Origin of the sequence: Flavihumibacter sp. UBA7668 (assembly GCF_002483205.1) — a bacterium.
Classification (GTDB): Bacteria; Bacteroidota; Bacteroidia; order Chitinophagales; family Chitinophagaceae; genus Flavihumibacter.
The window spans coordinates 502,817-691,722 of the sequence record NZ_DLHM01000005.1; the positions used below are offsets into that span (position 1 = coordinate 502,817).

A 188,906-nucleotide genomic window follows, 5' to 3' on the forward strand; every position below is an offset into this window, starting at 1 on the left:
TTCTAACTTCTAACTTCCCACTTCTCACTTCTACTGGTTCATCATCTTCTGTAATTTTTTTGTCATCGCAAACAGGATGATAGATGCAATACCCGCCATCGCAACAAAGAGCAGAAAGAAATCATAATTATTGGCGATTTCATATCCGAGGAAATACGTGCTTTTTCCATCGGGATACAACGCACTTAAAACACCTGCAAATTTGTTGGCAACAGCATTCGCCAAAAACCATACTGCCATCAGAAGCGAGGCGTATTTGATTGGGGCCAGTTTGTTTACCAGACTAAGTCCGATGGGAGAAAGACAGAGTTCACCCCATGTATGAAGGGCATACATCCCGAAAAGCCACATCATACTTACTTTGATTCCGGGTTGTACACCGTTTACACCGAATGCAATCCACAGGTAACCGATGGCAAGTAATAACAGACCAATGGCCATTTTGGTGGGGGAAGAGGGTTCTTTTTTTCCGAGTTTAATCCAGAGCCAGGCAAAAACCGGTGCAAAGGTTACTACATAAATAGAATTCAGGGAGGCAAATGCACTTGCCGGAATTTCGGCAACCTGAATGGAGGATCCCCCGTTAGTTGCGAGTTTGAATAATAGATAAATCAAAACAGCCATGGCTGCAGCTAACAGAAGCTGAACTGTTAAACGAAGGTTTCTATCGAATTCGCCCGCCAAACCAGCACTGGCTTTTTTCAATAAGATACCCATATAAAATATAATTGCAGTACCTCCAACATACAAAATCCACTTGGGTATTGTCCAGTTAAGTACACGATTGGTTTGCTCATCTGCAAAGAAGGTTAAGGAAGCACCGGCTTGTTCAAATGCACTCCAGAAAAAGATCACAAAAAAGGAGACGATCAGTATCACGATCACTCTTTCTTTTTCGATTTTGGAAAGGGTTTTATCCGATAAAATATAAACAATGATGAATAATGCGGATGCGAGCAGCAGGTAGGTAAGGAAGGAGTATTTTGTGGCGTCTATATATAATAATGCAATCATAAGGCTGGATAGGATAGCCAGTCCGGTTCCAACCAATAGTGGATTAGAAAATGCTTTTGGCGAATCAGTTGGTACGGTGCCGAGTGGTTTCCCCTGAGGATCAATCACATATTTCTGCTGGAAAACCATTTGAACGATCACGCTCAATATCATGGCTATTCCGCCTGCCAGGAATGCCCATTTAAAATCTGCGGGATTACCGGTATCACCCAGGAAAGCACAAACGATGGGTCCAAGTGCACCACCAACATTGATCCCCATATAAAAGATGGTGTAAGCAGCATCCTTTCTGCGATCTCCATCAGGATATAATTGTCCCACAAGGGAGGAGATATTCGGTTTGAAGAAACCGTTGCCGGAAATCATAAATCCAAGTCCGGAAAAGAAAAATATACTCGACAAACCAGGATTGCTTTCGTACAGCGAGCCACAGAAAAAAAGTATGAATTCGCCGATTGCCATCAGAAGTCCGCCGGCTATAATAGACCGCTGATTTCCCCAATAACGGTCAGCAATAAAGCCCCCGATTAGTGGCGTAAGGTAAATAAGACCGGTATAGGATCCGTACAGATTGGAGGCAAAAGCCTTATCGAATAGCAGTGCTTTTGTCATGAAAAGCACCAGAATAGCGCGCATGCCATAATAGTTGAAACGCTCCCACATTTCTGTGGCAAACAAAATGTAAAGGCCTTTCGGGTGACTGGCTTTGGATGCAACCTGGGATTGACTCATGAGCTTTGTCGGTTTATTTGTTAGCTGTTAAAAAAAGGGAAAATAAGGATAAAAAGGAGAAAATGAAGGAAAGGGGCAAAAGAGCACCCGTCGGGTACCCGACGGGTAAAACTGCGATCTTCCCGCGTTTCATTATTTTCGCAGCCTGAAAGTCTGGGTGGTCTGCGTTTAACAAAGACGCCTGATAAATTATATTAGAATTAATCAACATGAATATTTTATTACTTGGATCTGGAGGAAGAGAACATGCCATAGCATGGAAATTAAAACAAAGCAGCAGTTGTGATGAACTCTACATTGCACCCGGAAATGCTGGAACAGCCGAATCCGGTACCAATATCCAACTTGCAATCACCGATTTCGCTGGTATCAGGCAGGCCTGTTTGGATAAGGATATTCACCTTGTTATTGTGGGACCCGAAGAACCACTGGTTAAAGGTGTGGTTGATTATTTTAAAGCAAACCCTGTTGCACTTTCAGCGGATATCGCTGCTGAGATGGGATTAAAGGAAGTGCCGGTAATCGGTCCGGATGCTTATGGTGCGCAACTGGAAGGGTCCAAAGCATTTGCGAAGGCATTTATGAAAAGGCACGCCATCCCCACAGCTGCTTATAGGGAATTTGATGCGGATAATTTTAGTGAAGGGCTGGATTATATAAAGCAGCATAGTCTTCCTATTGTATTGAAAGCAGACGGACTGGCTGCAGGAAAAGGTGTGTTGATATTAAATGACCGGGAAGAAGCTGCTCAGGAATTCACCTCCATGATTCAGGAAAGTAAATTCGGTGATGCCAGTAAAAAAGTGGTGATTGAACAGTTTTTGTCAGGAATTGAGCTCTCTGTTTTTGTGTTGACTGACGGGAAGAATTTTCTGGTTCTTCCAGAAGCAAAAGATTACAAACGGATTGGCGAAGGAGATACCGGCCTGAATACCGGTGGAATGGGAGCAGTGAGCCCGGTGCCTTTTGCGGGTCCGGATTTTATGCAAAAGGTAATGGAACGTGTGGTTAAACCTACCGTATCGGGCCTGCAAAAGGAAGCGATCGATTACAAAGGATTTGTATTTATAGGATTAATTATGGTGGGAGAGGATCCCTATGTAATTGAATATAATTGCAGAATGGGTGATCCTGAAACGGAAGTGGTAATGCCAAGATTGAAAAACGATCTGGTGGAATTAATGCTGGCTACGGCCCGGCAGGAACTCGATCAGCTTACGATTGAATATGACCCGCGCATAGCCTGTACCGTTATGGCTGTTAGTGGGGGTTATCCCGGTGATTATGAAAAGGGAAAAATTATTAAAGGATTGGATAAAGTTGGTTCGGAAGAAAGCCTGGTTTTTCATGCGGGAACAGCAGAAAAAGGAGGAAAAATAGTAACCAATGGCGGACGCGTACTTTGTGTTACTTCCTTCGGCTCTACTGTTACGGAGGCGGTTGACAGATCAAAGAAAATCCTGGAAAGAATTGAATTTGAAGGAATGAATTATCGCAAGGATATTGGATTTGAGTTCAACTAAACTGTACAACATGAAACCGGTACATTATGCTGATTACCTGCAGCTGGATAAAATCTTAGGTGCACAGCAACTGGAAAGCGAATTGCATCAACAACCTGCGCATGATGAAATGTTATTTATCATCATTCACCAGGCCTATGAATTATGGTTCAAGCAGATTATGTATGAAGTGGAGTCGGTAAATGCGATTATGCAACAGCCATCGCTGAATGATAATTCGCCGGAATTGCAAACAGTGGTTCATCGGCTGCAACGATCTGTTTCTATACTTAAATTGTTGGTGCAGCAGATCGATGTAATGGAGACTATGACTCCAATGGATTTTCTTGATTTCAGAGATATGCTACGGCCTGCTTCCGGTTTTCAAAGCTGGCAATTTAAAGCACTCGAAGCCCGGCTGGGATTACAGTTTGATCAAAGGCATGGACAGGAGTATTATATTTCTCAATTACGACCGGAACAGATAGCCCTCATCAAACAGGTGGAGTCTGAACAGCCGCTGATCAGTTTGCTGAACCAATGGCTGGAACGAATGCCGTTTCTCGATGAGGCAGCCAACTGGTTTGATCAATATTCGAATGTCTATCGTTCAAGTTTAACCGAAAAGGAGTCAGCAAACTGGGACGGATTTATCGCCATGTTTGGAGTCGGGGAGACGGCCGTTGAGAACCCGGCACGTCAATTATCGGCTCGGGCTTCCCGAGCTGCATTGTTTATCATGCTATATCGCGGGTACCCGATATTGCAGTTGCCTTTTCAGTTGTTAAATGTGTTGCTTGAAATAGATGAGCAATTGAGCACCTGGAGATATCGTCATATGAATATGGTACACCGGATAATTGGTACACGGGTTGGTACCGGCGGCAGCACTGGAAAGGAATACCTGAAAGGAGCTGTTGATAAACATTATATTTTTAGAGAAATCGCTCAGTTGACCAGTTTTCTGGTGGAACGTCGCCGGCTGCCGGTGTTGGACCCTCAAACAGAACGTCGGCTTGGTTTTGGCGCATAACGATAAACAAGCTTCCTTTTCCTTGGTCGTTTGAGCAATCCTTTTTGTTCCAGTGTTTCCAGAAAAGAGATATCCCCTGCCAGATTTGTAAGATTATTTTCCTCACTTAGTTCCTTTAATACCAGATGTAAAGCACCTATTGGAACGGTTGGATCTCCTTTTTCAAGCCTGCTTATTATTGACTGATGTAAATTGGTTGTTAAGGAAATGGTTTCCATGGTGATTTTTCTGAAATGTCTTTTCATCAGAATGGCTTTACCCATTAATTGAAGTGGGCCTCCTTCTGTTGTACTAATTGTTTTCATAACCGTTTTTTTGCAATAAATAATCAGTTACTAAGTTTCGAAAAACATTGCTTTTATACAAGGGTGAAAAGACCCGAAATGGGAGAGGGAAGAAGGGAGGGGATAAAATAAAGGGCTGAATAAGGAAAATAGAAGCAGGAGTAATTTCATCCAACTCGTACTTTAGTCGTTGAATTTAAAACATATGGTAAATCGAAATTGGTCAGCTTCCCGGGTGGCAGTAAAGTATTGTTTAATCTGCCTGCTTATTGTGCTTTACTGTATACCAGTTTCCAATGCGCAAACCGGAGTAACCGGTCTTACTTCGCAACAACTGCAACCAGGCGGAGATACTGCAAAAATGAACTGGTTCGGTAATGCCAAGCTGGGCATATTCATTCATTATGGCATGTATGCGGTAAACGGTGTGGATGAAAGCTGGAGTTTTCATAATAAGAAAATCACGCATGCGGAATACCTGAAGCAGATGAAAGGCTTTACCGCAAAGAATTACAACCCCGAAGAATGGGCTGCACTTATTAAGGAAAGTGGTGCCCGGTATGCAGTTATCACTACCAAACACCATGATGGTCTCGCACTTTGGAACACCAAAGAGAAGCATTTCAGCACGGTAAAAAATACGCCTGCCAAAAGGGATTTGATCACGCCATTTTTTAACGCGCTGGACAAATACGGCATTAAACGAGGTGCTTATTTTTCACTGATCGATTGGTCGTACCCTGATTACCCTGGATTTCTGAAGGACAGCAGTCGATACAAACTCTCCAATGATACTGCCAGATGGAACCGGTTCAGTCGTTTCAATAAAGCCCAGATCCGCGAAATCAGCCGGCAATTCCATCCCGATTTATGGTGGTTTGATGGCGATTGGGAGCACTCCGCAACGGAATGGGATGCAGCAGGCATCCGCAGAATGATTCTTGAAGATAAGCCAACGGCCATAATTAATTCCCGCCTTCAGGGATACGGTGATTATGCCACCCCCGAGCAAAATACACCCATTCATCGACCAAAAGGAAACTGGTGGGAACTCTGCATGACCATCAATAATAACTGGGGATACCAGCACAGTGATACCAATTGGAAAACGCCGACCGAAATCATTTCCATTTTTGCTGATGCTGTTGGAAGTGGTGGCAACCTTCTGCTGGACATTGGCCCGAAAGAAGACGGAACGATTCCTCAGGAACAGGTAAGCGTTCTGAAGGAATTGGGTAAATGGAACAAAAAGCACGCTGAGGCCATTTTCGATTCCAAAGGCGGAATGCCCCATGGTCATTTTTACGGTCCGTCTACCATCTCTAAAGATTCTACCACCCTTTACCTGTTTTTGGCGGGTAAACCTTCCGGCACTGTTTGGGTAAAGGGATTAGTAAACAAAATAAAATCGATCCGGGTAGTTGGAACCGGCCAGCAGCTACCCCATAAAGTGGTTGGTAAGATTTCCTGGAGTCAGGTACCCGGACTCATCTACATCGATATCCCTCCAACTGTCAAAGATGATTATATGTCAGTGATCGCCCTCCAGCTCGATGGTCCGCTTCGTTTATACGCCGGTCACGGCGGATTGTAATTGGGAGGTTTACCCGACCGGTGCCACCGGTCGGGTAAAATCGGTACATTTGTCAGAATGGTGTTGTCACCATGCATGATTTGTGGAAAAAATAGTGATAATCAAAGGGTCATACTTTGATTAATCGGATTATTTGCATCAATTTTGCTGACATTATATCCTGACTAAAATATTGACCTCAACAACATGGGATTATTCAACTTTCTGACCCAGGAAATTGCCATGGATCTGGGTACTGCCAATACCCTAATCATACATAACGACGAAATTGTGGTGAATGAACCTTCGATTGTTGCCCTGGACCGGAACAACCCGAAGAATGTGCTGGCTGTTGGCAAACGTGCCCTGATGATGCACGAAAAGACGCATGAAAGCATCCGCACCGTGCGGCCGCTGAAAGACGGTGTAATTGCCGACTTTAATGCAGCCGAACTCATGATACGGGAAATGATCAAAATGATCTATCCCAAAAAACCGCTGTTTCCACCCAGCTGGAGAATGATGATCTGCATCCCATCTTCCATTACGGAAGTGGAAAAAAGGGCCGTTCGCGACAGTGCAGAGCAGGCCGGAGCTAAAGAAGTGTATCTCATCCATGAACCTATGGCCGCTGCGTTGGGTATCGGAATTGATGTGGAAGAACCAGTTGGTAACATGATCATCGATATTGGTGGAGGTACAACAGGTATTACAGTTATCGCACTGGCTGGTATTGTTTGTGACCAGAGTATCCGGATTGCCGGTGATGAATTCACGGCAGATATTATGGAAGCGCTTCGTCGTTACCACAGTTTGCTGATTGGGGAGCGAACCGCCGAGCAGATTAAAATCCAGATTGGAGCAGCTATGAAGGATCTTGACAATCCACCGGATGATATTCCGGTTAATGGCCGTGATCTGGTTACCGGTATCCCCAAACAGATTATGGTGAGCTTCCAGGAAATTGCGGAGGCATTGGATAAAAGTATTTTCAAAATTGAAGAAGCCATCCTGAAAGCATTGGAAACCACTCCACCCGAACTGGCAGCAGATATCTATCGCCGGGGATTGTATATTACAGGCGGTGGTGCCCTGCTGCGCGGATTGGATAAACGATTGAGCCAGAAAATCAAATTACCGGTACATGTGGCGGATGATCCGCTGAAAAGTGTGGTTAGAGGTACCGGTATTGCGCTGAAGAATTATGACCGCTATCCATTTGTGATGCGTTAATCGGTATGCGAAATATTTTCCTGTTCATCCGGCGTTACTTTAATTTCCTGTCATTCCTGTCATTACAGGCACTGGCATTGTCCTTTTTATTTCGGTATAATAAGTTTCATGAAGCGGCTTTCGCCGGTGTGGCCAATGAGGTTACAGGCCGGATCAACGGACAGTACAATACCGTCGAATACTATTTCAAACTGAAAAAGGCGAATGAAAGTCTGGTGAAGGAAAATGTAGCCCTTCGGGATATGCTTCGCTCCAATTACCAGCAGGCCGATACATCACAACGTCTGGTCGTAGATTCTTTACGGATTGATTCCCTCAAGCCATTTCAGAAATACCTGTACAGGGAAGCGAAAGTAGTGGGCAGTTTTGTTACGACACAAACCAATTTTATAACCATCCACCGCGGTGCAAATCAGGATGTACGGGCGGATATGGCGGTTATTGGTCCGGGTGGGGTAGTAGGCCGCGTCGTTAATACCAGCGCCAATTATGCTACTGTCATGACTATGATCAGCCGGGTGTTTAAAGTGGATGGCAAACTGAAAAATTCAAATGAACGTGGATCCATCAGCTGGGACGGACAAAATCCCCGGTTTGTTCAGATGAGGAATATACCCAAAAGCGTTCAGGTACAAAAAGGCGATTCTGTTCTTACCAGTGAATTGTCTTCTATTTTTCCTCCTAATATTATGATTGGAACTGTTGATTCTGTCCTGAATGATCCCAGTACCAATTTTTATAATCTCCGACTAAAAACAGCTACCAATTTCTCGACCGTACAATTTGTGTACGTGGTACAGAATAAGCAGCTGGAAGAACAAATCAATCTGGAAAAAGCAACCCGCAATACGAATGAGTGATTTTGTGAAACATAGTGTGCGAGCTCTGCTCTTTCTGCTGGTGCAGGTTTTTGTATTGCACAAAATCCCGCCTTTGCACCAGTTTGTAGTTCCTTATATCTATTTTCTGTTTATTATCTGGCTGCCTTTCAATACAGGGCGGATCTGGTTGATGATCATTGCCTTTATTTATGGATTGGCACTTGATTATTTTTTAATGTGGCCCGGATTGCACGCTGCAGCCTGCGTACTGATTGCCTATCTGCGACCTTTTCTGGTTAATATTTTAATCCGGCAGGAAGGGGCGGAGCAGAGTTATGGCGCGCCTTCTATAAATAGTATGGGATGGGCACCTTACAGTGTACTTGTATTTGTACTTACCCTGGTTCATCACGGTTACCTCGTGTTTCTGGAATGGCTGAGCTTTGAAAATTTCTGGTATTTTCTTGGTAAAGTTGGAGCTTCAACTGCTGTAAGTCTCCTATTGGTGCTGGTAACGGAAATGCTGTTTTACAGGAAGGAGAAGTTTAGGACGAATATGTGAGAAAGTAAAAAGTAAAAAGTAAAAAGTAAAAAGTGGGGTCCCAAATTCATAACAGCCAGCCTAAGACTCAGGCATCGGAACAAAAAATCTAAAATCTTAGATCTGCATCCAGAAGACAAAGACCCGCACCCCGCTGCCAAGACTCAAAAACAACAAGAGCAAAACAAATAGCTGGAGTAATATCCGAAACAACGAGTATCTGCATCCGCTTACTTACAAATTCCATCATCTGAGTAATTCAGGTGCTAACTACCGAAAAGATAGTTGCAGATGCATCTGTCTACTGGCCGGTCCCTGCTTTTCATGGGCTCGGGAAGTTGATAGCAGCTCATTCAAAAATCCTGATGCCATTTGCCGGCAAAATCATACAGCCTTCCCAATTTAGTTGGCTCTATTCTATACCCGGCCCAATCCTTACCGCCCAATCCTACCAGTCCAATTCCGGTTGCACAATTCCGATATCGGTAAATTACAAGCTCATTTTGGCCCTTTCAATTTTACAATCCTGCAATAAAATATCCAGCAAGCAATTTTTGTTATTCGGTAACGTGAAAACTTGCCACCCCTCTCCCTTTTTCTCCTTTGTCTCCTTTTCCTCCCTTCTCCCGTTTCCCTTCCTCCTTTTCCCTACCTTTGTTTTATAATCCTGCATTTTCCCACTCCATATGTCTGTGTTTAACCAATCGCGTTCAACTGTTATCCGCCTGATAGTGGCGGGTGTATTCCTGATTATTGTGGCGCAGCTGATTAACCTGCAGCTGTTTTCAAGCAAGTATGAAGCACTTGCTTTTAACAATGCTGTTTACCCGAAAGTGCGATATCCTGATCGAGGCATTATTTATGATCGCAACGGAAAAGCCATTCTCAACAATACCATCATGTATGATCTGGAAGTTACTCCATCCCAGATCAAAGGGGTGGATACCAATTTTCTATGTAAACTGGTTGAAATTGATACGGCTGAGTTTAAAAAAAGAGTGGTCACTGCCATCCTGAAAAATGGCCGCTACCGGCCTAGTATATTCGAGGATTTGCTTACTCCCGAAATGCATGCCCGGCTGGAAGAAAATATCTACAAATTCCCGGGTTTTGCACTGGTGGAACGCCCGGTTAGGGTGTACCCCTTTAATGCTGCAGCCCATATTATGGGATATATCGGCGAAGCTGATTCCGGAAATATCAAACGTTCCAGTGGCTTTTATCGCCTGGGGGATTATGTAGGCAAAACCGGATTGGAATCATTCTATGAACGGGTGCTGATGGGTAAGCGGGGAGTGGAATACATGATCAAGGACAACAAAAACCGACTGGTTGGCAAATATGAAAACGGACTCTATGATACGGCTGCACAAGCTGGAAGAAACCTGCGTACCTATATAGATATCGAACTGCAACAATTGGCAGAAAAATTAATGCAGGGAAAAGTTGGGGCCGTGGTTGCCATTGAGCCCCAAACCGGCGGCATACTTTCCATGGTTTCTGGTCCCAATTTCGATCCAAATATGTTAACCGGTCCCAATAAACAGCAAAATTTCAATAAGTTGTTTCTGGATGTAAGCAGCCCGCTGCTAAACAGGGCCATCAAGGGTCAATATCCTCCCGGCTCTACCTTCAAACCACTTGGCGCATTGGTTGCTCTGGATGAGGGAATAATTACTCCATCATTCGGAGTGGGATGTGGTGGTGCCTATTACGGTTGTTCCCGACCAGTAAAATGTACGCATAACAATCCCGGACATGCTGCTAACCTTCGCCTAGCCATTGCAAATTCCTGTAACTCCTATTTTACCCATATCTACCGGTTATCAGTAGATGCAGGTAAATATAAGGGAGTAAAAAATGGATATCAAAAATGGAAGGGATATATGAATGCGTTTGATCTGGGTGTTCGAGTTGGGGTGGATCTGCCCAGTGAAGACCGTGGTAATATTCCGGATAGTTCAGTTTATAATAAAGTCTATCGCAACAGTTGGAACAGCTGTACCAATCTGACACTGGGAATCGGACAGGATATGATGCTTGCGACACCGCTGCAACTCGCCAATTCCATGTGTATCGTCGCCAATAAAGGATTTTATTATACACCGCATTTTGTTCAGAAAATTGATGGTGAAACGGAAGCTGACACCATCATGAAAGCCTTCCGTATCAAACATGAACCCCTTACCAGTATTTCGGATGATGCCTATGAGGCCGTAATCTCCGGTATGCAGGATGTGGTGGAAATCGGTACAGCCAAAATGGCCAAATTACCGGGTATCAATGTTTGTGCGAAAACCGGTACCGCAGAGAACTATAGGATTATAGAAGGAAAACGAACCAAGCTAAAAGACAACTCTGTATTCGTTTGCTTTGCGCCGAGAGAGAATCCTAAAATAGCAATCGCCGTTATTGTGGAAAATGCCGGATATGGAGGTACCTGGGCCGGACCAATTGCCGCCCTGATGATGGAAAAATACCTGAATGACACCCTTCGCCCAGAACGGATTAAAGAAGTGGAGCGAATTGCTGCGGCAAATCTCTTACCAGGATACCTGGTTCGGGAACAATATAAAGCAGATTCCACCCGCGCCTATAACTGGTTTAAAATGACCAAAGATTCCAGTGCTATTCAACGTTTCTTGAGAAGAGAACGCAGAAGGGATAGCATAAGGGAAAGCGAATCGGATCCCGCTCCAAAACCGGATAGCCGCACTACCTATCTACGGCTGGAAGCCATTCTGCCCGAACATTTTTCTTTCACGCCAACCCAAAATTCCTGATCATGAGCGCTCGTACGAACGAAATTTCAAAAGGAATCGACTGGCTGTTGGTTGGTTTGTATATGGCACTCTGCGCAATTGGTGTGTTGAGTATTTTTGGCGCTACCTACAAAGAAGGGGAAGATATTCTTCAATCCTTTACTTCCTTCCAAACGGACTATAGTAAACAACTGTTTTTCTGGATTCTGGCAATGTTTGTTGCAATCGCTATTCTGGTAACAGATTCGAAATTTTTTACTGCTACCGCCAATCTCTGGTATGCCTTTGGAATTCTTTTACTCCTGCTTGTTTTTCCCTTTCATACCGAAATTAAAGGAACCCGTTCCATCATCCGCTTCGGCGGATTTCAATTGCAACCGGCTGATCTCTGTAAAGTATTTGTGGCCCTCGCTCTGGCAAAATACCTGAGTCGGGTAGAAACTGATTTCTCCAAAACAAGATCACAGTTGATTGCAACCGCCATTGCCCTGGCACCAGCCATTATGTCGATACTTCAGCAGGAAACCGGATTGGCGCTGGTGTATTTTTCTTTCTTTCTGGTAATGTTTCGGGAGGGACTTCCGGCAGGTATTCTGATCATTGGTTTTTCCTTTGCCGTGCTGGTGGTGGCTACTTTATTATTGAATCCGAACACCCTGGCGCTGATACTTACCGGCATCGCCTTAGTGGCTGTCTATATTCTTCGCAAACAGATAAAAAGAAAAAAACAAATTCTTATAACCATTGTTGGCATCTGGATGGTATGTGTGGGTATACAACGATTTTTGGTACCCTATGTTTTCGAATCAGTACTGCAACCCTACCAGGTAAAACGCATTTACGATACCATTGGTAAAGATTATATTCCAAGTGGCGGAACAGTTATCCTGGATGAAGCACCGGTCAGAAAAAAAGACGATGGTGGCGATTATAATGTGAAGCAAAGTAAAATCGCCATTGGAAGTGGAGGGTTTGCAGGCAAAGGCTTGCTGAAAGGAACGCAAACACGCTACGATTTTGTTCCTGAACAAAGGACTGATTTTATTTTCTGTACCATCGGAGAAGGTTTTGGATTTGTCGGCAGTTTCATTCTGATGGGAATTTATTTCGTGTTGCTGATGCGGATTATAACAATTGCAGAGCGACAACGAAGTGTGTTCAGTCGGGCCTATGCATATGGTGTAGCTTCCGTCCTGTTCTTTCATATTGCCATTAATATTTGTATGACAATCGGGCTGGCTCCGGTAATTGGAATTCCACTTCCTTTTATCAGTTATGGAGGCACTTCACTGCTTACCTTTACTGCTGCCTTATTTATATTGATTCGATTAGATGCAGACCGTCAGATGGTTTTGCGTTAAATTATTTTACATGCGAATTATTCCACTTTCAGAAGGAAGTTTTACAATAGATGGCACCAAGCAATTTGTTCCTTTTAACAAGACCTCGGATGAATTGAATGATCGTCCGTCTGGAAGTTTGCTCGTCGAAATTCAACCCTTTGTTGTTATTACCAGCGAAGATGTATTGTTGCTCGATACCGGTTTGGGTTTTGAACAGGAGGGCAGGCCGCAACTCTTTAAAAACCTGATGGATGCGGGCATTAATCCAGGTGAAATAACCAAAGTATTGATGAGCCATCTGCATAAGGATCATGCAGGCGGTGTAAGTCATAAAAATCCGGTTACAGGAAAGTTTGAACTGTCTTTTCCACAAGCACAATATTATGTACAGCAAAAAGAGCTGGACTATGCATTTGAAAAGGGATTACCCTCCTATATTCCGGAGGAGCTGGAATGTTTACGTACTGCCCCTCAGGTTCAACTCCTCGATGGCGATGGCGTAATTGGTGGTTATATCCAATATCAACTGGTAGGCGGACATTGTCCCTTTCATCAGGTATTTCGCATTGTTGATGGCGGAACCACGGTTTTCTTCGGCGGCGATAATGCCCCCCAACTCCAGCAAATGAAAAGTAAGTTTGCTGCCAAATATGATTACGACGGAAAACTGGCGATGGAACTCCGCCAGCAATGGTGGAAAACCGGTCAGGAAAATCACTGGAAATTCCTCTTCTACCACGATGTCAAAACACCCGTCGGGTAAACCCGACGGGTGGTCTTCACCCGACCGGTGCCACCCGTCGGGTGAAGACGTTTAGTTGTCGCGGAAGCGCGCACGGTTATCCTGGCGCTGCTGGCGACGTTCCTGCAATTCCTTTTGAACGTAACTGTAGAATTCTTTTTCGGCTTTGAAGAATTGATTGGCTCTTTCACCGGATAGCGCTTTGCTGAAGGAGCCCTGGTATTTTTTACGAACATCGAGCAGTTTCTCTTCGCGTTTCAGTTCATCACCCCCACGCGAATCCTGGCGTACTTTTTTCAATTCAGCTATATATTCATTGTAAACAGGCCAGAATTTCTGGGCTTCATCCGAGGTAAGGTTCAGTTTTTTAGTTAAGTAAGCAACTTTCAATGCTTCCAGTCGCTCTCCATCCCGCTGTTGTGCCTGCGTGCTGAGTTGAAAAGAGCCTAAAAAAAGAAGAAGAGTAAAAATATATTTCATGCCTTTTCAATTAGTTCATGTTTGAGGTTGATTTACCGTTGAATTCCTGCAGGTATTTTTGCAGTGCTTCGTCACTGACATCGCCTAAAAGGTCGTGTACATCATCCACAGATAATTCATCAGTCTGATTGGCTGCAGTTCCATAATAAATTGAACTGGTTGGATTGGTAAATTCCAGGATCGCTTCATCACTGATTTGTTGCATTTCTGTTTCCAGCTGTTTGGCAAATGCAGGTGTCATGCCTGGATTTTCTGAAGCTGGTTGAAAATAAAACCATCCCGCAATGGCAAGTACTCCGGCAACAACCGCTGCGGCTGCATACCTTAACCAGGACTTGCCCATGAAAATTACTTTAGCACCACTGCCAGTCTCCACCTGCCCGATTTTTTGAACCATTTTTCCCGGGAACTGCTCAAAATATCCGATCGGAACCTCATAAGGCCCCTTCCGGTTAACGAGCAGAAGAATTGAGCCAGTTTCAATCTCAGCATCTTCAGTAGCAATATGTTCTGTTTTAACTGTTGCTGGCTCGATTTGATCAAAATATCCGTTGGGTACGGTAAAGGGCATTTTTTTCGATAAGCCGGCCAATAGGGGTGATAGGGTGGTGATTTCCTCCAGGAAAGTGAACTCCTCCCCAACCTTAATTCCGTCCTCAGTTTGAATGGCTGCCTTTCCTGATACGGATTTAACCAATTCCAGCATTCTTTCCGGAAAGGAATCAAAATACCCGATTGGTACCTGGTAGGGCACAGTTTGCTGCTGCCCTGCCAGTACCTTCAGTTCACTTACTATATTTTTATCGGGTGTCATCGGTTCTTAGACCCTTTATTAGGTCCCAGGTTTAATGATTTAGTAAATAGTCTTCTATTTTTTTTACCGCATGGTGATAAGAGGCCTTTAAAGCTCCTTCTGAAGTATCCAGAACCCTGCTCATTTCTTCATATGGCATTTCATCATAATATCGTAAACTAAAAACAATTCGTTGCTTTTCCGGCAGTTTTTGGATCGCAACCTGCAGTTTCCATTCAATTTTATTCGCATCAAAGTCTTTATCCGCCTTAATCTGGTTCGCCAGTCCGTCTTCATCATCGCTTAAAGAAAGGGTGGATTTTTTCTTCTGCTGCTCCAGAAAGCTGAGGCATTCATTGGTGGCTACCCTGTAGAGCCAGGTATATAATTTAGCATCTTCCCGAAAACTCTCCAATCCGTTCCAAACCCGGATAAACACATTCTGCAGCACATCATTTGCGTCCTCATGATTCACCACCATCCGGCGGATATGCCAGTAGAGGCGCTCCTGGTACTTTCGTACAATAGCAGTGTAGGCTTTTTCCTTTGTTTCAGGCTGCCTGAATTGAATAAGTAGTTCGAAATCTTCCGGGGGCATTTAAAAAAGTAAAAAGTAAAAAGTAAAAAGTAAAAAGTGGGCACTCCGTTATTCGACCCACCAACAGGAAATCAAATACCCGACCGGTGCCACCGGTCGGGTAAAATTATTTCTTTCGGCTGAGGGCTTTTTTCGCGGCGGTAACGATATCAGGTGCGCTCAATCCATATTTTTCCAGAAGTTGTGCAGGGGTGCCGCTTTCACCAAAGGTATCCTGGGTGCCCACCATCTCAACCGGAATCGGATGATGTTTTCCTGCTACCCGGGCAATGCTTTCTCCCAAGCCACCCAATATATTGTGCTCTTCCGCAGTTACAGCACAACCGGTTTTGCGAATAGATTCCAGTACAGCAGCCTCGTCCAGGGGTTTAATCGTATGAATATTCACTATTTCCACACTTATACCTGCTGCTTCCAACTCCTTTCCAGCTTCAATTGCATTCCAGACCATATGTCCGCATGCAAAAATGCTGATATCTGAACCCTTGCTGAAAAACTGCGCTTTCCCAATTTCAAAAGGCATGCCTTCCGTAAAAATGGGCCATACAGGGCGACCAAAACGCAGGTATACCGGTCCCTCGTAATCCGCAATTGCCAGCGTAGCCAACCGGGTCTGTTCATAATCACAGGGAACAATTACCGTCATACCCGGCAACATTTTCATCATTCCAATATCTTCCAGGATCTGGTGGGTTGCTCCGTCTTCCCCTAAAGTAAGTCCGGCATGAGACGCGCAAATCTTCACATTCTTGCCGGAATAAGCAACCGACTGACGAATCTGATCATACACCCGTCCGGTGGAGAAATTGGCGAATGTAGTAGTAAACGGAATTTTTCCACCGATGGTTAATCCGGCTGCAATCCCGATCATATTGGCCTCAGCAATACCGCATTGAATATACCGATCCGGATTTTCCTTGATAAAAGGGCCAAGTTTAAGTGACCCAGCCAGGTCGGCTGTTAAAGCTACCACGTTTGGGTTGGTTCTTCCCAATTCAGTTATGCCATCGCCAAAACCGCTTCTTGTATCTTTTTTGCCGGTAACCTGGATCTCATTCAACATAGGTGCTGTTTTAAATTTTGCTAAAGTTAATTAATTCAGATTGGCCTGTTGTACCTGGAAAAGGTTCTCATCTTCCTTCAATTTCAATTCCCATTTCCAGGCGGTATCCATCATATCCTCCAGATTGTATTTCAATTCCCATTCCAACTCATTCACGGCATGTTCATTATTGGCATATATGGCAATAACATCACCGGGTCGGCGAGGTCCTATTGAATAATTAAGTTTCTGTCCGCTTACCTTCTCAAACGCGAGAATTGCTTCCAAAACAGTAACCCCGTTTCCGGTACCGAGATTAAACACCTCACAGGATTTTTTACCCTTTCCTTTCATGAGGTATTGTAAGGAAAGCGTATGTGCATGTGCGATATCCGAAACATGAATAAAATCACGCAGGCAGGATCCGTCACGGGTATCATAATCGTTGCCAAATACAGTAAGAGAAGGAATTTTACCAATAGCAGTTTGAGTAATTGCCGGAACCAGGTTAGCCGGACGACCAATTGGCATTTCGCCAATCTGAATACTCGGATGCGCACCAACCGGATTAAAATAACGAAGCAAAATGCATTGTGCAGGATTCACTTTCGCAAATTCACTGATAATCTGCTCACCCATCTGCTTGGTATATCCATAGGGTGATTCTGCAGGTTTAGGCGGCGTACTTTCCGTAACAGGAATCACATCCGGATTGCCATAAACGGTACAGGAAGAAGAGAATACAAAATGTGGCACCTTAAATTCCTGTACACATTTTAAGAGATTCAGCAGACTCACCAGGTTGTTTTCAAAATAGAGCAGGGGTTGCTCCACTGATTCTCCCACTGCCTTATAGGCCGCAAAATGAATGATGCCGGTAATGTCGAGGTTCTCAGCAAAAATGGCGTACGTATCGTCAAAATTGCAGAGGTCAACCTTATAGTTTTTGATCTTTTTGCCAGTGATTTTCTCCACTCCTTCCAGAATGCGTGCAGAAGAGCGTGAATTATTATCAACTGATAGTACGTCAAATCCATTTTCAACCAAATCAACCAGCGTATGTGAACCAATATATCCACATCCTCCGGTTACCAAAATCTTGCTCATGGGATCGTTTTAGGTTAATGTTACATGTTATTTGTTCAGCCTTCTTTTAAAACTGTCATCAGGTATTGACCATATCCGCTTTTTAAGAGAGGCTGTGCTATCTTTTCGAGTTGTTCGTTTGTAATAAATCCTTTTCTCCAGGCAATTTCCTCTATACAGGCCACTTTGATTCCCTGTCTTTGTTCAATGACTTGTACAAATTGCGATGCCTGCATAAGGGAATCGAAGGTGCCGGTATCCAACCAGGCCGTGCCGCGGTCCATGATGGATACTTTTAGTTTTCCTCTCTTCAGGTATTCCCGGTTTACATCCGTGATTTCATATTCACCTCTCGGACTCGGTTCCAGATTTTTGGCTATTTCAATCACTTCATTGTCATAGAAATAAAGTCCGGGAACCGCGAAATTGCTTTTGGGTTTTGCCGGTTTTTCTTCGATGGAAATTACCTGGTTTTTTTTATCAAATTCCACTACGCCATACCGTTCGGGATCACTTACTCTGTAAGCATACACAATTCCACCATCCGGGTTGGTATTGTGTGCGAGCTGGGTTCCAAGGCCTGCACCATAGAATATATTATCTCCCAATACCAGGGCAACTTTATCTGTTCCAATAAAAGGTGCCCCTATTACAAAAGCCTGCGCCAGTCCGTTTGGCGTTGGCTGTTCGGCATAGGAGATGTCCAGACCAAGTTCTTTCCCATCCCCCAGCAGTTTTTTGAAAAGCGGTAGATCGTGCGGAGTGGAAATAATAAGGATTTCCTTAATGCCTGCCAGTAATAGGGTGGATAAGGGATAATAAATCATGGGTTTATCATACACCGGCATGATTTGTTTGCTGATCGCATAGGTAATTGGATGCAGACGGGTTCCAGATCCGCCGGCCAGAATAATTCCTTTCATAGTACTTTCAAATAGCCGGCAATATAAACCAATTTCTCTATGTGTGAACGAAAAAGGGGTGCCGAATGACACCCCTTTTTCAATAGCTATGAATTAATTACATGATCAACTTTAGCAGGTAATAAACAACTGCTGCAATAAGAGCAGAAACCGGAATGGTCAGGATCCATGCCCAAAGCAAATTGATGGTAACACCCCAGCGAACAGCAGACAAACGTTTGGTGGCACCTACGCCTATAATGGCTCCGGTTATGGTATGTGTGGTACTTACCGGAATTCCTAGTGCTTCCGAAATATAAAGGGTAGCTGCGCCGGCTGTTTCTGCACTCACCCCTTCCAATGGTGTAACCTTGGTGATTCGCGTTCCCATTGTTTTTACAATTTTCCAGCCGCCACTTAAAGTGCCAAGTGCAATGGCGGTAAAACTTGCAACCGGTACCCACCAGTAGTCTGTTACGAAATGGGAGAAACGGTGGGCTGAGTCAAGGGTAGTATATGTGGTGTTTCCGTTTTGTACCTCAAAAAAGATAACCGCGGCACCAATTATACCCATTACTTTTTGTGCATCATTTCCACCGTGACCCAAACTAAATAATGCGGAAGAAACCAGTTGTAATCGACGAAACCATTTCTCTGCTTTATAGGGGACGGCTTTTCGGCAAATATTCAGAATGATTACGGTAATTATATAGGCGATGATCATCCCGATAATGGGTGCGAGAAAGATGAATAAAAAGGTGGGTAAAACTTTCGCATAGTTGATAACATCCTGCCCGTTTTCTGCCATGCCACCTGCGTGTGCTACGGCTGCTCCCATAAATCCACCCAGTAAGGTATGGGAGGAACTGGAGGGGATTCCGAACCACCAGGTAAGCAGGTTCCAGGTAATGGCTGCTATCAGTCCGGCAAAAATCACTTCCAGTGTAATGAAATTTTCATGAACGGATTTAGCGATGGTATTACCAATTTTAAACTCTCCAATCAGGTATTTGGAAATAAAGAAAGCGGCAAAATTGAAAACCGCTGCCCACAATACTGCCTGAAAAGGAGTCAGTACTTTGGTGGAAACGATTGTGGCTATGGAGTTGGCTGCATCATGAAACCCATTGATATAATCGAATATCAGGGCCAGCACGATGATGATTACCAGAAAAGTCATGGGGAGAGTTTGAAGTTAGAAGTTAGAAGTGGGAAGTTGGAAGTGGTAGCCCACTTTTTACTTTTTACTTTTAATTTTTTACTTTATCAGGCGTACTTTATTATAATACTTTCAATCACATTCGCTGCATCCTCACATTTATCCGTAACGATTTCCATTACCTGGTAAATTTCTCTTTTCTTGATTACTTCTTTGGCATCGGGTTCGGTTTCAAACAGGCGATCGATGCTTAAATCGAAAATATCATCCGCCTGGTTTTCGATACTGTTTACTTTTACCAGAGCATCGGTAATCTGTCGCATATTTTTCATATTCCGCAATTCAATAACGGCGTTTTTGATATGCTCGGCACCCTGCTCAATCAGGTCGGCCATTTTTTGGATGCCGGGATCGTTCGGGTTAACTTTGTAAAAGTTGATTTTTTTAGCGGATGCGAAAATATAGTCGCATATATCATCAAGGGCAGTTGCCAGGTAGTGAATGTCTTCGCGATCAAATGGGGTGATGAAATTCCGGCCAAGCTCTGTAAAAATTTTATGGGTCAGGTCATCATTAACATGTTCCAGATCCTCCATTTTAGAAATCAATCCGGCTCTTTTATCAAAATCACTTTCACTCACAACATCTTTCATCAGAGAGCCCATTTTTGCCACGGTATTGGCCACTTCTTCAAACAGGGAATAGAATACTTTATCCTTCGGAGTAAACAGTTTCAGGATGGAGGAAAGTGACATAGATAAATTTTGCGCAAAAATAGACTGCTTTCAGGCTGTTGAAGGGTATTGTAGGGTTTGGTAATAATTTCTTAACATTGCCTGCCCGACCAGCCTGCATTTGGCTTTTACCTTTGCCGCCGTTAACAATTTGGTAATATTAACTTAACAATGGAAAATGGGCATAAGATACCGTGAAATTGGGTTGATTTTGATTGGATTTTGTTGTTTTTTGGTAACAAATGCACAGGATTCAGTAAAAACTGTTATAGTTAACAAAAAGAAGTGGTTCGAGACCTTTACCATTCGCGGATATGTTCAAACCAGGTACAATCGCCTGCTTGAAACCAATCCCAACCTGGAATGCGACCAGTGCGACCGCAGTTGGGGCGGCAATGGAGGTTTTTTTTTACGCCGGGTTCGGGTTATTATTCAGGGTAATATATCAGACCGTGTATCTATTTATATACAGCCTGATTTTGCTTCCTCCACCTCCAATGGGTTGAATTATGGCCAGATCCGGGATGCCTATTTTGATCTGGCATTTGATGAAAAGAAAACCTGGCGGATAAGAGTGGGACAATCTAAGGTTCCCTATGGGTTTGAAGCCATGCAGAGCAGTTCCAACCGATTACCGCTGGACCGGAGTGATGGTATCAATTCTTCCATCGTGAATGAACGTGATCTGGGAGCTTTTCTATATTGGGCTCCCGCTGAAAAAAGAGAATTATTAAATCGGCTTACAGAGGATGGACTCAAGGGCTCAGGCGATTATGGGGTGGCTGGTTTCGGGGTTTTTAACGGACAGGTGGCCAATCGCCCGGATCAAAATCGTTCCGTACATGTTGCTGGGCGCTTTACCTGGCCGGTTCAGTTGAGCAATGGGCAGATTATTGAAGGATCACTGCAGGCCTATACCGGAAACTATACGATGTCTGATACCACAAAAGGCGTAAAGCTGATTAATCCCCAGGCTAAATACAAAGATGAGCGGATCGCGGCATCCTTTGTATTGTATCCCCAGCCTTTTGGGATTCAGGCAGAATACAATGTCGGAACCGGTCCACAATATGATCCTGCAACGAATTCCATTCAACAGAGAAAACTGCAGGGAGGATATATTATCGCCAATTACATGATGAAGCCCGGAAAGATGGTATTGATTCCATTTGCACGGTATCATTATTATGAGGGCGGTAAAAAATTTGAACTGGATGCCCGCAGTTATAAAGTTAATGAACTGGAACTGGGAGCCGAATGGCAGATCAACCGAAATGTTGAGCTGGTTGCCATGTATGTAATTTCCAGTCGCCGTTTCGAAGATGCCGTTCTGAGAAACAATGCACAAGAGGGCCGGTTACTCCGTTTGCAGGCTCAGTTAAATTTCTAATCCTTTACTGGTAAGGCTTTTACGCTGCACATAACATTGCGGTAATATTCGGGTTACAATTCGTTAACGCTGTCGTAACAGGGCGATAATATTGCCCGTCTACTTTTGCCCGCAAATAAACCCCTTAGTTGTGAGCAAAAAGTTTTACTATCTGTTGTTACTGGTGCTGTTTTCCGGATTAACTGCCGCAGCACAAACAACAGTTAAACTCAGCGGTAAAGTTATCAATACTCAAAATGAACCGGTACCGGGCGCAACCGTCGCTGTTGAAGGTGCACAACAAAGAGTGGCTGCTGATGTGGAGGGACGATTCAGTTTAAACCTGGTGCTGGGAAAAAAATACGTTATCCGTGTTTCAAGTGCCGGATACAATACCAAACTGGTGGAAGAAATTGATTTGAAAGAAGGGGTAGAGAATACGGTAACCATTGTATTGGAGAATAAATCAGAATTGGGAGAAGTGATTGTTCGTACTTCGGTTCGTAAGGAAACCACTTCAGCACTGATTAACCTGCAACGGAATAATACGGCAGTATCCAGTGGTATCGCTGCTGATTTGATCAAGCGTACGCCGGACCGCACTACCGGTGAAGTGTTGAAAAGGGTAAGTGGTGCTTCTATTCAGGATAATAAATTTGTAATTATCCGTGGTTTGAGTGATCGGTATAATGCGGCATTCATTAACAACGCACAGTTGCCTTCGTCTGAACCTGACCGCAAAGCCTTTTCTTTTGATGTGATTCCGGCCAATATGATTGATAACATCATTATCAATAAAACCGCAACCCCTGAATTAACCGGTGAGTTTGCAGGTGGTTTGATTCAGGTGCAGACAAAAGATATTCCTACCAAAGATTTTCTTTCTGTTGGATTTCAGTTTGGTTTCAATACCAACTCGGTGTTCAAGGATTTTGTTTCCAATGAAAGGACCTCTACTGACTGGCTTGGTTTTGATGATGGTACCCGCAAATTTCCGGCAGGTTTTCCGGGATCACCACAGGAATACCGCGGACAGAATGTAAATGATCAGATAACCGATTCTAAATTGTTCCGGGATGATGTCTATGGTCAGCGTACAGTTACTGCCTTACCGATAATGACCTATAATCTTTCTTATGGTACTGCGCGTACCCTGAAGAATGATGCAAAATTAGGTTTGATTGCTTCTGTGGTGTATCGGAATTCTATGATCAAATACAATGTGGATCGTCAGTTCAGCCAGAATGATGGATCTGCCATATTTCAATTTGAAGATCAGCAAAATCGTTACCAGACCAATATTGGTGCATTGATCAACCTGACCTACTCTCAAAAGAAAAATAAGATATCGTTTAAGAACATATATAACCGTTTTTACGATGATAATTATTTCATTCGTGGCGGGGTTAATAATAACAGAAATCAGAACGTTGATTTTTACTCTTCTTTCCTGAACCAGCGGAATTTCTTCAGCAGTCAGTTGGAAGGAGATCATCAATTATCTGTTGCTAAGGCAAAATTCCGGTGGAATGCCGGTTATTCTCTGGTAACCCGCGATCAACCGGATCTGCGCACGCAGCAATATACCCAGGCATTTGGAAGCAATATCAAACAAATCGACCCGGATGATTCCCGTCGTTTCTGGTCTGATCTTTCTGATCATACCGTTACTGCTTCGGGTGCTTTTACCCTGCCCTTTAATTTGTTTGATGAGAAGCAGAATTTCAAATTCGGTGCCTCTACCATTATACGTTTCCGTGATTTCTCTTCCCGAATTTTCCGCTATCGGGAAGCTAGTCTGCCGAACTTCAATGATGAGCTGGTTAGTCTGCCTTATGATCAGATTTTTAAGAAGGAAAATTTTGGTTTGAACGGCTACGTGATGGATGATTTTACCGGGAACTCGGATAAATATTTCGGGATCTCTGCCATCAATTCAGGTTTCCTTATGCTGGATAATAAATTGAGCGATAAAATCCGCCTGGTGTGGGGAGCCCGTTTAGAGTTTTTTGAACAATACCTTACTTCCAAAGATGTAACGGCAAAGAGAATCAATGTAAATACAGAGACTTACGATTTCCTTCCATCTGTAAACCTGACCTATTCTATAAATACAACACAGAATATTCGTTTTGCTGCTTTCCAGACAGTTGCCCGTCCGGAGTTTCGTGAAATTGCACCCTTCCAGTTCTTCGACTATGAATCAAACTATGGCGTATCTGGTAATCCTGATTTGAAACGTACAAAAATCCTGAACCTGGATTTACGGTATGAAATTTATCCAAAAGCTGGGGAGGCATTTACGGTAGGTGCGTTCTACAAAAGGTTTACTGATCCGATTGAATTCCGTTTGGATCCGGGATCGAATGCGGATCGCCGCTTGTATTTTTTCCAGAATGCAGCAGAGGCAAATACCTATGGTGCTGAACTGGAGATTCGTAAGAATATGGACTTTCTGGGGGATAGTAAGTTCCTGAACAATATGACGGCTTTTGGAAACTTTACCTACCTGTTTTCTGATGTAAGTTTTCCTGATGCAACATCATCCGGTCAAACCCTTAATTCAAACCGTCCGATTCAGGGTCAGTCACCTTACCTGATCAATGCCGGATTGCAGTATTCATCCGAATCAGCTTTCAATGCAACTGTATTGTATAACCGAATCGGACCTCGCCTCGCACTGGTTGGTAATGGTGAGTTCCCGGATATCTATGAGCGTCCCCGTCACCTGCTTGATTTTCAACTATCGAAGAAAATCATGAATAAGAAAGGGGAACTGAAGCTGAATTTCTCAGATATCCTGAACAATGAAATTTATCTCTATGAAAATGTTGGTGGCAGCAAGGAATTCAACAAGGGGAGTGGTGATCGCCTGTTCAGCTCCTATCGCCCCGGCACTACGATATCTATAGGCTTTACCTATGACTTTGACTTAAGAAAAAAATAGAAACAAGAAAACTCAACTTTTTAAACTGTATAAAATGAAATTGGTAAAACAATTTGCCCTCATCGCGATCAGTGCGGTAACCATTACTTCCTGTATTAAGGTAGAAGTTGGCGATACCATTAATAATCCGGGTGGTGGAACAGATACCACAGCCCGCGTATTAAATGGAACAATTGATCAAAGCACTACGCTTACCCGTGGAACCTGGACCTTGAAAGGATATGTATATGTTAACAATGGAGCGGTATTGACCATTGAGCCAGGTACAATTATCAAAAGTGATGTGAGTGATAAAGGCGCCCTCATTATTGAACGCGGTTCCCGTCTGGTGGCCGATGGCCGTCCTGATGCGCCGATTGTATTCACCTCCGGTCGTCCGGCTGGCGAGCGTGCTCCTGGAGATTGGGGTGGAATCATCCTGCTGGGAAATGCGCCAACCAACCGTCCAACTTCTCCGGCACCCATTATTGAAGGTGGTGTAAACCGTCCTTATGGTGGAAATAAAGCGGATGATAATAGTGGTACACTGCGGTATGTGCGGATTGAGTTTTCCGGTATTGCTGCAGAGCCTGGATCTGAGATCAATGGCCTGACCTTAGGTGGCGTTGGTTCCGGAACAATTATTGAAAATGTACAGGTTTCTTTCGGTGCGGATGATGCGTATGAGTTCTTTGGCGGTACTGTTAATTGTAAGAATCTGATTGCATTGGGAACCATGGATGATGACTTCGATTTTGATTTCGGTTATCAGGGTAAAATTCAGTTTGCCGTTTCACTGCGCGATAAACCTGCAGATACAGACCAGGCCAATGGAATTGAGTGTGATAATGATGGATCTGGTTCAACTGCAGAACCCTTTACCCGTCCTTATCTTTCGAATCTTACATTAATCGGGCCATATGATACAACTGGTTCCAATTCAAATCACGGTTTTTCTAATCGTTGGAGAAGAGCGACACGTTTTGTTCTGAATAATTCTTTGTTGATTGGTCATAGAAAAGCAGGTTTTTCTATGGAATCAGCAGCAACTGCACAGGCCTATAAAGATGGGCAGTCTGAGTTTAAAAATAATATTGTTGCCGTTTATACTAAACCATATAATGTGCAGGATGATGGTGCAAAAACGGTTTATGCAACCAATGATCTTCTCAAGACTAAAGCGGAGGCAGATGGCAACCGTACTTTGGCAAGCAGAGATGATGTTCAACTGACTGATCCATTCAACCTGACTGCTCCTAACTTCCTGCCAAAAGCCGGGTCACCTGCATTAACTGGTGCCAGCTTTACCGGAATGGATAGTTATTTCACAACTACCACCTACCTCGGCGCATTTGGTACTACCAACTGGGCACAGGGTTGGGCTAGTTTCAATCCCAGATCCAACGCGTATTAATATTGATTATTAATTTAAGTGCCGTTTTGCAGCAATGCAAAGCGGCCTTTTTATTTTGTAATATGAAAGAGATTTTAGCAGTGTTATTGCTTGTATTATTGTTATCCTGTACCGGTAAAAAAGAACCGGTGGGCGATGGCTTATTCCCGGATATGGTGCGGGTTGATAGTATTCAGGCCTTATTTTATGATAAGGAAGATGAAGACCGTTTTTATCAATACCGGATTCTGGCTGACACGGTAAAGATTTCGACGATGATGGAGGATGTCCGCTATGATACCATTCCTGCAACGGGTTGTAGCCGCCAGGGTAAAATTTATTGCTTTGTGGATGGTTCCATCTACAATACCCTTTACTTTAACCTGGACTGTCCCGTTCCCCATTTCCGCTACATCAAAAATGCATGCCTCTACAGTTTTCCGATGTCAACTTTCTCGCGGGAGCTCCTGCTAAACGTCAGACAGGAGTTAGAACGCTGATGGAGAGACGTCAGATACATGTTAGAACATAGTTAGAGAAATGTCAGACAGGTGTTAGTACACTTTGCTGACACCTGTCTGACACCTTTCTTATCTTTTAAACTTAACATCCGGTTTACGTTCAGGTAACACAAGCTGGCGAGATTTGAAGCTCAGTTGTTGTGTTTTCAATAGCAGCAAGATTTTCTCATGCAGTTAATACCCGGTTCATGTCTATGAACCGGGTTTTTTCAGGCAATTTGGGATACTCTAAGCTTCCTCCTCTAGCTGCTTACCATGTTTTAACTCATAGCTTTAATAGTATCTCTAACCGTTCATTAACCGTTATTAAACCGTCTATCTACCGTTCATGCATCGTTTTATAACGGTTCATGAACGGTAGAAGAACGGTAGATGAACGGTTCATGAACGGTTGATACTACAATGAGAAAACCAGGATTGCTATCCCAAAGAGGGGGGTAAAACAGGATGAATTGTTAGAACACTGTTAGAAGACTGTCCTAACACCTGTCTGACACCTTTCCTGTATATTTAAACCATGTTCACGAGAAAAGACTGGTTAGGAGCCGCTTATGCGGCACTGGTGGCATTTTGCCTGTACTCAAGTTTGTTCGCCTTCCGGAAAGCGTTTAACGTAGCCGCCTTTGAGGGTTACCAGCTGGCCGGACTCGATTACAAAATCATCCTCGTCATCACCCAGGTGGCCGGTTATATGGCCAGCAAATTCTATGGAATCAAATTCATCGCCTCCCTGAAACGCATCGGAAGAGGAAAACTGATCCTCACCCTCGCCGGTGCAGCCTGGCTCTCCTGGCTGGCCTTCGGCGCCATTCCGCCCCCCTACAACTGGCCCTGCCTGTTTTTCAGCGGATTCCCCCTCGGTATGCTCTGGGGAGTAGTATTCTCCTATATCGAAGGCCGCCGCATGACAGATTTCATCAGCGCCGCCCTCGCCGTCAGCTTTATCTTCGGATCCGGATTGGCAAAATCCGTCGCTTCCTTCGTAATGCAACAACTGCAGGTTACCGAATACTGGATGCCCTTCGTTACGGGAGCGCTATTCGCCTTTCCGCTTGCCCTCTTCGTTTACCTCATGGAAAAAATACCAGCCCCCACCCAACAGGATATTCTACAACGTACCGTCCGTTTACCCATGACCGGCAGCCAGCGCACCGGTATCCTGAAAACCTATGGAACGGGTTTATTCCTGCTGGTTCTCGTTTACTCCCTTGTTACCATCCTCAGAGAAGTTCGTGATAGTTTCATGGCAGATATGTGGCGCGATTCCGGCGAAGTTTACAACCTCACCGTCTTCGCAAAAACAGAAACCATTATCTCCATCATCCTGTTGCTACTAATTGCCTCCATGGTGTTGCTTAAGAATAATTACAAAGCTCTGCAACTCACGCATTGGATTATGGCGATTGGCTTCCTGCTCAGCCTGGTCATCACCATCGCCTACCAGCATTCCTATATTACCACCTTTAGTTGGATGCTTGGAGTGGGACTCGGTCTTTACCTCGTTTATATCCCCTTCAACAGCATCCTCTTTGAACGGCTTATTGCCAGTTTTCGCATAGCCGGCAACGTTGGATTCCTGATTTATCTCGCAGACTCTTTCGGCTACCTAGGAAGTGTTACCGTTCTGCTCAGCAAATCTGTTTTTTCCATCCAATTGTCCTGGTTGAATTTTTATCAGGAACTGGTACTCATAACCGGAATAATCGGATTAATCGCAACGATTGCCTCTTCCATTTATTTCGCAAGAAAATTCAGACTCCAAAAATCGCACAACTGATTCAGGTAAAAAGAACAGGAGTAAATGTAGAATCTACACCAAATTGATTTTTCGTAATAGCAGCATAACAATGGTCTAACAATCGCATAATAATCGGGATTGAGATTTGCAAAAATTTAACCATCATGCAAACCAAGCCCTTACTGCTTTTTCTTCTGGCAGTAGTACTGTCACTTTCAGGTATGGCTCAATATGACCTGAAAGGCGAGGTAAAGAATGAACAGGCAACAGCCATGGAAGGCGTGTCCGTTCAGCTTAAAAACAAGCAGGGATCCCTGCAATTGAATACGCAAACCAATGCAGCCGGACAATTTATTTTCACCAATGTACCGGCCGGCGAAAACTACACACTCACGCTAAGCTATGTAGGTTACCAGCCTCAAACAATGGGCGCTATCACAGTGGCTGCAGACAGAACTCTTTTTTTTCCAATAAACATGATACCCGCAACTGCTATAGGCGATGAAGTAGTTGTTGTAGCATACTCCACACAGAAAAAAGCCAACCTTACCGGAGCTGTTGATCAGGTATCCGGAAAGATTTTTGAAAACCGGGCCCTTCCCAACGTAACACAGGGATTACAGGGTTTTATTCCCAACCTCAACCTCGTGATGGGCGATGGAAAACCAACACAATCACCTGCGTATAATATCCGCGGAAATACATCCATTGGTCAGGGTGGAAATGCACTTGTACTAATCGATGGTGTGGAAGGTGATCCAAGTTTATTAAACCCAAATGATATCGCCAATGTAACTGTGTTGAAAGATGCTTCCAGTGCCGCCATCTATGGAGCAAGAGGAGCTTTTGGCGTTGTTTTAATCACCACCAAAAATCCATCCAAAGGCAAAACAAGCATCACCTACAACAGTAATTATTCTTCCAAAGCTCCTGTTGTTGTTCCGGATTATGTTACCAACGGATACACCTTCGCCAAATTGTTCAACGAAGCCTGGAGCGCCTGGAACGATTATTCTCAATTCCCGCAAAACGTAAATAAAACCGTACGATTTTCACAGGAATACCTGGAAGAATACGAACGCCGTAACAACGACCCGTCTCTGCCTAAAGTGGATGTAAATGCAAACGGTGAATATGTTTATTACGGCAATACCGACTGGTATAAATTATTATATAAGGATCGTACCGGCTCCATGGATCAGAACATCTCCATAAGTGGAAGCAGTGATAAAGCAAGCTTTCTTGTGAGCGCCCGTTACTTCGGACAAAACGGTTTATTCCGCTATAACAGCGATGATTACCGCCTCTATAATATCCGCGGTAAAGGTTCCGTGCAGGCCCTGCCCTGGTTGCGTATTGAAAACAATGTGGATTATTCCAATATGCTGTACCATAACCCGCTCAACGTTGGTGAAGGTGGCGGTATCTGGCGAAACATCGCGGATGAAGGACATGAAATGTCGCCTTTATTTAACCCCGATGGAAATCTTTCTTATTCGGCAGCCTATACTGTTGGCGATTTTGTTTATGGCAAAAACGGCATCGATTTTGATAAACGGATCTTCCGAAACCGTACTTCACTCGTAACGGAATTCTTCAATAAAAAGCTTCGCGTAAAAGGAGATTTCACCATTCAGGAACTGGATGATAATACCACCACTACCCGCGTTGCCGTGCCTTACAGCAGAAGGCCTGGTGTAATTGAATATGTGGGAACCAATACCAACGATATCGCAGCTGCTTATCGTGAGACCCAATACATCGCCAGTAATATTTATGCAGAATATGAAAACACCTTTAAAGACCTGCATCATATAAAATTGCTGGGTGGTTATAACTACGAACAATCCCAATACAAAGGCTTGCAGGCACAACGAAATGGAATTATATATGAAGGTGCGGAAAGCATCAACCTGGCACTGGGAACTGCCATCACAACAGGCGGACCCTTTGAAGAATGGAATGTACGTGGTGGATTTTTCAGAGTAAACTATGGTTTTGATGATCGCTACCTGCTTGAAATTAATGGTCGGTATGATGGTTCTTCCAAATTCCCGGCCAGCAAACGATACGCGTTCTTTCCCTCTGTATCTGCCGGCTGGCGGGTTTCGAAGGAAAAATTCTGGAATCTCGATCCCAAAGGAATCTCTGATCTGAAACTGCGCGGCTCCTATGGATCACTCGGTAACGGAAGCATCGCTGCTTATTCTTTCATCGAACAATTCAGCATCTCACAAATTGGCCGCATATTGGGTGGTGTTCGGCCGCAGAGCACTTCACAACCAAGTGTGCTGCCCGATAACCTCACCTGGGAAACTGCCACCACTACCGATTTTGGAATTGATGTCGCATTCCTCAATAACCGTCTTCAGATTAATGCTGATTGGTACAGAAGAAATACCTTTGATATGTTTACGAATGGTCCAACACTTCCTGCCGTTTTCGGTACCGGTGTTCCAAAAGGTAACTATGCTGATCTGCAAACCACCGGCTGGGAAATTGTTGCCAGCTGGCGCGATGGCGGAACTATTGGCGGAAAACCCTACGGATATGGTATCCGTCTCTCACTTGCAGACTACCAATCAGAGATTACCAAATACAATAACCCCGATAAACGGCTGAATGATTATTATGTTGGTCAGAAGCTGGGTGAAATCTGGGGTTATGTAACCGATGGTTTTTTCACTGCAGAAAATATCGATCAGGCTGCTGCCCAATCCCTTATTAAAAGTTCCAACTCAGGAACCACTTTAATTGGTGATATTAAATTCCTAGACCTGAATAAGGATGGTGTAATCAATACCGGTGCCAATACACTGGCCGATCCGGGTGATCGCAAAATCATTGGTAACTCCACACCCCGATACACATTCGGAGCGCTCTTTGATTTCAAATGGAACAATTTCTTCGCCAGTGTTTTCTTCCAGGGTGTAGCCCAACAGGACTGGTGGCCTGGTGCTGAAGCGGATGCTTTCTGGGGACCCTATAATCGTCCTTATAACAGAATTCCTTCTGAAATGGTGGATGAAATCTGGTCAGAAGAAAACCCCAATACCTATTTCCCGCGCCTTCGTGGTTATATAGCGCAGGGCACCGGCCGGTCTCTGAATGTAAGTCAGACAAAATACCTGCAAAACGCCGCTTATATCCGTTTGAAAAATCTGCAGTTCGGTTACAATATTCCAAAAGCAATCATCAGCAGATTAAAAATGGAACAGGCCCGTGTGTTTATCTCGGGTGATAATATCTGGACCTATTCACCCATGTATAAAGTTACCCGTAACCTCGATGTGGAAAATATCCAGGGATCCGACCGTGTACTTACAACAGGTGGAAGTGGTAATGGTAATAACTACCCGATTTTAAAAGGCTGGACAATCGGTTTGACCATCGGATTCTAATTCAAAAAATCAAACTCAAATGAAACAACTGATACTATCCGCAGCAGTAATGTCAACACTGGCAATCAGCTGCAAAAAAATGGATCTTTCCCCCGTTGCTACGGCAGATAAAAATGCTGTTTTCGGAAGTGAAAAGGGATTGCAATTGTATGCAACTTCCTTTTACAATGATTTGCCGGCTGCAGGTGATGTGGTAAGAGCAGATAATATGAGCGATTATGGGGCAAGAACAGATGTGCCAACCTTTCTTACAGCAAACGGATTCACACCTTTACAAGGCTCTGGCTGGAGCTGGACAGCTCTGAGGAATATCAACTATTTTATTGAAAATAATAATAATCCCGCCGTACCGGAAGCGATCCGTACCAATTACCAGGCTACGGCAAGATTCTTTCGCGCGCTCTTTTATTTCAATAAAGTAGTCCGTTTTGGGGATGTGCCCTGGTATGGAAAAACCATCGCTGTGAATGATTCAGTTCAATTGAAAAAACCGCGCGACCCACGTAGTCTGGTTATGGACTCTGTATTAAGCGATCTCAATTACGCCTGCGAAAATATCACCACTACTGATGCTACCCGCAGTATGATCACCAAATACATAGCACTGGCATATAAATCACGGATTTGTCTCTTCGAAGGCACCTTCCGGAAATACCATGCTGCAGGTCTGGCAAACGGACTTGAATCCACTGCCAATACCTGGCTGCAACAGGCAGCAGATGCTGCAGAAGAAGTAATGACTGAAGGCGGCTTTAGTCTGAACACCGCAGGTGGATCCGAACAATCCTATCGTCAGTTATTTATCAGCAAACAACCCATCCGGAATGAAATCATTCTCTCCAATATTGCTGATGCAACGCTGAATGTGTTGAATGATGCCAACTGGTACTGGACTTCCGCAACTTATGGTTCCCGTTTGAGTTTTACCCGTGATTTTGTAAATACCTATCTCAACCTGGATGGCACACCATTTACCAATACGCCTGGTTATCAAACCATGCTTTTTCAGGAAGAAGTAAAAGGACGTGATAAAAGATTACAACAAACCATTCGCATGGGTGATTACAAACGCGTGAATGCCGGTGTTACTGAAGCAGCACCTCCTGTGTTTTCGTATACCTATACCGGTTATCAGCCAATCAAATGGTGCCTCGATGATATGTTCTATGATGGTGGTACAAGAAATGATAATTCCATTTCATTGATCCGTTATGCTGAAGTGTTGTTGAACTATGCAGAAGCAAAAGCAGAATTGGGTACTATTACCAATGAAGATTGGTCAAAAACCATTGGCGCATTAAGGGGTCGGGCTGGTATCACTGGCGGCTTAACCAGTCTGCCAGTAACTATAGATTCCTATCTCCAGCAAAATTATTTTCCCGCCATTTCAGATCCTGTACTGCTGGAGATTCGCAGAGAAAGAGGCATTGAGCTTTCATGGGAAGGATTACGGTACAACGATCTCATCCGTTGGAAAAGAGGAGAGTTGCTTGCTAAATCATGGAACGGATTTTATGTTCCGGCGCTCAATACACCCCTTGATTTAAACGAAGATGGTAAAATGGATGTGCTTTTTTACAGTGGTACAGCACCTGCCGCCATTCCGGGTGTTAGTTTTGTGAATGTGTCGCCCAAACTTGCTAACGGCAATGCCAACCCGCAGCAACTGGCTGCTGAAACAAGTGGTGAAATTCGCTGGTTAAATAATATTGAACGGAAATGGGAAGATAAAAAATACCTTTATCCTATTCCTACAAATGATCTTTTGATTAACCCGGCACTCGGACAAAACCCCGGCTGGGAATAAATTAAAAAAACATGAACTATCAAAAAACAACGATTCTTCTGCTGGTTATTGTCGCCAGCTTTTCCCTCCATGCCCAGCAACTTATTACCGGAACCTTCAATATCCGTTATGCCAACCAGAGCGATTCCGGAAATCTCTGGCAGGATCGTGCCCCTGTATGTGCCGCTCTTATCCGCTTTCATCAGTTTGATATTGTTGGCACACAAGAGGGGTTAAGGCACCAGTTAGATGATCTACAGGCAGCACTTCCCGGTTATGCATTTTACGGACTGGGTCGGGATGATGCCAAATCAAAAGGCGAACATTCAGCTATATTTTATAAAAAGGATCGGTTTCTGGTGAAAGACAGCGGCGATTTCTGGTTGTCTGAAAAACCGGAGGCGCCGGGATTTGGATGGGACGCCAAACACAATCGCATATGCACCTGGCTGAAACTGGAAGATAAAAAAGCAAAAAAAACGATCTATGTTTTCAATGTACATTATGATCACCAGGGTGTTGTTGCAAGAACAGAAAGCAGTAAACTGATTCTGAAAAAAATCGAAGCCATTGCCGGTAAATCTCCTGTTATTCTGATGGGCGATTTCAATGGCAATCATCAGTCTGCCTGGTACACACAGATTCAGCAGAGTGCCGGTTTAAAAGATACCTATACGCTGGCAAAAGACCCCTATACACCTAATGGAAGTTTCAACAGCTTCCGCCCATTTCCAAAATCAAAAGATATCATCGACCATATTTTTATCAGCAAACCATTTAAAGTTACCCGCTATGGTATATTAACCGATACCTATCACGGTAAATTTCCTTCTGATCATTACCCTGTTTTAGCTGCGTTGGACTATTAATCCAACCCCTTCAACTCCTAACTGCCTTACGCATTTGCGTAGGGCTTTTTTTATCTATATGTACCAAGTGGGAAATCACAATTTATTTCCACGTCATCAATGACAGCACCTTTCCGGCGATAAAACTCAATCGCTTTTTTATTCCATCTCGATACCTGCCAGCGCATTTTTTTACAAGCTTCCTCCCTGCCGATACCAATCACCCTATCCATCAGTTGTGTTCCAATACCAGCACCCCGGTGCTCAGGTAAAACATACAAATCATCCAGGTAAATTGATTTTCCTGTCCAGGAATAATAAGCAAAGAAATAAGTGGCAAAGCCGATAATCCGGTTTTCCGAAACGGCAATCAGACAATTGAAAATGGATGCATCCTTTTTCATATCCTCCAATGTAATGGTCAGCTTCTCCGGCGTTTTTATAAAGACGGCAAACTCTTTTAACAGCTCATACACGTCATTAAAATCCGATGGAATTGCTTTACATATTTCAACATTCTTTGTTGATACCATATAGTTATTCTTCTTTTGCTGAAATATATCACTTTATGAGGATAAGAGATCCTTTTTTGTGAGACGGTAACTCATTTTCAAACTCATAGGAGCATTGCCAAACATAATTGGAAGCGGTTGGTGCCAACCCATTTATTACACCATTCCAGGCATTATTGGGTTCAATCGTATGGAATACGATTGAACCATACCTGTCAAATACTGTCAAACTAAATTTTCGTAGTTTCCCATATACAATTGCCCTGAAGAAGTCATTTTTGCCGTCTCCATTTGGAGAAAATGCGGTAGGAATATAGACTCCTTTTAAACAATCTTTTTCAATAATCTTAATGCTTTCGATTCCCTTGCAGCCATTGTTATCTTCAACTTCTAAGAAGTATGTTCCGGCTGAATTTATGGTAATATTGTTGGTTACTGTTCCTGTGGACCAATAATATTTAATAAATGGTTTCGATGGTGCTAACAGTTTAGTGTTGCCTTTGCAAATGGTATCAGATGAAGGTAGAAAATTTATCGGATTTTGTCTGATGCTTACGATATTCAGGCTGTCTGAAGCCGAACAATTATTTATATCTGTAACATTTACCCAATATAATCCGGGCTTGGTTATAATTTGTTCCTTGGAATTGTCTCCATTTTGCCATTCGTAAGTTACAAATATTCCTGGATTAATAATTATACTCACTCCTTCACAAAGATCCCGGTCTGGCCCTAAGGTTGGTACCGGCTTTGATCTTACAATAAGCTCTGTAGTTAGAATTGAGTCGCATCCGTTCAAGCTTTCAAGCGAGTCAACATAACTTCCGGAAGTAGTTTGGAATTTACCGGCGGCATAAAATTGATCACCTTCACAAATTTCAATTCGTTGCGTTATTTTATTTTTTATTATTGTGAGATCGAGGTTAATTATTGAATCACATCCTTTTAAATTTGGGATGGAAACTGTATAGGAGCCGCTACTGTCAAAAGTATGGTTTCCCAATTTAAATTGGTTACATGTGTTTACTGAGAGCGTAGAATATGTATTGCCAGGACAAGGGGCTAATTTTATAACATACGGCATGGATGAACCTCCCCCATGAATTTTATATTCATTTGGACCGGGATCTGCATCGACTGCCCCATTTACAGAACCTGTAAAGTATAAAGCCCGGTTCGAGCCTACAACCATTTTGCGCAAAAAAAGCCCCCCGCTTTCTGAGATTTTCTCAAATCTGGTTAGAAACCCAAAATCACCATCTTCAGAATACCTGATTACAAGACCTTCATTATTTAGATTTTGCAATGTATAATCAGTTATGCCAGGGTCAAAGTTGATGGTTCCTGAAAATATGCCACAAGAATAAACATTGTTTTCAGGATCAACTCCTATATCATGCGCTGCGTTTAAAAGCTGGTTTCCCAGTTGTTTTACCCAAAGAAACTCGCCTGATTTTGATAGTTTAAGTATATATGCAGCCGAAGGCGAATTTGAAACCAGCAGCTTTGAATTGGGGCCTGGGTCGAAATCCTGTGTGCCACCAAATGCTCCAGCTATATAGATATTGTTTTTTTTATCAAAACTAACTCCATGACTGTATAGTCTTTGATAATTTGAATTGTTTCCAAAGGATCTAACCCAGATACAATTACCATTTGGATCTAGCAGCAAAACAAATATTTCTCCCCAGCCTCCTGTTCTCATTATGGAGGAATCTTTGCCAGTGTCAAAATCACATTCACCACTATAAACACCTGCTAATAGAATGTTCCCATTTTCATCAGCATCAATGTCATTGGCTTCTATATAACTGTTTTTGGCTGGATTGTCTTCTGCAATTTTTCTGGCCCAAATAAATTCTCCATTTGAATTTAATTTCACTATAAACCCTATCATGGTTCTCTCGGCACGAAGGTTAAATTCTTCCAGTCCAGGGTCAAAATCTATAGTTTTTGAAAATTTTCCGATTATAATTAAATTTCCTTCGCTATCTATGGTAAGTGAGTTTGGATCGCAGACGGTATCGTATTCTTTTCCTCCAAATTGTTTAATCCAAACTAAATCACCAGTTGGATTCAACTTTACAACAAATACATCTCTTGTTCCAATGGGTGTTGCAAGATATTCTCCAATACCAGGATCCATATCAGCAACCTCATTTAAATAAGAGCTAATATAGGTGTTACCCATTTTGTCAACAACAATATTGACTTGTGAAAATTCAATTGATAGTGGAAATTGTCCAGCCCAGATTATTTCTCCTGTGGAGCTTTGTTTGGTTACATAAATCCCCCTCTGACTCATTATACTGTTGCCTGCAGTTATCACCAATTCGCCTGGTCCGGGATCAAAATCAACCGGGCCTTTAAATAACCCTGTTGAATAAACATTTCCAATTTGGTCAACTGCAATTGCTCGGCCATTATCACCTCCATGATAAGCGTGGCTTCGATATTCAAATGTTCCTGCCCAATCAAGTATGGGTTGTTGACAGTAAGATGAAATACAGGAACAAATCAATACGCATAAGGGTACTAAATACTTCATAGGATGCAACAAAATAGAAAAGAAATAATTTCTTTCAAAATTTATTGATTAAATTCTAGAGAATTATCCCTCACCTCTTGTAGAAGACAGCGTAAACCCGATTGTTGTACCCACATCCGGCTTGCTGCGCACATGCATGGATTCGCCGTGCGCTTCAATAATATGTTTGCAGATGGCGAGGCCCAGACCAGTACCGCCTTTATCGCGGCTACGGGCTTTATCAGTTCTGTAAAACCGTTCAAAAATGCGGGAAAGATGCGCTTCCTCAATACCAATTCCGTCATCACTTACTTCCAGCAACACTTTAAACTCATCGGTATTGTACACGCTGATTACGATAGTTCCTCCCGGCTTACCATACTTGGTTGCATTCGAAATCAGGTTAATCAACACCTGACGGATTTTTTCCTTATCTGCAAAAACATAAACTGGCGCCTCACATCCCTTTTTGATGGAAGCCAGAATTTCTTTCTGATTTAATTTAATGGAGAGCGATTCAATTACTTCTTTGATCAGATCCTGAATTACAAAATACTGTTTGTATAAAACCTGCTCACCACTTTCCAGTCGCGATATTTCATCCAGGTCATTCATCAGGTTCACCAACCGGTCTACATTTCGGCTGGTATTCTCCAGAAAGCGTTTGCGCACATCCGGATTTTCCATCGCCCCTCCTAAAAGGGTATCGATATATCCCTGAATCGCAAAAATGGGGGTCTTGAATTCATGTGCCAGGTTTTGTAAAAATTCTTTCCGATAGGCCTCATTTTTACGAAGCAGTTCAATTTCACCCTGTCGCTGAACAGCCCATTTCTCCACATCTTCCTTTACTTCATCAATACTTTTTTGCGGGATAATATACTTGTTGTAAAACTCTTCCCGCTTGGTAGCCTTGGTTTGATAAATGAATTTGTAAATGAGTTTGATTCGCCTGTAAATAAACTGCTGCAAAAAATAAAAAATCAGCAGATAGGATACCAGAAAAAGAACCGCAAAAGAGGAAAGGGCAATCACCCAGTCATCCACCAGTATGAAATTAGCCAAGCCAACAAGTGCAGATATGGAAAAGGACAGCACCGACGCTACCTGTCTGGGCGATAAATTTTTAAATTGAATCATGTCGGCACTAAGTTAACCCGGTTTTGAACTTATAAATCAAACTTGTATCCAACCCCTTTTACAGTGGTGATACAATCCAAACCGAGTTTCTGCCTGATTTTCCGGATATGTACATCAATGGTACGATCGCCCACAATTACTTCATTGCCCCAAACCTGGTTCAGAATTTCATTGCGGAGAAATACCCTGCCCGGGCGGGAGGCCAGCAAATACAACAATTCGAATTCCTTTTTAGCCAGGGTGATTTCTGTATCCCCCACCATCACCACAAATTTTACCGGATCAATCACCAGATTATCGAGCATTAATATACCCGATCCTGCTTCGTCTTTTTTGGTAACTCTTCTAAACAATGCATTTACCCGGCTGGTCAGCAATTTCGGACTGATGGGTTTATTCACATAATCATCTGCTCCGGTATCCAGTCCCTTTAACTGGGAAGATTCATCACTCAGAGCGGTCAGAAATATAATAAGGGTTTCCTTATAGGCGGGTTGGGATCGTAATATTTCACAAACTTCCACCCCGTTTTTCTTTGGCATCATGATGTCCAGAATGATGAGGTCGGGTTTGATCTGTTTCGCCCGCATCAGGGCTTCATCCCCGTCTTTTGCGGTGTAAACAGTATAACCTTCCGCCTGCAAATTGTATTGGATAATTTCCAAAATATCCGGTTCGTCATCGGCAATCAGTATCTTTTTTTCCCTGTTATCCATTAACGATTTGTTTACGCAAAGTTAACGGCAACCGGTAAGCAGCCAATTTTCAGGCGATTATGAAATTGTTAAGGGCAATTTTAGTGTTATCGCAACGTTATGCTGGTGTTGCATTGTGTAAATTTGAATCCAAGGATCATTATCTATGAATAAACTGTTACCCATTGCCGGACTGCTTATTGCCAGTCTGGGGTCCATCGCTCAAACATCGGCAAGTGCCTACCAGGGTTTGCCTAAGCCATCTTATCCGGTGGAGAGAAGCCGTGTGATCTTTCATGAAAACCTGGATAAAGAACAGAAAAAGCTTTTCCAGCAGCCGGGTTCCCATTACAAGGGATATATACCCGTTACAAAGGATGAAACGATTAATAGTGCCGTTCGTTTTGCCATGCTCGACCAGCTCGATGCGCTGCAAAAATCGGTTGAACTGGACACCCTTCTAAAAGATAACGAAAAAATTAAATATTTAAAGGGGATGGAAATCCTCGCCCGGAACTTTGGCTCCGGTGCAAGAGCCCGCCAGATTCAGCCCGCCCTGGCTCCTGAAATGGTGGAAAATTTTGGTCAGGCCGTTGCGCTTGATCGAAAATTAAAGGGAATTGACCCAATTGTAGCCAAATCGCACTATTGGGTAGGAAAAATCCTGATAGATTGCTTTACTTATCCTGAAAACAGTGGAGTGAAAGCAAGTAAGGATATCCTGCAGATCAAGTACCTGCAATTATATCCGGAACGTACCATGCCCTTCCTCAAAACCAATTTTGCCTACCCTAAGCGGGATAGTCTGATTGCTGCAGAAGCAAAACGTGATCCGCGGAAAGTGTACGATTATGCCGCTTCAAACGATGCTTTGGCACGTTATATCCGAATTCACCCTGATCCGGTGGTGAAAGTAATTGCCGAAATGGCTTCCAGCCGGAGCGGTCAGTTATACTTTCCCTTTATTGATGAGATCTATCGGGGTAAACTGACTTTTGAAGACGTCGATAAAGTAAAGGACAATGATCTTGAATATTACCGGCTGATGGTGAAAACCCGCCTATCCCATACCGAACGGATGCTGCAGAAAGACACGCCCATGGAGCGCAAAGCCCTCATCGAGCGCATGGATAATAAAGCCCGTCAGTATTTTATCAGCCAGATCAATGGATTGCATAACGCCCAGGATCCGGTACGTTTCAAAGTGGTGGAGCCGCTGAGTCCGCAGGAACTTTATTTCCTCTGTGTGCTGGGCGAAGATGAAATTTATACTTCCAGTTACCGGGGTGTATTCAAACGCATTGTTACCAAACTGAAAGGCACGCCAACTGACAGCCTTTTTATGTCAGTGAATTTTGATTATTTCAGAAAGTTCATCAAAATGGCAGCCGCTTACAATGAACTGGATACCCTGCTGAAATTAATGCCTGATTCCAATGCCACCGTACTTATGAAATCTTTCATGTTCGGACTGGAAAAAAATACCACCATCAATAGTGTGGAAGATGCCGTGGACGTGGCCGATGCCTATTCCAGTATATTTGAAAAGAATAAAGTGCTTGCCGCCAATATGCTGGAAGAAGCCCGTTTGAATTATGAACGAAATGTGCAGAATGGTGACCTGAACGGACAAAAAATCTACCAGATAGAAAAGACCCTTTTTGAATCGGCTGATACCACTTCGAAAGTAGATCTTTCGAAGGCATTGGGAATTCCACCGGTTTATAATGTTCCGTTTGAGCGCCTTGCGGATTCTGCCGGAAGGGTTATACAACAGGTATTTTTCTATGGTGATGACGATAAAGACGGTCAAAATTCCTATGCCAATTTCATGACGCTTTTTAAAGGCAAGCCTGATTGGGCGATTACGGAGAATAAGGATTTTGTAACCATCAAATCAACCAAGGGTAAATCGGTTTGGATCTTTGCCAATAAACCTTTGTACGGATTGGATGATCCGGATGCCAAAGCACAGGCCAAATTGCAGGAATACCTCGATCAAAACCAATTGTATCCAACTGTGTATATTCATCGCGGACATAGTTATCATGTGAAATCTTCGTTGAATCAGATAACACCAAGTGCACGTATCGTTGTGCTCGGTTCCTGTGGTGGTTATAATAACCTGAATGATGTGCTGACAATCAGTCCGGATGCCCATATCATCTCTTCCAAGCAAATTGGAACCCGTGCGGTAAACGAACCGATTCTGAACTCCATCAATACATCGCTTCGCAATGGTGCTGCAGTTGAGTGGATGCCGATGTGGGCGGAGTTGGGTAAATTATTTACCGGTGAAGCCAAGGAGCGATTTGATGATTATATTCCACCGTACAAAAATCTGGGAGCCATCTTTATCAAAGCATACAGAGGCGTGGAAGAGGAAGAGTAATATATTTGCGGAATGTCATCGACCTCTGCGAACAAGAAGATTTTTGATGTGGCTTTGTTGAGACGGATTTTCAGCCTTGCGGCTCCGTACAAGAAAAAAGTGATCTGGTCGCTGGTGCTTGCGATATTGCTGGCTTTGCTTACACCGGTTCGGCCCTGGCTGATCCAATTAACGGTTAATACCTATATACGGAACGGGATGCTCGACTGGGTTATCCGAATTACTTTGATTCAATTCGGATTGCTGCTGGTGGAGACCCTGTTCCGTTTCTTTTTTACTTTCACGACCTCCTGGCTCGGACAATCGGTGGTGAAAAACCTGCGGGTGCGGGTCTTTAATAAAGTGGTGGGATTGAATCTCTCCCAGTTCGACACCACACCAATCGGAACCCTTACCACTCGCACCATCAATGATATTGAATCGGTGAATGAAGTTTTTTCAGACGGACTGATTCCGATTATTGCGGATTTTCTCTCTATTATTTCGATACTTTTTGTGATGTTCTGGGTGGACTGGAAACTGGCTCTGATCAGTCTGGCTCCCTTTCCTTTTTTGATACTGGCAACCTATATATTCAAAGAAAGTGTAAACCGGTCTTTTATAAGGGTACGCAATGCGGTTTCTGCGCTGAATGCCTTTGTGCAGGAACACCTGACCGGAATACAGGTGGTTCAGACATTTGCCGCCGAAGAGCGGGAATCGGAGAAGTTTAAAAAAATCAACCGCGAGCACCGGAATGCCAATATCAATGCCATTTTTGCCTATTCCGTATTTTTCCCGGTGGTGGAAATCGTTTTGGCGGTGTCTACCGGATTGCTGGTTTGGTGGGCAGCCAGTAATGCGCTGCAACTTCCACCGGAAGAAGCCGCAGAGATGGCTGGGAAGATGATCTCCTTTATTTTGTTCCTGAATTTATTGTTCCGTCCGCTTCGGGTTATTGCCGATAAATTCAACGTACTGCAAATGGGCATGGTGGCCAGTGAGCGGGTATTTAAGGTGCTGGATAATGATGATTATATCAAAACAGAAGGCAGTTATGCGCCTGAAAAAATTAACGGGAAGATTGAATTCGACCATGTATGGTTTGCCTATAAAGAGGATCAATATGTGTTACGGGACCTGAATTTTACTGTTCAGCCAGGCGAAACGGTGGCACTGGTTGGACATACAGGCAGTGGAAAGACCTCCATTATCAGCTTACTAAACCGATTATATCATATTAATAAAGGACAGATTCGAATTGATGGGGTGCCTGTGGAGGAATTTAAGCTGGAGGCGCTGCGGCTGCAAACCGGTGTGGTATTGCAGGATGTATTCCTTTTTTCCGGTTCTGTGCTGGAGAATATTACCCTGCGGAATCCGACTATCACCAGAGCGCAGGTGGAACATGCCGCGAAGCTGATCGGGGTGGACGATTTTATTGAGACCCTGCCCGGCGGATATGATTACAATGTGATGGAACGGGGCGCCACGCTTTCTTTGGGTCAGCGGCAGATTCTTTCTTTTATACGCGCTCTTTTATATAATCCGGGAATTCTGATTCTGGATGAAGCTACTTCAAGTGTGGATACGGAAAGTGAGCAGCTGATTCAGCATGCAATTGATACCCTGATCTCCGGCCGTACGGCAATTGTTATTGCCCATCGCCTCAGCACCATCCGAAAGGCAGATAAGATTATTGTGCTGGATAAAGGGGAGATAAAGGAAATCGGTACACATGAAGAATTGCTGGAAAATAAAGGATACTACCATAGTTTGTACGAATCCCAGTTTGAGGGAAGGGGGGAAGGAGGTGAGAAGTGAGAAGTGAGAAGGGGGAAGGAGGTGAGAAGTGAGAAGTGAGAAGGGAGAAGTGAGAAGTGAGAAGGGAGAAGTGAGAAGGGAGAGGGGAGAAGGGAAATAGGAGGAAGGGGAAGGGTAGAAGGGGCTCTGTTTTCCCATAGCATACTGAAGTAATAGTGACCAATGGTCCTGTTCCCGCCGGGTAAATGCCAGGAGAGGAGGCAATGGAGAAGGGAGGACGGAGAAGTGAGAAGGGAGAAGTGAGAAGGGAGAAGGGAGGACGGAGAGGGGAAATAGGAGGAAGGGAAGAAAGAGGAGAAGTCAGATAGGTGAAAGTTGTGCAATTGCTCCCAAATGCAAGAAACTACTATGAAATTAGACGGAGAAGTTGGCGGTCCCGGTTTGGTTTTTCCGGGAGGGAGCCGAAGCAGGCGCAATTGTGAATAGTGAATGGTGAATAGTGAATGGTGAATAGTGAATAGTGAATGGTGAATAGTGAATGGTGAATAGTGAATGGTGAATGGTGAATGGTGAATGGTGAATGGTGAATGGGCAAGGTGTGAATCGTGAAAATCAGGGAGACCATAAAATGAATGTTGGAAGTTTAATGAATAAACCTAATTGATTGAAAATCAGATATAAATAAAGTTTTATAAGCATCTTTTAGAACCTGTCTGCAATTTATCTTAAACTACGAACTGCCGGTTCCCAACTTTTTACTTCTAACTTTTAACTTCTTACTTTATTATTTGCCATTCCTTCCTATCTTTGCGCAAAATTTAGAAACGGCATGGGAAGGAATAGCGTCAAATCTATACTGGTAGCGAGTTTCAGCGCAATTTTACTATGTTTTGGTACTGCTGTTCAGGCCAATGAAGGCGATGGACACGGTGAGGCTGCCAAGTTTGATGCAGGTAAAGCTATTTTGCACCACATTGCTGATTCACATGAATGGCATTTCTTTACGGTTGGTCAAACCCATGTTACCATACCGCTTCCTGTAATAATCTATTCTCCCCAACGCGGTTTGAGTGTATTTTCTTCTTCCCATTTTCACCATGGTGAGGCGATACATGAAGGATATAAATTGGATCATGAACATATTGTTGCTGTAGATGCCAATGGAAATGTGGATACATCGGTTAAGGCCTATGATTTTTCCATGACCAAAAATGTGGTACAAATGCTGTTAGCTGTGATTACGCTTGTGCTGATCATGACGAGTATCGCGAAAAAATATGCTGCAAATGGTGCTAATAAAGCGCCAAGTGGATTACAAAATGCAGTGGAGCCAGTAATTACCTTTGTTAGAGATGAAGTGGCAAAGCCCAACCTGGGACATAAATACAAGAAATACCTGCCCTACCTGCTGACCATATTTTTCTTTATTCTGATCAATAACCTGTTCGGATTATTACCAGGGGCTGCGAACGTAACTGGAAATATCGCGTTTACTGCCTTACTTGGAATTATCTCTTTTGTAGTAATTATTTTCAGTACAAATGGTCATTTCTGGGGACATATATTCTGGCCTCCCGGAGTACCTTTTCTGGTTAAGCTGATCCTGATTCCGGTTGAATTATTGGGTGTATTCATCAAACCGGCTGCCCTTATCATACGTCTTTTTGCCAACATGACTGCCGGTCACATTGTGATCCTGAGTTTTGTTTCCCTGATTTTCATATTCGGACAAATGAGCACCGTAGCAGGATGGGGTTTTTCTCCTGTATCCATTGCATTTTCCGTGTTCATTTATGTGATTGAATTATTGGTTGCATTTATTCAGGCCTTCATCTTTACCAACCTGACTGCTGTATTTATAGGGCAGGCAATGGAAGGTGATCACCATGAAGATGCTGCCGGTCATAAGGATCCGGTAGTGATTTAAAATAGCTCGAACTTTTTTTTATAAAACACAAAACACAAATTGTATGTCTATCATGAACATCCTGTTGGAAGTAGGTCAGGCTCAGTTGGGTGGCGCTATCGGTGCCGGACTGGCTGCGATCGGTGCTGGAATCGGTATCGGTCAGATCGGTAAAGGTGCGGTTGAGTCTATCGCTCGCCAGCCTGAAGCTGCCAACGACATTCGTGGAAACATGATCCTGACTGCAGCGTTTATCGAGGGTGTTGCCCTCTTCGCTGTAATCGCGGGTCTTCTGGCGGTATTGACCACCTAATCCACGCGAAAGAAATTAGCTGGTCCGGAGCACAGGGCCGAGGACCGGCTTTTTTTAGGTGAAACGTGAGAGGTGAAACGTGAGAAGAGAGAGGTGAGAGATAAGAGGTGAAACGTGAGAGGTGAAACGTGAAAAGAGAGAGGTGAGAGATAAGAGGTGAAACGTGAGAGGTGAAATGTGAGAAGAGAGAGGTGAAACGTGAAAAGAGAGAGGTGAGAGATAAGAAGTGAGAGGTGAGATTTTGGTTGTAAGATGTCAGATTTTGTATGGTGGTTGGAAATTTCGGAATGCCACTTTTGAATTTTTACTTTTAAATTTTTACTTTTTAATTTGCTAACATGGAATTATTACTGCCTGCCTTAGGTTATTTTGTCTGGACCCTGGTTGCCTTCCTGATAGTATTCTTCATTTTGAAGAAATTTGCCTGGAAGCCAATCATTTCCTCTCTTTCTGAAAGAGAAAAAAACATCGCTGATTCCATTGCAACAGCAGAAAAAGTGAAGCTGGAAATGGCTCAGATGAAAAGTGAAAATGAAGCATTAATGGCGAAAGCCCGTGAAGAACGTTCACAATTGCTGAAAGAAGCCAAAGAGTTGAAAGATAAAATTGTAAACGAAGCAAAAGAGCAGGCGAAAATAGAAGCAGGAAAAATCATGGCTGATGCACAGGCATCCATCGAGCAGCAGAAAAATGCAGCTTTGACAGAGGTGAAAAATGTCATTGGTAATATGGTGATCGAAGTAACGGAGAAGGTGATTCGCCGCGAACTGGCATCCAAAAGCGAGCAGGAGAGTTATATCCGCAATCTCGCTAATGAATTAAGCACCACTTCAAGGAACTAAAAAAGAACACCTCCCGAAAAAATAAATTATGCGCAATACACGTGTTGCCAAGAGATACGCAAAAGCCCTTATGGATATGGCTGTTGAAACCAACCAGGTTGATGCCATAAAAAATGATGTGGATTTATTGCGGGTTGCAACAACCGGGGAATTGGATTATGTGCTTAAAAGTCCGATTATCCGTCAGGATAAAAAACAGGCCATCTTTACTGCAATTTTTGGAGGTAAAGTAAGTCAGTTAACAGAATTGTTTTTCAAACTGCTGTTTGAAAAAGGCCGTGAAATCGGATTGCCGGAAATTTTGGATGCATTTGATACAATTTATCGCAAGATGAAGAATATCGAAATTCTGGAACTTACAACTGCTATTCCTGTTTCAGAAGAAGTGAAGGCTGGCATAGTTTCCAATTTCAATAAGATGCCGGAATATGCTTCTAAAACCCTGGAAATAAAGGAAAAGCTGGATGAATCTATTTTGGGTGGATTTCTTGCGCAGATCGGTGATCAATTATATGATGCAAGTATCCGCCACGATTTACAGGCAATTAAGAAGCAGTTCGTGGAGAACATGTATATTCAGAAACTCAGATAATAAAACAAAAGTCTAAATAAAGCTATATGGTAGACATTAAACCAGATGAAATATCAGCGATACTGCGCCAGCAGCTGAGCAACTTTAACACTTCTGCCGATCTGGAAGAAGTGGGTACCGTTTTGCAGGTGGGTGATGGTATCGCCCGTGTATACGGACTGAGTAATGTTCGTGCAGGTGAGCTGGTGGAATTTGCCAATGGGGTAAAAGCGATTGCGCTGAACCTCGAAGAAGATAATGTGGGGGTGGTATTGATGGGTGAGTCTTCTGAAATTAAAGAAGGTGATAAAGTAAAAAGAACCGGTCAGATCGCTTCTATTAAAGTAGGAGAAGGACTCGTAGGACGGGTTATCAATACATTGGGTCAGCCGATTGATGGTAAAGGGCCTGTTACCGGAGAATTATACGAAATGCCATTGGAGCGGAAAGCACCGGGGGTTATTTTTCGTGAACCTGTAAAAGAGCCGCTGCAAACGGGTATCAAGGCAATTGACGCGATGATTCCGGTAGGTCGTGGTCAGCGGGAATTGATCATTGGTGACCGTCAGACTGGTAAAACAGCGATTGCGGTGGATACCATTATCAATCAGAAAGAATTTTTCCAGGCTGGAAAACCTGTTTATTGTATTTATGTGGCAATTGGTCAGAAAGCATCTACCATTGCTGGTGTTATGAAAACGCTGGAAGAGAACGGTGCGATGCAATACACTACGATCGTAGCTGCTTCTGCATCCGATCCGGCTCCTCAGCAGTTCTATGCACCATTTGCCGGTGCTGCAATTGGTGAATTTTTCCGTGATACCGGTCGCCCTGCCCTGATCATTTATGATGATTTGTCCAAGCAGGCCGTAGCATACCGTGAAGTGTCACTTCTTTTGCGTCGCCCTCCGGGTCGCGAAGCATATCCGGGTGATGTATTTTATCTGCATAGCCGTTTACTGGAGCGTGCTGCAAAAATCATTGGTAAAGATGAAGTTGCACGAAATATGAATGATTTGCCGGAAAGTATCAAACACCTGGTTAAAGGTGGTGGTTCTTTAACTGCTTTGCCGATCATCGAAACTCAGGCTGGTGACGTATCTGCCTACATTCCAACCAACGTAATTTCCATTACGGATGGTCAGATCTTCCTTGAAGGTAACCTGTTTAATGCGGGTATCCGTCCGGCGATCAACGTAGGTATTTCGGTTAGTCGTGTGGGTGGTAATGCGCAGATCAAGTCCATGAAAAAAGTGGCTGGTACCCTTAAGCTGGATCAGGCATTGTATCGTGAGATGGAAGCGTTTTCTAAATTCGGTGGAGACCTGGATCCTGCTACCAAACTGGTTTTGGATAAAGGTGCACGTAACGTGGAAATTTTGAAACAGGCTCAATATTCACCGTTTTCAGTTGAAAAGCAGGTAGCTATCATTTACCTCGGTACACAGGGCTTACTTCGTGATGTTCCTGTAAACAGAGTGAAAGAATTCGAAGAGCAGTTCCTGCATGAAATGGAAGTGAAATTACCCAACGTGCTTGCTGAATTCAAAAAAGGCGGATTGCCGGATGATGGTGTAAGCAAGATGGTTGAGCTGGCCAAGGGAATTGCAGCACAGATGAAGAAGTAAGCCGTTGGAACTAGGATCTTTGAAGTGGGAAGTGGGAAGTGGGAAGTGGGAAGTAGGAGGTGAAAGATGAAAGGTGAAAACCACGATCAAGTTCTGGTTCACTTGCTGGCTTTTAAATAGAACCTTCTTTTTCTAATGTATAATTAGCCCCCATAAGGTAATCCTTATGGGGGCTTTTTTTAGCATCAATGAGGCTCAATCGGCACCAGCCTTTTTTCAGGTATTGATTTTAAGTTCCCGTTCGACCAGGTCCATCAATGTTTCCAGCGCGGTCACTTTGAGCTGAGCTGGGCTGGATTGCGGCTGGATTGCGGCTGGGTTGCGGCTGTCAGAGCCTTTTTTATGGTTTAAACCTCTTCGCTTTCTTTAGTTGCAGGCATTTTCTCTTTCATTACACCGGAACTTGGGGCGAGTGTTTCGTTTGGTTCCTTCCAAAAGATACGAAGCCGTCTACAAATGGTGTCGTTCCTCTGGAAGCTGCATTTCTATCGGTCTTCGCTAATAGTCATCCACACCCTGCGTTATCGTCCGCACCTTACTGCCGCTGGATTGGGCTGGATGGCGACGTTTCTTACCTGTGTAAGCTGCTGAGTCATACCGTATTAACCACCTGTCAGGGTACATAGGGCTATCCAGTATTCCTCACAAAGCCGTTTATGACACAGGCCTTTTTCTACCGTACCGATACAATTTTTCGGTTTCTTCCCTACACTTGTTATGGTGTTTAGTTTTTTGGACGTGTGAATTATGGAATTTCAAATCGCCGGTGGCAGTCTTACTCAATAATGGCAGTAAAAAAAGGATCCTCAATTCAAGGTGCAATCACAGATTTTTTGCTACTATCCAGGAGTAATCACTGATCGGCTAAGTGATCCTGGAATAAAAGCATCCTGAATGCTGTTAAAATAGTAAACGACAGTATCAGCCATAGTTTTTGATGGACTTTATTGCTTTATGAGAAAGCTCTTTCCATGTAAAAAATATCCTTCACACCTGTTTTTTTACCTTGATAACTGTTTTAGTTCAGGATTCATGCGCAGATTTTGTAAATATCCGGGAGTTGCACGCGACTGGCAAAATTGCGTGCTTCCTGAAATGAGGTCTGCCTAAACAGGTTTAGCGGCTTTACTATTATGCATCACAATGGGCATCGCAACAGGTGTTATATTCTATTCAGCTTCATCGCAAGCACAGCCACGCCCAGCAGCTAATCTTTGATTGGGTGGGTGCACGGCGATAAGGTCTATGAGGCTGTACGCTCCTGAATTGTAGAATGCCGTAATACTATTGAGTTGGTAACCGACAGAATCCTGTCTTAAGGAGAATTAGTGTAAGAAAATAGTAGAATGATTGTAAAACGCAGGGTATTCGATTTTTTACATTTTACTTTTGATTTTTTACTTTCAAACCCATTTATCGAATTTTTTTTCCCAAACCCTTGCATATATCAAAAAGGGATGCAATCTTTGTTCTGCGTTTGACATGATCCAATCCTGCTGAATTCCTCGTATCCATTTCCTGTGGGCATTTTTAATCTACCCATAGTTGATCATGAAGAAGACGTACCCGCTGATGTTCCCAACATTGGCACCACTATACAAAATCCTGTTTGTTTTTATCGGATTTGTTGCAGTACAAAATGTACAGGCACAATCTCCCCTTTATTTTCATAATCCTGCTTTGATTGAAGGAGAAGCTGGTCAGGTAGGAGCAGGTTATAAATTTACCGGTGTTATCACAGCATCAAATGGGCAGGCACTTACAGATTGTGTTGTTCGGATAGAGGCTCTTTCGCAGGGTATTGAATTACTGGCTATTGACCAGGTTGAATCCATGCAGGAGGCTGCTTTTCAGCCGGTAATTGAACATCAGCAAACCATCGGGGCTGCAGCGGTAAGCTTTAGTTTTGAGTTTATCCCGCATGATTTGAATACGAATAAAGAAGGCCGGTATGTATTTCCTGCGTTGGCCGCCTCTTTATCCGGATTGAGAGGATTGGGTGAGGCCCAGGCTTTTGCAGAGTGTACAATCGGAAAAAACGGAGTGGTGTGGCTGAACAAAAAGAATAAACATGTGCTGGTTGCAAGAAGCGGAGATGCATTTCGTGCCCAATATAAATGGGGCGTTGAGGAGGAAATAAAAACTATTGCAGAATCGCCTATTGTATTTGCAAATAATGAAGTAAGCAGTTTTAAGTTGAAGATGGGGGTAAATAGTAAAACCAGTCCCTTTAATGGTCGTTCTGTTTGTGATTTGTTGTTGACAGAATCCGTTCCCTCTGCTAACGGTACTGAAACTATTCGTTTTGCTTCTTTGGTTGAAAATTATGACGCTATACCTGAGTGGATTGATACGGTGACCAATCAGGATGACTCAACCAAAAGCAAAAAACTTAAAAATGTAAAACTGGCTGATAACCTGCTGGTATTTATTCCGGATGAAATGCTGGATAAGCAGGTAGTAATCGATATACTGAATGAAAAAGGTGAATTGCGCAGAAAGATTATAGAAGAAAAAGCACCAACCCAGTTGTTGATTGAAGTAGGTGATCTGGCTGCAGGTTCGTATAAAATAATTGTTCAATCGGGTGATAAAAAATTCACCATGTTAACGATACGGCCATCGCAATTATAAGGAAGCACTGTTTTGTATAATTAGTTGCTGATCCATTCTCCACTCCTCTGAATTACATATCCCTGATCGTCTCCAATGCCTGTGGGTTCCGATTTGTTAACCCAACTGCATTACAATGAAAACGTACCCCTTAAACAAACAGCTATGGCTGTTAGGCACCTTATTGTTCATCTTTTTGAATGCTGGTGCTACCGAACATGCTGAGCTGACAAGCTTTTCGGCTAAAATTGAAAACAGCCTGGTGAAATTGAATTGGTCAGCACAGTATGAAGATGAGTTTAGTCATTTTGCAATAGAACGAAGTATAGATGGCAAGACATTTAAAGATGTGGCACTGTATTTTACGGAAGGAGAACAAAAAGCGAAAAGTAGTTTTTCTTACAAGGATAAATACCTGCCAAAGAATAAAAATACACTCTATTACAGGTTAAGGTTGATCAATAAAGATGGAACATTCCAATATTCTGCCATTCAGTTGGTAAAAGGGGAGCGTTACGATTCCCAACTGAAACTGGCTTTGTATCCCAACCCCGTTCAAAATTCACTTGTTGCTGCATTACCGGAAAGCTGGAACCAGCAGGAAGTGGTACTTGAACTGTATAGTGGATCGGGTCAGTTGCTAAGAACCAATGTTGAAAAACGGGCAGCCCTTACATTATCAATGGATCTGACAAATCTCTCACCAGGCTGGTATGTAGTAAAAGCCAGTAATGGAAAGAACAGTATCCAGGGCCGTATTGTGAAAATGAACTGAAAAACCGCCTAAACCGAACCGTATGCATTCTGAACAACAACAAAATTCTGTCCGGGTTTCTGAGGAATACCGTGTTAGCTCCTCACCACAGGCAGTTGTAAATAAATGGATTACCGTTGGAGTACTGGCCCTCGTTTGGCTCTGCCTCGTGATCAGCCTGCTCCAGTAAAAAAGCGTATAGTTTTAAAGGGTACGATCAACAAGGCCTGGCTATTCTTAGTCGGGCCTCTATTTTAACTATTTGGTTTATATTATAAACTAGTTTATATTTGATTAAAATTAGCTGTAGTGAACCATCTTATCCTTTTGTTGCTGCTTTTAATCACCCAACTGGCTGGATTCTCTCAAACCCGGATAAAGGGTCAGTTAAAAACTCCCAAAGGAAAACCGGTAGCGGGAGCCAGTCTAACCATTAAAGACAGCTATGACGGTGCCACTTCCGATTCAAGCGGTACTTTTCAATTTGAAACCAGCGAATCGGGAAAACACCTGCTTCAGATTTCAGCCATTGGTTTTAAACCTTTGGAAGAAATGGTAGAGTTAAACGGATCTCCCATTATCCTTCGGCTTACCATGAAAGAAGCCATGGATGAATTGAAAGCCGTGGTTGTTACAGCCGGTACCTTTGAAGCCAGTGATTCCAAACGAACAACCGTATTAAGTTCAATTGATGTGGTTACTACAGCAAGTGCAAATGGTGATGTTACCGGCGCATTAAGAACTCTGCCCGGAACCCAGCAGATTGGTGAAAAAGAAGGACTCTTTGTTCGTGGTGGATCAGGAGAAGAGGCCAGAGTGTTTATAGATGGTACCCTGGTTAATAATTTTTTCTTTTCTGCACTTCCTGATTTGGCTACCAGAGGGCGCTTTTCTCCCTTTCTTTTTAAAGGCACCGTTTTTAGTTCCGGTGGTTACTCAGCATTGTATGGGCAGGCGCTGTCCGGCGCACTTATTCTTGAAACGATTGATCTTCCAGACGAAAGTTCTGCTTCACTTGGAATTTCCACAGTGGGACTCAGTGGTGGATACCAGCACCTGAATAAAAAGAAATCGGCCAGCTGGGGTGCCAATTATGGTTATACCAACCTGTTACCTTATTTTGAATTGGTTAAGCAACGACCTGATTATTTTAAAGTGCCTGCATTTCATTATGGTGATGGCAATTTCAGAATCAAAACATCTAAAACAGGAATCCTTAAATTTTATGGAACCTTTCAGCAAAACCAGTTGGGAATAAGAACTCCCGATATTGATTCAGCTAATCTTAAAAATGCATTCGGCTTATCCAACTATAATCTTTATGCGAATTTATCCTGGAAAGAACGGCTGGGTAAAAAATGGAAATTGTTCTTGGGAACTTCATATAGCATAAACCAGGACGATATTCAGAACCGTCTTCAGAATGCCGAAAACAAAGATCAGCTTATTGGCAGCATGCCCTATTTGGCCAAACCATTTACAGCTGATATTAAATCCAGTCTGGTACAGGTTAAATCAGTATTGGATAGAAGAATTGGTTCGGGATTGTCAGTCCTTCGTTTTGGTGGAGAATGGCTCTATTTCAAAGATGATGTCAATTTCCGCGATACCTTGCTGCGTAAGACAATGCAGGAAGATCAGTTTAAAGCAGCATTTGCTGAAGTTGATATTTATATTACCAATAACCTGGCAGCAAAACTGGGTAGCCGTTTCGAACATTCCTCTCTGTTAAATCGAAATAATATCGTGCCGCGTGTTTCTATGGCCTATAAAATCGGCGAAAAAGGTCAGGCATCCCTGGCGTATGGAATTTTTTACCAGAAGCCCGAACGAAACCAGTTAATTCTGAATCCAAACCTGTTATTTACAAAAGCAGCGCATTATATAGCAAATTACCAATTGATAAACAGTTCCTATACTTTTCGGGCAGAAGCCTTTTACAAAAAATACGATGACCTGATCAAAACATTTCCCGAAATCTCCAATAAGGGGTATGGATATGCAAAAGGAATTGAATTTTTCTGGCGCGATAAAAAATCAATCAAAGGAGTGGATTACTGGGTATCTTATTCTTACCTGGATACTAAAAGGGATTATCTGAATTTTCCGGGTAGCTTACAACCTAATTTTGCTGCCAATCATACGGCTTCGCTGGTGGTAAAGAAGTTTATCACGAAATGGAAAACACAGTTCAATGGGTCTTATTCCTTTGCTACAGGCCGTCCATATTATAATATTCGCTACAATAATTCAGAAGCAAAATTTGAACTGGCTGATCAGGGTAAAACAATTCCATTTAACAACCTGAGCCTGAGTATAAATTATTTGCCTGCCATTGGAAAGACCGATGCAAAATCATTTACTGTTTGGGTTCTTTCTGTAAACAATGTGCTGAACCAGAACCAGATTTTCAATTATAATTATTCCTATAATGGAATGATTCGCCAACCGATACGTCCGGCTGCCAATCAGTTTTTCTTCATTGGCTGTTTTATCAGTTTCGGAGTGGATCGTTCACAGGATGTAATCAATAGTAACCTTTAAATTGTAACTGATATGAAAAAAAGTGTATTCTTACTTATGTTGATGATTGGCAGTTTTTCTCTGCTTGCGCAATCTGATAAATACCAGAAAGCCATGCAACAACGAATTGGAGAAATGGAAACAGCTGTGCAAAACGGTGGAATGCCGTCACTGGCAAATTCCTTCGAGCGCATAGCGGAGGCGGAAAAAACCCAGTGGCTACCCTATTATTATGCGGCTTATTGCCAGATAATGTCGGCCCTGCTGGAACAGGATAAAACAAAAGTGGATCAGCTGGCTGACAAAGCAGAATCACTTAATAAAAAAGCAGAAGAACTGGCTGGGGGTGCCAATAGTGAAATAAATGTGATTTACAGTATGATTGCAACGGCTCATCTAACCGTTGATCCCGCTGCGCGCTGGATGCAATATGGCCAAACCTCTTCCACCTACCTGGAGAAAGCAAAACAATTGGACCCTTCCAATCCGCGACCTCTTTACCTGGAGGGGCAATCAAAATTCTATACGCCTGAACAATTTGGTGGTGGCAAGGCTGCCGCTGCAGCAGTTCTTGAAAAATCATTGGTCTTGTTTGATCAATTCAAGCCGGCCTCTGAATTACATCCTACCTGGGGAAAAGCGGCAGCCCAATATTTCTTAGCACAATGTAAATAAAATGGAAATGACTGATACCAACAGTTCCAATATGAGTAGTGCTGAAAGTCTTGCGCTGATTGAATCTATGATTAATAAAGCCAAGAACAAGTTCAGTGAAAATGGACACCTGTATCTTTTGTGGGGATGGGTAGTGTTTATTTGTAGCCTTGTACAGTATCTGGGGATGCGTTTTACCAGCTATGAAAATGTTCATTTCATCTGGATGCTTACCTGGGTAGCTGTGGTTTACATGGTATTTTACCTGATTAAGTACAAAAAGCAACAGAAAGTTGTGACCTATACAGATGAACTATTAAGCGCTATCTGGATTGCATTCAGCATTACCATGTGTATAACGGGAATTATAATCGGAAAGACACAGGGTGCCGAATTTTATAAGCTACTCAATCCCATTTATCTGACCATCTATGGTGTTCCAACTTATGTGTCTGGCGTGGTATTGAAATTCAAACCGCTTAAAATCGGAGCACTTCTTTGCTGGGGGATGGCCATTTTGTCTACATTTATCCCGGTACAGGACCATTTATTATTAATCGCATTGGCAATGGTGGTGGCATGGATTATACCCGGCTATCTATTAAAACAACGGTATGAGAAACAGCAATAGAAATACAATCAGGAAGGAAAATAACGATCATGTTTAAAGATCTGGATCCCATATTACATACACCACTGCGTCTTGCAGTGGTGTCATTGTTGATCAGCGTGAAGGAAGCGGAGTTCACCTTTATAAAAGAAAAAACCAATTCAACGGCCGGAAACCTGAGTGTTCAGATCAATAAACTGAAAGACGCCGGTTATATAGATGTTCTTAAACAATTCAAGGATAATTATCCGCAAACGGTCTGTAAAATAACACCTGTGGGCATCCGGGCCTTTGAAATTTATGTACAAAACTTACAGACCTATCTCAATACAGGCAATTAACAAAAAATAACACCACGGTTGCCAACAAAATGATACTGCAGCTGTTAGTAGCTTGAACTAATCTGGCCAGTATGGAGCCCCTTATTGATGTGAAACACCTGGTTAAAAACTTTGGTGATTTGGTGGCCGTCGATGATCTTTCTTTTTCTGTTTTTCAGGGAGATGTGTATGGCTTTCTGGGGCAAAATGGAGCAGGTAAATCGACCACCCTGCGAATGATACTTTCTCTTATTTTACCCAGTTCTGGAACTATCCGGCTTTTTGGTCAGGAGCTTTCCACCAATCGGAAATCAGTATTGAAAAGAGTAGGTGCAGTAATTGAACGCCCTGATCTGTACAAATACCTCAGTGCAATAGAGAATCTGTCCATTTTTGCCCGGATGAGTGGCCGGAAAGCTACAAGCCGGCAGTTGATAGAGCAACTGGAAATGGTTGGTTTGGCAGATCGCGCAAAAAGTAAAGTTGCCACCTATAGTCAGGGTATGAAACAGCGATTAGGGATTGCAGTTGCACTGGTGCATAATCCTGATCTTGTTATTCTTGATGAACCTACAAACGGCCTCGATCCGCAGGGGATTGCTGATATGCGTAACCTGATCCTTCACCTCAGTAAAGACCTTCATAAAACAGTTGTTGTTTCATCCCATCTGCTCAATGAAATTGAGCAGATAGCCTCCCGAATGATTATTCTTGACAAGGGGAAAAAAATGGTCGAAGGAACAGTTGCTGATTTTTTTCAACCTGCAAAGAACAAAGTGCACCTGGTGGTATCCGATCCTCAAAAAGCAAAATTGATGCTGGCACAGACGCCCTGGTTACTGGAGGCTGAACAATTGAAACAGGAACTGGTCTTGTCTCTTCCTCCGGATCAGGTTCCTGCTTTGAACAGATTCCTCGTACAGCAGGAGATTGATATTCTGTCTATTCGTTCTGTTAATTCACTGGAAGATTATTTTTTATCCTTAACCTCCGAGAATCAACATGTGGCCACTTTTACAAATTGAGCTGTTTAAAATATTCAAACGCTCCCGAACCTATATCAGTTTTGCAGCTATCGGTGCCATTGTTGCGCTCATCTTACTGGCATTTTATGCAGATGGAAATAATTATATGGCATTCGGAATGCAATCCCTCACACAAAGTTTCGATATACAGGGCAAGGTGTTGAATGGTTATCTGATTTGCTTCATAATTCTTCAAACGCTGCTGATTCATGTCCCCTTGCTGATTGCTCTTGTTGCTGGTGATCAGGTTGCCGGTGAAGCAAATATGGGCACACTTCGATTATTGATTACCAAACCGGTTAGCAGGACCCGTTTATTGTTGGCAAAATTCATTGCCTCCACGTTGTATACCATTTTATTGTTACTCTGGATGGCTTTATTGGCACTGGTAGTTTCTGTTTGGATTTTTGGTACCGGAGATCTGATGATTCTTAAGAGCACAGAGGTGGTAATTCTTGAAAATACAGATGTGCTTTGGCGTTATTTTGCTGCTTTCGGATTTGCGGCCATTGCCATGACAACCGTAGCTGCTCTTGCTTTTTTTCTATCTGTGTTTGCGGAAAATTCGATTGGTCCAATCGTAACCACCATGAGTGTAATAATTGTATTTACTATTTTAAGCACCATGGATATTCCCATATTTAATACCATCAAGCCTTTTTTGTTTACAACTCATATGATTGGGTGGAAGGGCTTTTTTGATGCCCCTGTTTCCTGGAGTCCTGTTCTGCAGTCTGCAGGCATCCTGCTTCTGCATATTGCAGGCTTTCTGGTGGCAACCATTTGGGTATTCCGTAAAAAAGATATTTTGTCCTGATATGAAACGTATTTCAATCTTCTTTTCCCTTCTTTTCCTGGCTTTTTCTTCACCGGCACAGGATGCCCAAAACCTATTGAATGCAGTTAAAAAAAAGCTGGAAGCTGTAAAGGATTATAGCGGAGATGCCACCCTTTCAGTGGATGTCAGTTTTATGAAAGTTCCCGATTCAAAAGTCAAAGTTTACTTCCGTCAGCCTGATTTATTTAAAATAATTAAGCCGGATGGAATCTCGATTTTACCAAAAGGTGGCATGAATGTAAGCCTGAACTCCCTTATTTCAGGGAAGGAGTTCACGGCAGTGCCCGGGGGATATACTTCGGTGAATGGACGAAAATTGGCGATCATTAAATTACTTCCGCTTGCTGATAACAGTGATGTCGTATTAACCACACTTTTAGTGGAGGAAAAATCAGCCCTCGTTTGGAAAGCTACTACCACAACCAGAGAAAATGGCACCTATGAATCTAACATGGAATACGGTCGCTTTTCTCAATGGGGACTGCCGGATAAAATCCTTTTCGTGTTCAATACCAGTACATTTAAGCTGCCCAAAGGAGTAACGATGGAGTACGAGGGCAGTAAAAATACGAATGCCACTAAACCAACGGGTGATGGGAAAGGGCGGGTTAGTCTGTTTTATTCATCCTACTCCATTAATAAAGGATTGGCACCTGGCTTATTTAAGTAGTATTTTAAAAATTAGGGGTTTACCATTATTTTGGTTGTAGAAAAAATATAATCCATAATTGGTCGTTCTTAAGGTATCCAACCCTTGATTATGACCACCTTATACCGTAGAATCAGCCTGTTTTGCCTGTTTTGGCTGATGGCCTCAAATGCACTCCATGCGCAGGATCCTGCAGTTCGTTCCATAGTTGTGGGAGTAGGTAGATCCAACTGCACCAGCGGAACCTTAGGTATGGCATATATGGAATTTAAAGAGCAGACTAACCTGCTTCGAAAATTCCCGGGTACAGAATGTGTTCCCTCTCTAAGTTCTCCCGGTTATTCTTCCAGTGGAGCCCTGGTGGATTTTAATCCCAAGGATAATTTGATTTATTATTTCCGATGGTCAGGAGGAAGAACCTATGTCTGGAGATGGGCTCCCGGTACTTGTCCAACTTCCAGTCTGGCTCCTATCAGGGTTTTCAATAGTATACTTACGGCAGCTTTTGATGCAGATGGCTATGCATGGATGGTGAATATGAATTCAACCGGGTCTTCTCCCGTTACCTATGATCTCTCCTTACAACGAATTGATTTTACCACGGGTGCAATCGGTGCTGCAGTTCCGGTAAGCCTGCCCGGAGGTGTAAATATTTATACCCAGAATGGAGATTTTGCCATTACTCCGGCTGGTCAGTTTTACTTTGCATTTGATAACAAACTGATGACGATGAATTACCGTGATTACGGTTTGTCTCCCATCAATGCTACTTATATTGACACCATTCGATTACCGGTATTTGGGGCAAACCTGGTGGGTTTATCCTATGCAGGTGGTCAATTTGTAGGTTCTTTCCGTAGATCAGCCTCGCCTTCAAATTGTATTCACAGCCGCCTGGATATGTTAACAGGCGACCGGTTTAACCTGGCTGCCAGTTCCACCTACAGCTCCTATGATAATTCAAGTATAACATCAGGAATCGGCTCCGCCAAAAGACTGGTTTCTTTAACCCCAACCGGAACACCGGATGAATATGATGTAGTCTATGATTTACATATAAAGAATTTTGGAAATTATCCCATTTCCAACCTGCAGGTCTTTGATACACTCTCACATATCAACGGAGCTGCCAATGTTGTCAGCGCTTCGGCAAGTCTGGTTGCTAATCCGGCCGGAGTTAGTTTGAACAGTGCATACAATGGCACCACCAATACCAGTTTATTAGCCAATTCGCAAACACTGAAAAATTTCCCGGTTAGTGAAAATAATTTTACCATAAGAATTACGGTTCGTCTCAGGAATATAGAGCGTGGAAGAATCTACAATAACTCAGCAACCGTTACCGGAACCGGGTTTGGAAGTACCACATCAGGATATGGCGTAAACCTTCGGGATGTTTCAACGGATGGCTCTAATCCTGACCTGAATCTGAATGGCAAACCCGACGATGACGGTGAGTCGGCACCTACCCCTTTTGTGGTAATAGTTGCAGGGGAAGCCCCTCCCTGTCCGGCTATTAATAATGTCTTATACTCGCAGGATTTTGGAAGCGGCACGGGTTCAACCACTACCATGCCCACAAATACGAGTACGCAATATACCGGTTCAACAACCAGTCCGATTGCGAATGAACGGTATATGATCACCAACAATCCGGCAAATGGTAACAGCCAATACTGGAACTCCATGCCAGATCATACCGGTAATAGCAATGGCCGAATGTTGGTGGTTAATGCAGATGTGCAACAGAATGTAATCTTCAGTACAACCGTTAATAACCTCTGTTCCAATCTAAAATATTCACTCAATGTTTGGGTGGCAAATATCAGTAACAACAGCCAGCGGAATTTTTGTGCAGCCGTAGGTGGATTCAAATCGCCCCGTTTATTATTCCGGGCACGTGATGCAGCCACTGGCCTTGTACTTACCTATCTGAACACACCTGAAATTACAGGCAGTGCCTGGGAACGCCATGGTATCCGTTTTGTTTTGCCCAATGGGTATTCTTCCATTATTCTGGAAGTAATCAATCAGGGGGAAGGCGGTTGTGGAAATGACCTGGCAATTGATGATATTGAATTTGGACTTTGTGATGCAGAACCTGTTGTGAATACTACTGCTGTCAGTGCCGGTTGTACCGGTGGTGAAGCAACCTTCTCTGCTACCCTGAATGATCCAACCATAATCGATGGTACGGTTCAATACCAATGGCAGGCTAGTTCGGATAGTATTACCTGGACAAATATCTCCGGAGCTACCAATTCAACCTATACCATTGCTTCCATGAATGCTTCTCACCAGCGGTTTTACCGGGTACTGGTGGCTTCCGGTGGCAATATCAATAATGCGCAGTGCCGGTATGCTTCTCCAGGTTTTTATCTTCCCTTAAAAACACCAAGCACTGTTGCACCTGCCGGTATCCGGGTAAACAGAACTCAGGTCTGTCCGGGTAGTCCGCTGCAACTCACAGCCTATGGTGGAAATTTTGGAACCAATGCCCGATATGTATGGTATAGAAGTTCCTGTGGTACCGGTGTACCAATCGGAACCGGACCAACAATCACCGTTTCTCCAACAGTAAATACCCGTTATTATGTGCGGATCGAAGGTGATTGTAATACTACTACCTGCAGAAACCGGCTTATTACGGTTGGTTGTGATATTGATGATGATGATGATGGAATCCCTGATCTTGTCGAAAATAACGGCCTTGATTCAGACCTTGATTCTGATAGTGATGGCGTGCAGGATTATCGCGATCCGGGAAGTCCGGGTTTTACAGACTCCAACAACGATGGAATACATGATGGATATGATTTTGATCTGGATGGTATAATCAATTCGCTGGATCCGGACAGTGATAATGATGGTATTGCAGATGTAGTGGAAGCAGGAGGTGTGGATGCCAATGGAGATGGTATCATCGATAATTTTACGGATCCGGATGGAGACGGATTGTCTCAAAATGTAGATGCATCCTCCACTGGTGCAGCCGGCTCAGGATCTGGTTTGGGATTACCTGATCTCGATGGTGATGGTATTCCCAATATGTTTGATCTGGATAGTGATAGCGACGGTATTTACGATGTTATAGAAGCGGGTGGTGCCGATGCCAATAACAATGGTATGATTGATATTGCTGCCCTGATTTTACGAACTGGTGCAGATACCAATAACGACGGTCGGGCAGATAGCTATCCCTATCAGAATAAAGATGCTGACCGACGCGCCAATCCTTATGACCTGGATAGTGATGGTGATGGAATTACAGATCTGCGTGAAGCAGGATATCCGGATTTTGATTTCAATGGTATGCTCGATAGCGGAACTCCCAGACATTTTATTTATCCCAATACAGATGGAACGAATCCGGATGATTATCTCGATATCGATTCAGATGATGACGGTGTTCCAGATAATGTGGAAGGGCTTGCTACTATCAGTTATCAGTTGCCATCCGGATTGGATTCAGATAATGATGGCATCGATAATGCCTATGATGGATTCAATGGATTTGGTGGAAATGGTATAACTCCCAATGATGAAGATCTGGATGGAATTCCTGATTATCAGGATAGTGATTCTGATGGTGATGGTGTAGCAGATATTATTGAAGCCAACGATTTTAATATGAATACCCGCGCTGATGATAATATAAATCTGACCGGAAATGATGTGGATGATGATGGTTTGGATAACCGGTTCGACTGGGATAATAATTCCGCCAAAGGAACTTCCGCTTTCATGGGTAATGGCGGATCGCTGACCGGTGATGCGAATCCCGGATCAAGAACCATGGTGCAACGGCATTCTGATGCTACTTCAGAACGTGACTGGAGAGTATATCTCTATATTTTATCAACCCGGTTTCTAAAAGTCAATGCCTTTCAGCAGAATGATGGTATCCACCTGAACTGGGAAATCAGTACTACAGAACCGGTCAGTCATTATGAAGTGCTGAGAAAAGAAGGCAATGGTACCTATGTGGTGGTTGGAACTGTTTATAATACGACCAGTTTTATTGATAATAAGCCAAGTAATGCATCAGGCATACAATACCGGATTAAAGCAGTCAACAGAACTGGTAAATATGTTCTGAGTGATGTTATAGTGGTAAAATTATCTGTGGTGGATCAGCTAACAGTTATGCCTAATCCGGCACAGTCGTACCTGCAAATTGTTGTTGGTGCAAAAGAAAAACAATGGCTCGATTGCCAGCTGATGGATGAGCGCGGCAGATTGATTTACCAGCAATCACAACAAATCCAGAAAGGAAACAATACCATTCAGATAACCGGATTAGGAAAATATGCAAGAGGAATGTACCTGTTGCGTATCGTTTCCAATAACACGGAAGTCATTACACATAAAGTGATTCTCCGCTAATCCAGCTTATTCCTCAATCTTCTCATCAACCGCATTGGCCAACAGGCGGTTGGTGAGTTTTTTCATTGGGTTTGCCCTGTTTTCGCGGTAGAATGCACGCTGCCGGATGATATCGACACAGGTGAAGATGGCGCTAATTAGCGAACTCTCATCTCCCCGGTTTTTGCCGGCAATATCAAATGCGGTTCCATGATCCGGAGAGGTTCTTACAGCCGATAATCCAGCGGTGAAATTCACTCCATCGCCATGTGATAAGGATTTGAATGGAATAAGCCCCTGATCATGATACATGGCCAGCACAGCATCAAATCGTTCATGGTATCCTCTTGCAAAAAATGCATCGGCAGAAAAGGGTCCCTGTACAATTGCTCCTGTCTGTTGCTTGAATTCCTTTATAGCGGGTTTGATGATGGTTTCTTCTTCCGATCCGATCAATCCCTCATCACCGGCATGTGGGTTTAGTCCCAGTACCGCAATTTTTGGACGATCAATTCCGAAATCCTGCTGAAGGCTGGCTTCAATCAGTTTCAGTTTGGATAGTATGGCAGCCTTCGTTACATATGGCCCGATTTCCTGAACCGGAACATGTTCTGTTAATAAGGCAACCCGCATATTGCTGGCTACCATCATCATCACTACTTCTTTTGCACCAAATGCCTGACGGAGATAGGGAGTATGTCCGGTAAACGGAAAGGCATCACTCTGGGTATTTTTTTTATGAATCGGGGCCGTTACAAGTCCATGTATGTTGCCTGCTTTTAATGCCTCCACTGCTGTAGTAAGCGAAAGCACCGCATACTTACCACCTTCTTCGGTCAGCTGTCCGGGTGTGATAGCCACTTCTTCCTCCCAGCAATTGAAAATATTTACCTGTTTTGGGTTGATGCGGGTAAAATCCTTGATCTGCTGGAAATTGAAATTGCTGTCCGGAATCGATTTGCGATAAAAATTGATGGCTTTATTGGAAGCAAAAACAATAGGAGTACACAATTCCAGCAATTTGCTGTTGGCTACGGTTTTAATGATTAACTCCAGGCCAATTCCGTTCAGATCGCCGCAGCTGATACCAATAATGGGTCGTATAGTTTCAGTAGACATGTTTAAGTACGCTTGAATAAGCAGTAAAAATACAGTATTCAGCGGCCGCGCCCAATACTGTATTTTTGCGGAATTCTATGTATACGCTTAAAAAATCACTGGGCCAGCATTTTCTGAAGGATTCATCAGTATGCCTGAAAATCATTGAATCACTGCGGCAACAACCTTTTAGCAGGCTTTTGGAAGTGGGTCCGGGTGGAGGTGCATTAACCAAATTCCTGCTCGATCTGCCTGATACCGAATTCAGGGCTGTTGAATTGGATGAGGAGAAAGTCAACTATCTGGAAGCCACCTATCCTGTATTAAAAGGCAAACTGATTCACCAGAGTTTTCTGGATATTGAATGCCCTTTCGATGCTCCATTTACCCTGGTAGGAAATTTTCCCTATAATATTTCAACCCAGATTTTATTTAAGGTGCTGGAATGGGAAGGTATGGTGGAGCGGGTAATAGGCATGTTCCAGAAAGAAGTGGCCCAACGGGTAGCAGCCCCTCCGGGGTCGAAGGTATACGGTGTAATCAGCGTGTTGATCCAGGCTTATTTTGATGTGGAATACCTGTTTGATGTACCTCCAGGTGCATTCAATCCCCCTCCCAAAGTGATGAGCGGAGTGATTTCACTGGTGCCCAGAAAACAACTGCCTGTAATGGCAAGCCGGAAAAGTTTCTTTATGCTGGTGAAAACTGCCTTTAATCAACGCCGCAAAACGCTGCGAAATGCGGTGAAATCACTTTTCCCTCCGGAAATGCTGCTTGATCCGATATTTCAAAAAAGAGCGGAACAGTTATCTGTTGAAGATTTTGCTGAACTCACATTTAAAATGAATGGAAATAATGGATAAGGTGTTGATCACGGCTGCGGTACATCCCTGGCTGAATGAAAAATTAAGGGCACTTGGATTTGAAGTGATGTATGAACCGGCTATTACCTATGAGCAGGTAAGTAAAATTATTGGCGGGATGACCGGACTCATTCTTACTACCCGTATAAAACTCGATCGTCCTCTTTTGGAAAAAGCGGATAATTTAAAATGGGTGGGACGATTAGGCAGCGGACTTGAGTTGATTGATCTGGCCTATGCAGAAGAAAAGGGAATCCGATGTGTAAGCAGTCCGGAAGGGAACCGCAATGCTGTGGCAGAGCATGAACTGGGGATGTTACTATCCCTTCTGAATAAACTGAATTCGAGTGCTGCTGAAGTGCGGGAAGGAAAATGGCTTCGAGATGCCAATCGGGGAACAGAACTTAGTGGTAAAACTGTTGGAATTATAGGTTATGGACATACCGGCAGTTCTTTTGCCCGTTTACTCGAACCTTTTGGTGTAACGGTGCTGGCATATGACCGCTATCGGTTTGGTTTTGCCAAAGGCTATGTAAAGGAAGCCAGCCTGGAACAGATTGCCCGCTATGCCAATGTAATCAGCTTTCATGTGCCCCTTACAGCGGAAACCCGGCATATGGCCAATGACGCGTTTTTTAACCAATTGGAATGTCAGCCCATTTTGCTTAATACCAGCCGGGGTAAGGTGCACGATACCGCTGCTGTGATCAGGGCGCTGGAAACTGGTAAAATCTCCGCTGCCGGACTCGATGTGCTTGAAAATGAACAGTTAGGTTCCTACACTGAAGAAGAAAGGAGTATGTTGAAATGGCTCTGTGCACAACCCAATGTACTGGTTACCCCCCACATTGCCGGATACAGCCACGAAGCCTACCTGAAGATGGCTGAAGTGGTAATTGATAAGCTGTTTGGTTAATTAAAATTCCTATATTTGCTCATCTGAGTGCAACGCTTTCACTTCTGTTGAAGGCGTTGTTCTTTTTTTTTACATTTTAACCAAAGGAGGTTATTTATGGCAGATGTAATTTATGTGTCAAAAGAAACCCTTGAACAAATGAAGGAAGAGCTCCATCAGCTGAAAGCGGTGGAACGTCCGGCTGCCTCCAGAGCTATTGCGGAGGCCCGCGAAAAAGGTGATTTACGTGAGAATGCCGAATACGATGCGGCTAAAGAGGCGCAGGGAATCCTGGAAGCCAAGATCAAAAAAATGGAAAGTGATCTGGCTATCGCCCGGATTCTGGAAGTGGATGCAATCGATACCAGCAAAGTATCAATTCTGACAAAAGTGACCGTTTCAAACCTGAATACGAAGAAAACCGTAACCTATCAGATTGTTTCCGAAAAAGAAGCAGACCTGAAAGCTGGAAAAATTTCCGTGACTTCTCCCATTGGACAGGGTTTACTTGGAAAAACAGTAGGTGAAGTGGCCGAAGTAAAAGCACCGGCTGGCCTTTTGAAATTTAAAGTGGAGCAGATTTCTGCATAACATACGATGCGCTTAAAAAAACGGCCATCCAAAAGATGGCCGTTTTTTTTTGGTAATTTCCATGAAATTGCCGCTATGCGATTGTTTCCTGCTACTCTTTTACTTCTCCTGGTTTGCGGTTCCTGTTGTGCTCAAAATGTGTTGCCAATAAAGTGGCAGGGCAAATGGATTCGCGATCCCCAAACTCATTTTTTTTCTGATCAGCGGGCGTACCAGGAAAATCCTGCACCCCTTTTCAGGAAAGAATTCAGGCTGGATAAACCTCTGCGTTCTGCAAAACTTTTTATTAGTGCATTGGGCTATTATGAAGCAAGTTTGAATGGAAAGAAAATCGGAAATAAAGTATTGGAGCCTTCACAGACAGATTATGCTCACCGAATTTTTTACAGCAGCTATGACCTGACCTCATTGCTTAACCGAAAAGAGAATACGTTGGATGTAATAGTGGGGAATGGCTGGTATAACCCGATGCCGCTGCGTTTATTCGGACGGTTTAATCTGCAGGAAGCCCTTCCTGTTGGAGAACCTGCATTGATGGCACAACTCGAACTTATTTGGGAGGATGGCAGCAAACAGGTAATCGCTACAGATGAAAACTGGAGAGTAAAGGAAAGTGTTATCCGCCGAAATAGTATTTACCTGGGCGAATGGATTGATTTGCGAAAAACGGAGCAGCCATGGAAACAGGCCGTTTATGCACAACCACCATCTGGTAAACTGGAAGCACACCGAAGTCCGTCGGTTATAGTGGGCGATACAATTGCACCGGTTGCCATGCACCAAACGGAATCCGGCTGGCTGCTGGATTTTGGAACCAATCAGACCGGTGTAATTCAATTGAAAACCAGTCTTCCAGCAGGAACAAAATTGACAGTGCAATACGGAGAATTATTGTATCCGGATGGCAGCCTGAATAAAATGACCAGTGTAACCGGACAAATAAAATCACCCGGCGTTGGCGGTCCCGGTTCGCCGGATACTGCTTATCAGGAAGATGTTTTTATCTGTTCCGGTAAGGATGATATTTTTCAACCGGCATTTACCTATCATGGATTTCGGTATGCTGAACTTCAGGGCTATCCGGGTAGGCCGGATACCTCGGCTATCAGAGCCCTGGTATTACATGCGGATGTACAGCAAACCGGTAGTTTTTCCTGTTCTGATGACCGCCTCAATGAATTGTTTGCAATTTGTAAACGTACTTTTCTTAGTAATCTTATCGGGGTGCAATCGGATTGTCCGCATAGAGAAAAATTGGGCTATGGTGGTGATATTATGGCAACCGCCGAATCTTTTATTCATCTCTTTGATATGGAAGATTTTTATTCCAAAACGGTAGTGGATTATGCGGATGCAGCCCGTCCAGATGGTGGATTAACGGAAACAGCTCCCTTTGTAGGTATTGCTGATGAGGGCTATGGGAATGGGTCGGGACCAATTGAATGGGGTACCGCCTATCCGGAGTTGATCTGGCAATTATATCAGTATTATGGAAACAAAAAGCTGCTTATTGATCAATATCCACAGGTTAAAAAATGGGTGGAGTTTTTAAGAACAACAGCATCCGGTCACCTGATTAAAAATACCATTGGTGATCATGAATCCATCGCTCCCAAAGACCTGGCGGTAAGTGCCACTTCGTTTTATTATTACAATGTTATGCTGTTGGCAAATTTTGCTTCTTTGAAAGGCGATAAAAAAGAGGCATCCCGGTATGGACGGTTAGCCGATTCAATAAAAAATCGATTTGTTGAAACCTTTATTCAGCCAGCTTCCGGCAAAGTAAGCATTGGTACCCAATCAACCCAGGCGCATGCACTATATTTTGGTCTGGTTCCTGCTCAGTTAAAAAAGGCGGCCTTTGATTACCTCATCAGAGATATCACTGAAAAAAATGGTGGACACTTGAATACAGGTATTTTCGGGACCAAGTTTTTGCTGGAAGTGTTGGCTCAAAATGGAAGAGCGGATCTTGCCTATGATATCATTACAAAAAATGGTTTTCCCGGCTGGATGCATATGATGGACCAGGGCGCAACCAGTCTCTGGGAACATTGGGAATACAGTGATAATACTTTTTCGCATAATCACCCGATGTTTGGAACGGTTACGGAATTCTTTTTTCGCTGGCTGGCTGGTATAAGAAAAGGAGAAAATGGAGGAAGAGGTTTTCCCGTAGGGTACTACATTCTTCAACCCGATACCAGAAGGCTAAATTGGGTAAAAGCAACTGTAGGTACAAAACATGGTCCGCTTAAAACCGTATGGAAGAAATTTGCGAATCAGTTGGAAATGGTAGTTGAAGTGCCACCCAAAACAACGGTACAACTACAATTACCGGTTAATGAAATGCACAGAAGCTGGAAAACCACCCTTCTGACGTCTGGTAAACACCGGATTCTGCATACCCTTCCGCCTGGTTGGTAACAATTCGGTAACCTTGCGGTAATATTAGCTTTACATTCTGGTAACAATGCGAGGCTAGTTTTGCGCCATGTTTTTGCGCGTCCTTTTTATTTTACTGTTTTCTCCGCTGGCAATGCAGGCGCAGAGAACCATTAAATGGAACGGTCTTCAGTTGAATGCTGTCGATAAACAGGGCCGAAAACAGGGCGACTGGCTTTTCTTCGACAAAAAAGGAAATGTGCTGATGCAGTGCCAGTTTCGAAATGATAAAGTTGTGGGTCCGAGAGTTTTTTTTAATGAAGGTGATACTGTTTTGGTTCGATTAACCCCCACTGATAGTCTTGAGCATTTCATATATTATTATAAGAACGAACCCGTAAATGGCGTCTTTGTTCAAAATGATCAGTCTTTTCGGATTGAACTGGACCACCTGCCCAACGGATTTGGAAAAGTAGAACTGGCAGAACTCAAACGCTGGTATGCTGTAAAAATTGATCCCGTGTATATGTTTGGAACACAAAACCTGATCGATTATTTCAGTGCAGCCTATTACAAATCAAATACCATTCCCAATTGGAATCATACCTTTGTGGTCACCATCAATGCATCGGGCAGGGTGACCCATGTTGAATGTCCAACCAGAGATGAAATCTGGACAGAAAATGTTGAGAACGAAGTGTATGGCATGTTTTATAATATGGGTCGATGGCAGCCATTTTTTGATACCTGGGAAACCCGGGATATAAAAGTCACGATGTCATTGGGTGCTGATTTGCATTCAATTTCTTCAAGATGACCATATTTACCAAACTGATCAACGGCGAAATTCCCTCTTATAAAATCGCCGAAAACGACAAATTCTACGCTTTTTTAGATGTCTTCCCCATGGTACCCGGACATGTTCTGGTTGTGCCTAAAATGGAAGTAGATAAGTTTTATGAAGTGCCGGATGCCTACCTGGCAGAGATTCTTGTATTTGCGAAACCAATAGCTCGTGCCATTGAACAGGCATTTCCCTGTCAGCGGGTAGGTTCCGCCGTAATCGGATTGGAAGTGCCCCATGCGCATTTGCACCTGGTACCTTTGCAATCTGCCGATGACCTGAATTTTACCCGTCCAAAACTTAAGCAATATGCGGAAGAGCTCAAAACCGCTCAGGAGAAAATCCTGGCACATCTGGAAAAATCCGAGGTTTTCAGACCGGTTTCCTGATCCGGTGTTCGTTTTTCTTCAGGAAATCATCCCAGCCTTTGGCCTTGCTTCCGCCAATCCCGGGAATAGCTGAGTTGGTTTGGTAATGGTGACAGATGGCAACAGCCAGGGCATCAGAAGCATCCAGAAATTCCGGTTTCTCTTCAATCGTTACTATCCGTTGAAGCATTGCCCAAACCTGGTGTTTATCGGCATTTCCATTGCCTGTTATGGATTGCTTTACTTTTTTGGGAGAGTATTCACAAACTTCGAGCCCGGCTTGTATGGCCGCTGCAATAGCAACACCCTGGGCTCTTCCCAATTTGAGCATGCTCTGTACGTTTTTACCAAAAAAGGGAGCTTCAATCGCAAAACTGGTGGGATGATATTGCTGAATCAGTTCCGCCACCCGTCGATGAATTTGTTCCAGGCGGATATGCTGATCTTTTTTGGCATTCAATTTAAGCACATCCATGTGCAATAGTTGAAGGCTTTGACCGTTCACAGCTATCAATCCATAACCCATCACGATGGTGCCTGGATCAATACCCAGAATTATTTGTGGTGTTTTTTTCAACAAGCGATTATTTTTAACAGGGATGCTTCCAAACAAAAATATCAAAATCTTTCTCAACTACTGGTTGGGCCCCCTGATATTCATCTGGCTGAGCTGGTCGATTTACCGGCAACTCAGTCAACAACCCAATTTAGCCAATACCTGGGAACAAATGCAAAGAACCCTGCAAACGGAGCATGCCTGGAAACTGATGGCGGCGATCGGTCTGATGGTTTTCAACTGGGGACTGGAAGCCATCAAATGGCGTGAACTTTTATTGCCCCTGCATCGTATATCTTACTGGAGAGCATTTAAAGCCACTTTAGCCGGATTGGCATTTGCCGTTAATACACCTAACCGAATTGGTGAATATGGCGGAAGAGTGCTTTATCTGCCGGAAGGAAAAAGACTGGCATCGATATCTCTGACCCTCATTGGTAGTTTCAGTCAGGTGCTGGTAACCATGATAGCAGGTACGATTGCGCTTTGGATCTGGTATGCCAATTATAAGGCGATTGACTTGCCCTCCGATTGGGATTTGCAGGAAATCTGGGTGCCAGCATTGGGATGGTTGGTATCCATCCTTACAGGTTGTGGAATACTGCTTTATCTTCGTATCAGTTGGATCGTGCGTTGGGTTGAAAAAATTCCGGGTGCCAATAAATTGCTGCATGTTTTGCAGGTAGTGGATCATTTACCGGTTACAATTTTGTTAAGAGTGCTCGGATGGTCACTCTTAAGGTACCTGGTTTTTGTTATTCAGTATATCTTACTACTTCAATGTTTTGGCGTAACGGAATTGATAGGGGTTGCTGCCTGGATGATCAGTCTGCAATTCCTGATTATGGCCATTATTCCAACTATCGCACTGGCTGATATAGGAATCAGGGGCAAACTGGCACTTGAGTTGTTTGGTATGATTAGTGCGAATCAACTGGGAATCATTGCAGCAGCGCTTGGTATTTGGCTGATCAACCTGGTTGGTCCGGCTATTTTAGGCAGTTTGCTGATTATCCGGATTAAACTGGTGAAAGCCAATCCGGTCAAAGAAATGAAATAGCATGAAAAAAATTGTATTGTTCATACTTGCTACAGTGATCTTATCCAAACGATTGGATGCGGATAATGAGTACTGTGGTGTTCGAAATATTGCTTTCATAAACGGAGAGTCCACCACTTTCAAAGTTTTCTATACCCTGGCCGGTATGTATATCGGGGCAGGCGAGGCCAGTTTCAATGTGCGACTCACCAGTCTGAATGGCAAACCGGTTTATCATGTGGTGGGCGATGGAAAAACTTACAGCTTCTACGACAGCTTCTTCAAAGTGCGCGATAAATACGAATCTTATATCGATACCGCTACACTTCAGCCACATAAATTCATCCGCAATGTGTATGAGGGTGGGTATACGAAATTCCAGACCGTAAACTTTGATCACAGCGCCAACAAAGCCGTTACGAATTATGGAACCTTTAATGTGCCGAATTGTGTACAGGATGTGGTAAGCTCTATCTACTATGCCCGCAATATTGATTTTAAAAAATACAAACCCGGAGATAAGATTCCCTTCTCCATGTTTCTGGATGATGAAACCTATAATCTTTACATCCGTTATATTGGCAAGGAAACCATTAAAACCAAGTACGGCAAATTTCGCGCAATAAAATTCAAGCCCCTGCTGGTAAAAGGAACCATTTTTGAAGGTGGTGAGAAAATGACCGTTTGGGTAAGTGATGACGGAAATAAAATCCCGCTCCGGGTAGAAAGTCCGATTAGTGTAGGAAGCGTAAAAGTGGATATGATGTCCTACCGCAACCTGCGTTACCCATTGACCAGTCTGGTTAGTGTTCGGTAAAAGAAAGAGAAATAAAAAAGCTGCAAATTTGCAGCTTATATAAGATTGACCAGATAAATATCCTGCTTATAGGCTGTCCAGAGATTTATCCTATCTGTTTCAAGTTCAAATTTAAAAAATCTTTATTTGTAATTCAAATTTTTTATTAAAGGCTGTAAATTTCTATTACGCTACCCCTTTCCATTTTTTTTAGAACGGATTCATTCTGAATTAGTTCAATTGCAAATTGCCCATCACTTAGCCTAAAAGAATCTGAACACATGGCAGTTTTTATGGTTACTTCAAACGTAGTTATGTCAATAAAATGAACTTCAATAACCACATTTAGCATTTCCTCCTTAGTTTCTTCTTGTAGCACTACTCTAATTGCTCTTGACTCAGGGTTGCTAAAATTTACAAAATTGAAATTTTTCAATATAGTGCTATAGCAAACTAAATGACTCATTAGACGCTGCACCAATGATTCAACAAATATTGAGTTTATTCCAATTCTTTCACCTGCCTCATCTCCAAATTGCTTTCTGATCTGATAATGTTGGTCATGCCAGATATTGAATTTTATATCAGGGTTTATAGTGTTAATCTTTCTTGCTCTTTCAGATGCCTTGTTTTGGGAATAAGCATCTTCATCAGCAATTACTGGTATGCCCTTAGTACTCCTTAAAATTCTCTTTCTCCCAGGTCTTTCGCACATAAAGTATTTTTTAAATACAGTATGGCTAAAATTATAATTTAATTCTTTCGGGAAATCAGGTGATTTTCACGTTTTTTGGAAGGGCAGAAATAGTTAGAGGTCTGTTATTCGAAGTGTTTCTCCGGCGCGTACACCTTTTTCAGTTTGGATCAATCCCGCCAGTTCAATCTGCGGATCGTGTTCAAAATAGAGCAGGTAATTCTGTTCAATGGCTTCTTTCAGAAAGGACTTTTTTTCGTTTAAAGTAGTCAGCGGAAACATATCGTAGGCCATCACATAAGGAATGGGCAGATGTGCAACAGAAGGTAGGAGGTCGGCCATATATACAATTGTTTTCCCTTTATAATTCAACTGTGGTAACATCATGGAATTTGTATGTCCGTTTACCAGCCGGATTGAAAAATTATCCGTGAAAGAGATTCGTTCCAGTTGATCACCAGTTTTGATTCCATTGCCTTCAATGAATCGCAGTTGTCCGGATTCCTGAATGGGCAATATATTCTCCTTCAGGAAAGATGCTTTTTCACGATCGTTTGGATGCACAGCCCAGTTCCAATGATCCGCATGACTCCAGTAAGTCGCATTTCTGAAAGCAGGTTTCAATTGATCCCCTTCTCTGATAATGGCCCCTCCGCAATGATCGAAATGAAGGTGGGTGAGAAATACATCCGTAATTTCATCCCGATGAAAACCATGAGCTGCCAACGAACTATCCAGACTCGCAGTTCCATGCAGATAATAATGCGAAAAGAATTTTGCATCCTGTTTGGTACCAATGCCCGTATCGATCAGGATCAGCCTATTGCTATCCTGTACCAGTAAGCAGCGCATGGACCAGCTACACAAATTATTTTCATCTGCCGGATTAAGTTTGTTCCACATCGTTTTGGGAACCACGCCAAACATGGCGCCGCCGTCTAATTTAAAATTGCCGGTATCAATGGTGTACAGTTGCATGGCTCGAATCGTAGGCTTTTTTGGTATAAAACAAGGCGATTAATCCCATCAGGAAAAACACACCCAAGGCAATAATGGAGTTGCGCATACTCCCGGTTAGTTCTTCGAGGTAGCCAAAAGTGAATATGCCGATTACGATGGCGATTTTTTCGGTTACATCATAAAAGCTGAAAAAGGAAGTGGTATCCTGGGTGGGTGGTAATAATTTGGAATAGGTACTGCGGCTCATGCTCTGAATGCCTCCCATAACCAACCCCACACAGCAGGCCAGGATATAAAACTGGGTTTGTGTCTGCACATAATAACCGGCAATACAAACGCCGATCCAGATGGTTACGGCAATGATCAGTACCCACATGTTTCCGATTTTTTTGGAAAGACTGCTGAGCCCGATGGCACCGATTATAGCAACGAGTTGTATCAGAATAATGGTGATCAATAATTTCGGTTCATCTTCGGGGTTAGGAAAGATTTCTTTTTTTCCGAATCCGGCGGCAACCAGCATAACGGTCTGAACGCCCATATTATAAAGAAAAAAAGCAAATAGAAAACGTTTCAAAACGGCCATCTGTTTCAACTGTTTCCAAACCAGCTGCAATTCATGAAAACCATTTACAAGCACATGTTTTTTGGATTTTCTTTCCTGCTTGCTGCTCAGAGGTAAAACGCGCAGGGTTAACTGTGCGAAACCAAACCACCAAAGGCCAACCAGCAGGAAAGAAACTCTGGGTCCCAGTGTATCGTACTCCTGCGGAATACCGGTGATGTTTTCAATTCCCCGGAATATTTTTTCCAGGAAATCCGGATTAAGAATTAAGACAAAACAGATTATCTGCAATAACACACTTCCTACATAACCCAACGCAAAACCTTTTGCGCTCACCCGATCCTGATCTTCAGGTGCAGCAATATCAGGTAAATAGGAATTATAAAAGACCAGACTGGCCCAGTATCCGAAAGCGGCGAGGGCAAAAAGGATAATACCCACTTCAATCCTTCCTTTTGTAAAAAATACGAGGCAAAATGAAGCGGTTGCTCCTATCAGACTGAACCAGCGCAGGTACACTTTTTTATTTCTCCGGTAATCCGCAATGGAAGAGAGAATCGGCGAGCTGAAGGCTACCAGCAGAAAGACCACTGAAAGCGCATAATCCATCAGTGCGGTGTTCACGAATTCCCTTCCAAAGAAGGATACTTTGTGTTCACCGTTTCCGTTTCCGGCGGAAGTGATGGCAACAAAATAAGCAGGGAAAATGGTGCTGGTAATTACCAGGTTGTAGGCACTATTGGCCCAATCATACATAGCCCAACCATTGATGACTTTTTTCGATGCCGTCTGCATGAACTTGCTTGGTTTAAAAACAGGAATTGTTTATCCGTTCTGGATCACACCTGTCCACAGCAATATAAGAAGAATTAGTCCAGCTGCAATCCGGTAATAACCAAACCAGCGGAAACCGTTTTTTTGAAGAAAGCCAATGAAGAATTTGATGGCTAATAAGGCAACTATAAATGCCACCACATTCCCTACTATAAATGCAATCAGATTGTCGTTGGAACTTAAGAGCATATCATACCCTTTTTGAACCGTTCCGTCTTCCATTGTCCAGTCTTTCAGCACCAGGGAATAACCGGATGCAGCTGCCATGGTAGGTACCGCAAGAAAAAAAGAAAATTCTGCCGCTACCTTACGGGAGAGACGTTGTTGCATACCACCAATAATGGAAGCGGCACTACGGCTGACACCAGGTATCATGGCCAAACATTGCCAGGCTCCGATGATAAGTGCTTTTTTGAAACTGATCTCAGTTTCATCATGTATACGGGGATGTTGAAAACTCTTATCGATAAAAAGCAGCACGAATCCGCCTAATAAAAGGGTAATCGCAACAGTAAGCGGACTTTCCAGTAATGCATCAATCTGATCTGAGAAAAGAAAACCAAGCAGCAGAGCTGGTACAACCGCCAGCGCCAGCTTATAATAAAAGGTAAAACTTTTAAAATCCACGAATTTCTTCCAGTAAAGCACTACAACTGCCAGGATGGCTCCTAACTGAATGGCTACCTCAAATAATTTGGTGAAGGATTCGGTATGAATACCCAGCAGAGAACTGGCAATAATCATGTGGCCGGTAGAAGAAACTGGCAAAAACTCGGTCAGGCCCTCTACGATGGCAATTATAATGGCTTCAAGAATACTCATGTAAAGAAGATCAGGCTTTGGGCTTTTTGAAGATGGCAACCACTTCAATGGCCAATCCGGCCAGGATCAGCAGGGGAGCGATGGTGATTCGGGTGGTGCTGTACACTTCTTTCTGGTCAAATACAGTAGGGTCAGAACTGTTGCCGCCCGACATCAATAATAATCCCAGCGCAATCACAGCCAATCCGATCAGCATCCAGGTGTAATTAACCTTGCCGAACAGGCTTTCTGAAGTATGGGAAGTAGGGGCGGTGGTTTGTTTTTTAGACATGTTGCAAAGTAAAAAGTAAAAAGTAAAAAATAAAAAGTAAAATCACCCGAAGTACAATTTTCACCCGGCGGGTGCGATTTTTTTCACCCGGCGGGTCGATTTTTTTCCCGTAGGGTACTGAAGCAATTGTGACCAATGGTCATGTTCCCGACGGGTAAAAAATCCAACCGGGTACTCACCCTTATCCCCTAATACAAATCATCCAGCTTCATCTTCAAATACTTCACCACACTTCTATGCGTACTCAGCAGGGATATAAGAATTCCTAGTAATATAATACCGCCTCCCAGAATCAGCAACCAGGTCATATCACGCATGGCTTTGAGTTCGGGTAGCTGTTTTTCAGCAAAAAAGATGAGGGTAATGATCCCGGCAAGGGCAATCAGGCCGCTGATGGCTCCATTGATAATGGCGCGCATATCCATCGGTTTGGCTATAAATCCGCGGGTAGCACCCACCATTTGCATGGTTTTGATGATAAACCGGTTGCTGAACATAGCCAGACGAATCGTATTATCAATCAAAACAATTACCACAATACAGAGCACAATTGCTATAATCAGGAGAATCAGGCTGATTTTCTTTACGTTTTCATTGAGATTGTCCACAAGAGAACGAGGGTACTGAACATCGTTTACCGCAATATTCTGTTCCAGGTCTACCTGAATGGCAGCTAATGAATCAGAATGAACGTATTCATTTATTAAGGTAAAATCGATACTGGCAGGTAAGGGATTGGCTTCCAGGATATTCTTCCAGTCGTCATTGCCATCAGCCATGAATTTCTTTTTGGCGTCCTCTTTGGTTACATAGGTATATTGCCGTACATAGGGCTTGCTGGCAATGTACTGAGAAAGATCCGCGCTGTCTTTAGCCGAGATATTCTCTTTCAGATAAACCCGAACTTCCACGTTTTCCTTGAAATATTGTCCCAGTTTGTTGGCATTGATTACGATCCATCCAAGCAGACCAAGGATGAACAATACCAGGGATACCCCCAGGATGGACATAAAATAGGAGGGTTGGGAACGTTTCGCGGATGATTTTCCGATTTGCGTCATGATTTGAAATTTCGATGGGTCAGTACTAGGTCGATACGGACAAAAATAGCGGTTTTAGCTCTTCAGTTTGTATTTTTGTCGCCCCTTGGCCATTTGTTTTAAGGGCATTTTCACATTTAAAATAAAGTTGATCTAAATCGCAAGCATGGAATATAGTTTCAGGCAGATAGAAAAAAACTGGCAGGAGCAGTGGAAGACGAAGCAGACTTATCTCGTTTCCAATACCTCAGACAAGCCAAAAGCTTATGTATTGGATATGTTTCCCTACCCAAGTGGAGCAGGTTTACATGTGGGGCATCCGCTCGGCTATATCGCAAGTGATATTTACAGCCGGTTCAAGAGGCTCAAAGGGTTTAATGTATTACATCCCATGGGATATGATGCCTTTGGATTGCCGGCAGAACAATATGCCATCGAGCATGGCGTGCATCCTGCAGTAAGTACCGAAGCGAATATCCAGAATTTTCGCAAACAGCTGGATAATATCGGTTTTTGTTTCGACTGGAGCAGAGAAGTACGCACCAGCGATCCTTCTTACTATAAATGGACCCAATGGATATTTCTCCAATTGTTTGAATCCTTTTATAACCGCGAAACTAAAAAGGCTGAACCTATTACTGTATTAATTACTGCCTTTGAGAAGCAGGGAAATGCAGGATTTGCCTGTCCGGGTAACCCGGGCTTGCAGTTTACTGCAACTGAATGGGCTGGCTTTGGAGATCGCCGCAAACAGGAGATCCTGATGGATTATCGGCTGGCTTATTGCGGATATGGAGAAGTGAACTGGTGCGAGGCGCTGGGTACTGTATTGGCAAATGATGAAGTGGTGAATGGGGTGAGTGAGCGGGGTGGTCATCCGGTCATAAAGAAAAAATTGCGGCAATGGTATTTGCGGATTACGGAATATGCAGATCGCTTACTGGAGGGATTGGATCGCATTGAATTCAGTGATGCCATGAAAGAAATGCAGACCAACTGGATTGGGAAAAGTTATGGTGCGGAGATTGATTTTGCTGTGAAATCACAACATTCCAATGTAAAGAAATTGCGGGTTTATACCACACGTCCCGATACTATTTTTGGCGTAGACTTTATGGTAATCGCCCCTGAGTTGGATATGGTGGATGAACTGAAATCGAAGGAACAGGCAATGGCCGTGGATCAATACCTCACCTACGTGAAAAGCAGAAGTGAGCGTGAGCGGATGGCAGAGAAAAAAATTACCGGCGTATTTACCGGTTCGTATGCTATCAATCCCTTTGACGGACGCGAAATTCCCATCTGGATCTCGGAATATGTACTGGCAGGATATGGTACCGGTGCCATCATGGCGGTGCCTTGTGGTGATGAACGCGATCATCGCTTTGCTGACTATTTTCAGATTCCTATCACGAATATTATTGGTTCGCAGTATGACGGAAAGGAAGCCAATCCAACCAAAGATGCCGTGTTGGAAAACAGTGGCTTCCTCAATGGAGTTCCTATGCGGGAAGCAGCCGGCATTGTACTGGATAAACTGGAAGCGATGGGCATCGGCAACCGGAAAGTAAATTACCGGATGCGGGATGCCGCATTCAGTCGCCAGCGTTATTGGGGTGAGCCATTTCCTATTCAATGGAAAGAGGGTGTGGCGATGGCATTATCCGCTTCGGAATTGCCACTGGAATTGCCCTATGTTGAATCGTATAAACCAGGGCCCGAAGGGGAGGGTCCGCTTGCAAATATTCCGGAATGGGTGGCACGTGAACTGGAGACGAATACCATGCCCGGTTACGCAGGATCATCCTGGTATTTTTTACGGTATATGGATCCAAAGAATGAGCAGGAGTTTTGTGCACGTTCGGTAAGTGATTACTGGGGACAGGTGGATTTGTATATTGGTGGAACCGAGCATGCGGTAGGGCATTTACTGTACAGCCGGATGTGGACCAAAGTCCTATTTGATTTGGGACATATTGGCTTTGATGAGCCGTATAAAAAACTGGTGAACCAGGGAATGATTCAGGGTAGCAGCCGCTTTGTGTATCGGATTAATGGAACCAATACCTATGTATCGAAAGGTTTGCTGGATGAGCAGGGTAAATTTGAAGGAAGGGTGATTGATAAACTTCATGTGGATGTAAATATCGTTGATGGGTATGTGTTGGATACGGATGCATTTAAAACCTGGAAACCCGAATTTGCAGCAGCTGAATTTGTGTTGGAAAATGAGCAGTATATCTGTGGTGCCGAAGTGGAGAAAATGTCCAAGTCCAAATTCAATACGGTCAATCCGGATCATATCGTAGAGAAATTTGGCGCCGATACATTCCGGATTTATGAAATGTTCCTGGGGCCGGTGGAGATTAGTAAACCCTGGGATACCAAGGGTATTGAAGGGGTGCATCGTTTCCTGAAAAAATTCTGGCGTTTGTATGTAGATGAAATCAAGGGATTGAATCTGAGCGATGATGCCGCAACTGCTGCAGAATTAAAAGTATTACATCGTACGATCCGCAAGATCGAAGAAGATACCGAGCGATTCTCATTTAATACAGGAGTGAGTACGTTTATGATTTGTGTGAATGAGCTGAACGAGCTGAAATGCAGGAAGAAATCGATATTGCTGCCGCTGTTGATTTTGCTGGCTCCTTATGCGCCGCATATTACGGAGGAATTGTGGCATTTAGCCGGACAGCCGGGTTCCGTCCTGGATGCAAGTTTCCCTGAGTTTAAGGAGGAATATGTGCGGGAATCGGCAAAAGCTTATCCGGTGGCTATTAATGGTAAAACACGTACGGAGATCACGATTGCACTGGATGCAACCCAGGCAGATGTGGAAGCAATTGTGTTGGGCAATGAGCTGGTGCAGAAATGGCTGGAAGGAAAGCCGCCGAAAAAGATCGTTTATGTGAAAAACCGGATGATCAATGTGGTTTTATAGGCATTTTAAGAGCTGATAAATAATCCAAAAAACCGTCGTAAACACCCGTTTATCGACGGTTTTTGCTTGAAGGGCGAAAGAGTTTCCAAAGGCTAGGTATTCTTTACATATTTGTATCAGCAACAGAGCAAGACCACAGATCCTGAAATATCCAATCCTTTGAAAGCAACAGTTTCTGAAAAGCAGTTAATCCAATCCTTTGAAACAGCAGCAACGAATCCAAGTCCGTGAAACGAACAAAATCCAACCCAATGAAGAAGATTTGTCAATGCGTCCATCATTGACAGACAGAAAGTCCGGGCTCCCTGAAATGAAGAGCTAAGATGATTTAAGAGCATTAGTTGAAAAGACCTATTTCTATGAAACCGTAGGTTGATGACTCGTCCGGAAAAAATTTTAACCGCCCTCTTGTGGGGCGGTTTTTTATTGGCCTGTTTCCAGTTTGCTTACTTCCAGCATAAACGGCAATTCTTCCATAATAAAGTAGGTTTTATTTTCCCAGGTTCGAAGCTCCATAACCAATATTAAACCGTTGTTTTTTTGCTCGAAAACATCAATCCTTTTTCCATCAGTAATTTTCCATTGTTTATTTTTCACTTTCCCTAATTCCTGAAAAAGGTCGGAATTTTTTAGAGGCGAAATAAAGTTGAAGGTATTGTCTGTGTTGAATAGGTAGGTAAGACCTGTAAATTCCTGCTCCAATTTTTTAATAGCTGTTTTTTTGTTTTCATTTAGCGCAGCACTAATTTCCGGATGAAAAATAATCCGGGATACTTTCCATGATCCCATAATGTCTTCCTTTTTCAATGTCTGGGAATGCAGAAATGAAACCTGTATCAATAATATTGAGATGAGAATGTATTTTTTCATAAAATATGTTTGAAAGCTTTTATTACAGGTCATTTATTTTATTAGTAATTAGAAAATTGACCAGGATTTTTCAGGAATCTTTAATTATATATCGGTAAACAAGTCCAAGACCAGTTAGGAAAATAGATGTGTAGAAAAGATAGTTCCCATTTTCTCTTGAACTGGAATTATACTTATAGTAAAGTCTGCTGTTGTATTTGCTTTTTACTTTTGAAAAGGCATGATGATACCCAATACAAATTCCAAGAAAACCAAATACAGTTAACCATCCTAAAACTTGTATGGTTAAACCAGCCTGTTTTCCAAGTTCAAGATTATTTTTTTCAGTTTCAATTGCAAGTCTTTTTTGATCTTCGAGATCGAGGGGTAATATATTTCTGGTTTGTAATTCATTTTCAACCGCTATTAACATCTCGGGGTTCCATTTGTCAAACTCATAGACCATCATCAGTAACTCCTGATTTGATTTTAATTTTACTGTATTGATGAAATCATTCATTGGTTAATTGAATTGTTAATGGATCATTTGTTTTTCTGACCAGCTTATTTCCGCAGGCAATGGAGTTCTGCTAAATTCAAGATGAATTACCCGCCTTTGCATTTTATTGGTTGTTCGTCCCGAGGCATGCAACAACAGTGGTTTCATTAGCATAATTCCTCCGGCGTTCACATTGCAGGATTTTACTTCGGCATCAGTAAGATTTAACTGATCTGTTCGGACCACTCCTTTTAAATGAGAGCCTGGCAGCACTTTTAATGCCCCGTTTTCTTCTGTAGCAGCATCCAGGTGAATGCGTATGGTAAAATTATCTTCCAGAATTTCTATCGGTGGTTGAACTGCAAACTGATTTTGTTTGGTTGTCCATGGACCATAGCCTTTCAATTCCACTTTTTTATCAACAGAGATGGTGAGGTCCTGATGATAAGCAACAAACCAGTTGGAGTCAGCAGGTTTGTCGAAATAAATCGATTTTACAATAAAGTAATCCTTCCCGAACCTACTGCTAATGATGGTTTTCAGATTGTTATTAAACAGTAGTGAGAAGCAAGCCGGAATCTCTTTTAGAAATTGTCGAATGGCAAATAAGTCGGTCGATTTGAGAAAGCCTGGTTGATTGCTACTGGTGGAATGGATTGTGTCCTGTATATTTTGTATTTCGTTATCGGTGTAGACTTCGTTGATAATTTCAAAGCCGGTTGCTTCAAATTCTTTCATGGCTCAATGCTGAATGAATGGTTGTACAAATATTGGTTACAAACTCTTTGGCGTATTTGCCTTCTGTATCCAGATCGGGATCCAGGATGGTTATCTGCATTCCGGTTGCTTTTGGATTAGATAATAAGTGATAGAGGATCTCATTAAATTCCACAAAGGATAATCCATCTGGCTGGCGACTGTCAACAGCAGGCATAATTTCATCATTCAAAACATCCACATCTATGTGGATCCAAAAGCCATCCAGCTTTTCTTCCTGCACCATTTTAAGGAATCCATTAATACATGCCTTAATTCCTTCTTTTCGAAGTTGGTGGAGATCAATATAGCTGATGTGGGATGAAAGGATTTCATTTACATAGGATTCATCATATTCCCGGTTACCGACACACCAGACATGGTTTTGTTTGAAATAGGGTTCTTTATTTTGTAAGTTGGTCAGGTTTTCGTGCCCATATCCGGTTACAATGGCGAGATCCATCCCCGCCGCACCACCGGTCTCTGAAAGATAGGAGCCCATATAATCCGTATGGCCATCGAGGTAAAAAAGTCCATACCTGCCCGTGTTTTTTAATGCGAGTGCTGTTCCAATAAGGATACTGCAATCGCCACCAAGCAAAATAAGAAACTGGTTTTTATTCAGTACAGATTGCAGAATGGCTGCCTGTTCTGTTGCATAGGTGGCAATTTGTGAAACATTCCGAACACCGGAGGCTTCATCAAACGCGGAAGAATAGGGCGGAGCCGGAAGCTGAAGAACTTGGGTCGGATTAAGTGTTGCATGAAAACCATGTTTATTTAAATGTCCGGGTAGTTTTTTCACACCTGGTTCATGTCCGGGAGCGGGTTCTTTCAAACCGAGATTAAACGGGACTTCTATAATGGTAATTTCAGACATTCAGTTTAATTTCTTTAACAGGATTTCCGCCATCAATAAATAGTTTGCCATTTTTTTTCAGGGCCTTGCGGATTTTTTGAATAGCCAGTTTTTCTAAATCCGGATGACGACCATCTAATGCCCCAACTCTGACTGCAACAGCAATATCAAATTTTTGTTCCCCGGGTTCCAATTCAAATTGCTCAATGGCGGCTTTTCTGAATGCTAATTTACCTGCTTTAATTTCTGCGGAAGAACCTGCTATTGCCTGTTGGATCGCTTTTTCAGACCGGTCAATTCCAAGGACAAAACCTTGGGTGGTGAATTTGGTTATTTCTCTGGCCATTGCTCCCGGTCCGCAGCCAATTTCAAGTACTCTCATTTCCTTGGTTAATGGCAGGGCAGCAACAATTTCAGCGAGTCTTTTTGATAGTTTGGAGCTCATAACCTGATTGACCTATTTTACCGGGATAAGACCAAAATAGGAATTCCTTGTGTCAAGTACTAATTTATATCCAAGAAATAATTTGTTGCCCATCATACCACCAATGCCCATTTTCTTCATTTGCTCCGTTTGAGCACTGCTTACACCTTCCATATAGGTGACCGATTGAAGGGGAATCTGTTGTCCGTTTATTTCAATCAAAGCTGCTGTTGGCAAACTATTGGCAGTAAGCGTATTTCCCCAGGAATTTACATTGAACTGAACCGGATGGCTGCCTGGTTTTGCCAGTGATTCCGCTGTCGTTTTATCGGTCAGTAATTCAAACATACTGGATCCGGTATCAAAATACAATAGGGTTGAATGGCTCTGTATGGTAGCTGGGAGCAGGATCCGCTTCTGTGTGTAGATAAATTCAGTCTGCCTGAGATTTGATGGCTTATTGATTAAAGTGTCTGATAATGTCAGCGTTTTACCCGGGTAATCAATGATCGCTACCTGCCCGTCAATTAAATCTGCCCCAAATGTGCCAATTATAACTGGTTCGTTTTTGTTTGACCAGTTAATGGTGTCCTTGTCAAACTGTCGGACAGGAATATCGTTTTTTTGAATGGTTGTCTTTCCGGAAATGAAGGAGAGCTGATTGATTTTTTCAGTTGTTTCATTTAGTTGAATTGCTCGGGGAAACCTTGACTGAATCGCCAGTAATTTGTTTTTATAAAGCAGGGTGTAAGGAGAGCCCAGATCAAATTGCATATAAAATAGCCGGGTACAATTCTTCAGTTTGATTGGAATCAGCAGCGCAGCATGGGGCTCCCATCTGTTCTGAATACTGTCACCCTGCCATACTAAAGGAAGCGTGGTGGTTTTAACGGATCGAGACTGCGCGCTCAATTGGCCGGATCCTGCGAGCAGAATAAAAATCCAGGTCAATAAATACGGGCTAAAAATGTGATTTTTTGATTGCATCATCAGTAGTTTGTTCTGATGCAAAATTAGTTGAGGGCAGGGCTGGCTCAGACGTCAATCCCCCGACATTTACCCGACAATAGGCCGACATAAGCCCTTTAGTCGCCATAAATTGAAAAGGATAATCCCTGCATTTAAAGCGTAAAGGATAAAAAATGGCCCTAAATAATTGACAATTCCTGTTTTTTCGAAATAGACTGCCCGTATAAAATTATACCCCAGGGTTGCCAGTAAAATGAGCCAGAGAGAAATTTTCCAATACAGTTGAGTTCGGATCATAGTTCTTGCAAAATCAAGCAACACCGGATTTTGGGGCTTTGCTTTTTTAAGCAAATGAGAAGGAATCAGAAAATGAACAAACGGAACGATCAGATAACTGAAACAGGAGAGACAAATTAACTGGAGTGCATGTTTTTCCCTGCCTGGATCCAAAGGCTCGATGTTCTCACCTGAATAAGTAGCAGGGGGGCTGGTTGTGCCAATCAATTCCTCATAGCTGGTTTCCAATGCAATGGCCAGGGATTTGACGGTATAGGGCCGCGGCTTGTTTTCTCCATTTTCAATCCGCTGAATGGTTCGTACTGTAGTATTCGCCAGCTCAGCCAGCTCTTCCTGGGTGAGTCCTTTCGCTTTTCTTGCTGCAATTATTTTTTGGGAGAGTTCCAACTGCCTGATCTTTATGTAAAGATAAGTAAGGCGCGGATTGATAGCTTAATTTGTATCAGGAGGAACGGGAGTTAAATCTTTGGCATAAATTTTTACAACTTTCCCATTTTGAGAGAAGACAAGAAATGAGTTTTCTTTTTTCTTTTTGGCGATAAGTTTATTTAAAGCCAATCTATTGCCTTCTAATATTTTAGTTTTAATTTCTTTTGTTTTCATCTTGTGCTATATTCAGGATTTTCGTCCATTTATTTTTATTGTAGATAACTATTTCACTGTTAATTTTGCAGTTTAACTCTTTCAATTGCAAGTTCAGTAGTATCAAACCAAAAGAATATAAGGCAAATTGAATAATTTTTAAGTCTTGCTTTCTGACAAAGAAGTACAAAACTTTTTGTTGCCAAAATAGTTTCAAAAGCAAAATCTTAATTTAGTGAAATAAGTTCATCAATTCTCCTGAGCATAATTTTGCCCGCTTATATTGCTACTTTATCAGGTTGAAATGGTGAAAGAGCTCTGGCTATTTCATCTGCGTTTACAAATTGTTTTGCCAGCCCCATTACATCCAGCGATTATAAATAACGTAGGCAATTTTTTTTATGGTAATTTACCAATAATTAGTGATTCGGTTGTAGTATGGTTATGATCGCATTTGTACCAGCTGGATATTATTTCCACAGGTATCATTAAAAACCGCGATGCTCACCATTCCCATATCGGAGGGCGGTACACTGAATTCTACACCAAGATCTTGCAACCGTTCTACTTCTTTTAGGATATCATCTACAAGAAATTGAGTGTATGGAATGCCAGCTTTAAACAAGGCCTGTTGATAAGCTTTAGCCGGCTCGAAATGATTCGGAGAAGGCTCCAGCAATATTTCTGTTCCATCAGGCTCTTCTTTACTTACAATTGTTAACCACCTGTTTGATTCTGTAAGTGTAATGTCTATTTTCTTTATAAAACCCAGTTTTTCTGTATAAAACTGTAAAGCCTGCTGCTGGTTTTGAACCGGGATACTTAATACATGTACTTTCATTGCTTAATCTTGAAGAACAAAGTTTAGTATTCAGATATTTTTAGACTTTGTGAAAATTGCTATTTTTTGAAAAGCAGATGGTGAACATCCAAATCGGGCTTTGAAGAGCGTGCAAAAAGAGGCAGGACTCTCAAATCCGACCTCGTAGCAGGTTTCTGCTACAGCAGTTCCGGCTTTTAAAAGCTGTTTGGATCGCTCCAGTCTTTTTTCAGTCTGGTACTGTTTTGGTGTAATACCATAATATCGTTTAAACAGTCTCAGTAGATGAAATTTAGAACTAAGTTGAAGCGTAGAAAGTTGGTCCAGTTTTAATTCTTCATCAAAATGGTTGGTTATATAATTTCTGGCTTCTAGTACAGTTTGGATCTGACGTTCGTTGTTAAAGCAGCAATGTTTAATTCGGTTAATTTCATTTAAATAATGGCTCATAATCATCTGGTAATTTATCTATTTTCCAATTAATAGATGGTATTCCTGTGGTAAATTAATGCCTTTAAAATGATTTGTAAGTCCGTAAAATAGCAGCAGCGTAACGAAAATACCGGTTACCAAAATGATTATTGCCTGTTGCTCAGGAGTCAGATTACCAATCGAACGTTTCATTTTTTTGCTGTGAATGGATGCGATATGACCAAAGAAGGAAATGACAGCCAGTGCATAATAAGGAATGAAAAACAGGTTCACCGGAAAGCTGTTGATACCTGCTGCACCAAAATAGAAATTGGTATCGAGTTTCAGATATATTCGTCCAACTAAAATGGCACTAACATGGATGATCAGAAAAAAAGCAAGGTAGAGACCGCTTAGAATATGCAGTTTTTCAAAGAAGGACTGGTTCCTGATTTGATTTTTACGAAATAGGCTGATTCCCGAATAAATCTGGACGCCAACCCCTACTAATAAGAGCGATTCTATAACCGGATTTCGATAAATAATACGCAATGACCGCATGACTTCAATATGCATTTCAATACCAACAAGGCTGGTAAAATGATTGAATAAATGCACTGCAATAAAGAGTGTGAGAAATATTCCGGAAATAAAATGAACCTGTCTGGTTTTCATTCAAAAAACATTTATTCAAAATTCCGGTCTGTTGCGTTATGAAATCTTGATCTCAGGTAAGAAATTGTATTTATGCTTTAATCATGACGCTGCCTGAAACCAAATCATGAATAGCTCGCTTATGGGGATTGGTGTTGATTGTCAGAAATGAAATCCAGCTTCTTACCCAATCAGGTACAGTTTCAAATTTATCCAGCAGGTTGGCAAATGCAAACATTAATAGCAAAATAAATAAGGTGTCTATAAAGGTGGATTGAATCCGGTCCATTAAGAGCGGGTAGTTTTCTTTCATTCGAAATCCGGTTCTATCCTTACAAAATAGAAATAGTTTGTGTAAAACTGAAATAGTTGGAGATAATTTTAAATCCCATCCCCTTCCCGGAAAGACCATTCCACATGCTGATTTAAATCCTGGCGGATCAGCAGATTGAGCTGTCCCACATGATGCGCGGTATGTCGCATATTATACAGGAATATTTCCAGGAAGGGGTAGTCCATATCACCTGATTCGCTCCCCTCCGTAAAACGGGTATGAAGCCTCTCCTCAGTAATAGTTGAAATCAGTAGCCTGCATTTTGAACGGATCTCGTTTATGTAATTCAACAGTTCCGCTTTACTGTATATTTTATCCGGAATCAGATCATCAATTGACTCTGGTGGTCTTAGGTCTGTTGGTTGCTGCGTAAAAGAAAGCTGGGGTGAAAAGCCGGTTGGCGGGAAGCTGGAGTAATAATCCAAAAAGATTATACAGTGGTAAGCAATATAATAAGCACGCTTATGGGTGTCAAAATAATGATCAGGAATGGTTTGTATGCAAGTAGTCAGCATGTGAATTGCTGCACCAAATTGGTTCCAAAGTATTGACCGAAGTAAGCTTAATTCCATCGGCTTTAATCTTTGCTGCATTTAAAATTTACCCATAACTGGTTCAGGCTCTTCCATATAGTATGCGAGTAGGGCTGAGGGGATAGTTCGTAGAAAATGTAGGTGTTTTTTAGAGTAGCACAGGATTTGAGATGCACTTTTACATTCAGTATAATTAATTTCTCCGTCATATAATCCAACATTTTGACAGTACCCTCAAATGTATTTACATCTCCTTCTCCTTTGGTTGTTGGTTTGAAGGCAGTTTCAACGGGAATGATTTTTTCTTTGGGGATAGCCTGTCCGTTTATTTGAATCAAACCGGTGTAATAGGCTTTCAGGTTGGATTCTATGGTAGCGGCATCCATTATAATGTGCCCATCCAGGTACCATAAAAAAGCATAACTCCAATAATCAGCACTGGTGCTTATTCCCCAGCCCGGAGTAAATCGAATATCTTCCACACCTTTGTATTTGATTTGAGGGGCAAATCCTATAGGGATTAGAAATCGCTCAATAGTCCAATCTGTAGGAATCGGAAGGGTATAAGGTGCTTCCCAGTTATGGCCGTCAAATGCTTGATTTGTTTCCTGGCCGTAAATGGAAATAGAAGCAACGAGCAGGAAGATAAATGATAAATATTTCATGAATATTTTATTTAATGCGTCCACCTTCAAAATCTGTAGCCAAATATCTAGTATGATAATCTAAGGAGGGCCCATCCTAATGATCATAGCTGATTACCCTGGAAATTTTCCACTCCTTATTTTTATATAACCAGATATGGGTAAATCGAAAGGTTCCGTCCAATTGTTCTGTTTTGCCGGGTTGCGTATAATAGAATTTATGCAGACCAATTTCAATAGCGCCATAGTTAGCTATGGGATATACTTCCAAACTGCCTTCTACCAATTCTCTTCTTACTTTACCTTTATTAGTACACCGATATCTTATTGAGTTCAGGTTTTGCTCATAATTTGTAAGTCCGCCTGCATCGTGATAAAACTCCAGATCTTTGGTAAACAAAGCTTTTGATTTGGTAGTATCACAGGTATTAAAAGCATGAAAAAAAATACTATCCATTTGTTGAATTACCTGATACAAAGAATCTTTAGACGCTGAACTGGTTTTCTGTTGACTAAGTAGCGCATTCGAAATACTGAAGAAAAACAGAAATGAAAATAACTGTTTCATTAAAATCACCATTTAGTAAGTTTTTCCAGTTTCCCTTTGCGTTTTACGATGTTTTTATAGTCCCATTGAATATCTATTGATTTTTTCAGCCATCACTTCAGATTTTTCGGTTTTATTTCACTGACAGAAGTATAAAATATCGAGGCGTCCTTAAATTTCTCACCTCGTATTTTCAAATCTTCTTCTTCAAAATCGGCTCCACTCCAGAACATAAGCCGGATGCCTGCTTTCTGTTTGCTATATCCCACTATCGGATTGCCCTCCAGAAACCAGACAGGGTGAGCATGCCAAACTTTGTTTTCAGCATCTGAAAGTTCAGTTGTAATAATTCCATAGAGTTGCTCACAAATATTTTTATCATCCGGATTCAAACCGGTATGGTAGTTATTTATGTCTGAATGCATGTGTTATTTTTTAGTAAGTTCAGATAATGCCTGAGTTAGGTCTGCCGTTATAAAACAGATTTTAGCTCTATTTTTAATGCAAGATGGAGGCGACATTTTTAAAGGGTTGGATAAAAAATTTATAGCTAAATCCCTTACACAATCATCCACATGGATGGCTGCATGTGATGCAGAGGGTACATTAATAAACGTAGAATTCGATAAGGTTTTGGCAGCTAACTCTCCAAAAAGTGGCGGACAAACCGGGTCATATTGGCCTGATAATATTAGTACAGGCTTGTCACTTATTACAGGATCAAATCTTTCTCTGCCAGCACTATTCGGTTGCCAGGCATTACAAAGATCGGATTCGAAATCAATGTTGAATGGAGTAAAATCGGGGTATTCCTTTTGCAAGGCAGCTTTGGTATCCGATTCGTTTTTAGGCCGACCTTCATAACATAAAATTGCTTTGCTCTGGTAATCGGAGAATTTTCCATAAGCATGGGGATCACTGAATGCTACCACCCATTTCGAAAGAAATGCAGTATTCCCACTGGCAAGTTCTTTGATTGCTAACGGCACAAATGGAATTGCGGAGGGTTTTAACATCGCACTCCAGATACTCCAGGCAAAATCATTACCGGTAAATGGAAAGCCTGCTCCGCTATTGTTCATGGTAATAGGGAAAGGAGTTTTGTTCAGCGTTTCTACAGCTTTTCTGAAATCATTTCTAATAGTAGGAAAGTTTGCTTTTATAGCAGCGTTTTCCTCCAGGACCTTAAAACTTATGGCAAAAGGCCGAACAAAATCAGGCCAGGGTGCATTAGGTGGGTAGGGTGAATCCAGGATCATGGAATGGATTGGGTTGCCATGATTCCTTAGCAGATTCAGCGCAACGGTAGTTCCATGAGAAACACCGTATACATTCCATTCTTCAATCTGCAAACTGTTACGAATGCTCTCTGCATCTTCTGCTGATTGAAATGAACTGAAAGTGGAGATATCAATCCCGTTTAATTGGTGCTTTATTCTACATTTTTTAAATAAATCAATTTTATAAACTGCCATTTTTTCCGGAGAAAGATTTCTGCTTTCCATGAGCTTTATTGAATCTCCCAGATCCGGACATAAATTTGGTTCTGAAAACCCAGTGCCCCGATAATCAAAAAATACAAGGGATCGGGTCTGCCTGATTTGATTCCAGGTAGTTGATTTTATATATTTTGGTAAATTTCCCAGTGTAGCAATTCCTGGTCCGCCGTGCAGGTATAATAAAGGTATTTCTTTTGTTTCGCGAAGGGCTGATGCCATCACGACAGCCAACTGAAAATATCCGGCTGCTTTATTGGAAGCATTCCTTGGCACCGGAATTAAATAACAGGATACTTTGTTACTATCGGCCCAGGCTGTGTCTAATCCTATTTTTGTACAGGAACAGGCATACTTATTGGCCTGTGCATACGTGCTGAAACAGGCAGCCAGTAAGGCCGGAATTGTAATAAATTTCATGTCCCTGAATATAAGAACTTTAGCGGGTTTATGAATCAGTTAATCACTGCATTTATTTTCTCCCAAAGTGCATTATCAAAGCCAGATACAGCAAAATCCGGATTTGCTGCATCCGATGCCTCTCCCATTCGGATAACTACCATTTTTCTACCTGGAATCACATAAATACGCTGATCTTTTGCTCCCATGGCAGCATACATATCAACCGGTGCATTGGGAATCAATGTGCCCTGATAAACTGTCTGGTCATTAGGAAGCATGAATTTCGATTTTCCATTGAGCCACCATAAATAACCATAAGAGGGGTTGATCGCTTGTGAACTGGTGATGCTTTCCGTAAAGAACGCTTCATTTACAATCTGCTCATTATTCCACTTTCCTTTGTTTAGTGCCAATAACCCAAATCGGGCCATGCTGCGCGTACTGCTGTGGTAAATGGTAAAAATGGTGCCGAAGTTCCATCTGCCTTCCATCCCGATTTTATTCTTCAATTTGGCATTGAAATAGGTTTCAAAATTCTGGCCGGAGGCATCGGCTACCACATCCGTCAGCTTTTGAAATACATTACTATAGGCCCAGCGGGTTCCGGCATCTGCCACATAAGTGAGATTGGATTTAATAACCAATTGTTTGGTATCATCAATTCCGGATGACATCGATAATAAATGCTTTACCGTGATCAGGTTTTCTTTCTCCTGCGACATGCTTGTCCATCCGGTACCTAAATAATCCGAAGCTTTATTACTGATATTCAACAATCCGTCCTGTTGGGCGAGACCGGTTGCTGTTGCTACAAGTGTTTTTCCTGCGCTGTTCCATTCCCATTCTGTAGCAGCAGTATGCCCGTTAAAATACTCCTCCAGCACGATCCTGCCATTCACCAGAATCATAAAGGATTTGCTGTTTTTCGCTATCAGGAAATCTTTTAAAGGCTGCACGGCATTTTGTTTCCATCCCAAACTGGAAATGGATTGGGTTTCCCAGGTACTGCCCGAATTAGGCGGGAAATACATGGTGTCGGAAGGCGTTGATGGATCACCAGGTTCGTCTTTGCTGCAGGCGGAAACTGATACCAGTAATGCTAAAAGGTAGGCGAATGGTTTCATAAGTAGTTGGAAAATGATTGCGGGTTGGACGTCGATTTTTGCGGAAAGTTTAACGGGTTTTAAAAAAAAAGCGTAAACGTTCGCATTACAAAAATTGGTAACGTAAAAAAGAGAATCTTATTATCTTTTCTTCCAGGTATAAACGGAATAAAACAAGATCAATAGAATAATAGCCTGGAGTATCAATAGAATATTGCCAATCTGATTTAATTCCGGATCAGATGCTTCATCTGGCAAAGTAGTTGGCCCTGATTGAGATAATGGCGGATAAACTGTCCAACCGCTTGAGTTCGTTTGGGATACTGTTTTGATAAGAAATGTCAATGTCAATACAAGGGCTAGACCTGATATTAAAAGGATCCATCTTTCCAACTGTGATCTGTTTTTTGAGGTGGCAGTTTTTATCAGATAAATCAAAAAATTTATAAATAAATAAAGCGGCAATAATAAAGTCCATTGCTGGAAAATATAATAGCTCTCTTTTACATACAGATCAACTGTACTTATAGTGAAGTCTACTTTAAATAATAACAATGAAATTAACAATGTTATTACCAGGGAAATTATCAGCCATACTAACTCTTTTAAATATGAAAGGTATTTATAACGCATTGGGTGTTTATTTTTCATAGAAATTATATTCCTGTCGTTCCATTTTAATGTTCAATCGATCGATCATTTCCTTGGGGTTAATGTTGATTTTTTTATATTCCGCCTGCACTAGTTTTTTTGCTTTCTCTAAATAGCCCTGATTTTGCCAAACAGCAATTGTCATTAGGTGTAAATCTTCATTGATATCATGAAATGCAATTACATCATCCTTCATGAACCCAGGTAATGCTTTTATAAAATTCCTGTTATATGTCATTCTGTTACTAAATTCTGCTATTGCATTTTTGGGAACTATAAATTTGTCAACAAATATTACATTTGAAGTATTGTCACGCGAAAGGGTTGTTAAGTCAGCAGGTAATACTCCAACTTGTTGAAGAAAACCAAGTCTGTCTGTGTGGATTTGATGACTGATTATTTTCCCATCTTTGAATTCATACATGGCAACCCCATCATTGGAAATAGATTTATTGGTTGGGGCGATGTTCTGAATTATTTCTTTATGGGTGCCTTTTACTGTTTGTTTTACAAATACTTTGTTTCCCTCTGCAATTATATCGGTTAGTGACCACCTGGCATCCGGAAAAGCCTTTGTAATAGCCACAATACCCTTTTTAAATGCTTCAATACCTTGTTCTCCCTGGGGATTCCTGTAGTCTTCTGAGATGATACGGTAACACAATTCGAATTTTCTGCTATTCAGAATGTCTTCGTAAAGAAAGCGCGTTGCTTCTTTATTAAATTGTATAATGTCCTGCATTGGTATATTTTTTACTGAATGATGAATTTGCCAGGACAAATTTGGCACTGAATGAAATCGGATCATTGTAAAAAATCATTGATTTTACCAGTAGGCAGCTGAATTAAAAAAAACAGTTGGAGTTATGCCAGTAAATTGTTTAAAGTCTTTTATTAAGTGAGCAGGGTCGTAATATCCATTTTCAATGGAAATGTCAAGAAGAGAGGAGGGTGATTTTGCTTCAATTATTGCTTTCATTCTTACAATGGAGGAAAACTGCTTTGGCGATGCCCCTGTTATTTTTCTGAACCTTTTTTCAAATGCATCCTGACTAATAAATAAGCTATCTGAGAGTTTTTTGATTTTACCTATTCCCTTCGTCTGATATATTTTATCAATTGCTGCTAAAACTAGATTGTCTGGTTTATTATAGTCCAGTTTTGATATAAGAAACTTTTCAATAATGCTGATTTTTGACTGGTTGTTTCCGGATAATGCTAATTGGTCTCCAATTGAAGCAATTTCCGAGACGTGAAAAAAAGTATCCATCGAAATACTTTCTTCAAACAATTCCTGTAATGGTTGCTTTAGAAATCCAGGAACTCCTGTTTCTTTGAATAATACAATTAAAGCAGAAGTTTGAGGTGCATAGTGAATAAGTCGAATTGATTTTCTTAATCCGGATAAAGTTGATACAGGTAGATTATTAAGTTCAGTTCCATTTAGAAACGATATTTGTCCCTTAGTACGGAATGCTAAAGCAAATGAGGTGCCTGGTAAAACCCGGTTAACCATCTCTCCATGGCTTTCAATTATTCTATAAGCTTTTATATATGGCTTTAATAAAGAGGAGGGATGGTATTCTTCAATTTTCATTGGTGAATTCTTCTGGATTCATTTCTTTCTTTCCTGTACATTAAAAACAGTGCCCGCCGGATCCTGAATCCAATGCATATTAGAGGGAAGCTCCTCCAATTCATCACAGGTTTCCACTCCATTGGAGTTTAAATAGCTGGTGGCTTCTTCCATATCCGGTACAGTTAACTGCAGCCAGGTTTCGGAATGGGTGTAGTTGTCTACACAATCAAGCCAAATTATATTGTTGCCAAATTTAACCTCGTGTGTTCTGGAAACGGTAGGGTTTTCAATTGGTTTTTCTTCTACTTCCAGTTTCAATATATATCTGTAAAAAGCTACTGTTTTTTCGTATTTACTTTTGGGAATTTTTATAGCGATATTAATGCCTGCTTCAAATCGATTATTCATGTCTTTTTGTTGAAATTTATTTAAGCTTCCAATAATTATAAATCTGTTCAAGCCAGTCCTCCTTATTCGATAAGGGAAGATTCGGTAATATTCCGACGTCCTCAAATTGCAATAATCCAGGAGTGCGCATATCTGTCGGGTAAAATACAAATTCTCCTCCAGCAATTGCAATATGCTTCCCATAATTGCTTCCATAAGCTAACATGCCCTTGGTTTGCTGACCGGCAAGCACTACCCCTTTTAATTTGGATAGTCTGTTTGCTGTTATCTCTCCCTGACTAATAGTATTGGCATTAGTCAGTATCACCACATTTGATTTTTTACGGACCCGATTGACCCACTTAATATAGGGTTTCGACATGCCGGCTGAACCGCCGGTATTATTTCTTAGATCAAGGATAGTATAAGGCTGTACAGCTGTATTATTTACCAGCTGAATTAAGCTGTCCGATTGTTTGCGTAAGTTCCCATTGTTGGAGAAACTGCTTACTCGTACATACTGAACAGAAGGATAGGGTTCAGTTAATAAAAATGGTCGGGAAGTATCCGGAAGGTTTACAAAATCGACACCATCCGGATTTTTATTATAGACCCCATTATAATTACTCTGATAAAATTTTGAAAACAACAATTGCTGATCAGCAGATCGCTCAATTGGGTAATACAATAAATTATTTGTAAGGGGATGCAGGTACACCGCAGCAAACCGGTTCCTTCCCTTCTCTTTTAACCAGGCAATTTGCTGTCCGGGTTTTTTACCCGGAACCTTTGAGTCAAGTACAATACCCTGGTAATCCCGCTCACCCGTTTTTACCAATCCCATTTGGTAATCCTCACCATACTGGTATATTCCTTCTATCTCATCAGCTGACTTTTCAGATAGCACAACCTTTAATGAATCCAGGTTCCAGTTTACAACTGGCCATTCCGAATTATTCCCCCGCTGGTAAAAACCCAGGTGATTATCCCGAACGAATTCCAATAGTTTGGTTAATAAGATGAATCGTTGCCAGGAATGCAGGGTGTCTGTACGCACACTGAGTTCCTGTTTCTTTTGTTGGTATTTCTGTAACTGTTCACCTTTTACCTGCTCTTTGTATGATTTGGTTTTCTGAAGCAGTGAATCTATTGAATTCAATTCCTGTTGAAACCGACTGAACCCTTGCCCTATGGCCAACTGCTGAATTAAAAGCAAAAATCCTACTGTTCGTATGCGCATTCCCTAATATCAGAAAAAAACCGGAAAAATACCCTTGTCGACTTCCTTCACTTATGTTAACTTCCTATTCCTTAAAACCTTTCCTGAAAATGCTCTTCCCTGATACTCCTTTCCAGTCGGTAGCGCTGGCCCTATCCGGTGGCGGTTTTCGTGCAGCAGCTTATGGCCTGGGTGTCCTGTCCCTCCTCAACCGAATCAAACTGACAGATGAAAATGGCCAGGAAGAATCACTTTTGGAAAGAGTCCATTTTGTTTCCTCTGCCAGTGGAGGAACCATAACACTAAGTGTGTATGCTGCCTGTAAATCGGCAGGTAGGTCGTTTGATGAGTTCTATACGCATCTTTGCCCGAAGCTGGAAGGACAATCTCTGCTTAACAAGGTTTTTGATGTTCTGGAAAATGAGGAGTACTGGAAAGCCGGACCAACGGAAGGCAAATACAGAAATCCGATCAACGCATTCAGTCTGGTATATCATGAAACCCTGTTTGCCGGTATCCCAAATAAACTGGGTAATCTTCGCATACCCCAAGTGCCATCACACCTGAAAGAAGTTTGCTTCAATGCATCCGAATTCACCACCGGATTGTCTTTTCGTTTTCAATGTCACCAGGAACCGGAAAATCCTGCTGCAAGAGGGGGCGATTTTGGCAGCGATAGTGCCAGACCACGCAGCAATGAAGCATGGAAAACATTGGATGAACTTCGGCTTGCAGATATACTCGCCAGCTCTTCCTGTTTTCCAGGCGGATTTGAACCCATGCGCTATCCCAATGATTTTGCCAACCGGGAACTGAGCTGCGCCAATTTAGAGAACGCATTAGTTATTCAGCCAAATATCGGCAAACCTGTTAATACTCTGGCACTCATGGATGGAGGCATCTGCGATAACCAGGGACTCGATTCCCTGATGAACGCATTCAGAAGAGCACCCCTGCTGGGAAATCGCAGCAATCCCAAAGGGGATGCATTCGATCTCCTGCTCGTTTGCGATGTCGCCAGCCATTTTATGCACCCTACAGAATTCAATGAAACAAGCCTGCCAGAAAACATCCGCCAGAAAACACCCGATAACTTATGGAATAAACTTCACCAATGGTGGAACAGAATACCCCAAATCCTTTCTGTTGTATTGTTTGTGGGAGTCGCTCTGTTGCTATTTGTGATTGGGTATTCCATCGTTTATGGAATTCAACTGCCAACTATCATTCTTGGAGTTATCGCATTGCTACTATCAGTGCCAATTTTTGTTGCTCATCGCGCGCTGAAAAAAATTAAACAAAAACCCGGAAGTATCATTTCCATCCTCCATCAGCCCAACCTCGAAAATATCGTTCAACGGGTAGCGCCCAACGCAGGATTCTCTGCAGCTCTCGGAAACAAATTGTTGAATTATATGCGCAAGCGCCCCATCTCGGAATTGAGCCATTGGATCACAGACCGTGTCAGTTCCGGCAAAACACTGGTAGGTGATATTTTCCTCAAACAAATCCGGCGACAGATCTATTATAAGCTTTACGCAGATCCGCAAACCTTTTATCGCAGAGCCTATATTCCGATTTATTCCTTAAGCCGGACCAACAATGATGACAGAAAAAAACCGCCTTTTGATATTCAGGGAGATGAGCCTGATGAAAATTATGACATTCGGAAAAAACAATTTCACCAGCTACTTAGTCAATACTGTACATTTTCACCCGAAATGCAGAAAGTAGCTGACCTGGCCTATTCCATGGGTACCACCCTTTGGTTTTCACCCAAAGAAGAAGGAAACGATTATGCCACCAACAAACGAAAAGCCCTGATCGCATGCGGACAATTCACCACCACCTATGAGCTTTTTCAATATGCTTTATTACTTGAACAAAGCCGCCATTTTGATGAGCTTTCTGCTCATTATCAGAATGTCGTAATTCAGGTTGTTCAACAATTAAAAACCCATCTCGAAAAATTCCGTTCCGATCCTTACTGGCTGGTAAAAGAAATGGAAACAGTTTTGTAAAACCTATTTTATGTCAATCAATTCTTCTTATGTTCGGCCACCGTTTCGAAAATTACGGGCCTATGCATTTGATCCTTCTTTATCACTTGCTGTAGATACTGTTACAGTTAATACCATTACTTATCGGGTGGAATGGGAGAACCTTGATGTTTATTCCACCGAAACGAATCGCACGGTACCCTCTGGTGATTATATTGAAATCATTGATATTGATCCGGCATCGGGTGTTCTGTACGATCCCGTTGATCTTGATCACCCACACCTGCTGGCGCAGGACGGACTACAGCCCGATGTTGGGGATCCCCGCTTTCACCAGCAGATGGTCTATGCCGTAATTATGGTTACCATCAAAAATTTTGAACAGGCCCTGGGAAGAAAAATTCAATGGTCTGATCGAAGGCTGCCTGCTGATGCCAGAATCAGAAATCATTATGTACAGAAATTACGCGTGTACCCTCATGCACTTCGACGCGCCAATGCCTATTATCATCCCGGAAAAAAAGCCCTGCTCTTTGGTTATTTCCCTTCCAGAAGCGGTGATGCCCGCCTGCAGGTTCCGGGTAGTACGGTATTCACCTGCCTGAGTCACGATATTATTGCACATGAAACCACCCATGCCCTGCTGGATGGTATGTATAGTCAGTATATTCAGCCAACCCATCCCGATACCCGGGCATTCCATGAAGCCTTTGCTGATATCGTAGCACTCTTCCAGCATTTCTCTTTTCCGGAAGTGTTGAAACACCAGATCGCAAGAACAAAAGGAGAGCTGGCTTCCCAAAATTTACTCGGACAACTGGCACAGGAATTTGGTAAAGCCATTGGGGGGTACGGCAGCCTTCGGGATGCAATTGGCGGTATTGATCCTGCAACCGGACAATGGCAGCCGCACCAGCCTGATCCCAATGAATACGATACCATACTGGAATTTCATGCACGTGGCTCCATTCTGGTAGCCGCTGTGTTTGAAGCATTTCTCACCATTTACAAAAGCAGGATACGAAAACTATTGCGCGTGGCAACCGGCGGTACGGGTAAACTGGCCGATGGTGATATTCATCCCGATCTGGTTGACCTGCTGGCCGAAACCGCCGCCAGCACTGCCCAGCGGATTCTGAAAATTTGTGTTCGTGCCTTGGATTATTGTCCGCCTTTGGATATCAATTTCGGCGATTATCTGCGCGCATTAATTACGGCTGATTTTGATTTGGTAAAAGACGATGTACATAATTACCGGATCGCCTTTGTGGAAGCATTTCAACGAAGGGGAATTTTTCCGGAAGGGATTAAAACCATGTCGGTGGAAGCACTCCGTTATACCGAACTGCCCGCCATGAATCAGCTCAAAATAAACGAAGCCCTGTTTGGTGAGTTTCTGAAATCCTTTAAAGATGATGTCGGTTACCTGACCGATCGGCGCGAGATCTATGAGAAAACAAAAAAATACATCGCCGGAAGTGAAGACACAAAAGCGGGATTGCATTATCGTATTATTTCCAAATTGCTGGAGAAGATTTCAGTGGAAGAATTGTTGCAATTAACAGGGTTGTATTTTGGAGGAACACCAGCTGATTGCAGGAAAAACGGATTTAACTATTCAAGCCGATCCAAATCTGCAGCCTATTGGGTAGATCATATGTGGCTGGCAAGCCGGATTAGTCCGGATGATAAAATTGTCAACAATGTGGTCATCACCCTCACACAACAACGGGGACTAAAATGCCAGCTGGATGAGAACGATCATTTTTCAATAAAAGGATATGCACCACCTGTAGCTGAGGCCAAAGAGGATTTGTACCGTTTCAATGGCGGTTGTACACTGATTTTTGATCTCGATAATATGCGCCTCAAATACGTGATCAAAAAAGGTATTGACGACAAAGCCCGGTTGGAAAACCAATTCCGCTATTGCTATGGTAATAGTATGCAGGATGATCATACCTATTTCTCTGAAAACATATTAGCCGGATTAGCAGGTCCCTTTGCCTTCATGCACAGTCACTAACACAAAATTTATTTCTATGAGTGCCATTACATCCGTTAAGATTCGCATGTATCGCCAGGGTTTTGGTGATTGTTTTTTATTGCGATTTTTTCAGGGAGAAGAGCAGGCGTTTACCATGCTTATTGATTGCGGATTAAAGAAAAATGATTCACGCCCCGAAGTGCCGCTCAAAGAGGTAGTAGAGGATATTAAAAAACTGGTCATGCGAAAGGAGGGGAGAAAGCAGGTTCCTTATCTCGATGTGCTGGTGGCTACACATGAACATTATGATCATGTATCAGCCTTTCATCCCACGTTGAGCTTGTTTGATGAGTTTGTAATTGATGAGATCTGGATGGGCTGGACAGAAAATCCGCGCGATAAGGAAGCCCGTCAGATCAATGCCTATCTGCGCATGGGACTGGCAACGCTAACATCCGCCGTAAAGGCCTTGAAGAAAAAAACAAAGGAAGAGAAGAAGTCCGGCTTTTATAAATTATTGGAAGATGGTGAACAGGTGCTTCAGTTTCGGGAAGCCTTCGAACTTGCCCTGGAAGATCTGATGGATTTTAACGGCAATCTGGAAGCGAAGAAAACATCGACCAGTGGAATCCGCTATCATCCGCTGGAAGATTTGTCGATTGATACCATGCAGGCATTTGATCATATCAAAACCGGGATTGGCGGAAAGAAAGCGCGACTCCGGTATTTTGAACCGGGTGATATAGTGGATGCGTTGGGCGAACTAACCGGAGTGCGTGTATTTGTATTGGGGCCGCCACGAAGTTCCATGCTGAATAAGGATGCACCATCCGGTGGTGCCAAAAAAGAAGTTTATCTTGGATTTGAGGATCCATCTTTGGTTGGTTATATGAAAGGGGTATTGCATCAGGATAATTGGGATGTGGAGGATGGTTCGCCATTTTCAGAGGTGAAGACAACAAGTCTGGCAGATGCAAAAAAGGATCCCTGGTTTCAACGCACCTATTTTCACAGCACAGAACGATGGAGAACTGTGGATTCCGACTGGATGGATGCTGCCGGCACACTGGCACTGCAGGTGGATGGCTGTATCAATAACAGCAGTCTGGTATTGGCGATTCAGTTGGTGGATTCAGAACGGGTATTACTTTTCCCGGGTGATGCGCAGGTTGGCAGCTGGTTAAGCTGGCAGGATCTCGCGTGGGAGGACCTGACAACACGCGATCTTTTGGCGCAAACCATTCTTTACAAAGTGGCACACCATGCCAGTCACAATGGTACACTCAAAGCATTGGGGTTGGAGCTGATGACCCATCCCGATCTGGTTGCTTTCATTCCCGAAAAAGAAAAACAGTACCAGGGCATTCCCTATTCACCGCTTGTGAATGCACTCCGCGAAAGAACAAATGGGCGTGTTATTTTTTCTGCGGACAGCAATTACAAACCCGAAGATTTGCTCAAAGGAGCCAGGCCCACCGGCTTATCCGTAAAACGCTGGAAAGAATTCATCGGCTGCCTGGAAGTAGATACCATGTATGTGGAATATAAGGTGGAGTTGTAAGAAAAATAGTTTCGTTTGTTTCGTTTAATCAGTTATCTTTTTTACGTCAAAAAGATAGAAGATGGAAACCATTTTCTTTGAAATGTTGGAAAAGATGGCAGAGGGAAGTACTATTGCCGTATTACTCTCAGACAGTAATGCGGAACTCAGTACGCAACAGGCTGCAGAAATAGTAGGCAGCTCGCGGCCGCATATAGTGAGCTTATTGGAAAGAGGTGAAATCCCTTATAAAAAAGTAGGTACTCATCGGAGGATTCAACTAAAAGATGTGTTGGCTTATCAGCAAAAAATGAAAAAAGTCAGAGCTGATAATTTGGATGCACTTGCTTCCCAGGCCCAGGATCTAAAGATGGGTTATTGAAATGAATGATACTGCATTACCTATTGCGGTATTGGACGCGAATGTGCTCTATACCGCTCCATTGCCTGATTTTCTTTTGCGTCTTGCACAGGTCAACTTGTTTAAACCAAAATGGACAGTTGAAATCCATGAAGAATGGACGAGAAATCTATTGAAGAATCGCCCGGACTTAAAGCTTTTCCAATTACAAAGAACTTGCCGTTTAATGGATAATGCATTTCCAGGTGCGCTTGTAATAGGATATTAAAGCATTATACCAACACTTTATTTGCCCGATGTAAACGACAGACATGTGCTGGCTGCTGCTATTAAAGCTGGCGCCACAATGATTGTTACTGAAAACCGGAAAGATTTTCCTGTAAGCATAATAAAACCATTTGATGTTGAGATTATAAATGCCGATGATTTTATTTACTCCTTATTAAGTGCGGACAAAACTAAAGTGCTGAAGGCTTTTGATACGCTGGTTAAAGCTCTTAAAAATCCGCCACTGTCAAAAGATCAGGTGAGTGAAACCTTATCAAAGATTGGTTTGCTTAAAAACTATGCAGGCGATTTTGGAATAAATTCTAGTTTCGGATTAATCGCTGAACTTAATTGTCTTGATTAGACTACCGGATTTATTAAATTCATACCAGTTGCCAACCATTTTTGAGGAAAAATTGGATCTAATGATTGTGTCTTTTTCTAATTCTGAAACCTGATCAATGAAACGTATGGTGTCCACAGATAAGGAATCAATTTTTTTATAATGACCTAGCAACCTTATTCCGCCTGATTTATAATAAGAAACATAAATACCATTCATTGAATTTTGATCATATTCAATGAATTCATTTAAAATACCTTTTCTGTGAATTGTTCTATTGGAATCTACATACCGGTCAATCCAATAAGTTTTCCAACTGCCAGACTTTTCACCATTCAGGTAATACCCTTCCGATATCATTGTTACAGGTAAATCTTTTTGTCCACGTATAATTCTAGACCTGCCATTAATATCCATAGAATCCAGATATGAAAATTCCATCCAGAGCCCCTGTTTTTTACCCCCCTTCTGTTTTATTTGGATTGTTTATCAGTTGTCCATAGGAAATACTTGTTTCAAACAGGAATATAGTGGAAAGTGCAAATTTCATTCGATAAGTGTTTTAAGTAGAACTGTCCACATAGGATAGAAATGTCCATCTCCCCTTTATCTTTTCGAAATAATAGTCGGTTATTAGCCCATTATTAATTCCACGTAACTCAATTTTTGCTTTGTTATTATCTATTTTATATTCCAGTGTATAACCGGATTGGCCACTTTCAGTATGTTGTTGAGAAAAGTCCATATTCCTATGGTCAGTTATATTAATTTTCTCCTCGAGATAGTAGGAGGAATCACTTAATTCTAATTCCTTTACGATTAGTGGAAATTTAATCCGGCTTATTTGAAATAGAGAATCTTTGCTGAATTTTACAATAAATGTCTTAAAATCGATATCTGCATCATCAGTAACAAAATGTTCAGTATTGCTTTTTATATTTACGGATTTAATATCACTATCCTTGCAACTGAATAGAACTCCAGCGAATACAATTATTTGTAGAGAGCACCTTTTTATTTAAAATTATCCGTATTCATCTAATTAGAAAATTTCGTTTATCCTAACAATATAGAAATTCTCTTGCATAGAATAAAGTAACAGATCCCCCTAATTATTTATTATTCCTGATTCAATTGATTCAATTAGGTTATAGGCTAAAGCACTGATAACTATGTGTATATATAGCTTAATACGAAGGATATACGTAGACATACTGTAATAATTGCGTATGAATAAATAATTTCTTATATTAGATAAAATTAAATTTATGGCTATCGTAGAAAACAATTTGCTATTCCACAACTTCCAGGGGAAGATTGGGAAGTTTATGGTATTTCGGGTGGTACGTGGCAAAACAATTGTCAGTAAATACCCCGATATGAGCAGGGTAGAGCGCTCTTCAGATCAAAAAGCCAATAATACTCTGTTTAAAAGGGCCGTACAGACTGCAAAGCTTGACTATAGGGATCCCGACCTGAAAGCGGCTCTTTTAAAACGTATGAAAGCGAATAAAAAGCTGAAAGACCGGAACCCGTTTAATGTATTGGTATCGGAGATTTTAAATGAACAAGCCTATATCCTCTCCAGAGACAAGGCAACTGAACTGGTCAATCAATACAACCAAAACTACCAGTTGTCTGACCGGCAGGCAGCAGCCCTGAAATTCCTGCTGATCTATGGAGAAATTAATAACGCACTTTATATGCAGGTAACCAACGTATCCAGACCCACCGCCACCCGCGATCTGGCCAACCTTGTTAAACAAGGCATCCTCCTATCCATTGGGAAAGGCCCGGCTACTACCTACAAATTGCTCGATAAACTATAAATCAGGCGGGGTTAAAATTGACTCAGAACAGGGAATAATCTGCTCAGCTGTGTAAATAATCGACTCAAAATCGCCTCAAAAGGGAATAATCGCCTCAAAAATTAAGCTGCTATACGTATTTAATTTACGGTTAGACCAGTCAGATCCTTTATTTTGGTCTTTAAACTGCCTTTGCCATAACCCGTCCAGCTGTCTTTTATAATGCCATCCGGACTAATCAATACATAATTGGGAATCCCTGAAACACCGTATTTCGCATAAATCCCCCTGTTTTCTTTTCCATCACTGAGATTGTTCCAGGTCATTTTAAAATAATCGGATGCTTTTTTCCACATTTCCTTATTGTCGCTGGTTAAACTGACCACAGCTAATTTGTCTTTGAATGCTTCCGAGATTTCTTTCATTTCCGGTACGGATGCATGACAGGGACCACATCCAAAACTCCAGAAATCCAATAAGATATACTTTCCCTTGAAATCAGCCAGATGATACGAGTTGCCATTCAGATCGGTCAGCAAAGTATCATACATCGGCTCGCCAATTTTTGCAATATGTGGTGGATACAGTATGAGACCTACCATTTCTCCATCCGGACTGTTCTTTAATTTCGGATCTAAGCGCTCATAGATTTTCTTAACAGGAGCCCTGAATTCTTCTTTATCGTTCCATTTAATCAGATTGGCTATACCACGCAAAATCTCAAGGCGAACCGAAGTTATTGTTGATTTATCCAGAAGAGCGAGATTGTTTTTATATATTTCATATTGGTAGTTGTCTGATAGCTGGTCTATTGAATCAATCTGCTTTTTTGCAGCTTTTTTTTCTTCTTCTGTGAGCTGTGCAGCTTCGTTACGTAGCTTGATTATGCTGCTCCTTTTTATGGAAAGCTGTTGAAACTTATTCCATAAACCGCTATTCTCATTTACAAAATAGGCCCATTCTTTTTGCTCCGGAATATCGCTGATCACCTCCCAGGTATAAATAAGAGTATTTTCTCCTTTGATGTGAATGGTATGTCCCGCTTTCGTCCACAATTTCAATCCCAAAGAAGGAAATCCATCGCCATAACAACTGATGGAATAATTTTCTAAATTTTCATTCTGCGGATCATATTCAAAACGAAAACGACCATTCACCACACTGTCCTTTGCAACCTGGCTCAAAACTGATCCATAATCTTTCATCAGCGTAATTTCCGTACCATCTTTGACGCCACTCAGCTGGCCCGTTATCACAAAAATTTTCTGAGCAAATAAACTGGTTGAAACAGCTGCCAGACAGAAAAGCAGTAAAATGGATTTTTTCATTTTTTATTAGTTTGATTACTCCTTCAATAATTCAGGATTCACCAGCCTTATCATGGCACTGCTTTGCTCATTGGCAAACAACCGCGCTTCGTATCGTTTATCGCCTACAATGGCTACCATGAAAGAGGTGTTGGGCGGAATACTACCCAGGTTTTCGGCCACCATTACCAATTCATTGTCGGCCTGAAGATCAGCCGCATTTAGTTTTACCGTGTAAGCCTGCTCTGTTAGACGAATATTTTTGAACAGGAGTTTCCCATTCAGGAAAAGTGCAATGGAATCACCATCCACCTGAGCATTATCATAAAAGCGCAGTTCGATGGTTTTTGCTGTAATTGGAATAACCGTTTGCAAAACATTTTTACGCGTGCTGAATTTTTTCTCCGCCGGATCCGCAGGGGCAGCAGCTACAGGTGCCGGCACTGATGCTACCGGAGCAGTTGCAGCAGTTATAGCCGGTGCAGGATCAGTTCTTTCCGGCGCAACAATCACCATTGTCTGTTTCATGTCCTTTTCTTCCGGGAAATTGGCGCGGGAAGTGATTTGTGAAATGCTATCAATCAGGATCGGATCATTGCCTCCCACAAAATAATTATCGATGATAAAATCCCATTCGTCATTAAAGATGGGTTGCTCCATTTTCTGAAGATGAACTTCCCCGTTTTTACTGTTTTTGGCATCGCGGCTGGAACTGGTTCCGTCGAGGTACATTTCCTCTCCACCCGGACAATTAAAATCTGCCACCATCAGCTGCGCACCGGCATCGGGACGAATTTGCATGATGCCACCGGTTCCATAATCATCCAACAGCACCTCATCCCACCAAATCACCGAATTGGTATTGGGGTCGAAATGCCCCCGCAAACTATAGCGCTTGTATTTGTTTTTCTTCTGGTAATAATAGGCCACTCCAACCAGCTGATCGCCCGATTTCACAATCTTAACTTCCGCCTGCGATCCCTTGATCTTACCCCTCCAGACTCCGGTGATCGTCTGTGCCCCGGCACTCAATGTGCCCGTAATTAACAGGAGGAAAATAAAGCTGAACAATAAAAAAGGGCGGCGATTCAATTCGGAGGAGTTCTTCATGCTGGACTATTTCTCTGTCCAAACTAACGAAGTAATCTGCCAAATTCGTTCGCCACCCCTCATTTTTATCTTTCCATTAGGACTTTCCCACTTCCCACTTCCCACTTCCTAGTTCCTAGTTCCCACTTCCTAGTTCCCACTTCCTAAAAGCCTTTCTTCTCCTTTATCGTCTTCAACATCTCCTTTACCGCAGCCTCAATCTGCGCATCTTTTCCATTCAGGAAATCCTCGTACGACAAGGGTACCCGAATATCCGGCTCCAATTGCAGGTTCTCCGTAGGTCTTCCTTCCTTACCAATTGTCGCAATCATCGGAATACCAAATACGATGGTGGGATCAATTTGCTGCTCCCACCAAACGGCCGTTCCAGTGCCAGGTACCGGCATCCCGATCAGCTTGCCCACACCCTGCTGCTTGTACACATAGGGGAAAATAAAGGCATCGGAATAATTGCTTTCGCTCATCACCACACAACTGGGTTTGCTCCAGCGCCCCATTGGTTCTCCGTCTTTCAGCTTGTTGCCCTGTGGTGCAAAATCGAGGTAGCGTTTGGCGCTTAAGAAATTCAGCAGATCATCGTGTAACCAGCCACCGCCATTGAAACGGGTATCTACAATCAATGCTTCCTTATCAAAATTCTTTCCCATTACCACATCAAACGTGGAACGGAAACTTCCATCATTCATACCCTGCACATGTACATAACCAACTTTTCCATCACTTAGTTTGTGTACCATTGCATCCATCTTCTTAACCCAGCGTTTGTACATCAGCGAAGCTTCGTCCTGAAAGGAGATAGGTTTGGTGGCTTCCTCCCAGCGTTTGCCTGAAATCGGATCATATAAACTCAATAAGGTATTTTTATCAGCTTTGCGATTCAACAACGCTGTCCAATCGTTCTCCTGACCAATTGCCACCCCATTAATTTTCTCAATAACCACGCCCGCTTTCACTTTGCTTTCCGCACGATCCAAAGGACCACCTTCAATTACTTCGGTAACGAGCAATCCATTGCCTCCCTTACTCTCATCATAGAGTAAGCCGAGTGCAGCAGTAGCATCCGGATTCTGCATCTGCGGACTATAACGACCTCCTGTATGAGAAGCATTCAATTCACCCAGCAATTCACTCAGCAGTTCCTGGAAATCGTAGTTGTTACTGATATGCGGCAGAAAACGCGCATAGTCTTTTTTCAATCCATCCCAATCCAGTCCATGTAGTTTGGGATCATAAAATTTTTTCTGCACCTGTCTCCAGGCATGATCAAAAATATAATCGCGTTCAGCGGAAGCATTCAATACCATCTCTCCATCAATAGCCACCGGACTGATCTTGCCCGCTTCATCAATCTTCACCAATGATCCGCGATTGGTAACAAAAAGACTCTTGCCATCTTTGCTCATTTCAATGCCGCTTGGTGTGCCACCAAGTTTGGCCAGAATTTTTGTTTCTCGGGTGCGTGGTTCAGTAACCCATAAATCATAGCCCTTCTCAAAAGCAGCCAGGTAATAAATTTTTGATCCATCCTTATTCACCGCATAATCTGCAATAGAACTGGAATTAATGGTAAGCTTAGCCACCCTGTTCTCCAAATTCTCCACCAACGGACTCCACTTTTTCACCTCTTTCACCTCTTTCCCCTTTTCCTCCTTTTTTCCCTCTTTCTCCTCTTTCTCCTTTGTCTCCTTTTCCCCCTTCTTCTCCTTTTCCTCCAACAATGCATACTCCTCCTTACTCAGCTTAAACTTATCATACAGATCCTGATCAAGAAAGCCTGCATAAATATCCACTTCCCGGCTTCCCTGATTGGCCAATGATTTTCTTCCCTCACGCGCACTGGTCCAAAGTACCACTTTGCCATCCATACCCCATTTCATGTTATTCTGCCCAAAACCACTGCGCATGGGATGATCAATACCTGTGCTGCCATCCGCCTTAATCATAGCCATATTTCCCAGGAACATGCTGCCTTCACTATCGTCACAAATAATCCACTGACCATCCGGACTCCAATTAAAATCCCAATCGCCATCTGCATAGGAATAGTTGTGTCCGGTTGGCAACAGCGTGAGGGTTTTCTTTGTAGCCAGATTATAAACTTTCAACTGATTACGTTCCGCCACATACGCGATCTCCTTTCCATCAGGTGAAAACTTCGCCTGGTATTCTTCCTCTGCCGTAGCAATCAGCGGTTTTTCATTGATAACCGTGGCGGCATAAAAATAGGGCTCCTCTGCACGTGCAATGGAGGCTTCATAAATATCCCAGTTATCATTTCGTTCAGCTGCATATACCAGGCTTTTTCCATCCGGATTCCATTTCACCATACGTTCCTGCTGTGGTGTATTGGTAATGCGTTTGGTTTGTTTGCCTTCCACACTGGTAACAAAGATTTCGCCGCGGGTAACAAAGGCGATCTCCTTCCCATTGGGCGACAATTCAAACTGTGTTACATTTCCATTGATGGAAACATTTTTTGTTACACCGGCTCTGCCATCATTAAAAATCTGAACCGATAATTTTTTCGGTTGTCCACCCTCTTTCAGTGTGTAAACTTCTCCGTTATAGGTATAACAAAGAGTATTATCCTTGCTGGCAGTCAGGTGCCGAACCGGATGCCGGTCGAGTTTAGTCAATTGCTGTTCAGCCATACGATTCAATACCGGCGCTTTATAAATATTCTGATTGCCGTTTTTTTCACTCAGGTAATAAATGAACTGATCATCGCCACTGAAAACAGGCTCCCGATCCTCGCCTTCATACCCGGAGATTTTCCGAAAAGTATTAGAGGAGGTTTCCATCAGCCAGATATCACGGGTAACAGATGAATTATGGTGTTTGCGCCAGGCATCTTCATAGCCCTTGCGATCCTGAAAAACGATTTGCGTACCCTTGCTGTTATACCGGGCAAGATCCATTCCCGCTGAACTCAGCAGGATATTACGGCCACCAACAACCGAAACGGAATATAAATTCTGAAACAATCTAGGACTATAAAACCGGATATTCTTTTCGGGAATATTCCGGGAGCTTCCAAAGATCACCTGCTGGTTATCGGGCGAAAAATCGAAGGGGAAATCCGGTGAACTGTGGTGGGTTAACCGTGCCGGCGTACCACCGGTTGCGGGCATTACAAATACATCGAAATTCCCATAACGGTCAGATGCAAAGGCGAGGCTTTTACCATCGCGGCTCCAAACCGGCATCATATCCTGTGCCTCATGAATGGTTAGGGGGATGGCTACCCCACCGGCTGCATCCACCCGGTAGATATCACCCTTATAACCGAAGGCAATGGTTTTGCCATCCGGACTGATAGCAGGGTATCGCATCCAGAGTGGTGCTTCCTGTGCCTGGAGTCCCGTTGAAAATAAAAGGGCCAGCAGCCCTTTGAAAATATGTTTCATGCTACAACTGTTTAGTGCCTTAAAGTTAAGGATGGATCCATCGCACCCGCCCCATGTTTAAACAAAGCTTTTAAGAACAGTAGAATCGTCGGAAATTCACCTAAACGAACTTACTATGGCAACAGCCCGACTGGAACTGATCGAAGCACTAAGGCAAACAGCCACTAATCTTCGGAATGGTGCGTATTATGCCTGGGGACATCATGGCGGATGCAATTGCGGTAACCTGCTGCAGGTGGTGACCAAACTCAGCAAAGAAGAGATTCTGCAGTACGCGCACAGTGGAATAGGGGAGTGGACAGAAATTGCGGAGGAATATTGTTCGGTCACCCATGTGCCTTTGGGACTCATGATGACCAAACTGATGGAATTGGGCCTTACTCCAACGGATATCCATAATATAGAATACCTGGAAGACCGGGAGGTACTGAATGCACTGCCGGGTGGATTCCGCTGGCTTAAACGTAACCAGCGGGAGGATGTAATACTTTACCTCGACACCTTCGCCAATGTATTGGAGGATAGGCTCCTGGCACAGGTATCGATTGAAACGCTGTTAGAGCAGGCTGATCAACGACCTGCTCATCGCGAATTAACCAGTCCGATCTCCATATAATGCGTTTCCGCTGCTATCGGTAGTTTCCGGATGAGCTGAAATAGGAGTCCGGCTGCAGTGGTTCCCATATCAAATCCGGAGGTATGCACATAAGGAAAGGAGAAAGGCAGGTAGTTGGGTAATTCGCCATCGCTAATCCCAACGAGAAAAAGGTCCTCAGGAATCCGGATATTTTCCTGATAGATGCCCTGAATGATGCCGGAAAGCAGTTCATCGCTCATAACAAATACGGCTGCCGGTTGATGGTCAGCCTGCCAGGCAGTAAGAAAGGCCGATTTTGCCGCCACCGGATCGTCCGAAATCACCAGTTCCACGGCTTCCAGTGGCCAATTTAGTTGGTTGAGTGCGTCTTTAAAGCCTTCCATCCGGTCTTCGGTGATTGATAGCCGGGTATCGGCAAAAAATCCCATGATCCGGGAACCAAACGGAACAGACCTGCTGAGGGTACTGACCGCCAGTGCGGCAGCTTCTTTTCCGGGCATTACCACCTGATGGGCCAGGGAGTTGTGGATTACTTTATCGAAAAACACGATCGGGATCCCCGCTGCCATCAATTCCTGGAAGTGTTCAATATCATGGCTTTGGCGCGATAAGGATACCAATATGCCGTCTACCCCCATATTGGCGCAGATTTCAGCGTTCTCGATTTCCCGGTCGATGCTGTCGTTGGAATGCAGGACCAGGAGGTTGTATCCCCGGGCATGGGTCGCTTCTTCCACGGCTTTTATGAGAGAAGGAAAGAAAAACGGGGCAATTTCAGGGATGATCAGGCCAATGGTATGGCTGCTGCCCCGGCGGAGGTTAATCGCCATATGGTTGGGTTTATAGCCCATTTTCTCAGCCAGCTGTTTGATATTCTCCCGCATGCTCGGGCTGACATCGGGATGATCTCGCAGGGCTCTGGATACGGTAGACGGATTGATATTCAGCTTTCCCGCCAAATCTTTAATTGTTACTCTCGCCACAAAAAATGTTATTATTTAATAAAAACTTGTTAATTTTAGATCAATATGTAACTTGTACACAACAAACGTTTGCGAAACCGTTTGCTGATCAAAAGGTAAAAAACTCTTGATAAAAAGTTCGAATTTGATTGCTGGTTGATGCTGAGTGAGTTAAAACGATTCCTCACGCAGCATTAAGCTTGTCTTGATTGCCTATAAAATACCGGTTAGTACCCGGGATTTGGGTAGTGTGGTTTAAACATGTTTTATATAAAATCAATATAAAAACCGTCACGAAAACCAAAACTCAACAACTATGACTGTTGCATTGCCACGATGGGTAGGGAGGCTCTCCGTCTTCTTACTATGTATCTTCCTCGGCTCCTCTATTCAGGCCCAGGAACGCGTTCTCACAGGAAAAATCACGGATTCCAAGGATGGTGCACCTATTATTGGTGCTACTGTAACCGTAAAAGGCACCACCATAGCGTCTTCTACTGAAGCGGATGGTAGTTTTCGTTTGCCCGGTGTACCCGCTGATGCCAAAACCCTGGTAATTTCATCCATAGGATTTGGCACCCGGGAAGTTGCCATCACCGGAGATGTTGTTTCTGTTACCCTTACTGCTTCCAATTCCGACTTAAATGAAGTGGTGGTGGTTGGTTATGGAACATCACGTAAAAAAGACCTTACCGGTGCTGTTGCGTCGGTGAAGGCGAAAGATTTTAACAAGGGAGTAGTAACTGCTCCGGATCAGTTGTTGCAGGGCAAGGTAGCCGGTGTTCAGATTATGAACAACTCGGGCGCACCGGGAGCCGCTACTACCGTGCGGATTCGGGGTAACTCATCCATCCGTTCAGGAAACCAGCCGCTTTATGTAATTGATGGGGTTGCGCTGGATGGCCGTACTGCAAGGCCGGGAATCAATGCCGGTGGTGTAGGTACCATCCCAGGAAGTAACCCGCTGAACTTTATCAACAACAATGACATACTTTCCATGGAAGTGTTGAAAGATGCCTCTGCTGCTGCTATTTATGGATCACGTGGTGCCAATGGAGTAATCCTGATCACTACCAAAAAAGGAGCAACCGGACAACGTGTTGATGTGAATGCCTCAGTTGGTATCAGCAGCATGATGCGACAAATTGAAGTGCTGGATGGAAATGAATACCGTGCTGCGTTGGATAAATATGGACTAACATCGGGTGATTATGGCGATAATGTTGACGCCATGGATGCCATCACCAGAAATGCCCTGACGCAGAACTACAGTATTGGCGTATCAGGTGGCAATGAAAATGGCAAGTACCGGATCTCTGCCAGTTATCTTAATCAGGAAGGTATCATTCTTAAATCCGATTTTAAAAAATATACAGCTGGTATTAACGGTTCATTTAAATTTTTGGAAAACAGAAGACTGGGACTTGATTTCAACGTAACGGTTGGTCATAATACCGAAAATGCAGCGCCTATTTCAAATGATGCGGGATTTACCGGAAGTATTGTTGGACAGGCTTTGCAATGGAACCCAACCCATCCATTCCGTTTTCGTGGATCCAACGGTGTTGATTCTCTTTATTTGATTCCCCAATTTGGTAATACATCAATCAATCCATTGGTGATGTCAGCAGCATGGGATGATATTTCCAATACTACAAACGTGCTGGCTTATGTTGCGCCTTCTTACAATATCGCAAAAGGACTGGATTATCGCTTCCTCTATAGTATCAATCACCAGGTTAGTACCAGAAAAAACCAGATCCGCAGTTATCTGAATCTGGAAAATATTCAGAACCGTGGATTGGCCAACCAGGCCAATGGTACGCTGACCACAACTCAGATGACACACACATTAAATTATATCAAGGAAATAGGCGATAATATTACCATTACTGCACTGGGTGGTTATGAATTTATGAAATTCCGCTACCTGGGTAATAATGTGTTCGGACAGGATTTTGCCAATGTAAGCACTCCTTATTATAATTATCTGCAGTACACTACACAGGGTTCCAGGCAGATTTCATCATTTGATCAGACTACAGAATTACAATCTTATTTTGCCAGAGCTGTCCTGAACTACAAAGACCGCTATATTTTCACCGGTACCTTCCGGGCAGATGGTTCCAGCAAGTTTGGTGAGAACAATAAATACGGTTATTTTCCGTCTTTAGCGCTTGCCTGGAATGTGCACAATGAAGCCTTCATGGCAGATCAGTCCATTTTTGATCAGTTGAAACTAAGAGCAAGCTGGGGTCAAACCGGTAACCAGGAATTTCCCGCCTTTGCCTCTCAGGAAACTTATATAGCAGGTCAGCAAAGTTTTGGTCTGGCTACCATTATTAACAACGATCTGAGATGGGAAACTTCCACTACCATCAACATTGGTCTGGATTTCTCTGTAGCCAAAGGAAGACTAATAGGTTCGATCGATTATTTTAATAAGAAAACAAAGGATATCATTTTTGACCGTGATCAGCCGGACCCAGTTCCAGTTGGTTCACCAACTACCTGGTTAAATCTCCCAGGTGAAATTTTAAATGCCGGGGTTGAATTGTTTGTAAACTATCAGGTAGTAAAAAACAGCAACTTTTCCTGGGATATTGGTGTAAATGGAACCTATCTTAAAAATGAATTGAGAGATTTTGGAATTCTGGTTATTCCTACCGGAGGTTTGAGTGGCCAGGGTATTTCCGGAACCAATATTCAACGATTTGTAAACAACAGACCGCTTCATTCTTATTATCTGAGAGATTTCAGCGGAATCGACAGAAATGGTCAGGCTACCTTTGTAGGAGGTGATGCTGCATTGTATTTTATTGGTGATCCCAATCCTGATTACCTCTTAGGTTTAACTACTAATGTTGGATACAAAAAATTCAATCTGGAAATCAGTATGAACGGCGCATTCGGACACCAGGTATATAATAATACCGCCAATACCGTATTGCCTATCAATAACCTGGGAACCCGGAATATTGCAAAAGCACTGATGGAGCTGAATCCAAGCGAAGCTTTATCGAGCCCTATTACCGCTTCTACCCGTTACCTGGAATCAGGCGACTATATGAAACTAACCAATGCAACCCTGAGCTATAATCTGGGTGATCTGGGAACCGTAATAAAAAATGCGAACCTGTTCCTGACCGGACAGAACCTCTTTGTTATTACCGGATTTTCCGGATTTGATCCTGAAGTGAACGTGGATAAAAATGTAGGTGGTCGTCCTTCTTTTGGAATTGAATACATTCCGTATCCAACTGCGCGAAACTTCATTTTTGGTATAAACTTTTCTTTCTAACTCAATCAAATTTGAGCTATATGAAATATAAAATAATTCTAAGTGCAGTATTGATCTCTTCCTTAGCCGGTTGTACAAAATTGGAAGAGCCTGTTGATTCTGCCATCACAGGAGAGGAAGCAGAAGTATATTTTGGTGGTAGTAATGCTAATCCTGATCCAACTGCATTACTCGAAGGGGTTTATTTGTCAACCCGCCTGCCCTACCAGGATCAGTCCAGGGTATGGGCAGCTATGGAACACACAACCGATGAAGTAATCGGGCCAACACGTGGTGGAGACTGGGATGATAACGGCGTATGGCGTGTATTACATACCCATCAATGGAATGCAGATCATGCATTCCTGGCGGATACTTACCGGGATCTTGGCAGGATCGTTTTTGCAAGTACCGATATGCTTAAATTCAATCCTCCACCGGGGCCTGCTGCTGAAGCAAGGTTTTTAAGAGCATTTGCTATGTTCACCTTGCTTGATGGATGGGATCAGGTTCCATACAGGGAAGTAAATGGTACACTGGAAGATCTTCCACAAATCCGAAAAGGAACAGCCGCATTAGAATACATCATGTCAGAATTAACGGAAATTCTGCCTAATCTTCCTGATGGTCCCGAATATAAAGCCAATAAAGATGCTGCAAAGGCCTTGCTAATGAAATGTTACCTGAACAAAGGCGTATACGCTGACAGAGCGAATCCCACTTTTGATGCCAGCGATATGCAGGAGGTTATTGATCTGGCTGATGAAATCATCAATAGTGGTAAGTATACATTGAACGATAATTTCTTTGACAACTTTGCTCCCAATAACGATGACCTGTCAACCGAGAATATCTGGACCGCTGAAAACCGTGGAGGCAACAGCAGTGGTGGTGTTCGTTTCCATTGGTTTGCTCACTTGCATTATAACAACAATCCAAGTGGCTGGAATGGATTTTCAACGCTCTCTGATTTTTACGACAAATTCGAAGAAGAAGATACCCGTCGGGGTATGGCATATCCTGGTGTAACAAATGTATCAGGATTAAGAGTAGGATTTCTGGAAGGCCAGCAGTTCAACCAGAATGGCGTGGCATTAAAAGACAGAAGAGGGAATAACCTGTCTTTCACACGTGAAGTAAAAATCAAAGAAACTGAAAATAACCTGGAAATTACCGGTATCCGTGTAGTGAAATATCCGGTGGATTATAATAATGGTGATAATGTGGACAATGACCTGGTTTACCTGCGTTACTCTGATGTATTGCTGATGAAAGCCGAAGCCCTGCTTCGTACCAGTGGCGATGCATTAAGTATTGTAAACTCCATCCGAACCAAACGGGGTGCAACAGCATTGGGTTCAGTGAATCTGGATCAGTTGCTGGATGAAAGAGGCAGGGAACTTTATTACGAAGGCTGGAGAAGAAATGACCTGATCCGCTTTGGTAAATTCCTCGGAACCTGGCAGGAAAAAGCAGCTTCCGGTCCGGAGCGCCTGATCTTCCCGATTCCCAACCGTTCATTGGCTGCTAATCCAAATCTGACACAGAATCCCGGCTATTAATTTTTAGTATATTGCAGTAATAGGAGGTCATTAGCAATAATGACCTCTTATCATTTATAGAAATTCGACTATGCAAAAATGGATCTTTGGCGCGCTGCTTTTACTGGTTCTCACTTCCTGCAGCTCAGAAAAAAAAGAGAAGACAGCATTTACCCTGATGGGAAATACCGGCGTAGATTTCATTAACACAGTTGCCGATACCAAGGACTTTAATATATTCAGCTATCGCAATTTTTATAATGGTGGTGGTTGTGCTGTTGGTGATATCAATAATGATGGATTGGTTGATCTTGTATTTACTTCAAATATGGGTGAAAACAAACTTTACCTGAATAAAGGAAATTGGGAATTTGAAGATATTACCACCACAGCCGGTATTGCAGAAAAAGGAAAATGGAGTACCGGTGTGGTGATGGTGGATATCAATGCAGATGGTTTACTGGATATTTATATCTGTAATGCCGGTTATCAAAAGGGCATGCGACAGGAGAATGCGCTGTTCATCAATAAAGGAAATCTTAAATTCGAAGAAGCTGCCAAAGTTTATGGCCTGGATAACGATGGATATTCGACCCACGCTGCCTTTTTCGATTATGATCTGGATGGAGATCTGGATTGTTTTATCCTCAACAATAGCTTTATTCCGGTTAACACCCTGAACTATTCCAATAAGCGTGAACTCCGTGCAAAAGACTGGCCTGTAGCTGAATTCCTGAAAGGCGGTGGTTCCTTCCTGCTTAGAAATGATGGTGGCAAATTTGTAGATGTTAGTGAAAGCGCCGGAATTTATGGCAGTCTGATCAGTTTTGGTTTGGGTGTTACCGTAGGAGATATCAATGGCGATCATTATCCGGATATCTATGTTTCCAATGATTTTTTTGAACGCGATTATTTATACATCAATAATCAAAAAGGTGGTTTCACTGAAGAACTCGAGAAAAGAATGCAACATATCAGCCACTCCTCCATGGGCGCCGATATGGGTGATATCAACAACGACGGACTGCCTGATATTTTTGTCACCGAAATGCTTCCCCGGGATGAATATCGCCTCAAAACCACTACCTCCTTCGAACAAATTGAAGTGCAATTGTTGAAACAACGTTCCGGTTTTTATAATCAATATATGCAGAATACCCTGCAGGTGAATAATGGCGATGGAAAGTTTTTGGAAACCGCTTTTTATAGCGGAGTAGCGGCTTCCGACTGGAGCTGGGGTGGATTATTATTTGATGCCGACAACGATGGTAAACAGGACCTCTATGTATGCAACGGAATCTTCCGGGATGTAACTGATCAGGATTTTATCAACTTTTTCGCCAATGAAGTGATCCAGAATATGGTCATGACCGGACAAAAAGAAGAAGTGGATCAGATCATCGAAAAAATGCCTTCTAATCCCATCTCAAATAAAATGTTCCGCAATGCAGGGGATTGGAAATTTGAAGAAGTAGAAGCGGCATGGGGCCTCGCAACACCTTCCTTTTCCAATGGTGCAGCATATGCTGACCTGGATAATGACGGCGATCTGGATCTGATCGTAAACAATGTAAATCAGCCCGCATTTATTTATCGCAATAATGTACGCGAGCAACAGAATCAGCCCTTCATCAGTTTTAAACTGATTGATTCGGGCTTAAATAGAAATGCAATTGGTGCGAAGGTTATGCTCTTTCAGGGAGAGGAAAAGCAAATGCGTGAACTTGTGCCCTCCAGGGGGTTTCAATCATCGGTTGATTATAACCTGCATTTTGGACTGGGAGCAAAATCTATAGATTCCGCTATTGTTATATGGCCTGGCGGATTCCGTCAGTTGATAAAAGAGTTGGAACCTAATAAGCAACATGTCATCCATCGGGAACCTTCATTAAATAAAATAGAGCCAACAACTAAATCTGCCACAACTTTATTAGCATTTTCCGATTCGACGCTTTTTGAAAAACATACCGAAGACGATTACATCGATTTTTATAACGAACGGAATATTCTATGGATGACTTCCAGAGAAGGTCCGCAGGTAGCCAAAGCCGATGTAAATGGAGACGGACTGGAGGATGTTTATATTGGTGGTGCGGGAAAACAGGCAGGACAACTATTCCTGCAAACAGGATCCGGTTTCAGAAAGTCTGCACAAGCTGTTTTTGAAGATTTTAAAAATCAGGAAGATGTGGGATTGGCATTTTTTGATTCGGATCAGGATGGTGATGCAGATCTTTTTATAAGCGCAGGAGGAAATAATCATACCGGTCAGAGTGGTTTATTAAATCATCGCTTATTTATAAATGATGGGAAAGGTAATTTCAGTAAATCAACACAACCACTTCCGGAAAATCAGGCCAATTGTTCTGTTGTACTTCCATTGGATATAGATGCCGATGGTGATCTGGATATTTTTATTGGTGGCCGGTCCATGCCATATCTCTATGGACAGCCAGCCAGTAGTCAGTTGCTATTGAATGATGGTAAGGGAGGATTTCGTTTATACGCGACTGAAAAAGGAAATCCGTTCCGGAAAATCGGAATGATTACCGGTGCTGTTTGGGCAAATATAACCGGTGATGAATCGAAGGAACTTGTATTGGTGGGTGAATGGATGAATCCATTGGTTTTTGAATGGAGAAATAAGCAGCTACAGCAAATGCCTGATTTCTTTAAAGGCTATTCCGGCTGGTGGCAAACCATTGCTGCTGCAGATTTAAACGGGGATGGATACGATGAATTGATCATGGGGAATCTGGGAGATAATTTTTACCTGAAAGCGGATAGCCTGAAGCCCGTGAAAATCTGGTTGAACGATTTTGCAGAAAATGGTATGGTGGAAAAAATAATTACCCATACAGTGAATGGAAAAGATCTTCCTGTATTCATGAAAAGAGAATTGACAGAACAAATTCCCTCCTTAAAAAAACAAAATCTCCGGAATGAACAGTTTGCTGATAAATCGATTCAGGACCTGTTTGCTAAAAAAATAATTTCAAGTGCTGATGTAAAGGAAGTGAATTATACCAAATCATGTATTGTTACCACAGGGCAAGCCGGCATAGTTGCCATCGAACCACTTGCATTTCAATTACAATTATCCTCCATTCATTCCATCCATGTAACTGATTTAAACAGGGATGGTAAAAAGGATCTTGTACTGGGTGGTAATATGTTTTGCCTCCAGCCACAATTTGGGCAGTTGGATGCCAGTTTTGGGCAGGTATTGTTGAATCAGGGAAATGGAAAATTTCAATACCAGACACCGGTTCAATCGGGTTTTTATGTGCCCGGAGCTATTCGGGATATGGAATCCATACAAACAAATAAGGGCATCAAACTGCTGGTACTGCGAAATAATTCTTCACCGCTTTTATTCAGCTATTAATCCACACAGTTCATGAGGAAGAATTTATTTTGTGCTGCCTGCTGTTTGGTGTTATTGTTTTCCTGCCGAAATACGGAAAAAAAAGCTCAGTTTGATTTACTGGATGCCGGTAGTACCGGCCTTGATTTTTCAAACAACCTTACGCCCAGTTCAAAATTCAACATGTTTAATTACATGTATTTCTACAACGGTGCCGGAATTGGTGCAGGTGATTTCAATAAAGACGGTTTAATTGATTTGTTTTTTGCCTCCAACCAGTCGCAAAACAGGCTGTATTTAAATAAGGGCGAACTGAAATTTAAAGACATCACCAAAGAAGCCCTGATTCCCGATGATAAGGGCTGGTCAACTGGTGTGTCTGTGGTGGATATAAACAACGATGGTTTGCTGGATATTTATATCTGCCGCGTATCGGGTTATGAACAGATGCCGGGCAAAAATCAATTATTAATTTGCCAGGGTATTAACGATGGCATCCCAACCTACCAGGATGAGGCGAATGCTTATGGGTTGGATTTTTCCGGATTCAGTACCCAGGCTGCGTTTTTTGATTTTGATCAGGATGGCGACCTCGACCTTTTTTTAATGAATCACTCGGTGCATCACAATGGAACCTTTGGAAAACGTGATCGGTTTATTGGTACCATGCATCCGCAATCCGGTGATCGTTTTTTTGTAAATGAAGCAGGAAAGTATTTCGATAAAACCAAAGAAGTGGGTATTGAGAGTTCAGTTATCGGTTATGGTTTGGGTATCGTAGTCAGCGATCTGAATGCAGACGGATGGCCCGATATTTATATCGGAAATGATTTTCATGAAAATGATTATCTCTATATCAATACAGGGGAGGGGAGTTTTAGGGAGGAACTTACGAGCCGGATGCAGCATACGAGTCAATTCTCCATGGGCGTGGATGCGGGAGATGTAAATAATGACGGATTACCAGATCTTATTTCAGCTGATATGTTGCCTTCCGATCCGCAAATTTTAAAACGGTCTCTCGGTGAGGATGAATACAATCTCTTCATGATGAAGATCGGTTATGGATACCATTATCAGTATACCCGAAATAACCTGCAAAAAAATAACCGTTCTGGCGTTTTTAATGAACTGGGACTCTATGCCGGAGTGGCTGCTACCGATTGGTCCTGGGCACCACTCTGGGCTGATTTTGATAACGATGGATTGAAAGATCTTTTTGTTTCCAATGGTATTCCACGCCGATTGAACGATATTGATTATGTGAACTTTGTTACCAATGAAAGCATTCAGGAAAAAATACGATCCTCCAGTTTAAAGAAGGAGGACATGAGTCTGGTTGAACAATTCCCGCAAATCAAATTACCGAATGCTTTATTTCGGAATGTCGGTGATTTCAAATTTTCGTCAGAAGCATTCAAAGTAAATAAGGATCAACCCGGTTTTTCCAATGGATCTGTAGTGGCAGACCTGGATAATGACGGTGATCTTGATATTGTTACCAATAATATTGATGATCCTGTTTTTGTATATCGCAATAACCAGCAGGAAATGGACAGTTCAGCCTGCCTGCAGCTCAGTTTAATTGGGCCGGATCAGAATAAAAATGCCATTGGGACTGCTGTATATATTTATTCCGATTCGTCCATACTGTATTATGAAAAATATCCGGTTCGCGGATTTCAATCCTCTATGGAGCAGCCCCTGCATATAGGAATTGGTAAACTGAAAGTGGATTCTGTTCTGCTGGTTTGGCCAGACCAGACCAGTCTCAAACTGACCAACCCGAAATTGAATTCAAAAATGGAAGTTCGGTATGAGCAAGGTGGGGCTCCATTTGATAAATCGCAGGCAATGCCAAAAGTGCATCAACTTTTGGTTGAAGATATTTCCAGTGCATCCGGAATTAAACTTTTTCATAAAGAAAATCCGTTTGTGGAGTTTAATCGGGAGCCCCTGATTCCTTTTATGTTATCCACGGAAGGCCCGGCTTTGGCAGTGGCAGATATTAATGGGGATGGAACGGAAGATATTTTTTTGGGTTCCTCCAAGTCGAATAAAGCCAGTGTCCTTTTACAATCTGCCGACGGTAAATTTAAACCTATGCACCAGCCTGCATTGGAAGCCGATAGTATGTATGAAGAAGTAGATGCTGTGTGGCTGGATATCAATGGGGATGGCTATCCTGACCTGGTTACTGCAAGTGGAGGAAATGAGTATTATGGGAAAGATTCCAAATTATTACCGAGGGCTTATTTAAATGATGGAAAAGGTTTGTTGCGATTATTGCCGGATGCCTTTAACGCTGTTTTGCTCACAGCATCCTGTATAAAAGCTGCGGATTTGAATGGCGATGGGAAAATTGATCTTTTTATAGGAGCCAGATCAGTTCCATACGATTATGGTACCATTCCCAAATCCTATTTTCTTATGAATGATGGAAGTGGACATTTTTCCGACCAAACCGATCTGCTGGCACCGGATAAAGGTCTTTTAGGGCTTGTTAAAAATGCGGAGTGGTTTGATCTGGATGGGGATGGCGATAAGGATTTGCTGCTAGCACTTGAATGGGACGGGCTGGTTGTGTTGGAAAATAATAAAACAGGATTTAAAAAAAGGAAAATATTGGATGATTCCGGCTGGTGGAATTTTCTTATTCCGGTTGATATAAATAAGGATGGACTGCCTGACCTGGTTGCCGGGAATCAGGGCTACAATAACCGCCTGAAGCCAACAAAGGAAGAACCTGTTCGAATGTATGTAAATGATTTTGATGCGAACGGAAAAAAAGAACAAATACTTACCTATTATATAGAAGGGAAAGAAAATATTTTCGCCAACAAGATGGAGCTGGAAAAACAATTACCTTATCTGAAAAAGAAATTCCTGTTCGCCGGCGATTTTGCAAAAGCAGACATCAATGAAATAATTGACCAATCCAAACTGGATGACTCAAAACTATTTTATGCAACCAGTTTTAATAGCGGTTACCTCCTGAATAAAGGCAACTGGAAATTTGAGTGGCATAGTTTTCCATGGGAAGTTCAACTTAGTCCATTCCGATCCACTGAACTGACTGATGTTAATCAGGATGGGTGGCTGGATCTGTTGGTTGGATCAAATTTTTATGCCAATTCCATTCAAATGGGAAGAAATGATGCCGGTACCGGGGCTGTGCTGATTAACGAGCGAGGTAGAGGATTCCGTTATGCTGATTGGAGTCCGGTAGTGAAAGGTGAACTGCGTCGTATTTCCAAAATTCAACTGGATAAAGAGCCTGCTTTTTTGATTGCCCGTAACAATGATAGTTTAAAACTCGTCCGGATAAAAGGACTTACTCAAAAATAAGGATAGTAAACCCTGAGTTCCACTTCCTGGTTATCTGATTGGATTGTTACATCCACTGGAAGTTCGGCATACGGAATAGCCATGTTTACCAAATCATAATCAGTTTTATAGCGTTCCAGTGCTTCAAATGCAAGATTCAATTGATTAAATCGACCTTTAAATGCTGCCACCAGTAAATTTTTCTTATAGGGCATCTGTTTGAATTCAATTCCTGTTGGAAGCGTTTCGGTAAGTGGCGTGTGAATGGAAATGCTGGCATTCAACTGGCTATAATTGCTGTCCATTCGGTAAATGTTAAAAATACGTACTCCCCTATAACTAAGTTTTTTTTCTGCCGCGTATTGTATGAGCGAATCATAAACCAGGTTCATTTTAGATAGCAAACTGTCAGTAGGAACCAGGATGGTTTTAAATAAATAGGTAGTGTCCTGAACGGTGGTGCGTTCAATTTTGTAGCCGTATAATAATTCCGTGTTTATTAAGTAGGAATTCATTCTTTCCGCCAACAAGTTAACCGGATCATTTTTAGAAGGAAGGATAAATTGAATTCCTTTTTTGAAATATTGAAATCGTAACTGACTGGTAGATGGTTTCTGGATCTTGGGTTGAATCAGTAAACGAACCAATTGCTCCTGTTGATTCCTGTTGCGAATCCTTAAAAGGTACGTATATGGATTTAGTTCTTTAATTGTCAGGCTTGAATCCTGTAGAATGTGTTGGGCGGTTTTATCCGCAGAAACCGGACTATTGATAGTTATTTCACTCTGAAAATTTTTGGTCAATAGCACTATTAAAACAAGTACTGTTGCCAGTATTATTGTGAGCGTCAGGATATTTTTTCTTTTCATTTTCTTATAAAATCGGGTAACAGAGTTTAATTCGTATTTTATCTTCCGGTTGAAAACCAAATCCGGGTGAAAGTAAATCTTCGAATGGTAACATGTATCCCACCAGTGAATAATCTTTTCGGTATTGATCCAATGCCTTGTAGGCCTTATCAATATCTTTATAAGCCCCCTTGAATTCAGCTGTCAGCATTTGTTTGCCTGCGGGTAATTTTTTTTGCCCGATTCCAAGAGCCGCCTGCCTTTCCAACAAACAGGATACCACTACTCCCGTAAAAATATTGATCCTGCCACTATCAGTTGCCTGCTGATAGAAAATCCGCCTGCCCGACCAGTCAACCGGATGTTTTTTTATATGATTGATCAGGCTGTCAAACAATTGGGTAGTTGCTGCCGCTTTTTCTTCTGGCAAAACTGTTTTAGTCATAAACAGATAACAACTGTCGGTGATGGTTTCTTTTTTAATTACAAAACCATAAAAACGCTGTGTGTTATTAGTGAAAGCTTCCAGTTCTTTCAAACTCGTTACCACCTGTTCATCAATCGGATCGGGATCAATCCATCTTTTCCAGATGGTTCGATAAACGGAAGCTTCAACCAGACAATCTCCTTTAGAAGATGGGTCGGCTGAAATATCAAAATCAATCCTTCGTTTAATATCATCCGTTTCAATGGCCATCACAATATGGCCGGGTTGCTCCGCAACCAGCTCAATTCCATGACCATCCATATACAAACCGGATCTGTCACCATCCAGTTTTCCGATCTCCGAACTGTCGGCATTTACAAAGGGATAAAACCATTTCCGAAGTTGTTCCGCTGTTCGGAACTGATCCATCGTGCGGTTAAGCGAATAAGGAACTTTTGCGGTAGCACTGAACTGAATGGGAACTGAAACAGATGTTAATAACACCAGGCCGGTAATACCCAACAATAAAATAATAATAAACTTCCGGCCTTTTAACATAAATGGTGATTACTTGGGATAGTGTTGGTAAATTTAATAAGCAAGCCGCTAAATTCTGCTATATATGATGAAACTATTTATTAATCTGTCGTTTGTAGCTTTTTCTTTGCTGGCAATCACAGAAACCGCTGCACAAACCATCGATCCATGGAAACTTTCCGCCTCCAATCCGGATGCCTCTGATTATTATGGAATTACAGTGGCCAATGGAATGATCGGGCTTGTATCATCCGCTGCTCCCTTAACAGTGAAAGAAGTAGTGCTTGCCGGAGCCTACGACCAATATGGACGGGGCAGGGTGAGCAATTTTTTGCGCAGCTTTAATTTATTGAACTGTACCCTTGAAATTGATGGAAAACTCATGGATAACCACCAGGTTTCCAACTTTACACAAACCCTTGATATGAAGGCAGGGGCATTTACAGCAAGTTTTGATTATGCAGATAAGGCCAGCGTGGAATATAGTTATTTTGCCCTTCGTCATTTGCCTTATACTGTATTGATGGATATCAGTATTCAGCCAAAGAAAAATATTTCGGTTAAAATGGCCAGTGTTATGGAAGCACCCGATGCTTTGCGCGATGTGCAGAATTATTACAATGAAATTGATCGTCCCCATGTGGTGCTCAGCCTCCTGACCTCTTCTGCTAAAAGTCCGGCTGGAAAATTATTACTCTGTGCCTCCAATACTTTTTTATTCGAAGAAAAACATGGACATGAACCCAGAGTGATTCATGAAATGTGGGACAATAATCGCCACCTGATGAAATTCAGCAAAGAATTAAAAGCTGGAGAAAATTATCGGTTCGCTATTGCTGGTTCATCCATTACTTCCGCGCACCACGATGATCCGCTGAATGAAGCCGAACGCCTGACTATTTATGCCCGACTTGAAGGAAGAGACCGCTTGCTTAAATTTCATCAACAGGCCTGGAATGAACTTTGGAAAAGTGATATCATCATTGAAGGTGATCCGCAGGCACAACAGGATATCCACAGCATGCTCTATCATCTCTATTCCTTCGCAAGAGAGGGAACAGCTTTCTCCCCTTCACCCATGGGATTATCCGGACTCGGATACAATGGCCATGTATTCTGGGATACAGAATTATGGATGTTCCCCGCCCTGCTGACCCTGCAGCCTGCTATTGCAAAAAGTTTGGTTGAATATCGTTTTCAGCGGCTGGAAGCGGCAAGGAGAAATGCTTTTTCCAAAGGATTTAAAGGCGCCATGTTTCCATGGGAAAGCGCTGATTCTGGTGTGGAAGAAACCCCGGTTTGGGCATTAAGCGGACCATTTGAACATCATATAACGGCCTGTGTGGCTATTGCTGCCTGGAATTATTATTGCGTTACCCAGGATAAAAACTGGTTGCGCGATAAAGGATACCCCATACTTTCTGAAACGGCCGATTTCTGGGCAAGCCGGGTGGAACGTGCTGGTCCCGGACAATACAATATCAACAATGTGGTAGCAGCAGATGAATGGGCAGAAAACGTCGACAATAATGCTTTCACCAATGCAGCGGCAAAAGCGAATCTTCGTTTTGCAACGGAAGCTGCAAAATTATTGGGTATTACACCGAATGCAGATTGGGCATTGGTTGCTTCCAATATTCCGATTCTGAAATTTCCCGATGGTGTAACGCAGGAACATGCCAGCTATAAGGGAGAAGGGATCAAACAGGCGGATGTTAATTTGCTTTCTTATCCCCTGAAGGAAATTACAGATCCGAAAGCAATCAGGAAAGATCTTGAATATTATGAACAACGTGTGCCGGATGAAGGAACCCCCGCAATGACACAAGCCGTATTTACAACCCTCTATGCACGCCTGGGAGATAAGGAGAAAGCCCTGCATTGGTTCAAAGACTCCTATTTACCCAACCTGAATCCGCCGTTCAGAGTTATAGCGGAAACCAAAGGAGGAACTAATCCTTATTTTGCAACTGGTGCAGGTGGTGTGATACAAAGTGTGCTGATGGGGTTCGGCGGATTGGAAATAACACCCAAAGGAATTGTGCAGATTAAATCAGTACTGCCTTCCCATTGGAAAAAACTGACCATTACAGGGGTGGGGCCGGATAAAAAGACCTTTGTTGTACAACAGTAAAAATTAGCTTATGGATCTACGTTTTATTTCAAACATTGTAGCCGGAATGCTTTTGTCGATGGGTGGGATGGCGCAGGACAGTTTGCCCAAAAGTCCTGATTTGCTTTATGCCGAACTTTTTTCTGATGTACAACTGGCAAGAATATTTCCCGACGGCAAAACTTTTGCGGATGCCATACCGGTTATGAGTCCGGAAGAAATCGTACTGGCTTATCGGAAAGCGCAGAAAAATCCGGAAACCAAATTTTCACTTACGCAATTCGTTAGAAATTATTTCATACTGCCTGATTCCACCGCTTCTGTCTTTCAATCCAATCCGAATCATTCCATAACAGAACATATTCAGGAGCTGTGGAAAGTACTGAAAAGAGAAAAAGATACGGCAATAAAAGGCTCCTCTCTGCTGCCTTTACCACATCCCTATATTGTACCCGGCGGTCGCTTCAGGGAAATTTATTATTGGGATTCCTATTTCACGCTGCTTGGATTGAAAGAAAGCAGGGAATATGAATTGATGGAGAATATGATTGATAATTTTGCCTATCTGATCAATACCTATGGCCATATTCCCAACGGAAACCGAACCTATTACCTGAGTCGCTCACAGCCTCCTTTTTTTAGCCTGATGGTGGAATTGCTTGCTTCTGTAAAAGGCGATCAGGTTATCCTTCAATACCTTCCTTCCATGGAAAAAGAATACCGGTATTGGATGGAAGGTGCGGGCAACCTGAAGAAAGGACAGGCTTTTAAACGAGTGGTTTCAATGGGCAACGAATCCATATTAAATCGCTATTGGGATGAAAGCGCCACACCCCGGCCCGAAAGTTATAAAGAGGATATCGAAACAGCCAAAAAATCAACCCGAAATAAAACCAGCGTATTCCAGCATTTACGGGCAGGTGCCGCCAGCGGATGGGATTTTAGCAGCCGATGGCTGCCTGATGGTAAAACACTATCAACAATTGAAACAGCTGATATTATTCCCGTTGATCTGAATAGTTTGCTGGTTGGAGTGGAAAATAGTTTGGCTAGAGCATATAAAATTGCAAAGGAAGATTCCATTTCCATGCTTTATGAAACTGCTGCAGAAAAAAGACAGCAGTCTATTGAAAAATATTGCTGGAGCAGGGAATTGAAATTTTATACCGATTACAATTTTAAAAAAGCAACGCTCACCAAACAGATTACTCCAGCCGGGCTATTCCCCTTTGTTTTTTTCTCACATAAACAGGGGTATTTAAGTTTGATTGCAAGACAGGCAGCTGTTGTGGTACAGGAAAAATTATTACAGCCCGGGGGATTACAAACCAGTCTGCAAACAACCGGCGAACAATGGGATGCTCCCAACGGATGGGCACCTCTTCAATGGATGGCAGTAATGGGATTGGCAAGAAGTGGACAGATCGGCTTGGCAAAAGAGATTGCTCAACGCTGGACCCGCCTGAATGAAAAAGTGTATAAAGAAACAGGTAAACTCATGGAGAAATATAACGTAGTGGATTTAACCCTGCCTGCAGGTGGGGGTGAATACAAGGCACAGGATGGGTTCGGCTGGACAAATGGTGTGTATCTGGCCATGATTGCCTGGCTGAAACAACCGGTTTAACTTAATTCACCTCTCAATCTTCGTGCGGCCGTATGTAATGCCTGATCAATTGCTTCCTCAATTGGCAGTTCTCTTAACCACGCGTTGATAAATCCCGCCCAAAAGCTGTCGCCGGCACCTGTGCTGTCTTTTACCTCCACAGGTGGAGCTCCCTGATGCTGCCAATCCTGTTCTGCAGTTTTAAACCAAACACCTTCACTGCCGCAGGTGAGGCAGGCCACTGTCGCCGGAAAATTCGAGAGGTATTCTTTAGCTGATTCTATTGTTTGCTCAGTACCCAAAAAACGGCTGGCATCATCCAGACTGAATTTCAAGATTGGTTTGAAAGAGAGTACGGCCTTAAAAATAAGGGATGAATTATTGTCAGGGCCCCAGATTTTTTCTGAATAATTCCAGTCCACACTAAGTTGTATTCCTGCTTGCCTGGCCCGCTGAAGTGCAGTCAGAATGGTTGTTTGTGCAGGTTCTTTGCTTAAGGCAAATGCAGTAGTATGGATGAGGTCTGCTTTTGTATACCAGGCAGGATCAATTCTTCCGATCTGCATATCGGCATCCCGATAGGGAATGAAATCGGGTGTGCCTTTGCTTTTTCCAACCGCAATCAAACTGGTAGTATGTATGGGTGAAATTTTAATCAGACTGGTATCGATATGTTTTTGTTTTAAATCCCTCAGAATTATATCTGCAAATCCATCTTTTCCAACCGTAGCAACCAGTTGAGAAGAGGTTCCCAACTGATGCAGAAAACGGCAGAAATTAGCCGGACTGCCACCTGGTTTTAATTCCAATTGTGAAGCCATTGAAAGATCGTTTACAAAATCTGTCGAAACAGCATCAATCAATGCTTCTCCAATAGCTAAAACATGTTTAGTTTTCATCTTGCTGATTTAAATAAACAAACGTTTCCCTTCCAGGTAATTGATGGCCAGTACATGGCCGCCTGCACTCCAGGTGCAATATGGTACACCAATAGGTTCCCCTTTTTCTCCATGCAAACATTCATTGTATTGAAAATTATTCTTTTGGTTGGCAGCTTCGATCTGCATTGTAACCGCGGCAGCAAATTCAGCATCTCCCGATTGCATGGCGGCTGCAGCTAAAAAACCATTCCAAACCGGCCACAATCCGCCATTATGAAATTCATGCGGCTTGTTGCGGAAACTGTAAGCAAAATTATTTTCAAGTTCCTTCATATCGGGATCTGTATAATTGATTGCCGGATAAAAAGAAGGTAACATATGATTCATTCGAAGTCCTAATCCCTGCATAAACTGTAAGGCTTCTCTGTTCTCTTCTGCATTTCCGATTCCCAATAAAATAGCCAGGCAGTTCGCCTGCAAGTCAAATTGATGGTAAATTCTGGCGGGATTAAATCCCATCAGCCAATAGCCTTGAGGAGCTGCATCGAGTTGGTGCTTCAGATTGGGTGCATAGAGCGGACCTTTACCCAATCGGTTCCAGAAATTGATTTCAATTATCTGTTTAATGGAGCTGGCCTTGCTTAACCAGTTTTCTCTTTCATAAACAAGGGAAGCTAATCGAAGTGCCCATACACGAAGGAGCTGATTGAAGAGTATATACCCATGTTGGATGTATTCATCCGCCCAATCACCACTTTGCGGAACATACAGCAGTTCTTTGCCATTATATTCCCATGCATCCATAACCGAAAAACATTTTTCAACCTGGTGTATATAGGTTTGTGCAAGTGAACGATCATTTTGTAATAAAGTATACTGGCATAAACCAATCACAGCCCAACTGGGATTATCGGCTCTGCCAACCGTGCCTCCATAACTCACTCCTTTACCCGGGCTCACATTGGAGGGCATGAATCCGCTTGGGTGTTGGTTCTTAAAAATGGTTTGCAGGGTGTACTGAACTGTTTCAATCAGATCGGGTTCTCCGCTTAATAATGCTGCAAGGCTGTTGATGGTGCCATCGCGCGTCCAGATTCTTCGGTAATTATCCTGCTCCTGCAGGCTGGCCACAAATCCATGCGGTGTGGAAGCCTTGCGCAGGATCTCAATGGAACGATGATAATCAGATAAATTAATCATGGCTTACTGGTGCGGGTTTGATACGTAGTGTGGCCATCGCGGCTAAAAATAGAAGGGCCGCAGCAAAAAGGATGGCATTGCCCGGAATGCTTCCCAGGAGATTGGTATAGATCCATCCAAAACTAAGTGTTTGCAAAATCATAGGGATGACAATCATCATGTTAATGATGCCCATATAAACACCATAGCGTTCTTTTGGGATGCTGCCAACCACCATTACATAGGGAATACCCATCATGCTGGCCCAGGCAATACCAAAACCAACCATAGGAAGAAAAAGCAGGGTACGATCTCTTATTTGGGGAAAAGCCCATAACGCGATACTTGCCATCAGCAGACAGGTTACATGGAGCCATTTGGCTCCCATTTTTTTTGCCATCCACACCAGTAAGAAGGCTGATAAAAAAGTAACGATATTGTAAAAGCCGTTGACTTGTCCGGCCAGCACAACAGCATCTTCATAAGCAGCTCCATTGCTATCGGTATTAAAAACAGATGCCGCAATACTAAGCGAAACATATTGCCAGTAACAAAACATAGCATACCATTGAAAAAGATAAACCAGCGCCAATTGCCACATAACGGGTGGCATATTTTTAAGCGCACTACCGATTTCGCGAAAGGGTTCAAGCAGCCCTTTTTTCTGTGCTTTAAGATGTGCCAGTTCTTCGATGGTTGGCGGTATTTCCGGTGTTGTTAGAACAGACCACAAAACAGAAAGGATCGAACAGATACCCCCAACAAAAAAGGATCCGTAAACCCAATAGGGAATACCTGAATGAGAAGTGCCCGAGATGATGTCTTTGAAAAATCCGAGAGACAGGTTGGCCAGGGTTATTCCCAATCCGGTGAAAAAACTCTGGGTTAAAAAGCCGAGTGGCTGTTGTTTTGCCGGTAGCTTATCGGCAATGAATGCCCGATAAGGTTCCATTGCGGTGTTATTGGCAGCATCAAGAATCCAAAGGAGCCCGGCTGCCATCCACAAGGCTCTGCTGAATGGAAATGCAAAGAGACAAATGCTGCAGACAATAGCGCCAATAAGAAAATAGGGTTTTCGTCTGCCCCAGCGGGGATGCCAGGTGCGGTCACTCATCGCACCAATAATGGGTTGAATGAGAAGTCCGGTCATAGGACCGGCCAGATTAAGAATGGGCAGTTCTTCCGGTTTGGCTTCGAGAAAAGTATAAAGCGGATTAATAGCAGTTTGCTGTAAGCCGAAACTATACTGAATGCCGAAGAAACCCACATTCATATTGATTATTTGCCAGAAACTCAGGGTGGGTTTTTGCAGCTGCATAAGCAATCGTTGGTTATACTTAAAAATACTATTTAGGTTTCGGTTTGTTCTGGAGATCTCCACAGCAAACCGTTGCGTTATCTTTGTGGATATGATAGATCCCCTGATTGCCTGCATTCTGAAGAATCAATCCGGATTTCATCCGGTGGTTTCGTTTACTCCCGGTACGGATCAGCTTGCTTCGCTGAATTTAACCAAAGAGGGAGATCTGCCAGTAGGGATGGCTGAACGACTGAAAGAATTTCTTCCCTATATAGAGCAGGTTCGACTTCGCAAAAATGCCCGTTACCTGATAGGCGGATACAACGAATTAAGAGAAATGTATAGCAGGAGCGGGTTGTTTGATGATGGATCGGAGCCGCGGCGTTTGCATATTGGAGTAGATATATGGGGGCCGGCAGGAACGGAAATATTCGCCTTTATGGGAGGTATGGTACATAGTTTGGGATGGAATGATTCTCTGGGTGATTACGGCGCAACGATCATTTTACTGCATCAACTGGATGGCATACCTTTTTATACCCTCTATGGTCATTTGTCCAAAGCGGATATTCAGGCGCTTTCACCCGGACAATACATCAATCGCGGACAGCTGTTTGCACATTTTGGTAAGCCCGGGGAAAATGGTCAATGGCCACCACATTTGCATTTTCAGGTAATCCGTGATATCGGAATGTATGAAGGAGATTATCCTGGTGTGGTCCGGCTGAGTGAACGGGAACATTGGCTGACTAACTGCCCTGATCCCGATCTTATTTTGCAGATGAATAAATTTCTGTGATCCCGATTTTCCTATTATAGAAAAGTTTAATTTCAGTTTCCGCCCCGCTCCTGATTAGCCTGCATCCGCCCCTGCATTTCTTTAACCATTAAACTTTTTTTATGGCATTTAACATCCTGGATGCAGCTAAATCTTTTATTACACCTGATTTATTAGGGAAAGCTGCCGCTTATTTAGGAGAATCGGAATCCTCTGTTGGAAGAGCTGTTTCCGGACTTGTACCGGCTAGTTTATTGGGCATTACGCAAAAAGCAGAAACGGGAGGAGCATCGATGATTATGGATCTTGCCAGACAGGCCATGAACAGTGGTATGCTCGGTAACCTGAGCAATGCCTTTAGTTCGGGAGGCGGTGGAATTCCGGATAGTTCTCCCGGTCTGCTAAGTAGTTTGTTTGGAGACAAGGTAGGTGGCATTGCCAATGCCATTGCGCAGTTTGCAGGAATAAAAGGATCTTCTGCAGCATCTTTGCTGGGTTCCATTGCTCCAATGGTGTTGGGGTTTCTTGGAAAACACTCAGTGGAAAATGGGTTATCTGCCAGCGGACTGTCATCTCTGCTGAGTAGCCAGAAATCGAGCTTTTTAAACGCCATGCCTGCGGGTTTGAATCTCACCAGTTTATTGGGCATTGGTGGATCACCTGCCAAACCAGCCACCGGTTATGTTGAGGAACCTAAGAAGTCAGGTTCCTGGTTAATGCCGATCTTACTCGGACTGGCAGCAGTTGCTTTATTATTATATATTTTTAAAGGTTGTGATGGAACGAAGAAAGAAGAAGTAGCGGTTACAGAGCATATTTCGAATCCGGTACCAGATCCAACACCAGCGGGCTCTGTTCCCATTCGAGAAGCACTCAAAGTGAAATTGGTAGACGGTACAGAAATCGATGCCTATAAAGGTGGAATAGAAGACAGACTGGTAGCCTGTTTGAATGATACAGCCTGTGTTGCCGGTAAGGATCAGTGGTTTGATTTTGATAACCTCAATTTTGAAACAGGCAGTGCAATTCTTACAGCAGAAAGTATTGCACAGGTTCGGAATATTGTGGCTATTCTGAAAGCATACCCCGCAGCCAAAATCAAAATTGGCGGATACACTGATAAAGTTGGAAATGATGAAGACAATAAAAAACTTTCCCAGGAAAGAGCAGATGCTGTATTAACGGAAATTCTTAAGGAAGGTGCAAATAAGCCGCAATTGGTTGGTGCGGAAGGATATGGAGAAGAACTGGCTAAAGTTGTGGAAACAGCCAGTGATGAAGAGCGCCGGGTGGATCGCAGGATATCGGTTCAGCTTAGAGAGAAATAAGGGTTATGTAAGTAAATGAAAGAGGCTGTCCTGATGAGACAGCCTCTTGTTTTACTCCTGTACCATTTTATTTCGAAGCGGTATATACCGCCTTGAATTGTGGCAAAAATGTATCAAAAGATCTTGTTCCTTTTTGAATGTCAGGGCTGGTACGATACTCCTCAAACATCTGCCCACTGCGAATGGCGGTGCCCATTTCTGTATAATTTTTGGCAACCTGTGGTGCGAGCCCGGCAGCCAATAAACCCTGTTCCAATTGCTCATCTGTAAATGGTACCCAGGGTAATTCAGGCTGGTCAATTGTTTTACCTATCGCCGCTGCAATGTCCGCAGTATTCTTTTCATCACTTACCAGATATCGAACAGTAGACCCTTTGAAATTTAATTTCAGCAAAGCTGCCGCTGCTGCATCTGCAATATCATCGGTGGAGGATAAAATGATTTTGTCTGCTGTTCCTCCGAAATTACTCCCCATAATTTGTGCCGTTTTGATCATCGGAATATTACCCAGGAAATTGATATAAAAATACCCCGGACGTAATTTCAGCAGGTTTAAGCCGGGAACTTTATCCAATGCCTGTTCAGCCAGGAATAAGCCACTTACCGGTCCGCATCCATTGGGCATATGTGCCCCCACACTACTTAATAAAACGGCATATTTTACTCCTGTTTCCTTCAGGGCAGCTGCATAGTTTTCTCCGATTTTTCCGATTTCTGTTTTCCAGTTTTCCGGTTGTTTTATGGGGGGAATCATTAAATAGACAGCATCGGCTCCGGCAAACTCCCGGGTTAAAAAGGAACGGTCTTCCACTGATCCGATGGCTGCTTTGGCTCCTGCATCAACCAGTTCCTGCAGATTGGTTGCGGATCTTCCCAGCACAGTTACCTGGTGCCCTTTTTTCAATAATTCCAGCACAAGTGGTTTCGAAATGTGGCCTGCGCCACCGGTGATTACGTAGTTCATGATTTAATATTTGTATGTACAATTAATGAAAGAAAAAAAATCAGGGTAGTTTATCGTTGATACGGTTGATAGCGCCAACAAGCTTGGAGCTTTCTTCTTTTCCTAATAATGAGTTGTACTGATCCTGAAATTCCTGGGTACAGGTTTTCATTAGTGGAAATAGTTCTTTGGCTTTAGGAGTAGGATAGATATTGGTGAGTTTTCCTTCTGTAGTACGAACCACCAATTTCTTTTCTTCCAGTTTTTCGATAAGACGGGTAACGGTACTGGGACTCAATTGCAGCTCTTCCGCTGCCAGCCCGGGTTGCATGCCAGGTTCTTCCAGCACCATCATCAGCAGATAAGCATGACTGGGAGCGAGGCCTACTTTTTTCCAGCAATCCATAGCGAGCCGCTCAATTTTTCTTGCCAGCGCATTGCTGGAAAAATAAATGCATTTATTATACCTGCTATCAGATGCTTTCACGATTCAAATGTAAAACTTGTAATTTGTATATGCAAATAAAACTTTTTGGCTAATATTGAACCGGGTAAAACCTGTGAAATGATTGAACTATGAGCAACCCGCATTTAGATCCCGAATCGTCTCCGGTTGGTTCAGCAGAAAAAGAGTTTGAGAACAGTTTGCGACCGAAGGAAATTGATGATTTTGCCGGACAGGCACAGATAATTGAGAACCTGAAAATCTTTATAAAAGCAGCCAAAATCAGGGGAGAAGCATTGGATCATGTATTGTTTCATGGTCCGCCTGGTTTGGGGAAAACCACTTTATCCCGCATAGTTGCCAATGAAATGGGGGTGAAAATCCGCGAAACATCCGGACCTGTCATTGAAAAGCCCGCAGATCTGGCTGGCTTGCTCACCAATCTGGAAGCCAATGATGTGTTGTTTATAGATGAAATTCATCGTCTCAGTACAGTTGTGGAGGAGTACCTCTATGCTGCCATGGAAGATTACCGGATAGATATTCTGATTGATAGTGGCCCCAATGCACGAAGTATTCAAATAAATCTCAATCCATTTACCTTAATTGGTGCCACCACCCGAAGTGGTTTGTTAACGGCTCCGCTGCTAAGTCGTTTTGCCATTAAATCACGCTTGGAATATTACACTGCTGCTGTATTGGAGAAAATTATCCTGCGCTCTGCTGCACTATTGAATGCACCAATTACTGCGGAGGCCGCAAAAGAAATAGCCCGCCGTAGCAGGGGAACTCCACGTATAGCCAATGGTTTATTACGCCGGGTTCGTGATTTTGCCATGGTATTAAACGATGGTCAGCTGGATATCGGCATTACCCAGCATGCCCTTAAAGCACTGAATGTGGACGAACATGGATTGGATGAAATGGATAACCGGATTTTGTCAACCATCATAGAAAAGTTCAAAGGCGGACCGGTTGGCATTACAACCATCGCCACTGCAGTGGGAGAGGAGTCGGGAACCCTGGAGGAAGTGTATGAGCCCTTTTTGATTCAGGAGGGATTTTTGCAGCGAACTCCACGCGGAAGGGAAGCAACTGCCAAAGCCTACGAACACCTGGGAAAACAACCTCGGTCTGGTAATTCACCAGGTCTCTTTGATTCCCTGATATAAAAAAGCCAGCGCTGCTATTATTTTGGTAGCAACGCCGGCTCATAATTTTTTAGAACTGCATTAGGAAGCAGGTGTGGGAACAACCAGGCGGAAACCATTTCCGTGGATATTCACGATTTCAATGCTGGTATCTTCTTTCAGGTACTTCCGCAGTTTCGCGATGTATACATCCATACTACGGCCGTTGAAATAGGTATCGCTGCCCCAGATTTTTTTCAATGCCTGTTCTCGGGGAAGCAGGTCGTTCATATGTTCGCAAAGCATTTTCAACAACTCATTTTCCTTGGGGGATAAGGTTTGAGTCTGTCCATTCTGCGTTAACTCGCGGAGTTTAGGATTGAAATGGAAGCTGCCCAGGTCAAATTCCTTGTTCTCATTTTCCTTATTCAATTCCTCATTACGTTTGAGGATGGCTTTGATTTTCAGGAGTAATACCTCGCTGTCAAATGGCTTGGTAATATAATCATCAGCACCCAGTTTATAGCCCTGGATAATATCTTCCTTCATGGTTTTGGCACTCAGAAAAAACAAGGGTACATCCGGATCTATATCACGGATTTCTTCAGCCAGGCTGAATCCGTCCATATTGGGCATCATAACGTCCAGCAGGCAGAGATCAAATTTCTCGCGCTGAAAGGCAGCCAGTCCGAGGCGGCCATCTCTTTCCAACACCACATCAAAATCATTCAATTCCAGGTAATTCTTCAGCACCAGTCCAAGATTCTGATCGTCTTCACATAATAGTATTCTAGCTTTCTTTTCTTCCATGATCATTGATTTAAGTGATAATAATAAAATTAATTCATTTTACCGCGGCAGCCAAAGGGAATAATCTTTTGTTAAGAAGAGAGAAAAGGGAGACAACGGAGAAAGAGGAGGAAGGGGCGGAAAAGCCGGCTAACCGATAAGGGTTTGCATCCTGTTGCCACCTGCTCCGTTTTTTCACCTTTCACCTTTCACCTTTCACCGTATTTTTGAAAAAAATACCCTCATGCGTTTAACCTCTGATTCAAAGCTGAAGAAATTGATAGTGATTGGGGATCGGGTGCTGATCCGCCCCTCGAAACCAAATGAACAAACCGCCAGCGGGTTGTATTTGCCCCCCGGTGTACAGGAAAAAGAAAAAGTGCAGCAGGGGTATGTAATTCGTACCGGTCCGGGTTATGCAATTCCCACTCCACCCGAAGATGAGTCCTGGAAGCAGGCTGAAGAGCAGGTGAAATATATTCCTCTGCAAGTACATGAAGGTGATCTGGCCATCTTTCTGGTAAGTGGTGCCACCGAAGTCATGTACGAGGGAGAAAAGTATTTTATCGTGCCACAAAGCGCCATCCTGATGCTCGAACGGGAGGAGGATTTTTAAATCAAAGGATTTCATTTTTCCATTATCTTACTCAGAAATAGCGCATTCATGTCCGATATAAATCAATTTATTGAAGCCATCCGCAAAGGTTATAGTTTTAAAGGTGATGCTGCCAAAATAGGTGTTGGAATTTTAAACGGACAGCCGGTACCGGATGCGGAAATTCTGGTTCCATTAAAAACGCTCAACCGACACGGACTTATTGCCGGCGCAACCGGTACAGGTAAAACAAAAACCCTGCAAATCCTGGCAGAAGTACTAAGCGATAATTCTGTTCCTGTTTTACTGATGGATATTAAAGGTGACCTGAGTGGCATTGCTGCAGCAGGTACTGCCAATGATAAAATCAAGGAGCGATACCAGCACCTTAAAATGGACTATCAGCCGGCACCCTATCCGGTTGAATTGCTATCACTCAGCGATGAACCAGGTGTCCGCTTAAGAGCAACCGTTAGTGAATTCGGACCGGTTTTATTAAGTAAGATTCTTGGTTTGAATGATACGCAATCCGGACTGGTTGCCATGATTTTCAAGTGGTGTGATGATAATCAACTGCCTCTGTTGGACCTGAAAGATTTTATCAAAGTCCTGCAATATGTAAGCGATGAAGGTAAGGCTGAACTGGAAAAAGCCTATGGTAAAATCTCCACTACTTCAACCGGTACGATTCTGCGAAAAGTAGTTGAATTACAACAGCAGGGAGCAGATACATTTTTTGGTGAAAAAAGTTTTGAAGTGGATGACCTGATGCGGATCTCCGATGATGGCAGGGGAATGATATCCATTCTACGGGTCACAGATCTTCAGGATCGTCCCAAACTGTTTTCCACCTTTATGCTTCAGTTACTGGCTGAACTATATGGATCATCGCCTGAAGAAGGGGATATGGATAAACCCAAACTGGTTCTTTTTGTGGATGAAGCCCATCTGATTTTTCAGGAAGCAAGTCCCGCTTTATTACAACAAATCGAAACCATTGTGAAGCTGATCCGATCCAAAGGAATCGGGATCTTTTTCTGCACGCAGAATCCGATGGATGTTCCAAAAGATGTACTTGGACAACTGGGATTAAAAATTCAGCATGCTTTGAGAGCATTTACCGCAGCAGATAGGAAAGTAATCAAGCAGACGGCAGAAAATTATCCGGAAACTGATTTTTATAAAACCGATGAACTGCTGACACAGCTTGGTATTGGCGAAGCGATGGTAACTCTGCTTAACGAAAAAGGAATTCCAACTCCGCTTGCTCATGTATTATTGATTTCACCCCGAAGCAGAATGGATATCTTAACCGAACAGGAAATTGGTTCCCTGGTTAGCGGAAGTAAATTGATAAAAAAATACAATTCAGCAGTAGACTCAGAAAGCGCCTATGAATTGCTGACAGCTAAACTGGAGGAAGCCGCCGGCCTTGCTGCCGAAGAGGATGCTAAAAAGCAGGCCGAAAAAGAAGCCACAAAAACCAGAGGAAGTTCAGCTAAGGAAGAAAAATCTGTATTGGAAAAAATGTTGAACAGTTCTGCAGGCCGGCAGGCAACCCGAACATTAACGAGTACCATTACCCGAACCTTGCTCGGTGCATTGGGATTAGGTGGCAGAAGTTCAAAGAAAAAAAGTTTATGGTAATAATTCAAGCGTTCCGTTTAAATGAACGCGCACCAATTGTTCACTTTCCAGATTACGGATAGCATTTAATATGTCATTCTGTTCTGCACGTAAGCCGAATTCTGCATGGATTCCTTCCATTGTTTTGGATGCGGATCGAAGCGATTGAAGGATTTCTTCCTGTAAAACCTGTGATGAAATCGGCTTTCTTTTTTTTGCCAGACAAATATCACAGATGCCGCAATCCTTAATCCCTTTATCACCAAAATAGCGACCAATATAACTGCTCCGGCAATCCTGGCCAGTGGTAAATTCAATCAGTGAATCCAATCGTTCCTTTGCCAGTTCTTTTCTTTTTTTGATGGCATTCAGATCCAGTTGAATATATTCGGCTTTCATCCGTTCACACAATAAAACCAGTTGTGGCTGGTCCTTTGTTGGCTGATACACCAAAACACCCAGAGAATGTAATTGTTTTAATTGCTCTGTTACGGCCGACTTTTCAATTCTCAGCAATTTGGCCATATAAGCTTCCGATACCATACCCGGATAACTGAATACACCTTCAATGGTGCGAAGTAAGGTTTTGATCAAGGGCTCCAGATTGGGATAGTTGCGTTCAACTTCTTCCAGCCAGTTTCTGTCAGCGATAAATTGTACCCTTGCCGGTTCATAAACTGATTCATTCAATGCGCAGTAACCATTTGCCTGTAATAACTGAAACGCATTAATGGTTACCATCCTGTCCAGATCGAAATTTTTACAAAACAAACTGAGGTCAAAATCATAGGTATTTCCTTCACCTGTTCCAGTTGGTATGTGCAGGAAATTCGCCATAGCCTGATACACATTTTTGACTATTTCAACAGGAGGGAATTTTTTTTCCAGTTGCAATTGCAGATCGCTCAGATCCGGCTGATTATACAAGAGAACAGCATAGGCTTTTTTGCGATCACGACCTGCACGTCCGGCTTCCTGATAATAATTTTCAAGACAATCTGGTACATCATAATGTATTACAGTTCGAACATCCGGTTTATCAATGCCCATCCCAAATGCATTGGTACTGACTATAATCCGAACCTGGTTATTAGTCCAGTTTTGCTGGCGTTCATTGCGTTCTTCCTGATCCAGGCCGGCATGATAATAGGTGGCAGTAATGCCCCGTTGGGTAAGATGTCTGCAAATGTCAACCGTGCGTTTCCGGCTTCTGCAGTACACGATGCTGCTGCCTTCTACTTTAGACAGGATATCTGTAAGCTTTTGCAATTTATTTGTTTCTTCAAAACAACTGTAGGAAAGCGCTTCCCTTATAAAAGAGCCTTTATGGATTACTGCATTTTTAAGTTGCAATTGGTCAACAATATCCTGTTGCACGAGCGGTGTGGCAGAGGCAGTAAGGGCCAGTAGGGGAACTTTTGGCAGACTTTCCCTTAGACTGGCAATTTGCAGGTACTGCGGACGAAAATCATATCCCCACTGCGAAACACAATGGGCTTCATCCACCGCAATCAGACAGATGGGCAACGCCGGCAGGTATTCTTTGAATAAATTGGTTTGAATTCGTTCAGGAGATACATATAGAAATTTGATATGACCATTCAATGCCAGCTGCATGGTTTTGGCAACTTCCTTATACGGCATGCCAGTATGAATAGCTAATGCAGAGATGCCTTTTTTCTTTAATTGTGCCACCTGATCTTTCATCAGCGCAATAAGCGGACTGATCACCAGACATAATCCCTCCATTGCCATTGCCGGTACCTGAAAGCAAACTGATTTTCCACTTCCGGTTGGCAATAAAGCCAGGCAATCTTTCTTATCCAATGCAGTCTGGATAATCTCTTCCTGTAATGGCCGGAATTGATCATGCCCCCAGTATTGGAGAAGAATGGAGTGGATGGAAAGAGGATGAGGCATTGGAGGGATAAGGTGAATAAGGTGAATAAGTGAAAGGTGAAAGGTGAAGTTTCTGTGATTTTATCTTTTATTTCGGGAATTCCTCTTTTCTTCCTTTGTCTCCTCTTTTCCTCCTTTGTCTCCTCTTTTTCCCTTTCCTCCGTTTTCCCCACTTCCTACCTTACCTTCTTTACAAATAGTTTTACTGAGTTGGCTGCCAGCACTACATCGCTCAGTCCCATTACCAGGGCACCAATGGTGGGAGTTAGTAGTCCGATAGCGGCAATTGGAATTGCCACAATATTATAAGCAAATGCCCAGAATAGATTTTGTTTTATTGTTAGTAAGGTGTGTTTGCCGAGTCCCAGTGCTTCGGGTAATTGCGAAAGGCCATGATTCATCAATACAATGTCTGCAGTTTGAACGGCAATTTGGGAGGCATCGCTTAATGAAATTCCAATACTCGCTTTCGCCAATGCAGGCGCATCATTAATGCCATCCCCAACCATGGCAGTTGGAATGGACGCATTCAATTCTTCAATCAATGCAAGCTTTTCTGCCGGAGATTTTTCTGCAATCACTTCCTGAATACCCAGTGCCCGACCAATCTTTTCTGTTTTGGATAAACGATCGCCACTAAGCAGGATGGTTTTGATCCCTTTTTTATGCAGGTAGTTTATCACGCCCGCAGCTTCAGGACGAATTTCATCTGCCACATCCACCCACCCAATCAATTCCTGGTTTCGCAGAACATAAATATTATGTTGATCCTCCTTTGTATGATTGGCTGCAATAGCATAAGAGCCGGCCCAATACTCGTCGCCGTCTTTGCTCCGGCCTTTCATGCCGCTGCCTTTTACTTCTTCAATGGATTCCCACCGAATCATATCATTGGTTTTCCAGTTGCGTGAAATCACCTGTGCTATCGGGTGATTGGAATAACGTTCCATCGAAGCAAGGATACGCTTAAATTCCACTTCATTAATTCCAATCGCCTCAAAGGCCTGTAACTGAAATTTACCAGTGGTTAATGTCCCGGTTTTGTCAAATACCACCTGCTTTATGTCTTTGAAAGCTTCCAGCGATTTTGCATTACGAAATAAGATACCACTGCGTGCCGCTCTACCCAATCCAACTGCAATGGCTGCCGGTGTTGCCAGTCCCATTGCACATGGGCAGGCAATCACCAACACAGCAATACTGCGCATGAGGGAGTCGCGAAAAGCATGGGCAGAATCGCCCGATAAAAAATAGAAATTGATCAAAAAAGTCAGCACTGCAATGGCCAGCACCACTGGTACAAAAACAGCACTGATTTTGTCGGCCATTCGCTGAACCGGAGGCTTATCGCCCTGCGCCTTTTTTACCAGATTGATAATATTGGCTAGAACCGATTGATCCGCTCCCGCAGTTACCTGCGCTTTCACCATCCCTTCAATCAACAAACTACCGCCAATAAGTGAATCCTTGGCTTTTTTCTGAATGGGTTCGCTTTCGCCGGTAATGATGGCTTCATTTACGGATGCGTCTCCCCAAAGAATTTTTGCATCTGCAGGTACCTGTTCTCCGTTTTTTATGAGAATCAGATCACCGCTTTTCAGATGAATATTTTCAATTGGAAAAAATAATTCCTGATGCTGGTCATCATAGGCAATCATATTGGCCATTACCCGCTGGTTTTTCACCAGTTTGTTCAGTTCTTTCTGTGTGCTGTGTATGGAAAGATCCTCCAGATAGTTGCCAAGAAAGACCAGCGTGATTATGGCTGCCGTGGTTTCATAAAACAGGTAGTTCTCCGGCTGGGGAATAAATGTGCCAACCAGACTATAAACAAAAGCCGCCGTGGCACCCAGTGTTACCAGTACATTCATATTGGGCAGGCCCGAACGCATACTTTTCCAGGCACTACGTCCGAAATAATACATCCCCACCAGGTAAACCGGTAAACAAAGCACAAGCTGTACCCAGGGGTTCATCAACCAGTGCAAATGGAGACCGGGAATCATATGCAGCATCAAAACCAGCGTACATGGAAGACAGATCAACATGTACCGCAGGTAGCGGTTCATCGGTGGTTTCCCCTCAACAACCGGTTTGGGTGCCTGTTCATCCACTACCACATAACCCAGCGAAGAAATCCCTTTTGTAAGTGAGTTCTGTTTGTTTTTATCAAATTCAGACACTTCAAAGTGTACATCGCCATCGATTGGATTCACTTTCACGTTCTGCATGCCTTCCTTTTCAAGATACCTCGTTACACTAAGGGCACAATTTGAACAGGTCATGCCTTCTACTTTCCAGTTAATTGATTCCATGCTTACTCGTTTACCTGTTTATTCTGCAAATTTACGAAAAGCTGCCACTGTACTGCGACCGTTAAATTGCCCTAAATTTGACCATGGTTCGACGGTATACATTAGCTGAATTGCCTGCTTTGGCAAAGGATCTCCTAAAAGAGCTGGATCATCCCCGGGTTATTGCACTGGATGCACCTATGGGCGCCGGAAAAACAACACTGGTGCATGCCATTTGCGATGAATTAATGGTTACTGATCCGGTTGGGAGTCCCACTTTTTCAATAATAAATGAATACGGTTCTGCCTCCGGACCTGTTTACCATATAGATTGTTACCGCCTGAAATCGGAAGAGGAGGCGGTTGATGCAGGAATTGAAGAATGTTTGGATGGTGTCAACTGGTGTTTTATTGAATGGGCTGAAAAAATACCCCATCTGCTGCCTCAAAACCTGGTCAGAATCCACCTCAAAGTGCTGGACCCGGTCACCCGGGAACTCGAACTTAGAATTCCCGCTGCCATCTCTTAGAAAAAAATCAGTTTATAAATTGTAATTTTCCAACTCGATTAATTACATGTCGCAGCATAAACCATTTATCAGCCCGTCCTTCAGTTATGAAACCCTGGAAGAGACGCTCGATGTAAAACCAACGGGTGCGCAATTGCATATTGGTATCCCTAAAGAAATAGCTTTTCAGGAAAATCGGGTGTCCCTTACGCCTGATGCGGTAGGTGTTCTTGTAAGTAACGGTCATCAGGTTACCATTGAACATAATGCAGGGGATGCTGCACATTTTCGCGATCGCGATTACAGCGAAGCGGGTGCCAGAATCGTGTACGAAAAAGCCGAAGTTTATAAGGCACCCATACTGGTAAAAAGCGCTCCGGTAATTGAAGAGGATATTCCTCTCCTTCAAATGGGACAAATGATCATTTCTCCCATGCATACAACCTTGTTAAAAGCTTCTTTGCTGGAGAAGATGATGGATAAAAAGATTACCGCACTCAGTTTTGAACAACTCAAAGATGAAAGCGGATCCCTTCCCATTGTGAGGAGTATGAGTGAAATTGCAGGTAGTGCGGTGATGCTGATAGCCGGACAATACCTCAGCTCAGCCAATCATGGAAAAGGTGTTTTGCTGGGTGGAATTTCCGGTATTCCACCTTCCAAAGTAGTTATCATTGGAGCAGGTATAGTTGGTGAGTACGCAGCACGTGCAGCTATTGCGCTTGGTGCTTCCGTCAAAGTGTTTGATAATAGTGTTTATCGGCTAAAACAATTACAGAATAATATTGGTCATCGTTTATGGACTTCCGTACTGGAACCAAAAATTCTGGCCAAACAGCTTAAGACCTGCGAAGTTGCTGTTGGTGCATTGGGGTCCAGCACCGGCCGTGCCCCTATTGTTGTAACGGAAGAAATGGTAAGCAATATGCGACCCGGTAGTGTAGTAATCGATGTGAGTATTGACAGTGGGGGCTGTTTCGAAACCTCCGAAATTACCAGTCATGAACAACCGATTTTTATGAAATATGGGGTGATTCATTACTGTGTTCCCAATATTCCTTCCGGATTCGCCCGCACTGCTTCCCATGGTATCAGTAATGTTTTGATGCCACTCCTGCTGGAAGCTGCTGAAGAAGGTGGAATTGATCACCTGATCTGGCAGAAAATTTACCTGCGAAGCGGGATCTATCTGTTTAAAGGAGCACTCACTCATTTCCACCTCAGCCAGCGCTTTAATCTTAAATACACGGATTTGAATCTGCTGATTGCCAGCCGTCGATAAGGTTTATTTCCTGGCAGCTGGTTTCCAGTCCAGAATATTGATTTTCTCTTCGCAAAAAGGATATTCCTGCGGATCATTGCTGCTTACAATCACCAAACGATCCATTCTGAACTCTTCCATCAGTGATTGGTAAAGCCGGATTCCAGCCGCATCCAGATTGGAACAGGGTTCGTCCAGCAATAGAAGGGGAGTGTCGGAAAAGATCGCCTGTATCAGTTTTACCCGCTGTTTCATTCCCGATGAATAAAATCGGATTTGTTTCTGAATAGCCTGCTGCAATCCCACCCGCTCCAGCATGGAATCAATACTTAATCCAGGTAAAAAAGGTTTGAAGGATTGATGGAATTGTAAAAATTCCAACGCTGTCATTTCTTCAATCAGATCGAGATAAGGAGCAGCCAGTGCTAATTGTTTATATACGAGTTCGGGACTGATATCGCCCATTGAATTACTCCAGTTAATATTGCCTTCTGAATGGGCAACGGCTCCTGCAAGTACTTGTAATAAAGTTGACTTTCCTGAGCCATTCGGTCCGGTGATGGCATAGGTTTTCCCTTTTATAAATTCATAGCTGAGTCCACGGAAAATCCATTCCCGGTTATACCGTTTTCCCGTATCAGATAGTGATATCGTCATCCGTACTGCCTTTGGTGTACCGCTTGATGATACCCCTTCCGCTTTCCCGGATAAAGGTTACAATTTCATCGCGCTCATCGGTAGCGCTGAATTCTTCTTCAATAAACTCCAGTGCCTGGGAGGTATTCATCCCTTTATTATAAAGGATGCGGTAGATATCCAGCACATGATTGATGCGATCCATACTGAAACCGCGTCTTTTTAATCCAACCGAATTTACACCGGCATAAGAAAGTGGTGTGCGGGCTGCTTTTATATAGGGTGGGATGTCTTTACTAACCAGGGAGCCTCCGCTTACAAATGCATGCTGTCCAATCTGTACAAACTGGTGAACCGCACTTACGCCGCCAATGATGGCCCAGTCTCCCACGGTTACATGTCCGGCCATCTGCACATTGTTACTCATGATCACATTATTTCCAATAATGCAATCGTGGGCCAGATGACTATAGGCCATAATCAGGCAGTTTTTTCCCACTGCAGTACGGCCCCGGTCTTTGGTTCCGCGGTTGATCGTTACAAATTCGCGGATGGTGGTATCATCCCCAATTTCAACAATAGAATATTCACCATCAAATTTCAAATCCTGCGGCACCGCGGCAATTACTGCTCCCGGAAAGATCCGGCAGTTTTTGCCAATGCGCGCCCCTTCCATGATGGTGACATTGCTGCTGATCCAGGTGCCTTCCCCAATTTCCACATCCTGATGGATAACAGTGAAAGGGTCAACTTTTACGTTCGTGGCAAGCCTGGCGTTGGGATGTATATAGGTATGTGGATGAATCATATTAAAAAAAACGTCAGATTTTTAATCTGACGTGCAAAAATAGGTGATTATCCCCGTTTCACCACCTGCGCCACCATATCGGCTTCGGCACATAGTTTATTTCCTACATAGACGGTACCCCGCATTTCACAGATTCCTCTGCGGATGGGTGCGGACAGTTCCATTTTTAGCAGCATGGTGTCTCCAGGTACGATTTTCTGCTTGAATTTGCAGTTGTCGATTTTTAGAAAATAGGTGTCGTACGTGCCTGCGGGCATTGAGTTAATAGCCAGAATTCCACCTGTTTGAGCCAGTGCCTCGCATAATAAAACACCTGGCATTACCGGATTCCCCGGGAAATGTCCGGTAAAAAAGGGTTCGTTAAATGTTACGTTTTTTACCCCAACTATCATCTTGTCGGTCAGCTCAATGATTTTGTCAACCAATAAAAAGGGATAACGGTGGGGCAGGGTCTTCTCAATCTGCTGGGCCGTATAAATCGGCGGTTGATTGCAATCATAAACAGGAACATCTTTCAGATGCCGGTTCTTTTTAATGTATTGCTTGATTTTTTTAGCAAACTCCACATTGGTGCTGTGTCCCGGGCGGTTGGCAATGATTCTTGCCTTTACCGGGTAGCCGATCAGCGCCAGGTCGCCTACCACATCCAGCAATTTGTGCCGGGCAGGTTCATTAGGGAAGCGGAGTTCCAGATTATTGAGATAACCTTCGTGTTTAACTTCCATTTTATCGCGACCGAATGATTTGGCCAGGCGCTGCATCTCCTCCACCGTTACCGGCTTATCCACCACCACGATTGCGTTGTTGATATCGCCCCCTTTTATCAGGTTGTTATCGAGCAGCATTTCCAGTTCATGCAGGAAAACAAAGGTTCTGCAGGGACTGATCTCTTTCACAAACTCCCGCATGTTTTTCAAACCGGCATGCTGGGTGCCGAGAACGGGACTATTAAAATCAATCAGGGTTGTGATCTGGTAATCCATGGAAGGCATAGCCACCATTTCAACCCTTTTTTTCTCATCGTAATGGTAAATATTTTCGTCAATGCTATACCAGGCCTTGGCGGCTTCCTGCTCCTGTACGCCAACTTCCTCCAGCATTTCAACAAAAGGCTGAGAGCTGCCGTCCATAATAGGGGTTTCAGGTCCGTTGATTTCAATCAGAACATTATCAACGCCCATACCCACCAATGCTGCCAATACATGTTCAACTGTACTAACTTTTGCTCCATTGTCTTCAATGGTGGTTCCTCTGGAAGTATCCGTTACCAGGTCACAATCTGCTTTGATGATGGGTTGTCCGGCTAAATCTATGCGCTGAAATTGAATTCCAAAACCCGGTGCGGCTGGACGGAAAGTCATATCTACCTTAACGCCGGTATGTAAACCGGTTCCTGAAATACTGATTTCCGCTCCTACTGTATGCTGCTTATCTGGATTGAAATTTGCTTCCATGCTTAAAATTGAAGGGCAAAGATATAGTAATAGGGATTAAAGGCAGATTAGAGATTAACCCTTTCTGCCAGCAGTTGTTTCACCAAAAGTTCCAATTCCTTGAGGCGTTTTTCTATATCGGGAAGGTTTCGACTCAGTGCCTGGCTACGCAGGGCACTGGTATAATCAAATGCCGGGGATCCGGTTACTGCTGTGTTTGGTTGTTTGATTGACTTGCTCACACCGCTTTGGGCATTAATCTTGCTGCCATCGGCAATGCTGATATGACCTACAATGCCAGCTTGTCCGCCGATCATTACATTATTGCCGATTTTGGTGCTTCCGCTTACACCAGCCTGTGCTGCAATTACGGTATTATTGCCAACTTCCACATTATGGGCTACCTGAATCAGGTTGTCCAGTTTTGCACCGCTGCGAATAATAGTTGATCCGATGGTGGCCCGGTCAATGGTAGCATTGGCGCCTATTTCCACAAAATCTTCCACCACTACATTCCCAATCTGCGGAACTTTCTTAAAACTGCCATCTGCCTGCGGGGCAAATCCAAAACCATCGCTGCCGATAACCGTACCGGCATGCACCGTGATATTTTTGCCTAACTGACTGTCGTGGTAAATTTTTACGCCTGCATGGATGATGGTATTATCGCCAATGCGAACATTATTCCCGATAAACGTATTGGGGAAAATTTTTACATTATTGCCGATGATTACCTGCTCGCCAATGTAAACAAATGCACCCAGGAAAACCTGCTCACCAATTTTTGCTGAGTCTGCAACATAAACCGGTTCCTGACGGCCCACCAGTTGCTGGGTTTTTAACTCCTGGTATTTGGATAAGAGGGTTGCAAATGCACTATAAGCATCCGGAACGCGGATCAATGCTGCCTGAACCGGTTGTTTCAATTCAAGGTTTTCGTTAACAATAACTATAGATGCTGATGTTGTGTAGAGGTAATCTTCGTATTTGGGGTTGGCCAGAAATGCCAATTGTCCCGCTACAGCCTCTTCGATTTTTCCAAAGGATCCTACTGTTGCCTGGGCATTACCTTCAACTTTACCATTAATTAGTAGTGCGATTTGTGAAGCACTGAACTGCATAGAATAATATTTTATTTCGTCCTGCCCTGCAACTCCTTTATTGCCGATACCGGATCTGGAAAGCAAAAGTAGTATTTTTTAAGAGGGCGGGATAAATTGTGCTGGATTAAGGCATTATCTACCTGCGAAATATCCTTGATGGATCCATCTTTAAAAAGTACCTGGATTCTTTCTTCTGCCGGATCATAGGTGGTATTGCTGGTTTCACCGCTAAATACAAAATAGTCCAGTTCTTCTTCTGTCAGGCCTGTTTCTTTAATAAGGCTGGTTCTTGTGGCCTCTACTATGGCCGGGTCAAGGGGATCAGCCTGCAGTTTTACTTTCAATAATTTTCGATTGAGCAACATGCGGCAAAGGGCGGATAATACCCGGTCGGGTTGATTAGCCCAGCATTTAACTGCCGCCATCAGATCATAATCGTCCAATTGACAGAATGCATCCAACTGATTATGCAGGTCCCGCACTTTTTGTTGCTGAAGAAACAGTTCAAGTACGGGAGAGGGAACAGGCAACCGATTGCCAGCCTGAATCAGGTCTTTTGCGCGGCGGATGATATTTACCAACAGTTTTTCGGCACCTAATACCGTTTTATGTAAGTACACCTGCCAGTACATCAGCCGCCTTGCTACCAGAAATTTTTCAATGGAAAAGATGCCTTTTTCTTCCACTACTAGTTGGCCATCGTGAACAGCAAGCATCTTAATGATCCGGTCATAACCGATCACGCCTTCCGATACTCCGGTAAAAAAACTATCTCTGGTTAGGTAATCCATCCGGTCTACATCCAGTTGTCCGGATACCAATTGGTGCAGGAAGGGGAGGTGATAGGTGTTATTGAAAATCCGGATGGCCATATCCAATGCGCCGTTGTTTTGCCTGTTCAGAACTTCCATAATCTGCAGACTGATGGATTCGTGGTGAACACCTTCAATGAGCGTATGCTCCAATGCATGGGAAAAAGGCCCGTGTCCAATATCATGCAGCAGGATGGCGATTTTGGCTGCCAGTTCTTCTTCGGCTGAAATAGCCACCCCTTTGTTTTGTAATTCTCTTAAAGCAATGCACATCAGATGATAGGCTCCCAGGGAATGATGAAGCCGGCTGTGAACAGCTCCGGGATATACCAGGTGCGCAAAAGCCATTTGCTGAATTCTCCTCAGACGCTGGTAATAGGGATGCCCGATTACTTCAAATAGCAACGGATGATCAATGGTGATAAAGCCATATACCGGGTCGTTGATGATTTTTCTCCGCTGCGCCATTCCTGCTGGTATTTGTTAAATTCTTCAAATAGGTAGCCGGCAAAAGTACGAAGCCAGCCAGATAAATTACATTTGATTCTATGTCACTAGCCAATATACTCTGGGTCGATGATGAAATGGAAAGCCTGCAATCGCAAAAGCTCTTCCTTGAAAACAAAGGTTATGCCGTTCATACGCTTGCCAATGGATTTGATGCCATTGAATATGTTAAAGATCATCCGGTAGATGTAGTGTTGCTGGATGAAACCATGCCGGGTATAACCGGACTGGAAACCCTTGCCAAAATCAAGGAAATAAACCAGCAGGTGCCGGTGGTGCTGATCACAAAAAATGAAACCGAAAACCTGATGGATGATGCCATCGGTTCACAAATCAGCGACTATCTGATTAAGCCCGTCAACCCCAACCAGGTGTTGCTCAGCCTTAAAAAAATCCTGGATAACAGAAGGCTGGTGGCAGAGAAAACAACCTCGGCTTATCAGCAACAGTTCCGCAATTTATTCATGGCACTCAATAGTAATCCTGATTACAATGAGTGGATGGATATTTATAAAAAACTGGTTTATTGGGAACTGGAGATGGAGAAAAGCGATAGTCCGGAGATGCAGGAGATTTTGCTTTCTCAAAAAAAGGAAGCCAATAATGAATTCTGCAAATTCGTTTCTAAAAACTACCTGAATTGGGTGCATCCAAAATCAAATGATGCACCGATTATGAGTAATACTGTTTTTCAGTTTAAAGTACTTCCTCATTTGGAACCGGGGGTGCCTACCTTTTTTATTCTGATCGATAACCTGCGTTTCGATCAGTGGAAATCGATACAGCCCATTTTTGCCACCTATTTCCGGATACTGGAAGAAGATAGCTTTTACAGTATTTTACCTACTGCAACACAATATGCAAGGAATGCCATTTTTGCCGGACTGATGCCTGCTGAAATCGAAAAAAATTTTCCTGATTTATGGAAAAATGATGAAGAGGAGGGCGGTAAAAATCTGCAGGAAGAAGTCTTTTTTAAAGCTCAGTTGAAGCGCCTGAAAAAAGAAAATTTAAAGTACAATTATGTAAAAGTGGTGAATCATCAGGCAGGAAATGAGCTGGTTAGCAATATCCATAATCTGCTGAATAATGACCTGAATGTGATTGTGTACAATTTTGTGGATATGCTGAGCCATGCAAGAACCGAAATGGAAGTGCTGAAAGAGCTGGCCAGTGATGAAATCAGCTATCGCAGTATAACAACCAGCTGGTTCGAACATTCACCTCTTTTCCAGGCACTGAAAAAGATTGCCGGTAAAAAAATAAACCTGATTCTTGCCACCGATCATGGTTCCGTTCGGGTAAATACGCCACATAAAGTGGTGGGCGATAAACAAACAACCGCCAATCTTCGCTATAAACATGGCCGTAACCTCAATTATGAACCCAAAGAGGTCTTGGCCTTCCGGGATCCAAAAGAAGCAGGATTGCCGGTACCAACAGTGAATTCCTCCTTTATTTTTGCAAAAGAAGACGGCTATCTCTGCTATCCTAATAATTATAATCATTACGTGAATTATTATCGTAATACGTTCCAGCACGGTGGTATCAGTATGGAAGAGATGATCGTTCCTGTTATCAAAATGTGTAGTAAATAAACGCTGAGGCGCTACAGTTTCGGTATTTTTGTGTTTTGATCTTCGTATGAAATACACACAGGCTAGCTTAAATAAGATTGAACAGGTGCTCGATGATGCCGGTTATATTGTCCGGTATGAAAGAGGTACCTTCCAGAGCGGGTACTGCATACTTGAACAAAAAAAAGTGGTGGTACTGAATAAATTTCTGCAATTGGAAGGCAAGATTAATACCCTGATGGATATTGTGCCACAATTACAGATTAATCTGGATGAATTGAGTCCCGAAGCAAAGAAAACCTACCATGATATCATGGAAAGAAACAGATTGGCTGCTGCTGATGAAGCAGGCGATGCTGAAACAGGTGAGCAGAATTCCTGATCTTCTTTTAATTTCCACTAGTTTTATTTTCTGTCTACCGATTTAACCATAACATTTTTGGGTACCGGAACCAGTAGCGGGGTACCAATGATCGCCTGTGAATGCGAAGTATGCCGCTCAACCGATCCGAGGGATAATCGACTGCGGTCGAGTATCCTGGTGGAATCTGCTACTACCTCCCTCGTGGTTGATACTACACCTGATTTCAGGTATCAGATGCTGCGTGCCCGGGTGATGAAGCTGGATGGGATTGTATTTACACATCCGCATAAAGATCATATAGCCGGACTGGATGATGTACGCGCCTATAATTATTTTTCGAAGCAACCCATGCAGATTTTTGCAAACGAGATGACGCAGATGAATATTATCCGGGAGTTTCCTTATGCTTTTGCTGAATCGAAATATCCTGGGGTGCCTGAAATTCATATCAATCCAATTGATCTCGAACCATTTGAACTGGGGGATATTTCAATCATACCCATTCTGGTTTGGCATATGAGAATGCCTGTACTTGGTTTCCGATTCGGAGATTTCACCTATATCACAGATGCCAACCGGATTGATGCTGCAGAAATGGATAAAATCAGAGGAAGTTCCCATCTTGTTCTAAATGCTTTACGACACGAAAAACATATCTCCCATTTTACCCTGGCAGAGGCAATTGAGATTGTTCAGGAATTGCAGGTGCCCAATGCCTGGTTTACACATATCAGTCATCAGTTGGGATTGCATAAGGAAATTGATGCGAGCCTGCCTGCCGGCATTCACCTTGCCTATGACGGGTTAAAACTCCATTTATAATACCGTCTTTTAACGCTTGACCTGCCTCGCTGCGATTTGTAAGTTGTGGCATGAAAAATACTTCTATAAAACAATGGCTGAAGGAGTACCTGCATTTTTCCAGAAAAGAAAGAATTGCGGTGCTGGGACTGATTGCGGGTATTTTGCTGATTAAACTGGTGCCGCAATACTGGCAGACGGCTACGCCGGCTCCAATACCGGTTCCTGATAGTTTAATTGCAAAATTGTTGAAGCAAAATGTTACGGACTCTAACAGAATTGCCAGGTCCTGGAACCGCGCATTTGAAAACAACCGACAAAATTATTCCGGAGAGAAATCATACAGTGCCCGGAAAGCTTTTCCGGAACGGAATTATCCCCGCCCTTCTTATGTGGATTCAAAAGAAGAGGAGTTCAGAACGATTCAGCTTTTTGAATTCAATCCGAATACGGCATCAGCTGACGATTGGAAGTTACTTGGTCTGAATCCTAAATTAATCCGGACAATTTTGAATTTCAGAGAAAAAGGGGGGCGGTTTCGTACCTCGGAAGATCTTGGAAAAATATATGGCATGCCGTCAGAACTGGTAGTCCGGCTTCAACCATTTGTTGTGATCGAAAAGAGTTCCAATGTTCAGTTTAAAAGAAATCAATCAGAGCTGCCTATTATCACAGCCAGTTCAGCTCTTCCGAAACCTGAAACAAAGGCCCTATTGATTAATGCTGCAGACAGTCTTGACTGGCTTAGTTTACCAGGAATAGGTCCAAAACTAACCAGCCGGATACTGCAATTTCGGAAACAGTTAGGTGGATTTGTAGCCGTTTCCCAGTTGGGAGAAGTTTATGGTTTGCAGGATTCAGTGTATCAGCTCATACTTCCTTATCTCCGTCTGGACGAAAAGCCGATAGAATTGATACACATTAATATGGCAACACAGGAGGAATTGTCCCGGCATCCTTATATCCGTTGGAAGCTGGCTCAGGCAATCATCCAGTACAGAACCCGAAACGGAGCTTTTCGGGATATAAGCGATTTATCGAAAATCCACCTGATCAATCCCGATTTGTTGAAGAAATTAGCACCCTATTGTCAATTTTGAATAACTAACACTTGTTAGTATAGCAGAAATGAACGTAGTTTGCGTTATACTATCAATGATTTTCAACAAGCTGAACCAATATGAATTTTGAAAGAGAGGAACTAACCGAGCAGGTGGCCCAAACCGCCAGAGATTTTGCCCGTCAGCGGATATTACCGCATGTTATGGAATGGGATGAATCCCAGGAATTTCCGGCGCAGGTATTCAAAGAAATGGGCCAACTCGGATTGATGGGCGTGCTGGTTCCCGAGCAATATGGAGGAGCGGGGTTGAGCTATATTGAATATGTGGCCATCATAGCTGAAATCGCCAAAGTTTGTGGTTCGATCGGATTGAGTCTGGCTGCACATAATTCACTCTGTACCGGGCATATACTTGCATTTGGCAATGAGGAACAGAAAAATAAGTACCTCCCGAAGCTGGCTACAGCAGAATGGCTGGGTGCTTGGGGGTTAACAGAAGCTAATACCGGAAGTGATGCGGGAAATATGCAAACTACTGCCGTGAGAGAAGGAGATGAATGGGTTATTAACGGTACAAAAAACTGGATTACGCATGGAAAATCGGGTGATCTCGCAGTTGTTGTTGCAAGAACTGGTGAGCCCCGGACAAAAAATAATGCAACAGCCTTTGTTGTAGAGAAAGGTACGCCTGGTTTTTCCGGAGGGAAGAAAGAGAATAAACTGGGTATGCGTGCCAGTGAAACGGCTGAAATGGTTTTTGATAATTGCCGCATTTCCGATGCCAATCGACTGGGTGAAGTGGGCGAAGGATTTAAACAGGCAATGAAAGTGTTGGACGGAGGTCGGATATCAATTGCAGCCTTATCCCTTGGAATAGCAAAAGGTGCTTTTGAGGCAGCGGTCAACTATTCAAAAGAACGACACCAGTTCGATCAGCCGATTGCCAACTTTCAGGGAATTTCTTTTAAGCTGGCAGATATGGCTACAGAAATTGCTGCAGCTGAGTTACTTACTTACCAGGCAGCTGATCTTAAAAACCGCGGACAAAAAATGACCAAAGAAGCTGCGATGGCAAAATATTTTGCAAGTGAGGTAGCCGTTAAAGTTGCCACCGATGCGGTTCAGATTTTTGGAGGTTACGGCTATACCAAAGATTTTCCGGTAGAGAAATTTTATCGCGATAGCAAACTCTGCACCATAGGAGAAGGGACCTCTGAAATACAGAAAATAGTAATTGCACGCGAGGCGCTGGGTGGGTGAATAAGTGAATAGGTGAATAAGTGAATAGGTGAATAAGTGAATAAGTGAATGGCATGATTTTTCTCCTTTCACCTTTCACAGTCAGCCTCTCACCTTTCACTTCTCACTTTTCACCTCCTTCATTCCCCTTCTTCCAGTTGAAAAATCTCCTCCACTGGTTTGGAGAAAACTTTACCAAGCTTTAATGCCAAAACAGTAGAGGGTACATATTTGCCGGCTTCCATGGCGTTGATGGTTTGCCTGCTTACTCCAATTTTTTTGGCAAGTTCTTCCTGGGTAAGGTTATGAATTGCCCGCTCAATTTTAATACTGTTTTTCATCAAGGGCAATTTTTTTGGATTTCAATAAGAGATAATTGAATCGGGCTATAAAAATCAATAATACAGTAAACATATTGTAAATCATTACGGTGATGAAAGGCATGCCGTAAATGAATAAAAAGCAAAAAAGCAGCAACGCATAATTTACCAGTACTGCCCATTGCAAGGAGGATAAACGCAAACCTGCAATATATTCATCTTCCACACTTTCTTTAGAAAAAGCAACCAGCAGGCAACCAATCAGGAAACCAATTCCAACAATTGTACTGGTAATATTCGTCTCAATGAAGGCGAAATTTTTATCCTTATTGAATAATGTATCATGATAAATAGCGAAAACCCTGGTCGTAATCCAATTAGGCTCATAATCTGCAATATGTAGGTAGATCCCTGCAATAGCGAAAGGAACTAACAGGATCCACCCCAGATTCTTAAAACGGTAGGGGAGTAGGAGTTGCGTTTTCATGTCTGGTTATTTTTACTAAATGTAAAAAATAGTTTACATAAAGACAAAATAATATGACATTTTGTAACAAATAGTTAGCATTTCAATTGCTTTCATAATGCGGCATTCGGTTCTAAATGACAAAATTCCCAAAGATCCGGCATATCAAACATATCTGGCGTTTGTACAAAAATTGCCACCAACAGAGAATTATAGGTTTACAAAGACCTAATAAAAAAGGCTGTATCAGAGTTTGATACAGCCTCCTACAGATTTTAGACTTTTATTGACTCAAATCGTACAATCTGTTTAATCCAGAAAATCATCTTCCGGTTTTTCTTTTGGGCCATACTTGTCGAATAAACGATCGATGGCTCCACCGAAAATCGGAAACTTATCCTTGGCAAAATTCTTCACGATTTCTACCGCCTTATATGCCTGGTCTTCTGTTAAGCCTTCTGCTTTTAGTTGGTCTATTAGTTCTTTCATGGCGAATAAAGTGAATAAAGTGAATAAAGTGAATAAGTGAATAAGTGAATCGTGAATTTGCGCTCTGCCTTTTCTTTCCTCCTCTTCCTCCTTTTTCTCCTCTTCCTCCTTTTTTCCCTTCTCCCCCTCCCTTCTTCCTACGCTACCTTCAACATACTCATCTTGCTCTTGTCAAATTTTTTCTCCGCATACTCAAGGGTGAGATGGAATTTGGTTTCCTTGCTGGATGGTAATTCAAACATGGCATCTGTTAGAATATTTTCGCAGATGGAGCGAAGCCCGCGTGCACCCAATTTGTATTCCATTGCTTTGGAAACCATGAAATCATACACATCGTTATCGATGCTTAGTTCGATGCCTTCAATTTCAAACAATTTTTGATACTGTTTGATCAGCGAATTTTTTGGCTCGGTAAGAATGGAGCGAAGTGTTTCGGTGTCAAGCGGATTCAGGAAGGTAACAACAGGTAAACGTCCCAGTAATTCCGGAATCAATCCGAAATGTTTCAGATCCTGCGCATTTACAAACTGCAGCAGGTTTTTGCGTGCTGTTTCCTGCTGGTCTTTATTCACATTGAATCCAATGGCATTGGTATTAACCCGACGAGCAATCAATTTATCAACGCCATCAAATGCTCCTCCGCAGATAAAGAGAATATTCTGCGTGTTTATTTTGATCAGTTTTTGCTCTGGGTGTTTGCGACCTCCCTGTGGTGGTACCAAAACATCTGTTCCTTCCAACAGTTTTAGCAATCCCTGTTGAACACCTTCACCACTTACATCCCGTGTAATAGAGGGATTATCGCCCTTGCGCGCAACCTTATCTATTTCATCAATATAAACGATACCTCTCTCAGCAGCTGTAACATCATAATTACAAACCTGCAATAAACGGGTAAGAATACTTTCCACATCTTCACCAACATAACCTGCTTCTGTAAATACAGTTGCATCTACAATGGCGAATGGAACGTTCAGCAGTTTAGCAATGGTTTTTGCCAGCAGGGTTTTACCTGTACCAGTTTCACCCACCATAACGATATTGCTTTTTTCTATATCAACATCGTTTTCTGTTGGCTTTTGCTGCAGCCTTTTGTAATGATTGTAAACAGCAACTGCCAATACTTTTTTGGCATCATCCTGTCCAATTATGTATTCATCCAAAAACCGCTTGATTTCAATCGGTTTTTTTACAGTCAGTTTAAATCCTGAACCCGAGCCATCAGTACGTGTCAGTAATTCCTGTTCGATGATTTCACGAGCGTGTTCAACACAGTTCTCGCAAATATGTCCATCCTGTCCGGCAATGAGGATTTTTACCTCATCCCTGCTACGTCCACAAAATGAACAATGTAAAGTATTTTTTGCCATACGCTCTAGTGCTTGCTTCCTGCAAAGGTAGCTGTTCCTTTAGATTGGTCAAGATAAAAAACCGCTCCCATAGTAGGAACGGTTTTTTACTACGTTATATTACTAATTTAAGGGGTGTTATCAGATTTTTTCGACAATACCGTCCACAATTCCATATTCAATGGCTTCTTTGGCATCCATCCAATAATCCCGATCGAAATCTTTCATGATCTGCGCAACTGTTTTACCACAGTTCTCTGCCAGAATTTTAGCACCTAATTCCTTCACCCTTTTGGTTTGCCTGGCCTGAATTTCCAAATCCGCACTTACCCCCTGCATATAACCGCCCAAGCTTGGCTGGTGAATCATCACTTCCCCATGAGGAAATATAAACCGGCGTCCTTTTTCTCCGCCGCTCAGCAGAATGGAGCCCATAGAGGCTGCCAATCCCATACAGATGGTGCTAACCGGACTTTTAATCATTTTCATTGTATCGTAAATTACCATACCGCTGGTAACAACTCCACCCGGACTATTGATATAAAATTTGATCTCGTCTTTTTTGTCGGCATCCAGTAGGAGTAGTTTTGTGACAACTTCTTTTGCGGATTTGTCATCTACAGGTCCCCAGAGATATACTGCCCGTTCATCGAAAAAATATTTTTCAAGACGTTTGTTGAGCATCATCAGATCATCCCGTTTGTCTTCCCGCTCTTTTTCTTCTTCCTCTTCCATTCGATAGGAAAAATAGTTTGACATATTCATTGCTACAGTTTTTTAATAGTGAATAGTGATCGGCTTAATGTGAAAGGTGATAGTGGTTCGGTTAATCTTTGTTTTCCTTCCTTGGGTTAACCAGCAAAACTTCATCCACCAGGCCATATTCTTTTGCTTCCATTGCTGTCAGCCAGTAATCGCGATCACTGTCCTTCTCTATCTGCTTCGTTGTTTTTCCGGTATGAAATGCCGTGATTTCATAGAGCTCTTTTTTGAGCTTACGGATTTCATTCACGGTTATTTCAATGTCTGATGCCTGTCCGCCGATTGCTCCGCTGGGCTGGTGCATCATAATTCGACTGTGTTTTAACGCAGTTCTTTTACCCTTGGTGCCTGCACACATTAAAACCTGGCCCATGGATGCCGCCATCCCGGTACAGATAGTGGCAATATCTGGGGTGATGAATTGCATGGTATCGTACATGCCTAAGCCGGCGTACACACTGCCACCCGGACAGTTAATATACATTTGAACATCGCGGGTGCGGTCGGTACTTTCCAGGAAAAGCAATTGTGCGGTAACAATATTCGCTACCTCATCATTGATCGGATATCCAAGAAAAATGATACGATCCATCATTAAACGGCTGTAAACATCCATCACGGCGATATTCATTGGCCGCTCTTCTATAATATTCGGTGTCAGGTTGGTTACCTGATGTTTCTGGTAATCGTGCAGGGTCAGGCTGGAAATTCCCCGATGCTTGACCGCATATTTTTCAAATTCAGACTTCATAATAAGGATCTTGTTTTGATAAAAATAAGGTAACTGACTGGTGCAAATATCTTTCCAATTGAAAATCATTGCAAAAAACGGCAGTCCGACTGACAAAAGAGGAGGAAAGGGGGAGGAAGGGGAGAGGGAAAGAGGAGAAGGAAAAGAGGAGAAGGGGGAGAGGAGAAAAAAGGAAGAGGAGAAGGGGGAGAGGAGAAAAGAGGAAGGGGAAAGGGGAAAGAGGAGAAAAGAGGAAGGGGAAAGGGGAGGCGGGAATGAGGAGAGAGGAGGAAACTGGGAGAAGGGGTTTAACCGTCGGGTGTAAAAAAAAACCGTGGGGCACCAGCTCCACGGTCTCTTTTTTATTTTTTACTTTAAACTTTTTACTTTCTAATGCTTATGCTCCGCCTGCATCTTCTGGAATTCCTCCAGGCTGATCGGCTTTTCGTCTTTTTGAACCAGTGTTTCTGCCACAGCAAACACCTTATCGGTCTGGATGCGATGGAAGCTGTCTTCCACAAATTTGCGGTCTTTCATCATGCGCTCCACGTAATCATTTACCCAGGGCTGCTCAATGTCAAGTTGTCCCATATTCATATTTCCCATGTAGGAAAAGAGCTGGGCTTTCGCAAAACCACGGAGATCGTCCTGATTTACTTCTATTTTATTGTCTTTCACCAGCTGATCAACAATCAGGGTCCATTTCAGGGAGTTTGCAAAAGAAGGATACTCCTTTTCTGCTTCTTCTTCCGATTTAGGCTGCTCACCACCCTGCTGCATCCAGCGTTTCAGGAAGGTTTCAGGGAAATCGATTTTCGTCTGTTCAATCAGGAAATGATAAACAGTGTCAAATAACTGATTGCGGCTCTGGTTTTCGAGTTGCAGCTCAATATCTGCCTTTAATGCAGCACGGAAACCCGCTTCGTCCGTAATTTCTTTACCCGGAAAAACGGATTTAAAGAGGTTTTCGTCCAATGGAGCTTTGTCTACCAGTCCCAATTTCGTGATGGTTGCTTTGAATGGCTTATTCAGCGCAGCAGCGTCGTCTTTTGAAAGACCAAGATCGCTCAGGATCCACTCTCTTTCTTTCTCTTCAAATGCTTCGGCAAGCGTAAAGTTAAAACTTTCGTCTTTTTTCTTCCCCATCAGACTGCTACGGAAGGCCGGAGCGAAATATTTTACCAGAACGGAATTGTCTTTTTTGATACCAGCTTCTGCAACTGCACCCGTTTCATCCAGCTCTTCAATTGTCAGATTCAATACATTCTCTTCATTATCAACAAGTTCTGGTTCAGACATGGCGCCATTCCGCAATTGCAAACGGCTGATTTCTTCTTCCAGCATTTCATCAGAAACGGTGATTTTAAAGTAAGGGAGTTTCGCTGAAGCAAGATCTGCCACGCGGATCTCAGGCTTTAATCCCACTTCAAATGCGAAAGCATATTCGGAAGGGGTGGTATGGTCGAGTTTGCTGCTGTCATTTTCCGGTAGTGGCAGGGGCTGGGCAAAAATTTCCAGCTTTTCATTTACCATAAAGTCGTTCAGTTGTTTTTCAACTGTACGAAGCACTTCATCTGTAAAAACAGACTGGCCATGCATTTTGCGGATCAGTCCGGATGGCACCATTCCTTTTCTGAAACCTGGAATATTTGCCTGCTTGCTATAATTCTTCAGTGCTTTTTCGAAGGAGGGCAGATAATCCTCTTTTGCCAGTTTTACAGTGATCTTCTCGTTCAACAGGCCAATATTTTCCCTCGTTACGGTTGCCATACAATGGTGTTTTTTGTTGATACAAATGGACATACGGGTTCCCGCATGCCTTAAAATGGGGGGCAAAGGTAAGAAGCAATTGGCAATCTGCAAGCCAAATCTTCGAATTGAAACGGGGAAGGTGCAGGACCAGCCTACTTATTTATCCTGAAGAACCAACAGCGGGATTTCCGACTGGTACACCATTTCTCTTGTATGACTTCCACTGAACAACCGTTCCCACCAGCTGTGTTTATGGGCTACCATTACCAGTGCATCACAGGGATTATCATGTAAAAAGCGTTTTAATCCTTCTTCTACTGACACATGTTCCAAATCCACATATTTATGGGGAATCTCCTCCAGCATTGGGTCCAGCCGAACTTTTCCGGCAATCTGCTCCGCAGTCAAAATTTCTCCGGGTCGCTGAACATGAACAATATTCAATTTGATATCAGATTGCTTGCCGGCTAATTCGCGCAGCATTTTCAAACAGCGGAGATTCATACTATAGCTGAAATCAGTAGCATAAGCGATTTGTTTCCACCCACCATAGACTGATTGTTCAGGCACTACCAAAACAGGCAGGGTAGATTTTCGAAGAATGGCAGCCGTTGTACTTCCGATCAGTTTATCTAAGGTATTGGTAACACCCCGCATACCCGCAACAATCAGGTCGGCACCGGTTTCTCCCGACTGAAAAACAACCTCATCTGCCGGCAAACCAATTGTTACCAGGGTTTTTACTTCAATTCCAAATTGTTGTTGCAGGGTTACCGCCAGTTCGCCTACCAGCTTTTCGTTGTCCTTTTGCAATTCTTCCACAGATACCATTACATAAGGAACCTCACTTACAGGAGTTGGTAACAGATACGCATGAAGCAGGGTAAGCGTTGCTCCGTTTAGTTTGGCTAGTGCAGCAGCATATTGCGCAGCTGCGCGACTTGGAGCAGAAAAATCGGTAGCAACCAAAATTGACTTCATATTGGGTTTTTTTACAAGTTGAAATTACGTTAAGTCAATTTAAGCAGAACCTGATTCTTGTCAGGTTAAATTCTGATTATTGAACCAGTTAAAATCCGTACCATCAGAATGTTTGAATCAGTCGGATCGTTGGACTAACGCCCCGGAAAAAATCATTGAAATAAAGTCCCGGTTCCAGTTTGGTTTTCTTCCATTGAATTTTTCCTACTCCGATCCGGAACGTTGAAGGAGTATAAAAATCTCCCCGTTTACGGACCAGATAACCCAGCGACAAATTCCAGTTCAGATGAGTGGCTGGCAGCGGTTCCGTCCTGCTTACCGACCATTTTTCATAACTCAATTCAATAAAGTCATTGCGGAAGGTTTGAAGTTTCCCTTCTTCATTTTTCGAAAACAGAAAATTCGGTTGCCAGGCTACGGTAAATGCATGCTGCCAATCCCTTTTTTTATTGGTAAGAACAAGGGTTCCTTCCAGATTAAATGCAGGAGTAAAATACTGTTTGTAATTCTGAATAAGAACACTTGCCTTCAGTTCCAGCTGATCATTCGGATAACCTGAATAACCTCTTTTGGTTTTTGCAACAATTGCAGGGTCGGCTGCCAGGGTATAATAAGGATCTTTTTTCCCGCCTGTCCATTTTTCTGAATGCGCTCTTGAAAAGGTTTTCATTTTGCTGTTTAATTCTCCATTCAGCAATTCAGGCAAATCCATAATTCGGTTAATTAGGAGGGTGAGTCGGTAATATCTTGGAAATTCATTGTTTACTTTGAATTCTGCAGGCCTTTCCGGATTCTTTATTACACCGGTTACAATCAGTGTGTCCTGGTCAGTTTTTAATAAAGCAGCAGATCCATTGATCAGGATAAATTGTTGTACAGAAGCTGGCTCCTGGTGCAGGCGGATTTTAGTTAGTCCGTCCCCCAGGTTTACATATTCCACTTTTTTTGTGCTTACCGGATCCTGCAGGGAGTCTTTTAAACTTTCCAAATCGAGCCGCACTTTTTGTAAAATGGAATCCGGATTAAGCAACCGTTCGATATCATTGATATCTGCCAACTCTACCTTCATTTCATTTTTATTCTGTAACTGAATGGTAAAACTGCGACGGAATATAAACCGTTCCGGTAATTCAAACCCCTGTTCTGCTGTTGATTGGGCACAAGCCTGTCCGCTGCTGGCAGCCAGCAGGCAAAGAAATAAGAATCGACGCATGTTACTAGTTTGAAAGATTGATTTTAATCGAGAATTCGAGCTGCTGTTTGGCAACCGGTGGACGGGATGGTTTTTTTTCCTGATTAACCGTATAGGGGAGATCAGGGTCTCTTAGTTCATTGAGATGAAAAACCCGTTTGGCTGCTTTAACTGAAACCGGTGAAAGAGGAATCGTTTTATGCTGATTCGTTATGCTGTCCAGTGGAAATACAGCATCGGCTGTTTCCATGACAGATAATTTTTCCTGCTTCAGTTGGGAGGATTCAGGTATTGAATCAGCAACCGGTTTTTTGGGATTCAACATTGCCTGCTTCTGCTCTGATTGGATTTGTATTACCGCCGGTGCGATATCAGTAAGATTTTCTTTACTTGTTTTCTGATTGGATAATTGTTGAGGAGCCTGATGCTGAATAAGGATGGATTCCTTTTTTGATTCTATAAATAAATAACTAAACAAAAGTAGGCAGGCAGCTGTGGTCAGTACGCTGTACCAAAACAACGGACTCCTCTTTTTTCTGGTTTTAACCAATTGTTTTTCACCTTTACGCAGTTCCTGCAATTTTCTCCAGGCCTGCTCTTTATTAAGCGGATCTACTGCCGGGTGGGCACGTAGGTTATATAGTTTTTCTCCTGACATGATGCATTCCTTTTTGAGCAATATTTTTTTGTAAGAGCAAGCGACTTTTATTAAGCTGCGATTTTGATGTGCCTACTGAAATGTCCAGAAGGGCCGCAATTTCCTGGTGATCATATCCCTCCACAACAAACAGATTAAAAACCGTTCGGTAACCGGGTGGTAATTGCAATATCAACTCAAACAAATCTGCTGCATCCAGCTTTGATAAAATATCTTCTCCTTCCTGAGCAAGTTCTTCCGATGGTTCGCCCGCCATTACAAAACTGTGTTGTTTCCTTAAATGCATCAGACATTCATTTACCATAATTCGCCTGCACCAGGAATAAAATCCGTTCAGGTACTGAAATTCAAAACCAGGGAGATGTTGAAATAGTTTCAGCATACCGGATAACATCAACTCCTCCGCATCCTCCCTGTTTTTGACGTATCGCAAACACAGCAATAACATCCGGTCGGAAAGCTCATTGAAAAGAGCCTGCTCGGCAGCCTGATTTCCGTCTTTAATTTGTATAAGTAAATTTGCTACATCCATTCGCTTGTTCCGTAAACTACTAATAGAAATGCAGGCAATGGATTAAAGGTTGCCCCGGCCTAAAATAATTCTTTCAGCGGGGCCGAAATGTTAATCCTGCTGGCGAATGGCTTTTGCAATGGCCTCCAGTTGCTCATTGAAGCTGCTTAACTGCTGCAGAAACTGACTGGAACTGTCTTCTCCCTGTAATGCTCCAAACCGGTTGTTTTTTCTGAAAATGGCCAGTATATCATCCCAACGTCTCTTTTCCTCCTCAGTGAGGATGCCGGCAATTTCTTTTAGCTTCAACAGGTTGGCCTCCGCATCGGAAGTTAATGTTTGTGATTCCCCTTCATAATGTGATTTGATCAGGCTCGTAATTTCCTCCGCATTCATCAGCGGTACAACTTTACCAGCCAGCTTGTTCATATTACGATAGGAGCCCTGCAGTTTGAATGGCGGTTCAGTTCGATAAGCATCTTTCATCGCTGCACTCGCAATGTATTGCTGATTTACTTTCAATACAATATCCCGGATTCGAATCAGGTTCTTTAATATGATAATAGCATCCTCAATTTCCTGCTGGGGATAATTCCCCTCCAGGTCAGGGATCATTTCAGCGGAGGTTTCAATGTATTGAATCAATTTGTATAGATCATCAAAACTACGGTTCGTGATTCTCTGCAGGTAACTGTTTTCTGCAACACTGTTTTCAATCAGACTGAGGCTGAAAAGATGACCTGAACCACCAATTACATCCCCCAGATTATAGACATCAGCCCGGTTGGCCAACATGTCGGGAATTTTAAACTGCTCCCCGCTTTCTGTGTAAGGGTTCCCAGCCATAACCACACAAAACCGTTTTCCACGCAGGTCATAGGTTTTGCTATCCCCTTCAAAGATGCCATCCATTTTTCTTTGTCCATCTGCCAGCGAAATAAATTTTTGCAGAAATTCCGGATTGCAGTGCTGGATATCATCTATATACAGCATCACATTATCGGCCATTTCAAAAGCCAGATTGATTTTTTTCAACTCTTCTCTTGCACCGGATGTGGTGGCTTCCATAGGGTCAATGGAACGTATCTGGTGACCGATCGTAGGACCGTTAATCTTTACAAAATGAAGTCCCATTGTTTTGGCCAGGTATTCCATCAGTGTTGTTTTTCCATAACCGGGTGGTGAAACTAATAATAACATGCCCATTCTGGCAGTTCGTTTGTCTTCACCTGCCGCTCCTAATTGTTTGGCAAGATTGGCGCCGATCAGAGGAAAATAAACATCATTGATCAAACGGTTTCGCACAAAGGAACTTAATACTTTGGGTTCCAGTTCGGCTATTTTTAATTGCTTTCTGTATTCCTGTACCAACGCTTCCTTCTGTTTATTGAATTGAAAAAAAGCCGGAACGATTTCATTAAAATAGGCAGCTAGCTTTGCCTGAAAAGAGTGATAATTCAATTCATAAACGGCCTCCTGAATTACCGGATGTGTCCCTTTAATTTCATTCAGCAGAACCGTATCTGATCCGGCTTTCTCTTTGTATGGATGCTGATTGAACAACAGCAGACAAACGGTTTCATTCAGGTAAATAAGATCGGAAGAACGAACAGCAGACTGCATAAAAGCCTCCAGCCAGCTTTGGATAATATAAAAACGTTCCGTAACACCAAATGCCGGATTCTCCGTTTCCAGAAGGAAGGATTCCAGTCTTTTTTTTGATTGCAGGTATTCCCTGAATTCTTTTTTTATCCGCATGGCCTGCTGGCTGCAGGTAAACTGTTTGCCATTGGAAAACTCCTGATAAAGGTAAACTGCTATTTCTTTTGAACTGGCTGCATGGTAGGGCAGGAGGGAAGGTTGGTAACATGCTGCAACTTCCTTCTCCAAAAATCCAAACTGCCTGCTTTGTGGAAAACTTTGCTCGATAGCATGCGCAGCCGTAATTAATTGAAGCAGTCGATTTTTTGTTGCATCCTCCAATTGAAACCAGAATAATTGAGCGGTTACTCTGACAGAGGGAGCATATTGAAGAATGCCTAATTCTGCCTGTATTTTTTTTAAGCCGCTGTATATTTTGAGTGCATCTGTATTGTGCACTCCTTTTAAATAAGCCGCAGCAAAATCCCGTTCTGTTTTATCATTGATAAAATTTTCGGCATTCCGGAAATCTTCCACTGTTAAGCTTTCTAGGAAGGTTTCGTATGCCAGGTATTCTGCACGGTATACTTCCCTGTTTTCAGAAATCAATTCCTGTTCCCAGATGGATCGGTACTGATAAAGTTCTGTTGCAGTTACCTCTTTATAAAAACTGGTCCCGATTAAATGAAAGAATAATTTTTCATTCCTGCGGATAATCGTCAGATCCAGCACCTGTTTGTTGACAACAAATTTATACTTGCCCAGGGCCAGTATGTTTTTGCCGTCCTCAAATAATTCCGTTTTGTCTTTAAGCTGGCGCAGCGCATTTTCCTGCGCCAGTTTAACCAGGTTTTGGAGATTTTCCGCTTTGGCTACATCCCCTAATTCCGTCAGTTCGTTTACCAGACTCCGAACCTTGTCGATCATTAAATCAGTTGAGAAAAATGCATAAATGCTTTCCTTCTTGTCGAAGGACAAAACTTTATTCTCAATATTTTTTAATACCCGGATTCCTATTTGTTCAAGTGAGCTGGTACGTTTATTAATCTGGGCAACTAGTAGTTCTTTCTTACCATTAAAGGCTTTGATCACTTCATCACGCTTATCGGCAATTTTCTGAACAAAGTCCTCAAAATCGGCAAATTTGCTTTCGAGTTCCTCTACCTGAATACTGATTTTGGCAAAATAATCATCGCATTTTTCAGGTGAATTGGACAAATCCAGGAAGTTGACGATACTTTGTTCCAGTAAGGTCAGCTGTGCATGAAACTCGCCGGTTGATTCCTTTGTTCTAAGTGCTGTGATGGTTCGGGTCAAATCCGCCTTTACCTCATTGAGCGATGCAAAAATCAGGGAGATTTTTTCAATAATCCGGGTAGTTTGGGTACTGTCCTCAATTTTCAAACTATTGAGGATATCAATTACCATTTCCAACTGGGATGCAATATTTTTTACCGCTTCAGAAATCACTTGTGCATCCACCACTTTAACCACAGCGGATACGGCTTGCTTTTGTTCAATCACCCGCTGTTCATACGGGGCAAGCGCCTCTTCTTTCAATAAAAACTGAATTGTATCCTGAGAGAGGGAATTGTTATAGGACTGTAATATTTCCTTTAGCTGATCAACCGCAGTAGAATCGATATAGCGGATATTATGCAGATCAATCACTGCGCCCTGCATTCCTCTGGTGGTAGCCAGCAAGCCAACCAGCTGATCCAATGATTGGATGGAAGCATTTTTTATATCGATTACCAGCTGATCCACTTTTTTCTTCATCGCTTGCAGACTCTCTCTGGCATGTTTGCGTTGCGACTGTACCTTGGCAAATTCGTCAATGGCGGTGTTGGCAATTGTCCGAATCTGATAAAGAGGAATGGATAAATTCCCCGTTTCTTCATCCTTAATCCAGAAATAAGAATCAAGTATGTCGGATGTTTTTTTATGGATATCCTCGTAAAGATCTTCGTAGCTGTCCTCCTTTTGTAAAAGCTGAATAATTTCCTGGCTTTCGCTCATGGCACCAACAATTGCCTTATTCCCGATTTTATACAGCACATTATTACTGAGTGCAAGATTTTCTTTCAGGAAAACAGTATAAGGAGTTTCCCAGATCTGCACCTGGTGATGACGAACGGCTTCATTTTCGGAACGGAAATAAATCAGGGTGCCATCGCTGAAAATGGTATAGCCATTACAGATGATCGGCGTTTCCACTTTTTGCGCAATCATATTATAGGACATCAATACATAGGTGTTCGAGGATTTCTGGTAAAAGCAATAAAGAAAATCTTCGCCGTTGGGCGATGCCGTACTCTGGATAAATTCCAGATCAGTTATTCCATTTTCAAACAGTTTATATTCCCCGTTCTGTAAATAGTATCCATTAGGAAAAATGATTCCCTGATTATCAGGTAAAACAATGCCTGCATCCAGCAGACTTGGTATTGAGGTGACCTGCTTGGTTCGTACATTAAATATATAGGCCCTGAATGCTTCCTGGTAAGGTTGTATTTTTATGGCGATAAGGTTACCCAAATCAGCATAATAATAATTGGCATCATCCAATTGCTGATCCCTGTTCAGGACCGGGTCCGAATAAATCCCTTTGCCTGTATCTGTATTGTTTTCGATTTTAAAGGTGATGTCACCGTTCAAAGCTTCAATAAAAACCTTATCTAAAACAGATATGTGCGGATGCAATCCCAACCGACGATTACTGAGATCAGTTTTGACCCATTGAAAATCGTATTGTTCAGCCTGACGTACTTCATGAATGCTTCGATCGTCAATATAAGTGAGCTGCTCGTTTTTTATCAGCCATTTAAATGCTTTCCGATCATCCGGATTCTTGCTTGTTTGAAATACCATATAGAGATAATTCTCTGTTCTGGTAAACCGGGCAAAAATGGAATCGCGGTAATACTTGTACAGATTGGTGTAATCTGTTATAAAATTGGGATCCTCAATCAGCGTTGGCGGCTGTGGTTCGAAATGATCGCCGGTGAAGGTATAAATACTGAATACATCACTTAGCTGGATATCTTCCCTTAGTCCGAAATGAACATTATAGGCAAAGATGGTGTGTTTGCCAATGGTGGTAATACCACGGGCAACTCCATTATTCTCGGTAGTAATGCGCTGATTGGCAATCAGCCGGAAACCGGAAGAATTGAAAATTTCTTTTCTTGCTGCATTCAGTTTAGCCAGCCGGTTCGATAATTCAAGCCGCTGTTCCGCTAAGCGGTTCCGGATAATTTCGTACGTGCCCGAATCCAGCAACGCATTGCTATTATGTTCATTTCCTGCCATTCGATCATTCTGAGTAGCGTTCACAATGAATTACAATTTTTTGTTGGAGAGTCCCAGGTTATTCGCCAGGTTCGCCAGGTTTAATAACATTGGGCGGTCTCCTTCAGAACTTTGTTGTTGCATTTTTAAAATAAGACTGGAGATGGTCAGGTTTTTTATATCATTGGTGGTGATATTGTATTTTTCTGCAAATCCCCGAATACGCTCCAACAGGTCGCCACTATTGGATCCGTCACCTATCAGTGCCCTTTTGATATCGGTAGCATTTTCACTTTCATTGATCAGGCGGTCAAATCCTTTTGCATTGGAAATCTGGTTAACGATATTCTGGAAGAACATGGTTTCACCTCCAACAATATCAATATTGGCAGACTTCAATGCTTCTGCCAGCACACCGGCCTGCGCATCTGCAATATCTTTCTGAATATGGATTTGAGCCAATGCAATATCTTTCTCTTTTTGTAAGAGCAGTTTGAATTCTTCGTGGTCTTTTCCAACAGCATCCAGTTTTTTCATGGCTTCTGCTTTTTCTTCAATGCCTGCTGCCTCAGCCAATGCTTTCTCTTTGGTTACCTCCGCCTGTGTCAAACCTTCTTTCCGTCTGGCTTCCGCAATTTTTTCAATTACCGATGCGTCTACTGTACCCTGTCTTTCTGTTGCTTCTGCTTTTGCAATCATTACTTCAGCTTCTGATAAGCCCAGAGTAGCTTCTTCCCTGGCCTGCGCATCTGCCAGAATTTTACGGGCTTCTGCCTGTTTAACGGCTGCTTCTTTTTTAGCTTCTGCATCTATCACCAGTTGCTTGGCTTTTTCTTCCGCCGCTTTTTTATCAGCTTCCGCCGCCTTTACGGTATAGATAAGTTTTTCTTCCGCTTCTCTGCTGGCTTCGGTAATGCCAACAATTTTTGTACGCTCCACTTCCCGGAAAGCTTCCAGGTCTTTTATTCCCTGTTGTTCTTCCACCACGCCTTTTTCCAGTCGAACCCTTTCTTTGATTACATCCTGAATATTCTTCCGCTCTACTTCTATGGTTTTCTCTTTTTCAATCTGCGCAAGGGTTACAATTTTTTCTCTTTCGGTTGCTTCCAGTGCCCGGTCTTTTTCCACCCGTTCTGTTTCTACGGCGTCCGTTCTTTGCTTGTTCTTTTCAGCTATGATAATCTGGCGCAATTTGTTTTCTTCCTGAATGGCAAGTGATTCTTCTGTTCTGATTTTAACAGTTTCAGCTTTCAAACGCTCTTCTTCCCGCACTTTCATAATCTCTGCATTTTCACGGGCCTTGATATTGTCTATTTCCCGGCGTTGTTTTTCCTCCTTCTCGGCCATCTGTCGCTCCAGTTCAAGGATGGCTTCTCTTGCTTCTACGTTCTGCTTCTTGATTACTTTTTCTTCCTCGCGTTTAATGAGGTTGGCCTTAATATTTTGTTCTGCCGTTAATTCTGTGATCTTTTTTATACCCTGTGAATCCAGGATATTCTGCGGACTTAAAAAACTGATCTCTGTTTGTTCCAGGTAGTCAATGGCGCAATCATCCAGAATATACCCATTCAGGTCCGTTCCAATAATATTCAGAATCTCTGTTCTGAATTCCCGACGGGCTTCATACAATTCAATGAAATCAAATTTTTTACCTACTGTTTTTAAGGCTTCTGAAAACTTGGCTTCAAACAGATTGCGGAGGGTTTCAACATCACTGGCTCTTTCTGTACCAATGATCTGTGCCACATTCAGCACATCGTCCACGCTTTTATTTACACGAACAAAGAAAGCTACTTTAATGTCTGCCCGTATATTGTCTTTACAGATTAATCCATCATTTTCCATCCGGTCGATCTGGAGCTTCTTAACAGAAATATCCATGATTTCCATTTTATGGAGAATGGGGATAACATACATGCCTTTATTAAAGGCTACTTTACCACCCCCCACACCGGTACGCACAATGGCTTTTCCCTGGGGAATTTTTTTATAAAAAGTGGCAAATGCAAAAAGTACAATAAAAATGAAAAAGACAATACCTCCGATTAGCAATAAGCTGATTCCTCCTAGTGCTCCCATGGTTTATAGTTGGTTTAATGGTTAACAGATCGATTAAGTTGGTAAGATAAGGTGAGAACGGTGTTTATACAATATTGGACAAATTAATTTCCCGCACTACCAGATAATATTTTTTATCGGGGGATTCATCTGCAATCATTACATCCGCATTATAATCCAGTACTTCACCTGTTTTACTCTGCACATTGATGCGGATGATATCTGACTGAACCTGCAATTCTGCAGCACCGATTTTGTCTCCGGATATGGCAGATCGCATTTTCGCCGTACGTCCTATCAGATCGTGGGCTTCTTCTCCATTGTATCCCATGGCTGCATATACTTTTACCAGTGGCCTGGTAGCATATCGTGTTATAAAAAAGGCTACCAGAAAAACAGGCAGCAAAATGAAAACAGATTTCCATCCCCATGCGGCCAATCCCAGTGTGATGGAAGAAACAAGAGTTACTATCCAGGCAATAAACTTGAAGGTCGAGTACACCACCATAAAAGGTACCTTTCCAATATTTACAAATTCAAGTGCTTTTTGAAAGCCGGATTTATCTCCTGTCGAATCATTCAGGTCTGTTTCCGTATCGGTATCAACATCTGCACCATCGAGGTCCAGGTCGGCGTCGATTTCGCTGCCGCCAAACAGGTCGCCGGCAATAAAGGTGAAGAGCCAGTATAAAGCGGTGATACCGGTTAGCACCGTCATAACGGCATTGCTCAATGGATTAAAAAGCAGTTCAGTTAAATCCGACATCGGTTATTCGGGGTTTTCGGTTATGCCTAGTTTTTCTTTGATGGCTTTCAGGTCTTTTTCTATTGCCATCGAATCATCTTTTACTAAGTCGTTTAATTCATCTTTTAAGTTGCTTTTGCCTCGGGCTATTTCTCCATATGCTTTGGCAAGTGCTTCCTGATCTTCCACTTTTGCTTTCATTCGTTCCAGCATGGCAATGGTTCCATTGGTATCAAGTTGTGCCAGTTGTTTATTTACCTGTTCGGTAGCCTTACTCACTTTGACCCTTGCCTTCAGTGTTCTCAATTCCTTTTCCCATTTATCCATATTCTCTTTGAGAATCTCTGTGTTGCGCAGCATGTCGCGGGAAGATTGCTGCAAACTCATTACCTGATTTCCCAATTCTTCTGATTCTGCATAAAATTTTCTGCGGAGCGATAAAGCTTCTCTTGCCAGTTCCTCCGCTTTGGCTATATCCACCTGCCCAGCCTGTGCCTTCTGCATGATTAAGATAGCTTTTTCTGCATAATTCATCGACTCTTTCTGGCAGTGGAGCTGATCATTTTCTGTTCGGATTGCCAGTGCTTTTACTTTTGCGTAGGCTTCCGTAGCTTCCGTCAGTTCCTGCCTTAATTCACGTAAACCCTGCTCTGTCATTTTTACCGGATCTTCCATTTTCTCAACAGCTGCATGGATTTCTGCCTGACCTATTCTGAAGAGACGTTTGAAAATGTTCATGGTTGTAAGTTTATCTTTTTGAAAATTCAATTATCTGGGTGGCATATTCGCTAAGTAGTAAGCCTAAAGAATTAATGGCTCCTTCAAATTCATTAAAGTTGATATTTTCCAATTGCATGGTGTACCGGAACAGTACTTTATTCCCCTCTTCATTGATTACAAAAGCACCATGAATGGTATCCCTGTTTTTTTGGAGAAGTAGTTTAAACATATCGCAATGGTCTTCCTGAAAAGAAAACAGGAATTGCTCCATTATCAGGATTGGTGGTGCTATTCCGATTATAAGGTTGTGAATGCCATCAGCCTGGTTTTCAATTTTTAAAATGCCCTGCTGTTCCTCTTTGTACAAGATCCGGCAATTCAATTGCTCAATAAACCCTTCGATCTGTTCTATATAATTCATTGGCTTCGGTTTCTTGGTCTTATCAAATTTACAAAATGGATTTAAAAAATGCAAATAAAATTAGCAGTCTGATAAAATAAATTACATGTATCTTTGGAAAGATGACCAAAATCGGCGCAAATATCAAGAAAATACGCACTGCCAAAGGATTGAGCCAACAATCCTTTGCTGAGTTGTTTGATCTTACCAGGGGTAATATATCTTCCTATGAAGAAAACAGGGCCGAACCCCGGCTGGAAACCAGTTTGCGTATTGCAAACCATTTTAGCATACCGCTCGAGCATTTTATCAGCCGTAACCTGACCGTGAATGAAATTCTTAAATTCAATGGTGATAAACTGATTGAGGAAGAAAGTCATATCATCAACCTGCAACTGCGGTTGGTGCCATTTATAAATGATAGTATTTATATGAAGTGCAGTTATCAGGAAATGAAGTTTACTGATTTCGCCTCTTTTCCCCAACTGGTGCTGCCAGAAACAAATACCAATTCCCTGTTGGCGCTGGCCTACCATTCCAATATACCACATCACCAGTCGCTCGAAGGCTATCAGGTTCAGGATGTATTGGTTTTTGAGGAGGTTACCCGCCAGAACGTACATCTCTGCCAGCATAAAACCGGCTTATACACAGCCGATAAGGAAATTATGCTTGGGCGATTTGAGTCAACAGGACAGGAGGTTCAACTGGTCCTCAACGATTTCAGTAAACAGGCATTCGATTTCAACAGCGAGAAAAAATTCTGGAAACAATTCGCCGTTTACCGGCATGAATAATGTTCTAATAATCAATTAGGTAGGGTTCAGGATAAGTTGACAACCTTTGTTGAGGTAACAATGAGCATTGGATGAAGCCGGGATGAAGCCGGGATTAAAATGAAAATGGGACCCCCGGAAGGTCCCATTTCTAAGTGCGGGCGATAGGAGTCGAACCTACATGCCTCGCGGCGCCAGATCCTAAGTCTGGTGCGTCTGCCAGTTTCGCCACGCCCGCAACTCTTCCTTTCACCTTTCACCCTTCACTTTTCACCTGCAAGGCTGCAAATGTAGGGGATTTCACTAAAAAAAGAAAACAACCTTCTTTTCTTTAAATTCGTCCTGTTTACTATATTGATAGTAAGCAAGTCATGTATGGAAACTGTAGCAGCGATACCGAAATACAATCTTACCGAAGAACAGGAAAAAAAATTGATTTTAAGGGAATACCGGGCATTGCTTCGTTGCCTGAAGCCAAAGCTCAAACCCGGTGATAAGGAACTGGTAAGGGTTTCCTTTGAAATGGCGGCTGATGCCCATAAAACCATGCGCCGCAAAAGCGGTGAGCCATATATCCTTCATCCGCTGGCCGTAGCCCGGATTTGCGTGGAGGAAATAGGGCTGGGGGTACGATCCACCATTTGCGCCCTGCTGCATGATACAGTGGAAGATACCGATATCACCCTGGATGATATTGAGCGCCAGTTTGGATCAGAAATCGCCCGGATAGTAGACGGACTTACCAAAATCGCGAATGTTATTGATGTCAATGCTTCCCAGCAGGCGGAGAATTTCAAAAAAATACTGCTGACCCTTACTGATGACCCAAGGGTTATTCTGATCAAACTTTCCGATCGCCTGCACAATATGCGTACCCTGGAAAGTATGAAAAGGGAAAAGCAATTGAAGATCGCGTCTGAAACTGTGTATGTGTATTCGCCTCTGGCGCACCGGATGGGGCTCTATACTATCAAAACCGAAATGGAAGATCTGGCCATGAAATACATGGAGCCGGATGTCTACAAAGAAATCGCCCGCAAACTGGCTGAAACAAAAAGAGAACGCACCCGCTATATCAATGAATTCATTCGGCCACTCCGGGAGAAAATGGAAAAAGCGGATTTTAATTTTGAGATTCACGGTCGCCCTAAAAGCATCCACAGTATCTGGAATAAAATGAAGAAAAAAGGGGTCAGTTTTGAAGAAGTATACGATCTCTTCGCAATCCGGGTAATCCTTGACTCTCCCACTGATCGGGAAAAAGAAGACTGCTGGAAAGTGTATTCCATGATTACGGATGAATACACGCCTTCCCCTGAGCGGCTCCGCGACTGGCTCAGCAATCCCAAAAGCAATGGGTACGAAGCCCTGCATACAACCGTAATGGGACCCCAGGGTAAATGGGTGGAAGTTCAGATCCGTACCAAACGGATGAATGAAATCGCTGAAAAAGGCCTGGCTGCCCACTGGAAATACAAAGAAGGTGCTGCGGATGAAAGTCGCTTTGATAAATGGTTTCATCAGATCAGGGAAGTATTGCAAACACCAGACAATGATTCTATTGATTTTCTGCAGGATTTCAAAACCAGTTTCCTGGCTGAAGAAATTTATGTGTACACACCAAAAGGCGATGTGAAAATGTTGCCGGTAGGTTCCACTTCACTTGATTTTGCCTTTGCTATCCATTCGGCTGTTGGTGCCCGTTGTATCGGTGCTAAAGTGAATCATAAACTGGTACCACTCAGTCATAAACTTCGGAGTGGAGACCAGATCGAAATAATTACATCCAATAAGCAGAAACCATCGGAAGACTGGTTGAACCTGGTAGTAACAGCCAAAGCCAAAACAAAAATCAAGGATGCGCTGAAAGAAGAAAAGCGGAAGATTGCAGAAGACGGTAAATACATCGTTCAACGCAAACTGGAGGGGATGGGGGCCGGATATCATTCCCATAACACGGAGATTTTGGCAGACTTTTATAAACAACCCTCCCTGCTTGATTTTTTCTATCAGGTTGCTACCAGGGGAATCGATCTGAAAGAGCTGGCGGATTTTAAAGTGTTGGGCGATAAACTCGAATCACCTAAAGCCCCCAAACCAGTTGAAGAGAAGAATGAACTCCCTTCCATCAGTGATTTTTCCAAAAAAGATGCGGAGCTGATCATCTTTGGTGAAAGCAGCGATAAAATCATGTACAACCTCGCTAATTGCTGTAAGCCAATTCCCGGGGATGATGTATTCGGCTTTGTAACAACCGGAAAGGGACTAACCATCCATCGCACCAATTGTCCGAATGCTTCCAAGCTGCTTGCTAATTACGGCCATCGGGTAGTGAAAACCAAATGGGCTAAAAACAAAGAAATCTCTTTCCTCACCGGATTGAATATTATTGGGCTGGATGATGTGGGTGTTGTAAACAAAATCACCAACCTAATTTCCGGTGAAATGAAAATCAATATAAGCGCACTTTCCATTGAAGCAAAAGAAGGTATTTTCAGAGGTGCAATCAAAGTATTTGTTCATGATAAGGAAGAGCTGGATGAATTGGTAATCCGACTCAAATCATTAAACGGTATTCACAGTGTGGATCGCTTTGATGCAGAAGCCACCTAGTAATTTTTATTTACTGGATAAGTTTGTTGAAACTATTTCTCCATCTGGATAAGCACATTCTTTTCAAGGCCCTTTTTGCGTGATGAACGGCAAATTCTTGCTGCAACGCTTCCGCATGAAACCCGGTCAGTGACCCGTTAAAGCTTTAACATCTTATTAGGTGTTAGGGCTCATTGTGGACACAAATCAAAATTAATTCATGAGAAAAGTTCTCGGGTATTGGCTACCCGTCCTTATCGGACTGGTATTGCCATTGCTGGCAGCTGCACAGCAAACTGTCAAAGGCAGGATTACAGATCCTGCAGGTAATCCATTACAAGGCGCAACCATTGCGGTAAAAGGCGCGAAAGTCTCAACACAGTCAGATGGAAATGGCGATTTTTCCATCGTAGTCCCCTCAGGCTCAAATCGCCTGGAAATCTCTTTTGTAGGGTATCTGACCCAAACTGTTTCAGCCAAATCAGGTGAAATTTCGGTACAGTTGAAAGAAGATGATACCAACCTGAATGAAGTGGTGGTAACCGGACTCGCAACCACCATTAAAAAATCAAATGCGGCGAATTCCGTTGCACGGATCAGTGCAAAGGAATTAACCGGATCAACCCGTCCACCTACCTTGGATGGTGCCATCAGTGGTAAAATTCCGGGTGCACAAATCACGGCAAATTCAGGCGCACCGGGAGGTGGTGTAAGTATTCGCTTAAGAGGAGTATCTACCGTAGCGGGTTCTTCCCAGCCTTTATTTGTTATTGATGGAGTAATTGTAAACAATGATCAGTTTGCAACCGGAACAGGTACCCGTGCTTTTACCGGTGCAACCAGTCTGGATGCCGGTACACAGGATCAGGCACCTAACCGGATTGCTGACATTAATCCGGCTGATATTGAAAGTGTGGAAGTGTTGAAAGGACCCTCTGCTTCGGCTATCTATGGTTCCAGAGCAGGGGCAGGTGTAATTGTAATTACTACCAAAAGAGGAAAGTCCGGAAATGCACGCATTACCATTAATCAGGATGCTGGTATTACCAGAGCAAGTAAATTCTTAGGCTCTTCTAACTGGAGTGAAGAGAAAATTGAAACCTATGGTGGCGCCTATAATATTTCTGAGGAAGATGCGCTCGATTTGTTTGCAGCTGCTAATGGAAGAACCTGGGATTATGAAAAAATGATCTGGGGAAATACCGGAAAAATTAACAATACCAGCCTGAATATTTCAGGTGGTAATGATAGGACCAAATATTATATCGCGGGCTCCTATCAGAATGAAACCGGTATTCAGAAAAAAACAGGCTTTACAAGGAAATCTTTCCGTATCAACCTCGATCATAAACTGAATGACCGGATTGATTTTAAGGTAAGCAGTAATTTTATCAACTCCTATGCCAGCAGAGGTTTTACCGGTAATGATAACAGAGGTGTTTCTTTGACCTATCACCTTCCTTATATTCCTAATTTTCTTGACATCGCCCGTCGTCCGGATGGTACTTATCCAACAGTTCCGGGACGTGTGCAAAATCCGATGGAGATTATTGATCGGGCACAGAATATTGAAAAAACAAACCGCTTTCTGAATTCTGGAGAGATGAATGTAAAACTCTTCTCAAAAGGTAAATCAACACTTAAACTCGGTTTACGTGGTGGCGTTGATTTCCTGGTATCAGAACCCACCGTATATATGCCGGAGGACTTACAGATGATGCAGGAGTCTGCTTTGCGTGGTGCAATCAGGTTAACAACCAATAAATCGAGGTATACCTATATGCAGGCCGGACTTAATTTCAATACCACCGTTGGAAATAATGTGGAGTTGACAACCGGACTTGTTTTCCTGCGGGATGATCAGCGTACAGATCAATCTTATATCCAGGGAGAAGGATTGCTGCCTGCACAACGCAATCCAAGTATAGCACAACGTGTAACAACCGGCAATATCATCAACAGAAGCAGTGTGGTAGCATTTGATGCCAGTCAGGAATTTAACTGGGATGATAAGGTTATTGGCCGCGTGGGATTAAGGGCGGATAAATCAACGCTTTCCGGTTTAAACTTCGATAAATATTATTATTATCCAAGGGCAGCGGTGGCTGTTAATCTGGCAAATTTTGGCCTCTGGGAATCTGATATTATAACACAAGTTAAACCACGGGCGGCCTATGGAGAAGCTTCCGGTTTTCCCTCCTTTGATGCCGTCTATTCAAACCTGTTAGGAGTGAATTATGGGGGAGAATTAGGGTCTGTATCTCCCATATTACTCGGCCTCGGGGCATTGGATCCGGAAAGAGCGCAGGAAATTGAATTTGGTCTGGATCTGGGCTTTCTGCAGAACAGAATTACACTGGAAGCCACCTGGTACAATAAAAAAGTGAAGGACTTCCTTTTCCCTTATACACTTGCTCCAGGAACAGGGGTAAGTTCGATTAAACTTTTCCCGGTTGGTGATTTGGAAAACAAGGGCATTGAGATTGGTTTAAATGCGCAGATAATTAAGCGCTCCTCTCTGGAATGGACCAGTTCTTTGCAATACTGGAACAACCGTACAGAAGTAACAAGATTGAACATTCCGCCTTCTTATGTTGCGAATTCCGGTTTTGGGACATATGGAAGAAAACGGATTGTTCTGGGTACTTCTCCCACCGCCTGGTGGGGTGTTGATACAAGTGGAAATACCATCAGCTACAAAGATTTTCAACCCGATTTTCAAATGAGCTGGAACAATAATATCCGGTTCGCTAAAAACTTTGATTTCAATATGCTTTGGCATGCCAGTCAGGGTGGTTATAATGCTTCACTTACCCGCCTGTTAAAAGATGAAGGTGGTACAACCAAAGATTGGAGTGTAATTGGAAAATCCGGTGACCCTCTTGGTATTGAGCGTCAGGGTTCTGAGGTTACCAATTTCGTTTTTGATGCAAGTTATATCCGCTTGCGCGAACTTGGATTGTATTATACAGTACCAGCCAAAATTCTTAAATCCGGACTTGGGAAAGTTGTGCAAAATCTGCGTGTAGGAGTCTCTGCGCAAAATCTGGTAACCATCACCGATTATTATGGCTATGATCCGGAAGTTTCCAACTTCAATACTGGAAACGCAGGAGGTGCATTAACCGGTGGTGTGGATCTGGCACCTTTCCCTCTGGCCAAACGTTATTTCTTTCACCTCAATATTGGATTATAAAAAATTGAATCATGTTAAAACTCATATATAAATACCGGGTGGTTTTGCTGAGCACTGTGCTGCTGCAAATGGCATCCTGCACTAAAACGGATTATGTTCCCAATCCGAATGCACCAACACAGGAATCAGTATTGCGAAATGCTACACGGCAGCAAATAAGCCAGCTGGGCGTGGGCGTTCAATCGGTGTTGCGCGATGGTGTTTTTTCCTTCCGTACCTGGTCTGGTTCCATTGGTCGCGAAGTGGTTTATTTCGCTCAAACGGAAAGCAGGTACTATCGAGAATTGCAGGGTGAAATTCCACTTGATGCAGCTGGTATCATGTACGGCTGGTACTCCGCCTTCAATCAAATCAGACGTAGAGCTGAAATTATGCTGCAATCAGCGTCTAATACCGGCTCCTTGTCTGATGCCGAAAAAGCTGCAGCTAAAGGTTTTGGAAAAACAGTACAGGCTTATGCCATGCTGAACTGTCTCAATATGATGGGTAATAATGGTATCCGCACCAGTTTTTCCGATTTAAGTACAGAAGGAGATTTGCTGAAACCGGGATGTTTTAAAAACTACACAGAATCACTTACTTATCTGAAAGGCCTGGCTGATGAAGGTCTTGCATCACTGGATCAGGCAGGAACAGCTGATTTTCCATTTCCCATGGTAAGCGGTTGGGGTGATTTGACCTCAATAGCCAGTTTCAAGCAGTTTAACCGTGCTGTAGCAGCCCGGATAGCCATGTATCAACAGGATTGGAATGGTCTCGAAACTGCGCTAAACAGCTCCTTTATGGACCTGGATGGTGATTTGAATGCAGGACCATCTTTCCTTTATTCAAATACCATTGGGGATGAAACCAATCCAATCTGGCGTTCCCTGGATAATAACAGTTCCCCAATACTTGTTCAGGCAGATTTTGTTGGCGATGCTGAAGCCGGAGATGACCGTGTTTTTGGTACCAGTATGGCAGAAGGTGGTACTGCGAGAGTTCGCCAGCGTGCCACAGCCACTGCGCCACCGGATTATCCCTTAATGACTCATGAAGTGCAAATGGATCAAAATAATATTTCACCGATCAGGTTTTTGAGGAATGAAGAGCTGATCCTGATGTATGCTGAGGCAAAATTGCAGAAAGATGAACTGGCTCCAGCTGTAACGGCATTGGATATCATCCGCACGGAAAATGGTCTGGCTGCTCTGGCCGTAGCAAAACCGGGCATACTAGGGAATAAGAATGCGCTGATCGATGAATTGCTTCATCAGCGCCGGTATTCCCTTTTTATGGAAGGTCATCGGTGGTTTGATATGCGGCGTTATAATAAACTGAATACCCTTCCCCTTGATAAACCGACTCACTCAGTTTATGAGCAATTCCTGGTTCCAAGGGCTGAAGTTGACTGGGATTCTGTAAACCCCTGTCAATAATATAGCTATAAATTAGATTACAACGCGTTAATTGGTTGTCGGAAGAGGCCCCCCTTCGGGAGGGTTTCTTCCGACTTTTTTTATTTCAGAATCAGGTTTTTTATTTGGCCCCGATCCACCTATTTTTGCTGCCTGATTCCAAGCAAGCAATCAAATAACAAACATGGTAGATGTAATTTTAGGCCTCCAGTGGGGCGATGAAGGGAAGGGGAAGATTGTTGATTATTTTGCCCCTAATTATGATATCATAGCCCGTTTTCAGGGAGGCCCAAATGCCGGACATACCCTCTATGTTGGTGGTAAAAAAGTAGTGCTGCACCAGATTCCTTCCGGTGTTTTTCATGAAAATACCGTTAACCTGATTGGAAATGGCGTAGTACTGGATCCGGTAACCCTGAAAAAAGAATGTGATACCGTAGCAGGTTTCGGCGTGGATGTTCGTAAAAATATGTTCATTTCACAGCGTACCCACTTGATTTTACCAACGCACCGTGCCCTGGATAAAGCATCGGAATTACAAAAAGGGAATGATAAAATTGGTTCAACCCTCAAAGGAATTGGTCCGGCCTATATGGATAAAACCGGCCGGAACGGATTGCGGGTGGGTGATCTGCTCGATAAAAATTTCACCACTTCCTATATCCGCCTCCGTCTGAAACATCAGCGACTACTCGATAATTTCAATTTCCAGGAAGATATTACCGCCTGGGAAGAAGAATTTTTTGAAGCGATTGAATTTTTACGCAGCCTTAATGTCGTAAACGGTGAATATTTTATAAATGAAGGTCTCTCCGCAGGTAAAAAAGTACTTGCAGAAGGCGCACAGGGAAGTATGCTGGACATTGATTTTGGCACTTTCCCCTTTGTAACCTCTTCCAATACAACCACTTCCGGTGTTTGTAATGGGCTGGGTGTAGCGCCGCAAAAAATTCGGGATGTGATGGGTGTTACCAAAGCCTATTGTACTCGTGTTGGTAGCGGTCCATTCCCAACGGAACTACACGATGAAACCGGAGAAGAACTTCGCAAACTTGGCAATGAATTTGGTGCAACTACCGGAAGGCCCCGTCGTTGCGGCTGGATCGACCTGGTTGCGCTGAAATACGCCTGCATGATCAATGGTGTTACCAAGGTAATTATGACCAAAGCAGATGTATTGGATCAGTTTAAGAAATTGCAGGTTTGTACCGGATATGAAATAGATGGAAAGGAATCTGCCTATATTCCATTTCAGATGACACGTCATCAAATAAATCCGGTACTAAAATCGTTTGCAGGTTGGAACCAGGATACCAGCAAGATTACCAATCCGGCTGATTTGCCTGTAACAATGAAAGAATATGTTGCATTTATAAACCAGTTTGTAGGTGCAAATGTTAGCCATATTTCAAACGGACCGGGGCGCGACCAGATTGTAACCGTATAATTCTGGAAAGCGCTGAAAATTAGTAGTTGAAAAATTTGGCTAATTAAAAAGAACGCTGAAAATTTACAATGTAATTGCTTTTGTGCTATGGCTGCTAAATCTGATAAGGAAAAAAAGACTACCCCGAAGGCTGCTTCGAGTGAAGAGCCGGTAAAGAAAACTTCTTCTAAGTCCAAGAAACAAACAGAAGATGAGGACGATGATTTGGATGAAGAGGAGGAAACTCCGAAAACGTCCAAAAAAGCATCCAAATCTGCAAAATCCAAATCCGACGATGAAGAGGAAGAGGATGATATTGCTGACGACGAAGAAGATGATTGGGAAAAAGTGGAGGAGGAGGATGATTGGGATCCTGATTTCGAGGAGTTCGATCTGCCCAAATCAAAAACTAAAAAAAGTACGGGTACCGGCGGTGCCAAAAAAACCGGAAAAGACGAAGATGATCTTGGTTTGGATGATGATTTTAAAGACATGGATCTGTTTAATGACTCCGGTTTTGACGACGACGAGGAAGACTTCTAATGTCAATTAATACCATCTTGCATGGCAGGCAGTTCCGGCAATATGACTGGAACGCTTCGCCTGAAAGGAAAACGCAAATGTTGAATTGGGCAAACCGGTTCAACATTTGTTGCTTTATGGATAATCATGGCTACCAGGAAGCCCATCACAGTTTTGACTGTTTGATTGCAGCTGGTGCATGGAAAAAAATTGCAGAACCTGCCGGCCATGCATTGGAAACCCTTCAGCAGTTTCTTCATGCTGAAAAGGACTGGATTTTTGGTCATCTTGGTTTTGGATTGAAAGCCGAAACCATGAACAGTTTTTCACGGCTTCCCAACCAGATTGGGTTTCCTGATTTGTGTTTTTTTATTCCTGAATACCTGCTCCTGGTTAAAGAGAATAAATTATTCATCAGTAGTTATGGGCTTGATCCGGATCATGTTTGGGAGCAGATAAAAAAAGAACTGGTGCATGAGCCTCGACCGGCCGACTCCATTCAGTTAAGACCTGCAATGTCTGCCGAAGAGTATATAAAGCGGGTGGATAAATTAAAAGCGCATATCCATAGAGGTGACTGTTATGAAATAAATTTTTGCCAGGAATTCAAATCAGAGAATGCAGTTATAGATCCTTTGGTCGTTTTTAAGGAGCTTGTTAAAGTATCACCCAATCCTTTTTCTGTTTTCTATAAATGGGAACACCGCTACCTTCTTTGTGCAAGTCCCGAGCGATTTTTTCGACTGGAAGGAAATAAAGTATGGTCCCAGCCAATTAAAGGTACTTCTCCCCGCTATACTGATAACCCTTCAATGGATCAGCGTTCAGCAAAAGAGCTGGCCACCAGCGAAAAGGAACGTTCTGAAAATGTGATGATAGTGGATTTGGTTCGGAATGATTTATCTCGGGTTTGTCGTTCCGGTTCCGTTACCGTGGAAGAATTATTCGGTGTATATAGTTTCCCTCAGGTACATCAGCTTGTTTCAACTATTTCAGGTGAATTGAAAGATGGATTGGGAGTGGTTGATCTGATCCGGGCCTGCTTTCCGATGGGATCCATGACCGGTGCACCCAAAAAAAGAGTATTGGAACTGATTGAACAATATGAACTCGTACAAAGAGGGCTCTATTCAGGATCAGTCGGCTATTGTACGCCGGATGGAATAGCTGACTTTAATGTGGTTATCCGAAGCCTGTTATACAATGCAGAAGAACATTATCTGTCCTGCCAGGTAGGCTCCGGAATCACCTGGTATGCAGATGCTGCAAAAGAATATGATGAATGCCTGCTTAAGGCCGCGGCCATCCGGAAAGCACTTGGAACCTGAGCTGCGTTACTTCACTTCATTCATAACCGCTGTTGAAGTCAGCAACAACTGAACAGATTCCTGCAGGATGGCATATTTGTGTGCATTGAACAATTCCATTTTCGAAGCCGGAAGTTTCATTTCATATGCATTGGCGGAACCTGACATCACCCGGTCAAAATCAGGATTGTATCGATTGAATTCCGACAAATCCATCAGGATATGTTTGGCCACTACCACCGATTGGTATTTACCGGCAACTGACTGAGATTTGGCGGCTGCTTCTTCTTCCTGGGTTATTTTACGTGTATAGGCGTATAAATTGGAACCGTAGTGATCTTTGGTTTCAGCTTTGGTAAGGGTAGTGAGTCCCCCCTGTCCCTCAAACACATAATGTGTACCAATGAATTTCTTAACATGTTTTCTTGTCTCAGCCGGCAAATGATACTGGAGATCCCAGAAATTCCGGCTGCCACTGCGGGCGATGGCTTTTTGAACATTACCCGGACCTGCATTATAGGCGGCAATTACCAGTAGCCAATCGCCATAGATTTTGTATAAATCGCGCAGGTATTTTGCAGCAGCGTGCGTGCTTTTTACATAATTGGTACGCTCATCCACCGATTTATTCACTTTTAAACCCATTCTAAGTGCGGTTCCTCGCATAAACTGCCAGGGTCCAACAGCTCCTGCATGTGATACTGCATTGGATTTCAGCTTGGATTCAATTATGGCCAGGTATTTAAGTTCTCTTGGTAAACCGTGTTGAACCATGATGCCATCAATCATATTAAAATAAGGAAGTGCCCAACCTTTCATGGCATGCAATGATTTGCCATAAGTTTCAATATAATCTTGCACAAAACTTACGGCACGAGGATTGAGTTTGGGGGCAGAATTGGCTGACACACCGGTTTCTTCAAATAAGTCCCGAATGGTAGTGGGTGTTTCCATTTCAACCGATGTGGAAGAAACGGCAGGTTGTTCCGCCTTTTGAGCGAAAACAGTTGTTAGGGATCCGAATAGGAGGCTTCCCGCCAATAGAAATTGTTTCATGTTCCAGACTTTGGTTAACAGATAAAACAGTTTCTCACAGAGATTTTTTGGCGAATTTTCAATGGATGGATCAGGACATTTGCTACACCAGTGACGCTGAAACCCGGAGTAAAGATAGCTCCTCGAATCGGTTTGTCATAACCTGGAGGCTAAATGGCATGCCATTACTGTGCCAAAAAATGGGGAGAGCGATTGCAGGGAGACCTGTCAGGTTGGCAAAAACGGTATAAATATCACCCAGATACATGGCGATCGGATCATCCGATTTTTCTCCGAATTTAAATGCCGGGGTAGGAGCAGTTGGTGCCAGAATTGCATCAAAGTCCTTGAATATCAGCTGGGTTTGATCGAAAAGCCGACGTCTTACCTGCTGTGCTTTGGTAAAGTAAGCATCATAGTAACCGGCACTCAAAACGAAACTGCCAAGCAGGATCCTGCGCTTCACTTCCTTGCCGAATCCTTCGGAGCGATTATGTGCATAAAAATCTGCTAAATCTTCTACCGGCTCAGCAGATCGGTGGCCATAACGAACTCCATCAAAGCGGGAAAGGTTGGAAGATGCTTCTGCGGTCGTTAGAATATAATAGGTTGGAACGATGTATTCCAGCAAGGGGAATTCCAGTGCGGTTACCTGATGTCCGGCTGCTTTGAGTTCATCAAATTTAGCCAGCAGGGCCGTTTTTATTTCAGGATCAAGGGAGGGGTGCTCCACAGCATCCCGGAAATAGGCAAATTTGTAGGTTTTTGAATGTTGAACGGATTCCATTGCCGGCGCTTCCATTCGGGAAAAAAGAGCAGCATCCGGCTGGAATAATTCTTTTGAATAAGCTGGTACCGGCAGGGAAGAACAGGTGCTGTCGAATGCATCCTGTCCGGCAATGACTTCAAGCAGAAGGGCAGCATCAGGAATATTCCGGGCAAAAATCCCCACCTGATCAAAAGAGGAGGCGTAGGCGATCAAGCCATATCGGCTAACCCGGCCATAACTGGGTTTAAGTCCAATTACACCGGTAAAATCAGCCGGTTGCCGAACCGATCCGCCTGTGTCTGAACCGAGACTAACCATACAGAGTCCGGCTTGTACAGCCACCGCAGAGCCGCCGGAGGAGCCACCGGGTACCCTGCTATTGTCCAGTGCATTCAGGGTAGGTCCATAGGCTGAATTCTCGTTGGATGAACCCATGGCGAATTCATCGCAGTTGAGTCTGCCAATGATAATGGCGCCGGCATCCAGTAATCGTTGGATGGAAGTTGCGGAATAAGGGGCTTTGAAGTTGTTGAGCATTCTTGATGCGGCAGAAACAGTATGCCCTTCATAACATAAAACGTCTTTGATTCCGACTACTACTCCAAATAGGGGTAGTAATTCAGGACCTGAGGTTTTGTCCGAACTCTCTTTTTTAAGATTTCGTTGCTGTTCCAGCTGAAGGTCCAGTTGGGTAGCTTTTGCACGGGCTTCTTCAGCAAACACTTCAACATACGCATTGAGGTGCTTTTGCTGCTCTATTTGCTGCAAATAAAACTCCACTACTGATAAACAGGTAGTGGAGCCGTTGTTTAATTCCTTATGATATTGTGCTATCGATTCAAAAACAAACAATGCCACGCTAATTTCTTTGGTTCAACGCTTGCGGGTCCTTCAAAACTTCTTACTGCTGAGGAGAAGTCGTTTTGTCCTTATCCTTAATTCCCTGCTCGATTTCGTCTTTCACGTTGTTCTTCGCATCATTAAATTCGCGAATACCACGCCCCAGACCACGCATCAGCTCAGGAATCTTTCTGCCACCGAATAACAGCAATACAACCAGGATAATTAGTATCCACTCGCTACCACCTGGCATGGAAAAAATTAATAATTGATTAGCTACTAACATGCTAAATTGATTTTGTAGTTTGTAAAGATACGATATTATGATAGCAATAGTTTGGTAAGGGGAAGAAAAAGGGGGGAAGAGGAGACAACGGAGGAAAAGGGGA

General features: G+C 42.9%; 163 protein-coding genes and 1 tRNA gene. 78 read left to right on the forward strand and 86 right to left on the reverse strand.

Features of this window, described 5'->3' with window-relative positions:
- Positions 1-30 precede the first annotated feature (30 nt).
- The gene (locus B2746_RS14230) at positions 31-1,746 is read right to left on the reverse strand and encodes a peptide MFS transporter (protein ID WP_290795195.1); all 1,716 of its coding nucleotides are present in this window, start codon (positions 1,744-1,746) and stop codon (positions 31-33) included.
- A gap of 209 nt (positions 1,747-1,955) precedes the next feature.
- Between B2746_RS14230 and purD the strand changes: the two genes are divergently transcribed.
- Positions 1,956-3,269: a phosphoribosylamine--glycine ligase gene (purD, locus tag B2746_RS14235; RefSeq protein ID WP_290795198.1), complete on the forward strand. Its 1,314-nt coding sequence runs from the start codon at positions 1,956-1,958 to the stop codon at positions 3,267-3,269.
- Positions 3,270-3,279: 10 nt separating this feature from the next.
- A complete protein-coding gene (locus B2746_RS14240) occupies positions 3,280-4,281 on the forward strand; it encodes a tryptophan 2,3-dioxygenase (RefSeq protein WP_290795199.1) in 1,002 nt (333 codons plus the stop codon).
- On the opposite strand, the gene B2746_RS14245 is transcribed toward B2746_RS14240, so the two are convergent.
- Positions 4,248-4,586, reverse strand: a complete 339-nt coding sequence (locus tag B2746_RS14245) for a hypothetical protein (RefSeq protein ID WP_290795200.1) — start codon at positions 4,584-4,586, stop codon at positions 4,248-4,250. The two genes, B2746_RS14240 and B2746_RS14245, sit on opposite strands and share 34 nt — an antisense overlap.
- A gap of 184 nt (positions 4,587-4,770) precedes the next feature.
- Here B2746_RS14245 and B2746_RS14250 point away from each other — a divergent pair, with 184 nt between their 5' ends.
- The 7 genes from B2746_RS14250 (at position 4,771) to B2746_RS14280 (ending at position 13,601) form a co-directional block, all read left to right on the forward strand.
- Positions 4,771-6,159: an alpha-L-fucosidase gene (locus B2746_RS14250; RefSeq protein WP_290795202.1), complete on the forward strand. Its 1,389-nt coding sequence runs from the start codon at positions 4,771-4,773 to the stop codon at positions 6,157-6,159.
- Between the two features lie 186 nt (positions 6,160-6,345).
- Entirely contained in the window at positions 6,346-7,371 is a 1,026-nt protein-coding gene (locus tag B2746_RS14255) for a rod shape-determining protein (protein ID WP_234867301.1), read from the forward strand.
- 5 nt (positions 7,372-7,376) lie between these two features.
- Positions 7,377-8,231, forward strand: coding sequence for a rod shape-determining protein MreC (gene mreC / locus B2746_RS14260; RefSeq protein ID WP_290795206.1), 855 nt, complete (start codon positions 7,377-7,379; stop codon positions 8,229-8,231).
- Positions 8,224-8,754: a rod shape-determining protein MreD gene (locus tag B2746_RS14265; RefSeq protein ID WP_290795208.1), complete on the forward strand. Its 531-nt coding sequence runs from the start codon at positions 8,224-8,226 to the stop codon at positions 8,752-8,754. Before mreC ends, B2746_RS14265 begins: the two co-directional genes overlap by 8 nt.
- Before the next feature lie 665 nt (positions 8,755-9,419).
- Entirely contained in the window at positions 9,420-11,516 is a 2,097-nt protein-coding gene (gene mrdA, locus B2746_RS14270; protein ID WP_290795209.1) for a penicillin-binding protein 2, read from the forward strand.
- A gap of 2 nt (positions 11,517-11,518) precedes the next feature.
- A complete protein-coding gene (gene rodA, locus B2746_RS14275; RefSeq protein WP_290795211.1) occupies positions 11,519-12,856 on the forward strand; it encodes a rod shape-determining protein RodA in 1,338 nt (445 codons plus the stop codon).
- 10 nt (positions 12,857-12,866) lie between these two features.
- Positions 12,867-13,601 carry an MBL fold metallo-hydrolase gene (locus B2746_RS14280; RefSeq protein WP_290795213.1) on the forward strand — a complete coding sequence of 245 codons (735 nt, stop codon included), beginning with the start codon at positions 12,867-12,869 and terminating at the stop codon, positions 13,599-13,601.
- A 51-nt stretch (positions 13,602-13,652) separates the two neighbouring features.
- Here B2746_RS14280 and B2746_RS14285 read toward each other — a convergent pair whose 3' ends face one another.
- The 8 genes from B2746_RS14285 to B2746_RS14320 all read right to left on the reverse strand — a co-directional run bounded on the left by B2746_RS14285 (position 13,653) and on the right by B2746_RS14320 (position 20,395).
- Positions 13,653-14,060: a hypothetical protein gene (locus B2746_RS14285; protein ID WP_290795215.1), complete on the reverse strand. Its 408-nt coding sequence runs from the start codon at positions 14,058-14,060 to the stop codon at positions 13,653-13,655.
- Between the two features lie 10 nt (positions 14,061-14,070).
- Positions 14,071-14,874, reverse strand: coding sequence for a hypothetical protein (locus B2746_RS14290; protein WP_290795218.1), 804 nt, complete (start codon positions 14,872-14,874; stop codon positions 14,071-14,073).
- A gap of 31 nt (positions 14,875-14,905) precedes the next feature.
- Complete coding sequence (locus B2746_RS14295) at positions 14,906-15,451, reverse strand: RNA polymerase sigma factor (protein WP_290795220.1); 546 nt, start codon at positions 15,449-15,451, stop codon at positions 14,906-14,908.
- A 106-nt stretch (positions 15,452-15,557) separates the two neighbouring features.
- Positions 15,558-16,514: a transketolase family protein gene (locus B2746_RS14300; protein WP_290795222.1), complete on the reverse strand. Its 957-nt coding sequence runs from the start codon at positions 16,512-16,514 to the stop codon at positions 15,558-15,560.
- Positions 16,515-16,544: 30 nt separating this feature from the next.
- Entirely contained in the window at positions 16,545-17,600 is a 1,056-nt protein-coding gene (gene galE / locus B2746_RS14305; protein ID WP_290795224.1) for a UDP-glucose 4-epimerase GalE, read from the reverse strand.
- Between the two features lie 35 nt (positions 17,601-17,635).
- Positions 17,636-18,502 carry a glucose-1-phosphate thymidylyltransferase RfbA gene (rfbA, locus tag B2746_RS14310; protein ID WP_290795226.1) on the reverse strand — a complete coding sequence of 289 codons (867 nt, stop codon included), beginning with the start codon at positions 18,500-18,502 and terminating at the stop codon, positions 17,636-17,638.
- 97 nt (positions 18,503-18,599) lie between these two features.
- On the reverse strand, positions 18,600-19,661 hold the full coding sequence (locus B2746_RS14315; protein WP_290795228.1) for an inorganic phosphate transporter: 1,062 nt from the start codon (positions 19,659-19,661) through the stop codon (positions 18,600-18,602).
- Between the two features lie 86 nt (positions 19,662-19,747).
- Complete coding sequence (locus B2746_RS14320; protein WP_290710530.1) at positions 19,748-20,395, reverse strand: DUF47 domain-containing protein; 648 nt, start codon at positions 20,393-20,395, stop codon at positions 19,748-19,750.
- A 157-nt stretch (positions 20,396-20,552) separates the two neighbouring features.
- Here B2746_RS14320 and B2746_RS14325 point away from each other — a divergent pair, with 157 nt between their 5' ends.
- From B2746_RS14325 to B2746_RS14360, 8 genes are all read left to right on the forward strand, one after another.
- Positions 20,553-21,764, forward strand: a complete 1,212-nt coding sequence (locus B2746_RS14325) for a porin (protein ID WP_290795231.1) — start codon at positions 20,553-20,555, stop codon at positions 21,762-21,764.
- A 130-nt stretch (positions 21,765-21,894) separates the two neighbouring features.
- Positions 21,895-24,690: a TonB-dependent receptor gene (locus B2746_RS14330; RefSeq protein WP_290795233.1), complete on the forward strand. Its 2,796-nt coding sequence runs from the start codon at positions 21,895-21,897 to the stop codon at positions 24,688-24,690.
- A gap of 34 nt (positions 24,691-24,724) precedes the next feature.
- Entirely contained in the window at positions 24,725-26,083 is a 1,359-nt protein-coding gene (locus tag B2746_RS14335; RefSeq protein WP_290795235.1) for a hypothetical protein, read from the forward strand.
- A 62-nt stretch (positions 26,084-26,145) separates the two neighbouring features.
- The gene (locus B2746_RS14340) at positions 26,146-26,562 is read left to right on the forward strand and encodes a hypothetical protein (RefSeq protein WP_290795237.1); all 417 of its coding nucleotides are present in this window, start codon (positions 26,146-26,148) and stop codon (positions 26,560-26,562) included.
- Between the two features lie 538 nt (positions 26,563-27,100).
- Positions 27,101-28,360, forward strand: a complete 1,260-nt coding sequence (locus B2746_RS14345) for a DUF5690 family protein (protein ID WP_290795238.1) — start codon at positions 27,101-27,103, stop codon at positions 28,358-28,360.
- Between the two features lie 125 nt (positions 28,361-28,485).
- Positions 28,486-31,722 (forward strand): SusC/RagA family TonB-linked outer membrane protein, encoded by a 3,237-nt coding sequence (locus tag B2746_RS14350; RefSeq protein WP_290795241.1) that lies wholly within the window; start codon positions 28,486-28,488, stop codon positions 31,720-31,722.
- A 19-nt stretch (positions 31,723-31,741) separates the two neighbouring features.
- Entirely contained in the window at positions 31,742-33,529 is a 1,788-nt protein-coding gene (locus B2746_RS14355; RefSeq protein WP_290795243.1) for a RagB/SusD family nutrient uptake outer membrane protein, read from the forward strand.
- Positions 33,530-33,540: 11 nt separating this feature from the next.
- A complete protein-coding gene (locus tag B2746_RS14360) occupies positions 33,541-34,377 on the forward strand; it encodes an endonuclease/exonuclease/phosphatase family protein (protein WP_290795245.1) in 837 nt (278 codons plus the stop codon).
- A 50-nt stretch (positions 34,378-34,427) separates the two neighbouring features.
- Here the strand turns inward: B2746_RS14360 and B2746_RS14365 are convergent, their stop codons facing one another.
- From B2746_RS14365 to B2746_RS14380, 4 genes are all read right to left on the reverse strand, one after another.
- Positions 34,428-34,889, reverse strand: coding sequence for a GNAT family N-acetyltransferase (locus B2746_RS14365; protein ID WP_290795247.1), 462 nt, complete (start codon positions 34,887-34,889; stop codon positions 34,428-34,430).
- 28 nt (positions 34,890-34,917) lie between these two features.
- The gene (locus tag B2746_RS14370) at positions 34,918-37,416 is read right to left on the reverse strand and encodes a gliding motility-associated C-terminal domain-containing protein (protein WP_290795249.1); all 2,499 of its coding nucleotides are present in this window, start codon (positions 37,414-37,416) and stop codon (positions 34,918-34,920) included.
- 63 nt (positions 37,417-37,479) lie between these two features.
- Positions 37,480-38,535 carry a sensor histidine kinase gene (locus tag B2746_RS14375; RefSeq protein WP_290795252.1) on the reverse strand — a complete coding sequence of 352 codons (1,056 nt, stop codon included), beginning with the start codon at positions 38,533-38,535 and terminating at the stop codon, positions 37,480-37,482.
- 29 nt (positions 38,536-38,564) lie between these two features.
- On the reverse strand, positions 38,565-39,251 hold the full coding sequence (locus tag B2746_RS14380) for a response regulator (protein ID WP_290795254.1): 687 nt from the start codon (positions 39,249-39,251) through the stop codon (positions 38,565-38,567).
- 145 nt (positions 39,252-39,396) lie between these two features.
- On the opposite strand from B2746_RS14380, the gene B2746_RS14385 reads away from it, so the two are divergent.
- The 18 genes from B2746_RS14385 to B2746_RS14470 all read left to right on the forward strand — a co-directional run bounded on the left by B2746_RS14385 (position 39,397) and on the right by B2746_RS14470 (position 62,997).
- Positions 39,397-41,622: a hypothetical protein gene (locus B2746_RS14385; RefSeq protein WP_290795256.1), complete on the forward strand. Its 2,226-nt coding sequence runs from the start codon at positions 39,397-39,399 to the stop codon at positions 41,620-41,622.
- A gap of 12 nt (positions 41,623-41,634) precedes the next feature.
- Positions 41,635-43,425, forward strand: coding sequence for an ABC transporter ATP-binding protein (locus tag B2746_RS14390; RefSeq protein ID WP_290795258.1), 1,791 nt, complete (start codon positions 41,635-41,637; stop codon positions 43,423-43,425).
- Positions 43,426-44,194: 769 nt separating this feature from the next.
- On the forward strand, positions 44,195-45,292 hold the full coding sequence (gene atpB / locus B2746_RS14395) for a F0F1 ATP synthase subunit A (RefSeq protein WP_290795260.1): 1,098 nt from the start codon (positions 44,195-44,197) through the stop codon (positions 45,290-45,292).
- Positions 45,293-45,335: 43 nt separating this feature from the next.
- Entirely contained in the window at positions 45,336-45,584 is a 249-nt protein-coding gene (gene atpE / locus B2746_RS14400) for an ATP synthase F0 subunit C (RefSeq protein ID WP_150848847.1), read from the forward strand.
- A 338-nt stretch (positions 45,585-45,922) separates the two neighbouring features.
- The gene (gene atpF / locus B2746_RS14405) at positions 45,923-46,426 is read left to right on the forward strand and encodes a F0F1 ATP synthase subunit B (protein ID WP_290795262.1); all 504 of its coding nucleotides are present in this window, start codon (positions 45,923-45,925) and stop codon (positions 46,424-46,426) included.
- A 28-nt stretch (positions 46,427-46,454) separates the two neighbouring features.
- A complete protein-coding gene (gene atpH / locus B2746_RS14410; protein ID WP_290795265.1) occupies positions 46,455-47,018 on the forward strand; it encodes an ATP synthase F1 subunit delta in 564 nt (187 codons plus the stop codon).
- Positions 47,019-47,044: 26 nt separating this feature from the next.
- Positions 47,045-48,625 carry a F0F1 ATP synthase subunit alpha gene (atpA, locus tag B2746_RS14415; RefSeq protein ID WP_290795267.1) on the forward strand — a complete coding sequence of 527 codons (1,581 nt, stop codon included), beginning with the start codon at positions 47,045-47,047 and terminating at the stop codon, positions 48,623-48,625.
- A gap of 1,551 nt (positions 48,626-50,176) precedes the next feature.
- Complete coding sequence (locus tag B2746_RS14420; RefSeq protein WP_290795269.1) at positions 50,177-51,259, forward strand: hypothetical protein; 1,083 nt, start codon at positions 50,177-50,179, stop codon at positions 51,257-51,259.
- Between the two features lie 115 nt (positions 51,260-51,374).
- Entirely contained in the window at positions 51,375-52,013 is a 639-nt protein-coding gene (locus tag B2746_RS14425; protein ID WP_290795271.1) for a T9SS type A sorting domain-containing protein, read from the forward strand.
- Between the two features lie 22 nt (positions 52,014-52,035).
- A complete protein-coding gene (locus tag B2746_RS14430; protein ID WP_290795273.1) occupies positions 52,036-52,182 on the forward strand; it encodes a hypothetical protein in 147 nt (48 codons plus the stop codon).
- Positions 52,183-52,301: 119 nt separating this feature from the next.
- A complete protein-coding gene (locus B2746_RS14435; RefSeq protein ID WP_290795276.1) occupies positions 52,302-54,536 on the forward strand; it encodes a TonB-dependent receptor in 2,235 nt (744 codons plus the stop codon).
- Positions 54,537-54,548: 12 nt separating this feature from the next.
- Positions 54,549-55,190 carry a hypothetical protein gene (locus B2746_RS14440; RefSeq protein ID WP_290795278.1) on the forward strand — a complete coding sequence of 214 codons (642 nt, stop codon included), beginning with the start codon at positions 54,549-54,551 and terminating at the stop codon, positions 55,188-55,190.
- Between the two features lie 7 nt (positions 55,191-55,197).
- Positions 55,198-55,800, forward strand: a complete 603-nt coding sequence (locus B2746_RS14445; protein ID WP_290795280.1) for a hypothetical protein — start codon at positions 55,198-55,200, stop codon at positions 55,798-55,800.
- 29 nt (positions 55,801-55,829) lie between these two features.
- A complete protein-coding gene (locus B2746_RS14450; protein ID WP_290795282.1) occupies positions 55,830-56,120 on the forward strand; it encodes a winged helix-turn-helix domain-containing protein in 291 nt (96 codons plus the stop codon).
- Positions 56,121-56,191: 71 nt separating this feature from the next.
- Positions 56,192-57,124 (forward strand): ABC transporter ATP-binding protein, encoded by a 933-nt coding sequence (locus tag B2746_RS14455; RefSeq protein ID WP_290795284.1) that lies wholly within the window; start codon positions 56,192-56,194, stop codon positions 57,122-57,124.
- Positions 57,102-57,941 carry an ABC transporter permease gene (locus tag B2746_RS14460; protein WP_290795287.1) on the forward strand — a complete coding sequence of 280 codons (840 nt, stop codon included), beginning with the start codon at positions 57,102-57,104 and terminating at the stop codon, positions 57,939-57,941. The genes B2746_RS14455 and B2746_RS14460 overlap by 23 nt, the downstream gene beginning before the upstream one ends.
- Position 57,942: 1 nt before the next feature.
- The gene (locus B2746_RS14465) at positions 57,943-58,632 is read left to right on the forward strand and encodes a LolA family protein (protein WP_290795289.1); all 690 of its coding nucleotides are present in this window, start codon (positions 57,943-57,945) and stop codon (positions 58,630-58,632) included.
- A 90-nt stretch (positions 58,633-58,722) separates the two neighbouring features.
- Positions 58,723-62,997 (forward strand): T9SS type A sorting domain-containing protein, encoded by a 4,275-nt coding sequence (locus tag B2746_RS14470; RefSeq protein WP_290795290.1) that lies wholly within the window; start codon positions 58,723-58,725, stop codon positions 62,995-62,997.
- Positions 62,998-63,003: 6 nt separating this feature from the next.
- Here B2746_RS14470 and pdxA read toward each other — a convergent pair whose 3' ends face one another.
- Positions 63,004-64,095: a 4-hydroxythreonine-4-phosphate dehydrogenase PdxA gene (gene pdxA / locus B2746_RS14475; RefSeq protein ID WP_290795292.1), complete on the reverse strand. Its 1,092-nt coding sequence runs from the start codon at positions 64,093-64,095 to the stop codon at positions 63,004-63,006.
- A gap of 77 nt (positions 64,096-64,172) precedes the next feature.
- Between pdxA and rsmA the strand changes: the two genes are divergently transcribed.
- From rsmA to B2746_RS14505, 6 genes are all read left to right on the forward strand, one after another.
- Positions 64,173-64,937, forward strand: coding sequence for a 16S rRNA (adenine(1518)-N(6)/adenine(1519)-N(6))-dimethyltransferase RsmA (gene rsmA / locus B2746_RS14480; protein WP_290795294.1), 765 nt, complete (start codon positions 64,173-64,175; stop codon positions 64,935-64,937).
- Positions 64,930-65,853 (forward strand): NAD(P)-dependent oxidoreductase, encoded by a 924-nt coding sequence (locus tag B2746_RS14485; protein WP_290795296.1) that lies wholly within the window; start codon positions 64,930-64,932, stop codon positions 65,851-65,853. The genes rsmA and B2746_RS14485 overlap by 8 nt, the downstream gene beginning before the upstream one ends.
- A 96-nt stretch (positions 65,854-65,949) precedes the next feature.
- Positions 65,950-66,423 carry a transcription elongation factor GreA gene (gene greA, locus B2746_RS14490; protein WP_290795299.1) on the forward strand — a complete coding sequence of 158 codons (474 nt, stop codon included), beginning with the start codon at positions 65,950-65,952 and terminating at the stop codon, positions 66,421-66,423.
- 75 nt (positions 66,424-66,498) lie between these two features.
- On the forward strand, positions 66,499-68,850 hold the full coding sequence (locus tag B2746_RS14495) for an alpha-L-rhamnosidase (RefSeq protein ID WP_290795301.1): 2,352 nt from the start codon (positions 66,499-66,501) through the stop codon (positions 68,848-68,850).
- 67 nt (positions 68,851-68,917) lie between these two features.
- Positions 68,918-69,625, forward strand: coding sequence for a hypothetical protein (locus tag B2746_RS14500; protein WP_290795302.1), 708 nt, complete (start codon positions 68,918-68,920; stop codon positions 69,623-69,625).
- Positions 69,622-70,041: an HIT family protein gene (locus tag B2746_RS14505; protein WP_290795304.1), complete on the forward strand. Its 420-nt coding sequence runs from the start codon at positions 69,622-69,624 to the stop codon at positions 70,039-70,041. Before B2746_RS14500 ends, B2746_RS14505 begins: the two co-directional genes overlap by 4 nt.
- On the opposite strand, the gene ruvC is transcribed toward B2746_RS14505, so the two are convergent.
- Positions 70,025-70,600 carry a crossover junction endodeoxyribonuclease RuvC gene (gene ruvC, locus B2746_RS14510; protein WP_290795306.1) on the reverse strand — a complete coding sequence of 192 codons (576 nt, stop codon included), beginning with the start codon at positions 70,598-70,600 and terminating at the stop codon, positions 70,025-70,027. The genes B2746_RS14505 and ruvC overlap by 17 nt on opposite strands.
- A 19-nt stretch (positions 70,601-70,619) precedes the next feature.
- Here ruvC and B2746_RS14515 point away from each other — a divergent pair, with 19 nt between their 5' ends.
- Together B2746_RS14515 and B2746_RS14520 are read left to right on the forward strand one after the other, a co-directional pair.
- Positions 70,620-71,636, forward strand: coding sequence for a lysylphosphatidylglycerol synthase transmembrane domain-containing protein (locus tag B2746_RS14515; protein ID WP_290795308.1), 1,017 nt, complete (start codon positions 70,620-70,622; stop codon positions 71,634-71,636).
- A gap of 1 nt (position 71,637) precedes the next feature.
- Entirely contained in the window at positions 71,638-72,432 is a 795-nt protein-coding gene (locus B2746_RS14520; protein ID WP_290795311.1) for a DUF3108 domain-containing protein, read from the forward strand.
- Positions 72,433-72,577: 145 nt separating this feature from the next.
- On the opposite strand, the gene B2746_RS14525 is transcribed toward B2746_RS14520, so the two are convergent.
- The 6 genes from B2746_RS14525 to B2746_RS14550 form a co-directional block, all read right to left on the reverse strand.
- Positions 72,578-73,126, reverse strand: coding sequence for a hypothetical protein (locus B2746_RS14525; RefSeq protein WP_290795313.1), 549 nt, complete (start codon positions 73,124-73,126; stop codon positions 72,578-72,580).
- A gap of 93 nt (positions 73,127-73,219) precedes the next feature.
- Positions 73,220-74,083, reverse strand: a complete 864-nt coding sequence (locus tag B2746_RS14530; RefSeq protein ID WP_290795315.1) for an MBL fold metallo-hydrolase — start codon at positions 74,081-74,083, stop codon at positions 73,220-73,222.
- Positions 74,064-75,425, reverse strand: coding sequence for an MFS transporter (locus B2746_RS14535; protein WP_290795317.1), 1,362 nt, complete (start codon positions 75,423-75,425; stop codon positions 74,064-74,066). The genes B2746_RS14530 and B2746_RS14535 overlap by 20 nt, the downstream gene beginning before the upstream one ends.
- Before the next feature lie 30 nt (positions 75,426-75,455).
- Positions 75,456-76,286 (reverse strand): undecaprenyl-diphosphate phosphatase, encoded by an 831-nt coding sequence (locus B2746_RS14540; protein WP_290795319.1) that lies wholly within the window; start codon positions 76,284-76,286, stop codon positions 75,456-75,458.
- Between the two features lie 10 nt (positions 76,287-76,296).
- Complete coding sequence (locus B2746_RS14545) at positions 76,297-76,557, reverse strand: DUF3098 domain-containing protein (protein WP_290795321.1); 261 nt, start codon at positions 76,555-76,557, stop codon at positions 76,297-76,299.
- 188 nt (positions 76,558-76,745) lie between these two features.
- Positions 76,746-77,618 (reverse strand): cell division protein FtsX, encoded by an 873-nt coding sequence (locus B2746_RS14550; RefSeq protein WP_290795324.1) that lies wholly within the window; start codon positions 77,616-77,618, stop codon positions 76,746-76,748.
- Between the two features lie 145 nt (positions 77,619-77,763).
- Between B2746_RS14550 and leuS the strand changes: the two genes are divergently transcribed.
- Positions 77,764-80,541: a leucine--tRNA ligase gene (leuS, locus tag B2746_RS14555; protein WP_290795326.1), complete on the forward strand. Its 2,778-nt coding sequence runs from the start codon at positions 77,764-77,766 to the stop codon at positions 80,539-80,541.
- A gap of 423 nt (positions 80,542-80,964) precedes the next feature.
- Here leuS and B2746_RS14560 read toward each other — a convergent pair whose 3' ends face one another.
- The 23 genes from B2746_RS14560 to B2746_RS14670 all read right to left on the reverse strand — a co-directional run bounded on the left by B2746_RS14560 (position 80,965) and on the right by B2746_RS14670 (position 96,577).
- Positions 80,965-81,411 (reverse strand): DUF5004 domain-containing protein, encoded by a 447-nt coding sequence (locus B2746_RS14560; protein WP_290795328.1) that lies wholly within the window; start codon positions 81,409-81,411, stop codon positions 80,965-80,967.
- A gap of 70 nt (positions 81,412-81,481) precedes the next feature.
- Positions 81,482-81,910: a hypothetical protein gene (locus B2746_RS14565; protein ID WP_290795330.1), complete on the reverse strand. Its 429-nt coding sequence runs from the start codon at positions 81,908-81,910 to the stop codon at positions 81,482-81,484.
- Between the two features lie 15 nt (positions 81,911-81,925).
- On the reverse strand, positions 81,926-82,627 hold the full coding sequence (locus B2746_RS14570; protein WP_290795332.1) for a phytanoyl-CoA dioxygenase family protein: 702 nt from the start codon (positions 82,625-82,627) through the stop codon (positions 81,926-81,928).
- On the reverse strand, positions 82,614-83,525 hold the full coding sequence (locus B2746_RS14575) for an arginase family protein (protein WP_290795334.1): 912 nt from the start codon (positions 83,523-83,525) through the stop codon (positions 82,614-82,616). Before B2746_RS14575 ends, B2746_RS14570 begins: the two co-directional genes overlap by 14 nt.
- The gene (locus B2746_RS14580) at positions 83,518-83,949 is read right to left on the reverse strand and encodes a class I SAM-dependent methyltransferase (RefSeq protein ID WP_290795337.1); all 432 of its coding nucleotides are present in this window, start codon (positions 83,947-83,949) and stop codon (positions 83,518-83,520) included. The genes B2746_RS14575 and B2746_RS14580 overlap by 8 nt, the downstream gene beginning before the upstream one ends.
- A gap of 12 nt (positions 83,950-83,961) precedes the next feature.
- Positions 83,962-84,918 (reverse strand): hypothetical protein, encoded by a 957-nt coding sequence (locus tag B2746_RS14585; protein WP_290795339.1) that lies wholly within the window; start codon positions 84,916-84,918, stop codon positions 83,962-83,964.
- Between the two features lie 66 nt (positions 84,919-84,984).
- Positions 84,985-85,581: a helix-turn-helix domain-containing protein gene (locus B2746_RS14590; RefSeq protein WP_290795340.1), complete on the reverse strand. Its 597-nt coding sequence runs from the start codon at positions 85,579-85,581 to the stop codon at positions 84,985-84,987.
- Positions 85,582-85,626: 45 nt separating this feature from the next.
- Positions 85,627-85,797 (reverse strand): hypothetical protein, encoded by a 171-nt coding sequence (locus B2746_RS14595; RefSeq protein ID WP_290795342.1) that lies wholly within the window; start codon positions 85,795-85,797, stop codon positions 85,627-85,629.
- Positions 85,798-86,218: 421 nt separating this feature from the next.
- On the reverse strand, positions 86,219-86,617 hold the full coding sequence (locus B2746_RS14600; protein ID WP_290795343.1) for a VOC family protein: 399 nt from the start codon (positions 86,615-86,617) through the stop codon (positions 86,219-86,221).
- A 30-nt stretch (positions 86,618-86,647) separates the two neighbouring features.
- Positions 86,648-87,046 carry a helix-turn-helix domain-containing protein gene (locus tag B2746_RS14605; protein WP_290795344.1) on the reverse strand — a complete coding sequence of 133 codons (399 nt, stop codon included), beginning with the start codon at positions 87,044-87,046 and terminating at the stop codon, positions 86,648-86,650.
- An 18-nt stretch (positions 87,047-87,064) separates the two neighbouring features.
- Entirely contained in the window at positions 87,065-87,682 is a 618-nt protein-coding gene (locus tag B2746_RS14610) for a hypothetical protein (RefSeq protein WP_290795345.1), read from the reverse strand.
- 70 nt (positions 87,683-87,752) lie between these two features.
- Positions 87,753-87,974, reverse strand: a complete 222-nt coding sequence (locus B2746_RS14615; protein WP_290795347.1) for a hypothetical protein — start codon at positions 87,972-87,974, stop codon at positions 87,753-87,755.
- Between the two features lie 68 nt (positions 87,975-88,042).
- Positions 88,043-88,588: a DinB family protein gene (locus B2746_RS14620; protein WP_290795349.1), complete on the reverse strand. Its 546-nt coding sequence runs from the start codon at positions 88,586-88,588 to the stop codon at positions 88,043-88,045.
- Complete coding sequence (locus tag B2746_RS14625; RefSeq protein ID WP_290795351.1) at positions 88,573-89,193, reverse strand: hypothetical protein; 621 nt, start codon at positions 89,191-89,193, stop codon at positions 88,573-88,575. The genes B2746_RS14620 and B2746_RS14625 overlap by 16 nt, the downstream gene beginning before the upstream one ends.
- Positions 89,194-89,269: 76 nt before the next feature.
- On the reverse strand, positions 89,270-89,740 hold the full coding sequence (locus B2746_RS14630) for a nuclear transport factor 2 family protein (protein WP_290795353.1): 471 nt from the start codon (positions 89,738-89,740) through the stop codon (positions 89,270-89,272).
- A gap of 92 nt (positions 89,741-89,832) precedes the next feature.
- Positions 89,833-90,144 carry a DUF1801 domain-containing protein gene (locus tag B2746_RS14635; RefSeq protein WP_290795355.1) on the reverse strand — a complete coding sequence of 104 codons (312 nt, stop codon included), beginning with the start codon at positions 90,142-90,144 and terminating at the stop codon, positions 89,833-89,835.
- 3 nt (positions 90,145-90,147) lie between these two features.
- A complete protein-coding gene (locus B2746_RS14640) occupies positions 90,148-91,635 on the reverse strand; it encodes an alpha/beta fold hydrolase (RefSeq protein ID WP_290795357.1) in 1,488 nt (495 codons plus the stop codon).
- A 35-nt stretch (positions 91,636-91,670) separates the two neighbouring features.
- Complete coding sequence (locus tag B2746_RS14645; protein WP_290795358.1) at positions 91,671-92,741, reverse strand: serine hydrolase domain-containing protein; 1,071 nt, start codon at positions 92,739-92,741, stop codon at positions 91,671-91,673.
- A gap of 120 nt (positions 92,742-92,861) precedes the next feature.
- Positions 92,862-93,371, reverse strand: coding sequence for a hypothetical protein (locus B2746_RS14650; RefSeq protein WP_290795360.1), 510 nt, complete (start codon positions 93,369-93,371; stop codon positions 92,862-92,864).
- Positions 93,361-94,113, reverse strand: coding sequence for an ester cyclase (locus B2746_RS14655; RefSeq protein WP_290795362.1), 753 nt, complete (start codon positions 94,111-94,113; stop codon positions 93,361-93,363). Before B2746_RS14655 ends, B2746_RS14650 begins: the two co-directional genes overlap by 11 nt.
- Before the next feature lie 84 nt (positions 94,114-94,197).
- Positions 94,198-94,968 carry a helix-turn-helix domain-containing protein gene (locus B2746_RS14660; RefSeq protein ID WP_290795364.1) on the reverse strand — a complete coding sequence of 257 codons (771 nt, stop codon included), beginning with the start codon at positions 94,966-94,968 and terminating at the stop codon, positions 94,198-94,200.
- A gap of 18 nt (positions 94,969-94,986) precedes the next feature.
- Positions 94,987-95,358: a VOC family protein gene (locus tag B2746_RS14665; protein WP_290795366.1), complete on the reverse strand. Its 372-nt coding sequence runs from the start codon at positions 95,356-95,358 to the stop codon at positions 94,987-94,989.
- A gap of 16 nt (positions 95,359-95,374) precedes the next feature.
- The gene (locus B2746_RS14670; RefSeq protein WP_290795369.1) at positions 95,375-96,577 is read right to left on the reverse strand and encodes a S41 family peptidase; all 1,203 of its coding nucleotides are present in this window, start codon (positions 96,575-96,577) and stop codon (positions 95,375-95,377) included.
- A 53-nt stretch (positions 96,578-96,630) separates the two neighbouring features.
- Here B2746_RS14670 and B2746_RS14675 point away from each other — a divergent pair, with 53 nt between their 5' ends.
- The 6 genes from B2746_RS14675 (at position 96,631) to B2746_RS14700 (ending at position 103,075) form a co-directional block, all read left to right on the forward strand.
- A complete protein-coding gene (locus tag B2746_RS14675) occupies positions 96,631-98,577 on the forward strand; it encodes a patatin-like phospholipase family protein (protein ID WP_290795371.1) in 1,947 nt (648 codons plus the stop codon).
- 10 nt (positions 98,578-98,587) lie between these two features.
- The gene (locus B2746_RS14680) at positions 98,588-100,582 is read left to right on the forward strand and encodes a hypothetical protein (RefSeq protein ID WP_290795373.1); all 1,995 of its coding nucleotides are present in this window, start codon (positions 98,588-98,590) and stop codon (positions 100,580-100,582) included.
- Between the two features lie 16 nt (positions 100,583-100,598).
- Positions 100,599-102,104 (forward strand): hypothetical protein, encoded by a 1,506-nt coding sequence (locus tag B2746_RS14685; RefSeq protein ID WP_290795374.1) that lies wholly within the window; start codon positions 100,599-100,601, stop codon positions 102,102-102,104.
- Between the two features lie 61 nt (positions 102,105-102,165).
- Positions 102,166-102,465 (forward strand): helix-turn-helix domain-containing protein, encoded by a 300-nt coding sequence (locus tag B2746_RS14690; RefSeq protein WP_290795377.1) that lies wholly within the window; start codon positions 102,166-102,168, stop codon positions 102,463-102,465.
- A gap of 1 nt (position 102,466) precedes the next feature.
- The gene (locus B2746_RS14695; protein ID WP_290795379.1) at positions 102,467-102,712 is read left to right on the forward strand and encodes a hypothetical protein; all 246 of its coding nucleotides are present in this window, start codon (positions 102,467-102,469) and stop codon (positions 102,710-102,712) included.
- 45 nt (positions 102,713-102,757) lie between these two features.
- Positions 102,758-103,075, forward strand: coding sequence for a hypothetical protein (locus B2746_RS14700; protein ID WP_290795382.1), 318 nt, complete (start codon positions 102,758-102,760; stop codon positions 103,073-103,075).
- On the opposite strand, the gene B2746_RS14705 is transcribed toward B2746_RS14700, so the two are convergent.
- Both B2746_RS14705 and B2746_RS14710 read right to left on the reverse strand, forming a co-directional pair.
- A complete protein-coding gene (locus B2746_RS14705; protein WP_290795384.1) occupies positions 103,046-103,495 on the reverse strand; it encodes a hypothetical protein in 450 nt (149 codons plus the stop codon). The genes B2746_RS14700 and B2746_RS14705 overlap by 30 nt on opposite strands.
- Positions 103,496-103,616: 121 nt before the next feature.
- On the reverse strand, positions 103,617-104,072 hold the full coding sequence (locus B2746_RS14710; protein WP_349680615.1) for a DUF4348 domain-containing protein: 456 nt from the start codon (positions 104,070-104,072) through the stop codon (positions 103,617-103,619).
- 250 nt (positions 104,073-104,322) lie between these two features.
- Here B2746_RS14710 and B2746_RS14715 point away from each other — a divergent pair, with 250 nt between their 5' ends.
- Positions 104,323-104,883, forward strand: coding sequence for a hypothetical protein (locus tag B2746_RS14715; RefSeq protein WP_290795386.1), 561 nt, complete (start codon positions 104,323-104,325; stop codon positions 104,881-104,883).
- 119 nt (positions 104,884-105,002) lie between these two features.
- Here the strand turns inward: B2746_RS14715 and B2746_RS14720 are convergent, their stop codons facing one another.
- The 3 genes from B2746_RS14720 to B2746_RS14730 form a co-directional block, all read right to left on the reverse strand.
- On the reverse strand, positions 105,003-106,190 hold the full coding sequence (locus tag B2746_RS14720; protein WP_290795388.1) for a TlpA family protein disulfide reductase: 1,188 nt from the start codon (positions 106,188-106,190) through the stop codon (positions 105,003-105,005).
- A gap of 15 nt (positions 106,191-106,205) precedes the next feature.
- Entirely contained in the window at positions 106,206-107,279 is a 1,074-nt protein-coding gene (locus tag B2746_RS14725) for a hypothetical protein (protein WP_290795390.1), read from the reverse strand.
- Between the two features lie 143 nt (positions 107,280-107,422).
- Positions 107,423-110,686: a S41 family peptidase gene (locus tag B2746_RS14730; protein WP_290795392.1), complete on the reverse strand. Its 3,264-nt coding sequence runs from the start codon at positions 110,684-110,686 to the stop codon at positions 107,423-107,425.
- 115 nt (positions 110,687-110,801) lie between these two features.
- Here B2746_RS14730 and B2746_RS14735 point away from each other — a divergent pair, with 115 nt between their 5' ends.
- A complete protein-coding gene (locus B2746_RS14735; protein WP_290795394.1) occupies positions 110,802-111,302 on the forward strand; it encodes a hypothetical protein in 501 nt (166 codons plus the stop codon).
- Here the strand turns inward: B2746_RS14735 and B2746_RS14740 are convergent.
- Entirely contained in the window at positions 111,269-112,267 is a 999-nt protein-coding gene (locus tag B2746_RS14740) for a LacI family DNA-binding transcriptional regulator (RefSeq protein WP_290795396.1), read from the reverse strand. The two genes, B2746_RS14735 and B2746_RS14740, sit on opposite strands and share 34 nt — an antisense overlap.
- 295 nt (positions 112,268-112,562) lie before the next feature.
- Between B2746_RS14740 and B2746_RS14745 the strand changes: the two genes are divergently transcribed.
- The 4 genes from B2746_RS14745 (at position 112,563) to B2746_RS14760 (ending at position 123,782) form a co-directional block, all read left to right on the forward strand.
- Positions 112,563-115,547: a SusC/RagA family TonB-linked outer membrane protein gene (locus B2746_RS14745; RefSeq protein WP_290795398.1), complete on the forward strand. Its 2,985-nt coding sequence runs from the start codon at positions 112,563-112,565 to the stop codon at positions 115,545-115,547.
- A gap of 20 nt (positions 115,548-115,567) precedes the next feature.
- A complete protein-coding gene (locus tag B2746_RS14750; RefSeq protein ID WP_290795400.1) occupies positions 115,568-117,088 on the forward strand; it encodes a RagB/SusD family nutrient uptake outer membrane protein in 1,521 nt (506 codons plus the stop codon).
- A gap of 70 nt (positions 117,089-117,158) precedes the next feature.
- Positions 117,159-120,455, forward strand: coding sequence for an FG-GAP-like repeat-containing protein (locus tag B2746_RS14755; protein WP_290795402.1), 3,297 nt, complete (start codon positions 117,159-117,161; stop codon positions 120,453-120,455).
- Positions 120,456-120,467: 12 nt separating this feature from the next.
- The gene (locus tag B2746_RS14760) at positions 120,468-123,782 is read left to right on the forward strand and encodes a VCBS repeat-containing protein (RefSeq protein ID WP_290795404.1); all 3,315 of its coding nucleotides are present in this window, start codon (positions 120,468-120,470) and stop codon (positions 123,780-123,782) included.
- On the opposite strand, the gene B2746_RS14765 is transcribed toward B2746_RS14760, so the two are convergent.
- Positions 123,773-124,630 (reverse strand): hypothetical protein, encoded by an 858-nt coding sequence (locus B2746_RS14765; RefSeq protein ID WP_290795407.1) that lies wholly within the window; start codon positions 124,628-124,630, stop codon positions 123,773-123,775. The genes B2746_RS14760 and B2746_RS14765 overlap by 10 nt on opposite strands.
- A gap of 4 nt (positions 124,631-124,634) precedes the next feature.
- Positions 124,635-125,594, reverse strand: a complete 960-nt coding sequence (locus B2746_RS14770) for a GyrI-like domain-containing protein (protein ID WP_290795409.1) — start codon at positions 125,592-125,594, stop codon at positions 124,635-124,637.
- Between the two features lie 64 nt (positions 125,595-125,658).
- Here B2746_RS14770 and B2746_RS14775 point away from each other — a divergent pair, with 64 nt between their 5' ends.
- Together B2746_RS14775 and treA are read left to right on the forward strand one after the other, a co-directional pair.
- Positions 125,659-127,707 carry a glycosyl hydrolase family 95 catalytic domain-containing protein gene (locus tag B2746_RS14775; protein WP_290795411.1) on the forward strand — a complete coding sequence of 683 codons (2,049 nt, stop codon included), beginning with the start codon at positions 125,659-125,661 and terminating at the stop codon, positions 127,705-127,707.
- A 10-nt stretch (positions 127,708-127,717) separates the two neighbouring features.
- Positions 127,718-129,313, forward strand: a complete 1,596-nt coding sequence (treA, locus tag B2746_RS14780) for an alpha,alpha-trehalase TreA (protein WP_290795413.1) — start codon at positions 127,718-127,720, stop codon at positions 129,311-129,313.
- Here treA and B2746_RS14785 read toward each other — a convergent pair.
- Genes B2746_RS14785 through B2746_RS14795 form a run of 3 tightly spaced genes read right to left on the reverse strand, consistent with a single transcriptional unit; the run spans position 129,310 to position 132,670 of the window.
- Positions 129,310-130,191: a carbohydrate kinase family protein gene (locus B2746_RS14785; RefSeq protein ID WP_290795415.1), complete on the reverse strand. Its 882-nt coding sequence runs from the start codon at positions 130,189-130,191 to the stop codon at positions 129,310-129,312. The two genes, treA and B2746_RS14785, sit on opposite strands and share 4 nt — an antisense overlap.
- A gap of 9 nt (positions 130,192-130,200) precedes the next feature.
- Entirely contained in the window at positions 130,201-131,373 is a 1,173-nt protein-coding gene (locus B2746_RS14790) for a glycoside hydrolase 100 family protein (protein WP_290795417.1), read from the reverse strand.
- On the reverse strand, positions 131,366-132,670 hold the full coding sequence (locus tag B2746_RS14795) for an MFS transporter (RefSeq protein ID WP_290795420.1): 1,305 nt from the start codon (positions 132,668-132,670) through the stop codon (positions 131,366-131,368). Before B2746_RS14795 ends, B2746_RS14790 begins: the two co-directional genes overlap by 8 nt.
- Positions 132,671-132,761: 91 nt before the next feature.
- Here B2746_RS14795 and B2746_RS14800 point away from each other — a divergent pair, with 91 nt between their 5' ends.
- Both B2746_RS14800 and B2746_RS14805 read left to right on the forward strand, forming a co-directional pair.
- Positions 132,762-133,451: a peptidoglycan DD-metalloendopeptidase family protein gene (locus tag B2746_RS14800; RefSeq protein ID WP_290795421.1), complete on the forward strand. Its 690-nt coding sequence runs from the start codon at positions 132,762-132,764 to the stop codon at positions 133,449-133,451.
- A 101-nt stretch (positions 133,452-133,552) separates the two neighbouring features.
- Complete coding sequence (locus tag B2746_RS14805) at positions 133,553-134,758, forward strand: OmpA family protein (protein ID WP_290795422.1); 1,206 nt, start codon at positions 133,553-133,555, stop codon at positions 134,756-134,758.
- Positions 134,759-134,825: 67 nt separating this feature from the next.
- On the opposite strand, the gene B2746_RS14810 is transcribed toward B2746_RS14805, so the two are convergent.
- Both B2746_RS14810 and B2746_RS14815 read right to left on the reverse strand, forming a co-directional pair.
- Positions 134,826-135,722: an NAD(P)H-binding protein gene (locus B2746_RS14810; RefSeq protein ID WP_290795423.1), complete on the reverse strand. Its 897-nt coding sequence runs from the start codon at positions 135,720-135,722 to the stop codon at positions 134,826-134,828.
- Between the two features lie 40 nt (positions 135,723-135,762).
- On the reverse strand, positions 135,763-136,188 hold the full coding sequence (locus B2746_RS14815; protein ID WP_290795424.1) for a MarR family winged helix-turn-helix transcriptional regulator: 426 nt from the start codon (positions 136,186-136,188) through the stop codon (positions 135,763-135,765).
- An 89-nt stretch (positions 136,189-136,277) separates the two neighbouring features.
- Here B2746_RS14815 and ruvB point away from each other — a divergent pair, with 89 nt between their 5' ends.
- Positions 136,278-137,318, forward strand: a complete 1,041-nt coding sequence (ruvB, locus tag B2746_RS14820) for a Holliday junction branch migration DNA helicase RuvB (protein WP_290795426.1) — start codon at positions 136,278-136,280, stop codon at positions 137,316-137,318.
- Between the two features lie 60 nt (positions 137,319-137,378).
- Here ruvB and B2746_RS14825 read toward each other — a convergent pair whose 3' ends face one another.
- On the reverse strand, positions 137,379-138,086 hold the full coding sequence (locus tag B2746_RS14825; RefSeq protein ID WP_290795429.1) for a response regulator transcription factor: 708 nt from the start codon (positions 138,084-138,086) through the stop codon (positions 137,379-137,381).
- A 223-nt stretch (positions 138,087-138,309) separates the two neighbouring features.
- Between B2746_RS14825 and B2746_RS14830 the strand changes: the two genes are divergently transcribed.
- Together B2746_RS14830 and B2746_RS14835 are read left to right on the forward strand one after the other, a co-directional pair.
- Positions 138,310-138,681, forward strand: a complete 372-nt coding sequence (locus tag B2746_RS14830; protein ID WP_290795431.1) for a co-chaperone GroES — start codon at positions 138,310-138,312, stop codon at positions 138,679-138,681.
- Between the two features lie 48 nt (positions 138,682-138,729).
- Entirely contained in the window at positions 138,730-140,307 is a 1,578-nt protein-coding gene (locus B2746_RS14835; RefSeq protein ID WP_290795433.1) for a helicase HerA-like domain-containing protein, read from the forward strand.
- Here B2746_RS14835 and B2746_RS14840 read toward each other — a convergent pair.
- Together B2746_RS14840 and B2746_RS14845 are read right to left on the reverse strand one after the other, a co-directional pair.
- Positions 140,299-142,206, reverse strand: a complete 1,908-nt coding sequence (locus B2746_RS14840) for a RecQ family ATP-dependent DNA helicase (protein WP_290795435.1) — start codon at positions 142,204-142,206, stop codon at positions 140,299-140,301. The two genes, B2746_RS14835 and B2746_RS14840, sit on opposite strands and share 9 nt — an antisense overlap.
- Before the next feature lie 155 nt (positions 142,207-142,361).
- Entirely contained in the window at positions 142,362-144,500 is a 2,139-nt protein-coding gene (locus B2746_RS14845; RefSeq protein ID WP_290795437.1) for a heavy metal translocating P-type ATPase, read from the reverse strand.
- Positions 144,501-144,583: 83 nt separating this feature from the next.
- Here B2746_RS14845 and tsaE point away from each other — a divergent pair, with 83 nt between their 5' ends.
- The gene (gene tsaE / locus B2746_RS14850; protein ID WP_290795439.1) at positions 144,584-145,009 is read left to right on the forward strand and encodes a tRNA (adenosine(37)-N6)-threonylcarbamoyltransferase complex ATPase subunit type 1 TsaE; all 426 of its coding nucleotides are present in this window, start codon (positions 144,584-144,586) and stop codon (positions 145,007-145,009) included.
- Positions 145,010-145,055: 46 nt separating this feature from the next.
- On the forward strand, positions 145,056-146,270 hold the full coding sequence (locus tag B2746_RS14855) for an alanine dehydrogenase (protein WP_290795442.1): 1,215 nt from the start codon (positions 145,056-145,058) through the stop codon (positions 146,268-146,270).
- Between the two features lie 3 nt (positions 146,271-146,273).
- On the opposite strand, the gene B2746_RS14860 is transcribed toward B2746_RS14855, so the two are convergent.
- The 5 genes from B2746_RS14860 to B2746_RS14880 are packed head-to-tail and all read right to left on the reverse strand — an operon-like array spanning position 146,274 to position 151,509.
- Positions 146,274-146,906: an ABC transporter ATP-binding protein gene (locus tag B2746_RS14860; RefSeq protein ID WP_290795444.1), complete on the reverse strand. Its 633-nt coding sequence runs from the start codon at positions 146,904-146,906 to the stop codon at positions 146,274-146,276.
- A complete protein-coding gene (lpxA, locus tag B2746_RS14865) occupies positions 146,887-147,693 on the reverse strand; it encodes an acyl-ACP--UDP-N-acetylglucosamine O-acyltransferase (RefSeq protein WP_290795447.1) in 807 nt (268 codons plus the stop codon). The genes B2746_RS14860 and lpxA overlap by 20 nt, the downstream gene beginning before the upstream one ends.
- Positions 147,694-147,740: 47 nt before the next feature.
- A complete protein-coding gene (locus B2746_RS14870) occupies positions 147,741-149,147 on the reverse strand; it encodes a bifunctional UDP-3-O-[3-hydroxymyristoyl] N-acetylglucosamine deacetylase/3-hydroxyacyl-ACP dehydratase (protein WP_290795448.1) in 1,407 nt (468 codons plus the stop codon).
- Positions 149,148-149,194: 47 nt separating this feature from the next.
- Complete coding sequence (gene lpxD / locus B2746_RS14875) at positions 149,195-150,313, reverse strand: UDP-3-O-(3-hydroxymyristoyl)glucosamine N-acyltransferase (RefSeq protein WP_290795451.1); 1,119 nt, start codon at positions 150,311-150,313, stop codon at positions 149,195-149,197.
- Entirely contained in the window at positions 150,259-151,509 is a 1,251-nt protein-coding gene (locus B2746_RS14880) for an HD domain-containing protein (protein WP_290795453.1), read from the reverse strand. The genes lpxD and B2746_RS14880 overlap by 55 nt, the downstream gene beginning before the upstream one ends.
- A gap of 80 nt (positions 151,510-151,589) precedes the next feature.
- On the opposite strand from B2746_RS14880, the gene B2746_RS14885 reads away from it, so the two are divergent.
- From B2746_RS14885 to B2746_RS14905, 5 genes are all read left to right on the forward strand, one after another.
- Positions 151,590-153,146, forward strand: coding sequence for a response regulator (locus B2746_RS14885; protein WP_290795454.1), 1,557 nt, complete (start codon positions 151,590-151,592; stop codon positions 153,144-153,146).
- 46 nt (positions 153,147-153,192) lie between these two features.
- A complete protein-coding gene (locus B2746_RS14890; protein ID WP_290795455.1) occupies positions 153,193-153,507 on the forward strand; it encodes a hypothetical protein in 315 nt (104 codons plus the stop codon).
- 57 nt (positions 153,508-153,564) lie between these two features.
- Entirely contained in the window at positions 153,565-154,311 is a 747-nt protein-coding gene (locus B2746_RS14895) for an MBL fold metallo-hydrolase (RefSeq protein ID WP_290795456.1), read from the forward strand.
- A gap of 50 nt (positions 154,312-154,361) precedes the next feature.
- Complete coding sequence (locus B2746_RS14900) at positions 154,362-155,390, forward strand: ComEA family DNA-binding protein (protein ID WP_290795457.1); 1,029 nt, start codon at positions 154,362-154,364, stop codon at positions 155,388-155,390.
- Positions 155,391-155,470: 80 nt separating this feature from the next.
- On the forward strand, positions 155,471-156,613 hold the full coding sequence (locus B2746_RS14905) for an acyl-CoA dehydrogenase family protein (protein WP_290795460.1): 1,143 nt from the start codon (positions 155,471-155,473) through the stop codon (positions 156,611-156,613).
- Between the two features lie 119 nt (positions 156,614-156,732).
- Here B2746_RS14905 and B2746_RS14910 read toward each other — a convergent pair whose 3' ends face one another.
- The 6 genes from B2746_RS14910 to B2746_RS14935 form a co-directional block, all read right to left on the reverse strand.
- Positions 156,733-156,933 (reverse strand): helix-turn-helix transcriptional regulator, encoded by a 201-nt coding sequence (locus tag B2746_RS14910; RefSeq protein ID WP_290795461.1) that lies wholly within the window; start codon positions 156,931-156,933, stop codon positions 156,733-156,735.
- Positions 156,917-157,399: a hypothetical protein gene (locus tag B2746_RS14915; RefSeq protein ID WP_290795462.1), complete on the reverse strand. Its 483-nt coding sequence runs from the start codon at positions 157,397-157,399 to the stop codon at positions 156,917-156,919. The genes B2746_RS14910 and B2746_RS14915 overlap by 17 nt, the downstream gene beginning before the upstream one ends.
- 288 nt (positions 157,400-157,687) lie before the next feature.
- A complete protein-coding gene (locus B2746_RS14920) occupies positions 157,688-157,867 on the reverse strand; it encodes a hypothetical protein (RefSeq protein WP_290795463.1) in 180 nt (59 codons plus the stop codon).
- A 137-nt stretch (positions 157,868-158,004) separates the two neighbouring features.
- Complete coding sequence (gene clpX, locus B2746_RS14925) at positions 158,005-159,237, reverse strand: ATP-dependent Clp protease ATP-binding subunit ClpX (protein ID WP_290795465.1); 1,233 nt, start codon at positions 159,235-159,237, stop codon at positions 158,005-158,007.
- Positions 159,238-159,357: 120 nt separating this feature from the next.
- A complete protein-coding gene (locus B2746_RS14930) occupies positions 159,358-159,981 on the reverse strand; it encodes a ClpP family protease (RefSeq protein WP_290795467.1) in 624 nt (207 codons plus the stop codon).
- A gap of 61 nt (positions 159,982-160,042) precedes the next feature.
- Entirely contained in the window at positions 160,043-160,729 is a 687-nt protein-coding gene (locus B2746_RS14935; protein WP_290795470.1) for a ClpP family protease, read from the reverse strand.
- Between the two features lie 58 nt (positions 160,730-160,787).
- Here B2746_RS14935 and B2746_RS14940 point away from each other — a divergent pair, with 58 nt between their 5' ends.
- On the forward strand, positions 160,788-161,033 hold the full coding sequence (locus tag B2746_RS14940) for a hypothetical protein (protein WP_290795472.1): 246 nt from the start codon (positions 160,788-160,790) through the stop codon (positions 161,031-161,033).
- Positions 161,034-161,098: 65 nt separating this feature from the next.
- On the opposite strand, the gene tig is transcribed toward B2746_RS14940, so the two are convergent.
- The 10 genes from tig to B2746_RS14990 form a co-directional block, all read right to left on the reverse strand.
- A complete protein-coding gene (gene tig, locus B2746_RS14945; protein WP_290795474.1) occupies positions 161,099-162,478 on the reverse strand; it encodes a trigger factor in 1,380 nt (459 codons plus the stop codon).
- A gap of 138 nt (positions 162,479-162,616) precedes the next feature.
- Positions 162,617-163,441, reverse strand: coding sequence for a universal stress protein (locus tag B2746_RS14950; protein ID WP_290795477.1), 825 nt, complete (start codon positions 163,439-163,441; stop codon positions 162,617-162,619).
- A 103-nt stretch (positions 163,442-163,544) separates the two neighbouring features.
- Positions 163,545-164,654, reverse strand: coding sequence for a hypothetical protein (locus B2746_RS14955; protein ID WP_290795479.1), 1,110 nt, complete (start codon positions 164,652-164,654; stop codon positions 163,545-163,547).
- 4 nt (positions 164,655-164,658) lie between these two features.
- Complete coding sequence (locus B2746_RS14960; RefSeq protein WP_290795482.1) at positions 164,659-165,291, reverse strand: hypothetical protein; 633 nt, start codon at positions 165,289-165,291, stop codon at positions 164,659-164,661.
- Positions 165,269-165,823, reverse strand: coding sequence for an RNA polymerase sigma factor (locus tag B2746_RS14965; protein WP_290795484.1), 555 nt, complete (start codon positions 165,821-165,823; stop codon positions 165,269-165,271). The genes B2746_RS14960 and B2746_RS14965 overlap by 23 nt, the downstream gene beginning before the upstream one ends.
- 90 nt (positions 165,824-165,913) lie before the next feature.
- Complete coding sequence (locus B2746_RS14970) at positions 165,914-170,779, reverse strand: DNA repair ATPase (RefSeq protein WP_290795486.1); 4,866 nt, start codon at positions 170,777-170,779, stop codon at positions 165,914-165,916.
- Positions 170,780-170,785: 6 nt separating this feature from the next.
- Positions 170,786-172,813: a hypothetical protein gene (locus B2746_RS14975; protein ID WP_290795488.1), complete on the reverse strand. Its 2,028-nt coding sequence runs from the start codon at positions 172,811-172,813 to the stop codon at positions 170,786-170,788.
- 64 nt (positions 172,814-172,877) lie between these two features.
- The gene (locus B2746_RS14980; protein WP_290795490.1) at positions 172,878-173,558 is read right to left on the reverse strand and encodes an OB-fold-containig protein; all 681 of its coding nucleotides are present in this window, start codon (positions 173,556-173,558) and stop codon (positions 172,878-172,880) included.
- Positions 173,559-173,561: 3 nt separating this feature from the next.
- Complete coding sequence (locus B2746_RS14985; protein WP_290795492.1) at positions 173,562-174,275, reverse strand: PspA/IM30 family protein; 714 nt, start codon at positions 174,273-174,275, stop codon at positions 173,562-173,564.
- 10 nt (positions 174,276-174,285) lie between these two features.
- Entirely contained in the window at positions 174,286-174,678 is a 393-nt protein-coding gene (locus B2746_RS14990) for a YbjN domain-containing protein (RefSeq protein ID WP_290795495.1), read from the reverse strand.
- Between the two features lie 101 nt (positions 174,679-174,779).
- Here B2746_RS14990 and B2746_RS14995 point away from each other — a divergent pair, with 101 nt between their 5' ends.
- Positions 174,780-175,454, forward strand: coding sequence for a helix-turn-helix domain-containing protein (locus B2746_RS14995; RefSeq protein ID WP_290795497.1), 675 nt, complete (start codon positions 174,780-174,782; stop codon positions 175,452-175,454).
- Between the two features lie 135 nt (positions 175,455-175,589).
- On the opposite strand, the gene B2746_RS15000 is transcribed toward B2746_RS14995, so the two are convergent.
- A tRNA-Leu gene (locus tag B2746_RS15000) sits at positions 175,590-175,671 on the reverse strand.
- 137 nt (positions 175,672-175,808) lie between these two features.
- Between B2746_RS15000 and B2746_RS15005 the strand changes: the two genes are divergently transcribed.
- The 6 genes from B2746_RS15005 (at position 175,809) to B2746_RS15030 (ending at position 185,894) form a co-directional block, all read left to right on the forward strand.
- The gene (locus B2746_RS15005; RefSeq protein ID WP_290795499.1) at positions 175,809-178,046 is read left to right on the forward strand and encodes a RelA/SpoT family protein; all 2,238 of its coding nucleotides are present in this window, start codon (positions 175,809-175,811) and stop codon (positions 178,044-178,046) included.
- 199 nt (positions 178,047-178,245) lie between these two features.
- Positions 178,246-181,221, forward strand: coding sequence for a SusC/RagA family TonB-linked outer membrane protein (locus B2746_RS15010; RefSeq protein WP_290795501.1), 2,976 nt, complete (start codon positions 178,246-178,248; stop codon positions 181,219-181,221).
- 11 nt (positions 181,222-181,232) lie between these two features.
- Positions 181,233-182,639, forward strand: a complete 1,407-nt coding sequence (locus B2746_RS15015) for a RagB/SusD family nutrient uptake outer membrane protein (RefSeq protein ID WP_290795503.1) — start codon at positions 181,233-181,235, stop codon at positions 182,637-182,639.
- A gap of 163 nt (positions 182,640-182,802) precedes the next feature.
- Positions 182,803-184,065 (forward strand): adenylosuccinate synthase, encoded by a 1,263-nt coding sequence (locus B2746_RS15020; RefSeq protein ID WP_290795505.1) that lies wholly within the window; start codon positions 182,803-182,805, stop codon positions 184,063-184,065.
- 87 nt (positions 184,066-184,152) lie between these two features.
- Entirely contained in the window at positions 184,153-184,587 is a 435-nt protein-coding gene (locus B2746_RS15025) for a hypothetical protein (RefSeq protein WP_290795507.1), read from the forward strand.
- Between the two features lie 116 nt (positions 184,588-184,703).
- Positions 184,704-185,894 carry an anthranilate synthase component I family protein gene (locus B2746_RS15030; RefSeq protein WP_290795509.1) on the forward strand — a complete coding sequence of 397 codons (1,191 nt, stop codon included), beginning with the start codon at positions 184,704-184,706 and terminating at the stop codon, positions 185,892-185,894.
- A gap of 6 nt (positions 185,895-185,900) precedes the next feature.
- On the opposite strand, the gene B2746_RS15035 is transcribed toward B2746_RS15030, so the two are convergent.
- The 3 genes from B2746_RS15035 to B2746_RS15045 all read right to left on the reverse strand — a co-directional run.
- Positions 185,901-186,929, reverse strand: a complete 1,029-nt coding sequence (locus B2746_RS15035) for a lytic transglycosylase domain-containing protein (protein ID WP_290795511.1) — start codon at positions 186,927-186,929, stop codon at positions 185,901-185,903.
- Positions 186,930-187,011: 82 nt separating this feature from the next.
- Positions 187,012-188,535 carry an Asp-tRNA(Asn)/Glu-tRNA(Gln) amidotransferase subunit GatA gene (gatA, locus tag B2746_RS15040; protein WP_290795513.1) on the reverse strand — a complete coding sequence of 508 codons (1,524 nt, stop codon included), beginning with the start codon at positions 188,533-188,535 and terminating at the stop codon, positions 187,012-187,014.
- A gap of 43 nt (positions 188,536-188,578) precedes the next feature.
- On the reverse strand, positions 188,579-188,906 hold a 328-nt coding region (locus B2746_RS15045; protein WP_290795515.1), incomplete at its 5' end, for a Sec-independent protein translocase subunit TatA/TatB.

Bases quoted from the DNA above. Each gene is read 5' to 3' on its own strand.
- B2746_RS14685 (WP_290795374.1), top strand. From the start codon at position 100,599: ATGAGTGCCATTACATCCGTTAAGATTCGCATGTATCGCCAGGGTTTT.
- B2746_RS14355 (WP_290795243.1), top strand. From the start codon at position 31,742: ATGAAACAACTGATACTATCCGCAGCAGTAATGTCAACACTGGCAATC.
- B2746_RS14835 (WP_290795433.1), top strand. From the start codon at position 138,730: ATGTCCGATATAAATCAATTTATTGAAGCCATCCGCAAAGGTTATAGT.
- B2746_RS14530 (WP_290795315.1), bottom strand. From the start codon at position 74,083: ATGCAACTGTACACCATTGATACCGGCAATTTTAAATTAGACGGCGGC.
- B2746_RS14935 (WP_290795470.1), bottom strand. From the start codon at position 160,729: ATGAAGTCTGAATTTGAAAAATATGCGGTCAAGCATCGGGGAATTTCC.
- B2746_RS14785 (WP_290795415.1), bottom strand. From the start codon at position 130,191: ATGAAAACTAAACATGTTTTAGCTATTGGAGAAGCATTGATTGATGCT.
- B2746_RS14625 (WP_290795351.1), bottom strand. From the start codon at position 89,193: ATGAAATATTTATCATTTATCTTCCTGCTCGTTGCTTCTATTTCCATT.
- B2746_RS14845 (WP_290795437.1), bottom strand. From the start codon at position 144,500: ATGGAATCAATTAACTGGAAAGTAGAAGGCATGACCTGTTCAAATTGT.
- B2746_RS14240 (WP_290795199.1), top strand. From the start codon at position 3,280: ATGAAACCGGTACATTATGCTGATTACCTGCAGCTGGATAAAATCTTA.
- B2746_RS14955 (WP_290795479.1), bottom strand. From the start codon at position 164,654: ATGCGTCGATTCTTATTTCTTTGCCTGCTGGCTGCCAGCAGCGGACAG.
- B2746_RS14520 (WP_290795311.1), top strand. From the start codon at position 71,638: ATGAAAAAAATTGTATTGTTCATACTTGCTACAGTGATCTTATCCAAA.
- rsmA (WP_290795294.1), top strand. From the start codon at position 64,173: ATGTATACGCTTAAAAAATCACTGGGCCAGCATTTTCTGAAGGATTCA.
- B2746_RS14540 (WP_290795319.1), bottom strand. From the start codon at position 76,286: ATGAGTATTCTTGAAGCCATTATAATTGCCATCGTAGAGGGCCTGACC.
- B2746_RS14420 (WP_290795269.1), top strand. From the start codon at position 50,177: ATGAAGAAGACGTACCCGCTGATGTTCCCAACATTGGCACCACTATAC.
- galE (WP_290795224.1), bottom strand. From the start codon at position 17,600: ATGAGCAAGATTTTGGTAACCGGAGGATGTGGATATATTGGTTCACAT.
- B2746_RS14350 (WP_290795241.1), top strand. From the start codon at position 28,486: ATGCAAACCAAGCCCTTACTGCTTTTTCTTCTGGCAGTAGTACTGTCA.
- B2746_RS14655 (WP_290795362.1), bottom strand. From the start codon at position 94,113: ATGCAGGACATTATACAATTTAATAAAGAAGCAACGCGCTTTCTTTAC.
- B2746_RS14250 (WP_290795202.1), top strand. From the start codon at position 4,771: ATGGTAAATCGAAATTGGTCAGCTTCCCGGGTGGCAGTAAAGTATTGT.
- B2746_RS14460 (WP_290795287.1), top strand. From the start codon at position 57,102: ATGTGGCCACTTTTACAAATTGAGCTGTTTAAAATATTCAAACGCTCC.
- B2746_RS14615 (WP_290795347.1), bottom strand. From the start codon at position 87,974: ATGAAAGAAAACTACCCGCTCTTAATGGACCGGATTCAATCCACCTTT.
- B2746_RS14645 (WP_290795358.1), bottom strand. From the start codon at position 92,741: ATGAAACCATTCGCCTACCTTTTAGCATTACTGGTATCAGTTTCCGCC.
- B2746_RS14855 (WP_290795442.1), top strand. From the start codon at position 145,056: ATGTCGCAGCATAAACCATTTATCAGCCCGTCCTTCAGTTATGAAACC.
- B2746_RS14675 (WP_290795371.1), top strand. From the start codon at position 96,631: ATGTTAACTTCCTATTCCTTAAAACCTTTCCTGAAAATGCTCTTCCCT.
- B2746_RS14660 (WP_290795364.1), bottom strand. From the start codon at position 94,968: ATGAAAATTGAAGAATACCATCCCTCCTCTTTATTAAAGCCATATATA.
- atpE (WP_150848847.1), top strand. From the start codon at position 45,336: ATGTCTATCATGAACATCCTGTTGGAAGTAGGTCAGGCTCAGTTGGGT.
- treA (WP_290795413.1), top strand. From the start codon at position 127,718: ATGGATCTACGTTTTATTTCAAACATTGTAGCCGGAATGCTTTTGTCG.
- B2746_RS14885 (WP_290795454.1), top strand. From the start codon at position 151,590: ATGTCACTAGCCAATATACTCTGGGTCGATGATGAAATGGAAAGCCTG.
- B2746_RS14375 (WP_290795252.1), bottom strand. From the start codon at position 38,535: ATGATTCAATTTAAAAATTTATCGCCCAGACAGGTAGCGTCGGTGCTG.
- B2746_RS14610 (WP_290795345.1), bottom strand. From the start codon at position 87,682: ATGAAAACCAGACAGGTTCATTTTATTTCCGGAATATTTCTCACACTC.
- B2746_RS14545 (WP_290795321.1), bottom strand. From the start codon at position 76,557: ATGTCTAAAAAACAAACCACCGCCCCTACTTCCCATACTTCAGAAAGC.
- B2746_RS14830 (WP_290795431.1), top strand. From the start codon at position 138,310: ATGCGTTTAACCTCTGATTCAAAGCTGAAGAAATTGATAGTGATTGGG.
- B2746_RS14695 (WP_290795379.1), top strand. From the start codon at position 102,467: ATGAATGATACTGCATTACCTATTGCGGTATTGGACGCGAATGTGCTC.
- B2746_RS14810 (WP_290795423.1), bottom strand. From the start codon at position 135,722: ATGAACTACGTAATCACCGGTGGCGCAGGCCACATTTCGAAACCACTT.
- B2746_RS14425 (WP_290795271.1), top strand. From the start codon at position 51,375: ATGAAAACGTACCCCTTAAACAAACAGCTATGGCTGTTAGGCACCTTA.
- B2746_RS14750 (WP_290795400.1), top strand. From the start codon at position 115,568: ATGAAATATAAAATAATTCTAAGTGCAGTATTGATCTCTTCCTTAGCC.
- atpB (WP_290795260.1), top strand. From the start codon at position 44,195: ATGGGAAGGAATAGCGTCAAATCTATACTGGTAGCGAGTTTCAGCGCA.
- rodA (WP_290795211.1), top strand. From the start codon at position 11,519: ATGAGCGCTCGTACGAACGAAATTTCAAAAGGAATCGACTGGCTGTTG.
- B2746_RS14385 (WP_290795256.1), top strand. From the start codon at position 39,397: ATGAATAAACTGTTACCCATTGCCGGACTGCTTATTGCCAGTCTGGGG.
- clpX (WP_290795465.1), bottom strand. From the start codon at position 159,237: ATGGCAAAAAATACTTTACATTGTTCATTTTGTGGACGTAGCAGGGAT.
- B2746_RS15035 (WP_290795511.1), bottom strand. From the start codon at position 186,929: ATGAAACAATTTCTATTGGCGGGAAGCCTCCTATTCGGATCCCTAACA.
- B2746_RS14790 (WP_290795417.1), bottom strand. From the start codon at position 131,373: ATGATTAATTTATCTGATTATCATCGTTCCATTGAGATCCTGCGCAAG.
- B2746_RS14325 (WP_290795231.1), top strand. From the start codon at position 20,553: ATGGGCATAAGATACCGTGAAATTGGGTTGATTTTGATTGGATTTTGT.
- B2746_RS14950 (WP_290795477.1), bottom strand. From the start codon at position 163,441: ATGAAGTCAATTTTGGTTGCTACCGATTTTTCTGCTCCAAGTCGCGCA.
- B2746_RS15015 (WP_290795503.1), top strand. From the start codon at position 181,233: ATGTTAAAACTCATATATAAATACCGGGTGGTTTTGCTGAGCACTGTG.
- B2746_RS14730 (WP_290795392.1), bottom strand. From the start codon at position 110,686: ATGAAACATATTTTCAAAGGGCTGCTGGCCCTTTTATTTTCAACGGGA.
- B2746_RS14910 (WP_290795461.1), bottom strand. From the start codon at position 156,933: ATGAAAAACAGTATTAAAATTGAGCGGGCAATTCATAACCTTACCCAG.
- B2746_RS14620 (WP_290795349.1), bottom strand. From the start codon at position 88,588: ATGCAGCAAAGATTAAAGCCGATGGAATTAAGCTTACTTCGGTCAATA.
- B2746_RS14975 (WP_290795488.1), bottom strand. From the start codon at position 172,813: ATGGGAGCACTAGGAGGAATCAGCTTATTGCTAATCGGAGGTATTGTC.
- mreC (WP_290795206.1), top strand. From the start codon at position 7,377: ATGCGAAATATTTTCCTGTTCATCCGGCGTTACTTTAATTTCCTGTCA.
- B2746_RS14920 (WP_290795463.1), bottom strand. From the start codon at position 157,867: ATGAAAGAACTAATAGACCAACTAAAAGCAGAAGGCTTAACAGAAGAC.
- B2746_RS14560 (WP_290795328.1), bottom strand. From the start codon at position 81,411: ATGAAAAAATACATTCTCATCTCAATATTATTGATACAGGTTTCATTT.
- B2746_RS14585 (WP_290795339.1), bottom strand. From the start codon at position 84,918: ATGATGCAATCAAAAAATCACATTTTTAGCCCGTATTTATTGACCTGG.
- leuS (WP_290795326.1), top strand. From the start codon at position 77,764: ATGGAATATAGTTTCAGGCAGATAGAAAAAAACTGGCAGGAGCAGTGG.
- B2746_RS14890 (WP_290795455.1), top strand. From the start codon at position 153,193: ATGAAATACACACAGGCTAGCTTAAATAAGATTGAACAGGTGCTCGAT.
- B2746_RS14880 (WP_290795453.1), bottom strand. From the start codon at position 151,509: ATGGCGCAGCGGAGAAAAATCATCAACGACCCGGTATATGGCTTTATC.
- B2746_RS14870 (WP_290795448.1), bottom strand. From the start codon at position 149,147: ATGGAAGCAAATTTCAATCCAGATAAGCAGCATACAGTAGGAGCGGAA.
- B2746_RS14365 (WP_290795247.1), bottom strand. From the start codon at position 34,889: ATGGTATCAACAAAGAATGTTGAAATATGTAAAGCAATTCCATCGGAT.
- B2746_RS14495 (WP_290795301.1), top strand. From the start codon at position 66,499: ATGCGATTGTTTCCTGCTACTCTTTTACTTCTCCTGGTTTGCGGTTCC.
- rfbA (WP_290795226.1), bottom strand. From the start codon at position 18,502: ATGAAAGGAATTATTCTGGCCGGCGGATCTGGAACCCGTCTGCATCCA.
- greA (WP_290795299.1), top strand. From the start codon at position 65,950: ATGGCAGATGTAATTTATGTGTCAAAAGAAACCCTTGAACAAATGAAG.
- B2746_RS15030 (WP_290795509.1), top strand. From the start codon at position 184,704: ATGGATAATCATGGCTACCAGGAAGCCCATCACAGTTTTGACTGTTTG.
- B2746_RS14770 (WP_290795409.1), bottom strand. From the start codon at position 125,594: ATGTTAAAAGGCCGGAAGTTTATTATTATTTTATTGTTGGGTATTACC.
- B2746_RS14745 (WP_290795398.1), top strand. From the start codon at position 112,563: ATGACTGTTGCATTGCCACGATGGGTAGGGAGGCTCTCCGTCTTCTTA.
- B2746_RS14775 (WP_290795411.1), top strand. From the start codon at position 125,659: ATGATGAAACTATTTATTAATCTGTCGTTTGTAGCTTTTTCTTTGCTG.
- B2746_RS15005 (WP_290795499.1), top strand. From the start codon at position 175,809: ATGGAAACTGTAGCAGCGATACCGAAATACAATCTTACCGAAGAACAG.
- B2746_RS14705 (WP_290795384.1), bottom strand. From the start codon at position 103,495: ATGGAATTTTCATATCTGGATTCTATGGATATTAATGGCAGGTCTAGA.
- B2746_RS14670 (WP_290795369.1), bottom strand. From the start codon at position 96,577: ATGCGCATACGAACAGTAGGATTTTTGCTTTTAATTCAGCAGTTGGCC.
- B2746_RS14335 (WP_290795235.1), top strand. From the start codon at position 24,725: ATGAAATTGGTAAAACAATTTGCCCTCATCGCGATCAGTGCGGTAACC.
- atpA (WP_290795267.1), top strand. From the start codon at position 47,045: ATGGTAGACATTAAACCAGATGAAATATCAGCGATACTGCGCCAGCAG.
- B2746_RS14570 (WP_290795332.1), bottom strand. From the start codon at position 82,627: ATGAAAGAATTTGAAGCAACCGGCTTTGAAATTATCAACGAAGTCTAC.
- B2746_RS14640 (WP_290795357.1), bottom strand. From the start codon at position 91,635: ATGAAATTTATTACAATTCCGGCCTTACTGGCTGCCTGTTTCAGCACG.
- B2746_RS14550 (WP_290795324.1), bottom strand. From the start codon at position 77,618: ATGACGCAAATCGGAAAATCATCCGCGAAACGTTCCCAACCCTCCTAT.
- B2746_RS14575 (WP_290795334.1), bottom strand. From the start codon at position 83,525: ATGTCTGAAATTACCATTATAGAAGTCCCGTTTAATCTCGGTTTGAAA.
- B2746_RS14470 (WP_290795290.1), top strand. From the start codon at position 58,723: ATGACCACCTTATACCGTAGAATCAGCCTGTTTTGCCTGTTTTGGCTG.
- pdxA (WP_290795292.1), bottom strand. From the start codon at position 64,095: ATGTCTACTGAAACTATACGACCCATTATTGGTATCAGCTGCGGCGAT.
- B2746_RS14390 (WP_290795258.1), top strand. From the start codon at position 41,635: ATGTCATCGACCTCTGCGAACAAGAAGATTTTTGATGTGGCTTTGTTG.
- B2746_RS14265 (WP_290795208.1), top strand. From the start codon at position 8,224: ATGAGTGATTTTGTGAAACATAGTGTGCGAGCTCTGCTCTTTCTGCTG.
- B2746_RS14995 (WP_290795497.1), top strand. From the start codon at position 174,780: ATGACCAAAATCGGCGCAAATATCAAGAAAATACGCACTGCCAAAGGA.
- B2746_RS14650 (WP_290795360.1), bottom strand. From the start codon at position 93,371: ATGAAAAATAAACACCCAATGCGTTATAAATACCTTTCATATTTAAAA.
- B2746_RS14320 (WP_290710530.1), bottom strand. From the start codon at position 20,395: ATGTCACTTTCCTCCATCCTGAAACTGTTTACTCCGAAGGATAAAGTA.
- B2746_RS14825 (WP_290795429.1), bottom strand. From the start codon at position 138,086: ATGGAAGAAAAGAAAGCTAGAATACTATTATGTGAAGACGATCAGAAT.
- B2746_RS15025 (WP_290795507.1), top strand. From the start codon at position 184,153: ATGGCTGCTAAATCTGATAAGGAAAAAAAGACTACCCCGAAGGCTGCT.
- B2746_RS14725 (WP_290795390.1), bottom strand. From the start codon at position 107,279: ATGAAGAACTCCTCCGAATTGAATCGCCGCCCTTTTTTATTGTTCAGC.
- B2746_RS14965 (WP_290795484.1), bottom strand. From the start codon at position 165,823: ATGGATGTAGCAAATTTACTTATACAAATTAAAGACGGAAATCAGGCT.
- B2746_RS14715 (WP_290795386.1), top strand. From the start codon at position 104,323: ATGGCTATCGTAGAAAACAATTTGCTATTCCACAACTTCCAGGGGAAG.
- B2746_RS14630 (WP_290795353.1), bottom strand. From the start codon at position 89,740: ATGAAACAGTTATTTTCATTTCTGTTTTTCTTCAGTATTTCGAATGCG.
- B2746_RS14755 (WP_290795402.1), top strand. From the start codon at position 117,159: ATGCAAAAATGGATCTTTGGCGCGCTGCTTTTACTGGTTCTCACTTCC.
- lpxA (WP_290795447.1), bottom strand. From the start codon at position 147,693: ATGATTCATCCACATACCTATATACATCCCAACGCCAGGCTTGCCACG.
- B2746_RS14795 (WP_290795420.1), bottom strand. From the start codon at position 132,670: ATGCAGCTGCAAAAACCCACCCTGAGTTTCTGGCAAATAATCAATATG.
- B2746_RS14840 (WP_290795435.1), bottom strand. From the start codon at position 142,206: ATGCCTCATCCTCTTTCCATCCACTCCATTCTTCTCCAATACTGGGGG.
- B2746_RS14860 (WP_290795444.1), bottom strand. From the start codon at position 146,906: ATGACGATATCACTATCTGATACGGGAAAACGGTATAACCGGGAATGG.
- B2746_RS14440 (WP_290795278.1), top strand. From the start codon at position 54,549: ATGAAAAAAAGTGTATTCTTACTTATGTTGATGATTGGCAGTTTTTCT.
- B2746_RS14505 (WP_290795304.1), top strand. From the start codon at position 69,622: ATGACCATATTTACCAAACTGATCAACGGCGAAATTCCCTCTTATAAA.
- B2746_RS14985 (WP_290795492.1), bottom strand. From the start codon at position 174,275: ATGAACATTTTCAAACGTCTCTTCAGAATAGGTCAGGCAGAAATCCAT.
- B2746_RS14990 (WP_290795495.1), bottom strand. From the start codon at position 174,678: ATGAATTATATAGAACAGATCGAAGGGTTTATTGAGCAATTGAATTGC.
- atpF (WP_290795262.1), top strand. From the start codon at position 45,923: ATGGAATTATTACTGCCTGCCTTAGGTTATTTTGTCTGGACCCTGGTT.
- B2746_RS14665 (WP_290795366.1), bottom strand. From the start codon at position 95,358: ATGAATAATCGATTTGAAGCAGGCATTAATATCGCTATAAAAATTCCC.
- B2746_RS14900 (WP_290795457.1), top strand. From the start codon at position 154,362: ATGAAAAATACTTCTATAAAACAATGGCTGAAGGAGTACCTGCATTTT.
- B2746_RS14760 (WP_290795404.1), top strand. From the start codon at position 120,468: ATGAGGAAGAATTTATTTTGTGCTGCCTGCTGTTTGGTGTTATTGTTT.
- B2746_RS14805 (WP_290795422.1), top strand. From the start codon at position 133,553: ATGGCATTTAACATCCTGGATGCAGCTAAATCTTTTATTACACCTGAT.
- B2746_RS14280 (WP_290795213.1), top strand. From the start codon at position 12,867: ATGCGAATTATTCCACTTTCAGAAGGAAGTTTTACAATAGATGGCACC.
- B2746_RS14580 (WP_290795337.1), bottom strand. From the start codon at position 83,949: ATGAGCTCCAAACTATCAAAAAGACTCGCTGAAATTGTTGCTGCCCTG.
- B2746_RS14600 (WP_290795343.1), bottom strand. From the start codon at position 86,617: ATGAAAGTACATGTATTAAGTATCCCGGTTCAAAACCAGCAGCAGGCT.
- B2746_RS14485 (WP_290795296.1), top strand. From the start codon at position 64,930: ATGGATAAGGTGTTGATCACGGCTGCGGTACATCCCTGGCTGAATGAA.
- B2746_RS14635 (WP_290795355.1), bottom strand. From the start codon at position 90,144: ATGCATTCAGACATAAATAACTACCATACCGGTTTGAATCCGGATGAT.
- B2746_RS14455 (WP_290795284.1), top strand. From the start codon at position 56,192: ATGGAGCCCCTTATTGATGTGAAACACCTGGTTAAAAACTTTGGTGAT.
- B2746_RS14465 (WP_290795289.1), top strand. From the start codon at position 57,943: ATGAAACGTATTTCAATCTTCTTTTCCCTTCTTTTCCTGGCTTTTTCT.
- B2746_RS14445 (WP_290795280.1), top strand. From the start codon at position 55,198: ATGACTGATACCAACAGTTCCAATATGAGTAGTGCTGAAAGTCTTGCG.
- B2746_RS14300 (WP_290795222.1), bottom strand. From the start codon at position 16,514: ATGTTGAATGAGATCCAGGTTACCGGCAAAAAAGATACAAGAAGCGGT.
- B2746_RS14565 (WP_290795330.1), bottom strand. From the start codon at position 81,910: ATGAATGATTTCATCAATACAGTAAAATTAAAATCAAATCAGGAGTTA.
- purD (WP_290795198.1), top strand. From the start codon at position 1,956: ATGAATATTTTATTACTTGGATCTGGAGGAAGAGAACATGCCATAGCA.
- ruvB (WP_290795426.1), top strand. From the start codon at position 136,278: ATGAGCAACCCGCATTTAGATCCCGAATCGTCTCCGGTTGGTTCAGCA.
- B2746_RS14595 (WP_290795342.1), bottom strand. From the start codon at position 85,797: ATGAAAACAAAAGAAATTAAAACTAAAATATTAGAAGGCAATAGATTG.
- B2746_RS14500 (WP_290795302.1), top strand. From the start codon at position 68,918: ATGTTTTTGCGCGTCCTTTTTATTTTACTGTTTTCTCCGCTGGCAATG.
- mrdA (WP_290795209.1), top strand. From the start codon at position 9,420: ATGTCTGTGTTTAACCAATCGCGTTCAACTGTTATCCGCCTGATAGTG.
- B2746_RS14430 (WP_290795273.1), top strand. From the start codon at position 52,036: ATGCATTCTGAACAACAACAAAATTCTGTCCGGGTTTCTGAGGAATAC.
- B2746_RS14295 (WP_290795220.1), bottom strand. From the start codon at position 15,451: ATGCCCCCGGAAGATTTCGAACTACTTATTCAATTCAGGCAGCCTGAA.
- B2746_RS14290 (WP_290795218.1), bottom strand. From the start codon at position 14,874: ATGACACCCGATAAAAATATAGTAAGTGAACTGAAGGTACTGGCAGGG.
- B2746_RS15010 (WP_290795501.1), top strand. From the start codon at position 178,246: ATGAGAAAAGTTCTCGGGTATTGGCTACCCGTCCTTATCGGACTGGTA.
- B2746_RS14800 (WP_290795421.1), top strand. From the start codon at position 132,762: ATGATAGATCCCCTGATTGCCTGCATTCTGAAGAATCAATCCGGATTT.
- B2746_RS14525 (WP_290795313.1), bottom strand. From the start codon at position 73,126: ATGTGCGAAAGACCTGGGAGAAAGAGAATTTTAAGGAGTACTAAGGGC.
- B2746_RS14370 (WP_290795249.1), bottom strand. From the start codon at position 37,416: ATGAAGTATTTAGTACCCTTATGCGTATTGATTTGTTCCTGTATTTCA.
- B2746_RS14720 (WP_290795388.1), bottom strand. From the start codon at position 106,190: ATGAAAAAATCCATTTTACTGCTTTTCTGTCTGGCAGCTGTTTCAACC.
- atpH (WP_290795265.1), top strand. From the start codon at position 46,455: ATGCGCAATACACGTGTTGCCAAGAGATACGCAAAAGCCCTTATGGAT.
- B2746_RS14450 (WP_290795282.1), top strand. From the start codon at position 55,830: ATGTTTAAAGATCTGGATCCCATATTACATACACCACTGCGTCTTGCA.
- B2746_RS14315 (WP_290795228.1), bottom strand. From the start codon at position 19,661: ATGACTTTTCTGGTAATCATCATCGTGCTGGCCCTGATATTCGATTAT.
- B2746_RS14230 (WP_290795195.1), bottom strand. From the start codon at position 1,746: ATGAGTCAATCCCAGGTTGCATCCAAAGCCAGTCACCCGAAAGGCCTT.
- B2746_RS14905 (WP_290795460.1), top strand. From the start codon at position 155,471: ATGAATTTTGAAAGAGAGGAACTAACCGAGCAGGTGGCCCAAACCGCC.
- B2746_RS14765 (WP_290795407.1), bottom strand. From the start codon at position 124,630: ATGAAAAGAAAAAATATCCTGACGCTCACAATAATACTGGCAACAGTA.
- B2746_RS14285 (WP_290795215.1), bottom strand. From the start codon at position 14,060: ATGAAATATATTTTTACTCTTCTTCTTTTTTTAGGCTCTTTTCAACTC.
- B2746_RS14535 (WP_290795317.1), bottom strand. From the start codon at position 75,425: ATGCAGACGGCATCGAAAAAAGTCATCAATGGTTGGGCTATGTATGAT.
- B2746_RS14960 (WP_290795482.1), bottom strand. From the start codon at position 165,291: ATGTCAGGAGAAAAACTATATAACCTACGTGCCCACCCGGCAGTAGAT.
- B2746_RS14735 (WP_290795394.1), top strand. From the start codon at position 110,802: ATGGCAACAGCCCGACTGGAACTGATCGAAGCACTAAGGCAAACAGCC.
- B2746_RS14690 (WP_290795377.1), top strand. From the start codon at position 102,166: ATGGAAACCATTTTCTTTGAAATGTTGGAAAAGATGGCAGAGGGAAGT.
- tig (WP_290795474.1), bottom strand. From the start codon at position 162,478: ATGGCAACCGTAACGAGGGAAAATATTGGCCTGTTGAACGAGAAGATC.
- B2746_RS14930 (WP_290795467.1), bottom strand. From the start codon at position 159,981: ATGAATATGTCAAACTATTTTTCCTATCGAATGGAAGAGGAAGAAGAA.
- B2746_RS14915 (WP_290795462.1), bottom strand. From the start codon at position 157,399: ATGAAAACGCAACTCCTACTCCCCTACCGTTTTAAGAATCTGGGGTGG.
- B2746_RS14360 (WP_290795245.1), top strand. From the start codon at position 33,541: ATGAACTATCAAAAAACAACGATTCTTCTGCTGGTTATTGTCGCCAGC.
- B2746_RS14515 (WP_290795308.1), top strand. From the start codon at position 70,620: ATGCTTCCAAACAAAAATATCAAAATCTTTCTCAACTACTGGTTGGGC.
- B2746_RS14340 (WP_290795237.1), top strand. From the start codon at position 26,146: ATGAAAGAGATTTTAGCAGTGTTATTGCTTGTATTATTGTTATCCTGT.
- B2746_RS14245 (WP_290795200.1), bottom strand. From the start codon at position 4,586: ATGAAAACAATTAGTACAACAGAAGGAGGCCCACTTCAATTAATGGGT.
- B2746_RS14255 (WP_234867301.1), top strand. From the start codon at position 6,346: ATGGGATTATTCAACTTTCTGACCCAGGAAATTGCCATGGATCTGGGT.
- B2746_RS14345 (WP_290795238.1), top strand. From the start codon at position 27,101: ATGTTCACGAGAAAAGACTGGTTAGGAGCCGCTTATGCGGCACTGGTG.
- B2746_RS14980 (WP_290795490.1), bottom strand. From the start codon at position 173,558: ATGTCGGATTTAACTGAACTGCTTTTTAATCCATTGAGCAATGCCGTT.
- B2746_RS14680 (WP_290795373.1), top strand. From the start codon at position 98,588: ATGTCAATCAATTCTTCTTATGTTCGGCCACCGTTTCGAAAATTACGG.
- B2746_RS14605 (WP_290795344.1), bottom strand. From the start codon at position 87,046: ATGAGCCATTATTTAAATGAAATTAACCGAATTAAACATTGCTGCTTT.
- B2746_RS14380 (WP_290795254.1), bottom strand. From the start codon at position 39,251: ATGGATAACAGGGAAAAAAAGATACTGATTGCCGATGACGAACCGGAT.
- tsaE (WP_290795439.1), top strand. From the start codon at position 144,584: ATGGTTCGACGGTATACATTAGCTGAATTGCCTGCTTTGGCAAAGGAT.
- B2746_RS15020 (WP_290795505.1), top strand. From the start codon at position 182,803: ATGGTAGATGTAATTTTAGGCCTCCAGTGGGGCGATGAAGGGAAGGGG.